General features: G+C 69.0%; 187 protein-coding genes (1 of these 187 running past the window's edge). 80 read left to right on the plus strand and 107 right to left on the minus strand.

Annotated elements, in window-relative coordinates:
* On the minus strand, positions 1-38 hold the beginning of the coding sequence (locus AC1DP3_RS00970; RefSeq protein WP_477290369.1) for a substrate-binding domain-containing protein. It extends 1,006 nt beyond the left edge of the window; only the first 38 of its 1,044 coding nucleotides appear in the window; the start codon lies at positions 36-38; its stop codon lies off the left edge, out of view.
* A gap of 309 nt (positions 39-347) precedes the next feature.
* Here AC1DP3_RS00970 and AC1DP3_RS00975 point away from each other — a divergent pair, with 309 nt between their 5' ends.
* From AC1DP3_RS00975 to AC1DP3_RS00985, 3 genes are all read left to right on the plus strand, one after another.
* Positions 348-1,823, plus strand: a complete 1,476-nt coding sequence (locus tag AC1DP3_RS00975; RefSeq protein WP_477290722.1) for a sugar ABC transporter ATP-binding protein — start codon at positions 348-350, stop codon at positions 1,821-1,823.
* Positions 1,820-2,866, plus strand: a complete 1,047-nt coding sequence (locus tag AC1DP3_RS00980; protein WP_477290371.1) for an ABC transporter permease — start codon at positions 1,820-1,822, stop codon at positions 2,864-2,866. Before AC1DP3_RS00975 ends, AC1DP3_RS00980 begins: the two co-directional genes overlap by 4 nt.
* Positions 2,867-2,933: 67 nt before the next feature.
* Entirely contained in the window at positions 2,934-4,073 is a 1,140-nt protein-coding gene (locus AC1DP3_RS00985) for an ROK family protein (RefSeq protein WP_477290724.1), read from the plus strand.
* 138 nt (positions 4,074-4,211) lie between these two features.
* On the opposite strand, the gene AC1DP3_RS00990 is transcribed toward AC1DP3_RS00985, so the two are convergent.
* From AC1DP3_RS00990 to AC1DP3_RS01035, 10 genes are all read right to left on the minus strand, one after another.
* Entirely contained in the window at positions 4,212-5,414 is a 1,203-nt protein-coding gene (locus AC1DP3_RS00990; protein WP_477290373.1) for a Gfo/Idh/MocA family protein, read from the minus strand.
* The gene (locus AC1DP3_RS00995) at positions 5,411-5,827 is read right to left on the minus strand and encodes a C-glycoside deglycosidase beta subunit domain-containing protein (protein WP_477290375.1); all 417 of its coding nucleotides are present in this window, start codon (positions 5,825-5,827) and stop codon (positions 5,411-5,413) included. The genes AC1DP3_RS00990 and AC1DP3_RS00995 overlap by 4 nt, the downstream gene beginning before the upstream one ends.
* 26 nt (positions 5,828-5,853) lie before the next feature.
* Entirely contained in the window at positions 5,854-6,636 is a 783-nt protein-coding gene (locus AC1DP3_RS01000; RefSeq protein WP_477290377.1) for a nuclear transport factor 2 family protein, read from the minus strand.
* Positions 6,629-7,669 (minus strand): sugar phosphate isomerase/epimerase family protein, encoded by a 1,041-nt coding sequence (locus tag AC1DP3_RS01005; RefSeq protein WP_477290379.1) that lies wholly within the window; start codon positions 7,667-7,669, stop codon positions 6,629-6,631. The genes AC1DP3_RS01000 and AC1DP3_RS01005 overlap by 8 nt, the downstream gene beginning before the upstream one ends.
* Positions 7,666-8,772 (minus strand): sugar phosphate isomerase/epimerase family protein, encoded by a 1,107-nt coding sequence (locus AC1DP3_RS01010; protein ID WP_477290381.1) that lies wholly within the window; start codon positions 8,770-8,772, stop codon positions 7,666-7,668. The genes AC1DP3_RS01005 and AC1DP3_RS01010 overlap by 4 nt, the downstream gene beginning before the upstream one ends.
* The gene (locus AC1DP3_RS01015; RefSeq protein ID WP_477290383.1) at positions 8,769-9,164 is read right to left on the minus strand and encodes a C-glycoside deglycosidase beta subunit domain-containing protein; all 396 of its coding nucleotides are present in this window, start codon (positions 9,162-9,164) and stop codon (positions 8,769-8,771) included. The genes AC1DP3_RS01010 and AC1DP3_RS01015 overlap by 4 nt, the downstream gene beginning before the upstream one ends.
* A gap of 162 nt (positions 9,165-9,326) precedes the next feature.
* Positions 9,327-10,964, minus strand: coding sequence for a GMC oxidoreductase (locus tag AC1DP3_RS01020; RefSeq protein WP_477290385.1), 1,638 nt, complete (start codon positions 10,962-10,964; stop codon positions 9,327-9,329).
* Positions 10,961-11,755: a TIM barrel protein gene (locus AC1DP3_RS01025; RefSeq protein WP_477290387.1), complete on the minus strand. Its 795-nt coding sequence runs from the start codon at positions 11,753-11,755 to the stop codon at positions 10,961-10,963. The genes AC1DP3_RS01020 and AC1DP3_RS01025 overlap by 4 nt, the downstream gene beginning before the upstream one ends.
* A 123-nt stretch (positions 11,756-11,878) precedes the next feature.
* Positions 11,879-12,715 carry a carbohydrate ABC transporter permease gene (locus tag AC1DP3_RS01030; protein ID WP_477290389.1) on the minus strand — a complete coding sequence of 279 codons (837 nt, stop codon included), beginning with the start codon at positions 12,713-12,715 and terminating at the stop codon, positions 11,879-11,881.
* A 1-nt stretch (position 12,716) separates the two neighbouring features.
* Positions 12,717-13,679, minus strand: coding sequence for a carbohydrate ABC transporter permease (locus tag AC1DP3_RS01035; protein ID WP_477290726.1), 963 nt, complete (start codon positions 13,677-13,679; stop codon positions 12,717-12,719).
* Positions 13,680-13,833: 154 nt separating this feature from the next.
* On the opposite strand from AC1DP3_RS01035, the gene AC1DP3_RS01040 reads away from it, so the two are divergent.
* The 3 genes from AC1DP3_RS01040 to AC1DP3_RS01050 all read left to right on the plus strand — a co-directional run bounded on the left by AC1DP3_RS01040 (position 13,834) and on the right by AC1DP3_RS01050 (position 20,694).
* Positions 13,834-17,034 carry a glycosyl hydrolase gene (locus AC1DP3_RS01040; protein ID WP_477290391.1) on the plus strand — a complete coding sequence of 1,067 codons (3,201 nt, stop codon included), beginning with the start codon at positions 13,834-13,836 and terminating at the stop codon, positions 17,032-17,034.
* A gap of 152 nt (positions 17,035-17,186) precedes the next feature.
* On the plus strand, positions 17,187-18,479 hold the full coding sequence (locus AC1DP3_RS01045) for an ABC transporter substrate-binding protein (protein WP_477290393.1): 1,293 nt from the start codon (positions 17,187-17,189) through the stop codon (positions 18,477-18,479).
* Between the two features lie 79 nt (positions 18,480-18,558).
* Positions 18,559-20,694, plus strand: a complete 2,136-nt coding sequence (locus AC1DP3_RS01050; protein WP_477290395.1) for a glycoside hydrolase family 3 N-terminal domain-containing protein — start codon at positions 18,559-18,561, stop codon at positions 20,692-20,694.
* 57 nt (positions 20,695-20,751) lie between these two features.
* Here the strand turns inward: AC1DP3_RS01050 and AC1DP3_RS01055 are convergent, their stop codons facing one another.
* From AC1DP3_RS01055 to AC1DP3_RS01080, 6 genes are all read right to left on the minus strand, one after another.
* A complete protein-coding gene (locus AC1DP3_RS01055) occupies positions 20,752-22,515 on the minus strand; it encodes a glycoside hydrolase family 3 protein (protein WP_477290397.1) in 1,764 nt (587 codons plus the stop codon).
* Positions 22,516-22,556: 41 nt separating this feature from the next.
* Positions 22,557-24,197 (minus strand): DUF5597 domain-containing protein, encoded by a 1,641-nt coding sequence (locus AC1DP3_RS01060; RefSeq protein WP_477290399.1) that lies wholly within the window; start codon positions 24,195-24,197, stop codon positions 22,557-22,559.
* Between the two features lie 117 nt (positions 24,198-24,314).
* A complete protein-coding gene (locus AC1DP3_RS01065) occupies positions 24,315-25,832 on the minus strand; it encodes a family 43 glycosylhydrolase (protein ID WP_477290401.1) in 1,518 nt (505 codons plus the stop codon).
* Positions 25,829-26,836 (minus strand): alpha/beta hydrolase, encoded by a 1,008-nt coding sequence (locus AC1DP3_RS01070; protein WP_477290403.1) that lies wholly within the window; start codon positions 26,834-26,836, stop codon positions 25,829-25,831. Before AC1DP3_RS01070 ends, AC1DP3_RS01065 begins: the two co-directional genes overlap by 4 nt.
* A 139-nt stretch (positions 26,837-26,975) precedes the next feature.
* Entirely contained in the window at positions 26,976-28,451 is a 1,476-nt protein-coding gene (locus tag AC1DP3_RS01075; protein WP_477290405.1) for a C-glycoside deglycosidase beta subunit domain-containing protein, read from the minus strand.
* A gap of 41 nt (positions 28,452-28,492) precedes the next feature.
* On the minus strand, positions 28,493-29,797 hold the full coding sequence (locus AC1DP3_RS01080) for a C-glycoside deglycosidase beta subunit domain-containing protein (protein ID WP_477290407.1): 1,305 nt from the start codon (positions 29,795-29,797) through the stop codon (positions 28,493-28,495).
* A 331-nt stretch (positions 29,798-30,128) separates the two neighbouring features.
* Between AC1DP3_RS01080 and AC1DP3_RS01085 the strand changes: the two genes are divergently transcribed.
* On the plus strand, positions 30,129-31,079 hold the full coding sequence (locus tag AC1DP3_RS01085; RefSeq protein ID WP_477290409.1) for a LysR family transcriptional regulator: 951 nt from the start codon (positions 30,129-30,131) through the stop codon (positions 31,077-31,079).
* A gap of 119 nt (positions 31,080-31,198) precedes the next feature.
* Here the strand turns inward: AC1DP3_RS01085 and AC1DP3_RS01090 are convergent, their stop codons facing one another.
* Positions 31,199-32,365: a thiolase family protein gene (locus AC1DP3_RS01090; protein ID WP_477290411.1), complete on the minus strand. Its 1,167-nt coding sequence runs from the start codon at positions 32,363-32,365 to the stop codon at positions 31,199-31,201.
* Between the two features lies 1 nt (position 32,366).
* Positions 32,367-33,389 (minus strand): acyl-CoA thioesterase, encoded by a 1,023-nt coding sequence (locus AC1DP3_RS01095; RefSeq protein WP_477290412.1) that lies wholly within the window; start codon positions 33,387-33,389, stop codon positions 32,367-32,369.
* A 228-nt stretch (positions 33,390-33,617) separates the two neighbouring features.
* On the opposite strand from AC1DP3_RS01095, the gene AC1DP3_RS01100 reads away from it, so the two are divergent.
* The 4 genes from AC1DP3_RS01100 (at position 33,618) to AC1DP3_RS01115 (ending at position 37,150) form a co-directional block, all read left to right on the plus strand.
* Entirely contained in the window at positions 33,618-34,376 is a 759-nt protein-coding gene (locus AC1DP3_RS01100; protein ID WP_477290414.1) for an IclR family transcriptional regulator, read from the plus strand.
* A gap of 108 nt (positions 34,377-34,484) precedes the next feature.
* Positions 34,485-35,669, plus strand: a complete 1,185-nt coding sequence (locus AC1DP3_RS01105; protein ID WP_477290416.1) for a 4-hydroxybenzoate 3-monooxygenase — start codon at positions 34,485-34,487, stop codon at positions 35,667-35,669.
* Positions 35,670-35,724: 55 nt separating this feature from the next.
* The gene (purU, locus tag AC1DP3_RS01110) at positions 35,725-36,597 is read left to right on the plus strand and encodes a formyltetrahydrofolate deformylase (protein WP_477290418.1); all 873 of its coding nucleotides are present in this window, start codon (positions 35,725-35,727) and stop codon (positions 36,595-36,597) included.
* A gap of 52 nt (positions 36,598-36,649) precedes the next feature.
* Positions 36,650-37,150, plus strand: coding sequence for a hypothetical protein (locus tag AC1DP3_RS01115; RefSeq protein ID WP_477290420.1), 501 nt, complete (start codon positions 36,650-36,652; stop codon positions 37,148-37,150).
* An 85-nt stretch (positions 37,151-37,235) separates the two neighbouring features.
* Here AC1DP3_RS01115 and AC1DP3_RS01120 read toward each other — a convergent pair whose 3' ends face one another.
* Both AC1DP3_RS01120 and AC1DP3_RS01125 read right to left on the minus strand, forming a co-directional pair.
* Positions 37,236-38,192: a serine hydrolase gene (locus AC1DP3_RS01120; protein WP_477290422.1), complete on the minus strand. Its 957-nt coding sequence runs from the start codon at positions 38,190-38,192 to the stop codon at positions 37,236-37,238.
* Between the two features lie 152 nt (positions 38,193-38,344).
* Positions 38,345-40,309, minus strand: coding sequence for a M13 family metallopeptidase (locus tag AC1DP3_RS01125; RefSeq protein ID WP_477290424.1), 1,965 nt, complete (start codon positions 40,307-40,309; stop codon positions 38,345-38,347).
* 226 nt (positions 40,310-40,535) lie between these two features.
* Between AC1DP3_RS01125 and AC1DP3_RS01130 the strand changes: the two genes are divergently transcribed.
* Positions 40,536-41,855, plus strand: a complete 1,320-nt coding sequence (locus tag AC1DP3_RS01130; protein WP_477290426.1) for an MATE family efflux transporter — start codon at positions 40,536-40,538, stop codon at positions 41,853-41,855.
* A gap of 130 nt (positions 41,856-41,985) precedes the next feature.
* Here AC1DP3_RS01130 and AC1DP3_RS01135 read toward each other — a convergent pair whose 3' ends face one another.
* Entirely contained in the window at positions 41,986-42,621 is a 636-nt protein-coding gene (locus AC1DP3_RS01135; protein ID WP_477290428.1) for a TrmH family RNA methyltransferase, read from the minus strand.
* Between the two features lie 113 nt (positions 42,622-42,734).
* Between AC1DP3_RS01135 and AC1DP3_RS01140 the strand changes: the two genes are divergently transcribed.
* Positions 42,735-44,078, plus strand: coding sequence for an Nramp family divalent metal transporter (locus tag AC1DP3_RS01140; protein ID WP_477290430.1), 1,344 nt, complete (start codon positions 42,735-42,737; stop codon positions 44,076-44,078).
* Positions 44,079-44,115: 37 nt separating this feature from the next.
* A complete protein-coding gene (locus tag AC1DP3_RS01145) occupies positions 44,116-44,754 on the plus strand; it encodes a metal-dependent transcriptional regulator (protein WP_477290432.1) in 639 nt (212 codons plus the stop codon).
* A gap of 343 nt (positions 44,755-45,097) precedes the next feature.
* On the opposite strand, the gene AC1DP3_RS01150 is transcribed toward AC1DP3_RS01145, so the two are convergent.
* Complete coding sequence (locus AC1DP3_RS01150) at positions 45,098-46,051, minus strand: SDR family NAD(P)-dependent oxidoreductase (protein WP_477290434.1); 954 nt, start codon at positions 46,049-46,051, stop codon at positions 45,098-45,100.
* Positions 46,052-46,093: 42 nt separating this feature from the next.
* Here AC1DP3_RS01150 and AC1DP3_RS01155 point away from each other — a divergent pair, with 42 nt between their 5' ends.
* From AC1DP3_RS01155 to AC1DP3_RS01165, 3 genes are all read left to right on the plus strand, one after another.
* Positions 46,094-46,903, plus strand: a complete 810-nt coding sequence (locus AC1DP3_RS01155; protein ID WP_477290436.1) for an HAD-IIA family hydrolase — start codon at positions 46,094-46,096, stop codon at positions 46,901-46,903.
* A 465-nt stretch (positions 46,904-47,368) separates the two neighbouring features.
* Positions 47,369-47,941 (plus strand): YdeI/OmpD-associated family protein, encoded by a 573-nt coding sequence (locus AC1DP3_RS01160; protein WP_477290438.1) that lies wholly within the window; start codon positions 47,369-47,371, stop codon positions 47,939-47,941.
* 135 nt (positions 47,942-48,076) lie between these two features.
* Positions 48,077-48,259, plus strand: a complete 183-nt coding sequence (locus tag AC1DP3_RS01165) for a hypothetical protein (protein ID WP_477290440.1) — start codon at positions 48,077-48,079, stop codon at positions 48,257-48,259.
* Between the two features lie 1,005 nt (positions 48,260-49,264).
* Here the strand turns inward: AC1DP3_RS01165 and pyrE are convergent.
* Complete coding sequence (gene pyrE, locus AC1DP3_RS01170; RefSeq protein ID WP_477290442.1) at positions 49,265-49,843, minus strand: orotate phosphoribosyltransferase; 579 nt, start codon at positions 49,841-49,843, stop codon at positions 49,265-49,267.
* A 175-nt stretch (positions 49,844-50,018) separates the two neighbouring features.
* On the opposite strand from pyrE, the gene AC1DP3_RS01175 reads away from it, so the two are divergent.
* From AC1DP3_RS01175 to AC1DP3_RS01185, 3 genes are all read left to right on the plus strand, one after another.
* A complete protein-coding gene (locus AC1DP3_RS01175) occupies positions 50,019-51,566 on the plus strand; it encodes a Re/Si-specific NAD(P)(+) transhydrogenase subunit alpha (RefSeq protein WP_477290444.1) in 1,548 nt (515 codons plus the stop codon).
* Entirely contained in the window at positions 51,563-52,984 is a 1,422-nt protein-coding gene (gene pntB, locus AC1DP3_RS01180) for a Re/Si-specific NAD(P)(+) transhydrogenase subunit beta (protein ID WP_477290446.1), read from the plus strand. The genes AC1DP3_RS01175 and pntB overlap by 4 nt, the downstream gene beginning before the upstream one ends.
* 78 nt (positions 52,985-53,062) lie before the next feature.
* Positions 53,063-53,830: an aminoglycoside phosphotransferase family protein gene (locus AC1DP3_RS01185; RefSeq protein WP_477290448.1), complete on the plus strand. Its 768-nt coding sequence runs from the start codon at positions 53,063-53,065 to the stop codon at positions 53,828-53,830.
* 113 nt (positions 53,831-53,943) lie between these two features.
* Here the strand turns inward: AC1DP3_RS01185 and AC1DP3_RS01190 are convergent, their stop codons facing one another.
* A complete protein-coding gene (locus tag AC1DP3_RS01190) occupies positions 53,944-55,203 on the minus strand; it encodes a trans-sulfuration enzyme family protein (RefSeq protein ID WP_477290450.1) in 1,260 nt (419 codons plus the stop codon).
* A gap of 85 nt (positions 55,204-55,288) precedes the next feature.
* Here AC1DP3_RS01190 and AC1DP3_RS01195 point away from each other — a divergent pair, with 85 nt between their 5' ends.
* The gene (locus tag AC1DP3_RS01195; protein ID WP_477290452.1) at positions 55,289-55,732 is read left to right on the plus strand and encodes an Lrp/AsnC family transcriptional regulator; all 444 of its coding nucleotides are present in this window, start codon (positions 55,289-55,291) and stop codon (positions 55,730-55,732) included.
* Between the two features lie 3 nt (positions 55,733-55,735).
* Here the strand turns inward: AC1DP3_RS01195 and AC1DP3_RS01200 are convergent, their stop codons facing one another.
* Genes AC1DP3_RS01200 through AC1DP3_RS01210 form a run of 3 tightly spaced genes read right to left on the minus strand, consistent with a single transcriptional unit; the run spans position 55,736 to position 59,585 of the window.
* A complete protein-coding gene (locus AC1DP3_RS01200; protein WP_477290454.1) occupies positions 55,736-57,109 on the minus strand; it encodes an aspartate ammonia-lyase in 1,374 nt (457 codons plus the stop codon).
* Complete coding sequence (locus AC1DP3_RS01205; RefSeq protein WP_477290455.1) at positions 57,106-58,533, minus strand: aldehyde dehydrogenase family protein; 1,428 nt, start codon at positions 58,531-58,533, stop codon at positions 57,106-57,108. The genes AC1DP3_RS01200 and AC1DP3_RS01205 overlap by 4 nt, the downstream gene beginning before the upstream one ends.
* Positions 58,530-59,585 carry a homoserine dehydrogenase gene (locus AC1DP3_RS01210; RefSeq protein ID WP_477290457.1) on the minus strand — a complete coding sequence of 352 codons (1,056 nt, stop codon included), beginning with the start codon at positions 59,583-59,585 and terminating at the stop codon, positions 58,530-58,532. Before AC1DP3_RS01210 ends, AC1DP3_RS01205 begins: the two co-directional genes overlap by 4 nt.
* A gap of 327 nt (positions 59,586-59,912) precedes the next feature.
* On the opposite strand from AC1DP3_RS01210, the gene AC1DP3_RS01215 reads away from it, so the two are divergent.
* Complete coding sequence (locus AC1DP3_RS01215) at positions 59,913-61,406, plus strand: amino acid permease (RefSeq protein WP_477290728.1); 1,494 nt, start codon at positions 59,913-59,915, stop codon at positions 61,404-61,406.
* Positions 61,407-61,438: 32 nt separating this feature from the next.
* The gene (locus AC1DP3_RS01220; RefSeq protein WP_477290459.1) at positions 61,439-62,179 is read left to right on the plus strand and encodes an IclR family transcriptional regulator domain-containing protein; all 741 of its coding nucleotides are present in this window, start codon (positions 61,439-61,441) and stop codon (positions 62,177-62,179) included.
* Here AC1DP3_RS01220 and AC1DP3_RS01225 read toward each other — a convergent pair.
* The 8 genes from AC1DP3_RS01225 to AC1DP3_RS01260 form a co-directional block, all read right to left on the minus strand.
* Complete coding sequence (locus AC1DP3_RS01225) at positions 62,171-62,959, minus strand: IclR family transcriptional regulator (protein WP_477290461.1); 789 nt, start codon at positions 62,957-62,959, stop codon at positions 62,171-62,173. The genes AC1DP3_RS01220 and AC1DP3_RS01225 overlap by 9 nt on opposite strands.
* A 136-nt stretch (positions 62,960-63,095) precedes the next feature.
* Positions 63,096-64,370: a sugar ABC transporter permease gene (locus tag AC1DP3_RS01230; RefSeq protein WP_477290463.1), complete on the minus strand. Its 1,275-nt coding sequence runs from the start codon at positions 64,368-64,370 to the stop codon at positions 63,096-63,098.
* Positions 64,367-65,155 (minus strand): ATP-binding cassette domain-containing protein, encoded by a 789-nt coding sequence (locus tag AC1DP3_RS01235; protein ID WP_477290465.1) that lies wholly within the window; start codon positions 65,153-65,155, stop codon positions 64,367-64,369. Before AC1DP3_RS01235 ends, AC1DP3_RS01230 begins: the two co-directional genes overlap by 4 nt.
* A 73-nt stretch (positions 65,156-65,228) precedes the next feature.
* Positions 65,229-66,314, minus strand: a complete 1,086-nt coding sequence (locus AC1DP3_RS01240) for a sugar ABC transporter substrate-binding protein (protein WP_477290467.1) — start codon at positions 66,312-66,314, stop codon at positions 65,229-65,231.
* A 187-nt stretch (positions 66,315-66,501) separates the two neighbouring features.
* The gene (locus AC1DP3_RS01245; protein ID WP_477290730.1) at positions 66,502-67,698 is read right to left on the minus strand and encodes a sugar ABC transporter permease; all 1,197 of its coding nucleotides are present in this window, start codon (positions 67,696-67,698) and stop codon (positions 66,502-66,504) included.
* A 59-nt stretch (positions 67,699-67,757) separates the two neighbouring features.
* Positions 67,758-68,624 (minus strand): ATP-binding cassette domain-containing protein, encoded by an 867-nt coding sequence (locus AC1DP3_RS01250; protein ID WP_477290469.1) that lies wholly within the window; start codon positions 68,622-68,624, stop codon positions 67,758-67,760.
* A gap of 3 nt (positions 68,625-68,627) precedes the next feature.
* On the minus strand, positions 68,628-69,716 hold the full coding sequence (locus AC1DP3_RS01255) for a sugar ABC transporter substrate-binding protein (RefSeq protein ID WP_477290471.1): 1,089 nt from the start codon (positions 69,714-69,716) through the stop codon (positions 68,628-68,630).
* Complete coding sequence (locus AC1DP3_RS01260; RefSeq protein ID WP_477290475.1) at positions 69,713-70,900, minus strand: ROK family transcriptional regulator; 1,188 nt, start codon at positions 70,898-70,900, stop codon at positions 69,713-69,715. The genes AC1DP3_RS01255 and AC1DP3_RS01260 overlap by 4 nt, the downstream gene beginning before the upstream one ends.
* Positions 70,901-70,979: 79 nt before the next feature.
* Here AC1DP3_RS01260 and AC1DP3_RS01265 point away from each other — a divergent pair, with 79 nt between their 5' ends.
* Positions 70,980-71,825, plus strand: a complete 846-nt coding sequence (locus AC1DP3_RS01265) for an exodeoxyribonuclease III (RefSeq protein WP_477290477.1) — start codon at positions 70,980-70,982, stop codon at positions 71,823-71,825.
* 98 nt (positions 71,826-71,923) lie between these two features.
* Here the strand turns inward: AC1DP3_RS01265 and AC1DP3_RS01270 are convergent, their stop codons facing one another.
* From AC1DP3_RS01270 to hisD (AC1DP3_RS01285), 4 genes are all read right to left on the minus strand, one after another.
* On the minus strand, positions 71,924-72,583 hold the full coding sequence (locus AC1DP3_RS01270) for a dihydrofolate reductase family protein (protein ID WP_477290479.1): 660 nt from the start codon (positions 72,581-72,583) through the stop codon (positions 71,924-71,926).
* 30 nt (positions 72,584-72,613) lie between these two features.
* Positions 72,614-73,312, minus strand: a complete 699-nt coding sequence (locus AC1DP3_RS01275) for a winged helix-turn-helix transcriptional regulator (protein WP_477290481.1) — start codon at positions 73,310-73,312, stop codon at positions 72,614-72,616.
* A 1-nt stretch (position 73,313) separates the two neighbouring features.
* A complete protein-coding gene (locus AC1DP3_RS01280) occupies positions 73,314-73,754 on the minus strand; it encodes a VOC family protein (RefSeq protein WP_477290483.1) in 441 nt (146 codons plus the stop codon).
* Between the two features lie 103 nt (positions 73,755-73,857).
* Positions 73,858-75,171: a histidinol dehydrogenase gene (gene hisD, locus AC1DP3_RS01285; protein WP_477290485.1), complete on the minus strand. Its 1,314-nt coding sequence runs from the start codon at positions 75,169-75,171 to the stop codon at positions 73,858-73,860.
* A gap of 77 nt (positions 75,172-75,248) precedes the next feature.
* Between hisD (AC1DP3_RS01285) and AC1DP3_RS01290 the strand changes: the two genes are divergently transcribed.
* Positions 75,249-76,184 (plus strand): LysR family transcriptional regulator, encoded by a 936-nt coding sequence (locus tag AC1DP3_RS01290; RefSeq protein WP_477290487.1) that lies wholly within the window; start codon positions 75,249-75,251, stop codon positions 76,182-76,184.
* Here the strand turns inward: AC1DP3_RS01290 and AC1DP3_RS01295 are convergent.
* The 4 genes from AC1DP3_RS01295 to AC1DP3_RS01310 form a co-directional block, all read right to left on the minus strand.
* Positions 76,178-76,981: a nitrilase-related carbon-nitrogen hydrolase gene (locus tag AC1DP3_RS01295; RefSeq protein ID WP_477290489.1), complete on the minus strand. Its 804-nt coding sequence runs from the start codon at positions 76,979-76,981 to the stop codon at positions 76,178-76,180. The genes AC1DP3_RS01290 and AC1DP3_RS01295 overlap by 7 nt on opposite strands.
* 8 nt (positions 76,982-76,989) lie before the next feature.
* Positions 76,990-78,138: a cupin domain-containing protein gene (locus AC1DP3_RS01300; protein ID WP_477290491.1), complete on the minus strand. Its 1,149-nt coding sequence runs from the start codon at positions 78,136-78,138 to the stop codon at positions 76,990-76,992.
* A 30-nt stretch (positions 78,139-78,168) separates the two neighbouring features.
* A complete protein-coding gene (locus tag AC1DP3_RS01305) occupies positions 78,169-79,197 on the minus strand; it encodes a nuclear transport factor 2 family protein (RefSeq protein ID WP_477290493.1) in 1,029 nt (342 codons plus the stop codon).
* Between the two features lie 75 nt (positions 79,198-79,272).
* A complete protein-coding gene (locus AC1DP3_RS01310) occupies positions 79,273-80,274 on the minus strand; it encodes a LacI family DNA-binding transcriptional regulator (protein WP_477290495.1) in 1,002 nt (333 codons plus the stop codon).
* Between the two features lie 102 nt (positions 80,275-80,376).
* Between AC1DP3_RS01310 and hisD (AC1DP3_RS01315) the strand changes: the two genes are divergently transcribed.
* Genes hisD (AC1DP3_RS01315) through AC1DP3_RS01325 form a run of 3 tightly spaced genes read left to right on the plus strand, consistent with a single transcriptional unit; the run spans position 80,377 to position 83,218 of the window.
* The gene (gene hisD / locus AC1DP3_RS01315) at positions 80,377-81,720 is read left to right on the plus strand and encodes a histidinol dehydrogenase (protein WP_477290497.1); all 1,344 of its coding nucleotides are present in this window, start codon (positions 80,377-80,379) and stop codon (positions 81,718-81,720) included.
* Positions 81,717-82,475, plus strand: a complete 759-nt coding sequence (locus AC1DP3_RS01320) for an SDR family NAD(P)-dependent oxidoreductase (RefSeq protein ID WP_477290499.1) — start codon at positions 81,717-81,719, stop codon at positions 82,473-82,475. The genes hisD (AC1DP3_RS01315) and AC1DP3_RS01320 overlap by 4 nt, the downstream gene beginning before the upstream one ends.
* On the plus strand, positions 82,472-83,218 hold the full coding sequence (locus tag AC1DP3_RS01325) for an HpcH/HpaI aldolase family protein (protein ID WP_477290501.1): 747 nt from the start codon (positions 82,472-82,474) through the stop codon (positions 83,216-83,218). The genes AC1DP3_RS01320 and AC1DP3_RS01325 overlap by 4 nt, the downstream gene beginning before the upstream one ends.
* A 129-nt stretch (positions 83,219-83,347) precedes the next feature.
* Here the strand turns inward: AC1DP3_RS01325 and AC1DP3_RS01330 are convergent, their stop codons facing one another.
* Positions 83,348-84,817: a S8 family peptidase gene (locus AC1DP3_RS01330; RefSeq protein ID WP_477290503.1), complete on the minus strand. Its 1,470-nt coding sequence runs from the start codon at positions 84,815-84,817 to the stop codon at positions 83,348-83,350.
* A gap of 249 nt (positions 84,818-85,066) precedes the next feature.
* On the opposite strand from AC1DP3_RS01330, the gene AC1DP3_RS01335 reads away from it, so the two are divergent.
* Together AC1DP3_RS01335 and AC1DP3_RS01340 are read left to right on the plus strand one after the other, a co-directional pair.
* The gene (locus tag AC1DP3_RS01335) at positions 85,067-87,715 is read left to right on the plus strand and encodes a PEP/pyruvate-binding domain-containing protein (RefSeq protein WP_477290505.1); all 2,649 of its coding nucleotides are present in this window, start codon (positions 85,067-85,069) and stop codon (positions 87,713-87,715) included.
* Positions 87,715-88,314 carry a TetR/AcrR family transcriptional regulator gene (locus tag AC1DP3_RS01340; protein ID WP_477290507.1) on the plus strand — a complete coding sequence of 200 codons (600 nt, stop codon included), beginning with the start codon at positions 87,715-87,717 and terminating at the stop codon, positions 88,312-88,314. The genes AC1DP3_RS01335 and AC1DP3_RS01340 overlap by 1 nt, the downstream gene beginning before the upstream one ends.
* Before the next feature lie 72 nt (positions 88,315-88,386).
* On the opposite strand, the gene AC1DP3_RS01345 is transcribed toward AC1DP3_RS01340, so the two are convergent.
* From AC1DP3_RS01345 to AC1DP3_RS01375, 7 genes are all read right to left on the minus strand, one after another.
* Positions 88,387-89,745 (minus strand): carboxylesterase family protein, encoded by a 1,359-nt coding sequence (locus tag AC1DP3_RS01345; protein ID WP_477290509.1) that lies wholly within the window; start codon positions 89,743-89,745, stop codon positions 88,387-88,389.
* A gap of 291 nt (positions 89,746-90,036) precedes the next feature.
* Entirely contained in the window at positions 90,037-90,642 is a 606-nt protein-coding gene (locus AC1DP3_RS01350) for a dihydrofolate reductase family protein (RefSeq protein ID WP_477290511.1), read from the minus strand.
* A 126-nt stretch (positions 90,643-90,768) separates the two neighbouring features.
* Positions 90,769-91,206: a VOC family protein gene (locus tag AC1DP3_RS01355; protein ID WP_477290513.1), complete on the minus strand. Its 438-nt coding sequence runs from the start codon at positions 91,204-91,206 to the stop codon at positions 90,769-90,771.
* Positions 91,207-91,291: 85 nt separating this feature from the next.
* Entirely contained in the window at positions 91,292-91,978 is a 687-nt protein-coding gene (locus tag AC1DP3_RS01360; protein WP_477290515.1) for an alpha/beta fold hydrolase, read from the minus strand.
* A 1-nt stretch (position 91,979) separates the two neighbouring features.
* Positions 91,980-92,888 (minus strand): carbohydrate ABC transporter permease, encoded by a 909-nt coding sequence (locus AC1DP3_RS01365; protein ID WP_477290517.1) that lies wholly within the window; start codon positions 92,886-92,888, stop codon positions 91,980-91,982.
* A complete protein-coding gene (locus AC1DP3_RS01370) occupies positions 92,885-93,757 on the minus strand; it encodes a carbohydrate ABC transporter permease (protein ID WP_477290519.1) in 873 nt (290 codons plus the stop codon). The genes AC1DP3_RS01365 and AC1DP3_RS01370 overlap by 4 nt, the downstream gene beginning before the upstream one ends.
* A gap of 86 nt (positions 93,758-93,843) precedes the next feature.
* Positions 93,844-95,151, minus strand: a complete 1,308-nt coding sequence (locus AC1DP3_RS01375; RefSeq protein WP_477290521.1) for an ABC transporter substrate-binding protein — start codon at positions 95,149-95,151, stop codon at positions 93,844-93,846.
* A 185-nt stretch (positions 95,152-95,336) separates the two neighbouring features.
* Between AC1DP3_RS01375 and AC1DP3_RS01380 the strand changes: the two genes are divergently transcribed.
* The 5 genes from AC1DP3_RS01380 to AC1DP3_RS01400 all read left to right on the plus strand — a co-directional run bounded on the left by AC1DP3_RS01380 (position 95,337) and on the right by AC1DP3_RS01400 (position 100,254).
* Entirely contained in the window at positions 95,337-96,626 is a 1,290-nt protein-coding gene (locus tag AC1DP3_RS01380; protein WP_477290523.1) for a sensor histidine kinase, read from the plus strand.
* Positions 96,623-97,333: a response regulator gene (locus AC1DP3_RS01385; RefSeq protein WP_477290525.1), complete on the plus strand. Its 711-nt coding sequence runs from the start codon at positions 96,623-96,625 to the stop codon at positions 97,331-97,333. Before AC1DP3_RS01380 ends, AC1DP3_RS01385 begins: the two co-directional genes overlap by 4 nt.
* A 182-nt stretch (positions 97,334-97,515) precedes the next feature.
* Entirely contained in the window at positions 97,516-98,400 is an 885-nt protein-coding gene (locus tag AC1DP3_RS01390; RefSeq protein ID WP_477290527.1) for an ABC transporter ATP-binding protein, read from the plus strand.
* 11 nt (positions 98,401-98,411) lie between these two features.
* Complete coding sequence (locus AC1DP3_RS01395; protein WP_477290732.1) at positions 98,412-99,527, plus strand: ABC transporter permease; 1,116 nt, start codon at positions 98,412-98,414, stop codon at positions 99,525-99,527.
* Positions 99,528-99,675: 148 nt separating this feature from the next.
* The gene (locus AC1DP3_RS01400; protein WP_477290529.1) at positions 99,676-100,254 is read left to right on the plus strand and encodes a nitroreductase family protein; all 579 of its coding nucleotides are present in this window, start codon (positions 99,676-99,678) and stop codon (positions 100,252-100,254) included.
* A gap of 48 nt (positions 100,255-100,302) precedes the next feature.
* On the opposite strand, the gene AC1DP3_RS01405 is transcribed toward AC1DP3_RS01400, so the two are convergent.
* Positions 100,303-102,177 carry a glycoside hydrolase family 15 protein gene (locus AC1DP3_RS01405; protein ID WP_477290734.1) on the minus strand — a complete coding sequence of 625 codons (1,875 nt, stop codon included), beginning with the start codon at positions 102,175-102,177 and terminating at the stop codon, positions 100,303-100,305.
* On the opposite strand from AC1DP3_RS01405, the gene AC1DP3_RS01410 reads away from it, so the two are divergent.
* From AC1DP3_RS01410 to AC1DP3_RS01425, 4 genes are all read left to right on the plus strand, one after another.
* Positions 102,176-103,561, plus strand: a complete 1,386-nt coding sequence (locus tag AC1DP3_RS01410) for a glucose-6-phosphate dehydrogenase (protein ID WP_477290530.1) — start codon at positions 102,176-102,178, stop codon at positions 103,559-103,561. The genes AC1DP3_RS01405 and AC1DP3_RS01410 overlap by 2 nt on opposite strands.
* Before the next feature lie 65 nt (positions 103,562-103,626).
* Complete coding sequence (locus tag AC1DP3_RS01415) at positions 103,627-104,739, plus strand: type III polyketide synthase (protein WP_477290531.1); 1,113 nt, start codon at positions 103,627-103,629, stop codon at positions 104,737-104,739.
* On the plus strand, positions 104,736-105,428 hold the full coding sequence (locus AC1DP3_RS01420; protein ID WP_477290533.1) for a methyltransferase domain-containing protein: 693 nt from the start codon (positions 104,736-104,738) through the stop codon (positions 105,426-105,428). Before AC1DP3_RS01415 ends, AC1DP3_RS01420 begins: the two co-directional genes overlap by 4 nt.
* A gap of 128 nt (positions 105,429-105,556) precedes the next feature.
* Entirely contained in the window at positions 105,557-106,699 is a 1,143-nt protein-coding gene (locus AC1DP3_RS01425) for an FAD-dependent oxidoreductase (RefSeq protein WP_477290535.1), read from the plus strand.
* Between the two features lie 387 nt (positions 106,700-107,086).
* Here AC1DP3_RS01425 and AC1DP3_RS01430 read toward each other — a convergent pair whose 3' ends face one another.
* The 4 genes from AC1DP3_RS01430 to AC1DP3_RS01445 all read right to left on the minus strand — a co-directional run bounded on the left by AC1DP3_RS01430 (position 107,087) and on the right by AC1DP3_RS01445 (position 112,080).
* Positions 107,087-107,929, minus strand: a complete 843-nt coding sequence (locus AC1DP3_RS01430; RefSeq protein WP_477290536.1) for a UbiA family prenyltransferase — start codon at positions 107,927-107,929, stop codon at positions 107,087-107,089.
* A gap of 14 nt (positions 107,930-107,943) precedes the next feature.
* On the minus strand, positions 107,944-108,405 hold the full coding sequence (locus AC1DP3_RS01435) for a hypothetical protein (protein WP_477290538.1): 462 nt from the start codon (positions 108,403-108,405) through the stop codon (positions 107,944-107,946).
* 40 nt (positions 108,406-108,445) lie between these two features.
* Positions 108,446-110,662 carry an ATP-dependent Clp protease ATP-binding subunit gene (locus AC1DP3_RS01440; RefSeq protein ID WP_477290540.1) on the minus strand — a complete coding sequence of 739 codons (2,217 nt, stop codon included), beginning with the start codon at positions 110,660-110,662 and terminating at the stop codon, positions 108,446-108,448.
* A gap of 407 nt (positions 110,663-111,069) precedes the next feature.
* Positions 111,070-112,080, minus strand: a complete 1,011-nt coding sequence (locus tag AC1DP3_RS01445) for a GlxA family transcriptional regulator (protein ID WP_477290542.1) — start codon at positions 112,078-112,080, stop codon at positions 111,070-111,072.
* A 107-nt stretch (positions 112,081-112,187) separates the two neighbouring features.
* Here AC1DP3_RS01445 and AC1DP3_RS01450 point away from each other — a divergent pair, with 107 nt between their 5' ends.
* Positions 112,188-112,427: a hypothetical protein gene (locus tag AC1DP3_RS01450; protein ID WP_477290544.1), complete on the plus strand. Its 240-nt coding sequence runs from the start codon at positions 112,188-112,190 to the stop codon at positions 112,425-112,427.
* Here AC1DP3_RS01450 and AC1DP3_RS01455 read toward each other — a convergent pair.
* From AC1DP3_RS01455 to AC1DP3_RS01465, 3 genes are all read right to left on the minus strand, one after another.
* Positions 112,406-113,623 (minus strand): glycosyltransferase, encoded by a 1,218-nt coding sequence (locus tag AC1DP3_RS01455; protein WP_477290546.1) that lies wholly within the window; start codon positions 113,621-113,623, stop codon positions 112,406-112,408. The two genes, AC1DP3_RS01450 and AC1DP3_RS01455, sit on opposite strands and share 22 nt — an antisense overlap.
* Before the next feature lie 5 nt (positions 113,624-113,628).
* Positions 113,629-114,855: a glycosyltransferase gene (locus tag AC1DP3_RS01460; protein ID WP_477290548.1), complete on the minus strand. Its 1,227-nt coding sequence runs from the start codon at positions 114,853-114,855 to the stop codon at positions 113,629-113,631.
* A gap of 122 nt (positions 114,856-114,977) precedes the next feature.
* Positions 114,978-116,153: an AI-2E family transporter gene (locus tag AC1DP3_RS01465; RefSeq protein WP_477290550.1), complete on the minus strand. Its 1,176-nt coding sequence runs from the start codon at positions 116,151-116,153 to the stop codon at positions 114,978-114,980.
* 151 nt (positions 116,154-116,304) lie between these two features.
* On the opposite strand from AC1DP3_RS01465, the gene cls reads away from it, so the two are divergent.
* Positions 116,305-117,771: a cardiolipin synthase gene (cls, locus tag AC1DP3_RS01470; RefSeq protein ID WP_477290551.1), complete on the plus strand. Its 1,467-nt coding sequence runs from the start codon at positions 116,305-116,307 to the stop codon at positions 117,769-117,771.
* Between the two features lie 40 nt (positions 117,772-117,811).
* A complete protein-coding gene (locus AC1DP3_RS01475; RefSeq protein ID WP_477290553.1) occupies positions 117,812-118,417 on the plus strand; it encodes a hypothetical protein in 606 nt (201 codons plus the stop codon).
* A 2-nt stretch (positions 118,418-118,419) separates the two neighbouring features.
* On the opposite strand, the gene AC1DP3_RS01480 is transcribed toward AC1DP3_RS01475, so the two are convergent.
* Complete coding sequence (locus AC1DP3_RS01480) at positions 118,420-119,532, minus strand: AI-2E family transporter (protein ID WP_477290555.1); 1,113 nt, start codon at positions 119,530-119,532, stop codon at positions 118,420-118,422.
* A gap of 71 nt (positions 119,533-119,603) precedes the next feature.
* Between AC1DP3_RS01480 and AC1DP3_RS01485 the strand changes: the two genes are divergently transcribed.
* Positions 119,604-120,437, plus strand: coding sequence for a mechanosensitive ion channel family protein (locus AC1DP3_RS01485; protein ID WP_477290557.1), 834 nt, complete (start codon positions 119,604-119,606; stop codon positions 120,435-120,437).
* A 27-nt stretch (positions 120,438-120,464) separates the two neighbouring features.
* On the opposite strand, the gene AC1DP3_RS01490 is transcribed toward AC1DP3_RS01485, so the two are convergent.
* Genes AC1DP3_RS01490 through AC1DP3_RS01500 form a run of 3 tightly spaced genes read right to left on the minus strand, consistent with a single transcriptional unit; the run spans position 120,465 to position 123,578 of the window.
* Entirely contained in the window at positions 120,465-121,748 is a 1,284-nt protein-coding gene (locus tag AC1DP3_RS01490; protein WP_477290559.1) for an ion channel protein, read from the minus strand.
* A gap of 55 nt (positions 121,749-121,803) precedes the next feature.
* Positions 121,804-122,841: a hypothetical protein gene (locus tag AC1DP3_RS01495; RefSeq protein ID WP_477290560.1), complete on the minus strand. Its 1,038-nt coding sequence runs from the start codon at positions 122,839-122,841 to the stop codon at positions 121,804-121,806.
* On the minus strand, positions 122,838-123,578 hold the full coding sequence (locus AC1DP3_RS01500; RefSeq protein ID WP_477290562.1) for a potassium channel family protein: 741 nt from the start codon (positions 123,576-123,578) through the stop codon (positions 122,838-122,840). Before AC1DP3_RS01500 ends, AC1DP3_RS01495 begins: the two co-directional genes overlap by 4 nt.
* A gap of 133 nt (positions 123,579-123,711) precedes the next feature.
* On the opposite strand from AC1DP3_RS01500, the gene AC1DP3_RS01505 reads away from it, so the two are divergent.
* On the plus strand, positions 123,712-125,127 hold the full coding sequence (locus tag AC1DP3_RS01505; RefSeq protein ID WP_477290564.1) for a DUF2252 domain-containing protein: 1,416 nt from the start codon (positions 123,712-123,714) through the stop codon (positions 125,125-125,127).
* Here AC1DP3_RS01505 and AC1DP3_RS01510 read toward each other — a convergent pair whose 3' ends face one another.
* From AC1DP3_RS01510 to AC1DP3_RS01530, 5 genes are all read right to left on the minus strand, one after another.
* On the minus strand, positions 125,128-125,643 hold the full coding sequence (locus AC1DP3_RS01510; protein ID WP_477290566.1) for a heat shock protein transcriptional repressor HspR: 516 nt from the start codon (positions 125,641-125,643) through the stop codon (positions 125,128-125,130). It abuts the gene before it with no gap.
* A 106-nt stretch (positions 125,644-125,749) separates the two neighbouring features.
* The gene (locus AC1DP3_RS01515; protein ID WP_477290568.1) at positions 125,750-126,742 is read right to left on the minus strand and encodes a DnaJ C-terminal domain-containing protein; all 993 of its coding nucleotides are present in this window, start codon (positions 126,740-126,742) and stop codon (positions 125,750-125,752) included.
* 17 nt (positions 126,743-126,759) lie between these two features.
* On the minus strand, positions 126,760-127,377 hold the full coding sequence (locus AC1DP3_RS01520) for a nucleotide exchange factor GrpE (protein ID WP_477290570.1): 618 nt from the start codon (positions 127,375-127,377) through the stop codon (positions 126,760-126,762).
* Positions 127,378-127,380: 3 nt separating this feature from the next.
* Positions 127,381-129,249 carry a molecular chaperone DnaK gene (dnaK, locus tag AC1DP3_RS01525; protein ID WP_477290572.1) on the minus strand — a complete coding sequence of 623 codons (1,869 nt, stop codon included), beginning with the start codon at positions 129,247-129,249 and terminating at the stop codon, positions 127,381-127,383.
* A gap of 169 nt (positions 129,250-129,418) precedes the next feature.
* On the minus strand, positions 129,419-130,537 hold the full coding sequence (locus tag AC1DP3_RS01530) for a class I SAM-dependent methyltransferase (protein ID WP_477290574.1): 1,119 nt from the start codon (positions 130,535-130,537) through the stop codon (positions 129,419-129,421).
* A gap of 153 nt (positions 130,538-130,690) precedes the next feature.
* Here AC1DP3_RS01530 and AC1DP3_RS01535 point away from each other — a divergent pair, with 153 nt between their 5' ends.
* The 3 genes from AC1DP3_RS01535 to AC1DP3_RS01545 all read left to right on the plus strand — a co-directional run bounded on the left by AC1DP3_RS01535 (position 130,691) and on the right by AC1DP3_RS01545 (position 134,956).
* Positions 130,691-132,130: an MFS transporter gene (locus AC1DP3_RS01535; RefSeq protein ID WP_477290576.1), complete on the plus strand. Its 1,440-nt coding sequence runs from the start codon at positions 130,691-130,693 to the stop codon at positions 132,128-132,130.
* A gap of 164 nt (positions 132,131-132,294) precedes the next feature.
* Complete coding sequence (locus AC1DP3_RS01540; RefSeq protein ID WP_477290578.1) at positions 132,295-132,852, plus strand: hypothetical protein; 558 nt, start codon at positions 132,295-132,297, stop codon at positions 132,850-132,852.
* Positions 132,853-133,048: 196 nt separating this feature from the next.
* Positions 133,049-134,956 carry a vWA domain-containing protein gene (locus AC1DP3_RS01545; protein ID WP_477290580.1) on the plus strand — a complete coding sequence of 636 codons (1,908 nt, stop codon included), beginning with the start codon at positions 133,049-133,051 and terminating at the stop codon, positions 134,954-134,956.
* A 103-nt stretch (positions 134,957-135,059) separates the two neighbouring features.
* Here the strand turns inward: AC1DP3_RS01545 and AC1DP3_RS01550 are convergent, their stop codons facing one another.
* A complete protein-coding gene (locus tag AC1DP3_RS01550; RefSeq protein ID WP_477290582.1) occupies positions 135,060-135,632 on the minus strand; it encodes a MarR family winged helix-turn-helix transcriptional regulator in 573 nt (190 codons plus the stop codon).
* Between the two features lie 127 nt (positions 135,633-135,759).
* Here AC1DP3_RS01550 and AC1DP3_RS01555 point away from each other — a divergent pair, with 127 nt between their 5' ends.
* The 13 genes from AC1DP3_RS01555 (at position 135,760) to AC1DP3_RS01615 (ending at position 149,093) form a co-directional block, all read left to right on the plus strand.
* Positions 135,760-136,644, plus strand: a complete 885-nt coding sequence (locus AC1DP3_RS01555) for a MarR family winged helix-turn-helix transcriptional regulator (protein ID WP_477290584.1) — start codon at positions 135,760-135,762, stop codon at positions 136,642-136,644.
* Between the two features lie 100 nt (positions 136,645-136,744).
* Positions 136,745-137,452 (plus strand): sirohydrochlorin chelatase, encoded by a 708-nt coding sequence (locus tag AC1DP3_RS01560; protein WP_477290586.1) that lies wholly within the window; start codon positions 136,745-136,747, stop codon positions 137,450-137,452.
* 184 nt (positions 137,453-137,636) lie between these two features.
* Positions 137,637-139,376, plus strand: coding sequence for a nitrite/sulfite reductase (locus tag AC1DP3_RS01565; protein ID WP_477290588.1), 1,740 nt, complete (start codon positions 137,637-137,639; stop codon positions 139,374-139,376).
* A gap of 130 nt (positions 139,377-139,506) precedes the next feature.
* Positions 139,507-140,250 (plus strand): phosphoadenylyl-sulfate reductase, encoded by a 744-nt coding sequence (locus AC1DP3_RS01570; RefSeq protein WP_477290590.1) that lies wholly within the window; start codon positions 139,507-139,509, stop codon positions 140,248-140,250.
* Positions 140,247-141,230, plus strand: coding sequence for a sulfate adenylyltransferase subunit CysD (gene cysD, locus AC1DP3_RS01575; protein WP_477290591.1), 984 nt, complete (start codon positions 140,247-140,249; stop codon positions 141,228-141,230). The genes AC1DP3_RS01570 and cysD overlap by 4 nt, the downstream gene beginning before the upstream one ends.
* The gene (locus AC1DP3_RS01580) at positions 141,230-142,612 is read left to right on the plus strand and encodes a sulfate adenylyltransferase subunit 1 (RefSeq protein ID WP_477290592.1); all 1,383 of its coding nucleotides are present in this window, start codon (positions 141,230-141,232) and stop codon (positions 142,610-142,612) included. The genes cysD and AC1DP3_RS01580 overlap by 1 nt, the downstream gene beginning before the upstream one ends.
* Before the next feature lie 56 nt (positions 142,613-142,668).
* Positions 142,669-143,751, plus strand: a complete 1,083-nt coding sequence (locus AC1DP3_RS01585; RefSeq protein WP_477290594.1) for an ABC transporter substrate-binding protein — start codon at positions 142,669-142,671, stop codon at positions 143,749-143,751.
* A 101-nt stretch (positions 143,752-143,852) separates the two neighbouring features.
* A complete protein-coding gene (locus AC1DP3_RS01590) occupies positions 143,853-144,617 on the plus strand; it encodes an ABC transporter ATP-binding protein (protein WP_477290736.1) in 765 nt (254 codons plus the stop codon).
* The gene (locus tag AC1DP3_RS01595; protein WP_477290596.1) at positions 144,607-145,530 is read left to right on the plus strand and encodes an ABC transporter permease; all 924 of its coding nucleotides are present in this window, start codon (positions 144,607-144,609) and stop codon (positions 145,528-145,530) included. Before AC1DP3_RS01590 ends, AC1DP3_RS01595 begins: the two co-directional genes overlap by 11 nt.
* Entirely contained in the window at positions 145,527-146,354 is an 828-nt protein-coding gene (gene cobA, locus AC1DP3_RS01600) for a uroporphyrinogen-III C-methyltransferase (protein WP_477290598.1), read from the plus strand. The genes AC1DP3_RS01595 and cobA overlap by 4 nt, the downstream gene beginning before the upstream one ends.
* Positions 146,351-147,802 carry an FAD-dependent oxidoreductase gene (locus tag AC1DP3_RS01605; RefSeq protein WP_477290600.1) on the plus strand — a complete coding sequence of 484 codons (1,452 nt, stop codon included), beginning with the start codon at positions 146,351-146,353 and terminating at the stop codon, positions 147,800-147,802. The genes cobA and AC1DP3_RS01605 overlap by 4 nt, the downstream gene beginning before the upstream one ends.
* Positions 147,799-148,119, plus strand: coding sequence for a ferredoxin (gene fdxA, locus AC1DP3_RS01610; protein WP_477290602.1), 321 nt, complete (start codon positions 147,799-147,801; stop codon positions 148,117-148,119). Before AC1DP3_RS01605 ends, fdxA begins: the two co-directional genes overlap by 4 nt.
* A 14-nt stretch (positions 148,120-148,133) precedes the next feature.
* Positions 148,134-149,093 carry an NAD(P)/FAD-dependent oxidoreductase gene (locus tag AC1DP3_RS01615; RefSeq protein ID WP_477290738.1) on the plus strand — a complete coding sequence of 320 codons (960 nt, stop codon included), beginning with the start codon at positions 148,134-148,136 and terminating at the stop codon, positions 149,091-149,093.
* A 121-nt stretch (positions 149,094-149,214) separates the two neighbouring features.
* Here AC1DP3_RS01615 and AC1DP3_RS01620 read toward each other — a convergent pair whose 3' ends face one another.
* From AC1DP3_RS01620 to AC1DP3_RS01645, 6 genes are all read right to left on the minus strand, one after another.
* Positions 149,215-149,538 (minus strand): L-rhamnose mutarotase, encoded by a 324-nt coding sequence (locus AC1DP3_RS01620; protein ID WP_477290604.1) that lies wholly within the window; start codon positions 149,536-149,538, stop codon positions 149,215-149,217.
* Positions 149,535-150,656 carry a Gfo/Idh/MocA family protein gene (locus AC1DP3_RS01625; RefSeq protein ID WP_477290606.1) on the minus strand — a complete coding sequence of 374 codons (1,122 nt, stop codon included), beginning with the start codon at positions 150,654-150,656 and terminating at the stop codon, positions 149,535-149,537. Before AC1DP3_RS01625 ends, AC1DP3_RS01620 begins: the two co-directional genes overlap by 4 nt.
* 4 nt (positions 150,657-150,660) lie before the next feature.
* Positions 150,661-151,602, minus strand: coding sequence for a carbohydrate ABC transporter permease (locus AC1DP3_RS01630; protein WP_477290608.1), 942 nt, complete (start codon positions 151,600-151,602; stop codon positions 150,661-150,663).
* Entirely contained in the window at positions 151,599-152,576 is a 978-nt protein-coding gene (locus AC1DP3_RS01635; protein ID WP_477290610.1) for a carbohydrate ABC transporter permease, read from the minus strand. Before AC1DP3_RS01635 ends, AC1DP3_RS01630 begins: the two co-directional genes overlap by 4 nt.
* 71 nt (positions 152,577-152,647) lie before the next feature.
* Positions 152,648-153,964, minus strand: a complete 1,317-nt coding sequence (locus tag AC1DP3_RS01640) for an ABC transporter substrate-binding protein (RefSeq protein WP_477290612.1) — start codon at positions 153,962-153,964, stop codon at positions 152,648-152,650.
* 240 nt (positions 153,965-154,204) lie between these two features.
* Positions 154,205-155,074, minus strand: coding sequence for an amidohydrolase family protein (locus tag AC1DP3_RS01645; protein ID WP_477290614.1), 870 nt, complete (start codon positions 155,072-155,074; stop codon positions 154,205-154,207).
* Between the two features lie 217 nt (positions 155,075-155,291).
* Between AC1DP3_RS01645 and AC1DP3_RS01650 the strand changes: the two genes are divergently transcribed.
* Positions 155,292-156,032, plus strand: a complete 741-nt coding sequence (locus tag AC1DP3_RS01650) for a FadR/GntR family transcriptional regulator (protein ID WP_477290616.1) — start codon at positions 155,292-155,294, stop codon at positions 156,030-156,032.
* On the opposite strand, the gene AC1DP3_RS01655 is transcribed toward AC1DP3_RS01650, so the two are convergent.
* The 6 genes from AC1DP3_RS01655 to AC1DP3_RS01680 form a co-directional block, all read right to left on the minus strand.
* Positions 156,029-157,330: an L-fuconate dehydratase gene (locus tag AC1DP3_RS01655; RefSeq protein WP_477290618.1), complete on the minus strand. Its 1,302-nt coding sequence runs from the start codon at positions 157,328-157,330 to the stop codon at positions 156,029-156,031. The two genes, AC1DP3_RS01650 and AC1DP3_RS01655, sit on opposite strands and share 4 nt — an antisense overlap.
* Positions 157,327-158,304: an aldo/keto reductase gene (locus AC1DP3_RS01660; protein WP_477290620.1), complete on the minus strand. Its 978-nt coding sequence runs from the start codon at positions 158,302-158,304 to the stop codon at positions 157,327-157,329. Before AC1DP3_RS01660 ends, AC1DP3_RS01655 begins: the two co-directional genes overlap by 4 nt.
* Before the next feature lie 107 nt (positions 158,305-158,411).
* The gene (locus AC1DP3_RS01665) at positions 158,412-159,428 is read right to left on the minus strand and encodes a LacI family DNA-binding transcriptional regulator (RefSeq protein ID WP_477290622.1); all 1,017 of its coding nucleotides are present in this window, start codon (positions 159,426-159,428) and stop codon (positions 158,412-158,414) included.
* 16 nt (positions 159,429-159,444) lie between these two features.
* A complete protein-coding gene (locus AC1DP3_RS01670) occupies positions 159,445-159,912 on the minus strand; it encodes a MaoC family dehydratase (protein WP_477290624.1) in 468 nt (155 codons plus the stop codon).
* On the minus strand, positions 159,897-161,027 hold the full coding sequence (locus tag AC1DP3_RS01675) for an extracellular solute-binding protein (RefSeq protein ID WP_477290626.1): 1,131 nt from the start codon (positions 161,025-161,027) through the stop codon (positions 159,897-159,899). Before AC1DP3_RS01675 ends, AC1DP3_RS01670 begins: the two co-directional genes overlap by 16 nt.
* Positions 161,024-162,214: a CaiB/BaiF CoA transferase family protein gene (locus tag AC1DP3_RS01680; RefSeq protein WP_477290628.1), complete on the minus strand. Its 1,191-nt coding sequence runs from the start codon at positions 162,212-162,214 to the stop codon at positions 161,024-161,026. Before AC1DP3_RS01680 ends, AC1DP3_RS01675 begins: the two co-directional genes overlap by 4 nt.
* Before the next feature lie 155 nt (positions 162,215-162,369).
* Here AC1DP3_RS01680 and AC1DP3_RS01685 point away from each other — a divergent pair, with 155 nt between their 5' ends.
* Genes AC1DP3_RS01685 through AC1DP3_RS01695 form a run of 3 tightly spaced genes read left to right on the plus strand, consistent with a single transcriptional unit; the run spans position 162,370 to position 165,025 of the window.
* A complete protein-coding gene (locus AC1DP3_RS01685) occupies positions 162,370-163,392 on the plus strand; it encodes a zinc-dependent alcohol dehydrogenase (RefSeq protein WP_477290630.1) in 1,023 nt (340 codons plus the stop codon).
* Positions 163,393-163,418: 26 nt separating this feature from the next.
* Complete coding sequence (locus AC1DP3_RS01690; RefSeq protein WP_477290632.1) at positions 163,419-164,270, plus strand: fumarylacetoacetate hydrolase family protein; 852 nt, start codon at positions 163,419-163,421, stop codon at positions 164,268-164,270.
* Positions 164,267-165,025 (plus strand): SDR family NAD(P)-dependent oxidoreductase, encoded by a 759-nt coding sequence (locus AC1DP3_RS01695; RefSeq protein ID WP_477290634.1) that lies wholly within the window; start codon positions 164,267-164,269, stop codon positions 165,023-165,025. The genes AC1DP3_RS01690 and AC1DP3_RS01695 overlap by 4 nt, the downstream gene beginning before the upstream one ends.
* A 22-nt stretch (positions 165,026-165,047) precedes the next feature.
* Here the strand turns inward: AC1DP3_RS01695 and AC1DP3_RS01700 are convergent, their stop codons facing one another.
* The 9 genes from AC1DP3_RS01700 to AC1DP3_RS01740 form a co-directional block, all read right to left on the minus strand.
* Entirely contained in the window at positions 165,048-166,232 is a 1,185-nt protein-coding gene (locus AC1DP3_RS01700; protein WP_477290636.1) for a fumarylacetoacetate hydrolase family protein, read from the minus strand.
* Positions 166,233-166,293: 61 nt separating this feature from the next.
* Complete coding sequence (locus AC1DP3_RS01705) at positions 166,294-167,064, minus strand: enoyl-CoA hydratase/isomerase family protein (RefSeq protein WP_477290637.1); 771 nt, start codon at positions 167,062-167,064, stop codon at positions 166,294-166,296.
* Positions 167,061-168,281 carry a CaiB/BaiF CoA transferase family protein gene (locus AC1DP3_RS01710; RefSeq protein ID WP_477290639.1) on the minus strand — a complete coding sequence of 407 codons (1,221 nt, stop codon included), beginning with the start codon at positions 168,279-168,281 and terminating at the stop codon, positions 167,061-167,063. The genes AC1DP3_RS01705 and AC1DP3_RS01710 overlap by 4 nt, the downstream gene beginning before the upstream one ends.
* The gene (locus AC1DP3_RS01715; RefSeq protein WP_477290641.1) at positions 168,278-169,354 is read right to left on the minus strand and encodes a Gfo/Idh/MocA family protein; all 1,077 of its coding nucleotides are present in this window, start codon (positions 169,352-169,354) and stop codon (positions 168,278-168,280) included. The genes AC1DP3_RS01710 and AC1DP3_RS01715 overlap by 4 nt, the downstream gene beginning before the upstream one ends.
* Positions 169,351-170,316 (minus strand): MBL fold metallo-hydrolase, encoded by a 966-nt coding sequence (locus AC1DP3_RS01720; protein ID WP_477290643.1) that lies wholly within the window; start codon positions 170,314-170,316, stop codon positions 169,351-169,353. The genes AC1DP3_RS01715 and AC1DP3_RS01720 overlap by 4 nt, the downstream gene beginning before the upstream one ends.
* Complete coding sequence (locus AC1DP3_RS01725; RefSeq protein ID WP_477290645.1) at positions 170,316-171,467, minus strand: mandelate racemase/muconate lactonizing enzyme family protein; 1,152 nt, start codon at positions 171,465-171,467, stop codon at positions 170,316-170,318. The genes AC1DP3_RS01720 and AC1DP3_RS01725 overlap by 1 nt, the downstream gene beginning before the upstream one ends.
* Positions 171,464-172,387: a carbohydrate ABC transporter permease gene (locus AC1DP3_RS01730; RefSeq protein ID WP_477290647.1), complete on the minus strand. Its 924-nt coding sequence runs from the start codon at positions 172,385-172,387 to the stop codon at positions 171,464-171,466. The genes AC1DP3_RS01725 and AC1DP3_RS01730 overlap by 4 nt, the downstream gene beginning before the upstream one ends.
* Positions 172,380-173,327 carry a carbohydrate ABC transporter permease gene (locus AC1DP3_RS01735; RefSeq protein ID WP_477290649.1) on the minus strand — a complete coding sequence of 316 codons (948 nt, stop codon included), beginning with the start codon at positions 173,325-173,327 and terminating at the stop codon, positions 172,380-172,382. Before AC1DP3_RS01735 ends, AC1DP3_RS01730 begins: the two co-directional genes overlap by 8 nt.
* Positions 173,327-174,706 (minus strand): ABC transporter substrate-binding protein, encoded by a 1,380-nt coding sequence (locus AC1DP3_RS01740; RefSeq protein ID WP_477290651.1) that lies wholly within the window; start codon positions 174,704-174,706, stop codon positions 173,327-173,329. The genes AC1DP3_RS01735 and AC1DP3_RS01740 overlap by 1 nt, the downstream gene beginning before the upstream one ends.
* A 131-nt stretch (positions 174,707-174,837) precedes the next feature.
* Here AC1DP3_RS01740 and AC1DP3_RS01745 point away from each other — a divergent pair, with 131 nt between their 5' ends.
* Positions 174,838-175,587 carry a FadR/GntR family transcriptional regulator gene (locus AC1DP3_RS01745; protein ID WP_477290653.1) on the plus strand — a complete coding sequence of 250 codons (750 nt, stop codon included), beginning with the start codon at positions 174,838-174,840 and terminating at the stop codon, positions 175,585-175,587.
* A 134-nt stretch (positions 175,588-175,721) separates the two neighbouring features.
* Here AC1DP3_RS01745 and AC1DP3_RS01750 read toward each other — a convergent pair whose 3' ends face one another.
* A complete protein-coding gene (locus AC1DP3_RS01750; protein ID WP_477290655.1) occupies positions 175,722-176,078 on the minus strand; it encodes a DUF7882 family protein in 357 nt (118 codons plus the stop codon).
* A 213-nt stretch (positions 176,079-176,291) separates the two neighbouring features.
* Here AC1DP3_RS01750 and AC1DP3_RS01755 point away from each other — a divergent pair, with 213 nt between their 5' ends.
* Positions 176,292-176,798 carry a MarR family winged helix-turn-helix transcriptional regulator gene (locus AC1DP3_RS01755; protein WP_477290657.1) on the plus strand — a complete coding sequence of 169 codons (507 nt, stop codon included), beginning with the start codon at positions 176,292-176,294 and terminating at the stop codon, positions 176,796-176,798.
* A 1-nt stretch (position 176,799) separates the two neighbouring features.
* Here the strand turns inward: AC1DP3_RS01755 and dcd are convergent, their stop codons facing one another.
* Positions 176,800-177,405 (minus strand): dCTP deaminase, encoded by a 606-nt coding sequence (gene dcd / locus AC1DP3_RS01760; RefSeq protein ID WP_477290659.1) that lies wholly within the window; start codon positions 177,403-177,405, stop codon positions 176,800-176,802.
* 99 nt (positions 177,406-177,504) lie between these two features.
* Here dcd and AC1DP3_RS01765 point away from each other — a divergent pair, with 99 nt between their 5' ends.
* Complete coding sequence (locus tag AC1DP3_RS01765; protein WP_477290661.1) at positions 177,505-178,155, plus strand: hypothetical protein; 651 nt, start codon at positions 177,505-177,507, stop codon at positions 178,153-178,155.
* Here AC1DP3_RS01765 and AC1DP3_RS01770 read toward each other — a convergent pair.
* The gene (locus AC1DP3_RS01770; protein WP_477290663.1) at positions 178,152-179,069 is read right to left on the minus strand and encodes a LysR family transcriptional regulator; all 918 of its coding nucleotides are present in this window, start codon (positions 179,067-179,069) and stop codon (positions 178,152-178,154) included. The genes AC1DP3_RS01765 and AC1DP3_RS01770 overlap by 4 nt on opposite strands.
* A gap of 146 nt (positions 179,070-179,215) precedes the next feature.
* On the opposite strand from AC1DP3_RS01770, the gene AC1DP3_RS01775 reads away from it, so the two are divergent.
* From AC1DP3_RS01775 to AC1DP3_RS01805, 7 genes are read left to right on the plus strand one after another with little or no spacing between them, the layout of a single operon-like run.
* Positions 179,216-180,244: an amidohydrolase family protein gene (locus AC1DP3_RS01775; protein ID WP_477290665.1), complete on the plus strand. Its 1,029-nt coding sequence runs from the start codon at positions 179,216-179,218 to the stop codon at positions 180,242-180,244.
* A 13-nt stretch (positions 180,245-180,257) separates the two neighbouring features.
* Positions 180,258-180,950, plus strand: coding sequence for a 4-carboxy-4-hydroxy-2-oxoadipate aldolase/oxaloacetate decarboxylase (gene ligK / locus AC1DP3_RS01780; RefSeq protein ID WP_477290667.1), 693 nt, complete (start codon positions 180,258-180,260; stop codon positions 180,948-180,950).
* Between the two features lie 2 nt (positions 180,951-180,952).
* Positions 180,953-181,888 (plus strand): amidohydrolase family protein, encoded by a 936-nt coding sequence (locus tag AC1DP3_RS01785; protein ID WP_477290669.1) that lies wholly within the window; start codon positions 180,953-180,955, stop codon positions 181,886-181,888.
* 1 nt (position 181,889) lies between these two features.
* The gene (locus AC1DP3_RS01790) at positions 181,890-183,242 is read left to right on the plus strand and encodes a protocatechuate 4,5-dioxygenase subunit alpha/beta (protein WP_477290671.1); all 1,353 of its coding nucleotides are present in this window, start codon (positions 181,890-181,892) and stop codon (positions 183,240-183,242) included.
* On the plus strand, positions 183,239-184,195 hold the full coding sequence (locus AC1DP3_RS01795; protein WP_477290673.1) for a Gfo/Idh/MocA family oxidoreductase: 957 nt from the start codon (positions 183,239-183,241) through the stop codon (positions 184,193-184,195). Before AC1DP3_RS01790 ends, AC1DP3_RS01795 begins: the two co-directional genes overlap by 4 nt.
* A complete protein-coding gene (locus AC1DP3_RS01800) occupies positions 184,192-185,166 on the plus strand; it encodes an aldo/keto reductase (protein ID WP_477290675.1) in 975 nt (324 codons plus the stop codon). The genes AC1DP3_RS01795 and AC1DP3_RS01800 overlap by 4 nt, the downstream gene beginning before the upstream one ends.
* The gene (locus AC1DP3_RS01805) at positions 185,163-185,864 is read left to right on the plus strand and encodes a substrate-binding domain-containing protein (protein ID WP_477290677.1); all 702 of its coding nucleotides are present in this window, start codon (positions 185,163-185,165) and stop codon (positions 185,862-185,864) included. The genes AC1DP3_RS01800 and AC1DP3_RS01805 overlap by 4 nt, the downstream gene beginning before the upstream one ends.
* Before the next feature lie 115 nt (positions 185,865-185,979).
* On the opposite strand, the gene AC1DP3_RS01810 is transcribed toward AC1DP3_RS01805, so the two are convergent.
* The gene (locus AC1DP3_RS01810; RefSeq protein WP_477290679.1) at positions 185,980-189,153 is read right to left on the minus strand and encodes a family 43 glycosylhydrolase; all 3,174 of its coding nucleotides are present in this window, start codon (positions 189,151-189,153) and stop codon (positions 185,980-185,982) included.
* A gap of 205 nt (positions 189,154-189,358) precedes the next feature.
* Between AC1DP3_RS01810 and AC1DP3_RS01815 the strand changes: the two genes are divergently transcribed.
* Together AC1DP3_RS01815 and AC1DP3_RS01820 are read left to right on the plus strand one after the other, a co-directional pair.
* The gene (locus tag AC1DP3_RS01815) at positions 189,359-190,375 is read left to right on the plus strand and encodes a LacI family DNA-binding transcriptional regulator (RefSeq protein WP_477290681.1); all 1,017 of its coding nucleotides are present in this window, start codon (positions 189,359-189,361) and stop codon (positions 190,373-190,375) included.
* A 185-nt stretch (positions 190,376-190,560) separates the two neighbouring features.
* Positions 190,561-191,406, plus strand: a complete 846-nt coding sequence (locus AC1DP3_RS01820; protein ID WP_477290740.1) for an SMP-30/gluconolactonase/LRE family protein — start codon at positions 190,561-190,563, stop codon at positions 191,404-191,406.
* Between the two features lie 19 nt (positions 191,407-191,425).
* Here AC1DP3_RS01820 and AC1DP3_RS01825 read toward each other — a convergent pair whose 3' ends face one another.
* The 4 genes from AC1DP3_RS01825 to AC1DP3_RS01840 form a co-directional block, all read right to left on the minus strand.
* Positions 191,426-191,809, minus strand: coding sequence for a PPOX class F420-dependent oxidoreductase (locus tag AC1DP3_RS01825; RefSeq protein WP_477290683.1), 384 nt, complete (start codon positions 191,807-191,809; stop codon positions 191,426-191,428).
* A gap of 46 nt (positions 191,810-191,855) precedes the next feature.
* Positions 191,856-192,917, minus strand: coding sequence for a phosphogluconate dehydrogenase (NAD(+)-dependent, decarboxylating) (gene gnd / locus AC1DP3_RS01830; protein WP_477290685.1), 1,062 nt, complete (start codon positions 192,915-192,917; stop codon positions 191,856-191,858).
* Positions 192,918-193,048: 131 nt separating this feature from the next.
* On the minus strand, positions 193,049-193,930 hold the full coding sequence (locus AC1DP3_RS01835; protein WP_477290687.1) for a manganese catalase: 882 nt from the start codon (positions 193,928-193,930) through the stop codon (positions 193,049-193,051).
* A gap of 154 nt (positions 193,931-194,084) precedes the next feature.
* On the minus strand, positions 194,085-197,090 hold the full coding sequence (locus AC1DP3_RS01840) for an alpha-mannosidase (protein ID WP_477290689.1): 3,006 nt from the start codon (positions 197,088-197,090) through the stop codon (positions 194,085-194,087).
* 225 nt (positions 197,091-197,315) lie between these two features.
* Between AC1DP3_RS01840 and AC1DP3_RS01845 the strand changes: the two genes are divergently transcribed.
* Positions 197,316-197,723 carry a hypothetical protein gene (locus AC1DP3_RS01845; protein WP_477290690.1) on the plus strand — a complete coding sequence of 136 codons (408 nt, stop codon included), beginning with the start codon at positions 197,316-197,318 and terminating at the stop codon, positions 197,721-197,723.
* Between the two features lie 23 nt (positions 197,724-197,746).
* Here AC1DP3_RS01845 and AC1DP3_RS01850 read toward each other — a convergent pair whose 3' ends face one another.
* The 3 genes from AC1DP3_RS01850 to AC1DP3_RS01860 all read right to left on the minus strand — a co-directional run bounded on the left by AC1DP3_RS01850 (position 197,747) and on the right by AC1DP3_RS01860 (position 202,004).
* Positions 197,747-199,315, minus strand: coding sequence for an alkaline phosphatase family protein (locus AC1DP3_RS01850; RefSeq protein ID WP_477290692.1), 1,569 nt, complete (start codon positions 199,313-199,315; stop codon positions 197,747-197,749).
* A 340-nt stretch (positions 199,316-199,655) separates the two neighbouring features.
* Entirely contained in the window at positions 199,656-200,966 is a 1,311-nt protein-coding gene (locus AC1DP3_RS01855; RefSeq protein WP_477290694.1) for a glycosyltransferase, read from the minus strand.
* Positions 200,967-201,308: 342 nt separating this feature from the next.
* Positions 201,309-202,004 carry a hypothetical protein gene (locus AC1DP3_RS01860; protein ID WP_477290696.1) on the minus strand — a complete coding sequence of 232 codons (696 nt, stop codon included), beginning with the start codon at positions 202,002-202,004 and terminating at the stop codon, positions 201,309-201,311.
* A 325-nt stretch (positions 202,005-202,329) separates the two neighbouring features.
* Here AC1DP3_RS01860 and AC1DP3_RS01865 point away from each other — a divergent pair, with 325 nt between their 5' ends.
* Positions 202,330-203,031 carry a hypothetical protein gene (locus tag AC1DP3_RS01865; protein WP_477290698.1) on the plus strand — a complete coding sequence of 234 codons (702 nt, stop codon included), beginning with the start codon at positions 202,330-202,332 and terminating at the stop codon, positions 203,029-203,031.
* An 848-nt stretch (positions 203,032-203,879) separates the two neighbouring features.
* On the opposite strand, the gene AC1DP3_RS01870 is transcribed toward AC1DP3_RS01865, so the two are convergent.
* A complete protein-coding gene (locus tag AC1DP3_RS01870) occupies positions 203,880-204,500 on the minus strand; it encodes a TetR/AcrR family transcriptional regulator (RefSeq protein ID WP_477290700.1) in 621 nt (206 codons plus the stop codon).
* A 92-nt stretch (positions 204,501-204,592) separates the two neighbouring features.
* On the opposite strand from AC1DP3_RS01870, the gene AC1DP3_RS01875 reads away from it, so the two are divergent.
* The gene (locus tag AC1DP3_RS01875; protein ID WP_477290702.1) at positions 204,593-204,976 is read left to right on the plus strand and encodes a nuclear transport factor 2 family protein; all 384 of its coding nucleotides are present in this window, start codon (positions 204,593-204,595) and stop codon (positions 204,974-204,976) included.
* 76 nt (positions 204,977-205,052) lie between these two features.
* On the plus strand, positions 205,053-206,132 hold the full coding sequence (gene namA, locus AC1DP3_RS01880) for an NADPH dehydrogenase NamA (protein ID WP_477290704.1): 1,080 nt from the start codon (positions 205,053-205,055) through the stop codon (positions 206,130-206,132).
* Positions 206,133-206,387: 255 nt separating this feature from the next.
* Here the strand turns inward: namA and AC1DP3_RS01885 are convergent, their stop codons facing one another.
* The 4 genes from AC1DP3_RS01885 to AC1DP3_RS01900 all read right to left on the minus strand — a co-directional run.
* Positions 206,388-206,657, minus strand: a complete 270-nt coding sequence (locus AC1DP3_RS01885; protein WP_477290706.1) for a hypothetical protein — start codon at positions 206,655-206,657, stop codon at positions 206,388-206,390.
* 560 nt (positions 206,658-207,217) lie between these two features.
* Positions 207,218-207,946 carry a zinc-binding dehydrogenase gene (locus AC1DP3_RS01890; protein ID WP_477290708.1) on the minus strand — a complete coding sequence of 243 codons (729 nt, stop codon included), beginning with the start codon at positions 207,944-207,946 and terminating at the stop codon, positions 207,218-207,220.
* Positions 207,947-208,187: 241 nt separating this feature from the next.
* Positions 208,188-209,657 (minus strand): NAD-dependent succinate-semialdehyde dehydrogenase, encoded by a 1,470-nt coding sequence (locus AC1DP3_RS01895; RefSeq protein ID WP_477290710.1) that lies wholly within the window; start codon positions 209,655-209,657, stop codon positions 208,188-208,190.
* On the minus strand, positions 209,654-210,606 hold a 953-nt coding region (locus AC1DP3_RS01900), incomplete at its 5' end, for an alpha/beta fold hydrolase (RefSeq protein ID WP_477290712.1). The genes AC1DP3_RS01895 and AC1DP3_RS01900, both read right to left, overlap by 4 nt.

Consider the following 210,606-nt stretch of genomic DNA (forward strand, 5'->3'; position numbering starts at 1 on the left):
AGAACCAGTCGGCTGCGTGAGCTGAGATGTGAGCGCATGTGTATTCCTCCTTGAATGTGATGCACGACGCAGCGCGTCCGAAGGTGACGCTGTTCACACCCGAGGGGTCCACGCTGACCGACTCACCGTAGCAGAAGGACGCCTTTGCACATCAGCTTTTGCCGTGGAGTCGTCGTAAGTCGCGTCTCTTGCCTCTCGGCTGAATTTCCGCGCTTCAGGAGAGGAGCCGGCATCCCGAATCCGTGCCATGTGGACGTCGAGACCCCTCGGAGCCGGCGCCTTCGTCGTGTAGTGTTCGGCACGTGATCAAAGATGACCATGGATCGGCATTACTCGCCGTTCGCGGAGTGACGAAGTCCTTCTCGGGCGTGCACGCTTTGCGGGGCGTCGACCTCGAGGTGCTCCCCGGCGAAGTGCACTGCATCCTCGGGCAGAACGGTGCCGGCAAGTCCACGCTGATCAAGGTGCTGGCCGGCGTCCACCGGCCCGACGACGGCGAGATCACCTGGTCGGGAGAGCGGGTCGAGATTCCGACGCCGGAGGCGGCGATCGAGCTCGGCATCGCGACGATGTACCAGGAACTCGACGTCGTCGACGGCCTGACGATCGCGGAGAACATCTTCCTCGGGCACGAGCTGGCGACCGGCGGCTTCACCCGCCGCGCCGAGGCTGCCCGGCGCACCCGCGAACTGCTCGGCCGGCTCGGCCACGCCAACCTGTCCCCCAATGCGGACGTCGGCCAGCTGAGCGCGGCCAACAAGCAGATCGTCAGCATGGCCCGCGCCCTGTCGCACGACATCAAGCTGATCATCATGGACGAGCCCTCGGCCGTGCTCGACACGGAGGAGGTGAAGAACCTCTTCCACGTCGTGAAGGAGCTGACCTCGGCCGGGATCGCGGTGGTCTACATCACGCACCGGCTGGAGGAGATCCGACAGATCGGGGATCGCATCACGGTGCTCAAGGACGGCCGATCGATGGCGAGCGGCCTCCCGGTCGCCGACACGGCCAGGGGCGACCTCATCCGGCTCATGACCGGTCGCACGGTAGAGAACGTCTTCCCGCCGGCCGTGCCGGTGGCGCCCGATTCGCCCGTCGTCCTCGAAGTCGAAGGTCTCGGCCTTGCCGGAGTCTTCGAGGACGTCTCTTTCGCGGTTCGTGCGGGCGAGGTGGTCGGGCTCGCCGGGCTCGTCGGCTCGGGTCGATCCGAGATCCTCGAGACCGTCTACGGTGCCCGCCGATCGACGAGCGGAAGCGTGCGCGTCGCCGGAAAGACACTCAGGCGGGGCTCGGTCGTGTCGGCCGTCGATGCCGGCATGGGGCTGACCCCCGAGGAGCGCAAGAGCCAGGGGCTCGTGCTCGACGAGCCGATCTTCGTCAACGTCACGCTCTCGTCCCTCTCCCGCCACGCGAAGGGCGGCTTCCTCGACGAGCGAGCCGAACGCGCGGTCGCCCGCGAGCAGATCGAAGCACTGGAACTGCGGCCCGCCGATCCCGACCGGCCCGCGGCGACGCTCTCGGGCGGCAACCAGCAGAAGATCCTGCTCGCCCGCTGGCTGGTCCACGGGACGCGGGTGCTGCTTCTCGACGAGCCGACCCGCGGTGTCGACGTCGGCGCCCGCGCGGAGATCTACGGACTGATCCGGCGCCTCGCCGCAGCGGGAAACGCCATCGTGGTCGTCTCGAGCGAGATCGAGGAGGTCCTCGGCCTCGCCGACACCGTGCTCGTCGTCTCCGACGGACGCGTGCTGCAGACCCTTCCCGCCTCAGAGATCGATGAGCACGGAGTGCTCGACCTCGTCATGAAAGGAACCGCCGCGTGAGCGAGCAGACATCCCCCGGCACCGAGGCGAGCCAGGTCGCGCCGCCCCCGTCGCGCGACTCCGAGAAGACGGGATTCCAGCGATTCATGTCCGGGTCGGTGGGACGCAACCTGGGCCTGGTCCTCGCACTCGTCCTGATCGTCATCGTCGGCGCGATCACCGCCCCCGATACGTTCACGAGCCTCAGCAACGTGCTCACGATCCTCCGGCAGGCGTCGATCATCGGCGTCATCAGCATCGGCATGACGCTCGTGATCATCGCGGGCGGCATCGATCTGTCGGTCGGGTCCGTGATGGGCCTCGCCTCGGTCGTCGCGACTCTCACCGTCATCCAGGATGCCGTCGTCAGCACCCACTGGATCCTGATGGTCGTCATCGCCCTCGCCGTCGGCATCGCGGCCGGCCTCATCAACGGCGTCGTCATCGCCTACGGCAACGTCGTCGCGTTCATGGCCACCCTGGCGATGCTCGTCGCGGCGAGAGGCCTCGCGGAGATCCTCGCCAACAAGCGCACGCTCCAGGTGAAGGACCGCGGGTTCATCGAGTTCATGAACGCCGACCTCATCGGCGTCGACGTCCTCATCTGGATCTTCGCGATCGTGGCGGCCCTCGGCTGGGTCCTCCTCAACCGCACGACCTTCGGCCGGCGCACGGTCGCCATCGGCGGCAACCGCGAGGCCTCCCGCCTCGCGGGCATCAACGTGCGACGCCACACGATGTGGCTCTACGCGCTGAGCGGGCTCGCGGCCGGCATCGCCGCCGTCATGATCCTCGGAAGGACGACAGCCGGCACCTCGACGCACGGGCAGCTCTACGAGCTCGATGCGATCGCGGCCGTGGTCGTGGGCGGCACGCTGCTCGTCGGCGGGCGGGGCACGATCACCGGCACGGTATTCGGCGTGCTGATCTTCGCCACCCTCTCCAATGTCTTCGTGCAGAACAACCTGTCGTCCTCGGTGCAGGCCGTCGCGAAGGGCATCATCATCGTGATCGCGGTGCTGCTGCAGCAGCGCTTCGCCAAGCCGGCCGGCCGAGCGACCTGACGGTCGTCTGATTGACTGAGCCGTGACCACTCTCCCCTCGGAGACCCCACCCGTCGGCACGAGCGCCATGGAGCTGTTCCAGCTCCTTCGAGACGGTGTGCCGCGCACGCGCGCGGAGCTCGCGAAGTCGACCGGGCTCGCGCGCTCGACGGTGGCGGCGCGGGTGGACGAGCTGATGCGGGTCGGGCTCATCGCGCCTGTCGCCGAGGCCGTCTCGACGGGCGGCCGGCCGTCCTCGCTGTTCGCGCTCAACCCGAGAGCGCGCGTCGTCGTGGCCGCCGATATCGGCGCGTCCCATGCGACCGTCGCCATCATCGATCTCACCGGGGCGATCCTCGCGGAGCGGAGTGAGCCGCTCGACATCGCGCTGGGTCCCGAGATCGTGCTGACGTGGGTCGTCGACGCGGCGGCTGCGCTGCTGGCCGAGAGCGGGCACGAGGCCAAGGCGCTCGTCGCGATGGGCATCGGCGTGCCCGGCCCGGTCGAGCACTCCACCGGCCAGCCGGTGAACCCGCCGATCATGCCGGGCTGGGATCGCTTCGACGTGCCGGGCTGGGTGCAGCAGCACCTGCAGGTTCCGGTGCTCGTCGACAACGACGTCAACATCATGGCGCTCGGGGAGCGGGCGGCCGCCTGGCCGGCGGCATCCCATCTCATGTTCGTGAAGATCGCGACCGGCATCGGCTGCGGCGTGATCTCGGGCGGCCTTCTGCAGCGCGGCGCGCAGGGGGTCGCCGGTGACATCGGCCACGTGCGCGTCGCTCGCGGATCGACGGTGCCCTGCCACTGCGGCAATCTCGGCTGTCTCGAGGCGCTCGCCTCGGGACCGGCCATCGCGCGCACGCTCCGCGAGCAGGGACTTCCGGCTGAGAACGGCAACGACGTCGTCGCGCTCGTGAAGAACGGCAACATCGACGCCATCCAGGCGGTGCGTCAGGCCGGCCGTGACATCGGCGAGGTGCTGACGGCGTGCGTGAGCATCATGAACCCCTCGGTCATCGCGCTCGGCGGCTCGATGGCGCGGGTCGGCGAGCACCTCATCGCCGGGGTGCGCGAGGTCGTCTACACCCGGTCCATGCCCCTGGCCACCGAGCACCTGTCGATCGTGCAGTCCTCGGTCGCGGAGAACGCGGGAGTCGTGGGCGCCGGGATGCTGGCGATCGAGTACGCGCTCTCGCCCGAGGCGTTCCACTCCCTGGCGGGCTGAGCGCGCCGGTGATGGCGCGGCTGGTCACCACGGGCTGCCGGGTCGGAACTCTCGGACAATGTCGGAGATTCTGCCGGGATTTCTCCGACGTTGTCCCTATTCACCGACCCAACGCCCGAGTCGGCTGCCCAAGCCGAGTCAGTGGCGCGAAGCGTCGAGCGGCGCGAGGGCGCCGGTGCGCACCCACCCCGAGTCGTTCGCCGAGCTCTCCTCGACGGCCGCGAGCACGCGCTGCACCGAGAGGCCCTCTTCGAACGACGGATGCGGATCAGCGCCCTCGGCGATCGCGGTCACGAGGTCGACGACCTGGTGACTGAACCCGTGCTCGTAGCCGAGCATGTGCCCGGCGGGCCACCACGCTGCGACATAGGGATGCTGCGCCTCGGTGACCAGGATCTTGGTGAAGCCCTGGCGGTCGTCGGGGGCCGTGCGGTCGCAGAACTGCAGGCTGTTGAGGTCCTCGAGGTCGAAAGCGAGGGCGCCCTTGTCGCCGGAGACCTCGATGGTGAGGGCGTTCTTGCGCCCCGTCGCGAACCGGGTGGCTTCGAACGACACGAGTGCGCCGTCGGAGAGCCGGCCGGTGAACAGCGCGAGATCGTCGACGGTCACCTGGCCGTAGCCTTCCGCCGCCGTACCCGAGAGGCCCGATCCCGAGCCCAGCAGCGGTCGCTCCTTCACGATCGTGTCGATCGTGCCCGAGATCGCCTCGACGTTCTGGCCGGTCACGAACTGCGTCATGTCGATGATGTGCGCGCCGATGTCCCCGAGCGCACCAGAACCTGCGTGCTCCTTCTGCAGCCGCCAGGCGAGCGGCATCTGCGGGTCGACGAGCCAGTCCTGCCGGTACGCGGCGCGCACCTGCTGCACCGTCCCCACGACGCCTTGGGCGATGAGGTCGCGAAGGAAGGTCACCGCGGGAACCCGGCGGTAGGTGAAGCCGACCATCGAGCGGATGCCGCGCTCGGCGGCGCGGGCTGCGGCATCCGCCATCGCCTCGGCCTCTGCAACGGTGTTCGCGAGCGGCTTCTCGACCAGGACGTGCTTGCCGGCATCCAGTGCGGCGATCGCGATCTCGGCGTGCGAGTCGCCGGGGGTGACGATGTCGACGATGTCGATGTCGTCCCGCGCGATCACCTCACGCCAATCGGTGGCCGACTCCGCCCACCCCCACTTCTCAGCGGCGGCGGCGACAGCATCCGGATTCCGACCGACGATCACCGCCATCTCGACCGCCTCGGGGAGGTCGAACATGCGCGGCGCCTGACGCCAGCCGACGGAGTGCGTGGCGCCCATGAACCCGTAGCCGATCATCGCGACGCGGAGCGGGGCCCGCTCGGTCATGCCAGCACGACCTCGCGCTCGACGGGGACGCGGTTCGTCACGTACCGGCCGGGGCCGCCGTCGGCGCCGGCCATGATCTGCATGTACAGCAGGCGCATCGTGAGCACGACCTCCACCGTCAGCTTCTCGCCTGCCGCGGGGGCGTGATCCAGTGGAATCACGACCTCCGGCTTGTCGGCGACGAACCAGAGCGTCTCGGACTGCTCGGGCAGCTCCTCGATCCGGTAGCTCGTGCCGTTCAGCGCGAAGCGCAGCTCGTCCTTCGGCACCTCGATGCCGTTGACGGATGCGGCCACATCATCGACCGCCGACAGCCAGAGGCTCCGGTACCAGGGAAGCTGCACCGAGACGGCGATGCCGTCGTCCGTGCGGCGAACGTCCTTCTCGGAGAAGAGGGAATTGTGGGTGGCCATCGCGGGCTCCTCTTGGGGCAGTGGGATCAGTGGAAGGTGTCGGTGAACGTGTCGTGCGGCACCGGCGGAACCGGCTCGAGCTTCTGCACGGTCTCGGGGCTGTACGGGTGGTTCTTCGAGGGCACCGGGCCGTCGGCAGGCGGCATGAAGACGGGCTTGCCGTCGTCGCCGAAGTACATGAGATCGAGGTCGAACGCGCCCTGGTTCTTCAGCCCGAAGCTGATCCAGTTCTCCTCGAACGGCGCACGTGCCAGTTCGTAGCAGCGGAACTTCCAGATCTTCCACTCGCCGTCCTGCTTGAGGAAGTCGATCGCGTACTTGCACCAGACCCAGTGCGCCCAGACCTTCTTGCCCAGCACCTCGCCCGCCGAGTACATGTCGGGGAACTCCTTGGCGACCTCGGGGTCGGTGAGGCCCGACTCGGTGCCCGCCATGAGCCAGACGCCCTTGGCCGTCTTGCCGTCGGCGGCGACCTCGACGACCGGTGTGGTGGTCGCGTGAAGGATCAGCTTGCCCTCCGGCGAGGGGCGACCCTGGTGGTACCGGATCACGCTGTCGTACTCGGTGTACTCCCCGGCGTTCGTGTACCGGGCGCGGATTCCTTCGGTGCCCCGCTTCACCCACAGCGGGATGATCTGCTCGTCCTGGAAGGCGTTGTGCAGGTACATGTAGCGGTTGAACACGTTCTCGACCGCGCCGCGGTCGTGCGCACGCTGGGCGAGGCCGCGGACGGCCGCGACCTCCTCGCGGAGGGTCGCCAGTTCAGCCTGGAGTTCGGCGACGGATGCCGTTGCGATCGTGTCAGACACTCGCGTTCTCCTTTGCCGCGACCGTGTCCTCGATGGCCTTGCGCATGAGGCTGTGCTGCTTCTTCACGAGGTCGATCGGGTCGGCCTCCCCGAGGTCGGAGAAGGCGTGGCCCTCCCACTCGCTGGAGAGGTAGCCCTGGTAGCCGCCTTCGACGAACTGGCGCACGATGCGCGGGATGTCCATCGCCGGCTCCTCGCCGTCGGCGCCGATGTCGTAGAACTTGGCGTGCACGTGGAAGATCTGCGGCATGATGTCGAGCCACTCCTCCGGGGGCACGAGCCCGTGCATGTTGAACGCGAGGCGCGTGAACGGGCCGAAGCGCAGCGGATCCACGCCCTCGCCCGAGAGGTAGTCCTCGAATTTCTGGTTGCGGACGTGCATGGGTGTCGGCTCGTGCCAGATCTCGTCCATGACCGGGAAGTGCTTCTCGTCCATGCCCATCTGGCCGAGCGTGCGCAGCAGCGTCGGCGACAGGGAGTGCATCGTCGAGGAGAAGTCGGCCGTGAAGCCGAGCCGCTCGGACTGCAGCTCGTCGTACATCTCGCGCATCTGCAGCACCTGGGGGTTGTTCGGCCCCGACGGCGCGTGGATCTCGTAGCCGAGGTACTGGTCGTACTTCTCGGCGAGGGGCAGGAGGCTGCGCAGCAGCTCCTTGCCGTGCGAGCGGATCACGACCTTCTTGAACCCGAGGGTGTGCGCGGTCTTCAGCTGACGGGCGAGGAAGTCGTGCTCCTCGTCGGGCGTCATGTCGCGGTCCTTTCGCCGCCCCATGTCGAGGTTCGTGCCGACGGCGCTCGCCTCGAGTCCGTACCTCTCGAGCGAGTCGAACCACAGCTTCACGAAGGCGTCATCGACGTCGGGATACGTGCGCAGCAGCTGGGCGATGTTGAACTCCACACCGGGGCCGATGCCCTCCTCCGCGACGGCGGCGATCAGCGTCTCAGGCGTGTACAGCCCCGCCGCGAACTCGCTCGTCATCGAATAGAGGGTCGTTCCGAGTTTGATGCCGGTTCCGGCGATGCCGTCGCTCATGCTCCTGCTCCTTCTCTCGCGGGCAGCCAGGCGCCGAGCTGTGCCCGCGCCTCTGCCAGATCGGTGACCATGCGCGAGCCGGCGTCGGCGGCGGCGGAGCGCTGCACGGCCTGCTCGGCGCGGATGATGTCGAACGGGGACTCCCAGTGGTTCCAATGCCAGCCCTCGTACTCGCTGGAGATGGCGCCCCTGTAGCCGTTCTCCACCAGGAGCTTCACGAGGTCGCGAACAGGAACCGACGGCTCTTCGCCGTTCTCGTCGATGCCGAAGAACTTGCCGTGCACGTGCTTGATCCACGGCGCGATCGCGAGCCAGTCGTCCACGCGGGCCGGACCGAAGAGGCCCGTGCCGTTGATGCCGAAGTCGATGCCGAGGTCGGGGCGCCCGTTGCGGGCCGCCAACCCGATGAACGATCCGAAGCGCTGGCCGTGCTCGGCCTGATCTGCCGGCGGTCCCTGCTCGTAGTAGGTGTTCCACAGGTCGACGACCTGTCCGAGCAGCTCCTCGGACGCACCGCGCCGCCGGTAGGCCTCGATCAGCGAAGGGGCGAAGCCCGACACGGTCGCTCCCCAATCCATCGTGAACCCGAGGAACGGCGACCCGACCTTCTCATACCGGTCGCGGAGCGCCAGGATGCGGGGGTGCGAGGCGTACTGGTCGGCGTGCACCTCGAGGGCGAGGGTCACGCCGTGCTCCTCCGCGATCGGCGCGAGCGCCTCCATCGAGTCCGGCTCGATCGAGATCTGCACGCGCGCGATCGGGAAGCCGAGCTTCGCCGCCGCCTTGATCTGGCGCGTCATGTACTCGATCAGCTCGTCCTGGTTCAGCAGGCGATCGCGGTGGATGCCGATATCGGCGTTCACCGCGAGCGAGGTCGTGACGAGTCCCACCTCGTCGACGAGGTCGCGGAACCAGCCCGCGTACGCGTCGTCGATCTCGGGGAAGCCGCGGAAGCTCGAGAAGCCGATGATCTCCAGCCCCGGACCGTACCCTTCGGCAGCGGTCTTGCGGATCAGACCCTCGAGGTCGTACTCGCGCGCGTGGAACGCGCGGGTGAAGCTGTAGAGAGTGACGCCCTGGATGGGCGAACCGAGCTCAGTCATGCTGCGACCGCCTTCATGGTTTTGGTGTCGTTCTCTTCGATGTGCAGCGTCTCCGTGTCGGAGACGATGATGTACGGGATGTACAGGATGAGGTCCACCCGCACGTCGTGCTCGGCATCCGGATCGACCGGAAGGTCACCCGAGAGCACGGCCGAATCGGTGGGGAACCACCACTCCTCGATGTTCGTGCGGAGGTCGTCGAACGAGAACTCGCGGCCGTTCATGGTCCAGCGCAGCGATTCGGCCGGCGCCTCGACGCCGTCGACGGTCAGCTTGGCGCCGGCGATGCACGATCCGGGCAGCGCGCGGTACCACGGCAGCCGGACCTCGACCGCGGTGCGCGATCCATCGGTCGTGAGCGTTCCCTGCTCGATGATGCGATCGGGGATCACGAGAACCTCCTGGTTCGGGGCCGAACACGTCGGCCCGACATCTTTGTCATTGTTTCTACACTCTAATGTCTGATTCAGACATAAGCAACCTTTGACCGTCAGACTCCATCTGGCCGACGAGACCGTGGGTGTTACCCGCGCTCTCGTCGGTCGGGTGGAGGCTCACGGTCGGGGCCGATGCGCGGCCGCGGCGGGCGCGGTGGCCTCGGGCGCGGGCGCGGTGGCCTCGGGCGCGGGCGCGGTGGCCTCGGGTGCGGCGGGCGAGAGGGAGGCGGGCGCGAGGGAGGCGGCGATTCGGCGAGCGCCGTTGACGGCGAGCGCGACTCCGGTCAGCGTGGGATTGCACGCGGTCGCCGTCGGGATGACGCCGTTGCCTGCGACGAAGAGCCCCGGCACGTCCCACACTTCGCCCTGCGGCGAGCAGACGCTGGAACCGTCGTCCGTGGCGCCGAGGCGGGTCGTTCCCTGATAGTGCAGCGAGGCGCCGAGCGGCATCATGAACGGACGGTCGTCGAGCGGCTCGCCGACCGCCTTGCCGAGGCGCACGATCTCCTCCTTGCCGCGGGCGATCACCTCGTGATCGCGTGGCGTGAGCCGGTAGTGCACCGTCATGGCCGGCATCCCGTACCCGTCCGCGTCGGACTCCGAGAACTCGACGCGGTCGGAGGCCTGCAGGTCCTTCGCGCAGAACAGGCCGAGTCCCACGATCGAGCCCGGCGCGGCCGGGTCGTCGTCAGCCAGCTTCACCGGCGACGCATCCAGCTGCATCACCTGGCCGTGGAACGGCATGTCGTCGGTGAACGGCACCCACGTGACTCCGCTGTACTCGCTGAGCCCCGTGGCCCCCGGCCCCTCGCCGCCGGTGGAGGGCTGGAGATCGCGGATGCGGACCGCGAAGACGATCTGCGCCTGGTCGTTGAGGTACCGGCCGAGGGCATCGGGACGGATGCCGGACGCCCACAGCAGCTGGGGCGTGCGCAGCGCGTCCGCGGCGACGACCACGTGCGTCGCGTGGACTTCGGAGCTCTCGCCCGTCCGCCTGTCGGTGACGACGACGCCCGCCGCTCGGCCGTCCTGAACCAGCACGCGCGTGACGAGTGACTCGTCGTAGAGCGTGAACCGGGGGTTCTCGCGAGTGACGTCGCCGAAAACGACATCCGACCCCGACCAGACGAGGTTGCCGTCCTCTCGACGGTGCACCGCGAGGGGCATCCGCTGCACGCGCGTCGTCGCGATGCGTCCGGCGTCCTCGGCCGCGGCCAGGCGTTCGCGCACGAGGGGCGCGTACGGCGAGCTGTCGAACGCGTCGGTGGTCACGCCGAGCAGACGCTCGGCCTCGGAGAGCAGTTCGTCGAGGCTCCCGTCGGCGTCGAGGATCTCGATCCGCTCACTGCCGCCCGGTCGCGGGCACGCACCGGTCCAGTGCGCGGCCATTCCGCCGACGTTGCTCGACATGGCCGCCACGGGCAAGCCGTCCTCGCCCTCGACCTGATAGCCGGTCTCGAGCAGGAAGGTGCCGGGCCGGGCACGGCGCTGGGCGGTCTTGACGATGCCGCCTGTGCGATCACCACTCTCCTGCGCATGCGGACCCTCCGAGCGCGTCTGCGCGCCGGCGCGCTGGACGGGATCGGCGATGTTCTTCACGTGTGCGCCAGGGGGGTTCGTGACGGTCGGACCGACCTCGAACATGGCGATCGAGGCGCCCGGCGCCCTCTCGCTCAGGATCCGCGCGTAGGCGGCGCCGGCCGGGCCGCTGCCGACGATCGCGACATCCACCGCCGCCGGGTAGCGGGCCGTCATGCCTGTGCCGCCACGTCGCGGATGTAGCGGACCGACTCCTCGGATGCGGTCTGCGGGTAGTACTCGAGCCCGATGGGCCCGTCGTAGCCGGAGCCGCGGAGAACAGCCAGCGTGGCCGGCCAGTCCAGCTCGCCGGTGCCCGGCTCACCCCGACCGGGGGCGTCGGCGAGCTGGACGTACTTGACGATCGAGCCGGCATTCTCCAGCTCCGCCTCGATGTCCTCGCCCTCGACGGCCGAGTGGTAGATGTCGTAGAGCACGCCGAAGTTCGGCGAATCGACGCCGCGCGCGACGTAGACGCCCTCGCTCGTGCGGTCCAGGAGCGAGCCGGGGTGGTCGACCCGGACATTGACCGGCTCGAGCACGAGGGTGATGCCCGAGCCGTCGATCTGGGCCATCGCCTTCTGGTAGATCTCGATGAGCTTGTCGAGCTGCACCTGGCGCTTCCACCCGCCGAAGCCGGTGCCGCTGCCCACGACGATGCGAGGCGTGCCGAGGAGGTGCGCGATTTCCACGCCCTCGTCGAGCTTGCGGTAGAACTCGGAGTGATCCCACGGCGGGATCATGAACTGGGTGCGCGGCTCCGACAGCTGCGCGGTCAGCTGTGTGCCGGTCTCCTCGAGTGCGGCCTTCAGGGCCGGGAGATCCTTGGGCGTCGAGGGGGCATCGGCCCCCGTCGGGCCCCACATCTCGACCGCGGTGAAGCCCGCCGCCGCGGCGGCGCGCACGCGGTCGTGGTAATCGCCGGCCTCGGTGAAGAGCAGTTCGATATTGGGTGCGAGCTCGTACATGGTTGCTCCTGGGTCGTCAGAACATCGGTGGTCGTGGGCGGCATGCACGGAGACCCGCGGAAGCGGTTCTCCGTGCTCGACGATCCGGCCGTCCTCGAATCGATTGCTGCAGGCGAGCGCCTGTCAGCCCTTCAGGCCTCCGGCGAAGCCCTGGATGAACTTCTTCTGGGCGAACATGTAGAAGATCAGGATCGGGACCATGGAGATGATCACGACGGCGAAGATCTTGTTCCACGCGGAGACCAGGCCTCCGACGTAGGTGTACATCGCCACGGGAAGCGTCTGGGTGGTGGAGCCCCCGAGGAAGATCAGCGAGTTGAAGAAGTCGTTCCAGACGATGAGGCCCGCAAGGATCGCGACCGTGCCGGTCGCCGGCGCCATCAGGGGCAGCACCACCCGGAAGAAGGCCTGCGTCGGCGACGCGCCGTCGATGACGGCCGCCTCCTCGTACTCGGTGGTGAGCCCGCGGAAGAAGCTCGCGTAGAGGAAGACCGCGAGGGGGATCAGGATGCCGATCCACAGCAGGATCATGCCGAGCGCGTTCCCCGTGAGACCGACGGTGCGAGCCCCGATGTAGAGGGGAACGGTGCCGAGCTGCGCCGGCAGGATGATCGCGATCAGGACGAGGTAGAACGAGAGGTTCGTCCACCTCCGGGTGCGGCGGGTGATGACGTAGGCGGCGATGGAGCCGACCAGCACCAGCCCCAGGATCGCACCGCCGGTGATGATGACGCTGTTCAGGATGCTGAGCGGGATGCTGTCGCGCCCGCCGGTGGTCAGCACCTGGACGAAGGCACTGAAGTCCAGCGACGAGGGCGGCGCGACGGGGCTGGAGGTCAGCGCCTCCTGGTCTGTCTTCAACGCCGTTGCGATCAGGAAGTAGAAGGGCAGCAGCCAGATGAGGGCGATGATCCAGATGCCGACCTCGCGGACGGCGGTGAGCTTGGTGTAGCGGAACATGTCAGGCCCTTCCGACGGCGTCGCGGTCACGCGTCGCGTACTGCTGAATGATGGCGAAGACGAGGATGATCAGAGTCAGGACGAGCGCGAGCGACGAGCCGAATCCGAACTGGCCGAGCGAGAACGCCTGCTTGTAGACCTGCGTGGCGAGCGTCTCGGTGGCACCAGCCGGACCGCCGCCGGTGAGGGCGAAGATCTGGTCGAAGATGCGCAGGCCCTGGATGATCCCGAGGGTCGTGGCGATCGCGATCGAGGGGCGGATGGCCGGCACGGTCACGTGGATGAAGCGCTGCCAGATGCCGGCGCCGTCCAGAGCCGCGGCCTCTTCGATCTCGACGGGCACCGAGGCGAGGCCGGCCAGGTAGATGACCATGACGAAGCCGGTCTGCTGCCAGACCACCGTCACGAGGATCGCCCAGATCGACCAGGTGGGGTCGGCGAGCCAGACCTTCTGCAGGCTCTCCAGGCCGAGAAGTCCGAGGAAGCCGTTCAGGGGGCCGTTGAACTGGAAGATGAACTTCCAGATGTAGGCGACGGCCAGCGGGCTCAGGACCACGGGGAGGAAGAGGAGCGTCCTGAGGATGTAGCGCGTCTTGAGCGTGCGGTTGATGGCGAGGGCGAACATGAGGCCGATGACGTTCGTCGCGATCACCGACGCGAAGGCGAGGAACAGCGTGTTCCACACCGACCCGAGGAGCGTCGGATCATTGAAGATGCGGACGAAGTTGTCGAAGCCGATGAACTCCCAGTCGCCCAGGCCGGTCCAGTTCGTGAAGGCGAAGAACCCGCCGGTGAGCGTGGCGGCGTAGTGGACGGCGATCACGAGGAGGATCGCGGGCAGCGCCCACCACCAGTGTCCGTAGCTGATGAGCGGTCTGCGACCGCGTGGTCGCGGGGTGCGCCTGGCTTTGGGAGGCACGGTGAGGGTGCGAGTGCTGTCCTGCTGCTCGATCGTCACTGTCATCTGCTCTCTGACCTCGTCGTCATGCACCGCGACTTCTGCGGCGCCTGGAGCCACTATCACACACTTGTGTCGGAAGCACACATTAGTGTTAGCGATATCCGATATAAGTGCGGGGAACGTCCGCACGGAAGTGGTCCGGGCAATGATGAGGACCGTGATCGCACCCGAGAATCTCCCGACAGGCGACGCGCTCTGGCGAGTCTTCGTCGATCCTCCCGACGATGCCCGGCCCCGCGCCTGGTGGCACTGGATGGACGGGAACGTGGACTCTGCGGGCATCGTCCGCGATCTCACGTGGCTGCACCGCGTCGGGGTGCGCGGAGTGCAGCTGTTCGACGGCGGTATGGGCGTGCCCCTCGTCGTTCCCGAGGCGGTGCGACCAGGTTCTGCGGCCTGGGCTGACGCGATCGACACGGCCGTGCAGACTGCCGGCGACCTCGGACTGGAACTCGCCGTGACGACGTCGTCGGGCTGGAGCGCCTCCGGCGGGCCGTGGGTGGCACCTGAGGACGCGATGAAGAAGGTCGTCTGGTCGGAGACGGTGGTCGAGGGCGGCGCTCTCGTCGAGGTCGCACTGACACCTCTCCCGGCCGTCGCAGGGCTCTATCAGGACAGTCCCCGAGAAGGCGACGCGACCGCGCCTCGATTCGCGACGGACTGGGTCGTGCTGGCGATGCCCCATCGCGAGCAGGGCGAGGCGCTTCAGCCTGCCGCGGTGACGGCATCCTCCCCCCTCTCGACGTGGGACCCCCTCGTCGACGCCTCGTTCGGGCCCACGGTGTCTCTGCCGCGGGACCCCGAGGCGTGGTCGGAGGCGTGGATCGAGCAGCGCTTCGACGAGCCGGTCACGGTGCGCTCGGTGACGATCGGGCTCCCCGGCGCCGGGGGCTTCGGCGCCGCGCCCCCGCCGGACGCGGTGCTGCAGGCGAGCGACGACGGTCTCGCCTACCGAGATGTCGTGCGGCTCGGCCCCACGTCGGTGCCCGCTCGCACGGCGAGCTTCGCACCCGTCACGGCCCGCCGGTTCCGGCTCGTGGTCTCGGGCGGCAGCGCCGCCGACGCGCTTCCTCCCACGTCACCCGGCGTGCGGCTGCCCCCCGTCCTGCGGCCGGCCCACGAGTTCCGCGTGTCCGAGTTCGCCCTGCGCCCCGATGCTCGGGTGCACCACGCCGAGGTCAAGGCCGGCTTCGGCGTCGTGCCGGACTACTACGCGGTCGACGGCGCGGAGGATTGCGGCGCAGTGGCGCCCGACGACGTGATCGACCTGACCGCGCACGTCGCCAACGGGAGGCTCCGCTGGGAGGCGCCCCCCGGGCGCTGGCTCATCCTGCGCCTCGGGGCGTCGCTGACGGGGCAGACCAATGGGCCGGCGCCCCGGGATTCGACCGGTCTCGAGGTCGACAAGCTCGACAGCGCACGGGTCGCGTCCTACCTCGCGACGCACCTCGCCCGCTTCGGAGGGGAGGATGCCGCACCCGCCAGGTTCGCCGCACTGCTCAGCGACAGCATCGAGGCCGGGCCGCAGAACTGGACCGACGCCATCGGCGAGCACTTCCGCGAGCGCCGGGGCTACGACCCTCTGCGGTGGCTCCCGGCCCTCGCCGGCCGGCTCGTGAAGAGCGCGGCGGACACGGACCGGTTCCTCTTCGACTACCGCCGCACGCTGGCTGAACTGCTGGCCGAGCAGTACTACGGCACCCTCGGCGCGGAAGCGCGGCGGCGAGGTATGCTCTACTACTCCGAAGCGCTGGAGGACGGGCGACCGTCGCTCGGCGACGACCTGGCGATGCGCGCCGCAGCCGACGTGCCGATGGGCGCGATGTGGACGTTCCGTCCTGATGCCGGCCCGCGGCCGACGTACGTCGCCGATCTGAAGGGCGCCGCCTCGGTCGCCCACGTCCACGGCAAGAAGTGGGTGGGCAGCGAGGCATTCACCTCGTTCGACAATCCCTGGTCCTGGACCCCGCGCACCCTCAAGCACATCGCCGACCTGCAGCTCTCGCTCGGTGTGACGCGGTTCTGCATCCATACGTCTCCGCACCAGCCCCTCGCGGTCCCGGTCCCGGGCATCGCCCTCGCGCCGTTCCTCGGGCAGTCGTTCACGGCGAACGAGACCTGGGCCGACATGGCCGGTCCCTGGATCGACTACCTGGCCCGCTGCTCAGCCGTGCTCTCCAGCGGCGAACCCGCCGTCGACGTCGCGGTCTTCGTCGGTGAGGAGGCCCCGGTGACGGGCCTGTTCGATGCGCACCTCGATCGGACGGTGCCGCCCGGTTTCGATTTCGACTATGTCGGGATGGACGGATTGTCGGTGCTCACGGCCGGCACCGAGGGACTGCGATCGGCCGGTGCACGATATCGGGTTCTCTATCTCGGAGGATCGAGTCGACGCATCAGCCTGAAGGCGCTCCGGCGCATCGAAATGCTGCTGGATCAGGGTGCGACGGTCGTCGGACCGCGTCCGGAGAGTTCACCGTCGCTCGCGGACGATGATCGGGAATTCGCAGGCCTGTGCAACCGCATCTGGGCGCTCCCGCGCGCCCGGGGGCGCGTGGTGCCGACCTCCGACCTCGCCGCCGCGCTGCAGGAACTGGGCATCCACCCCGATGTCGAGGTGACGGGCGCGCCACTCCGATCGATCGCGCGCCTGATCGACGGCAGGCGGGTGACGTTCCTCGCCAATCCGGAGGGAGACGAAGTGCGGGCGCGCGTGATCGTGCCGGAAGCCGTCGGCGGGCTGAGCACGTGGGATCCGGTCAGCCTGCGGGCGACGGGTTTGGCAGGGGTGCCCACTCCCGACGGACGCCTGTCATTCGACGTCTGCCTGCCGCCCTTCGGCTCGGTGTTCATCGTGCCGGGCGGAACCGGGAACCCCCAGGAGGCGGCATCCCCTCGCTCCTCTCCTCTCCGAGGACCATGGACCCTGACCATCGGTCAGGAGGAGATCGATCTGCCCGAGGGGCCGGTTCTGTGGACCGACCTCGATGAGCAGGCGCGGGGATTCTCCGGCACGGCGACATATCGCTGCACGTTCGAGGCCCCCGTGGGCGCCGATGACGCTCCGGTCACCCTCTCGCTCGGCGAAGTCCGCGACATCGCGCGGATCCTCGTGAACGACGTCGACTGCGGAGTCGTCTGGACGGCGCCCTTCGAGATCGACGTCACATCGGCGGTGCGCGCGGGTGCCAATCGGCTCGAGGTGCGCGTCGCCACGCCGTGGCGCAACCGCCTGATCGCCGAGGCGGCGCATCCGTCTGGGCAGATCTTCGCACCGATGGCCTCGGTCTTCGAGCCGTCTGCCCTTCCGCTGCCCGCCGGCCTGGCGGGCGAGGTTGCCCTCCATATCCACCGCTGAGCGAGGGCGCACCAGCGGATCAGTGACCCTATTGCCGCACATAAGCGATAGTTATGTCGGAATGGTGCAAATGGTGTCACAGTGGACGTACGGCCTCCCGAGCCGCAGGTCAGCTGCACCGCTGACGACAATGACGTCACGAAAGGTACGAAATGTCACAGCTTTCCACCAGCCGGCATCTCCGGTGGTCGCTTCTCGCGGTCCCGGTCGCCGGTGTCCTGGTCCTCGCCGGATGCTCCGGCGCAGCCGACGACGGCGGCAGCACGGGAGACGCCTCCCAGACAGGCTTCTCCGTCATGGTCGCCCAGGCCAACGATCAGGACGACGCTTACGCGCAGATGCTCGACAAGTACTCGAAAGAGACGGGCGTCAAGGTCGAGGTCATCCCCTACCCGTCCGAGGCGTACAACACGCAGGTGACGACGCAGCTGCAGGCCGGCAATGCCGCCGACATGATGGTGCTCGCACCCGGCACGGGCCAGGCGATCTCGGTCGTCACTCTGGCGGATGCCGGCTTCCTCGAGCCGCTCGACGACACCTCAGTGGCCCTCATCCCTGCCGGCAGCGAGGCCGAATACCAGGTTGACGGCGACACGTTCGCCCAGCCGGCCGGCCTGACCCCCGTGGGAATGGTGCTCAACCTCACCGCTGCCGACGAGGTGGGCCTGAAGGATTACCCCACGACATACGAAGATCTGCTGAAGGACTGCAAGACGGCACGTGACGGCGGCAAGAGCTTCATCGTCCTCGCGGGCGGCGTCCCCTTCAACACCGGCCTCATGTCGATGCTGATCTCGGCGACCCGCGTCTACGCCGACGACCCCGACTGGAACGACCAGCGCGCCGCCGGTGACGTGACCTTCGCCGACAGCGGCTGGCGCGATGTGCTCAACGACATCGTCGAGCTGAACGACAGCGGCTGCTTCCAGGACGGAGCCGCTGGTGGAACCTTCGACACGATCACTCAGGGCCTCGGCGGCGGCACGTCGCTGACGGCAGCGGTTCCCGGCAGCGCCGCGGACTCGATCTCGCAGGCAACGGGCGGAAAGCTCAACGTGCAGGCCTTCCCGCCGGCAGACGGAGGCAAGGCGTTCACCGTGACCGGCGCCAACTACGCCTGGGCCATCAATGCTTCTGCCGACAAGGACGTGAAGGCGTCCGCCCAGGCCTTCCTCGACTGGGTCGCCGAGCCCGACAACGCCAAGGAGTACGCGGACCTCTCCGGCAGCGTGCCGATCACCGGCATCGTCCCCGACGAGCTGTCAGAGGCCTACCAGCCGATCGGCGACCTGCTCGCGAACGGCGACTTCACCGGCGTCCCGAACGCGACGTGGCCCAACCCCGCCGTGTACGACGCTCTCGGAATCGGCGTGCAGGGGCTCCTCACCGGCCAGAAGACGGTCGACCAGGTGCTCGATGACATGGACACCGCCTGGGACCAGTGATCACCAGCAGGACCAGCAGTACCCACCGCAGCCCGGAGACGCGTTCTCCGGGCTGCGGTCCTCTTGAGAAGGAATGTCGATGACCAGCGACCGCATCCGATCACTCCTCGCGGAGATGACGCTCGCCGAAAAGCTCGGTCAGCTGCAGATCGTTTTCCGGCCGGCTCTGGCCGATGCCGCCGAACTGGTGCGGCAGGGCGTCGGATCGATGTTCTGGCCGCAGTCGGCCGCGGCATCGAATGCCCTGCAGCGCGAAGCGGTCGAGAACACGCGGCTCGGCATCCCGATCCTGATCGCCCTCGACGTGATCCACGGTCAGCGCACCATCGGGCCCGTGCCGCTCGCCCAGGCGGCGTCCTTCGACCCCGCCCTCGTCGAGGCCCTCGCGCGCACCGCCGCGCTCGAGGCCCGCTCGGGCGGGGTGACCTGGACCTTCTCTCCGATGGTCGACGTCTCGCGCGACCCCCGATGGGGCCGGGTGGTCGAGGGATTCGGCGAGGACGTGCTCCTGGCCGCCACGATGGGCGCGGCGATGGTGCGCGGCTACCAGGGTGCCGACCTCGCCGCGCCCGGCACGATCGCGGCGACCGCGAAGCATTTCGTCGCCTACGGCCAGCCCGAGGGCGGTCGCGACTACGACACCGTGGATGTCTCGGCCCATCGCCTGCGGAACGTCTACCTCGAGCCGTTCCGCGCAGCTGTGCAGGCCGGGGTCGCGTCGGTGATGGCCTCCTTCAACACGGTGGCCGGCATCCCGATGCACGTCAACCGCGCCCTGCTGACCGACGTGCTCAAGGACGAGTGGGGATTCGAGGGGGCCGTCGTCGGTGACGCCGACGGCGTCGCGAACCTGCTGCCCCATCGGGTGGCCGAGACCCTCGACCAGGCCGTGCACGCTGCCTACGGAGCGGGCCTGGACATCGAGATGGGCGGGACGCCCTCCGCGATCGGGTGGGATGCCGCCACTCTTGACCCTGCGAGGCTCGACGACGCCGTGACGCGCGTGCTCCGCATGAAAGAGGCGCTGGGCCTGTTCGAGCGACCGTACGCGGATGAAGCCGCCGAGCTGACCGAGCCGACCCCCGCGTCGCGGGCGCAGGCGCGGCTCGCGGCCGCGCGCTCCGCCGTGCTGCTGCGCAACGACGGCACTCTGCCCTTCGCCCGCGCTGCACGCGTGCTCCTGACCGGCCCCTACGCGACCTCGGCCGATCACCTCGGGGCCTGGACCCAGGCGTTCTCCGCCCGCTCCACGAGCATCGCCGACGCGCTGGGCTCCCGGAGCGAAGCGGAGTTCACGGTCGCAGAAGGCGTGTCGTTCTTCGGGGACCGCTCCGACGATCTCGACGCGGTTGCGACGCAGGCGCTCGAGAGCGACGTCGTCGTGGTCTGCGTCGGCGAGCCCTCGTCACTCTCCGGAGAGGCCGCGTCGCGCAGCGATCTGCGGCTGCCGGGGCGGCAGGCGGAGCTCATCCGGGCGATCGCCGGGACCGGCATCCCGTTCGTGGTGATCCTCGTGAGCGGCCGGCCCCTCGTCGTCGCCGACTGGATCGACCACGCTCCGGCCGTCCTGCAGGTGTGGCATGGCGGTACGGAGGCGCCGACCGCGATCGTCGATCTGCTCTTCGGCGATCAGGAGCCCGCCGGACGCCTGCCGATGTCCTTCCCACGCTCGGAAGGGCAGGTGCCGATCCACTATGCGCACGAGAACACCGGACGCCCCGCGACAGTGCGCGGCGAAATGACCCTCGCCTCCGTCGATGTGGTGCTCGACGGCCCGGCAAACGTGAAGGACAAGTACACCTCGAAGTACCTCGACCTCGACCTGGGCCCGCAGTTCTCCTTCGGGCACGGCTCGGGGTACGCGACGTTCGTGCACGGCGAGGCCCGGGTCTCGGCCGACGAGATCGGTGCCGACGATTCGATCGTGCTCGAGATCGAGGTCACGAACACGTCGGCACGCGCCGGCGACGAGGTAGTGCAGGTCTACGTGGAGGACCTCGTGGCGAGCCTCGCACCGCCGGTGCGGCGGCTCGCGGCATTCGAGCGGCGCGCTCTCGCCGCCGGTGAGACCGCCCTCTTCACGTTCGCGATCGGCCCCGAGCAGCTCGGGTTCCGGCTCGCCGACGGCCGTTTCACGGTCGAGCCGGGCGCCTTCGTGCTGCACGTGGGCTCGACACTCGAGAGCACCCAGCCCGTCGCTCTGCGCGTCCGGTAGGAGAACTTGGGGCCGTCACTGTCAGCGAGCGAGTCCGTCTTTCGGCGGGAGTGCGCGTCAGGCCCGGCGAGCGGGGCCGTCTTTCGGCGGGAGCGGCATCCCGGACCCGACAGGGAAGAGCGGGCTGTCGCTGTCGTTCGCGGCGTCGGGTGCGCTGTCACGCACCGCGTGCATGCTCGACGGCAGCTCGAACGGGAGTCGCCCTTCCGTGGGGGCCCCACCGGAGAGCACCTCCATCAGGACCTCGTCCGAGATGCCGAACTCCGCGACGATCGCCGCGACATGACCGACGAAGGGCGTGAGGATGGCGGGTCGGCTCAAGTGGACGACGAGAACGACCGGCAGCGACTCGGCGAGCGCGAGGATGGCGTCCGCGGTCTCGGGCGCGAACTCCAGCGTCCCCTGCCGCATCCCCGACTCGAGGAAGTACTCGTCGCGCTCCTCATAGGGAGCACCGATCCGCACGATGGCGACGTCGGCCTTCTCCGGTTCAGCAGCCGACCAGCCCGCAGGAAGAGTCGCCTCCGACACTCCGACGAGGTGAACCCGCTGTCGTTCGCCGAGCGGAAGCGTGGGGGCCTCGGCGGACCCGTTGTCGAGCACCACGACCGAACGGGCCTGCGCCTCGCGACCCAGGACGACATCCTCACGTCGCGGCGCATCCGAAGGCGCCATGGGCGCCGACTGCTCGGCGTGCAAGAGCCCCAGTGCCCACATGAGCCGAACGATCCGCCGCGCGCTCTGCGCTGCTCGATCGGGTGAGATCAGACCGCGCTCGACCGCCGCCTGCAGCAGGGCCACGTCGGACTCGCCTCCCAGCTGGTCGACGCCCGCCGCGAAGAGCCGTCCGACGCGCTCGACGGGCGAGAGCGACTCCACTCCCCACGCCTTCGCCGGGAACGGCTTGCCGAGGACCGTCACATCGGTGACGAGTCCGAAGTCCGTGAGGACCACGCCGTCGTATCCGAGCTTCTCGCGCAGGAGCCCGGTGATGATCTGCGTGTTGAAGGAGAAGCCGACCTCCTCGACGGGTCGCCCGTCGAGGCTCAGGCCGACCGGCATCCCGTAATAGGGCATGATCGCGCCGACGCCGGACTCGATGGCGACGCGGAACGGGGCGAGGTGGTCCTCGAAGCGACCGGCCGGGTAGACCTGCTCGCGACCGTAGGGGAAGTGCGGGTCCTCACCATCGAGTTGCGGGCCGCCTCCCGGGAAGTGCTTGACCGTCGCTGCGACGCTCGTCGGCCCCAGCGCCGGCCCCTGGAGCCCTTCGAGGAAGGCCGCGAGCAGCCGACCGGTCTCGCCGGCATCCGAGCTGAAGCTCTGCGCCTGGCGCGCCCACCGCGGCTCGGTGGCGAGGTCGACCTGCGGATGCAGGGCCATGCGGATTCCCATGCCCAGGTAGTCACGGCGGACGATGTCGCCGTATCTGCGCACCAGCTCCTCATCGCCGATCGCGCCCAGCCCGATGTTCTCGGGCCACTGCGAGACGCCCTGCGCGCTGTGCGCGGCCGCGGGGTTGTCGGTGAACGAGTGCCGAGGGTCGGTCGAGAACACGATCGGCAGGCGCGACCCCGTCGACCGTGCGAGCACCTGCAGGCGCTCGAGGACGACCGCGGTGGCACTCGGCGAGGGGATCATGCGCAGCGCGATGAAGCGCACCCCCCGACCCTCGATCAGCTCGCGGAAGGTCGGGCCGCCGAAGCCGGAGGAGGAGTCGACGTCCGTGTGCTCATCGATGTCGACGATCGGGTGGAGCAGCAGTCCCAGCTGCTGATCGAGCGACAGCTCATCGACGATCGTCATCACGTCCGCTGCCATTCCCGTTCCTCTCCCCAGACGTCTCGCGGCATTTCACGCTTTCAGAGATGGAGCAGGCGGATGCGAGCGGCGCCGACGCGATCGTTCGGCAGAATCATCAGCCGCTCATCACCGTTGAGCACTCGACCCGGCACGACCTTCCGGTCTTCGATGATCAGCTCCTGCACCGAGTCGATCTCGATTCGGGCATCGGCGGCGAAGTAGTCCAGCGTGAGCTCGCGTCCGATGACGAGGAAGTCGCCGTCGCCGGTGCCGGCGATCAGGGCGAAAGGCCGGGTCTCACCCGGCGTGGCCATCTGCGCGTTCGGGACCGTTTCGTCAGGCACCGCCAGTGCGGTGTCGGGGATGCTCACGCCGACATCCAGCAGCATCCGCCGAAGCAGTTCCCGTGCCCCGCGCGCCGTGATGTCGATGCCGTCGATGCTCCGGGTCTCGGCCTCGACACCGGGCTCGAGCACGACGGCATCGATGCTCCCTCGGAGCGCGGCTGCCGCGATCTCGTCCTCGAGCCCTGCGATGAACGTGAGGGTCGTCGAGAGCTGCCCCTCGGGGTTCGCGGCGTCGAGACCGTAGGCCGACCAGCCCACGGCACCGTACGTGCCGATCGAGCGGACCAGTTCGGCGGCTCGCAGCTGGCTCTCGGGAACGAAGAAGGGCTGGATGCCGGTCGCATACTGCTTCATCGCCGCGTCGGCATCCTTGATGTAGATGTCGGGTCCGAGGAGCGCGAGCGAGGGCGCCGCGGCGCGCCAGACATCGAGCACGGTGGATGCCGGACCACCGCTCGGGTACTGACCCGGCGTGTCCTGACCCGGCTGCGGACCGAGCCACGCGTTCGCGTACATGAGGATGTTGGCGATCGCCCGGCCGCGCTGGGCGAGGTGCTCGACATAGGTGCCGATGGCCCAGGCCATGAAGATCTCGTCGGCCGCGGGCGTGTCGCCGAAGACCTGCGACCACGTGCCCTCGCCACGGCTGCCGCTGGACTCCCAGAGTCGCCGGGCCGACGTGCTGCCCGCCGGCGTCGCTCGCACGTGGGCGAGCAGCTCGGGCGGCACGGCTGCAGTGCACGCCGCCTCGGCGAGCGCGCTCCGGTCGCGGCTGTCGGAGAGCAGGCCCGACTCGTTCTCGACCTGCACCATCACGACCGTGCCGTCGGGGTCGGCATCCACGAGGTGCCGGATGAGCGCCTCGAAAGCCTTCGCGTCGGCCTCTCGCAGTTCGGGGCTGAACGCAGAGAGCACCGGCTTCGCGGTCGCCCCCTCATAGCTGAACGCCTGCATCCCCTTCGGCTCGACGACGACGCGCGGGAACCGCTGCGGGTCGCTGCGGACCCAGGTGGGCGAGTACGTGGATGCTGCGTTCTTGAACGCGCCGAACCACAGCAGCACCAGGCGAAGGTCGTTCTTCCGCGCCTCCACGAGCATGGTGTCGACAAGGGAGAAGTCGAATGTGCCCTCGGCGGGCTCGCTCAGCGCCCAGCTCACGGGGGAGAGCACGACGTTCGAGCCGACGTTTCGCACGTGCGCGAACGAGTCCGCGATCGCCTTCGGCGAGGACGACGCCGAGTTGAAGACCTGCCCGCCGACGAGCAGGGCGGGAGCTCCGTCGCGGCGCAGCACGAACGGCGCCTCGGTCGAGAGGGTCCACGGGCGTGTGGCCGGAGAAAGCTGGTCGGTCATGAAGCGTCCTGTCCTGGGGGGCGAAGTCGGTAGTGATGACGCTGAGACGACATCTGCACGCCGAGACCGCGGGTGATCCCCACCGTCTCGCCGTGTCCTTCTCGTCTCACGGTCGGGTCAGCCCAGCGCACGGTAGCGGAAGTCGCGGAACGTGGCCTCGCCGGCCCCGGTCGCATACAGGGCGGGGCGCAGGCTCAGGAGGTCCCCCGTCGTGTTGGCGTGGTAGCCCGCGGTCTCGTAGCGGATCGCGTGGCGAACCCAGTCGCCGCCCGGCACGCGGTACCAGCCGGTGACGATGTGTCTGTCGTTGCGAAGGCGCAGCGTGATGCGATCGGTCGCCGGCGCAGGTTCGCGCCAGTGTGTGCGGATGCCGCCCGAATAGCTCAGCATGCGCTCGCCGTCGATGCCCATGCCGCAGAAGAGCCGGTTGTTGAAGAACAGGAGCACACCTGCTTCGACGCCGGCCTCGACCGCGACGTCGACCTCGATCTCGTAGGCGTGGTCTCCGGTGAGCATCGCGAGCGGCGAGGTGTCAGCGGGTGAGGCGCCCTTGCCACGCAGCACCAGACCGTCCTCGATGCGCGCGCGCTCGGCCTCGCCGGGGCCAGGGGCGTGGAAGGTCCAGCGCCTGCCGAGCTCGAGCTGCGCGAAGTCGTCCTCGATGTCCTGCTCCAAGGTCTGGGCCATTGCGCCGACCGGCGCCTGGAGCGGTCCGCCGATGTCGCGGACTGCGGCCTGCGGCCAGTCATCCTCGCCCCACCGGATCGGCTCGAGCAGGATCTGGCGGCCGAGCGTGCGGTAGCCGTTCTCGTAGCCGTGCGAGACCATCCACCAGTCGTCCTCAGCGGAACCTGCGGGCCCAGGCACCAGCGTCGCGTGCCCCCGCGACCACCACGCCTCGGATGCATCCTCCGTGCGGGCGATCGGGTTCCGCGGGTGGTTCTCCCAGGGTCCGTCGACCGACCGCGAGCGCGCGACGATCACCATGTGGCCGGTCGGCGGACCGCCGGTGCCCCCGACGGCGCTCACGAGGTAGACATACTCATCCTGATCCTTCTGGGGCTCCGCCCCAGACCCCCGGCTTGCTGACGCGCGCCAGAAGAGCTTGGGGCCTTCCAGCGCGTACGCCTCCGTGATCCAGTCGTCGGGATACCGCCAGCCGTCGTAGACCTTCTCGAGTTCGCCGACCGTCGACAGCCCGTCGTCGGCGAGCTGGATGCGGCGCACCCCGCTCGTGAAGAGGTACCGCGTGCCGTCCTCGCCGACGACATGGCCCGGGTCGATCACGCCCCGGATGCCCAGGTCGATCGGCTCCGACCACGGACCGCTCATCGTGTCGGCGTGGATCACGAAGATCGACGCATCGGTCAGCGTCGACCACGGCGTGGGGATGAACGGGATGTAGATGAAGAACCGGCCGTCGTGCTCGGCGATGTCGACGGCGAACGTGTTGCCGACAGGGTTCGGCAGGGCGGCCGTCACGTACTTCCAGTTCACGAGATCGGTGGAGCGGTACAGCAGAAGGCCCGGCGCCGCCTCGAACGACGAGTACGTCATCCAGTACTCGTCGCCGACCTTGATGACCGCGGGGTCCGGCCGGTCGCCGGAGAGGACGGGATTGGTGAACGTGGTCATGCGAGCGTGCCGGCCCTTCTGAGATCTTCGCCAGTCTCGATGCGCGAGCTCACCTCGACGTCCCCTCCGGCGCGCAGCGCGGCGGTCTGCGGATTCACGCGCCGGATCCACTCTGCGATCGCTTCGATCGTCGGCACGGCCGTCGGGTCGGACGGTTCATTGATGTGACCGTGATCCGCCCCCGTCTCCAGATGCAGCCGCACCGCCACACCCGCGTCCGCCAGCTGCCGCGCGAACGCTTCACCCGAGGGACGCAGGTCATCGTTCTCGCACACGACCACGAGCGTCGGCGGGAAGCCGTCCACGCGCCCGAGCGCGGCGAACGCGTGCGGGTCCCGCAGCGCATCCTCCGACCCGGCGAAGTTCATCGCGAGCTGGCCGTGCACCGAGGCGAGGTCCACCTCGGCAGAGGCCTCGGGGCCGTTGGGGTGCACGACGGGGTAGACGAGCACGAGCCCCGCAGGCACCGGCTCACCGGCATCCTCAAGCTGCGCGACAGCACCCGCCGTCAGGTTGCCTCCGGCGCTCCCGCCGCCGAGCAGGACCGCTTCCGCGTCGAGGCCGAAGAGGTCCTGCGCGTGGGCGCGCGCGTGCAGCCACGCCGCCCGCACCTCGTCCGTCGGCTCGGGGAAGTGCACGTCGCCGAGGCACTTGACGTAGTCCACCGAGAGGACCGGAATGCCGCGCGCCGCAAGCTCGAGCGAGACCCAGTGCGCCTCGGGCATGTCGAGATGCCCGCCGATGAACGCTCCGCCGTGCACCCACACCAGGGCGCGACCGGATGCCGGTGCCGCAGCATCCCGGTACAGCCTCGCCGGCACGAGCCTGCCGTGCGGTCCCGCGATACCGAGGTCGGTCGTCTCGACGTTCTCCAGGCGCGGAAACCGGCCCTTCAGTGACGCGGTGTCGATGTCGGTGCGCGGATCGGCGGGCTCGCCGTTCTCTGCGAGCCAGCGGACCGCATCGGCGATCGGCATGCGACGGAAGTCGGGCTGGTCGGTCATGCGCACCTCTCTGTGGTCTCTCTGACGTTCGAAGTTCGCAGATACGCGCGAACTTCGCACGCATTCGCGGGTGCGGCTGCGAAGTTCGTCGCATTCTGCGAACTTCGGATGCTGCACCCGGCGCTCACACGGGCTGAGCTCACGCCGGCTGCAGCTCCCGCATCGAGCGGCGGATCAGGTCGTGCTGCTTGCGCACGAGCAGGAGCGGGTCGACCTCGCCGAGCTCGGCGAACGCGTGGCCCTCCCATTCGCTGGACCAGTACCCCCGGTATCCGCCCTCGACGAAGACGCGCACGAGCTCCGGGTAATCGATCGCGGGCTCCTGGCCGTTCTCGTCGATGTCGTAGAACTTCGCGTGCACATGCAGGATCTGCGGCATGATGTCGGCCCACTCCTGCGGGGCGACGTGCCCGTGCATGTTGAACGCGAGGTGCGCGAAGGATCCCAGGCGGCCCGGGTCGAAGTCGCGGCCCTTGAGGTAGCCGATGAACTCCTGCTGGCGCTCCTGCATCGTGGCGTCGGTCGCCCAGATCTGCTGAAGTTTCGTGAGCGCGTCGTCATCCAGCCCCGCACGCTGCACCGCACGCAGCAGGGTCGGCGACATCGCGTGCATGGTCGAGGAGAAGTCGGCGACGAAGCCCAGCAGCGGCGAGTCGAGCTCGGCGTAGGTTTCGCGCACCTTCATCACGGCCGGGGCGTTCGGGCCCATGGGCGCGTGGATCTCATACGCCAGCTTGAGGTTGAGCTTCTCGGCGACGGGCAGCAGGCGGCGCAGCAGCTCGGGCTTGGCACTCTGGATGCGCACCAGCGGGAAGCCGAGCTTCTTGGCACCCTGGAACATGAGCTCGCTGAACTCGAACTCCTCGCCGGGCGTCATGTCGCGGTCGCGACGGCGGCCCATGTCGAGATTCGCGCCGAACGAGCTCTCGTCGAAGCCGTGCTTGTCGAAGGCCGCGCGCCACGTGCGGACGAACTCGGCCGAGACGATCGGGTACGTCGGCAGCACCTGCGAGGCGACGATCTCGATGCCGGGGCCGATGCCGAGCTCGGCGACCCGATCGAGCAGCCCGTCGAAGTCGAACCACCCGGCGCGGAACTCCGCGCTCGCCGAGTAGAGCGTGAGGCCGAGCTGGAACGGATCCGCATCGGTGGCAGCGGGTGCCGGCGGAACGTCGCGGACGAGCGCGGGGGATGCGGCATCCCGGTCGACGACCGTCAGGTGGCGGACATCGTGGACGATGTTCGGGACGTACATGCCGGGTCCGCCGTCCTGGCCCGGCGCGATCTGCATGTACGGCAGCCGCAGCTCACCGTGCAGCACGACGTCGTGCTCCTCGCCCAGGGCGACGGGATGCTGTCGCTTCACGATCAGCAGCGGGTGCTCCTGCAGATACCACAGCACATCGCTCTGCTGCGGAAGCTCGGCGAGTGCGTACCGCCGACCGCCGAGGTCGAACGCGAGGTCCTCTTCGTTCACGGGCTCGCCGTCGATGGTGAGAGCGAGCGTCGAGACGGACGAGAGCCAGAGGCTCCGGTACCAGGGGATCGTGAGGCGCAGGGCGAGCCCGTCCGGGTGCACGCGCAGGCTGTCGTCGTGGATGAGTCCGTTGGGCATGTCGGGTCCTGTCGTCGGGTCTGTCGGGAAGGGCGTCGGACTCAGGGGAGCCGCGATGCCACCCGCCGCATGAGGGAGTGCTGCCGGCGAACCTGCTCGATCGAGCGCCATGGCTCGCGCTCGCCTTCGTATTCGCTCGAGAGGTAGCCGGTGTACCCGGCGTTCTTGAGGGCGCCGAGCACCGGCTCCCAGGGGATCTGCTGGTCCTCGAGGTTCTCGTCGATGTCGTGGAACTTCGCCTGGATGAACACGACGTACTTCGCGATGTCGGCGATGTCGGCCGGGTCGACCGCGATGCCGTCCATGAAGGCCGGGCGCTGGCCGGGCAGCTCGCCCGGCTTGAGGGCGATCGGCCGGTCCTGGAAGATCCCGGTGTCGAGCAGCAGCCCGAAATGCTTCGTGCCGGTGCGCTCGATCAGCCCGATGTAGTCGTCGACCACCTCGTGCTTGATGGGGGTGGGCGAGTGGATCTCGGGGCAGATGATCACATCGAGTTCGGCGGCGAGGTCGAGCGAGCGCTCGACCGATTCGGTCCAGATCGGATGCGGCACGAGGTCGCTCGAGACGACGCCGATCTTCGGCCGGACGAAGCGGAAGCCCAGCTTCTTGGCGAGCCGCAGGTCGCGCTGCAGCATCCCGGCCCCTTCCTCGGCTGTGAGGTCGCGGGCGTGCGCGCCGCTCGAGTGCAGGCGGGTGTCGATCCACGATCCGTAGTTGGTGGGTTCGAGCGAGTACTTCTCGAGCAGCGCGAACCAGCGGTCGATCCACTCGGTGGTGGGATCGGGGTACCGCTCGATGTGGCCCTCGCCGAGGATCTCGACGCCCGTCGCGCCCACGTCGGCGACGGCGGCGACCGCCGTCTCGAGGTCGAGCACGGTGCCGTAGTCGGTCATGAAGCTGTAGAGAGAGACTCCGTATTTGAACGGGCCGCCGTCCTCGGCCGAGGTGAGGGTGATGTGACGCGAGACGCGGTACGTCGAGGGCTGGTGCTCGAGCGGGATGTACGACATCCGCAGGCGCAGCTCGATCGACACCTCGTGGGTGCCCTCAGGCAGCCCTCCCTCGAACGGGACCGTGACCACCGCGGCCTCTTCGAGCGGCCAGCGCACACCCTCGGAGTCCCACAGCTCCTGCAGCGAGTAGGTGCGTCCGCCCAGCGTCCAGCGGGGCACGTCGGCGGGCACGTCGACGATGTCGCCGACCCGGACCGAGACCCCGTCGATGAGGGAGGCCGCCATCCCGCGATAGGACGGCATCCGCAGCCGCAGCTGGAAGCCGGTGACCCGGTCCCCCTCCTGCACGTTGCGGAAGCCCACTGATTGGATCAGCTCGCGTTCGAGAAGCATCGATGCACCTTCCTCCGGTGGCGCGGCACCACTGCCGCATCTCCACTCGTTTCGACCGTATCAGCATCTGTCGCTTTCAAGCATAAGTAAGTCCGATGTGCACATAGCCCTGGCAGATGCCCACCGGGACTCGCCAACCCATGAGCTCTTGCCGAAACCATGAGGAGGAGATCATGGGTCCCTCGACAACTCATGGGTTCGCGGGTCCACCCCGGCGGCTCTGCGCGCCGTATCGCTACCAGCAATGATCCCTGTCGGCTTGATAGATTGCGTTGATACACTCGGCGGCATCGCGTCACCCCATGGAACACACCCGAAGGAACACATCGCCGTGTCCGATCAGCCCCTGCTCTCCCGCCTCGACCTGAACCTCCTGGTCGCGCTCGACGCATTGCTGACCGAGCGCAGCGTGACCCGCGCGGCGGAGCAGCTGCACCTCAGCCAGCCCGCGCTCAGCGCCTCGCTCGCGAGGCTTCGGACCCACTTCAATGACCCGATCCTCGCCCGCCGCGGCAACTCCTACGAGCTGACTCCGCTCGCGCTGCGGCTGACCGAGCACACGACGACGGCACTGGATGCTGCCCGCCGCGTGTTCGAGAGCCAGGCGACCTGGACGCCGCACGACTCGACCCGCGAGTTCTCCGTCTACGGCTCCGACTACGGCTTCGCGACCATCGGCAGAGCCGTCTCGCAGATCGCGGCCGAAGAGGCCCCCGGCGTGCGGTTCCGCTTCATGCTGCACAACCCCTCGATCGTCGAAGAGGCCGCCACCCGGCTGCGCTCGGTCGACGGCATGGTGATCCCGCACGGACACCTCACCGACCTGCCCTACATGGACCTGTGGCGCGACGGCTGGGTGGTCGTCGCGTCCGAATCGAATGAGCAGGTGGGTGAGGAGCTCACGATGGAGGTGCTCGGCCGGCTGCCGTGGGTGTTCACGTTCCAGACGCGCACCGCCTTCACGTCGGCCGCGCGTCAGCTGCAGCAGCTCGGGATCGAGCCGCACGTCGAGGCCGTCGTCGAGAGCTTCCTGGCGCTGCCGCACTTCATCGCGGGGACCAACCGCCTCGGACTCCTGCAGACGGGGCTCGCCGAAGCCGCGTCGAGGGTCGGGGGCATCCGGATCCTCGAGCCCCCCTTCGATGCGATGCCCGTCGTCAACGCGCTGTGGTGGCACCCCGTGCACGGCCGCGACCCCGAGCACGCCTGGATGCGCGGCGTCTTCGAGAAGGCCGCAGCCCAGGTGTCGAGTCGCCTCGCGGCGATCGCGCCGGCCGCGTGAGACGCGCGTTCCCTCAAGCGCGAGCCGATACGGACGTCGCGAACCGACACGATCTTCACCACGCGTAACGTATCGGCTCGTCAGGGATGTATCGGTTCGCCGCGAAGGACGGTGCCGGCTCACCGCTCGAGCACGACCGCCAGTCCCTGACCGACCCCGATGCAGATGGCGGCGACCGCCACTCCGCCGCCGCGCCGCTTCAGCTCGTGGGCCGCATGTCCGATGATGCGTCCGCCGGATGCGCCGAGGGGGTGGCCGATCGCGATCGCACCGCCGTGGACGTTGACCTTCTCGGGGTCGAGCTCGGGCCACAGCTTCATGCACGCGAGGCTCTGCGACGCGAAGGCCTCGTTGAGCTCGACAAAGTCGACCTCGGCCCACGTCCGGCCCGCACGCGCGAGCGCGCGGTTCGCGGCCTCGACCGGCGCCACCCCGAACACGTCCGGGTCGTTGCCGAACACACCCCGGCCCGCGATGCGCGCGAGGGGCTCGGCATCCAGCGCTCCCTCCCCACCGAGAAGGACGGCCGAGGCGCCGTCGTTGATCGATGAGGCATTCCCGGCCGTGACGGTGCCGTCCCGCGCGAACAGGGCACGCAGCTGGCCGAGCTTCTCGAGGGTCGTGTCATCGCGGATGCCCTCATCCCGCGCCAGCTCGAAGCCCTCGACCTGCACGATCTCGCCGTCGTACCTTCCGGCCGCCCAGGCTTCCGCGGCGAGCCGGTGGCTGCGGAGTGCGAACCCGTCCTGCTCCTCGCGCGAGATGCCGTAGATCGTCGCCAGCTTCTCGGCGGACTCGCCGTTGGAGATCGTCCAGTCCGCCCGCAGCGCGGGATTCACCATCCGCCACCCGATCGAGGTGTTCCACATCGTCTGGTTGCCGGCGGGCCACGGCTTGGGCGACTTCTCGACGACGAACGGCGCGCGGCTCATCGACTCGACGCCGCCGGCGAGGACGAGCCCGGCATCCCCCGTCTCGATCGCCCGCGCGGCCTGGATGACGGCTTCGACGGACGATCCGCAGAGCCGGTTGACGGTGACCCCCGGCACCGACGACGGGAAGCCCGCGAGCAGCGCACCCAAGCGCGCGACGTTGCGGTTGTCCTCGCCTGCCTGGTTGGCGTCGCCGAACACGACCTCGTCGATCAGGGCCGGATCGAGGCCGGTGCGCTCGACCGCGGCCCTCATCACAACGGCGGCGAGGTCGTCGGGCCGAACGCCCGAGAGCGCACCGCCGGCCCTGCCGAAGGGGGTGCGCACGGCGTCGTAGATGAACGAAGCGGTCATGTCAGGGTTCGAGCGTCAGCGACGCCGGGATCGGCACGATCCCCTCGCGCAGGTGGATGATCTCTCGGGCGTGCTCGTGCAGCCGCACGTCCTCGGGCGTCGACGGCTGCCAGTGCGGCACCGGGCGGGCGACGCCGTCCACGCCGGGCACCACGAAGACACTCATGCATTGCGTCGTCAGGGTCAGATCGCGCGGCGTCCGAGGGTCGGCCGACGAGACCCGGATGCTGAGGTGCATGCTGTGCGCGCTCGTGTACACGATCCGCGCCTCGACCTCGACGAGGTCGCCGATCCGGACGGGCGCGAAGAAGTGGATGCCGCCCGAGTAGACGGCCACGGCATCGCTCGCGGCATCCCCGTCCCTCGCCCAGGCGGCCGCGCACGCGTAGGCCGCCTCATCGATCCACCGCATGACGGTTCCGCCGTGCGCCTTGCCGCCCCAGTTGACGACGCCCGGCGGCACCAGGAACCGCAGGGTCACGTTCGGCGCCTCGGTCGGCGCACCGTAGTCCTCGCCGAGCATGAGCTGCTTGATCTCGGTGCGGGTCGGGATGCGGTCGAGCGCCGCGGTCGCCAGCTTGTGATCGGAGCGGGATGCCGGCTCCCACGCCGGGACGTCGGTCGGACGCCCGTCCTCGCCCTTGGCGACGAAGATCAGGATGCAGGTCGTCGCCGGGGTGTACACGCGCGACGACACTTCGGCGGATGAGACCGTCACGACGACATGCATGCTCGTGCGCCCGGTGTGCACGAGCCGCGCCCGCACCTCGATGAGGCTGCCCGGCGCGATGGGGCGGCGATGGCGCACGTTGCCGACGTACGCGGTGACGCAGTACGCCCCCGACCAGCCGACGGCGCACGCATAGCCGGCCTTGTCGATCCACTCCATGACGCTGCCCGCCGCGATCGACCGGCCCCCCGCGGCGGTGTCGGCGGGCGTCGTCATGAACCGCATCGTGATGCGGTCGTCGCGCGCCGGGGCTCGCACCGCGGTCGGAGTCGGGGGCGTGGTCGTGGTCGTCACGGCGCCAGCCTAGAACCGGGTGCGCGGGGCCGACAGGGCCAGGCGCCGGGCGCGGGTGTCACGCTTGTCCGGGAGGAAGGAATCCCCGATCTTGCGGAAGCTGCTCAGGACGAGCTGCCGATTCCGACCGGCTCAGCGCTCACACCCACCGCTCAGCCTGAGCAATCTCCGTCCGGCGCGGCAGCGGTGGCTTCCGAGTCCACACGGCCGCAGTGCCAAGCTGGGCGCATGGCCAACTCGCCGTCGGGCGACTCGATGACGCAGCGCATCGTGCGCGTGCTCGAGACGTTCGCAGACGACCGCACCGTGCAGACCGCCGCCGAGATCGGCCGGCGCGCGCACCTGCCCTCGTCTACCGCGCACCGGCTCGTGGACGAACTCGTGCGCGAGGGGCTCCTCGAGCGAGACGACGAGCGGAGCGTCCGCCTCGGAATGCGCCTGTGGGAGCTGGCCCTCCGCGGTTCGCGAGCCCTGCGCCTGCGGCAGGCGGCGCTCCCGTTCATGGAGCGCATCCAGGCGCGCGTGCGCGAGCACACCCAGCTCGCGGTGCTCGAGCAGGAGACCGCGCTCTTTCTCGAGCGGCTCTCGCACCCGGATGCCGGCGCCAATATCACCCGTATCGCGGGGCGGCTCCCCCTGCACGCGTCGTCATCGGGACTGGTGCTGCTCGCGTACGCCCAGCCCGAGCTCCAGGAACGGGTGCTCTCAACACCTCTCGCTGCTCTCTCTGAGGAGACTGTGACGGATGCCGCGACCCTCCGCCGCACGCTCGCCGGGATCCGCCGGTCCGGCTTCGTGGTCTCACCGGGCTCGGTCGAGGCCGTCTCCACCGGCGTCGCCGTACCGGTGCGCGATGAGACAGGCGGGGTGGTGGCGGCCCTCTCGGTCATCCTCCCTCGCGAGGCGGCACCGGAGCTGGCGATCACCGAGCTGCTGGGCGCCGCGCGCGGCATCCGCACCGCCCTCACCGGCACTCCCGGGCGCTGACTCTTCCTGCGACAACCGCGTCCCATTGATTGGGAACACCCGGGATACCCGCTCCTCGGCGCATCCACACTGGACTCGAGCACCCGCTCCACCGTCGAAGGAGACGCCATGACCTCCACCGTCCGCACCCGTGTCGCCATCATCGGCGCGGGACCCGCCGGCCTCCTGCTCTCGCACCTGCTCGGCATCGCCGGCATCGAGTCGGTCGTCATCGACCAGCGGTCCCGCGAAGAGATCGAGACGACGATCCGCGCCGGCATCCTCGAAGAGGGCACCGTCGACGTGCTCTCGTCGTCCGGTGCCTCCGATCGCGTGCTGAGTGCGGGCAACCGGCATGAGGGCATCGAGCTGCGGTTCTCGGGCGAAGGTCATCGCATCGACTTCGCGGCTCTCGTCGGCCGCGGCGTCTACCTCTATCCGCAGCACGAGGCGCTGAAAGACCTCATCAAGGCGCGGCTGGCGGCGGGGCAGGACCTCCGCTTCGGCGTCACCGCACAGCGCGTCGAGGGAGTCGAGACCGAGCGTCCGACCGTCCTCGCGATCGACGCCGACGGGCAGCCCCTTATCATCGAGGCCGAGTTCGTCGTGGGCGCCGACGGCTCGCGCAGCGTTGCCCGCGCGGCGGTCTCCGGATCGCGCAACGGCTACTTCCGCGAGTACCCGTTCGCGTGGTTCGGCGTGCTCTGCGAGGCGCCGCCGAGCGCCGACGAGCTCATCTACAGCAACTCCCCCGACGGCTTCGCGCTCATCAGCCAGCGCAGCGCCACCGTGCAGCGCATGTACTTCCAGTGCGACCCTGCCGTCGACCCGACCTCGTTCAGCGAGGCGCAGCTGTGGGACGAGCTGCAGAAGCGCGTGCCCGGCACGACGCTGAAAGAGGGCCCGATCTTCCAGCGCGACGTGCTGCGCTTCCGGAGCTTCGTCGCGCACGAGCTGCTCAAAGGTCGGGTCGCGTTGATCGGGGATGCCGCGCACACGGTGCCCCCGACCGGCGCGAAGGGCATGAATCTGGCTGTCGCCGACGTGGTCATCCTCGAGAAGGCGCTCCGCGCTCTGCTGCTCGAGAACGACGAGCGCCCGCTCGAGGCGTTCCCCGAGAAGGCGCTGCACCGCATCTGGAAGGCCCAGCACTTCTCCTGGTGGATGACGAGCATGCTGCACGTGGCCCCGGATGCCTCGGACTTCGACCGGCTCCGTCAGCTCGGCGAACTGCGCTCGGTCGTCGAGTCCGAGGCGGGTCGCCGCTACCTCGCCGAGGCGTACACGGGCTGGCCGCTGGAAGGCCTCGCCTGAGCGGCTCCGGTCACCGGATACCGGCCCTGCCGGGGCGCCCTCCTAGACTTTCGACGTGACACTGCACACCGAGACGCACCGCGATCACGCCTGCCTCATCGTCCACGGGCCGGATCAGCCCGGCCTCGTCGCGGCGGTCACCGCCCTCGTGACCCGCAACCAGGGCAACATCGTTTCGCTCGATCAGTATTCGGACGACCCCGCCGGCGGCAGCTTCTTCCAGCGGGTCGTCTTCCACCGCAGCAACCTGACCGCCGCGCTCCCCGAGATCGAGGCCGACCTCGCCGAGACCCTGGCGCCCTACAAGATGGAGTGGCGGGTCACCGACCAGTCGATCCCCAAACGGATGGCGATCCTCGCGTCGACGTCCGACCACTGCCTCCTCGACCTGCTGTGGCGTCACCGCCGGGGTGACCTCCCCGTGACGATCCCGATGGTGGTGTCCAACCACACGAACACCGCGGAGGATGTCCGCTCCTTCGGCGTGCCGTTCTTCCACGTGCCCTCCCAGGGCGTCGACAAGTCGGCAGCCGAGGCCAAGATCGTCGAGCTGCTCAAGGGCAACGTCGACTTCGTGGTGCTCGCTCGGTACATGCAGATCCTGTCGGGCGATTTCCTCGCCGCGATCGGCGTGCCCGTGATCAACATCCACCACTCGTTCCTGCCCGCATTCGTCGGCGCCGCCCCCTATCGCAAGGCGAAGGATCGCGGAGTGAAGCTCATCGGAGCGACCTCGCACTACGTCACCGAAGACCTCGACGAGGGCCCGATCATCGAGCAGGATGTCGTCCGGGTCACCCACGCCGACTCGGCCGCCGACCTCCAGCGCCACGGCGCCGACGTCGAGCGCGCCGTGCTGTCCCGCGCGGTGCTGTGGCACGCGCAGGACCGCGTCATCCGCCACGGCAGTCACACGATCGTCTTCTGACGACCGGCTGGGGGGCCATGGATCGCGCCCCGGCACGGGCGTACCCTGAGGCATGGCCAGCCCTCGCCGGCGCCGGTTTGCGAAGGGGACGATCGTCCTCATCGCCTGTTGTGTCGCGCTTCTCCTCTGCGTTCCCATCGCCTGGTTCCTCCTTCCTCTGACGAAGCCCCAGACGGTCGAGAACGCGCGCGACGAGGTGATTGCAGCCGTCGAGGCCGTCTTTCAGACGCTGCCCGCCGAGCTCGTCGTCTCCGACGCTCAGACGGCGGACGAGGTGGTGTGCCCGACGGATGACAGCGCCGCCGCCGTGCAGCTGCGTCGCGTCATCGTCCTCGCCGACACGTTCGACCTGCCGGGCTGGCCGACTCTGCTCCGGGAGCGATTCAGTCCGCAAGACGGCTGGCACGTCAGGGTGCACGGACAGGCGAATGGGTCGATCATCACGCTCCGAAGGTCAGACCTGTCGCTTGTCACGGTGCGGACAGGAGCGACGGATGCCGGGCACGAGCTCACGATGACATCGTGGTCGTCGTGCACGGGCGCCACCCGATGAGGCTCCGCTCGAGCGCCGAGAGCGTGATCCCACCCGCGGCATCGGCAGCCCGGCAGCCCCCGCACCTCCACCGGGGCCTAGCTCCTCAGAACACGTACTCCATCAGCTCGACCCCGAGCGTGCGGAAGGCATCGTGCACCCGCAGCCGATGCGAGATCGAGAGGTCGTCGAAGCACACGATCAGCGCGTACGAGACGCCCGCGCGCGGACCCGCGATCACCCCCGCTTCGACACGGATGCCGGCATCCCGGCCGGTCTTGTTGATGAAGAGCAGTCCGTGCTCGTCGTTCTCGTGCGCGAACGGATCGAGGCCTGTGGCCGCCGCCACGAGCGAGAGGTCGTGATTGAAGCTCAGCCATTCGGCGACCTGAGCGCTGACACCCGGAGAGACCGCCTGCGCGTTGACAAGGGCGGCGAAGACCTCGGCGAGCTCCCGAGCGGAGCCCAGCGCGAAGTGCGGCGCGTCATCGGGGCCGCGCTGATCGCGGAAGCTGTCGAGCAGGGCCGCGCGCGACATCCCGAGCTGTTCGATGCGTGCTCGCACCGCCTCGAGGCCGACGCGGGCGATGAGCGTGTTCGCGGCGATCGCGTCGCCCGTGGCCGCCGTGAGCACCGCGAGGTCGCAGAGCGGGAGGGCGGGTGCCTTGAGGTGCCGCCACACGCCGCCGACCGACACGGGCTCGACCGATGTGCGCTCGATGATCTCGTACGGGTCGAGCGTCTCGTCCTCGAACCGCGCGGCGACCTCGATGAGCAGGGGCACGACGCCGAGCCCCGCGACCGGGAGCGTGACGAAGTCGTCGCCCGAGAGCACTGTGGTGCCGCGATCGAGGTCGTTGACCCGCACCGAGATCCGGGCGCCGTAGCCGGCGAGTTCATCGAGCGACTTGAGCGTCGACGTGAACGACCGGCGGCCGACGGCGGCCCGCCGGGGGAGCCGTCGCCCGCCGCGTCTCGATGTGCGGAGCGGCTCTGCAGCGTAATCAGAAGGTTCCTGGAGAGGGGAGCCCGCCGTATCGGTCGGCTCAGGAGGCGTGCCCACGAGGGCTGTTCCTTTCGGGGGGCTCGGGTGCGATGAAAGGCTGCGCCGGGAGGCGCGGAGAACGCGACGATCCTCGTCTTGCGTTCCTGCTGCGGGAACCGCTCGTCCTGGCACGTCGCCGGGCCGGGTACCCGGGCGACGTACTCAGTGTGTCACCAGATGGTGACGCGTTGGTCTTCAGGAAGCCAGAGCGCGTCGGACTCCCTCACACCGAACGCCTCGTAGAACGCGTCGATGTTGCGCACGATCTGATTGCACCGGAACTCGTTGGGCGAATGCGGGTCGATCGTCAGCAGGCGGATGGTCTCGGCATCCCGCCCCTTCTGCTGCCAGATCTGCGACCAGCTCAGCAGGAGGCGCTGAACCCCCGTGAAACCATCGATGACCGGAGACTCGTCGCCCGAGAGCGACAGCTCGTACGCCTTGAGCGCGATGCCGAGTCCTCCGAGGTCGCCGATGTTCTCGCCGATCGTGAGGGCGCCGTTCACCCTGTACTCGTCAGCCAGGCCCTGCGGCGTAAGCCCGTTGTACTGCTCGATGAGCACCGATGTGCGCTCCTCGAAAGCAGTGCGATCGGCATCGGTCCACCAGTCGCGCAGCGATCCGTCGCCGTCGAAGCGGCTCCCCTGGTCGTCGAACCCGTGGCCGATCTCGTGGCCGATGACCGCGCCGATCCCGCCGTAGTTCGCCGCGGCATCGCGGTCGGCCTCGAAGAAGGGGTACTGCAGGATCGCCGCGGGGAACACGATCTCGTTCATGAGCGGGTTGTAGTACGCGTTCACCGTCTGGGGCGTCATGTACCACTCGTCGCGGTCGATCGGCTGGCCGATCTTGTCGAGCTGGCGCTCGTGCTCGAGCACGTGCGATCGGGCGACGTTGCCGACGAGGTCGGTGGCGTCGATCTCGAGGCCCGAGTAGTCCTTCCACTTGATCGGGTAGCCGATCTTCGGGGTGAAGGCGTCGAGCTTCGCGAGGGCCCGCTCGCGGGTCTCGGGGCTCATCCACTCCAGCTCGGCGATCGACTGCCGGTACGCCTCGATGAGGTTGGCGACGAGCTCGTCCATCGCCTCTTTCGCCGCCGGCGGGTAGTGACGCTCGACGTAGACCTTGCCGATCGCCTCGCCCATTGCGGCCTCGGCGAGGCCGACGGCGCGCTTCCAGCGCTCGCGGATGACGGGCACGCCGGTCAGCTGCGTGCCGTAGAACGCGAAGTTCTCGGCGACGAACGCCTCGGTCAGGAACGGAGCGGCCGAGTGCACGATCTGGAACCGCAGCCACGCCTTCCAGTCTTCGAGCCGCTCCTCGACCAGGAGCGTCCCGAGGCCCGCGAGGAAGCTCGGCTGATACACCACGACCTCGGAGAAGGCGTCGGCGTGGTGGGGCGCGGCACCGTCGAGCCACGGCTGCAGGTCGACGCCGACGAGCTCGCGCACCTCGCTCCACGACTTCAGGTTGTAGGTCGCGACCGCATCGCGGCTGCGGACGTTGTCCCAGTGATGCGAGGCGAGCTCGGTCTCGAGTGCGGTGATGCGATCAGCGGATGCCGCCGCCCCGGCGACACCGGCAAGCTCCAGCATCCGCTCGATGTGCGATCGGAAGACGATGCGCGTCTCGCCGAAGTTCTCGAGCCGGTAGTACGACTCGTCGGGCAGCGACAGCCCACCCTGCACCAGGAACGGCAGGTATCTGGTCGGGCCGCCGGGGTCGGGCTCGACGTAGAGCGTGAACATGCCGCCCAGCCCGTCGCGCTCGAACTCCCCGGCCGTCCGCAGCAGTTCGGGGACCGACGAGATCGCGTCGATTCGGGCGAGGCGGTCGGTGAGCGGCCCGGCGCCGAGCGCGTTGATCCGGTCGGTGTCCATGAAGCTCGTGTAGAGGTCGCCGATCTTGCGCGACTCGGTGCCGGGCTCGGCGCCCTGCGACTCTTCGACGATCGCGCGGACGTCCTTCTCGGCCTGCTCGGCGATGAGGTGGAAGGAGCCCCACCGCGCCTTGTCTTCGGGGATCTCGGTCCGCTCCAGCCACGCGCCGTTGACGTGGCGGAAGAGGTCGTCCTGCGGTCGGATCTCGGGGCTCAGTTCATCGAGCCGGAGACCGGATCGGGAAGTCTCGGTCATGCGTCCAGGATATGCGCTCACCCCGACAGTGCAGGGCCGCTCCAGGCCCTCAGCCGGCTCCTGGAGATCACCGTATTCGGACGATTCCACCGGATTCAGACCGGTTGCGGCATGGCGGTCCGAATCCGGTGCATCGGCCCGACGTTCGAGGAGCGCCGGGTGCGGCGCTCCACGATGACGAGAAGGGAGCGGATGCCGCGCCCGCGCTCGCCCGTAGGCTCGTGGAATGGCCGTCGACACGCTGAACCGCGACATCCTGCGGCTCGCCGTCCCGGCCCTGGGCGCGCTCATCGCCGAGCCGCTGTTCCTCATCGTCGACGCCGCGCTCGTCGGGCACCTGGGCATCGAGCCGCTCGCCGGACTCGGGATCGCCTCGGCCGTGCTCCAGACGATCGTGGGGCTCATGGTCTTCCTCGCCTACTCCACGACGCCGGCCGTCGCGCGGCGGTTCGGAGCGGGCGACCCGTCCAAGGCCGTGTCGGCGGGTATCGACGGGATGTGGCTGGCGCTGGGGCTCGGGGCGATCCTTGCGCTCGTCGGATTCCTCGCGACGCCCTTCCTCGTCGGACTGTTCGGGGCGACGCCCGAGGTCGCGGCCCAGGCCGAGATCTACCTCGGCATCTCGATGTGGGGCCTGCCGGCGATGCTCGTCGTCTTCGCGGCCACGGGGCTCCTGCGCGGCATGCAGGACACCGTGACGCCGCTGTGGATCGCGGGCGTCGGCTTCGGGGTGAACGCGCTGCTCAACTGGGCGTTCATCTACGGCCTCGGCTGGGGCATCGCCGGGTCCGCCGCCGGCACCGTCGTCGCGCAGTGGGGAATGGTGGCCGCATATGTCGCCGTCATCGGGCGGCTCGCGCGCCGGCATGAGGCATCCGTCCGCCCTCAAAGCGAGGGGGTTCGCGGATCGGCGCGCTCGGGAGGCTGGCTGTTCCTCCGCACGGTCTCGCTGCGCATTGCGCTGCTCGCCACCGTCGCCGTCGCAACAACGCTGGGCACCGAAGAGCTCGCCGGCTGGCAGGTCGCGTTCACCATCTTCTCCACGGCGGCGTTCGCGCTCGACGCGCTCGCGATCGCCGCGCAGGCCCTCATCGGCAAGGGACTGGGCGCTGAAGACCAGCCGCTGGTGCACCGCGTGCTCGGCCGCACCGTCGCGTGGGGCGCGTGGTTCGGGATCATCGTTGGCGCTGTCATCGGGGCGCTGTCGGGGGTCATCGGACTCGTTTTCACCGGCGATCCCGACATCGCGGCGCTCGTGCAGCCGGCGCTGCTCGTGCTCGCCATCACCCAGCCCCTCTGCGGAGTCGTGTTCGTGCTCGACGGCGTGCTCATCGGCGCCGGCGACTCGAAGTACCTGGCAATCGCGGGCGTCCTCAACCTGGTGCCGTTCGTGCCGGCGCTGATCCTCATCGGAGCCCTGCAGCCGGCCGGCGCGGCAGGTCTCGCCTGGCTGGCCGTCGCCTTCTTCGGCGTCTACATGCTCGCGCGGCTCGCCACCCTGGGCCTCCGCGTGCGCGGCGCGGACTGGATGACCGCGGGCGCGTAGCGCTTCCCCCTCTCGCCCGCCCGTCCCGATCCCGCGTCGAGCCGCTACGTCCCGCACGAGCCGATATGCGGCGCCGCGCGCAAGGCGTGTCGGTTCGAGCGAGATGTATCGGTTTGCAGATGGGTCGGAGCTACGCCCAGCGGCGGCACCACTCGTACATGACGACGGCGCCCGCCGCGCTGGCGTTGATCGAGCGGGTCGACCCGTACTGGGTGATCTCGATGACCCCGGATGCCGCGCCCAGCGCCTCGGGTGAGAGTCCAGGTCCTTCCTGCCCGAACAGCAGGACGCAGCGCTCCGGGATCTCCGCCTGGTCGACGGGCACAGAGCCCGCCACATTGTCGATCGCGAGGATGGGGAGGGATGCCGCAGCCGCCCACTCTGCGAACGCCGCGACGCTCTCATGGTGACGCACGTGCTGATAGCGGTCGGTCACCATCGCGCCGCGGCGGTTCCAGCGGCGACGGCCGATGATGTGCACCTCGGCAGCCAGGAAGGCGTTGGCGCTGCGCACGATCGAGCCGATGTTCATGTCGTGCTGCCAGTTCTCGATCGCCACGTGGAAGCCGTGGCGGCGGCCGTCGAGCTCGGCGACGATGGCCTCCATCGCCCAGTAGCGGAACTCGTCCACGACGTTCCGCCTGTCGCCGTGGGCGAGCAGCTCCCGGTCGTAGCGCGGGTCGTCGGGCCACTCCGCCGAGCCGCCGGGCCATGGGCCGACCCCGTGCGAGAGGGTCGGCTCTGCAGGTTCGTGCTCGTGGGTCACCGGCCCAGAGTACGTTCCCCGGAACCTCCGCCCGCATCGGGCAACCCTCAGACGCCGAATGGGGTGGCGCACCCACCCTTCCCTCTGGTGCGGTCCCGAGGTAGCTTTTCGGTATGCCGAAATCTGCGACGGAGCGGGGAGTCCCGACCGCGCGCGCCGCACTGCCCGCGCGGCGGGCGACTCTGCCGCGCGTCGCGTGGCTGATCGGACCCGCCCTCGTCGCGGGCGTGGCCTACCTCGACCCGGGCAACGTCGCCAGCAACATGACGGCCGGCGCGATGTACGGCTACCTGCTCGTGTGGGTCGTGGTCCTCGGCAACGTGATGGCGTGGCTCATCCAGTACCTGTCGGCGAAGCTCGGGATCGTGACGGGGCGGAGCCTGCCCGAGACGCTGGGTGGCCGCATCCGCAACAAGTGGGCGCGGCGTGCGTACTGGCTGCAGGCGGAGCTCGTCGCAATGGCGACCGATATCGCCGAGGTGATCGGCGGCGCCGTCGCCCTCAACCTGCTCTTCGATCTTCCGCTGCTGGTGGGCGGCGTCATCACCGGCAGCGTGTCGATCGTGCTGCTGCTCGTCCAGTCCAAGCGCGGTCCCCGCACGTTCGAGTTCGTCGTCATCGGCCTGCTCGCGATCATCGCGATCGGCTTCACGTACGGCGTCATCATCGCGCCGCCCGATGCCGCCGGGGTGGTCGCAGGCCTCGTCCCCCGGTTCGAGGACAGCGGTTCGGTGCTGCTGGCGGCATCCATCCTCGGCGCGACCATCATGCCCCACGCGATCTACGCGCACAGCGCCCTCGCCCGAGACCGCTTCGCGCCCGCCGGAGAAGGTCTGGGACCCCGTCGCCACGGGATGACGGATGCCGCAGCCCGGACGGGTCTCGAAGAGCTCCGAGGCATCTCGACGAGCCGTCTGCTGCGGGCCACGAAGTGGGACGTGTCGATCGCCATGGCCATCGCCGGCACCGTCAATCTGTGCATCCTGCTCCTCGCGGCCGCCAACCTCGCCGGGGTTCCTGGCACCAACTCCCTCGAGGGCGCCTATGAGGCCCTCTATGCGGGGCTGGGACCGGCCGTCGCCACCCTCTTCGCCGTGGGCCTGCTCGCCAGCGGGCTGGCTTCCACGTCGGTCGGCGCCTACGCGGGCGCTGAGATCATGCACGGCCTGCTGCACATCCGCGTGCCGCTCCTGGCCCGCCGGCTGGTGACGCTCATCCCGGCGCTCATCATCCTCGCGATCGGCTTGGACCCCACGCTCGCGCTGGTCCTCAGCCAGGTCGTCCTCTCGTTCGGCATCCCCTTCGCGCTGATCCCGCTCGTGGCCCTCACCGCCAAGCGAGAGCTGCTCGGCGAGTTCCGCAGCCGCGCGCTGACGACGGCCGCCGGAGTGGCGGCATCCGTCTTCCTGATCGCGCTGAACGCGACGCTGCTGTGGCTCATCTTCACCGGCGCCTGAGACCGGCTGCCCCATCCCGCCCGAGTAGCCTGTGACCGTGCCGTCCCCCGCCATCGACGATTACCTGAAGACGATCTACCACCACACTGAGTGGCAGGACGATCGCATCACCCCGTCGCAGCTGGCCGCCGAGCTCGGGCTCGCCCCCTCGAGTGTGACCGAGATGGTGCAGAAGCTCGCGGCCCAGGGCCTCGTGACGCACCGCCCGTACGGCCCGGTGGCGCTCACCGACGAGGGCGCGCACCGTGCGGCGGCGATCATCCGGCGGCACCGCCTGATCGAGACCTGGCTTGTGCGCGAGTTCGGCTACGGCTGGGACGAAGTGCACGATGAGGCCGAGATCCTCGAGCACGCCATCAGCGACCGGCTGCTCGAGCGCATCGACGAGCGATTGGGCAGGCCGACGCACGATCCCCACGGCGATGCGATTCCGGATGCCGCCGGGCGCGTGCAGCGCGAGCCGTTCGTGCTGCTCGCCACCGCCCATGCCGGGCACTCCGGACGGGTGCTGCGCGTGAGTGACCGCGACGCGTCGATCCTGCGCACCCTGGTGGAGGTGGGTGTCGAGGTGGGCCGCACGGTCGTGGTGACGGATGCCGGCACCGTCGCCGTGGATGGAGCGTCGCCGTTCGCACTGCCGCAGGGCGTGGCGGACGCGGTGTGGCTCAGCGCCTGATTCCGGCCGACGCGGTGTGGCTCAGCGCCTGACCTCGCCGACGGGAGTCGCGTGCGCAACTGCGGGGAATCTGCCCCACGCGCCGCGAGCCGCACGGCGTGTCGCGCACCATCCCCGCTGTTGTGCACACGCCGGGGTCATGCAGACGCAGCCTCAGCGCCTGACCCGCGCAGACGCGGTGTGGCTCAGCGCCTGACCCGCGCACCTGTACGCAACCGCGGGGAATCTGCCCGACGCGCGGCGAGCCGCACGGCGTGTCCCCCATAATCCCCGCCGTTGTGCACACTCCGCGGGCACGCGGACGCCTGGGGCACGTACACGAGGCGGGCACGCAGACGCACCCTCAGCGTCTGCGGATCTTCGCCGCCTTCTCGAACGGCCATGGCATCCGCGTCGTCTGCTCGCACACCATCCAGATGCGCTCGGCGATCTCGGCGCTGCGCACGACGCGAGAGGGCTTCACGACGCGCGGCGCGCCGCGCGTGCCGAAGCGCGGCCCGACGAACGAGCCGCCCTCGACCACCGGATCGACGAGCGCGCGCACGAGCGGCCAGGCGCCATGCTCTTTCGACTGGGTGAACGCCGCCTGGAGGTTGTCGACGAACCGGGTCGTGCGGGACGGCTCGTTGACCCCGCGGATCCCCGTCGTCCGTCCGCTGGTGGAGTAGCCCGGATGCGCGACGACGCTCGAGACCGGAACCCCCGCCGCCCGCAGCCGCCGGTCGGCCTCGAACCCCAGCACGCTCGTCGCGATCTTGGACTGCACGTACGCCCGCCACGGGGTGTACCCGTCGACGAGCTGCGGGTCGATGGGGTCGTACGGGCTGATCGTCGTCGACATGCTTCCGAGCCAGACGAGGCGACCGGATGCCGCCGCCAGCGTCGACAGCAGTTCTCCGGCGAGCGCGTAATGGCCGAGCGCGTTCGTCGCGAACACGAGCTCGTTGCCGTCCTGGGTGCGCTCGCGCTCCTTGGGCGGATGCACGATCCCGGCATTGAGCAGCACCCCGTCGAGGGGTCCGCGCATGCGCGCGGTCGCCGCGGCCGCTCGCACCGAGCCGAGGTTGCTCGTGTCGAGGAGGAGCGTCTCGACCGAGGCATCCGGGTTCCGAGTCATGAGCGCGGCGCGTGCGGCCCCGAGCCGATTGGGATTGCGCCCGGTCATGATGACGTGCGCCCCGGCGCCGGACAGCTGCTCGACCGAGAAGAAGCCCAGGCCCGCGTTCGATCCCGTCACGAGGTACGCGCGCCCGTGCAGGTCGGGAAGTCGCTCGGGGTCCCAGTGTGCGCTCGCCACCCTCCGACATTACGTCTCCACAGGCCCGGATAGGCTGGCCCCATGCGGACGCGCGCCGACATCGAGTGCTGGCTGACCGACATGGACGGCGTGCTCGTCCATGAGAATCGTCCGATCCCGGGAGCGGCAGAGCTGCTCGCCCAGTGGCGAGACACCGGCACCCCGTTCCTCGTGCTGACGAACAACCCGATCTTCACGCCCCGCGACCTCAGCGCCCGGCTGCAGCTGTCGGGCCTGGACGTGCCCGAGGAGCGCATCTGGACGTCCGCACTCGCGACAGCGGACTTCCTCCGGTCGCAGCTGCCCGGTGGCACGGCGTTCGTGATCGGCGAGGCCGGCCTCACGACGGCGATGCACGAGGCCGGCTACATCATGACCGAGACGCAGCCCGACTACGTCGTGGTCGGCGAGACCCGGCAGTACTCGTTCGAGGCGATCACCAAGGCGATCCGCTTCATCAACGCGGGGGCGCGGTTCATCATCACCAACCCCGACTCGACGGGCCCCACTCCCCACGGAGTCGTTCCCGCGACGGGGTCCTTCGCCGCGCTGATCTCGAAGGCGACCGGCAAAGAGCCCTACGTCGTCGGCAAGCCCAACCCGATGATGTTCCGCTCGGCGATGAACCGCATCGGCGCCCACTCCGAGAACACCGGCATGATCGGCGACCGCATGGACACCGACGTGGTCGCCGGCATCGAAGCGGGCCTGCACACCATCCTCGTCCTCACCGGCATCAGCGACCCGGCCGAGATCGAGCGCTACCCGTTCCGCCCCGACGAGATCCTCGACTCCGTCGCCGACCTCGTCTCGGACGAGCCGATCGAGTCCGAAGATCCCGACGGGCTCTGAGCCGCGGCATCCGTCCGCCCGGCATCCGTCCCCCCGGAATCCGTCGGCCCCGGTCTGCCCCGCGTGATCTGCCCCCGTCCACACCACAATGTCCCGATTCCGACCGGCATCCGTCCGCCCGGCATCCATCGGCCCGGGTCTGCCCCGGGTGATCTGCCCCCGTCCACACCACAATGTCCCGATTCCGACCGGCATCCGTCCGCCGGGCACCCATCCCGCCGGCATCCATCCCCCCGGCATTCTTCGGCCCGGCATCCTTCCGCCCGGCATCCGTCCTGCCGGGTCTGCCCCGCGTGATCTGCCCCCGTCCACACCACAATGTCCCGATTCCGACCGGATGGGGGTGCCCCAGGCGGTCGAAGTGGGACATGCACGGTGGCACGAAGACCGACTGACGGGCCACGTCGGGAGATCGCCCGCAACCCGAGCCGATCCGGTGTCTGGAAGGCGCGGTATCGTCGCGGGATGGGTGCTCTCGATGACGGTGAGAAGGTCTTCGCACCGGATGCCGCCACCTGGCGCGCCTGGCTCGAGACGCACCACTCGCGCTCGAAGGGCGCCTGGCTCGTGCGCCCCCGGCCGGGCTCGGGTCTGGAGCTCGTCGACTACGAGGACGCGATCCGTCACGCGCTCTGCTTCGGCTGGATCGACGGCCCGGTCCGGACCTTCGACGAGACGACGGGCGGACTATGGTTCTCGCCGCGCCGGGCATCGAGCGGGTGGGCCGCCACCAACAAGGCGCGGCTGATCGAGCTGGAGGCAGCCGGGCTCATGGCGCCCGCCGGCATCCGGGCCGTCGCGGCGGCGAAGGCGAACGGCTCGTGGACGATCCTCGACAACGCCGAGGCCGGCATCGAGCCCGACGACCTCGCGGCCGCGCTGAACCAGGATGCCGCCGCTCGCGCGAACTGGGACGCGTTTCCGCCGTCGTCGCGCAAGCTGGGCATCTCCGTGGTCGACGCCGCGCGGCGCGCTGAGACGCGGGCGGCACGCATCGCGAAGATCGTCGGCGATGCCGCTGGCGGGAAGCGCCCCTGATGCCGGCCGAGCAGGCGCTCCTCTACGGGGTCAGCATCGTCATCCTGACGGGCACCCTCATCGTCTGGGTGGCCGCGTACATCCGCATGAACCGCCGCGACAAGGACGAGTGACGCCGGCCCCTACGATCGGGATATGTCGTTAGCCGTCATCCTCCTCGCGCTCGGCTGCCTCGTCGCGGCCACCATCCTCTGGCAGCGCAACAAGAAGTTCGGGGTCGACGGCGCCGGCACGGGAGGCACCCGCATCGCGATCATCGTGCTCATCCTCGCCGGCGTCCTGCTCGCTCTCGCGTCGCAGACGTTCTTCCGCGGCTGACCCGCAAGCTCCCTCGCTGCCGCGCCGGCTGCGGGGTTCGGGAGGAGTTGTGGCGCGCCGGCTGAGGGGTTCGGGAGGAGTTGTGGCGGATCGGAGGGGCGGGCCTCGGCATCCATCCTCCGAACGGGGACAATCCCTCCGAAAGCCCCGGGGGCCGCGGTAGCCCCCGGCCCCCACGCCGCCCCCGGACTGCCGGCTCCGGAGGAGTCGTGGCGGATCGGAGGGGCGGGCCTCGGCATCCGTCCTCCGAACGGGGACAATCCCTCCCCGAGCCCCCGGAGCCCCCGGGAGCCCCCGAGCCCCCTCGCTGCCGCGGGACCGCCGGGTTCGGGAGGAGTCGTGGCGGATCGGAGGCCCCGGCCGCGGCATCCGTCCTCCGAACGGGGACAATCCCTCCCCGAGCCCCCGGAGCCCCCGGGAGCCCCCGAGTCCCCTCGCTGCCGCGGGACCGCCGGGTTCGGGAGGAGTCGTGGCGGATCGGAGGCCCCGGCCGCGGCATCCGTCCTCCAAACGTAGACAATCCCTCCGAAAGCCCCCGGGAGCCAGCGGCCCCCTCGCCGTCCCCAAGCCCCAGGAGCCCCCGGGAGCCCCCGAGCCCCCTCGCTGCCGCGGGACCGCCGGGTTCGGGAGGAGTCGGGGCGGATCGGAGGGGCGGGACGCGGCATCCGTCCTCCGAACGGGGACAATCCCTCCGCAAGCCGCCGCGCCCCCGCGCTACGCCAGGACCGCCGTGCCTCCCCGCTGCCAACGGATTGCCGCGCTCCGGAGGAGTTGTGGCCGATCGGAGGGGCCGGACGCGGCATCCGTCCTCCGAACGGGGACAATCCCTCCGCAAGCCGCCGCGCCCCCGCGCTACGCCAGGACCGCCGTGCCTCCCCGCTGCCAACGGACTGCCGGGTTCGGGAGGAGTTGTGGTGGATCGGAGGGGCCGGACGCGGCATCCGTCCTCCGAACGGGGACAATCCCTCCGAAAGCCCCCGACTACCCCTCCGGGAAGCGCCGCGCCTACTGCGGAGCGAGGCCCAGGTCGTCGAGATCGATGGCGGCGAGCCACTGCAGACCGGCCGCCTCGACGGCCGCCTGCGCGCCCGTCTTGCGATCGACGATCACGGCGACCGCCACGGGCTCGGCGCCTTCCCTGCGCAGGGCCTCGACGGCCTTGAGCGCGGACTGGCCCGTGGTCGAGGTGTCTTCGACGACGACGACACGCCTGCCTGCGACATCCGCCCCCTCGATCTGGCGTCCCCGACCGTGGTCCTTGGGCTCCTTGCGCACCACGAAGGCGTCGAGGGGGTGATCGGTGCGCGCGGACTCGTGCATGACGGCGTTGGCGATCGGGTCGGCGCCGAGGGTCAGACCGCCGACGGCGACGACCCCGTCGACCTCGGCGATGAGATCCAGCACGATGCGGCCGATCGCCGGAGCGGCGCGGTGGTCGAGCGTGAGCTTGCGCATGTCGACGTAGTACGACGCCTTCTTGCCGCTGGAGAGCGTGAAGTCTCCGTGGAAGACGGCCTCATCCTTGATGAGGGCGATGAGGCTCTGGCGGTCGGCTTCGAGCTCGGGCGACGAGGCGGCGGTCATGTCCACGAGTCTACGGAGGCACCGGCAGACCACACCGCAGCGGAAAGTTCTGCCGAACTTTCTCACCCGTCCGACGCGAAAGTCCCCTCAGCCTTCGCGGCATCCGAGAGAATGCCAATCGGCACGCCACGCGCGGTTCGGGTGCGTGCGGCAGCCTCGAGCACAGGAGTACCGAATGACGCGCATCGGCGTAGTAGCCGAGCAGGCCGGCGAGACGAGGGTCTCCGCGACCCCCGTGACGACCGAGAAGCTCCTCGGACTCGGATACGAGGTGGTCGTGGAGCGCGGCGCGGGAGCCGCATCCGCCTTCCCCGACGCGGACTTCGAACGTGCCGGGGCGAGGATCGTCGACCGCGAAGAGGCGTGGCGAGCGGATGTCGTGCTCAAAGTCGATGCGCCGACTCCCGCCGAGGTCGGGCTTCTCGCCGACGGCGCGACGCTGATCGGCCTGCTGAGCCCTTCCCTGCGCCCCGACGTGCGCGACAGCCTGGCGACCCGCGGCATCACGGCACTCGCGCTCGACGCGGTGCCGCGCATCTCGCGTGCCCAGTCGATGGATGTCCTGAGCTCGATGGCGAACATCTCGGGCTACCGCGCGGTCATCGAAGCGGCGCACGAGTTCGGTCGCTTCTTCACCGGTCAGGTGACCGCTGCCGGCAAGGTGCCTCCCGCCAAGGTGCTCGTCGCCGGCGCGGGAGTGGCGGGACTCGCCGCGATCGGCGCCGCGTCGAGCCTCGGTGCGATCGTGCGCGCGACCGACCCGCGTCCCGAGGTGGCCGATCAGGTGCGCTCGATCGGCGGCCAGTATCTTCCGGTCGAGGTCGACGAGCAGATGCAGTCGACCGACGGCTACGCGAAGGCCACCAGCGAGGCGTACGACCGCGCGGCCGCCGCCCTGTACTCCGCGCAGGCCCGCGATGTCGACATCGTCATCACGACGGCGCTCATCCCCGGCCGCCCGGCACCGAGGCTCTTCACGGCCGCGGATGTCGCGGCCATGCGAGCCGGCAGCGTCATCGTCGACATGGCCGCCGGCCAGGGCGGCAACGTCGAGGGGTCCGTGGCGGGCGAGCGGGTCGTGACGGCCAACGGCGTCGTGATCCTCGGCTACACCGACCTCGCCGGGCGCCTCCCGACGCAGGCGTCCCAGCTGTACGGCACGAACCTGCTCAACCTGATCAAGCTCCTGACCCCCGGCAAGGACGGCGAGCTCGTCCTGGACTTCGACGACGTCGTCCAGCGCTCGATCACCGTCGTCCGCGACGGCGAGTCAACCTGGCCACCGCCGCCGGTCGCGGTGTCTGCGGCACCGGTCGCCGCGCCGGCCCCGGCATCCGTCCCGGCGGCGTCGCCGAAGAAGACGGGCATGTCGCCGCGCACCCGCACCGGGCTGATCACGCTCGGAATCGCGGTGCTCTTCGGGCTCGGCGCGATCGCGCCGGCCCCGCTCCCTCAGCACCTCACCGTGCTGATTCTCGCCGTCGTCGTCGGCTTCTACGTCATCGGGCACGTGCACCACGCCCTCCACACGCCGCTCATGAGCGTCACCAACGCGATCTCGGGCATCATCATCGTCGGCGCGATGGTGCAGATCACCGTGCCGGACGTCACCGTGCAGATCCTCGCCGCCATCGCGGTGCTGCTCGCCAGCGTCAACATCTTCGGAGGCTTCTCGGTGACCCGGCGAATGCTCGCGATGTTCTCGAAGGGCGGCGACCGGTGACCCCGGCATCCGTCGCCACCGGCGCCTACCTCGTCGCCGCGCTGCTGTTCATCCTGAGCCTGCAGGGGCTCAGCAAGCACGAGACGGCGCGATCCGGCGTCCGCTACGGCATCGCCGGCATGACGATCGCACTCATCGCGACGGCCTGGGTCACCGCGCAGGCCGCATTCGACACGTCGGCCGACGCAGCGACCACGCAGGCCGCGCTGGTCGGCATCGGACTGCTGGTCGTCGCGATCCTCATCGGCGGCACGATCGGCCTCTGGCGCGCCAGGGTCGTCGAGATGACCGGGATGCCGGAGCTCATCGCGCTCCTGCACTCGTTCGTCGGACTCGCCGCGGTCCTGGTGGGGTGGAACGGCGCGCTCTACGAGACGGGGCTCGAGGGAGCCCTCGCCGACATCCACCACGCCGAAGTCTTCATCGGGGTCTTCATCGGTGCGGTGACCTTCACCGGATCGATCGTGGCGTTCCTCAAGCTGTCGGGGCGCATGTCGTCCAAGCCCCTCATGCTGCCGGGCAAGAACGCGCTCAACATCGGCGCCCTCGTCGCGTTCGTCGCGCTGACGGTCTGGTACGTCATCACTCCCGACCTGTGGCTGCTCGTCGCCGTGACGATCCTCGCGCTGCTGCTCGGCTGGCACCTCGTCGCGTCGATCGGCGGCGGCGACATGCCCGTCGTCGTGTCGATGCTCAACAGCTACTCGGGCTGGGCGGCCGCGGCGGCGGGCTTCCTCCTGAATAACGATCTGCTCATCATCACGGGCGCGCTGGTCGGCTCATCGGGTGCGTACCTGAGCTACATCATGTGCAAGGCGATGAACCGGTCGTTCATCTCGGTGATCGCCGGCGGCTTCGGCATCGAGGCGCCGCGGTCGTCGGACGAGACGGTCGGCGAGCACCGTGAGATCGATCCGCAGGGTGTGGCGGAGCTGCTGGCAGCGGCATCCCGAGTCGTCATCACGCCCGGGTACGGCATGGCCGTGGCCCAGGCGCAGTACCCCGTGGCCGAGCTCGCCGCGCGGCTGCGGGAGCGCGGCGTCGACGTGCAGTTCGGCATCCATCCCGTCGCGGGACGCCTGCCCGGCCACATGAACGTCCTCCTCGCCGAGGCGAAGGTGCCGTACGACATCGTGCTAGAGATGGACGAGGTGAACGACGACTTCGCCGACACGTCGGTGGTGCTCGTCATCGGCGCGAACGACACCGTCAATCCAGCGGCGGCCGAGGATCCGACGAGCCCGATCGCGGGCATGCCGGTGCTTCGGGTGTGGGATGCCGAGAACGTCGTGGTCTTCAAGCGCTCGATGGCGTCGGGCTATGCCGGAGTGCAGAACCCGCTGTTCTTCCGCGAGAACACCGCCATGCTCTTCGGCGACGCGAAGGAGCGGGTGGAAGACATCCTGCGCGAACTGTAGGTGAACGGCACGTGACCATCGACGGCGGGAACCCGCCCCGGCGTCGGCGGCTGGTGAACGGGCGATAGCGTCGAAAGAATGAGCGGACGAGTCCACCTTCCCGGCGGGTCCGGCGGAGTCTGGTACGAGAAGGACCCGGTGTTCGGGCGCATCGTCCACCGGCCCACCGGCCCGTGGACGAGCGCGGTGCACGAACTGCTGCGCCACCTCCGGCAGACGGGGCTCGACGGTGTGCCCGAGGTGGTGGGCATCGACTCGGACGGTGCCGAGATGCTGAGCTTCCTGGCCGGCCGGTCGCTCGCCCCCGACGAGGAAGAGCCCTCGGACGAGCTGCTCGCGAGCGGCGCGGCGTGGCTGCGGCGGTTCCATGACGCCGTGGAGGGATTCCCGCCCGACGGTCCACGCGTCTGGCGCCAGACGACGGCCGACCTCGCACCGGGCCAGGTCATCTGCCACAACGATCCGGGCACCTACAACTGGATCGTCGACGGCGACGCGTTCGTCGGCCTCATCGACTGGGACCAGGCCGGGCCGGGGCATCCCATCGACGATCTGACGTTCCTGTGCTGGACGGGGGTTCCGCTCTTCCGGGAGACCCCGGTGGCGGATGCCGCGCGCCGCGTCGCGCTGGTCGCGCGCGCGTACGGCGGGATCCGGGGCAGCGATCTCCTCGATGCTGTGGCCGATCGGATGACGCGGGCCTCGGATCGCATCGCCGAGGGCATCGACCGGGGAGATCCCGGGATGCTGTCGCTCCAGCGGAACGGGGAACCGGCCAGGACCCTGGGCCGTGTCGAGGTGTTCCTCGAACGGCTGCCGGCGATCCGGGCCGAGCTCCCCGTCTGATCGATCCGCGTCGTCAGACTCCGCCGGCGATCCGAGCTGCGCTCCCTGCCTGACTGATCCGCCTCGTCAGACTCCGCCGGCGATCCCGGCTCAGCTCTCCACCCGAGTGTCGGTCAGACCCTCGCCGGCGATCCCGGCTGATCCGCGAGCGCGTCCTGAGGGCGTGCGGATCGTGGGAACGTGGCGTCGAGGGCCTGGCAGAGGTCTGCCACGAGGTCGGCGGTGTCTTCGATGCCGATGGACAGGCGCAGGTGACCGAGGCGGCGGAAGGGCTCGGGATAGGACGCCACGCGCGGCCCTTCCGTGCCCGTGTGCACGATCAGGGTGTCGTCGTGACCGAGGGAGAAGCCCGAGGTGATCAGCCGCAGCCGGGCGACGAACCGGTTCTGGGTGTCGGCGTCGCCGTCGACGGCGAACGCCATCATGCCCCCGCAGCCGCGCCCGCCGAACTGCCGCGTCGCGAGGAGGTGCTCGGGGTGGCTGGGCAGGCCCGGATACTGCACGAACGCGACCCGGGGGTCGGCCTCGAGCATCTCGGCGACTGCCTGCGCGGAGGCGACGTGCTGGCGCAGCCGCAGGGGAAGCGTCACGGAGCCGCGCTGGATCTGCCACGCGTTGAAGGGCGAGATGACGCCCCCGACGTCCACCATCGCGTCGGCTTTGATCGGCTGGATCAGCGCGTGGGATCCGATGACCGCGCCGCCCATCGCGTCGCCGTGCCCGTTGATGTACTTCGTGAGGGAGTGGACGACGAGATCCGCGCCATCGGCGAGCGGACGGTACAGAGGCGGCGGCGTGAAGGTCGAGTCGACCATGAGCAGTGCGCCCGCCTCATGGGCGATGTCGGCGAGTGCCCGGATGTCGGCGACCTTGGTCGTCGGGTTCGCTATCGCCTCGACGCACACCAGCCGCGTCTCGTCCCGGATGGCCGCTCGCACAGCATCCAGATCCGTGACGTCGACGAACGTCGCCTCGATGCCGTACCGGCGGGGCAGCAGCTCCGTCCACAGCCGCCAGGTGGCTTCGTAGGTGACGTCGCTCACGAGCACATGGTCACCGACGGCGACGTGGGTGAAGAACACGGCGTGCAGCGCCGCCACCCCGCTCGCGAGCGCGACAGCCTCCTCGCCGCCGTCCAGGGCTGCGAGCTTGGCCTCGAGCGCGGCCTGGTTGACGCCGGTGTTCCGCGTGTAGAGCCCGGGGGCGGTGGCCGACCAGCTGATCTCGCTGGGGTCGTCCGGCAGCTGGTACGAGTTGGCCATCACAAGCGGCGTGCGCAGGGCATTCGTGCTGTCCAGCACATTGCCGCCGTGCACGGAGAGGCTGAGCTCGCCGAGAGTCTCGGGGAGCGTGCGATCGGGCCGCGCAGTCATCGATCTTCCCTCTCAGTAATCCCGTGTCTATACTTGCGTGTGACATTAGCACGCAAATGTGCTTTTGATGCACGAAGGAGAAGAAATGGTCGGGCTGCACCTCGATGACATCGACCAGCGGATCCTGGCGGAGCTCTCGGCCGACGCCCGCACTCCTCTAGTGACGCTCGCCGCACGCGTGCATCTGTCCCGGAACGCCGTCAAGCAGCGCATGGAGCGCATGGAGCGCGACGGCGTGATCGACGGCTACACCCTCCGACGGGGCGCCGAGACGGGTCGCCGGGTGACGGCCATCGTCATGGTCTACCGGGCGGACCGCATGCGCGGCGGCGACATCGTCACCGAGCTCACGCGCATCCCGGAGGTGACCCGGTGCGACATCCTCTCGGGAGAATTCGATCTCCTCGTGACGATCGTGGCCGATTCGATGGACCGCGTCGGCGCCATCTGGGAGCAGATCTCCGCTCTTCCGGGGGTCGCCAACACGGTGACCTCGGTCTCGCTCGCCCGCGTCATCGACCGCGGCTGAGGTTCACACCGCCAGCAGCCTCGCCGCCTCATCGCGCGTGAGCGGCGACACCGCCGCGACAGCATCCGCGATCGGCATCCCGGTGTGCAGGGAATGGGAGGCGGCACGTGCCGCTGCCTCGTAGCCGATCGTCGGAAGCAGGGCGGTGACGGATCCGACCGAGATCGCGACGCGGTCGGCGAGAACACGCTCATCGGCGACGATTCCCACCACGCACAGCTCGCGGAGCACCCGCGCCCCGTTCGCCAGCCAGCCGAGCGACTGCAGGAGCGAGTGCGCGATGATCGGCTCGAAGGCGTTGAGCTGCAGCTGGCCGCCCTCCGAGGCGACGGCGATCGTCACGTCCGAGCCCATCACCGCGAAGGCGATCTGGTTCACCACCTCGGGGATCACGGGGTTCACCTTGCCGGGCATGATCGACGAGCCCGCCTGGCGCGCCGGCAGCCGGAGCTCGCCGAAGCCGGCCTGTGGACCGCTGGACAGCAGGCGCAGGTCGTTGCAGATCTTCGACAGCTTGACCGCTGCCCGCCGAACCACGCCCGATGACTGGAGCAGGGCGCCGGTGTCCCATGACGCTTCGAAGAGGTGTCCGGCAGGAAGGATCCCCAGCCCAGACACCGCGGCGAGGTGCACCAGGACGGCCTCTCGATAGCCATCCGGTGCCGTGACCCCCGTGCCGATCGCGGTGCCCCCGAGGCTGCACTCCAGCAGCAGGGGCACGGTCTCCTCGAGCCGCGCGACATCCTCGCGGATCGTCACGGCAAAGGCCATGAGCTCGTCGCCGAGCATCATCGGAACGGCATCCTGCAGCTGCGTGCGGCCGATCTTCGGGATGCCGCGATGCGCGTGGGCCCGTTCGGCGAACGCGTCGGCGAGGAACGCCATCTCTTCGGCGAGTCGTCTCGTCCCCGCGACCACGGCCAGCCGGATCGCGGTCGGGTAGACGTCGTTGGTCGACTGGCTCCGGTTGACGTCGTCGATGGGGTGGACGATGTCGTAGCGACCGGGGGGATGGCCGAGATGCTCGAGCGCGGCGTTCGCGATCACCTCGTTCGCGTTCATGTTCGAGCTCGTGCCGGCTCCCCCCTGCACGACATCGACGCAGAACTGGTCGTGCAGCTCGCCCCGCCGCACCCGCTCGCAGGCCGCGACGATCGCCTCGGCACGATCGGCGGGCAGGAGTCCCAGTTGCGCGTTCGCGCATGCCGCCGCCTGCTTCACCGTGGCGAGCGCTTCGACCAGCGAGGGATGTGTCGACAGCGGGATCCCGCTGATCGGGAAGTTCTCGCGAGCCCGCAGCGTATGGATGCCCCAGTACGCCTCTGCCGGCACATCCCTTTCGCCCAGCGAGTCCCGCTCGCTCCGATGAGCGTTCATGCGTTGATGCAGACGACTTTGGGCTGGGTCATCTCCTCGTAGGCGAACCGCACGCCTTCACGCCCCATGCTCCCGTACTTCGCGCCCCCGAACGGCATGCAGTCGATGCGGTAGTCGGAGGAGTCGTTGATCATCACACCGCCGCCATCGAGGCGCTCGGCGATGCGAAGGGCCCGCGTGATGTCGGAGGTGAACGTCGCGGCGTGCAGGGCGTACTCGACGTCGTTCGCACGTGACACCGCCTCGTCCTCGGTGGCGAAAGGGGTGAGGGCCACGACCGGGGCGAACGCCTCGTCCGCCCACAGGCCGGAAGACTCGGGCACGGCTTCCACGACGGTGGGCCAATAGACGGAGCCGTCGCGGCGATGTCCGCACAGGACGCGGCCGCCGGCCGACACGGCGTCCTCGACCAGCCGCTCGGCACGGCGGGCGGACTCTTCGGAGATCATCGGCCCGACGTCCGTGGCCGGCTGCGTCGGATCGCCCGCATGGAGGGCAGCAGCCGCCGCGACGAAACCGTCGCGGAAGGCGTCGTAGATCCGCTCGTGCACGAGGACCCGCTGGGCTCCGACGCAGTTCTGACCGGCGGCCCAGAAGGCGCCGGATACGCAGGACTGCACAGCCGCATCGATGTCCGCGTCATCGAACACGATCACCGGGGCGTTGCCGCCCAGCTCCATGGCGAGCCGCTTGAGTCCCGCGGCACGGGCGATGGCCTCACCCGTCGCGAAGCCGCCCGTGAACGACACGAGACGGACATCCCGCGCGGCCACCAGCGCCTGGGCGACGTCTCGACCGCCGTGCACGACCGTCACGATCTCGTCGGGCAGTCCCGCATCGATGAGCAGGTCGACCAGGAACCGCGCCGTGAGCGGCGTCTCCTGGGAGGGTTTGAGAACCACGGAGTTGCCACCGGCGATCGCCGGGCCCAGCTTGTGCGCGACCAGATTGAGGGCGTCGTTGTAGGGGGTGATCGCGACGATGACGCCGAGAGGCTCGCGCGTGAACCACCCCCGGCGGTTCTCGGAGCCCTCGTACGCGTCGAACGGAATGACCTCGCCCGCATGCGAGCGAGCCGTCTCCGCCGAGAGCGAGAGGGTGGTCTTCGCACGTGCGACCTCCTTCCGCGCCTGACGGATCGTCTTCCCCGCTTCCCGGACGATCAGCGTCGCCGCCTCTTCGGCGCGCTCGTGCAGGAGCGCAGCGGTGCGCGCCAGGATCTCGTGACGGCTGAAGCGCGACATTCCGCGTGCGATCTGAGCACCGATGCGAGCGCGGTCCAGGATGCTGTCGACATCCGCCGTCGAGTGCTGCGGCAGTCGTGCGAGCTCCGCGCCATCGAAGGGGTTGCGCACGACCAGGTCGACGACCCCGCGGCTCGCCGAGGCCGTCGCCGGGGCCGTCGTCGCGCCGGCGGCGCTCACGAGGCCACCGCCGTCGGCACACGCACGGCGCCATCGATCGCGATGATGTCGGAAAGGAGCGCGTATGCGGTCTCGATGCGTCCCGCTCCGGGTCCGCTCACGGTGACGGTCCCCAGCATGTCGGTGTCGAACGAGACGGCATTCGTCGGACCGCCGATCCCGGCCAGCGGGTGCTCCAGAGGGAGAGCGACCGGCTCCACGGTGGCTGTGACCCCGCCGGTGGCATTGCGGTATGCAGACCCCACGAGCTTGAACCGCTTGCCTTGGGCCGCGGCCTCGATGATGTCGGCAGCGCTCACCTCCGAGATCCCCCGTCGCTGCACGTCCGCTGTGGTGAGGTCGGCGCCGAGCAGCTCATTGGCCAGGATGACGACCTTCAGCTGCACGTCCGACCCCTCGATGTCTGCCGTCGGGTCGGCTTCGGCGTACCCGAGGGCCTGCGCTTCCGCGACCGCGTCGGCGAGGTTCATGCCGAGCTCCATCCGGCCCAGGACGTAGTTGCTCGTCCCGTTGAGGATGCCCTCGACGGCGTTGATCCTGAGGCCCGCAAGCGTGCTGTGCGCGAAGCGCAGCACCGGCGTGCCGCTGACGACGGCCCCCTCATACTCGAACCGCACCCCGTGGCGCTCGGCGATGCGGTTCAGCTCGGCCGCCGCAATCGCCACCGGGCCCTTGTTCGTCGTCGTGACCGACTTGCCGGATTCGAGGGCGGCGCGCACGTGCGAGAGTGCCGGCTCTCCGTCGACAGGATTGGTGAAGGTCGCCTCGACGACGATGTCGGCCGTGGTGTTGCGGATCACATAGTCGTTCTGGGCGGCCGCGGTGCCGCCGTGCCAGCCGATGAAGGTCTCGCCCGCGGGCATGCGCAGCACGGCGTCGAGGTCGATCCCCTCGGCGACCATCAGCGAGCCGAGCCGCAGGTCTGTGATGGCCACGACCCGCAGCTCGAATCCGAGTTCGGCGGCAAGCTCGGCGCCGCGGTCGCGGATGGTCTCGGCGAGCGCGCGGGCGACGCCGCCGAAGCCGATCAGGGCGATGTCGTGTCGATTCACGGGGGGACTCCTCGGGGTAGGTCAGCGGGGTTCCCTTCAGCATTCGGGAGAAGAGCGTCGGTGCGCGCCTGGCGATGCGGTCGCGGACACTGACATTCGGTCAGTCGCGCCGACATTGTGGCGCGATCTCGTCGGCGGGCCTCCGAAGGGTCCTGCAGGCTTGTATCGGGATCAACCGCGCGGTAACGTCCGTGAAGCAATCTGCGTGCTAAATAGACACACGGGCGTGTTTATCTCACACGTGCACCGTCGCACTCCTCATCTGACCCGAAGGCGAGAGACACACTGATGACTCCCTCAACACGCAGCACCGAGCTGCCCAACGCCATGCCGCATACGACGGCCACACAGGTGCCGCTGCGCCGGCTGCAGCGCACCATGGATGCCCGGCACCTCGTGATGATCGCGCTCGGCGGCGTGATCGGGTCGGGCCTGTTCCTGAGCTCCGGCTACACGATCAGCGTCGCGGGTCCGCTCGGCGCGATCATCGCCTACCTCATCGGAGCCTTCGTGGTCTGGCTCGTGATGGCGTGCCTCGGCGAGCTCGCCCTGGCCTACCCCGTTTCGGGAGCCTTCCATGTCTACGCGGCACGGTCGATCAACCCCGCCACCGGGTTCACGACGGCATGGCTGTACTGGCTGTGCTGGGTCGTCGCGCTCGGCTCGGAGTTCACGGCATCCGGCATCCTGATGCAGCGCTGGTTCCCAGGCGTTCCCGTCTGGATCTGGTGTCTCGTGTTCGCGGGCGTGCTCTTCCTCCTCAATGCCGTATCGGCGCGCGTGTTCGGCGAGACGGAGTTCTGGTTCTCGCTCGTCAAGGTCGTGGCGATCGTCGCGCTCATCGTGCTCGGCGGGCTGGCCATCTTCGGGATCACCCCGCTGTCGTCGGAGCACCCGCCGGCCGTCGGGTTCAGCAACTTCGTCACGCCGGAGGGACTCTTCCCCGGGGGCGTCATGGGCGTGCTGATGACCTCGCTGGCGGTCTTCTACGCGTTCAGCGGCTCTGAGCTGATCGGTGTGGCCGCGGGCGAGACGAAGGATCCGGCCAAGAACATCCCCCGCGCGCTTCGCTCGACCGTGCTGCGCCTGCTGGTCCTGTTCGTCGGGTCGATCACCGTCATCGCCGCGCTCCTCCCCTACGACGAGGCGGGACTGACCTCGAGCCCCTTCGTCGACGTGTTCGAGTACGTCGGCGTGCCCTACGCCGCCGACATCATGAATTTCGTCATCATCACCGCTCTGCTGTCGGCGGGGAACAGCGGCCTGTTCTCGTGCGCACGGATGCTGTTCTCCCTCGCCGAGGAGGGGCACGCGCCGAAGGCGCTGGCCCGGCTCACCCGGCGCGGCATCCCGCTCATCGCGCTGAGCGTCAGCATGGTGTTCGGTCTGGCCTCGCTTCTGTCGAGTGTGATCGCCGCTGAGACGGTCTACCTCCTGCTCGTCTCGATCGCAGGCTTCGCGGTCGTCGCGGTGTGGATGTCCATCGTCGCCTCGCTCTTCTTCCACCGGCGCCGGTTCGTCCGCGAAGGCGGCGATGTCGCTTCGCTGGCGTACCGCACGCCGATGTATCCGTTCGTGCCGATCCTCGCGTTCGCGCTGCTGTCCCTGTCGGTCGTGGCGATCGCCTTCGACCCCAACCAGGTCGCCGCGCTCTACTTCGGCATCCCCTTCGTGGGTGTGTGCTACCTGTACTTCTGGCTGCGATACGGGCGCCGCGGCGCTCCCGAGGTCTCGGTGCTCGCGAGCGAAGCGCCGGTCGACCCCGCGGAGGATCCCGGCGTCGAGGCTCCGACGCCGATCGAGGATCGGGCCCACGGATAGGCTGAGGCGACCATCGAATGGCGGAGGAGCGGATGGATCGACCGTCGTCCTTGGAGCAGGGGCTGACGCTCATGAGCGCCGTGGTCGATCGTGAGCGCTCGGGCCGGCTGGGCTACAACGCCTCACGGCTCGCCCAGCTGACCGACATGGAGCGCAGTCGCGTCTCGCGGCTCACGCAGGAGCTGCGCTCGCTGGACTACCTCGATCGCACCGCGGAGTCCGTCTTCAGCACGGGCCCGGCGTTCTTCCGCACCGCCGGCACGCTCGACCAGCCGTGGCTGCGGGCAGCCCGCCGGGAGCTGCGGCTGCTCGCGTCGAAGTTCCGGATGACGGCGCGCATCACCGTTCCGGACGGGCCCCGGGCCCTTCTCCTCCGCTTCGAGTCGGGCATCGGCGCACCGGATGCATCGCTCCGCGCGGGCATGAGGACGCCGGTCTGGTCCACCGGCGCCGGCCGCGCACTGCTCGTCGACCACGACCTCGCAGAGCTCCAGTCACTGCTGGAGGGAGTGCAGTTCGTCGGCGTCGGCGGTCCTGCCGCGGCACGAAGCGTCCCCGAACTGTGGGAGCTGCTGGAACGCGACCGGGCCCAGGGCGTCACACGAGCTGTCAACGAGTACGTGGCCGGCATCACCGAGTTCGCACTCCCGATCCGGTCAGGCGAAGCGATCCTCGCCTCGGCTTCCGTCGAGGGGCCCCCCGTGGCCGCCGCGACAGCCGCTGCTGTGCGCACAGCCCTCGAGGGCTGCGTCCACCGCCTCGGCTCAGTCTGAGCCGAGGCGTCCGAGATGCGCTGACAGCCGGTCGGCCGCGGCTCGGCACTCCGCGCCGAGGACGGCCGTGCGCCCCACGAGCATCGCCCGCTCACCGACGATCTGCACCGCGCCGATCACTTCCGCCCGGAAGTCGAGCACCGGAGCCGAGACCGAATACAGTCCGGCCTCGGCCTCTTCATCGACGATCGCATACCCGCGCCGGCGAGCCGCTCTCAGCCGATCGAGGAAGTCGTCGACCGACCGCGGCGCACGCGGACCCGGGCTGTCGAACCGGGTGACGGCGAAGACGTCGCGCACTTCGTCGTCGTCGGCGTCCCAGAGCACCGCCTGACCGGCATCGCTGCAGTAGGCCGGGTAGGCCCGGCCGATCCATGAGCCGATCATGCGCGATGCGGGCGGAACGCTCTCGACGATCGTCACGGTGTCCGCGCCGTGCAGCACCCCGATGAAGCAGCTCTCCCCCACGTGGGCGGCGAGCTCGTCGAGGATCGTCAGCCCCTGCGTGCGCAGACGCAGCTCGGTGATCTCCTGCGCATCGGCATACCAGCGCCAGGCCAGGCGGTAGCCGCGGTCCGCCGATCGCGCGACATAGCCGCGCCGGTCGAGCGCGGCGAGTGTCCGTGAGACCTGCGATCGGTCTCGCCCCAGATGCTCGGCTACGGCGGTGACGCTCACGCCGGGTGCGGTACGGCTGAGGTCGGCGAGTGCGGAGATGACCTCGAAACCGCGGCCCATGCTGCTCAGGTGAGGCGGTCGCGACACCGAAGGCTGCGGCATGGTGATGAGCCTAGCCGCCCCGCCGCGCGATCCATTCGGTCCCGAGGAACAGCGGCACGCGCACGCAGGGCCTGCGTCGAGATCCTCCTCGACACAGGCCCCGCGATGCGGTCCGAGCTTTCCGCCCGGCCCCGCGTCAGACTCTCGTCGGCGACCCGCCCCGGAGCCGCGAGAGGGCGTCCACGGTCGCGGCGAGGATGAGGACGGCGCCGGTCACCATCAGGTTGATGCCGGCCGGCAGGTTGAGCAGACCGAGACCGTTGGTGATCACCGCGATCACCAGAGCACCGATCGCCGCGTGCATGAGCCGGCCGCGACCGCCGAAGAGGCTCACCCCACCGACGACCGCTGCGGCGACACCGCTCAGGACGATGTCGCGACCGACGGTCGCGTCCACCGAGCCGACACGGGCAACGCTGAGGAGCGCCGACAGCACGGCGAGGCTCGAGCAGATGACGAACGCCCACCATTTGATCCATCGCACCTTGACGCCGGAGCGACGCGCCGCCTCGGCGTTGCCGCCGATCGCGTAGATGTAGCGGCCGAACTTCGTGCGATCGAGCACGAACGTGCCGATCCAGAGGATGACGAGCACCACGGGCACGATGATCGGCACGCCTTCGACGGCGACCAGGGATGACTGACCCCGGTTCTGGTTGAGGATGTACACCGCGATGCCGCCGAGCACGAGGATGATCGCGAGCTTGGCCCACACGAGCGAGATCGTACGGTTCGGGACCCCTGCGCGGGTGCGGCGGCGACGGTCCCAGAAGGACGTGGCGGCCGAGATGCCGAGGATCACCGCGAGCAGCAGCCAGCCGGCCCAGGGCGGCAGATTGCCGTTCTGGAGGGCGATGAGCTCGGGCACCTCCACGCGGAAGAGTCCGCCGGGTCCGATGATGACGAGCGCCAGGCCCTGGTACCCCAGGAACAGACCCAGCGTCACGACGAACGACGGGATGCCGACCCGGGCCACGAAGAAGCCGATCACGGCACCCGTCAGGATGCCGAACCCGAAGCCGAGCAGGAGGGCGATCGGCCACGGGATGCCGAAGCTTCCGTTGAGCACCACGAACAGTGCCATCGCGACACCGCCCGTGACGCCGGCCGACAGGTCGATCTCGCCCAGCAGCAGCACGAAGACGAGCGCGATGCCGAGCATCACGAGCGTCGCCGCCTGGTTGAGCAGGTTGGCGAAGTTGCGCTCGGTCAGGAAGAACGGGCTCAACGATGCGAAGAGGATCGTCAGGACGACGAGGCCGCCGACGGCAGGGAGTGCGCCCATGTCGCCCGAGCGAACCCGCTGCCACCAGGCGGCGATCTGGTCGCCCAGGCCCCCCTCGACGCCGCTTCCGATGAGGTCGCCGGCGACGGGGTCGGGCCCGGCGCTGGTCGTGGTGGTGGCGGTCATGCTGCGCCTCCGGCGGTCTCGATGTTGGTCGTTCCGATGAGCTCCACACCCATCGTCTTGGTGCCGGTGATGTAGCCGACCACGTCGTCGCGGTTCGTGTCCTTCGTGTTGATCTGAGCCACCATCTGCCCGAGGTACAGGACGGCGATGTCATCGGCGACGGCGAAGACATCGGCGAGGTTGTGGCTGATGAGCACGACAGCGACACCCTGAGCGGCGAGGCGCTCCACGAGGTGCAGCACCTGCTCGGTCTGTGCCACGCCGAGAGCTGCTGTCGGCTCGTCGAGAATCACGACACGGGCCTTCTTGAGCACGGCGCGCGCGATCGCGACGGTCTGACGCTGGCCCCCGGAAAGGCTCGAGACCTTCTGGCGGACGGACTTGACCGTGCGGACCGAGAGCGAGCGGAGGGTGTCCGACGCGTCCTTCTCCATGCGGCCTTCGTCGAACGTGCCGGCGACGAGCTCTTCACGCCCGAGGAACATGTTCTGGACGATGTCGAGGTTGTCGCACAGCGCGAGGTCCTGGTAGACGACCTCGATGCCGAGGGCGCCTGCCTCTCTCGGGGTGTGCAGCGCGACGGGCTTGCCTTCGAAGAGGGTCTCTCCCTCGTCGTAGGGCTGAACGCCGGCGAGCCCCTTGATGAGCGTGGACTTGCCCGCGCCGTTGTCACCCACAAGCGCGGTGACTTTTCCGGGGTAGACCTTCAGGTCTACGCCCTTGAGGACGTTCACGGGGCCGAAGGACTTCTTCACGCCCCGCAGTTCGATGATGGGTTCTGACATGCTCGCTTCCTTGCCGAATCATGCGTGAAAGGGGCGCCACGACGCGCGGTCGTGGCGCCCCTTGATGCGTAACCTACTGCGCAACGACTCCGAACTCGGCGCACTTGGCCTCGACATCCGGGGTGCAGACGTCGTCGTAGGCGGCGTCACCGGCGGCGACGACCTCCTTGACCTCGTTCGGGCCGACGAGCTGCGGGGTCACCTGGACGTACGGGGTGCCGTCCTCGAGCTTGGCCTGGGCCTTGACGGTGTCGCCCTTGAGCAGGGCGATCGCGGTCGCGACAGCGGCGGTGGCCTCGTCCTTGACCGGCTTGTAGACCGTGGCGGTCTGCCATCCGAGGAGGATGTTCTGCAGACCCGCGACGTTGGCGTCCTGACCCGAGACGGCGACGCCGGTCAGGTTGTTGTCCTGCAGGACCTTGATGACGCCGGCCGCGTTGGTGTCGTTCGCGACCCACACGCCGTCGACCTTGCCGCCCAGCGCCGTGAGCGCCTGCTCGAAGTTGGTCTGCGACTTCGCCTGGTCCCATGCACCGGCAGGCTCGGCAGCGGGCTTGATGCCTGCGGCCGAGAGCACCTCGTCGGCGCCGTCGTGGAACATCGCGGCGTTGCCGTCGGTCGGGTCTCCGCCGATGTAGACCACCGTGGACGTTGCCGGGTCCTTGCCGGCGGTCTTCAGGCCGTCGAGAACCGTCTGGCCCTCGAGGCGGCCGACCTCGGTGTTGTCGAACGACACGTAGTAGTCGGCGCCGGTGAACGGACGGTCGTATGCGATCACGGGGATGCCCTGCGACTTCGCCTTGGTGGCCACGCCCTCGGCAGCACCCTGGTAGTCGACGAGCAGCATGACGCCGCAGCCCTTGGTGAGCTGCTGGTCGGCCAGCGTCGCGTACTTGTTGACATCGCCCTGCGCGTTCTGGATGTCGGCCTCGAAGCCGGCAGCCTCCAGACCCTCCTGCAGGTACTTGCGGTCGAAGTTCTCCCAGCGGGGCGACGAAGCCGCGTCAGGAAGGATCACGCACGCCCGGCCGGCGCTCGCGGCGTCGCCGTCACCGCTCGCACTCGAGCTGTCGTCACCGCTGGAGCCGGAACAGCCGGCCAGGAGGACCACAGCAGCACCGGTCAGTGCAACCGCGGTGAGAATCGATGATTTCCTCATCATTCGCCTTTCATCGTTGAATTTGCGGGACGCGCCCCCAGGGGCATCACGCGTCTTCAGTGATCATGGCCACTGCTGATTCATGTCGTCAAGTCTTGAACGTAACGCTTTGGCAACGGCATCCGATGTGTTCGGTCGTTGAATACACCGCTCCCACGAAGGGAGAGGGCTTTCCGGTCGGGACCTCTCAGGCTCGGCCCGTTGCCGCTCGCGTGCGACGAGAGATCGAGTCGACGATCACGGCGAGCACAAGCACGACTCCGGTCACGATGAACTTCACCGACGAGTCGAGATTCAGCAGGGTGAGCCCCGAGGAGATCGACTGGATCACCACGATGCCAAGGAGGGCCGAGAACGCCGTGCCGCGGCCTCCGAAGAGGCTCGCGCCGCCGATGACGGCGGCGGCGATCGCATTGAGGTTGATGTCACCGCCGCCCGAGCTCTGGTTCGCAGCGGCGAGCCGCGCGGCCGCGAGAATACCGCCGACGGCCGCGAGACTCGAGCAGAGCGCGAACACCGAGAGGTAGATACGGTCCACCCGGATGCCGGCGCGGCGAGCCGCCTCGACCGAGCCGCCGACGGCGTAGACGGCGCGGCCCCAGCGCGTGCGGGTGAGCACGAGGTGCATCGCGACGACGAGCACGAGGAAGAACACGAACATCAGCCCGACACCGCGCCACAGGTTGAGGTACCACGCCGCGATGAGCAGGAAGACGAGAAGGGCCGCGCTCCGGATGCCGATCTCGGTGTAGCTCTGGCTGACGAGGTTCGCGGCGCTTCGCCTGCGAGCGCGTGAGACGAGCGAGAAGGCGTACGCGGCGACCGCGAGCGCCGCGACGAGGTACGACGCCCACGCCGGCAGGAACATGTGCTGCGCGAACTCCACGATCCAGGAGTCGGTCGGGATGTTGATGGAGCCGCTCGATCCGAGCACCCACAGCTGGACGCCGAGGAACCCGAGCAGCCCCGCGAGCGTGATCACGAAGCTCGGCAGGCCGAACCTCGTGAACAGCCAGCCGTACAGCAACCCCGCGAGCATGCCCGCGATCACGGCGGCTCCGAGCGCGAGGATCAGGTTCCACTGCAGCTCCACGAGCCCGACGCCGAGGATCGCGGCGGCGAGACCCGACACCGACCCGACCGACAGATCGATCTCGCCCACGAGCAGCACCATCACGATGCCGAGCGCGATCGTGCCCGTCGCGGCGCACTGCATCGAAAGGTTGACGAGGTTCTGGCTGGAGAGGAAGACGGGATTGAGGATCTGGAACACGCTCCAGATCACGACGAGCCCCACGATGACCGGAAGCGACCCGAGATCGCCGCCCTTCACCCGCTCCGCCAGCGCGGCGCCGGCCCGCCGGAGCGCGCCGGGGCCCAGCATCCCGTCGCCCTCGTCGTCGCCCTCTCGGATGACCGGCAGTCGGTCGTCGCGGATGCCGCTCATCGCCCACCCGCTGACGGGGGGTCGACGCGCCGTGGCCTGGCGGCGGGCAGACGCGTGATCTTGGCCTCGGGATGCGGTGGCGGTGCCGCAGCGGCCCGGCGGGCGCCGCCGCTCGCGCCCGTGATCGCGGCGACGAGGGTCTCGCTGGTGACCTCGACGGCGTTGAACACGCCGTTGTTGCGGCCGAGCCGCAGCACGACCACCCGGTCGGCGACGGCCAGGACGTCCGCCATGTTGTGGCTGATGAGGATGACGCCGTGTCCGCGCTCGCGCAGCCGCTCGATGAGGTTGAGGACCTCGGCCGTCTGGGCGACGCCCAACGCCGCGGTCGGCTCGTCGAGGATGACGACGCGCGGATCGCCGATCAGCGAGCGCGCGATCGCGACGGTCTGGCGCTGCCCGCCCGAGAGCCCGGCGACGGGGATCCGCACCGAGGGGATCTTCGCGGACAGCTCCCGAAGGAGGGTCCACGTGCGCTGCTCCATCTCGACCTCGTCGAGACCGCCGCTCGTCACGAGCTCGCGGCCGAGCCAGAGATTGGCGACGACGTCCAGGTTGTCGCAGAGCGCGAGGTCTTGGAAGATCGTCTCGATCCCGAGGTCCTGAGAGTCGGCGGGACTCGCGATCTCGACCTCCTCCCCGTCGAACTCGATCGATCCGGCATCCGGCGGATGCACGCCCGCGAGGATCTTCACGAGCGTGGACTTGCCTGCCCCGTTGTCGCCGACGAGAGCGACGACCTCGCCTTCGTTCACCCAGAAGTCGACATCGGTGAGCGCTTTGACAGCACCGAAGTGCTTGCCGATGCCGCGCATGGTGAGCACGCGGCTGCGGCGGGGAGGGGAGCTGGCAGGAATCGACATCGCCTAAAGGATGCCAGCGGATTCGCACGCGGCGCGGTAGTCGACGGTGCAGATGTCATCCACGGTCCAGAATCCGTCGGCGACCACGGTGTCGAGGATGTTGTCGACCGTCACGGCGACGGGCGTGAGCAGTGTCGTCGGCGTGCCGTCGATCCGCATGGGGGCGGTGATCTCCTCGCCCCGGAGCAGCGCCACCGCGACCTCGGCCGCGCGCTGCGCCTGGGGCTCGATCGCCTTGTAGACGGTCATGTACTGGTCGCCCGTGATGATGCGCTGCAGGGCGGAGAGCTCGGCATCCTGCCCCGTCACGATCGGCAGCGGATCGACCGCGCCCGCACGCAGGGCCGAGATGGCACCGCTGGCGGTGCCGTCGTTCGCGGCGTACACCCCGGCGATCTGGTCGCCGTATTGGGCGATCTGGCCGGCCACCCACTCCTGAGCCTTGTCGGGGCTCCAGTCCGGGGTGTCGTACTCGGCCAGGATCCGCAGATCGCTCCCGCGGAGGATCGCATCGGCACCGTCGCGGAACAGGGCGGCGTTGCTGTCGGTGGGCGAGCCGTTGACCATCAGGATGCCGCCGCCCGCGTCGCCCGCAGCCTCCAGCCCTTCGACGAGGGCCGTGGCCTGCAGCTCGCCCACCTGCTCGTTGTCGAACGACACGAAGTAGGCGAGGTCGCCGCCGGCGATGAGGCGGTCGTACGAGATGACCGGCACGCTCTGCGTGTTCGCCTCGGCGACGATGCTGGCGGCGGCCTTGGTGTCGACGGCGTCCAGGACCAGCACCTGAGCACCGGCGGCCAGTGCCGACTCCGCCTGCTGCTGCTGCTTGGCGGCATCCTGGTCCGCGTTCGAATAGAGCACCTTGAAGTCGCCCAGTTCTGCCACGCGCTCCTCGAAGTACGGCCGGTCGAACGTCTCGTAGCGAGCCGTCTTCACGTCGGGGAGGAGCAGGGCGATGGTTCCCTCGGCACCCGGCGCCTCACCGGAGGTGCAGCCCGGCAGCGCGAAGGCCGCGAGCACGACTCCGGCCACGAGTGCCGCCCGGAGCGGCATCCCCCGCCGCGCAATGGGCGGGGCTGAGCGGAGGATCATGCCGAGACGGCGATCACGTCGGCGTCGACCGTGACGTGATCGAGCGCCACCGCGATGGCTCCGCGCGTCTCGGCCCACTCGCCGAACGAGGCGCCGACGATCTCGGGGAGCCCGTCCGCCGAAGGGAGCGCCGAGCGCTCCAGCGAGTGCCGCATGGGCGCCATCAGGATCTCGCCGGCCTGTGCGAGCTCGCCCCCCACCACGATGAGCTCGGGATCGAACAGGTTGGAGAGGCTCGCGGCCGCGATCCCGATGTGCCGCCCGGCATCCGCGATCACGCGGCGGGAGCTGCCGTCCCCGTCCTCGGCCGACTGCAGGAGGTCGCTGATGCGCTGCATGCCCGCCTCCGGAGGGAAGAGCGACAGCAGCGCGGGTCCGCCGGCGTACATCTCGAGGCAGCCCCGGTTGCTGCAGCGGCAGATGGGGCCGTTCTCGTCGATCGTCACGTGGCCGATCTGGCCGGCCTTGCCGTTGACGCCCCGGAAGAGGTCGCCGCCCACGATGAGCCCCGCACTGATCGTGTGGCCAATGCGCAGGAACACCGACGAGGAGGCGGTGCGGCCGCTTCCCTCGCGTGCCTCGGCGAGACCTCCGAGGTTCGCTTCGCTGTCGACGTAGACGGGCCGTCCGATGCGCTCGATGAGGCTCGCTGCGACGTCGACGCCCTCCCAGCCGCGGAGCAGCCCGGGTGTCGAGACCATCCCCGTGCGCGGATCGATCGGCGCGGGCAGTGCGAGTCCGACGGCGAGCAGGTCGGCGACGCTCCCGCCGAGCGACTCCATGAGCTCGCCGAGGAGGATCGCGAGGCGATCGAGCTGCGCGTCATAGCGGTGGTCGAGTGGGAGCGGCAGCGATGTCTGGCTCACGACGGTGCGGGTGACGTCGGCGATCGCGATGTGCAGCTGGCGCGAGCTGTAGTGCACACCCGCCACGAGCCCGAGCTGGCGGGCGAGCGACACGAGCGTCGCCCTGCGCCCGCTGCGCGAGGTGAACGAGGTGTGCAGCAGTCCCGCCGCGGTGAGCTCCTTGACGATGTTCGACACCGTCGCGGGCGACAGCCCCGTGCTGCCGGCGAGCTCGACCTGGGTGAGCCGGCCGTGGCGCTTCAGCGACTCGATGAGGCGCGCGCGATTGGCCTCGCGGAGCGAGCTCTGCGAGCCGGGCGGAGACGTGCGGCGCACCACAGGCACACTGTACCCGACCCCCTTTCGGCCGTCTCCCGAGCGGAAGCCGGCGTCGGACGTCCGCTCTAGGCTTGACGCCATGCGCCTGGCCACCTGGAACGTCAACTCGATCCGCGCTCGCGTCGACCGGATCGTCGATTTCGCGGTGCGCGAGAGCGTCGACGTGCTGGCGATGCAGGAGATCAAGTGCAAGGCCGAGCAGTTCCCCTTCGCCGCCTTCGAGGACGCGGGCTATCACGTCGAGGCGCACGGCTTCTCGCAGTGGAACGGCGTCGCGATCGCGAGCCGCTCGCCGATCACCGACATCCAGACCGAGTTCCCCGGCATGCCGGGGTTCGCCGCCGGCGCATCCGGACCCGACGCTCCGCTCGAGGCCCGAGCGCTGGGCGCGACGATCGACGGGGTGCGCGTGTGGAGCCTCTACGTGCCGAACGGGCGAGCGCTCGGCGACCCGCACTTCCACTACAAGCTCGAGTGGCTCGACGCGCTGCGCACCTACGTGCGGACGACCCTCGACGCCCACCCTGATCTGCCCCTGGCTCTGGTGGGGGACTTCAACATCGCGCCGACGGATGCCGACAACGGCGACCCCGCGGTCGTCGTCGGCTTCTCGACCCACGTCTCTCCGCCCGAGCGCGACGCCTTCGCCGCCCTCGAGGCCGCGGGCCTGAGCGATGCGGTCCGGCCGTTCGCGCCGTCCGGATTCACCTACTGGGACTACAAGCGCCTGCGCTTCCCTCGCAACGAGGGCATGCGCATCGACTTCATCCTCGGGTCCCCGGCGCTCACCGATGCCGTCGCGGGGGCGTCGATCCATCGCAACGAGCGCAAGGGCGAGGCGCCGAGCGATCACGTCCCCGTGGTCGTCGATCTCGACTTCGCGGGCCCGGACGATGACGACGACGATCGCCCCATGATCTTCTGACGCGAACCGGATCAATGCGCGCGAAGCCCGCGTTGACGCGTCTGCGTATCAAGGTTGAGTAGCCCGCGAAGCGCGCGTATCGAACCCCTCCAGCCCGCTCAGACCCCTCGTCCCGGCAGTGTCATGTCCCCCGTCGTGGGCTTGCCTGCGGGCGCGTACCGCAGCGACACAGCGCCCGAATCTCCGGTCACCGCCGGCGCCGAGAGTCGCAGGGCACCAGGAGCGACACCATCCGGGAACACCTTCTTGCCCTGTCCCAGCACGATCGGGTAGACCCACAGCACGAGTTCGTCGAACAGTTGAGCATCGATCAGGGTGTGCGCGAAGTCGATGCTTCCGATGACATGGATCTCACGGTGGGTGTCTCGCAGCGCGTCGATCGCGGCGAGCACGTCAGGCCCGAGGAGGGTCGCCCCCTCCCACTCGAGCGTCGGCGTCCCCCGAGATGCGACGTACTTCGGGACGGCGTTGAACTTCTGGGCGATCGGGTTGTCCTCGCCCTCGCCGTAGGTCGGCCAGTACGCGGCGAAGATGTCGTACGTCCGCCGCCCGAGGAGGAGAGCGTCGAGGCTCGAGATGCCGGCCATGATCTCGGCCCCGATCCGCTCGTCGCGGAAAGGCGCCTGCCATCCGCCGAACGGGAAGCCGCCCGAGGTGTCCTCCTCGGGTCCTCCCGGAGCCTGTGCCACTCCGTCCAGCGTCGTGAAGATGTCGATGAAGATCCTGCCGCGCCCGGCCCCGTCGGTGTCGGTGCTCATGTCCGAGTCCTTTCCTGTCTGTGAACGAAGCTACGCGGCAACCCGTTGCCGCACATCGATGTGGAACGTCGCCGCGAAGCGCTGCAGCAGCGTCGCATCGCCCGCCACCACGGCGAGCACCTCCTGGTCGATCGCCTCGCCCGGGGTCAGCTCCCCCGAGATGAGGCGGCGGATGCGGGGCCCCGCCGCGAAGACGAGGTCCGGCTCGCCGGCCGGCCGCCGGGCGCCGACGGGGGTGCCGGGCGGTGAGAGTCGCGTCACCGTCAGAAGCTCGCCGTCGACCTCGACGCGGAGGACGACATCCCCCACATGCAGCTCATAATCCGCAGAAGGGAGGGATGCCGCGACCTCGGGCTGGAAGGCCGTTCGCAACGCCATCGTGAGCGAGTCTGCGGTCACTACGTCGTCGATTGCCGGCTCCCCCATCTGCTGGAATCCCCAGCGCCCGAGGGCCAGCACGATCGGCTCGAGCTCGCGCCCGTACTCGGTGAGCTCGTACACCAGCCCGCAGTTCTTCAGGGGCACGCGCCGGACGACGCCACCCTCCTGCAGCTCCTTGAGCCGCACCGAGAGGATGTTCGTCGGGATCCTGGGGAGCCCCTGTTTGAGGTCGGTGTAGCGGCGAGCGCCGACGAGCAGATCGCGGATGATGAGGATGGCCCATCGTTCGCCGATCAGCTCGACGGCGGTCGTGACCCCGCAGTACTGCCCGTAGCTGCGGGATGCCACGTCAGGCCTGCGCGCCCTGCTCCGCCATGTAGGCCTCGGGTCCCTTCTCAGCGGCTACCGGGTCCATGTAGAGGAAGCCCAGGCTGTTGCCGTCCGGGTCGTCCAGGTCACGCGAGTACATGAAGCCGTAGTCCTGCACCGGGCGCGGCTCGCTGCCACCGGCGGCGAGGCCCGCCTCGAGGGCCTTGTCGACGTCTTCGCGGGAGTCGCGGCTGAGAGCCAGGCTGACCTGGGCGTGCGTCTTCGCGTCGATGATCTCCTTGTCGGTGAACGTGGAGAAATAGGCACGGGTGAGCACCATGAAGTAGACGTTCTCGTCCCAGACGACGCACGCCGCGTTCTCGTCGGTGAAGTGGGGGTTGATGGTCGCGCCGAGGGCGATGTAGAACGCCTTGGCCCGTTCGAGATCGTCCGTGGCGAAGTTGACGAAGAGGCTGGTCATCTCATGCTCCTGTCGATGCAGTGGAGGCATCCGTTGCCCCGCTGACCCGATACTTGCAAAAAGCAACCGAGCTTGTCAATAGCAAGTACTGCCACGCGGCGCCCTACAGACGCTCGAGCCGCAGCGTCGCCGTCGCGCTGTGAGCTGCCATCCCCTCGGAGTCCGAGATGACCTGCACAGCATGCGCGAGCTGGGGCGTGGTCTCGCGGGCGATCCGCTGATAGGTGAGCGGCTTGAGGAAGCGCGACACCGAGAGACCGGCGCTGTGCTTCGCGCCCCCCGCAGTGGGGAGGACGTGGTTGGTGCCTGCCATGCCCTTGTCGGAGTACGCGACCGTGCTCCACGGTCCGAGGAAGATCGAGCCGTAGTTGCGAAGACGGTCGTGGTACCACTCGTCATCGGCCGTGATCACCTCGAGGTGCTCGGGGGCGAGATCGTCCATGAGCGTCGCAGCTGCCTCGCGGTCCTTCGCCACTGTGACGAGACCGTAATCGCGCCACGCGGGCCCGGCGATGGACTCGGTGGCGAGTGTCTCGAGCTGCCGGTCGACCGCGGCGATCACGGCGCGGCCGTGCTCCTCGGACGTCGTGATGAGAGCGGCAGGGGAATTCGGCCCGTGCTCCGCCTGGCCGAGCAGGTCCGCCGCGACGAGCTCGGGATCGGCGGTCTCATCGGAGATGACGGCCACCTCCGACGGGCCCGCGAGGAGGTCGATCGACACGGTGCCGAAGAGCTGGCGCTTCGCCTCGGCGACGAAGGCGTTGCCCGCGCCGACGAGCATGTCGACCGGCTCCTCCCCGAGGAGTCCGTAGGCCATCGCCGCGAGAGCCTGCACCCCGCCCAGGACGAAGACACGATCGACACCCGAGAGGTGGGCCGCATAGACGACCGCATCGTTGGCCGCACCGTTCGGCTGCGGGGGCGAGCAGGCGATCACGGTCGGAACCCCTGCTTCCTTCGCGACGCCGACGGTCATGAAGGCACTCGCGGTCAAGGGGAAGCGCCCGGCGGGGAGGTATGCCCCGACGCGCCCCACGGGAATGTAGCGAGCGCCCGTCACCAGACCCGGCACCAGCTCCATCTCGAGGTCGACGAGCTTCGCACGCTGCGCTCGCGCGAACGCGCGGGTGCGGTCGGAGCCGAGCTCGATCGCCTCGCGCAGGTCGTGGGGCAGTCGGCTCCCGCTCGACGCGATGGCCGCCGCATCCAGTTCGAAGTCGGTCCGGTCCTGGCGGTCGAGCTTCAGCGCGTACTCCCGGACCGCGTCGATGCCCCGCCGGTCGATGTCCAGGAGCATCGATGAGACGGTCTCGATGACCGCCGGGTCGCGCTGCGCGGCGGGAGCATCGATGCCAGGGGTCTTGAGGTGCTGGTAGGAGCCGGAGAGGGACTCGAGGAGTCGCTTGCTGTAACGCATTCCTGAACAGTAGAAAATGTCTGACCACGGCACAAGCCGGTCACTTCCGATGATATCCATCGGGTTACCCTATGGAGGTGACGATCACGCAGCTGCGCGCCTTCCTGCTCGCTCTCGAGCTCGGGTCATTCACGGCCGCGGCCGTCGACCTCGACTCCACTCAGGCGTCCGTGTCCGAGCTGATCGGTCGGCTCGAGCGAGAGCTGGAGGTGCGGCTCTTCACACGCGGCGGACGCCGTCTCGTGCCGACGGAAGCCGCGCTCGCGCTTCGTGCGCACGCCCAGTCCGCGGTGAGCGCCATCGACCACGGCATCCACGCGGTGCGTGCCGTCCAGTCCCTCGAGACCGGAACCTGCACGTTCGGAGTGCTGCGCAATGCCGCCTACTACAACCTCTCCGACCTCGTCGAGCGCTTCCACGGCCTCCACCCGGGCGTCCGCGTCCGGCTCGTGGGCCTCAACTCCGCCCTGGTGGCCGACTCGATCGCCCGCGACGAGATCGAGGCCGGCCTGCTCGTGCTCCCGATCGACGACGCCGGCCTCACGATCGAGCCGCTCTTCCGAGACGAAGTGCTGTACGCGTCGGCGACGCGGGACCCGGATGCCGGACCCGCGACGATCGAGGAGGTCGCCGCCGCGACGCTCGTGCTCTACGACGCCTATGCGGGCTGGAGCGATCCGACCCGGCGCCAGCTGCTCGAGCGGGCGCGGCTGCGCGGTCTGTCGATCGAGCCCGCCATGGAGGTGGAGCACGTCGAGACGGCGCTCAGCATCGTCGCGTCCGGCGCGGCCGACACGATCGTCTCGCGCACGATTGCGGAATCCGAGTCGTTTCCGGCCGGGATCCGTCTCGTGCCCTTCGCCGAGCCCCTCGTCGACACGATCGCACTCGTGCAGCGCGCGGGTGTGTCGCTGTCGCCGGCGACCCAGCGGTTCGCAGCCCTGGCGAAAGACGCGCTGCTCTCCGCGATCGCGGCGCACCCTGGCCGCGTCCCCGCCCTCGGCGGTCAGTAGAGATCAGGGCGCCGGTCGGCGAACAGGTCGTTGAAGGGCGGCAGGGATTTGTCGCCGGCATCGCTCACGGTGAGCCGCGCCACGGCGAATCCGTCGTCATCCGGGAGTGCGGCGATCCAGCCGTCGCCGTCGATCACCGCGGTGCCGCCGGTCCATTCGACGCCCCGCTCGGTACCCGCCCTGTCGGCGATGACGGTCGGCAGCCGTGACGAGCGGGCGGCTGCCATCGCCTGGATCGTCTCGGGCGGCCGCTCGCCTGCGGGGCGATCCACCAGCGGCCAGTTGACCGGAAGGGCGAGCAGCTCGGCGCCCGCGAGCGCGAGGCGGCGCGGCACCTCGGGAAACTCGTTGTCGTAGCAGATGGCGACACCGAGGCGTCCGATCGGAGTGTCATAGACCCAGCCCGCCGTCCCGCCGGCGGAGAAGAGCGAGGACTCCGCACCCCACAGGTGCGACTTCCGGTAGTCGCCGATGCGCGTGCCGCGGGTGAGGACGGCCGCGGTGTTGTAGACGCCCTCGCGGGCCGCCTCGGCATAGCCGACCACGGCGACCACCCCCTCCGGGATCGCGCCGGTGAGCTCCCCCCAGACAGGATCGTCGGGTGTGATGGCGGCGGCTCGGGACTCGGCGGCATCGTGGAAGACGTAGCCGCTGAGCGCGAGTTCAGGGAGGACGATGAGCCGGGCATCGCGGAGCGCCGCCTCGGTGATCGAGGCGGCGCAGCGGGTGATGTTGCCGGCGGTGTCGCCCAGCCCGATCTCGGGCGACACCGCCGCGACGGCGAGCAGACGCGACAAGGGGAGTGTCAGTCGTCCTCGGTCGCCGTCACCATCACGCCGACAGGCGCGAGGTAGCCGTTGGGGTCGAGCATCCAGTCGGCGTGGCGGGCTGCATCCACGACTTCGGGCGCCCACTCGAGATAGACCCGATCGTCGCCGGCGTTGATGACGAGCAGCTCACCGGCGCCGTCCTCGCCCGCCTCGATGCAGCGGAAGGCCCGCCAGGCGCCCTCGGGGACTGACAGCGCGTCGGACGGGCCGAGCTCGACGGTCTCGTTGGGATCGCCGTTGAGCGTCACGACCCAGCGGCCCGACTTCACCAGCAGCGCCTGCGCCTTGTCGTGCCGGTGGCGCAGGATGCCCTCGTCCTCTGCCGCGCGCACCCATGCGAGGTTGAAGGAGTGCGGCTCGTGGATCGCAGGCACTTGCCGCCGGTCCTCGCTCATGCCGTACCCGATGACGAGCGCCAGCTCGGCGGCACCGCCCGGCAAGCTTGCACACAGCAGTGCATTGCGGCTGTACTTCCGATCGGCCGGCTGAACCACCCTCTGGCGCATCTCCTCGACGGAGTAGGTCGAGAGCTCGTCGATGTAGCGCTGCTGCATCGGCGTGATGAGCGGCACGTCCTCGGGCACCTCATCACCGGCGACGGTGTCGACGAGACGATTGTCGGCCGTGAGATACAGTCCGTAGCCCTTTGCCTCGTTGAGGACGGAGGGGCCCCAGATGATGCCGCCCGTCACGTCGCGACCGAGCACCGTGTACAGGATGCCGTCGTCCGGCCCCTCGTTGGTGAAGCCGCGGAAGATCCAGGTCGGCACCGAGATGATGTCGCCATCGGTGCTGACGTACTCGCCCTCCTTGCCGTCCACCCCCCACCGCAGCCGGAACTGCCCGCCCAGGTTGATGAACACCTCGGCGGTGAAGTGCAGGTGCAGATTGTTGGAGATGCCGTTCGGCATCCCAGCGGCACCCGTGTTGAAGCCGTGGTTCTCGGTGAGGTTCACGACCTGGGCCGGATTCTGAGACACACCGGATCCGATGAAGGCGTAGTTCTCCTTCTGGTCTGAGCCGGGCGTCCGGCAGTCGATGAAGGCCGAGTTGCAGGCCACCCAGTCGCTCCGGCGGATCGTCCGACGATCGATCTCGGTCCTGTCGAGGACGACGTCACTCATTTCGGTTTCTCTTCCTTTTCTCGATGGGTATCAGTAGATGTTCGACGGGCCGACCGGCTCGTCACCGCGCATGCCGGCGATCTGCGCCCGCAGGGCGATGTCGTCCCACAGGCGCACCTCCTTGACCAGGGCGCCGTTGTGGAAGGTGAACTGGGAGATCCCCAGCACGTCGACGGGCTGGCCGGTGAGGGGGCCGTAGTTGGGCTTGCCTGTGTAGTTCCCGACGAACTTCCAGGTCACCGCCACGCGCAGGCCCGCGTAGCGGATGTCGTAGTTGGTCTGGATGTCGCGCACCTCGAACTGACCGCCGGGGAACGACTCGAGGAATCCGAGCAGTGCGCGGCGGTAGCCCTCGGGCCGGATGATGACGCGGTTGCCGACGGTCAGCAGCACCAGGTCGCGGTTGAAGTACGAGTCGACCTTCTGCAGGTCACGCTCGTTCCAGACGCGCTCGATCATCTCGAGCACCCGCTCCACCTCGGGCCGGTGATCGTCCGGACGCTCTCCCGAATCCCCGACGGAGATCGGGTCGGCGGGCGCCGGGCGCGTCCACGAGCCCGAGTAGCCGCGGAAGGCCTGGGCGCGAGCCAGCTCGTCGAGGTCGTCGCCGCGCTCCAGTGCGCCGGCGAGGCTGTCGCGGACGACCCATTCCTCGACCATCCGCCCGCGCCGGTACAGGCAGTTGGCGATCGTGCGGCTGTGCCGTGAGGTGCGCAGGTCGCCTGACAGCACCAGGTGCGAGCTCAGGAACGCGTCCTCGCCGCGGGCCTCCCAGATGACGTCCTCAGCCTGGCCGGTGCGGTCGGGGGTCGCTGAGATGCGCATGAGCGTGCCCTCGATGACCTCGTCACGCGTGGTCGACGTGCCATAGGCGCCGTGCACGATCGAGTCGTTCTCGTAGTTCTGACGGATGAACGAGATCGAGCGGTCCACCCAGATGAGGTCGGTCACCTCACGGATGAAATCGTCCGGGTCGGCGTACGGCCGATAGGCCACCGGGTCGAGAGGCACGTGCTGCTCCTTGGGGTTGTTCGACCCGGAATCGGATTCCACGGTCATTGTGCAATACGAAGCAGTGTATGCGTATGCACAACCCAGCGCAACAGCCCGCGAGCGGACGGAAGGTCCGCCCGCTCAGCGGACGGGGGCGGCTCCGAGCGTCCTCCGCCGGACGAAGCTGCTGTCGAACTCCGTGCGGACGACCGGAGCACTGGGGTCCGTGATACGCCGCGTGATGAGCTCGGCAGCCGCAGCCGCCATGCCTGCGAGATCGTACGAGACGGTCGACAGCTCGATGATCGGCCACGAGGCGACCGGAAGGTCGTCGAACCCGATCACCGAGAGATCGCCCGGAATCTCCAGGCCCGCGCGCTTGGCGGCGTTGAGCGCACCCATGGCGACCACGTCGTTTCCGCAGAAGATCACCGTCGGCGGTTCAGGGAGTGCCAGCAGCGCTGTCGTCGACGAGTCCCCCGATCCGGTGTCGTACGGGCCGCTGCGGACGTACTGGGCGCCGAGCGGAATGCCGTGCGCCTCCAGGGCCTGACGCAGGGCGATGCCTCGGCCCTGCCCCGTGCTCGTGTTGCCCGGACCCAGCACCGCGGCGAACCGGCGGTGACCCTCGGCAACGGCCTCATCGACCGCCTGCGACAGCCCCGTGGCGGGCGAGACCACGGCGGCATCGGCATCCGCGATCGGTGCCACGCGGTTGAAGTAGACGAATGGCATGCCCCGGTCGCGCAGCCGCAGCGGTGCGACGGCATCGAGCGTCGTGGTGGCCAGGATGACGCCGTCGAGCCCATTGGCCAGCAGACGCTCGACGACCGTCTCGTTGTCGGCGGTCTCGGTGTGGAGCATGAGCTGGTACCCGCGGCCCTCGAGCTCCCGGTGCATCGGGGCGATGATGTGGGCGTAGAACTCGTTGTCGAGGTCGGTGACCAGCAGGCCGATGCGGTGGGTGCGACCCGACGACAGGGCCCTGCCGACGTCGCTCGGCACGTAGTTCAGAAGCGCGGCGGCATCGCGCACCCGCTGCTTGGTCTCGTCCGAGACACGTGGGTCATCACGGAGCGCACGAGAAACGGTCGGCTGCGACACGCCTGCCAGGCGCGCTACGTCGCGACTCGTCACGCCCATATTGCTCCCCTCGTTCCCCTCGCGAAGTGTATCGACCTTGACCCGTTGTGCACACGCATGCATAATTTGGACATACGTATGTATCGAAAGGACCCCATGGCAATGGCTGCCTACCTGAAGAGCGCACCGACCAAATCGTTCGGCGACACGGCCCAGCAGGACGTCGCGGATCGCGTCCGCGGGATCATCGCCGACATCCGTCAGGACGGCGACAGCGCGGTGCGGCGCTACGCGCAGCAGTTCGACAATTGGGCGCCCGACGCGTTCCGTCTCGATGACGAGGCTGTGGACGAGATCATGGCCACGCTCGACCCCCAGGTGATCGAGGACATCGTCTTCGTCCAGGAGCAGGTGCGCACGTTCGCGCAGGCTCAGCGAGATTCGCTCGTCGACATCGAGGTCGAGACTCTGCCCGGCGTGCACCTCGGGCAGAAGCACGTCCCCGTCCAGGCAGCCGGCGCCTACATCCCGGGTGGAAAATACCCGCTGACCGCCTCTGCCCACATGACGATCATCACCGCCAAAGTGGCGGGGGTTCCCCGCGTCGTCGCATGCACTCCCCCGATCCGGGGTGAGATCCCCGCGGCCACCGTGGCCGCGATGAAGCTCGCCGGTGCGGACGAGATCTACATCCTCGGCGGCGTCCAGGCCGTAGCCGCCATGGCGATCGGCACCGAGACGATCGCACCCGTCAATCTGATCGCAGGTCCAGGCAACGCCTACGTCGCCGAAGCGAAGCGCCAGCTGTTCGGAGAGGTCGGCATCGACCTCTTCGCCGGCCCGACCGAGATCCTGATCGTCGCCGACGAGCACGCCGATCCGTTCCTCACGGCGGTCGACCTCCTCTCGCAGGCGGAGCACGGACCCGAGTCCCCGGCCGTCCTCGTCACCACCTCGCGGGCGCTGGGGCAACAGGTGATCGAGCACATCGAGCGTCTGCTCCCGAACCTCTCCACCCGCGACTACGCCGAGCCCGCGTGGCGCGACTGGGGCCAGGTGATCGTCGCCGACGACCTCGATGAGGCGTACGCCATCGCCGACGGACTCGCGTTCGAGCACGTGCAGGTCTTCACTGCCGAGCCGCGCCTGGCACTCGAGAAGATGCACGACTACGGCGCGCTCTTCCTCGGCGAGAACACGTGCGTGTCGTATGGCGACAAAGTCATCGGCACCAACCATGTGCTCCCGACCCTCGGTGCCGCACGGTACACGGGTGGGCTGTGGGTGGGCAAGTATCTGCGCACGGTGACCTACCAGGAGATCGTCGACCCGGCATCCTCCGCTCTCCTGGGCGAGGTCTGCGGCCGTGCCGCGCGCGTCGAGCTCTTCGAAGGCCACGCTCGCTCGGGAGACGCCCGTGCGTGGCGTCACGGCGGGCGCCGCTTCGATTGGATCGATGAGGCCCTCAACTCCGAGGTCGCCCCGTCCGCACCGCTCTCGCGATGACCTCGCTCGCCGGGCGCACCGCCCTCATCACCGGCGGCGGCAGCGGTCTCGGGGCTGCGATCGCCGCGGTCCTCCATGGCGCGGGCGCCGAGGTGGTGCTCGTGGGGCGCGACGAGGCGAAGCTCTCCTCGGTCGCGGGTGCGCTCGGCGACCGCGCACGCTGGGAGACCTGCGATGTCGCCGATCCCGCGTCCGTCGATGAGCTGCGTGCGCGTCTGACCGATGTCGAGGTGTCGATCCTCGTCAACAACGCGGGCGTCCCCGGCCCGGTCGCCGATCTCGTCGACATCTCGGTCGCTGAGTGGGACGACGTCTTCGACATCAACGTCCGCGGCGTGTTCCTGCTCTGCAAGGCCTTCCTGCCGGCGATGTTCGAGCGGGGCGCCGGCGACGTCGTCAACATCGCCTCGGTGTCGGGAAAGCGCCCGCTCATCCATCGGACGCCCTACTGCGCCTCGAAGATGGCGGTGATCGGCCTCACCTCGACGCTCGCCTTCGAGGCCGGCCCGAAGGGCGTGAGCGTCAACACGCTCTCCCCCGGCCCCGTCGCGGGAGCCCGCATGCAGCGGAATTTCCGGCTCGAGGCCGAGCGCTCGGGCGGCTCACCCGCCGATGCCGAGGCCGTGTTCGTCTCGCGCTCCGCGCTCGGCCGGATGGTCACCGAGGAGGAGGTGGGCCGTGCCGTCCTCGCCATGCTCGGGATGCCGGGCCTGTGCGGTGCGGACGTCGACCTGTCGGCGGGAATGGTGGCATGAACATCGCGTCCCTGCGTCTGCGCGCGACGGGCGGCGAGAAGCTCCTCGGCGTCCTCCTCCGGATGCCCAACGAGGAGCTCATCGAGATGGCGGCGGTCGCCGGCAGCGACTTCGTGGTCGTAGATTGCGAGCACGGGCCCGCAGATGGCGTGGCCCTGCGCCAGCACATCGCCACAGCGGCCGCATACGGCGTCGGAACCATTGTGCGCGTGGGCGAGGGCGACGCGGGCTCGATCCTGCGAGCCCTCGACCAGGGCGCGCAGGGAGTGCTGGTCCCGCACCTCGATTCCGCGGCGGACGCGCTCGCGACCGTGCGCGCGAGCCATTACCCGCCCCTCGGCACGCGCGGCTTCGCCACCTACAACCGCGCCGGCCGGTTCGGCACCATCGATCGCGATCGCCACCGCGAGCGGCTGCGGGACGAGACTCTCGTCATCGGCATGATCGAGTCACCGGCCGGCGTCGCAGCGGTCGCCGACATCGCCGCGACCGAGGGAATCGACGGCATCATGATCGGCCCCTCCGACCTCTTCGCGGCGAGCGGGCCGGACGATCCGCCCGTCGCCGAGGCGACGGAGGGCGTCAATCGAGCGGTCGCCGAGGCGGGCATCCTCCGCATGGACATCGTGGGGACCCGGGATGCTGCGACCGCCGCGTTCGCGGGGGGCGCGCAGCTCGTCGTCTACAACCTGACCGACGTGCTCATGCGCGTGCTGAAAGAAGTGCTCGAGCCGCCGAGCTGACCCGCCGACGACCCGGCGGACCGCTTCGCCCACTGACCCTCGCCTCAGGCGACCCGGCATGCCGCCGTCAGCAAGCGACGAGGGGCCGGACCATCAGGTCCGGCCCCTCGCTTGACTGCGTTCGGGCTGTTACTTCACCGCGTTGTAGGCGTTGACGTTGCCGGCTCCGTAGAAGCCGTTGCGCTGGCCGCCCGTGCAGGTCGCCGGGTAACCCGCGACCGGCTCGTACACGCCCTCCGGGCAGGGCAGTGCCGTCGCGGTGCGCTCGAGCAGCGATGCGAGAGCCCCAGGCTTCAGGCCCGGGTGCGCCGAGAGCGCGAGCGCCGCGACACCGGCCGCGTGCGGGCCAGCCATCGAGGTGCCCTGCTTGTAGCCGTAACCGGGCGCGCCCGTGGTGGTGTTGATGACCGTGGAGAGCACCGCATCGGCCGCCGTCGAGGGAGCGGGCGCTGCACCATTGCGGAATCGAGCATCGCCACCGGGAGCCGTCACGTCCACGACACCCTGGCCGTATGACGAGTAGTAGGCCTTCTGCTCCGTCGGGCCGACGGCCGACACCGTCACGACACCGGGCGCTTCGGCCGGCAGGTCGAGGCACGCGCCGTTGATGGTGCGGGTCTCGACCTGGTCCTCCGGGACGTTATTGGGACTGGTCGAGTCGATGAACTTGTGCTGCAGGTCGACGTTGCTGTTTCCGGCCGAGGCGATCGTGAGAGTGCCCTTCGCCGCGGAGTAGCGGAGTGCGCGCTGCACGGCCTGCCAGACGGGGCGCTGCCGCTCGTCATTGCGGCAGTTGAACTCCCACGGGTCGATGAAGTAGCTGTTGTTCGTGATCGGCATGCCGTGATCAGCAGCCCAGAGGTAGCCGCAGACCGCGGCCTCCGGATAGATGTACCCGTCGTCGTTGACGACCTTCACCGAGGCGACCTTCACGCCGGGTGCGATGCCCGCGATGCCGACGCCGTTGATCGCTGCCGCGATGGTGCCGGCGACGTGCGTGCCATGGTCCGAGGTCGTCGGGTTCCACGCCGCTTCCCTGGTGTCGACGACGCCGTCGATGCAGGACGCGCTCTTATCCTTGGCGATCTGCGTCGCGAGGTCAGGATGATTGCTGGCGATGCCCGAGTCCAGCACGCCCACCACGATTGAGGGGTCGCCTGTCGTGATGGCCTGCGCGGCGGGCACATCGATCTGCATCATGTCCCATTGCCGACTCCAGAGGGGCTCTCCGGTCGGGTCGCCGGGGGTGCCGACCGCAGCGGCATCAACCGTCCCGACTGTCTCATCGTCGATGAGGGTGGTGCCGAGGCCATCCGTCGAGGCGACGGATTCGACCCCGCTGCCCGCGACCGCACTGGCGAACGCGGTGTTCGTGGACCGTGCGACGAGCACGCCGATCTGGTCATAGGTGGCCACGACGGTGCCACCCGCGGCTGCGACTCGCGCCGCCGCCTTGGCGGTGCTCTTGCCCTGGGGCGCGAGCACGAGGTAGCTCGACTCCGGCCCCGAGGCCGATGCCGCGGGTACGACACCCACCCCGATCATCCCGAGGGTGAGGGCGGCGGCCGAGACCGCGCCGATCATCTTGACTTTCTTCATCCGTATCTCCGTTGATCCGAAGCGGTGCACCGCCGGCCAGGTCGACCGGCGGAACGGCCTGTCCACAGACTGCGACATGCATGGCGGTGATGTAGCCACGCGACCGGTTTCGACACTCTAACCGGGGTGCGCCGATTTTCATCGAGTTTCTGTCGAGCGCGTTCCGAGGTCGGCAGGGGTCTTGCGGTCGCGTTCCCGGAGTGCGAACCTAATTCCACACGTGTGGAATTACAGATCCGAGGGCACGAAATGGACCGAGCTGGGGAGAACTCCACGGACGCCCGCATCCCGCTGGTGATGGATCTGGCAGAGCTCTCGGCGGACAGCCTCGCGATGGTCGGCGGTAAGGCCGCGAACCTCGGGGAGCTGATCCGCGCGGGCTTCGACGTCCCGGGAGGCTTCTGCATCACCACCGAGGCCTACCGGCTCACGGTGGCGGGGACCGCGGTCGAGGACGGTACCGCTGCGGATGCCGCTGCGGCACGTGCGGCCGTGCTCGCCGCCCCGTTTCCGCAGTCGGTCGCCGAGGCCGTGCGAGACGCGTACGCTCGCCTGGAGCCGGGTGCCGACGGGCCGGTGGCCGTGCGCTCATCCGCGACGGCGGAGGACCTCCCCGGCGCGAGCTTCGCCGGCCAGCAGGACACCTACCTCAACGTCGCCGGCATCGATGACGTGCTCGATGCGGTGCACCGCTGCTGGTCATCTCTCTGGACCGACCGGGCGGTCGCATACCGCGCCGCTCAAGGAATCGACGGCAGGGGAGTTGCTCTCGCCGTGGTCGTGCAGAAGATGGTGGATGCCGCGTCGGCCGGGGTGCTGTTCACCGCCGATCCCGTGACGGGCCGTCGGCGGCAAGCCGTGCTGGATGCCGCTCTCGGCCTCGGCGACGCTGTGGTGTCGGGGACGGTCGATCCTGACCATTTCGTGGTGGACACCGCGACGGGGCGGATTCTCGAACGGCGCCTCAGCGGTGGGGCCGCGACGGGATCACCCAGCCTCACAGACGGCCAGGTGCGAGCCCTGGTCTCGCTCGGCGATCGCGTCGAGACCGCCTTCGGCAGCCCGCAAGACATCGAGTGGGCGATCGATCGCGACGGACACATGTGGCTGACGCAGTCCCGGCCGATCACGACGCTCTATCCGCTGCCTGTGCGTGACGCGCCGCTGCACATGAAGGACACCCGAGTCTTCTTCTGCGTCAGCCTCGCGCAGGGCCTCCATCGTCCGCTCACACCCATGGGACTCGCCGCGTTCCGGGTGATCGGATCGGGTTTCCTCGACCTCGTCGGGCGCCGACCTCCGCTGATCGAGGAGGGGCCCGCCGCCTTCGCCGTCGGCGGCGGCCGGATCTTCCTCGATGCGACGCCGATCGTGAGGTCCGCAGTCGGGCGGGAGATCCTTCCGAGAGCACTGGATGTGATGGAGGCGCGGTCGGCTGTCGTGGTCCGCAGCCTGTTCGGCGACGGGCGGTTCTCCGTGCTGCCTCGGTCTCGGCGTCGCTTCGCCCGCGGGGCCCTCCATCTCGCCGTCCGAATCCGGCTCCCGCTGCTCATCGGACAGGCGGTCGTCAGCCCCGCGGCGGCGCAGCGACGGGTGCGGCGGCTGGAGGCCGAGGTCCGTGCTCGAAGCATCCCCGCCGGGGGCGACATCGCGACGCGAGTCGATGGCGTCGTCGACCTGCTGTTCCACACGATGCCGCTCGCACCGCGCAGCCTGCCGGGGGCCGTCGTGGGCTTCGCGATGCTCGGGCTCGCCGGCCGGCTGCTTCGGGGCTCGACCGAACAGGGCGATCTGCAGGCGGTTCTTCGCAGCGCACCCGACAACGTCACCACCGAGATGGATGTCGAACTCTGGCGCACCGCGGTGCTCGCACGCGACGATGAAGCATCGGCATCCGCCCTGACCACGCGGACCGCGCGAGACCTGGCCGACAGCTACCGCTCGGGCACCCTTCCCACCGTTCTCCAGCAGGCGATGACGGAGTTCCTGACGCGCTATGGGCACCGTGCCGTCGCCGAGATCGATCTCGGCATGCCCCGGTGGTCGGATGACCCCACCCATCTGTTCGGCGTGCTGTCGGGCTATCTGCGCCTGGATCGACAGGCGGACTCCCCCGAACAGCACTTCTCGGACGGCGCCCGCGACGCGACGGCCATGATGCGCACCTTGATCGCCCGTGCCCGCCACCGCAGCCGCCTCCGCGCTGCTGCCGTCCGCTTCTGCCTCCGGCGGGCGCGGGCACTGGTGGGGATGCGGGAAATGCCCAAGTACCTGGTGATCATCGCGATGAGCCGGGCGCGAGCGGCGATGCGACAGATCGGGGTGGAACTGGCCGAATCCGGAGTGATCGCCCAGCCTGAGGACGTCTTCTTCCTCGATTTCGCCGAGACCAAACTCGCCGCGGGGGGAGCCGACCTGCGCGTCACCATCGGCGAGCGAAAGGGCTCCTACGACGCCGAGCTGCGCCGCCGACACGTGCCCCGCGTGCTTCTGTCGGATGGGACAGAACTCGAGGCCCTCGCCTCACCCTCAGCAACCGCATCCTCGGGCGGTCTCCGCGGCACGCCGGCCTCGGCGGGAACGGTCACGGCAGCCGCACGGGTCATCATCGACCCGGTCGGCGCCCGACTCGAGCCGGGCGAGATCCTGGTGGCGCCCTCGACTGATCCGGGATGGACCCCGCTCTTCCTCACGGCGGGCGGACTCGTGATGGAGATGGGTGGTGCCAACAGCCACGGTGCGGTCGTCGCGCGAGAGTACGGGATCCCCGCCGTCGTCGGGGTCCCGCGCGCGACAGAGGCCATCGTCACGGGCAGCGAGGTGACCGTCGATGGAGCCGCCGGGATCGTCACCCTCACCTCCGGCACTGTCCCCGCTGACGACCGGACCCCTTCCTGATGGCCACGCCGGCGTCGCGACGAGGGCGACCCCCGGGCGACCAGAACACCCGCGCTCGGGTGCTGCTGGCCGCCCGAGCGACCTTCACTGAGCGCGGCTACGACGCCGCGACGCTGCGGCACATCGCGCGGGAGGCGGGTGTCGACGCGAGGATGGTGCGCCACTACTTCGCCGACAAGGCAGGGCTCTTCCGCGCCGCAATGGAGCTGCCGTTCGATCCGGGAGGAGTCCTGTCCGCACTCCTTCCCGGTGATCCGGAAGGCGTGGGCGAGCGACTTCTCCGGCAGTTCCTCGCCGAGTGGGACCGTGCGGGAAACGCCAGCGCGATGATCATCCTCGTCCGATCGGCCGTCACGCACGCAGAGTCCAACCGGATGCTGCGGGAATTCATCAGCAGCCAAGTCCTCGGGCGGATCGCTGCCGTGATGGAGGCGCCGGATCGGGAGCTTCGCGCGAGTCTGATCGGAAGTCAGATCGTCGGCCTGGTCATGGCCCGGTACATCGTCCGGGTGGAGCCGTTGGCCTCCGCTGATGCGGAGACGGTGGTGGCCGCCGTGGCCCCGACGGTGCAGCGCTACCTCACCGGCTCCATCCGCTGATGAGCCGTCCCCTCCCCGCATCAGCCGGGCGGTGCACTCATGCGGGCGTATCTCGAGGAGATCAAGAACGCCTCAGTCGTGTGCGAAGGCGAGCATCCACGAGTAGATGTCGTCTCCTTCGCTCCCGCTGAAGGCCTGGTCCCACGACTCATGCCCGGCTGGGTAGATCGAGAGCTTCGGCGCCTCCGGTGTCGCCCCGGGGCACTCCTTCAGCGATGTGATCGGCACGACACTGCCGTCGGGGTTCACCACGTCGTCGAACTGGCCGTGGATCGCCCAGATCGGCACGTCGAGAAGACCGCACCCGCTGGCCGCCCAGGCTGGGCGGCCTTCACCGGCGATCGGGACTGCGGCGGCGACCTGTTGATCGCCATACTCGGCGAGGTACTCCCATATCCCGAACGCGCCACACGACAGACCGGTGACGTACACACGCGCAGGATCCACGTCGTAGTGCGATCGGGCGTAGTCGATGAACGCGTGCAGCTCGGCCGGCGTCGTACACGGCGATTCTGCCGGATGGCCGAGGTCGTGCTGGAGCTGCATGATGCAGGAGCCGAACCAGGGATCCTGGCAGGTGTTGGCCAGCCCGGGCGGCTGCTCGACGTGCTGAGTCGAGAGCACGACGAACGGGCGATCCAGAGGCCAGCCGCCGACGTCGATGAACCGGGGGATACCGGTGCCCAGCAGGTTGTCGAGAGCCACAGCCGATCCGTCGCCGTTCTCTCCGTACCCGTTCGTGACGATCAGCAGCGGGCTCGTCCCGCCGGCATCCGCATACGAAGGCGGCAGGTATTCGTAGTACCCCATCGATGCGTCGGTCGTGCCGAGCGGCCGGGGCGTGTGGTGCTGAGCGGATGTCGTGCCGACCAGCGGTGCGACGGTCTTGCAGAGGTCGTTGCCGAATCCCGGGTGCGGACCGTTCGCGCTGGCCCCGAGGAAGTCCACCGAACCGGTCGCGAGGTCGACCCTCAACGTGTAGCGCAGGTTCCCCCGGTCGCGAGCCAGCACAGTCCCGTCGGCACTGCTGATCGTCTGCGGCTGCCCCGTGATCTGGGTGGTGACCTCGTAGACGGATCCCCCCGCCGAAGTGATCTTCAGATCCTTCGACTGCTGCGTCACCGACAGGCCGAAGGAATCACCGGCGCTGTTGGTCCATGTCTCGGAGAACTTCAGCTGCTGGGTGTTGAGCGGCAGCTCGCTCCCATGCGGGTCGGCTCGCTCGGAGAATTTGATCGTCAGGTTGCCTTCGACCTGCATCCGATAGCCGCATGCCCAAGACTCGTAGCCGTAATCCTCCCGTGAGATCTGCGGTTTGCCGGCCGCAGACGCAGGCGATATCGAGAAGCCTGCGATCGCGACTGCGGTGAGGATCGTCACTCCTGCGCCGAGCAGCCCAAGGCGAGAGGCGGACCGAAGGGAGTTGCGCATGAGAATGCACCACCTTGCGTCGATGTGAATCCACGACAACGCGGAGCCACGATCTCCAGGCGCGTTCGACTCGCGATCGAGCCGGATGCCATCCCTCGGGAGAACGGGAGACATTGCCGAAGAGGCGGTCGGGGGCCACTCTGCACCCGGGCGACGAGCCCTCGAGCCGCAGTATCCTCCGGTGGCGGGAAGGCGTCAAGACCACCGTGATGGCCGGTGCGCTGTCGACCTCCACCGGCCACCGGCACCGTTCGCCATGACGGCGCTGCTCGGAGCTGATCGGGCGAGCGGTCAGCTCACCCGGCGGTAGCGGATGTGCGTCGAGAGCGGGGAGTGCAGCACCTCGACGGGCTCGAAGCCGAAGGCCTCGGCGCCATCGAAGATCCGCTCGCCGGATCCGAGCAGCACCGGGGCGATATCGAGCGTGAGCTCGTCGACGACTCCGGCGGCGAGGGCCTGGCGAACGGTGGAGGCGCCGCCCGCGATGTCGATGCCGCCGTCTCCGGCCGCCGTGCGCGCCAGCGCATAGGCGGCATCGAAGCCGTCTGTGACGAAATGGAAGGTCGTGCCGCCCTCCATCTCGATCGGCTCGTGGGCGTGATGCGTCAGCACGAACACCGGCGCATGGTACGGCGGCTCCGGCCCCCACCACCCGCGCCAGTCGTCGTCCCACTCGCCGCGGATCGGCCCGAACATGTTGCGGCCCATCACATAGGCACCCCGCGGGCGCATGAGCCAGTCGGCCGCGAGCGCGTCCGCCGCGGTCGCGCGCGGGTCGCCGATGTGCCAGGTGTGCAGCTCGATGCCGCGCTTTCCGAGCGGATTCTCGCGACTCTGGTCGGGGCCGGCGACGAAGCCGTCGAGCGAGATCGACATGTGACAGGTGGTGTCCGGCATCCGGGGCCCTTCGACGGTGATGGCGATCGGCCCCGAAATCTACCCGAGCGCGGCTGCGCGCGCCACCATCCGGGCGCGTGCGCCAGCAAGCCGGGGGTCTGGGGCGGAGCCCCATGGGGCGCGAGGTCAGTCTTTCTTCAGCTCCTCGGCGAGCATGACGATGATGCCGCTCGGGCCCCGGAGGTAGGTGAGCTTGTAGATGTCGCGGTACGTCGCGACACCGCGAAGGGGCCGGCAGCCGTGGCGGGCTGCGATCGCGAGGGCCTCGTCGATGTCGTCGACCGAGAAGGCGACCCGGTGCATGCCGATCTCGTTGGGCAGGGTCGGGTCCGTCTCGATTGCAGCGGGATGGATGTACTCGAACAGCTCGATGCGACCGTGGCCGTCCGGGGTCTGCAGCATCGCGATATTGGCGTGGTTGCCGTCCAGGCCGACCGCGGTATCGGTCCACTCGCCGCTGACCGTGTCTCGGCCGAGGACTTCCAGGCCCAGGTCGGTGAAGAAGGCGATCGTCGCTTCGAGGTCGCGGACGGCGATCCCGACATTTTCGAGCTTGATGGGCATAGTCGCACGCTACGCGCTCAATAGTCTGCGCGGATGAGAAATGCGCACCGCCCTCCGCTGTCTGCGCTCGTCTAGCCCGGCACCCTCATTCCGCGCTCTCTGCCTGCCACCGCCGGACCAGCGCGCCGAACTCGGCGGGCTTCTCCATGGGGAGCAGATGCCCGGCGGGAATCGTCTCGAGCTGCGCACCGGCGATCGTCTCGACCAGCTCGGCGTGGAAGGCCGGCGGGCAGATCGGGTCCTCGCTTCCGGACACCACCAGTGTCGGCAGCATGAACCCACGCAGCCCGGGGCGAAGGTCCACCCGCGTGCCCTGCATGACGAGCTGGGCGCGCAGCGTGTCCTCGCCGGTCGCATCGCCCATCGCGAGCGCACGCTCGACGAGGTCGGCGTGAGCCGTGCGCGAGGGCGACGTGAGCAGGCCCGGCAGGATGCTGCGCTGCAGCTCCCGGGCGGTGACGCCGGCGTCCAGCCGCGCGAGCCAGTCGCTCCAGCCTCGGCGCTGAGCATCCGTCGGCCCCTTGGCGTTGGTGGAGGCGAGGATCAGCCCCGCGACCCGCTCCGGCGCGCGGATCGCCAGGGCCATCGCGACGATCGCCCCGAGCGACAGACCGCCGAGGACGAATCGCTCCGGGAGCCGTTCGAGGAGCCGGTCCACCTGCTCCTCGATGCTCACCGCCGAGAGTCCGGGGGTGATCGCGTGATCCAGACCGCAGCCCGACCACAGGTCGGCCGTGCAGTTCATGCCCGGGAGCAGGACGAGCGGGATCACCTCACCCCTTGACCGCCCCGTCGCTGAGGCCCGCGACGAGGTACTTCTGCGCCACGAACGCGATGAGCACGACCGGGATGGTGAGGAGGATGGATGCCGCACCCGCCTGCTGCAGCATCGGCAGTGTCTGCCCGAGCTGCGTCGCGATGAACACCGGCACGGTCTTGGACGACGTGTCGGTGAGAACGAGCGCGGTCAGGTACTCCTGGAACGCGAAGAGGAATACGAAGATCCCGGCGGTCAGGATGCCGGGTCCCATGAGCGGGATCATCACGCGTCGCAGCATCCCGATGCGGGTGCAGCCGTCGATCATCGCCGCCTCATCGAGCTCGCGCGGGATCTCGGCGAAGAAGTTGCGCAGCAGCCAGATCGTGAACGGCTGGTTGATCGCCACCAGCGCGATGGCGAGGGCGAAGGTCGTGTCGTAGATGCCGAGCGACCGGCTGATGTCGTACATCGGCAGCACGACGGCGAAACGCGGGAGCGCCCGGAAGACCAGGGCCAGGACGAGGAGCCAGGCCGAGAGGTAGCTCGGGTAGCGCGAGAGGGCGTAGGCGGCGGGGATGCCGATCACCAGCGCGATCACGGTCGAGATGACCGCCACCGAGAGGGTGTTCACCAGGTAGTCGGCGAAGTACGTCGTCTCCCAGAGGTTGACAAAGGCGTCCAGCGTCGGCTGGTAATCCCAGAGCACCGGCGGGTTCGCGAAGGCCACATCGGTGGGCTTGGTCACCGAGAGCGTCATCCAGATGAACGGGCTCAGGGCCGCGAGGCAGACGATGGTGAGCAGGATGCTCACCCAGACCGGCGTGCGACTACCGGGACGGCCCCGGCGGTTCAGCCGGGTCTTGCCCGCCTGTCCTCCGGTGACGATCGTGCGAGTGGACAGTTCTTCGGCTGTGAGCGTCATGCGGCCGCCCTCGCTTCCTTGAAGACTCCGCGGATGAAGGGGAGGAGCAGCACCAGGATCAGCAGGATCGTGAGCACGTTGATCGCGCTTCCGAGCCCGAGCTGCTGGGCGCCGTTGGCGAACGCGACCGAATAGACGTAGTGCATGATCGACTCGTTGCCGATCGTCTCGGCCTGCGGCGACAGCGGGATCAGATTGTCGAACATGCGCAGCACGTCCATGATCGAGATCAGCGTGACGAAGCCCATGACTCCCCGGATGGTCGGGATGATGACCTGGATGTGGGTCTGCCAGGCGTTGGCGCCGTCGATCGTGGCGGCCTCGCGCAGCTCGGCCGGGACGCCCTGGAGGCCGGCGAGGATGATCAGCATCGCGAACGGCAGCATGTGCCAGACGGTGTTGGCGATGATGAGGATGGCATTGGGCACCTGGTCGGTGAACCACAGCACCTGACTGCCGCCGAAGAAGGCGATGATGCGGTTGACCACGCCCCCGAAGTTGTCGTCGAAGAGCCACGAGTACGCCACCGCGCCGACGAGCGTCGGCAGCACGTACGAGATGAGCATGATCCCGAGGACGAGCGGTCGCGCCCGGCCCAGGCGGTTGATCGCCGTGGCGATGAGGTAGCCGAGCACGAGGAGCAGCGCGACGGTGATCACCGTGACGGTGACCGTGAAGATCACCGCCCGGGCGAAACGGGGATCGGTGAGCGCCTCGATGAAGTTCGCCAGCCCGACGAACGTCCCGGGCACCCCGTAGTGGACGCTCTCCAGGCTCCATTGGATCGTGCGGATCAGGGGCAGGAAGAGCAGCCCTCCCATCACCACCAGACTCGGTGTGAACAGCAACCAGAACTCGCGCGCCTTCATGGCATCACTTCCTTGTGATCGCTGTGGTCCGGAGCCCCCGGGCTCCGGACCACAGCAGTTCTCTCATCGTGGCCGAATCGAGTCGATCAGCCGGCGATGGCCTCGCCGGCAGCCTGCATCTGCGCCGTGCCCTCATCCACCGAGAGCTCGCCCGAGATGATGCGGGCGATGATCGGCGTGATCTCGGTCGCGATCGGGGCGATGAACGGCGAGACGGTCGGCGGCTTGGCACCCGCGATCGAGTCGTTGGCCGCCTCGCCGTAGGGCGAGTTGTCAGCCGTGACCATGCCTTCGCGAGCCGGGTAGGCGGCCGGAACCGAAGCCGTGGACGCGTCCTCACTGACTGCCGATGCCATCATGACGAACAGCATGTCGTGATCGAGCTCGGTGTTGAAGGGGATGGACCAGCCGTCGATCGATAGGCGATCGTAGAGGAACTCGGCATCGTCATCGGCCTTCGGCGGGGCCGCGAACTCGAAGGTGTCCGACAGCTTGCTGTTCGCCTCGAGCGTCAGGTCGTTCATGCGCCCCGAGAACATGACCGACATCGCCGCAGTGCCGTTGTACATCTGCTGCTGCACCTTCGGCTGGTCGAACGTGGTGACCTGCGGGTCCATGTACGGCTTGAGGGAGAGCATGGCCTCGAGGGCCGCCTTGGCTTCGGGCGTGTCGAGCGTGACGTTGCCGTCCTCGTCGACGTAGTCGGCGCCGAGGGAGTTGAGCGTCGCCTGGAAGCTCGTCGCGACGTCGGAGGTGGCGAGCCACGGCAGCGCGATGGGGTACTCCATCACACCGGCATCCTTGATCGCCTGTGCCGCGTCGATCATCTCGCCGAAGGTGGTCGGAACCTCGAGCCCGAGGTCGTCGAAGACGTCGGCGCGGTAGGCCATCACGAACATCTGGGCCTGCATCGGCAGCGCGTACAGGTGGCCGTCGTACGACATGCCGGTGCGCATCGACTCGCTGAGGGCGTCGAGGTCGTAGTCGTCGGCGTACTTGTCGAAGAGATCGTCGAGCGGAACGAGCTTCTCGTCCGTCGCCAGCGACGGGATGACGAAGCCGTAGGTCTCGACGATGTCGTAGGTGCCGGTGTCGCCGGCGAGGGTTGCGGTCGTCTTGGTGACCTGACCGCCGAAGTCGATCGGGTCGTGCTTGACGGTCACCTCATCGGTCGTGCAGCTGGCGACCATGGTGTCGGTGAAGGGGTCGATGGCGGAGGAGTTGTAGGCCAGGACGTCGACGGTCGTGGCTTCTGCAGGGGCTTTGTAGTCGCAGGTGACCTCCGTCGCGTTGTCGTTGACGGTCCGGCTGCCGGCACCACAGCCGGACAGTGCGAACGTGCCGACGACGGCGGCGGCGGTCAGCGCGAGCATTCGCGTCTTGTTGGTGTGCATGAGGCCGAGAGTATACGTATGCACACGCCTAAGGGAAGCCTAAGTTTGTTACGGAGTGTCACGCTTTCATTACGCCCATGTATACGAATACATGTCGTCGGCGGGTCTACCCGCGTTGCATGCCGAGATCGACTCTCCCTCTTACGGGGGATGCCCCCACGAACCGCCCGCAATACCGTGGAGGGATGTCCGACCTTCCTGCTGCTCCCCCGGCTCGGCGTCCGCGACCGACGGGACAGGACCTGCGAAACGATGTCTGGCTCGCCGCCGGCCTGTTCCTCGCAGCCGTGCTCAGCACCGCGCTCGGGTCGGTCGCCGGCATCTACGGGTCGGACGCGAACGCGGGCATGCAGTGGGCGCTCCTCTACAGCTTCGGGCTCACCGCCCCGCTCGCGGTGCGCCGGCGCTATCCCGAGATCGTCGTGGTCGCCGTCGCTCTGGTGTTCTTCGCGGGGGTCACCTTCCGCATCCCGGATCTCTATGTCTCGAACATCGCCATGTTCATCGCGATCTACACCGTCGGGGCCTGGGTCGACGACCGCCGGCGGGCCATGTGGGTGCGCGGGGCGGTCGTCGTGGGCATGTTCGTCTGGCTGCTGATCACGATGTTCCAGGCGGCGATCGATCCTGCCGACGACACTCTGTCGAAGGCCGGGATGTTCTCGCCGTTCGCTGCCATGATGCTCATCCAGCTGCTGATCAACGCGGCCTTCTTCGGCGGCGCGTACTACATGGGCGATCGCGCCTTCGCGGCCGCGATGTCGCGTTCGGCGCTCGAGCAGCGCACCCTCGAACTCGAGCGCGAGCGCGCGCGCACGGCGGCGCAGGCCGTGGCGCTGGATCGGGTGCGCATCGCGCGCGAGCTGCATGACGTCGTGGCGCACCACGTCTCGGCGATGGGCGTGCAGGCGGGCGCGGCGCGGGCGGTGCTCGATCGCGATCGGGAGGCCGCACGCGCGGCACTCCTCGGCGTCGAGGCATCCGCCCGTTCGGCGCTGGTCGACCTGCGGCAGCTGCTGGAGACCCTGCGCACGAGCGCGGGCGACACGGAGGGCGGCTCGACGGTGCGCCTGTCGGGACTCGCCGACCTCGTCGCGCACGCGAACGCCAACGGCCTGCCCACGACTCTGACGGTCGTCGGCGACGCTGCGGAGCTGCCCGACCTCGTGCAGGTGAACGTCTATCGCGTCGCCCAGGAGGCCCTCACGAACGCGCGCCGCCATGGCGGACCGGATGCCGCGGCAGACGTGCGGTTGCGCTACGCCGCCGAAGCGGTCGAGCTCGAGGTCGTGAACACGGGCCGCCTCGTCGCCGCGCCGACGCGCGCGGGCCTGGGTCTGCTCGGGATGCGCGAGCGCGCCGCCGCCTCCGGAGGCGAACTCCACGCAGGTCCTCGCGATCGCGGGGGGTTCCTCGTCCGCCTGCGCGTGCCCCTCGCCGTGCCGGCCGGGGCACGAGCCGGGGTCAGCGCATGATCCGTGTGCTCCTCGTGGACGACCACGCCGTGATGCGCGCGGGCTTCCGCATGATCCTCGAGTCGGCGGGCGACATCGCGGTCGTGGGGGAGGCTGCGTCGGGGGTTCAGGCGGTCGCCGCGGCATCCGAGCTGCGTCCGGATGTGATCTGCATGGACGTGCAGATGTCCGACATGGACGGGCTCGAAGCGACCCGGCAGATCGCCCGCGAGCGTTCGCTGGCTGCCGCGGTCGTCGTCGTCACCACATTCGACCGCGACGACTACCTGTTCGAGGCTCTGGCGGCGGGCGCGAGCGGCTTCCTGTTGAAGAACGCCGGGCCCGAGGAGCTCATCTCGGCGGTCCGCGTGGCGGCTGCGGGCGACGCACTGCTCGCCCCCGAGGTCACCCGCCGCGTCATCGCCCGCTTCGCCGACCGCCCCGATTACACCGCTCAGGCCGACGACGACCCCGCCGGCGCCGACCCCGGCAGCGACGCTTCCGGCGGGGCACAGGCGACCGCCACCGCGCCGGCGATCGAGCTCACCGAGCGCGAGAGCGAGGTTCTGCAGCTGGTGGCGCAGGCGATGAGCAACGCCGAGATCGCCCGACGGCTCTTCATCGGCGAGGCCACCGTGAAGACGCACGTGTCGAACGTCCTGCAGAAGCTCGGCGCCCGCGACCGCGTCGCGGCGGTCGTGTACGCCCACCGGCACGGCCTGGCCTGAGGGCCGTCCGGGGCATCCTGGGGCATCCGGGGGCATCCGCCCCATGGCTTCATCCCCCGATGGCGGCTTCTCCCCCGCACGGTGGACCGCGCATGATCCTCCGCCCGGGGGAGGTGACGGTCGCCCGCTCTGCGTAGCGTGATCCCGAGGGGCTTCACACCGAGCCCCGAGAGGAGACGGCAATGCTGCAGCTTCGCGGTATCGGCAAGAGCTATGGGGGGCGTCGCGTGCTGGACGACGTGTCGTTCGACGTGCTGCCCGGGCGGCTCACGGGCTTCGTCGGCGGCAACGGCGCCGGCAAGACCACGACCATGCGCATCGTGCTGGGCGTGCTCGTCGCCGATGCCGGGTCGGTGACACTCGACGATGCCGTGGTGACGGCATCCGATCGCCGCCGGTTCGGCTACATGCCCGAAGAGCGCGGCCTCTATCCGAAGATGAAGGTGCTCGAACACATCGTCTACCTCGCGAGGCTGCACGGGTTCTCGAAGGCGGACGCCGCGACCCGCGCCCGCGCCCTGCTCGAGCGCCTCGGACTCGGCGAGCGCCTGAACGACAACGTCGAGACGCTGTCGCTCGGCAACCAGCAGCGGGCGCAGATCGCGGCGGCCCTCGTGCACGACCCGCAGGTGCTCATCCTCGACGAGCCGTTCTCGGGCCTCGACCCCCTCGCCGTCGATGTGGTGGCGGGAGTGCTGCAGGAGCGTGCGGCGGCCGGCGCCGCAGTGCTGTTCTCCTCGCACCAGCTCGACGTCGTCGAACGCCTCTGCGACGACCTCGTGATCATCGCCGGCGGCACGATCCGCGCAGCGGGCGCCCGCGAGGTCCTGCGCACGAGCCACTCGAGGCGGCGGTTCGAGCTCGTCTCGGCCGGCGATGCGGGCTGGCTGCGCGGCGAGCCGGGCGTGGAGGTCATCGACTTCGACGGGGGCTACGCCGTCTTCGACGCCGACAGTGCCGAGACCGCCCAGCGCGTGCTGCGCCGAGCCGTCGCCCAAGGCGATGTCGCGAGCTTCGCGCCCCAGCATCCGTCCCTCGCCCAGATCTTCAAGGAGGTCATCCAGTGAGCACCACCGACATCCCCCGAGGCGCCCGCACGCCGGACAGCACGTCCCCCGGTCTCGGCGGCGGCCAGGCGGTCTGGCTGGTCGCCGAGCGTGAGATCGGCTCGAAGCTGCGCAGCAAGGCGTTCGTCATCTCAACGGCGATCCTGCTGCTCGGTGCCCTGGCGCTCGTGATCTGGGGCGGCTTCCAGGCCGCCACGGCGACCGGCACGCCGGTCGCCGTGACCCCGGATGCGCAGCAGTACGTTCAGGACGCACAGGGCGTCGAGGTCACCGATGCCGCAGATCGCGCCGAGGCCGAGGCGCTCGTGGCGGACGGCGAGGTGGATGCGGCGATCGTGGGCGACCCCTCATCACCGACCGGCTTCGCCGTCATCGCCGACTCGTCAGCGCCGACTCAGCTGATGCTGCAGCTGGCCCAGCTTCCGCCCGTCGAACTGCTGAACCCGGATGACGGCAACGCCGCGCTCGCGTATGTCGCCGCGATCGGCTTCGGCGTGGTCTTCCTGGTGGCCGCGTCGCTGTTCGGCGGCACCATCGCCCAGAGCGTCGTCGAAGAGAAGCAGACCCGCGTCGTGGAGCTGCTCATCTCGGCCATCCCGGTGCGCTCGCTCCTGGCCGGCAAGGTGGTCGGCAACACCATCCTGGCGATGGGTCAGATCCTGATCCTCTCGGCCATCGCCATCATCGGCCTCACGGTCACCGACCAGACCGCGCTGCTGCAGGGACTCGGGGGCCCGATCGCCTGGTTCGCCATCTTCTTCCTGTTCGGCTTCATCCTGCTCGCGTCGCTGTTCGCCGCGGCGGCGTCGATGGTGTCGCGACAGGAGGACATCGGCTCGACCACCATGCCGCTGACCATGCTCGTGATGGCGCCGTACTTCCTGGTGATCTTCTTCCACGACAACCCGGTGGTGCTGGCGGTCATGTCGTATGTGCCGTTCTCGGCGCCGGTGGGCATGCCGATGCGCATCTTCCTGGGGGACGCGCTGTGGTGGGAGCCCCTCCTGTCGCTCGCGATCCTCATCGCGACCTGCATCGCCGCGATCCTCGTGGCGGCCCGCATCTACGAGAACGCGATCCTCCGCATGGGCGGCCGGGTCAAGCTCCGCGAGGCCCTCGCTTCGTGACGACGGTTCGGGATGCTGTCGCCCGGCCACGCGACAGCATCCTGAACGTCATCCAGGTTCACGCGGGAATACATGCGGAAGAATGATGTTGTCCACCCTGGGCCGACGGCGTCCCTCCACGTATCTCGCAAATCCTCAGGAGGACGCCATGGGCTCCGCAATTCTCGACCGTACGGCCGCTACCGACCACCCCGTGATGGAGGTGCTCGCCGGCCGCTGGAGCCCCCGGGCGTACGACGCCACCGCGCCGCTCGATGAGCAGAAGCTCCAGAGCGCGCTCGAGGCGGCGCGCTGGGCTCCCTCCGCCAACAACGTGCAGCCCTGGCGCTTCATCGTCGCCCGTCGAGGCACCGCCGAGCACGGCGCGGTGGTCGAGACCCTCGCCGGCTTCAATCAGCTGTGGGCCGGCGACGCGGGCGCTCTCGTCGTCGCGCTGAAGGACACCGACAGCGACGCATTCGGCACGGCCTCCTACGACCTCGGCCAGGCCGTCGCCCACCTCTCGGTGCAGGCGCACCACGACGGTCTGCACGTGCACCAGATGGCGGGCTTCGACCGCGACGCGCTGCGCGCCCACTTCGGCCTCGAAGAGCGGTTCCTCCCCGTGACGGTCATCACCCTCGGAGACCTCGGCGACCCCGAGCTTCTGCCCGACGCCCTTCGCGAGCGCGAGTCGGCGCCGCGCAGCCGCCGTCCCCTCGCGGAGTCCGTTCTCGCCGACGCGTGACACCAGCGTGAAAGGCCGCGACCCGTTGGGCCGCGGCCTTTCTGCCTGCTATCGGTGGCCGTTGTACCTGCGCCGGTCGGCGGCCCGGCCGCGATGACCGGTGAGCGCGTCGGCGGCGTTGACGAGCGCGAGATGCGACAGTGCCTGCGGGGTGTTCCCCGCATGCCGACGCCCCTCGACGTCGTACTCCTCAGCGAGCAGACCGACATCGTTGGCGAGACCGCAGAGCCGGTCCATCAGGGCCGCCGCATCCTCCGGGCGCCCGCTGGTGGCGTACTGCGCCACGAGCCAGAACGAGCAGGCGAGGAACGGATGCTCGCCTCCCGGCAGTCCGTCGTCCGTCGTCGTGGTGCGATACCGGTGAAGCAGACCGTCGTGCATGAGGTCGCGCTCGAGCGCGGCGACGGTCGCCAGCATCCGCGGGTCGTCCGGCGCGCAGAATCCGACCTCGGGGAGCAGGAGGAGCGAGGCATCCACGTCCTCTGAACCGTAGGCCTGCACGAAGTGGCCGAGCCGCGGGTCGACGCCCCGCTCGTCGATCTCCGCCTTCATCCGGTCTCGCAGCGCGGTCCACCGATGGACGGGACCCTCGAGGCCGGATTCGCGGACCGCACGGACGCCGCGGTCGAACGCCGCCCAGATCATGACGCGGGAGTGCGTGAACATTCGGGGCTCGCCGCGGACCTCCCAGATGCCGTTGTCGGGGCGATCGATGTTCGCCTCCACGAAGGCGAGCAGCGCGCGCTGAAGCGGCCACGAGAACTCGGTCTCGTCGAGGCCGGCGATGCGGGCGGCCTCGAGCGCCACCATCACCTCGCCGATGACGTCCGCCTGGTACTGCACCACGGCTCCGTTGCCGATCCGCACCGGCGCGGCGCCGTCGTAGCCGGGAAGGGTCGTGACGACGCGCTCCGGCAGGTCGCGCTCCCCCGCGATCCCGTACATGATCTGCACGTCGGCCGGGTCGCCCGCGACCGCCCGCACCAGCCATCTGCGCCATTCATGGGCGGCGTGGAGCACGCCGTGATCGATGAGCGCTTCGAGGGTGAGCGAGGCATCCCGAAGCCAGACGTAGCGGTAGTCCCAGTTGCGGACGCCCCCGAAGTTCTCGGGCAGCGACGTCGTGGCAGCCGCGACGATGCCGCCCGTCGCCTCATGGGTGAGTGCGCGCAGCACCAGCAGCGACCGGATCACCGCTTCGCGGTACGGACCCGAGTATTCGATGCCACCCGCCCACCGGGTCCACCACTCGCTCGTCTCCTGCAGGGCCTCGTCGGCGTCAAGGGGCGGCGGCGGCTCCCGGTGCGAGGGGTACCACGTGAGCTGCAGATCCACGGTCTCGCCCGGGCCGACCTCGAAGGCCCCGACGTGCGACCGCCCGGCGGGCGTGAGCCCGGGTCCCCTCACCACGATGGCATCCGGTCCCGCTGTCGCCACGAGTGCCGGCCCGTGGGCCGTGGTGATCTGCCGCACCCACGGGAGTGCGCTGGCGTAGTCGAAGCGGATGCGGAGGTCCTGCGTGAAAGGGACCCTGCCCGTGATGCCCCTCACCCGCCGGATGACATCGGCCCGATGACCGCCGTGCGGCATGAAGTCGATCACCTCGGCGACCCCGGATGCCGTCTCCCATCGGGTGACGAGCACGAAGCAGTCGCCGTCGTAGGACCGCGTCGCCTTCGCCTCCGGGTCGTCGGGACGCAGCAGCCATCGGCCCTCCTCCGCGGTGCCGAGGAGTGCCCCGAACATCGACGGCGAGTCGAACCGCGGCAGGCAGAGCCAGTCCATGGCGCCGTCGAGCGACACCAGCGCGGCCGAGTGGCAGTCGCTGAGCAGGGCGTAGTCCTCGATCGGCGTCGCCATCGTCCGATTCTTCCAGCGCAAGCCCCCCGACGAGGGGACTTGACACGAATACTGTGACGTCATGAGCGAGACGCAGACAACGCTGTGCATTCTCGGGGCCTCGGGCGACCTGACGTCGCGCCTGCTGCTCCCCGCCCTGGCAGAGCTTCTGACCGAAGACCCCGAGCGCGACGTGCGACTGGTCGGCGCCGGAGGTCAGGAGTGGAGCGACCAGGAGTGGCGCGCGGTGATCGAGAAGGCCTTCTCGGCCGCGGCGAAGCCGGGCGAAGACCTGGGACGCTCGCTCGCGCGGGTGCGCGACAGCGCCGTCTACCGCCGCACCGACATCACCGACGCCGGCGAGTTCCGCGCCCTGCTCGACGAATGCGAAGGCCGGACCGCGCTCTACTTCGCGGTGCCGCCGGCCGTCGCTGTCAAGGGCTGCGAGGCCCTCCAGAGCGTCGACCTGCCCGAAGGGCTCATCCTCGCGCTCGAGAAGCCCTTCGGCACCGACGAGCCGAGTGCAGCATCCTTCAACGAGCTCCTCCGGCGCCTCGTGCCCGAGGATCAGGTGTACCGGATCGACCACTTCCTCGGCCGGTCGACGGTTCTCAACATCCTCGGACTGCGCTTCGCCAATCGGGTCTTCGAGCCGGTGTGGTCGAACGAGCACATCGAGTCGGTGTCGATCCGGTACGACGAGAAGCTCGGGCTCGAGGGCCGTGCGGGGTACTACGACACGGCGGGAGCCCTGGTCGACATGATCCAGAGCCACCTGCTCCAGGTGCTGGCGATCGTCGGGATGGACCCGCCGTACTCCCTGGACTCGCTGGACTTCCGCGACGAGAAGTCCGGCCTCCTGCGGGCGACGCGGGTGTGGGACGACGATCCCGTCGCGCATTCGCGGAGGGCTCGCTACACGGCGGGCACCATCGACGGACGCGAGCTGCCCGATTACGCGAAAGAGCCGGGTGTCGACCCTGCCCGCGGCACCGAGACGCTGGCCGAGGTGACCTTTGCGGTCGACACCTCGCGATGGGCGGGCGTGCCCTTCACTGTGCGGTCGGGCAAGGGCCTCGCCGCCAAGCAGAGCGAGATCGTGCTGCGCTTCAAGCCCGTGTCGCACCTCCCGCGCGGGTTCGACGGCTCGACAGAGCCGTCGGTGCTTCGGCTGTCGCTGGGGCCTGACCGCATGGCCCTGGAACTCAACCTCAACGGGCCGGGCGAACCGTTCCACCTCGACCGCGCCACACTGGAGGCGGAGTTCAGCGACGTGCCCCGCCGCCCCTACACCGAGGTGCTCGAAGGGATCCTCGACGGCGATGCGACGCTCTCGGTGCGCGGGGATACGGCCGAGCGGTGCTGGCACATCGTCCAGCCGGTCCTGGACGCCTGGAAGCGCGACGCGGTGCCCCTGGACGAGTACCCCGCGGGATCCACAGGCCCCGAGCACTGGTCACCGCTGTGAGGGCGGCTGCGAACCGGCCGGGTCGGCGCGCCGAGTGACCCCGGCGCGTGCCTAAGGTGGGGACCATGACCGCGAGCATCCTGTCGATCGGCACCGCCGTTCCGCCCGCTCGGGTCGCGCAGCAGGCCGCCCGTGATGTCTTCGCCGCCCAGCCCGGACTCTCGCGCATCTCGCAGCGGCTGATCCACGCCGCCTTCGACGCATCGGCGATCGACCATCGCAACACCGTGCTGACGGATCTCGTCGCCGCCGCCAACGGGGAGACACCCGGGACGGCAGAGGGGATGCCGACAGCCGGCGCCGGCGGGACGATCCTGTCGCCGTCCACCGGCGCCCGCAACGACGCGTACATCCAGCTCGCGCCCCCGCTCTTCGCCGAGGCCTCCGCGCAGGCGCTGGCCGAGGCATCCGTCACCCCCGACCAGGTGACCCACGTCGTCACCGTCTCGTGCACGGGGATGTTCGCACCCGGCCCGGACTTCCGGCTGGTGGGGGATCTCGGGCTCGCCAAGAGCGTCGAGCGGTACCACATCGGCTTCATGGGATGCGCGGCGGCTCTTCCCGGGCTCCGTGCGGCCGCTCGCATCTGCGCGGCTCAGCCGGATGCCGTCGTCCTCGTGGCAGCCGCCGAGCTGTGCACGCTCCACATCCGGTCGTCCGAAGACCCGCAGCAGATCGTCTCGGCGTCGGTCTTCGCCGACGGCGCGGCCGCCGCTGTCGTCTCGGCGCGAACCTTCGGCACCGGCCCGCGGCTCGAGCTCGAGCGCTTCGGCACGGTCCTCACGAGTGAGGGCGACAAGGACATGATGTGGACGATCGGCGACCGCGGCTTCGACATGGTCCTGACGGCCGAGGTGCCCCGGATCATCGGACGCGAGATCCGTGAGGCGGTCAGCGCGTTCCTCGACGGCGATGAGCCGGCGGTCTGGGCCGTGCACCCCGGCGGCCGCAGCGTCCTCGACCGCGTCGAGACGGGCCTCGGGCTCGACCCCGCCGCGCTCGAAGCATCCCGAGCCGTGCTCGCCCGGCAGGGCAACATGTCCAGCGCGACCATCCTGTTCATCCTCCGCGACCTGCTGCACAGTGCGAACGGCGACGACGAGCGGATCGCCGCGCTGGCCTTCGGGCCCGGGCTCACCGTCGAATCGGCTCTCCTGACCCGGACGGGCGGCGCGTGAACCTCAGCGTCCGCGACGCCGACGTCCTCGAGCTGATGGACGACCCCGACTGCGATGCGCGCCGGCTCGAAGCGACGCTGCGGCGGTTCGACACGGTGAACCGCCTCTGGAGCGGATGGAGCGGCGTCTACCGCTCCCACCTGCTCCCCCATCTGGCTTCGCTCGGACGCGCCGCACGGGTGCTCGATCTCGGCTCCGGCGGGGGCGACCTCGTCGCCCGGCTCGCGGGGCTGGCCGAGCGCGACGGCCTCGACGTGCACTGGCTCGGGGCGGATCCCGATCCGCGCGCCCACGCCGTCGCCGCGGGGCGGGCGGCGGGCCGCATCCGGTTCCGGGCGACGGATGCCGCCACCCTCATCGCCGAGGGCGAGAGGTTCGACGCGGTGCTGTCGAATCACGTTCTGCATCACCTGTCCGCCTCTGGACTGCGGACGTTCGCCGATGAATCGCTGAGGCTCGCGGACGGGCTCGTCCTGCACTCCGACATCCGGCGCGGACACCTGCCGTACTGGCTGTACGCGGTGGGGGTGACCCCCTTCGCGCCGGGTACCTTCCTGCGGACAGACGGTCTGCGCTCCATACGGCGCAGCTACCGGGAGGACGAGCTTGCGGCCGCGCTCGGGCATCCCTGGCGGGTCGAGACGGCGTCGCCCTTCCGGGTGATCGCGCTGGCACGCACGAGTGGCTGACCTCATGGCGCAGGACTCGCGAACCCATGTGTTTCTGCCGAAACCATGCGGAGCTTCTCATGGGTTCGGCGCCATTTCATGGTTTCGCGAGTCGCGAGACGCCGCTCGCAAGACGCGGGTCGTGAGTCGTGATTGACGTCATCGTCGTCGGCGCGGGCCCCGTCGGAACGCTCCTCGCGGGCGAGCTGACCCGGCGCGGGGTCGAGGTCGCTCGGCTCGAACGGCGCGCGTCACCCGGAGAGGGCACGCGGGCGATCGGCGTGCACTCGCCGGTTCTTGCGGCGCTCGAGCCGTCGGGCATCACCGAGCGGCTCCTCGCATCCGCGGTCCGCGTCACCCGGGGTGAGGCGCGCGCCGAGGGCCGGCCACTCGGTGTGGTGCGGTTCGACCGCCTGCACCGCCGCTTCCCCTTCGTCGCGGCACTGCCCCAGGCCTCCACCGAGGCCGCGCTCGGCGCGGACGCGCCGCCCGCTCGGCGCGGTGCGGACGTGAGCGCGGTCACGCCGACGAGCCGCGGCATCCGGGTCTCCCTCCAGGACTCCGAGGCGCTCGACGCGCCCATCGTCGTCGTGGCGGCCGGGTGGCGGTCGCGGCCGCTCGTCTACCGCTCAGCGGCGGTGCGGGTGCAGCCCTACGCCGACCGCTATCTGATGGCGGATGTTCTGATGGGGGATGTCGAGACCGGCCGGGACGGCGATCTTGCCGTGATCAACATCGACGCCTCCGGCGTGCTCGAGTCGTTTCCGCTGCCGCAGGGGAGGCGACGCTTCGTCACGTGGGATCCCCTCCCGTCGGACTCGTCCGGCACGGGGCGTGCGGAACGGCTGCGGGCCGCGCTCCGCGAACGCGGCGAGGACGCTGCGGCGTCGCAGATCGACGTCGCGGCCGCGTTCGAGGTCCGCCGAGCGGTGGCGCCGGCGCTCCGCCGCGGCGGGCTCTTCGTGATCGGCGATACGGCGCACGAAGTGAGCCCCATCGGCGGCCAGGGCATGAATCTCGGACTGCTGGATGCCGCCACCCTCGCGCCGCTCCTGGCCACCTGGGTGCGCACCGGCACCGCCCCGGAGCCGGAGCTCGCGGCGTGGGAGCGGCGGCGGCTGGCCTCGGCGCGGACGGCTGCCGCGCTCGCGACGGTCAACACGTCGCTGGGTCGCGCTCTGAGCCCACGCGCCCACGCCGTCCGTCGCGCCGCCCTGCGGGTGGCCCTGCGTCCTCCCGGCGCGCGCCTGCTCGCTCACGCCTACTCGATGGGCTTCGACCGGGACGCCTGAGGGCGGCATACCGCCCGGTTCACCGGCATCGCGTCTCCGCCGCTGTCCCTTCCTGCGGCCGCTGGTCTGCCTGCACTCGGGTGTTCTTCTGCGAGCGCTGCCCTTTCCTGCGAGCGCGGCGTCGGAAAGCGGCACCCTCGCAGGAAACTGGCGCGCTCGGCGAACTCACGCTCGGGCGCCGCGCTGGCCGCACCGGCCGGTCAGAGCGGGGCCGAGCCGGGCGGGCGGCGCCGAGGCCGCCCGGCTGCCAGCATCCACCCTCCACCGCTGCACTTTCCTGCGAGCGCGGCGTCGGAAAGCGGCACCCTCGCAGGAAACTGCCGCGCTCGGCGCGACGAGCGCGCGCGTCAGCCAGGGTCGGCAGAGCCGGGCAGGACCGGGGCAGGGTCAGGCCGTGAACGCTCCGCCCGTCGCCACCAGCTGCGCCGCGAGCAGCAGGGCCGCCAGCATGACGAGCCGGAACAGCGCGCGGGTCGGCGGGCGGACGAGCGCGAGGACTGCGGTCGCGCCGGCGGCTGCGAGGACGGCGATGAAGAACACCCAGCCGAGCGGCGACACGTCGCCCAGCATCCCACCCGACGACCCGATCAGGACGGCGACCGCGCCCACGACGATCCCGAGCGCCGCGACGACGGCCGAGGCGCGCGGGCCGATCCGGTGCGGCAGACCCCTGACGCCGGTCCGCTCGTCATCTTCGAGGTCGGGCAGCACGTTGGTGAGATGCACCGCGGCGCCGAGCGCCGCGCCCGCGATCCATCCCCACCCGGCGGCGAGGCGAGGATCGGGCAGGGCCAGCGTCGCGAGCGACGGGAAGATCCCGAAGCTCACCAGGAACGGCAGTATCGAGAAGGCCGTCGCCTTGAGCCCCGCGTTGTACGCCCACGCCGAAGCGAGGAAGACGGCGTGGGCGGCCAGCATCCCGAATCCGAGCGGCGCGGCCAGCACCAGGGCGAGCGCGACGGCCCCGATCGCGCATCCCCACGCCAGCCGCTCGCTGATGTCGCCGCGGGCGATGGGCTTGTCGCTGCGGCCCACGGCCCGGTCGCGCGGCGCGTCGATTGCGTCGTTCGAGAGCCCGATCGAGACCTGTCCCGCCAGCACCGAGAGGGTCAGCAGCACGAGCCGCCACGGTTCCAGCCCGACCGCGATTCCCAGGGCGAGGGCGAGGCCGGTGACGACGAGAGTCGGGCCGGGATGCGTCGACCCCCAGAGCGCCCGGATCGCCCTCATGCCGCTGCCACTCGTCAGGACGCGACGCGGCGTCCGCGGACGATCCCGACGACCGCGAGGACGAATGCCGCGAGGTACGCGATCCCGAGCACGACGGCTGCTGCGTAGAAGATGGCCTCGGACGTCTCGTACGAGACGCCGGTCCAGGTCGTCAGGGCGGAGTCCAGGTGGCCGGAGTCGCCGGAGTCCGGCACGGTGACCGCGCCCACGAGGATGGTGACCCAGAGCACGATCGTCGCGATGTCATAACCCAGACGGGTCGCCCGCTTCTTGCGCGCCTCGGGGTCGAACAGCGTCAGGAGAGGCGGCACGAGCAGGATGAGGATCGTGAAGACGCCGTAGACGATGCCCAGGATGCCGAGCCAGCCGACATCGGCGCCCACCCAGTCGCGGCCGATGAAGAAGAAGATCGGCAGCAGCACGGCGAGCACCCATTGGGCGATGAAGACGAAACGGCCGGAGCCCGCGAATCGCATGCTCCGACCGTATCGCCCGCTTCCGGCCGAGCCCGGCATCTCAGTCCTCGAGTATCGCTTCGATGACGTCGTCATCGTCGGGCGACGGCGAATCGGATGCCTCGGCCGGCCCCCGGCTCGCCAGCGCGAGGCTCGAGCCGTCCGGCGCCACATCGACCCGCACCACATCGCCGTCGTGGACCTCACCCGAGAGGATCGCCATCGCGAGCCGGTCCTGGATCTCCGACTGGATGAGGCGCCGCAGCGGCCTCGCGCCGAACACGGCGTCGTAGCCGCGCGTCGCCAGCCATCTCCGCGCATCCGGCGTCACGGCCAGCGTCAGCCGGCGATCGCGCAGGCGTCGCTGCAGGGCGTAGACGCTGAGCTCGACGATCTGCGCGAGGTCGTCCTGCGTGAGCGCCTGGAAGATCACGATGTCGTCGAGGCGGTTCACGAACTCGGGCTTGAAGGCCTGCCGGACGAGGGCCATGACCTGCTCGCGCTTCTGCTCGATCGACTGCGTCGGGTCGATCAGGATCGGCGAGCCGAGATTGGACGTGAGGATCAGGATGACGTTCTTGAAGTCGACCGTGCGCCCCTGGCCGTCGGTCAGCCGGCCGTCGTCCATGACCTGCAGCAGCACGTCGAAGACCTCAGGATGCGCCTTCTCCACCTCGTCGAGCAGCACGACGCTGTACGGACGCCGCCGGACGGCCTCGGTGAGCTGCCCGCCCTGCTCGTAGCCGATGTAGCCGGGAGGGGCGCCGACCAGGCGCGAGACCGAGTGCTTCTCGCCGTACTCCGACATGTCGATGCGGACCATGGCGTGCTCGTCGTCGAAGAGGAACTCTGCGAGCGCCTTGGCCAGCTCGGTCTTTCCCACGCCGGTGGGGCCGAGGAACAGGAACGATCCGGTCGGTCGGTTCGGGTCGCTGATGCCCGCGCGAGACCGGCGGACGGCATCCGAAACGGCCTTCACCGCCTCTTTCTGCCCGATGAGCCGCTTGCCGAGCTCGGCCTCGAGGTGCAGCAGCTTCTCGGTCTCGCCCTGCAGCAGACGTCCGACCGGGATGCCGGTCCAGGCGGCGATGACGGCCGCGATGTCCTCCTCGGTCACCTGCTCGTTGACCATGCGCGGCTCCTCGGAATCGGCCTCGGCGCTCTCGGCGCGAGCGAGGTCGGCCGTGAGCTGCTTGATGGTCTCGTACTCCAGCCGGGACGCCTTGGCGTAATCCGCGGCGCGCAGCGCGAGGTCTCGCTCGGTCTCGGCCGCATCCAGGCGCTTCTTCAGTTCGCCCACGCGGTTCAGTCCCGCCCGCTCACGCTCCCAGCGCGCCTCGAGCTCGGCGAGGTCGGCCTGGGCGGCGTTCATCTGCTCGCGGAGGGCCGCCAGCCGTTCCCTGGACGCGTCGTCCTTCTCCTTCTTGAGCGCCAGCTCCTCCAGGTACATGCGGTCGACACGGCGGCGCAGCTGGTCGATCTCCACGGGGCTGGAATCGATCTCCATCTTCAGGCGGCTCATGGCCTCGTCGATCAGATCGATCGCCTTGTCGGGGAGCTGCCGGCTGGAGATGTAGCGGTTGCTGAGCGCCGCCGCCGCCACGAGAGAGCTGTCGCTGATCGTCACACCGTGGTGCGCCTCGTAGCGGCCCTTCAGCCCGCGCAGGATCGCGACCGTGTCTTCGACGCTGGGCTCGCCGACGTAGACCTGCTGGAAGCGGCGCTCGAGCGCAGCATCCTTCTCGATGAACTCGCGGTACTCGTTGAGGGTGGTCGCGCCGATGAGGCGCAGCTCACCCCGCGCGAGCATGGGCTTGAGCATGTTGGATGCCGCGACCGAGCCCTCGCCGCCGCCCGCGCCCATCAGCACGTGCAGCTCGTCGATGAAGGTGATGATGCGACCCTCGGAGTCGGCGATCTCCTTGAGGACGCTCTTCAGACGCTCCTCGAACTGGCCGCGGTACATCGCGCCTGCGACGAGCGCCGAGATGTCGAGGGTGACGAGCTGCTTGTCCTTCAGCGACTCGGCGACGTCGCCCGCGACGATGCGCTGGGCGAGTCCCTCGACGACGGCCGTCTTGCCGACGCCCGGCTCGCCGATCAGGACGGGGTTGTTCTTGGTGCGGCGGGTCAGCACCTGGCTGACCCTGCGGATCTCGGCGTCCCGGCCGATGACAGGGTCGAGCTTGCCCTGCCGTGCGCGGTCGGTGAGGTTGATCCCGAACTGCTCCAGGGCGCTGCGGGAGTCCTCCTGCCCGGGCTGCTGCGTGGCGTTCATCTGTCTCCTGAAAACTGTAGGACTCAAAGTTGAGTCGTCTTCACTCAAGTTTAGCAAGACGTCGCGGAAGGGGCAACGCGCGGCAGGAGGATCGGCCGGCGCAGCCGGCGCGCATTACTGCACAACTCCGTCGAATCGGCCGAATGAGCAGTGATTCAGGGGGTGCGAGGCCCGCAGCGGTGGATTTCGAAGGAGTTGTGCCGGCTCGTTGCATCGGCGATCCCGCAGCGCCGGCCGCAGGTGACGCCCGGCCGGGGCAGCCGGGGCAGCCGGCGCATCCCTGCACAACTCCGTGAATCGGCCGAATGAGCAGCGATCCGGGGGCTGCGAGGCCCGGCAGGAGTGGATTTGGAAGGAGTTATGCCGACGCGGGCGCAGTGGGAGCGCCGCGCCGCCGCGGAGAACGGTCAGGCGACCGGCTGCAGCTCTCGTTCGTCCGCCGACGCCGCAGGAGCCCCGGTGTCATCGAGGGAGCAGGAGAACCGGGCCCGGTACGCGGTGGGGGTCGTCCCCAGCACGCGGGCGAAGTTCTGGCGGAGCACCGCCGCCGAGCCGAAGCCGCTCTCGTAGGCGATCCGGTCGAGGCCGAGGTCGGTCTGCTCGAGCAGCCGCTGGGCGTGGATGATCCGCTGCCGGGCGAGCCAGGCCGCCGGCGTCGCGCCGAAATCGGCCTTGAAGCGACGGGCGAACGTGCGCGGTGACATGTGGGCGTGCGCCGCGAGCTGATCGACGGTGAGCTCGACGCGCAGGTTGTCGAGCATCCAGTCGGTCACCGGGGTGAGTGAGAGGCTCTGCGCCACCGGCAGGGGCCGGTCGATGAACTGCGCCTGCCCGCCGTCGCGCTGAGGAGGCACGACCATGCGCCGCGCGATCTTGTTGGTGAGCTCGGCACCCAGCTCCTGACGCAGCAGGTGCAGGCACGCGTCCAGCCCCGCGGCCGTGCCGGCGCTCGTGATGATGCGGCCGTCCTGCACGTAGAGCACGTCCGGGTCGACCTCGATCGAGGGGTACATCCGCTGCATGGTGTCGGCGTACATCCAGTGCGTCGTCGCCCGCCGCCCATCCAGCACGCCCGACGCGGCGATCACGAACGACCCGCTGCAGACGCTCAGCACCCACGCACCGCGATCGACCGCCCGCCGGACGACATCGGTCACGCGCGAATCGACGCTGCCCCAGCTGCGCCGCGGAATCGGCGTCACGACCACGAGGTCCGCCTCGTCGGCGAACGTCAGGTCGTGCTCGACATTGATCGAGAAGGCGAGGTTCGAGGCGATCGCACCCGGCTCTGGAGCCAGGATGCGGAAGTCGAAGTTCGGGATGCCGTCATCCGAGCGGTCGAGGCCGAAGGCCTCACAGGCGAGTCCGAATTCGAACGGCGCGAAACCGTCCTGCACGATCAGAGCGACGCTCTTCATTCGCTTCACCTCTCCAGCGGCCACCTGGCCGAAAGTGGCAGTTTTCTTACGGTCGGTGGCCATTCTGCCACTGTTGGCAGATATGGCACAAGCGTAGCGTGACTGCCATGTTCCTGGTGATTCTTCTCGCAGCGCTTTCAATCCTCGCGATCGCCTCCACGACCGCCGCCCTCGCGAAGGACGGCTACCGTCGCGTCCCGACTGACGGGTCGCGGACTCCCGACAGGTCGCTTCACGACTCCACCCCGGCAGGCCAGATGATGTGGCAGGTGGACGCCGGTTGGGGCAACCGCCCGGCGAACGACCGCGGCCTCGAGCTTCGGGCTCAGACCGCCAGCACTCGCTGATAGACCTCGACCATCGCCGCGGTCCGGGACGACTGGCGAAACCTCGTGGCGACCGACGGGTCGACGGGTGGCCGCCTGCCGGCTTCGATGTCGGCGGCCGCCCGTCGCAGCGTCTCGGCGAGTGCTCCGACCGAGGCATCGCGCACCGGCCAGAGTCCGCCGCCGAGCTCGGCCGCGATATCGGGGTCGCTCACGATCGACGGCGTCCCGAGCGACGCGGCCTCGAAGGGCGTCATGCCCTGTGTCTCGAAGCCGATCGAGGTCTGTACGAGCGCGTCCGCGGCAGCGAGTCTCTGAAGGGACTCGCTGTACGGCATCCGCCCGGAGAAGACGACGGATGCCCGAGGCTTCAGCCGTTCGACGAGGCGCTCTGCCGCACGCAACTGCCCGCCGCCGCCGAGCACCTCGACATCGGCCTCGACCCCCGAGACCGCGAGCGCCTCGAGGAACGGAAGCAGTCGCTTCTCGGGGCTCATCCGGCCCAGCCACAGCAGGCGCGGCGGGCCGGGTGCCCGCTCCCTGCGCGACGCGAGGGCGGCCTCGAGCAGGTCGTCGTCGATCCCGTTCCACACGACGTCCACGTGCGTTTCGCCGAAAGAGGGGATGCCGCGCCCCGGGAGGACGCCGTGAGCTTTGAGCCGTCGCGCGAAGTGCGACGAGGGTGCGGTCACGGCATCCGCGCGATCGGCGAAGCCGCGCAGGTACGCCCATCCGTCCTGTCCTCCGGTGCGCGACCCGAGCGCCCGTCGCTCCCACGCGTTCAGCACCCGCAGCACGGTGCCCGGGAACGGCGCCGTGGCCTCGATGCCGACGTCCACGCGGTTGTGCATCGTGTGCACGACCGGCAGTCCGTGGCGCGCGGCGAACCGATGCCCGATGAACGCACCCCAGAAGTCGGCTTGGACGTGCACGAGGTCTGGCTTCGGGCGAGCCTCGAGCGCGGCATCCACCCGCCGATCGGTGCGCTCGCCCGGCCATGTCATCGCGTACTCGCGATCGAGCGTCACCGGGACCGACGGCAGATCGACGTAGGCCGCATCGGGCGTCGCCGCCCGGCGGCGCGCTCCGTGCCGCGCCGGCGCGACGATCGTGACCGTGTGACCCGCCTTCTCGAGGAACCTCCGCTGCAGGCGCATCGACACCTGCGCGCCGCCGAACGATTCGACGTGCTGGTCGCCGAACATCACGACGTGCATCGGACCTACTCGGGGAGCGGTTCGTCGCGATAGAGCGCCTCGAACGTGTCGAGCGTTCGCCGGATGTCGTGCACGATGACGCCGTCGAGAGACGCCTGCTGCATCCGCAGCCGCTCTTCCGGTGCTGCGGTCAGGACATCCGTCAGGCGCGCCGCGAGTGCGTCGACGTCGCCGGGCTCGAAGAGGTACCCGTTCTCGCCGTCGTGGACGAGATGCGGGAGCGCGACGGCATTGGCGGCGACGATCGGCAGACCCGAGGCCATCGCCTCCATCGTCGCGATCGACTGCAGCTCGGCGGTGGAGGCGATCGCGAAGACGCTGGCGCGGGTGTACAGCGCACGGAGCTCTTCGTCCGAGGCGTGGCCGTGGAACGTCACTCGCCCGTCGATCCCGAGCTGGTGGGTCAGATGCTCCAGATTGCGGCGCTGGTCTCCGCCGCCGACGACGTCGAAGTGCGCGTCGAGCGCGGGGTCGAGCAGGGCGACAGCGCGCACGATGTCGGCGGTGTGCTTCTCGGTCGTGAGGCGTCCGACGAACAGGATGCGATTCTCAGGACGCGGCGTCAGGTCGGCGACGTAGTTGGCCTTGTCGATGCCGCAGCTGATCGGAATGACGCCCTGCAGCGAGATCGTCTTCTCGAGGAAGTCGGCGGCCCTGCGCGTCGGAGTCGTGACGGCGCGGGTCATGTCGAAGGTGCGCTTCGCGTCGTCCCAGGCGAGCTTCACGATGAACCGCGTGATCGTGTTCGGGAAGAAGCTGTGATCGACGAGGTTGTCGGCCATCACGTGGTTGGTCGCGATGATCGGGATGCCGCGCTCCCGCGCGATCCGCGTGAGACCGCGACCGACGATGATGTGCGACTGGATGTGCACGACGTCCGGCTGCACGGCCGCGAGGAGCCGGCGGGAGTAGTACTTCGTCCGGAACGGCATGACGTAGCGCAGCCATTCGTGCGGCCACCATCGCCAGGACGGCAGGCGGTGGACGGTCATCGGCTGGCCCTCTATGACCTCGGTACCCACCCGCTTGGCGTGGCTCGTGCTGGGCGCGACGACGTGCACGTCGTGCCCCCGCGCGACGAGTCCGGCGGCGAGGCGCTCGGCGAAGCGGGCGGCGCCGTTCACGTCGGGGGCGAACGTATCGGCGCCGATGAGGACCGTGAGCCGATCGGGCGAACGGGGCTGATCGGCGGGGTCTGCGGCGGTGTTCTCGGGGGTCGCGGGGGGAGTCACGGGATCGGTGGCTGCCTATCTCTGCGGCGCGTCAGGAGGTTGCCTGGCTCTCTTCACTCTACCGGAGGGCTTCCCGAGTCCTTGTGAGCGAGGGAGGCGCTCGGATGCCGCCGGCCGCGCCACTAGATCTTCAGGTCCTGCTTCGGCACCACGACTTCATTGATGATGAGCAGGATCGAGGCCGTGATGGGAAGCGCCACCAGCACGCCAAGGACCCCCATCAGCGCGCCGCCCACCATGGCGGCGATGAGGACCAGTGCAGCGGGGATCGAGATCGCCTTGTTCATCACGCGTGGGCTGATCACATACGACTCGATCTGGATGTAGACCAGGTACGCGATGAAGAAGATGAGCGCCTGCTGCGGGCTGGAGAAGAGGGCGATCACCGACGCGAGGATCCAGAAGATCACCGATCCGAACAGCGGGATGAGCGTGACCACGAACGCGACCACGGCCATGAGCGCCGGGAACGGCAGACCGATCACGATGTGGAGCACGAAGACCACGGCCGCGTTGATCGACGCGAGGGTGACCGACCCGATGAGCGCACTGCCGACCGACGCGGTGATCCGCTCGGTCATGTTGCTCAGCTTGGGCCGGTTGCGAGCCGGTGCGAGCGAGTAGAGGGCGTTCTTCATCGCCTGCAGCGAAGCGAGGAAGTACAGCGTGAGGGCGACGACGATGAAGCCGCCCGAGATCGCGCCGATGATGCCGGCGGCGACCGCCAGCACGCCTCCTCCGACAACCGCGAGGAAGGCGGGGTCCGAGAGCGTCGCCGCCAGCTGATCGATCGCGGTGCCGAGGCCCGTCTGCCACTCGGCAGGAAGCTGCAGGAACCACTCGGACTGCGGCATCTCATCCAGCGCCTGGGGGATCGCCGCGAAGAACTGACCGATCTGCGCGAGCACCGGCGGCACCACGAAGACCAGGAACGCCGTCATGAGCAGGGCGAAGGCGCCGAACACGATGCCGATCCCGGCGCCTCGCTTGACCTTGTGCCGCTCGAGCATGCGCACGATGGGGTCCAGTCCCAGAGCCAGGAACAGCGCGAGGACGATGTACACGAGGATCGTCGAGATCGACAGCACGGCACTGCCGAGCACGAGAGCGCCGAGCACCCCGATGGTCGCGGCGAAGCCGCCCGCGAGCGGCCGGTCGAGCGCCGCGAGGACCCGAACCCGGAAGGTGTTCTCGTGCGGCATCGCCGCGGCCTCGAGATCGGCGGCCACAGCGGCCGCGCCCTCGGCCGGGTGTGGCACGGGCTGCGGAACAGGCGCGGCCGACGAGGAATCGCTCATGGCGCCACTCTAGGGCTGTGCTCGCCGGTCGACCCCGGGGAACGCCGGGGTGCTCATCACCCCGGGGGGATGACGACGACCATGCCGATGCACGCTAGCGTTCACTCAACGGCGGGCGCACCGGGCCTGCCCCTCTCCGTGGGAGGCCTCGGTGGAATCTGGAAACCTCGCCAACCTGATCTGGACGATCGCGTTCTTCGCCGATCTCGCGATCAAGGTGCTCGCGCTCATCTTCATCCCCCGGCATCGAAAGCCCACGGCCGCGATGGCCTGGCTGCTGGCGATCTTCCTCATCCCCTTCTTGGGCATCTTCCTCTACCTGGTGATCGGCAACATCAAACTGCCGAAGTCCCGGATGGAGGAGCAGGCCCGCATCGACGCCCGGATCCGGGAGCGCGTCGCGCTGACCGACTTCGCGAAGCCCGACGCCGCCGAGCCGCGCTGGTTCCAGCGGGTGGTGGAGCAGAACGAGGCGCTGACCGGCATCCCGGCACTCCACGGCAACGCGATGACGCTCAATGGGGACTACAACGCCACCATCACCCAGATGGCTGTCGAGCTCGGCACCGCCCAGCGCTTCGTCCACGTCGAGTACTTCATCGTCGGCTGGGACGACACGACCCGGGGGTTCTTCACCGCGATGGAGGATGCCGTCAAGCGCGGCGTCACCGTCCGCATGCTCATGGACTTCATCGCCACCCGCAAGGTCGCCGGGTCCAAGGAGATGATCGCGGAGCTTGACCGGATCGGCGTCGAGTGGCAGTGGATGCTGCCCGTCCAGCCGACCAAGGGCAAGTATCAGCGGCCCGACCTGCGCAACCACCGCAAGATCGTCGTCATCGACGGCCTGATCGCCTACACGGGCTCGCAGAACCTCATCGACCGCAGCTACGACTCGCCCAAGAACCAGAAGCGCGGCCTGCAGTGGCAGGAGCTCGTGACGCGGATCGACGGGCCCGCGGCCGCCGCGCTCAACGTGGTCTTCCTGTCGGACTGGCTGATCGAGACCGGGCAGGACATCACGTTCTCGGAGTACGTGCCGGCCGAGCAGGCTCCGGCGTCGGGCGACCTCGTCTGCCAGGTCGTCCCCAGCGGACCGACCTACCGCACGGAGAACAACCTGCGCCTCTTCCTCTCGCTGATCTACGGCGCCACCGAGAAGGTCATCCTCACGAGCCCCTACTTCGTGCCCGACGAGGCGATGGTCTACGCGATCACCTCGGCGTGCGAGCGGGGTCTCGAAGTGCACCTGTTCGTCTCGGAAGTCGCCGACCAGTGGCTCGTCGGGCACGCGCAGCGGTCGTACTACGGGGTGCTGCTCGACGCCGGCGTGCGGATCTTCCTCTACCCGGCGCCCTACATCCTGCACTCGAAGCACTTCTCGATCGACGACGACATCGCCGTCATCGGGTCGAGCAACATGGACATCCGCTCGTTCAGCCTGAACGCCGAGGTCTCGGTGCTCGTACGGGGGGCGTCCTTCGTCGCCGGGATGCGCGAAGTCGAAGAGGGCTACCGGCAGGCCGGACGTGAGCTGACCCGCGAGGAGTGGAGCCGCCAGTCGCGCAAGGACACCTTCTTCGACGGCATCGCCCGCCTCACCTCCGCGCTCAACTGATCCTCAGAGAGCGGTGGCCGCCACGGCCTACCCTTGAGGGATGCCGACACTCCACGCCGACGCCGACGCGACGCTCTGGGTACCGGTCACGTCATCCCTGGGCCTCTCCGGCCGTCGCCATCGCAAGACCGCGATCCGCATGCTGCTCACCCAGGCGAACCGCGCGGTGGGCTCCAGCGAGCGGCCCGGCAGCAGCGTCCTCGCGTGGGGGATGAGCCAGGCGGCGCCCTTCCTCATGCGCCGCGCCGCCGGGCGGGTGCTCGTGTGGGTGTGGAAGGCCGACCCGGAGCTCGCCGTCGTGATGGCCCAGGTGCAGGAGGCCACGCCACAGCTCCGCACCGCCCGCGCGATGATGCCGATGGAGTACGACGACAGCGAGGAGTTCCGAAACCCGTACCTGGGCGTGGGCGAGAAGCTCGCCATGCCCCTTCCCCGGGACCCCCGCACGCCGCCGTTCGCGACCTACACGTGGGACACCGGCACGCATTTCGTCAGCGTGACCGCGGTGTGCCCCGAGCGCGAGCGGTTCGGGACGATCATCGGCAGCCTGGATGACCTCGCGCGCACGATCCGCATCGCCGACGACCTCACGATCGGCGAGTCGCCGACCGTCCTGCGGATCGATCCGGCTCCGCCGAAGGCCTGAGCTCAGTCGGGCTCGGGAGCGGCTCCCGGATGCAGCGGGGCGACGTCGTGGTCGCCCGACAGCCATCGCATCCAGGTCGCGCCGGGGTCGCTCTCGAGGATGAGCGCGCGCACGAGCAGGGTCAGCGGGATCGACAGGATCGCGCCGACCGGGCCGATGATGAACGTCCAGAAGATCACCGCGAAGAAACTCAGCGTGAGGCTGAGGTTCACGGCGTCGCTCACGAACTTCGGCTGCACGAGCACCTGGAGCGTGACGTTGACGACGCAGTAGATCGCGACAACGGCCAGAGCCAGGGGCCAGCCGCCCACGACCAGGGCGAGGACGGCAGGCGGGATGAGACCCAGCACGAAGCCGATGTTGGGGATGAAGTTCGTCACGAACGCGAGGATCGCCCACACCGCCGGAGCCGGCACGCCGAGCGCCAGCAGCGCGAAGCCGTCGATGACCGCGACGATGGCCCCGAAGGTGGCGTTGACGACGTAGTAGCGGCGGACGCTCGAGTTGTACACCTGGAATCGACGGACGGTGGGGCGGATGCCGCGGCCGAAGGACGCTTCAGCGCGTGAGTAGCGCGCTCCGTCAGCCGCCATGAAGATGACGTAGCCGAGCACGAAGAAGAGCGCCGTCAGCACGCTCAGGACGGTGCCGCCGAGCGAGGTCGCGAACGAGATCAGCTTCTCGGGCTGCATGATCGAGGCACCGGCATCCGCCGCCTCAGAGGTGACGCCGAACGACTGCAGCAGCGCCACGACGTTCTCGGCCGCCTGCTGGAGCTCGTCCTTGTAGTCGGCGACCAGCCGTGCGAACTCCACGCCCGCGAAGGTCAGCAGCAGCGCCATGACCGCGAGGATCAGGTACCCCACGACGATCACTCCCGTCGTCGCAGCCCAGCGGGGCCAGCCCCAGCGTTCGAGCGGGAAGCGCACCGGGTGGCAGACGATGACGATGACCGCCGCGATCGCGAGGGGGCCGATCAGCTCCCGCGCATACGAGACTCCGGCGAGCGCGATCACGGCCGCCGCAAGGCCGAGGAGGATCCGCAGCGTCGGCGACAGCGAGGGAGCTGCCGCGCCGGCGGGCGCGGACGTAGCGGGCGGGCGCGATTGCTTCACGGGCGCAAGGCTAGCCGTGCCCGGCGGCGGGGCGACGCGGGCGCGCCCTGACCGGTCGCTATCGTGAGCGGGTGGATCTCAGCCAGCTGCTTCCGACGACCGTCGAATGGTGGCAGCTGCTCATCGCCGTCGTCGTGATCATCGCCGGCTGGGTCCTCTCGCGACTCGCCCGCGCGGGCACCATGCGGCTGCTGCGGCTGGCTCCGAGCGTCTCGGAGATCGTCTCGACGTTCATCGCGCGCCTGGTCTCGTACTTCGTGGTCCTGCTGTCGGTCGGCATCGCCCTCGCGGTGCTCGGGGTCAACATGCAGCCGCTCCTCGTGCTCGCGGTGGTGCTCGCCGTCGTGGCGGTGCTGGTCCTCCGCGGGGTCGCCGACAACTTCGCCGCCGGCGTCGTCATCCAAGCGAGCAAGCCGATCGAGGTCGGCCACGAGATCCAGGTGGAGGGCCCGGACGGACGCGCGATCACCGGCGTCGTCACCGACCTCAATTCGCGGACCGTCGTGCTCGAGACCTACGACGGCCGCACGGTGCACGTGCCCAACGCGAAGATGGTGCAGGATCCGATCGTCAACCATTCCGCCCGGGGACTGCGCCGCAGCGAAGTGCAGGTTCGGGCCGCGCGCAGCGGCGCCGGGTTGGATGAGGTGCTCGCCCGGCTCACCGAGGCCGCGGCATCCGTTCCGGGGGTCTCCGAGATCGAGCGGAGCCGCGCCATCGCGGTGTCGATCTCGCCGGAGCGGCTGACGGCGCGCGTCCTGTTCTGGCACACCCCGCCGGATGGGCTGACGGTGACCGCCGGTGTCGTCGAAGCCGTCGCTGCCGCCCTCCGCGCGGCGGGTGTCGAGAGCACCGTGACGAGCGAACCCGGACTTCCGCCGCTGGTGCCCTCCGAGACCCTCTGAGATCGGGCGGGCCCGCGCGCCTCGCGCTCAGGCCGCCTTGCCGGCGGGCTTGGCCACGGGCTTGTCCTCGCGCACGTGGACGACGAGCTCGGGTGCCTTGGTGACGATGAGCCACACCGGCAGCACGATGAGGCACAGGAGTGGCAGCACCTTGATGTCGCCGCACAGGGCGACGCCGACGAAGATGCCGATCCAGCCGTCCTTCGTCGCCGCCAGGACGATGCCGAGCGTGCCGCACGCCACGGCGAGCGAGATGGGGAGGCCGGGGATCAGCGCATAGCCGAGCAGCCCGAAGGAGACTCCGATGAAGACGGCGGGGAAGATCCGGCCGCCACGGAATCCGGCGCTGGCGGCGATGAGGAGCGCGACGACCTTCACCGCAGTGAACAGCGCGAGCTGCTGCGGGCTGTAGTCATCCGGATGCTCGAGCAGCTCGCCGGTCTGCTCCAGGCCCTTGAAGAGGGTGATCGGTCCGCCGATGATGCCGAGCACACCCAGGAGCATGCCGCCGAGAGTGGTGAAGATCAGCGGGTTGCGCAGCGCGTGGAACAGCCGGTGCAGGTGGGGGAAGACGAACGCGGCCGCGACGCCGATGAGCGCGGACACTGCCGCGACGGCGAATCCCGTCACCAGGTAGATCGGCTGGTAGGCGCCGATCGGATCGAGGGTGAACGCGATCGCCTCTCCTCCGAGGAGGAGCATCGTCACTGCGCCGGCACCCGCCGCCGCCAGCGGGAGGAACAGCTTGTCCCAGAGCGACCCCGGCATGGCGAGGGTTCCGACCATCCCCGTGAACACGAGCGCCGCCGCGACCGGCGTGCCGAACAGCGCGCCGATCGTCCCCGAGACGGCGAGCATCACCAGGAGCGCGGGCGGGACCTTCGTGGAGAACCTCCCGAAGACCGCCACCGCGAGTGCGCAGTTGACGGCGATCGTCGGGTTCTCAGGGCCGAGGCTGACCCCTCCCGCCAGGCCCAGAATCGTCACGAGGAGGATCGTCGGCACGGTCAGGAGCTTCGGCGGCGTGCCGCCGAGTTCGGTGGTGGCCGAGTCCGGTCCGCCGTGGCCCGGCAGGAGCCAGACCACCGCGCCGACCGCCGCACCCGTCAGAGTCAGGACGAGGAAGATCCACCACGGCGTGCTCTCATCGGCTCCGAACAAGCCCGGGAGCGTGTTCCACACGTAGTGCATGAGGCCTTCCGACACGAGGTCGAGAAGGCGCAGCACGACGGCCGAGCCGATGCCGATCAGCAGCGCGGGAACCGCGAGCAGCAGCAGATTGCGGATGCTCGGCGTGGTCGGCTCGGTCATGTGACTCCTCACGGTCGGACTCATCCTGCCCGACCTGCGGCAGGCGCGGCATCCATCAGTCGGTCAGGCGCATGTCCTCATGCAAGGCCGCGGCGCTGCGGATGAACAGGATGATCCAGGTGAACACGAGCGTTCCCGCCACGAGCTCGACCGCGGTCAGCGTGTAGTAGCCGATTCCGAAGAGCACGCCGAGCGCCACCACGAGGCCCAGGAAGACCCAGCCGAGATAGATGAAGAACGGCGACATCCCGGGGATCCAGCCGCGCAGCCGGATGACGAGCACGGCGTAGACGACGGCCATGCCGGAGGCGAAGAACGTGTGGATCCAGAACCAGTCATCCACGGGGAACACGCCGACGAAGCCGAGGAACACCCCGACCAGGATCAGGCACAGCCGTACCCGCGCGATGCCGTGCGGGGCCGCCGTGGGGATGCCCGAGGTGGCCGCCCGGGCGAGCGTGGTCACGATGATCCCCGCGACGATCAGGGTGAGGTTGAACGCGAGCGACGAGATGTCGTTCGTGACGCCCAGCGAGCTGAGGTGCTTCTGCCACCACTGCGGATCGGATGCCGTCAGCATGCTGGCGACGATCCCCTCGACGAGGAACGTGGCGAGCACCACCGCCAGCAGCTGCAGATCCATATGGGTGCCGGAGTAGAACGCGACGTACCCGGTGACGGCGGCGACGGCTCCCGACAGGACGATGACCGGGATGCCGAACACCTCGGCGCCGATGAATGCCTGCTCGAAGATCACCGACACGAGCGTCCAGCTCAACAGCGCGATGACGGCGTGGGCGAATGCCAGCGCGACCAGATCGACGATGTCGAGGACGTTCGGACGAACGCCGCCCCGCAGCATCCGTCCGCCCGCGAACGCGACGATCGCGACGAGTGCCGACGTGACGGCGGCGAACTGGCCGAGCGAGTCGGGGCCGGCGATGGGCGCGGACTGGAACCTGAACGCCAGGATCGCGATGAACGCGACGACGATGAAGGCGCCCGCGCCGATCGCGAGGGAGATCGACTCGAGCGTCCGCTCGCTGGATCGGCTGTCGGCGGCTGGTGATGCCGCGGGGGCCTCGGATGTCATGGCGACTTGTCCTCTCGGGCGGGCGCTGCGAACTCTTCGTGCATCTGGGTGACCTGCTGGACGAGGGCGCGCATCTGGCCCCGCGTCGCCGGCTCGTCGTCATCGCGACCGCGCGCCGCCTTCTCGATCACCCACGATGACACAGTCGCCGTCACCGTGCCGACGATCGCGACACCGCCGGCCATCAGCCCGACCGCCCAGAGGCGGCCCACCGCGGTGACGGGATAGAAGTCGCCGTAGCCGACCGTCGCCACCGTGACGAACGCCCACCAGACCGAGTCCCCGAAGTTCTCGATGTTGGACCTGGGGGCGCCGCGCTCGACGTCGAGCACCGCCAGCGAGCAGAGATAGATCACCAGGAGCGAGGCTCCCGCGCCGTAGATGGCGATGCGGCTGCGCAATGCCGTCCCCGCCGTCTGCTTGCCGAAGGTCATGACCGTCAGCACCCGCAGCAGGCGAAGCGCCCGCAGCATCGGGATGGCCACGATCGCGAGGTCGAGCAGATGGCCCCGGAACCATGCGCCGCGCGGCTTGGCGAGCGTGAGACGCACGATGTAGTCGACGATGAAGACGACCCACGTCAGGCCGATGATCACCCAGAGCACGAACGCCTCGGGGCCCTGCGCGTCCGTGATGGACTTCCACGAGTACGCGATGAGCCACAGGGCGGCTGCCACGATCAGAGGCCAGTGCGTGGCACTCTCCCACCGCGCCATGATCTCGGATCGGCTCGCCATGGGTGCACTCTAGAGCCGCGGGGCTCGCCGCCCGAGGTGCACCGCCGATCGGTCACCCGAGGGGTGTGACCGCACGACGTGCCGAGCGACCAGGTCCGTGGCACCGCCCGCGTGCCGGTGCCATGATGTGCCCATGACGGACTCTTATACATCTGCGCTCGAGTGGACCCGACCGGCGACGGTGGAGCAGCGCATGGCAGCCGGCAAGGACGCCCGTCGGGCGGTGTCGCGGAGCGAGCTGGCGCACCTCTCCGGGGGTGATCGGGATCCGCTCGGGATCCTCGACGCCCAGAACGAGGGACGGCTCGCCGAACTCGTCCCCCTGCGGATCGAGCGGATGTCGGCCAGCCCCTTCGCGTTCTACCGGGGTACCGCGGCGATCCAGGCCGCCGACCTCGCGCGCGACCCGCACAGCGGCATCCTGGTCGCATCCTGCGGCGATGCGCACGTCTCGAACTTCGGCTTCTTCGCCTCACCGCAGCGCACGCTGATGTTCGACCTCAACGACTTCGACGAAGCTGCGTGGGCTCCGTGGGAGTGGGATCTGAAGCGCCTCGTCACGAGCATCGTCATCGCCGGGCAGGCGACATCCCGCGATCACAAGGTCGTCGAGGAGGCCGCTCTGGAGGCGGTGCGAACGTACGCGCGCTCCATGGCGGCGAACGCGGCGCGCAGCAGCGTCCGCCGCTTCTTCGAGCATTTCGACGCCGAGTCCGGCCTGAAGGCCATGGAGCCGGAGTCGCAGCGCACCATGCGGAGCGCGATCAAGGAGGCCGAGAAGAAGACCGGCGATCGCGCCGCCAAGCGCCTCACGACCCTCGACGATCAGGGTCGGCTCATGTTCGTCGACCGTCCGCCGACGATGACGCACACGACGCCTGAGATCGAGGGACGACTGCACGACAACCTGCAGAAGTACATGGCGTCCGCGAACGTGGACGTCAGGCTCGTCCTGGCTCAGTACACGGTGTCGGACATCGCCCTGCGCGTGGTCGGCGTCGGAAGCGTGGGCACGCTCTGCACGCTGATCCTGCTGCAGGACGGAGACGCCAACGCGCTCATCCTGCAGGGCAAGGAGGCCGGGCGCAGCGTGCTCGAGCAGTACGGGGGCATCACTCAGCCGGATGCACTGGTGGAGCTCGTGACCGAGCAGGGCGAGGGGGGCCGTGTCGTCGCCCTCCAGCGCATCCTGCAGGCGGTCTCGGACCCGTTCCTCGGGCACCTCCGTGCCTACGCCGGTGACTTCTACGTGCGGCAGTTCAACGACATGAAGGGCGGCATCGACATGGATCAGCTCGATGACGCGACCTTCCGCGACTACGCCGAGATCTGCGGCGCGGTCCTCGCCCGTGCCCACGCACAGTCCCCCCGCGCCGCCGAGGTCGCCGGATACATCGGCAACGGGCGGATGGTGGGTGAGGCGATCCTCGAGTGGGCCTACGCCTATGCCGCCCTCTCGAAGTCGGACTTCGAAGCGTTCGTCGCCGCACACCCGAAGGCAGAGAGCGGCTCGGCCGAGGCGAGGGCTGCCGTCCGCGCCCTGGGCTGATCAGGCGGTTCCGCGGACCCCTGGACCGGGCTCGTCGCGGGGAGCAGCATCCGTCCCCTCGTCCTGACCGTCGTCCATCGGAGCGATGCCGACCCGGGGGCTCCACAGCACCACCTCGGTCGCGCGGCGAACCCGCGTGCCGTGCCGGAGCGTCACCACCGCGCCGGTCGCACCGGCGGCGAAGACCCGAGCACCCGGACGGCGCTCGAGCTCGACCTTCACCCGCTCTTCGAGGTCGCGCACCCGCAGGTGCAGCTCGCGCACGCGATCCTCGAGTTCGAGGATGCGGGCGATGGCCGGAAGCCCCATGCCGTCCGCCGACATCCGGGCCACTTCAACCAGCTGCTGCACGTGCCGCAGCGAGTAGCGGCGGGATCCGCCCTGGGTGCGGGCGGGGACGACGAGCCCGAGCCGGTCGTACTGGCGCAGGGTCTGCGGGTGCATCCCGGAGAGCTCGGCCGCTGAGGCGATCGCGAAGATCGGCGTGTCCTCGTCGATGTCGTGCTGCTCACCCATGCGAACCACCGCCTCTCGTCGCTCAGGACAGGAGTTCCGGCGGAGGCAGCACCGCGCAGGGCGCTGAGGTCCTGTCCGCGCCGGAACACCTGTTCTCTGTCATGATCTAGCCGCGCGCCTTGGACATGAGATCGGCGCGCGGGTTCTCCTTCGGCTCCAGCGCGTGGAAGCGCTCCAGCGCTTCGCGCGCCGCGTCGTCGAGGTGCGACGGGACGGCGACCTGCACCTCGGCGAGAAGGTCGCCCGTGCCCTTGGCCGTCTCGACCCCGCGGCCCTTGACGCGCAGCACCCGGCCGGAGGGGGTGCCGGGCGCGACCCGCAGCTTGACCGGCTCGCCGCCCAGCGTCGGAACCTCGATCGTCGCGCCGAGGACCGCCTCGGTGAAGGTGATCGGCACCGTCACGCGCAGGTTGATGCCATCGCGGGTGAAGACCGGATGCGGCCGCACCGAGACCGCCACGACGACATCGCCCGGCTCGCCGCCGTCCGGCGAGGGCCGGCCCCGACCGCGCAGCCGGATCTTCTGGCCGTCCGCGACTCCCGCGGGGATCTTCACCTTGAACGGCTTGCCGTCGTCACCCTGCAGGGTGATGGTCTCGCCGCGCGTGGCCGTCAGGAAGTCGACGGTCGTGCGCGCCGTGACATCGGCGCCGCGGGTGGGGCCGCCGTAGCCGCGGAATCCGCCGGTCGTCTGGCCGAAGCGCCCCGAGCCGAAGCCGCCGCCCTGGGTCTGGTTGAACATCCGGAAGATGTCGTCCATGTCTTCAGCCTGGGTCCGACCGGTGCGGCCCTGACCGAACATCGAGAACACGTCCTCGAAGCCGGCGGCACCGGGGCCGGCCGAGGTGAAGCGGGCGCCGCCGGCACCCATGGCGCGGATCTGGTCGTACTCCTTGCGCTGCTCAGGGTCGGAGAGCACCGAGTACGCCTCGCTGATCTCCTTGAACTTCGCCTCGGCCGCCGCATCACCCTGATTGGAATCAGGGTGATGCGTGCGCGCGAGCTTGCGGTAGGTCTTCTTGAGATCCGCTTCCGAGACGTCTTTGGAGACGCCGAGGATCTTGTAGAAGTCCTTGTCGAACCAGTCCTGACTCGCCATGCATGCTCCTCAGCTGGTCAGTCGACCGGGACGGCGACGACGACCTTCGCGGGGCGAAGCTCGACCGAGCCCACCCGGTAGCCGACCTCGACGACCTCGAGCACCGTGGGTGCCTCGACGCCGGGGGTCGGCGCCTGGAAGATCGCTTCGTGGTGCTGCGGGTCGAACGCTTCGCCCGCCTCGCCGTATGCCGTCACGCCGAGCCGCTCGGCCACCGCGCGCACCTTCTCGCCGATCTGCGCGAAGGGCGAGCCCTCCACGAGGTCGCCGTGCTTGGCTGCGCGATCGAGATCGTCGAGCACGGGGAGGATGCCCTTGGCGGCCTCGCCCTTCGCGCGCTCGATGTCGCGCTCACGCTGCTCTTCGGTGCGGCGGCGGTAGTTCGCGTACTCGGCCTGGAGGCGCTTGAGGTCGTTGAGCAGCACCGACTCGAGGTCGGCGAGCTTGGCGTCCTCGGCCGCGGCGTCGACGTTCTGCTCGGTGCCGAGGATGTCGTCGACGGTCCACTCTTCGCCGGCCGCGGCATCCTCTCCGCCCTGCGGGGCGGGGTCGGAGACCGGAGCCTCCGACCCGTCCTGCGGACGGACCTCTTCTTCGCCGTCTCCGGCCGAAGGAACGAAGTCCTTGTCTGTCATGTCCTACTTCTTCTCGTCTTCGTCGTCCACGACCTCGGCGTCGACGACGTCCTCGTCAGGGGTGGAAGCGCCGGCCTCGTCCGACGGGCCGTCGGGCACCGGCTCGGAGGCCGACTGCGACGCCTGGCTGGAGGCGTAGATCGCCTCGCCGAGCTTGCCCTGGCTCGCGTTGAGCTTGTCGAACGCGGTCTTGACCGCGTCGTCGTCGTCGCCGGCGAGCGCCGCCTTGAGGGCATCGACGTCTCCCTGCACCTCGGACTTGACGTCCTCGGGCAGCTTGTCGTCGTTCTCCTTGATGAGCTTGTCGATCGAGTACGAGAGCGTCTCGGCCTGGTTGCGCACCTCGGCGGCCTCACGGCGCTTCTTGTCCTCGGCCGCGTGCTCCTCGGCCTCGCGCACCATGCGCTCGATGTCGTCCTTCGGCAGCGACGAGCCGCCGGTGATCGTCATCGACTGCTCCTTGCCCGTGCCCTTGTCCTTGGCGGACACGTGCACGATGCCGTTCGCGTCGATGTCGAACGTGACCTCGACCTGCGGGATGCCGCGGGGCGCCGGAGCGATGCCCGTGAGCTCGAACGTGCCCAGCGGCTTGTTGTCGCGCGTGAAGTCGCGCTCACCCTGGAAGACCTGGATGGCCACCGACGGCTGGTTGTCGTCCGCGGTCGTGAAGGTCTCGCTGCGCTTGGTCGGGATGGCCGTGTTGCGCTCGATGAGCTTGGTCATGATGCCGCCCTTGGTCTCGATGCCGAGGCTCAGGGGGGTCACGTCGATCAGCAGGACGTCCTTGCGCTCACCGCGGAGCACACCGGCCTGGAGTGCGGCGCCGACGGCGACGACCTCGTCCGGGTTGACGCCCTTGTTGGGCTCCTTGCCGGTCTCGCGCTTGACGAGCTCCGAGACAGCGGGCATACGCGTCGATCCGCCGACGAGCACGACGTGGTCGATGTCGCCGACCTTGATGTTCGCCTCGCGGATGACGTCCTCGAAGGGCTTCTTCGTGCGGTCGAGGAGGTCCTTGGTGAGGTCCTCGAACTTCGCGCGGGTCAGCGTCTCGGACAGCGACACGGGGCCGTTCTCGGTCAGCGAGAGGTACGGCAGGTTCAGGCTCGCACTCGTCGACGACGAGAGCTCCTTCTTCGCCTGCTCGGCGGCCTCCTTGAGGCGCTGCAGGGCGATCTTGTCGCCCGAGACGTCGACACCGGTCTGGTCCTTGAACTGCTTGATCAGGTACTCGACGACGCGCTGGTCCCAGTCGTCGCCGCCGAGGCGGTTGTCGCCGGCGGTCGAGCGCACCTGGATGGTCGAGAAGTCGTCGTCCTTGCCCACTTCGAGCAGCGAGACGTCGAAGGTTCCGCCACCGAGGTCGAAGACGAGGATGAGCTCGTCCTCCTTGCCCTTGTCGAGCCCGTACGCCAGAGCGGCGGCAGTGGGCTCGTTGATGATGCGCAGCACGTTCAGGCCCGAGATCTCGCCGGCCTCCTTGGTGGCCTGGCGCTCGGCGTCGTTGAAGTACGCGGGGACGGTGATGACGGCATCCGTCACGGTGTCGCCGAGGTACTGCTCGGCGTCGCGCTTGAGCTTCTGGAGGATGCGCGCCGAGATCTCCTGCGGCGTCCACTTCTTGCCGTCGACGCCGAACGACCAGTCGGTGCCCATGTGGCGCTTGACCGACGAGACGGTGCGGTCGACGTTGGTGACGGCCTGGCGCTTGGCGGTCTCGCCGACGAGCACCTCGCCGTCCTTGGTGAACGCGACCACCGACGGGGTGGTGCGGAAGCCCTCGGCGTTCGCGATGACCTTGGGCTCGCCGCCCTCGAGGACGCTGACGACCGAGTTGGTCGTACCGAGGTCGATTCCAACAGCACGTGACATGTGTTCTCTCTCCTTCTTGCGGGACGGGCGGATGCCGCGCCCCAGGCTTGCGAAGTCCTCTCGCGATCCTCCGCCGCCCGGATCGGACGGGGTTGAGCCGCGATGACTCAAGGCTAGCGCCGAGGCCCCCGTTGCGTCAAATGGGGTTGAGTCGGTTCATATCAACTTTTCAGCGAGCGCGGGACGCTGTCACCGTGAAGGTGCGATCGCGGGCGATCTGGCGCGTCGGGCCGACGAGGCGCTCGAGGTCGGGCCGATAGCGCAGGTGCGAGTTCCAGACGGCCCACAGCTCGCCGCCCGGGGCGAGCACGCGGCCGGCGTCCGCGAAGAGCTTGAGGGCTATGCCCTCGTGCACGACATGCCCGATGTGGAACGGCGGGTTGAGGACGATCAGCTCTGCGCTCGCGTCGGCTCGGCCCGACAGCGCATCGTCGCGCACCACCTCCACGCGGTCCGCGACGCCGTTCGCCGCGGCCGTCGCCCGCGCCGAGTCCACGGCCGCCGCGGACTGGTCGGTCGCGACGACGCGAAGGTCAGGCCGCTCGCGGGCGAGCCAGGCGGCGATGACACCGGTGCCGCAGCCGAGGTCGATCGCCTCGGCGACGCGGGGGGCGGCATCCAGGTGCTCGAGCAGGAATCGTGTGCCGATGTCGATGGCGGCGCCCGCGAAGGCAGCTCCGTGGGCGACCACCGTGAGGCCTGTGGCGGGGTCCGCCTGCCGACGCGGCCAGGTGGAGGTGACGGAGGGAAGGGGCTCGGCGGCGATGAGCACCCGGGCCTTCTGGCGGGCGTGGGTGACGTCGAGCCGGGCGAAGCGCTGGCGCAGGACGTCGTTCATCGACACCGCCATGTGCTTGACCATGCCCCCGGCGAACACCCGCACACCCGGCGCGGCGTGCTGCGCGATGACTTCGACGATCTCGCTCAGCGCGTCGAGCGAGCGCGGAAGACGCAGGAGCACCACTCCGGCCCCCGATGTGAGGGCGGCATCGAGCGCGTGATGCTCCCACAAGGCATCGATGCCGAGCCGCTCCGCGTTGGCGGCGAGCGCGCGCTCGCCGGACAGGCCGTCCTGATGCACCCGGATGCCGGGCACCCCGTGCCGGACAGCCGCCCCGAGGGTGAGCGCCCCGTACGCGTCGCCGATGATGACGACGGTCCCGGCGGCCGCTGCCGCCAGGGCTTCGGCTGCTTCATCGAGGAGCAGGCGATCGGCGGCGTCTGCCGCATGCAGCTCGGGAGCCTCGACATCGGGATGCCGCGACAGCGCGCCGAAGTCGAGATCCATGGTCCCCACGGTACGGGGAGGCGTGGGATCCCGTGTCGCCCGATGCTGCGCGCTCCAGCGCGTCGCCGGGATTAGCCTGGGCACGCACCGCGAAGGCGCGGCGCGCGCGCCGGCGTCACCCGGCGTTCACCGAAGGACCCCAGAGTGACCGACATGAGCTCCCCCACCGACGGCCCCCAGCGCCCGCACATCCCCGAGCCGCTCCTGTCCGACGGCGAGCTGCACACCGTGGGACTGGACGAGCAGCGCGTTCCGCGCAGGCAGGTCGTGTCGTGGGCGCTCTGGGACTGGGCGACGCAGCCGTTCAACTCGGTCATCCTGACGTTCGTCTTCGTCTCGCTGTACCTCGTGTCGGACAGCTTCCTCCCGGGCTCGGTGGCCGCCGAGAATGCCGACGGCAGCCTCGTCTGCTCGCGAACGGCGGACGCGGCGACCGACTACTGCCAGGGCCTGTCGAACCTCGCGGAGTGGTACGGCTGGGTGACCTTCGGTGCCGGCATCCTGATCCTGCTGCTCGCGCCTGTCCTCGGCCAGCGTGCCGACGCGGTGGGCAACAAGAAGCGCTGGGTCGTCGGCGGCACCGCCGTGCTCGCCGTCCTGCAGTTCGCGCTGTTCTTCGTCTACGCCGAGCCGGCGTTCTTCTGGCTCGGTGCGCTGCTCGTGGCGTTCGGCTCCGTGGCATCCGAGATTGCCGGGGTCAACTACAACGCCATGCTCGTGGAGGTGTCGACGCCCCGCACGATCGGCCGCGTGAGCGGGCTCGGCTGGGGCCTCGGATACATCGGCGGCATCCTGGCTCTCGTCATCGTCGTGGTGCTCAACCAGCTGCAGTGGTTCGGGCTCGATGTCTCGGGAGGGCTCGCCTACCGGCTGATCGCCGTCGGCGCCGCCGTCTGGACGGTCGTCTTCGCGCTTCCCTTCGTCTTCAACGTGCCGGAAGCGCCCGCCCGGGACGACCGCGAGAAGGTGCCGTTCTTCCGCAGCTACGTCGTGCTGGTGAACGACGTCGTCGCGCTCTTCCGCGAGCACCGCCCGACGTTCTGGTTCCTGATCGCGAGCGCGGTGTATCGCGACGGGCTCGCCGGGGTCTTCGCGTTCGGCGGCGTCCTCGCGGCCGTGTCGTTCGGCTTCTCGGCGACCGAGGTCATCCTCTTCGGCATCGCCCTCAACCTCGTCGCGGGAATCTCGACGATCGCCGCCGGCTGGCTCGACGATCGCTTCGGCGCGCGCACCGTCATCGTCGCGGCGCTGTCGATCCTCATCGTCAGCGCGCTGTTCGTCTTCGTCTTCCGCGAGGAGGGCAAGATCATCTTCTGGATCGGCGGGATCGTGCTCTCGGCCGCCGTCGGGCCCGCCCAGGCGTCGAGCCGTGCGCTGCTGGCGCGGCTCTCGCCCGACAACATGCAGGGCGAGATCTTCGGCCTGTACGCGACCACGGGGCGCGTGATGAGCTTCCTCTCACCGCTGCTGTGGGCGCTGTTCATCGGCGTGTTCGGCGCGACCCACTACGGCATCCTCGGCATCGTCATCGTCCTTGCGGCCGGGCTGGTCCTGCTCCTCATGGTGAAGCTGCCCAAGCACCAGCGCGTCTGACCCGCGCTCTCAGCGCGGGCGCTGCGGTGGCGGCGTCAGCTGTGATTCCCGCGACACCCGGTCACGCGGAAGGGCTTCGGAGTTCGGCTACCCTCGCTGAGGGGTCGTCACCGGCCTGAGCGGTCGTCACCGGCCGCCTCGATCAGGAAAGGCTCACCTCGCCCGTGACCATGCCGCTCACCGAGCTCCGACGAGCGGCACGACATCGGCGCGCACTCGCGTACTGGGGCGTGATCCTGGGGCTTTCGCTCTCGCTCTGGCTCGGCGTGTCCGGGGCTCCGCCGCAATGGCTCCGGGTGGCGATGCTGTTCATCCACCTGGCATCGATCATCGTCGGGCTCGGAGCGGCGGTCCTCCTCGAGGTCAACGGGCTCCTCTGGACCGTCGGACGCGAGAGTCTCGCCGATCTGCGGCGCACGGAGAGCTCGGTGTCGGCGCTGGCCTGGGTCGGCATCATCGGCCTGTTCGCCAGCGGCGCCTTCCTCGCGCCGAACCTCGAGGATCCTCTCACCCAGGTCAAGATGGCAGCCGTGCTCCTGGTCGCCATGAACGGCGTCGCCATGACGCGCCTGACCGCGGAGCTGCGCCGCCTCCCGCCGCGCGTGAGGTTCCAGGCCCTCCCCCTTCGCCTGCGCGCGTGGTGCGTCTGGAGCGCGCTCGTCTCGCAGAGCGCCTGGTGGACGGCCGTCATCATCGGGATGCTGAACACCGCCGTCCGCTGACCCCCGCGCTGATGCCGTCTTCTGACGGCTCGCGGTCTAGTGTGGGAGCTTGCGGATTCCCGGATCTGCTGATCAACGACCGCGGATCCCCGCCAGGTTCCCGCCACCTGAGGACTATCGACGTGCCCGAGTCGACGCTCGACACCCCTGCCCTGACGCCCCGCCACGCAGTGCGTTCCTCTGTGGACGCCGCCCGATGAGCGCCCCTCAGAGCTCCGCCATCGAGGAGCGCCGCCGGCTGCGTCGTGCCAGACAGCGACGCCTGGTGATCTGGATCAGCGTGGGGGTCATCGTGATCCTGGTGGCATCGATCGGAATCGTCGGAACGCTCGTGGTCTCCGCCCTCGCAAGCTCCGACGAACCGGTGGCGGCGAGCACGACCGAATCCGAGCCGCAGGCAGAACCGGCCATCTTCCCCGACGACGTGCCGGCGGCGACGAACGGCGCAGAGCCGTGCACCACCGTGACGGTGATGTCCTCCTTCGAGAACGCGGAGATGGTCGCCAATCTCGCCGGCGGCTACAACGCCCAACCCCGCGATGTGAACGGCCATTGCGTCGTCGTCGCGCCCGTGCGCGACAAGTCCGGCGTCGCCGCCGAGGCTGTCGCCGCAGGCTTCCCGCTGCTCGCAGCCGAACAGCGGCCCTCGGTGTGGCTCCCGGACTCGGACACATGGCTCGGACTCGCCCGCGCGGACGGCGCAACAGCCGTCCCCGCCGAGAGCGAGAGCGTCGGCTCGTCCAACATCGTGCTGGCCATGCCCGCTCCGCTCGCCGAGGCGATCGGCTGGAGCACTGAGCCTCCGGGGTGGAACGACGTGTTCGAGGCGGCCGCCGATGCCAACCTGTGGAGCGACCTGGGGCACCCCGAATGGGGAGCCTTCAAGCTCGGCAAGACGAGTCCGATCGTCGCGACCTCCGGCGAAGCGGCGATGTTCGCATCGTTCGGCACCGCCTCGGGAGGCTTGGAGGGCCTCTCCGCGGCGACCGTAGCCGATCCGGCGGTCCAGTCGACGGTACGTGAACACGAGCTGGCGACGAGCCACTACATGGCCACCCCGGAGCATTTCCTCTGGCACGCCCGTCAGGCTGAGGAGGCCGGCTCGGCGGCGGACTTCCTGTCGGCCGTCATCGTCGACGAGAAGTCGGTCTGGGACTACAACCGCGGGATCACCAGCCGAGACGGGGTGACGCGCGTCGAGGGTGCGCCTCCCCAGGAGCCGCTGGTTCCGATCTACCCCACCGACGGCTTCTACGGTGCAGACAACCCGGCCGCCGTCCTCACAGGCGATTGGATCGACGAGAACGAGGCGGCCGCCGCGGCCGATTTCGTCCGCTTCGCGACGACAGCCCAGGGGCAGGCGGTCGTCCGCGGGTCCGGCTACCGTGACCTGAACGGGACTCTGGACGAGGGTGTCGCGGATGTCGCCAAGCTGTCTCTCGAGCCGGAGGGCGTGCTCGCACTCCCCGGGCAGGATGTGGTGGCCGCCGTCAACGAGGCGTTCCCGATCGTGCGCAAGCGCGCCCAGGTTCTCTTCCTCATGGATGTCTCGGGATCGATGGATGAGCCCATCTCTGCGACCGACACCAAGCTCACCGCCGCCAAAGCAGCCATCGCCCAGGCTCTGAACTACTTCACAGCAGGTGACAACGTCGGACTCGCAGCCTTCGCGCAGAGTCCTGACGGCGTACTGCTGCCGGGCAACGTCTCGCCGGTGGCCGAGATCGGGGCGAACCGCGACGGGTTCCTCGCAGCGCTGGGCGGCCTGCAGTCGATGGGCGACACTCCGCTCTTCCAAGCGGTCGACGCGTTCGCGACGCAGCAGGCCCAATCCTGGTCAGCCGATCGCATCACGGCGATCGTCCTCCTCAGTGACGGCGAGAACGATACGAACACGCCGACCATCGGTGCTGACCAGATGCTCGCGACGTTGCATGAGCTTCACCACACCACCCCGGTGCTCGTGTTCACGCTCGCGTACGGGGCGGATGCCGACGTCGCCACCCTGCAGTCCATCTCGAGCACCACGGGCGCGCACTATTACGACGCGACCGACCCCTCGAAGCTGCAGGCCGTCCTCGGAGACCTCGTCACGAGCTTCTGATTCGGGACACGTGGCAGCCCCGCGCGCTGAGCGCCGGCCGGTCACGCGCGGCGCGCGGGCCGGTCACGCGGGCGCGGGCGCGCGAGGCCGCATCGAGATCAGGTCACCGCGGCCAGGCGTCGGCGAGCTTGGTCAGGAGCCGCGCGAGCTCGGCCTGCTCCGCCTCGGTGAATGTCTGGAGCGCGGCGCCCATCGCGTCGCGGCGCTCTCCGCGGAAACCTGAGAGGATCGCGCGCCCCTCCTCGGTCAGCGCGATGCGGGTGCGGCGCGCGTCGTCCGGGTCGGCCTCCCGCCGGACGAGCCCCAGTTCCACCCCCTGCTGCACGAGCCGTGACGCGCGCGGCTGATCGACGCCGACCGCCTCGCCCAGCTCACTGACCGACAGGGCACCGGATGCTGAGGCCAGCGCCTCGAGCATGCGCAGGCGCGCAGGGCCGCCGAAGCGGGCGCCGGCGACCCACGGCGGGGGTCCGAACGGTCCGCCGCGACGACCGTGGCCGCCGTGGTGCCCATCGTGATGACCCTCGTGGTGCCCGTCGCGCATCCATCCGGGCTCACCGCGATCGGGGCCGCCGTAGGGCGGGCCTTCCCACGGCGGGCGCGGCATCCGTCGCCCTCTCAGGCGTGCCAACGCGGCGGCGATCGCCTCGACGGAGTCAGGGGAAGGCGAACTCATCCTGCCAATTTACATGCGACTTGACATGCTTCGTGAATGCATGTCACACTGCATGTACATGCACAACTACATGCAATGGCACGGCGGCCCTCCGATGAGAGCGGACCGCCCCTCGAAAGGACTTCCCATGGATCACATCGATCACGACACCCCGGACGGCGCGACTGGCGCCGTCCCCACCGACCGCCGACCGCTGGGCTACTGGCTCCGCGCGGTCGACCACCTCATCTCGGACGCGTTTGCTTCGGCGCTCGCCGAAGAGCAGGTGACCCGACGGGATTGGATGCTGCTCAACGCGGTCTCCGGCGACGTCGACATCCCCGGACTCGCCGAGCGCCTCGCCCGCAAGGGCAAGCGCCTCGCCGGACTCGAGAAGCGCGGCTGGGTAGACCAGGCCGGCGACGGCACCTGGACCCTGACCGACGAGGGCCGTGCCGCCAAGGAGCGGATCGGCGCGATCGTCGACGGCGTCCGCACTCGGGTCGCCGGCGCCGTCTCACCCGAGGAGTTCGCGACGACGATGGCCTCGCTCGAGGCGATCGCGCGTGAGCTCGGTTGGAGCGAGGAGAACCGCGGGCATGAACGCCCGGGCTTCGGCCCCGGCTTCGGCCGTGGTTTCGGCCCTGGTTTCGGCCCGCGCGGCAGGGGCTTCGGCTTCGGCCGACCCGGATTCGGCCACGGCGGCCCCGGGTTCCGTCCCGAGTTCTCCCCGGGGTTCGATCCCCGATCCGAGCACGAGCACGGATGCGGCCACGGTCGCGGGCACGGGCACGGTCCGGCCGGCCACGAGCACGGCCACGGGTACGGGTACGGTCCCGCGGACCACGGGCACGGGCACGGGCACGGCCACGGCGGTGAGCACCACTCCGAGCGCTTCGGCGGCGGCGGGTCGCACGGCCGTCACGGCCACGGCTCGCCCGCAGGCCGCCACGGCCACGACGAGCACACCGCAGAGCAGGCGTACGAGCGCGGCTTCGACGCCGGTTACGCACGTGGTGCGGCGGAGCGCTGACCACACGGTCACCGAAGCAGGCCCGCACGCCGGAGGGAGCAATCTCCCCGGCGTGCGGCCGCGCAACCGGCGCGAAACGAACGGCGGGCACAATAGGCGCATGACGCGCCCCGCTCTGCTGGCCATCTCGCACGGCACGGCCTCCCCCGCCGGGCAGGCAGCTGTCGCCGGGCTCGTCGCGGCCGTCGCGGCACGCCTGCCCGATGTCACCGTGCGCCTCGGCCACGTGGATGTGCAGCAGCCGGATGTTGCAGCATCCCTCCATGCACTCCCTGCCGGCCAGCCCGTCGTGATCGTCCCGCTGCTCCTGTCGGCCGGGTACCACGTGCGCGTCGACCTGAGAGAGCAGTCCGCCGCCCACGAGGCAGTGGCGATCTCACCTGCGCTCGGGCCCGACGCTCGGCTGGTGGACGCGCTGCTGGCCCGCCTCCGGCTGCTCGACCCGAGCGACGACGACACGATCGTGCTCGCCGTCGCAGGCTCGAGCGACGACCGCGCGAACGAGGACTGCCGCACGATCGGCGCGATGCTCGGCGAGCGACTGGGGCGCGAGGTCGTGGTCGGCTTCCTCGCCGCCGCCGAGCCGCGCCTCGGTGAGGCGGTCCGCCAGGCTCGGGCAGCCGCGCAGGGTGCGGCATCCGGTCGCGTGATCGTCGCGAACTACCTGCTGGCCCCGGGCTACTTCCACGACCTGGCGGTGCGCCTGGCCGACGGATCGCCGGTCGCACGCCCGCTGCTCGACGACGACGAGCCGGCGGCATCCCTCGTCGAACTGGTGGTCGATCGCTACCGTGCGCTGTCGGCCTGAACCGGGCGCGGGGTTGCTGGACTGAGTGCGACAAATGCCTCCTCTGCAACTGTGTGACGCACCATTACGTGAAGTGACGTCTCTTGACGCTCGGATAGGTCTCCGGCGCGGCCGCTCATAATCTCGCGGATGTGGACTCGATAGGGTCCGCCCCCGGCCATGCCCGGGGCTCCCGGAGGCCATCGTGACGATCAGCGACACCGACTCACCCCGCGCCGCAGCACCGCGGCCGGAGGGTGCCCGCGCGCGCCCGCCCCGCCCCTCGTCCCGCCCGAACGGGCAGTGGAAGATCGACGGCACTGCTCCCCTCAACGGCAACGAGGAGTGGAAGCAGGTCGACGACGGCCTGAGCGTCCGCGACCGCATCGAGAGCACCTACGCCAAGGGCGGCTTCGCGTCGATCGACCCGACCGACCTGCACGGCCGCTTCCGCGTGTGGGGCCTCTATACGCAGCGCAAGCCCGGCATCGACGGCGGCCGCACCGCGACCCTCACGCCCGAGGAGCTCGAGGACGAGTACTTCATGCTGCGCGTCCGCATCGACGGCGGACAGCTGACGACCGAGCAGCTGCGCGTCATCGCCGGCATCTCGACGGAGTTCGGCCGCGACACCGCCGACCTGACCGATCGCCAGAACATCCAGCTGCACTGGATCCGCGTCGAGGACGTCCCCGAGATCTGGCGCCGCCTCGAGGCCGTCGGGCTGCAGACGACCGAGGCGTGCGGCGATGTCCCCCGCGTCGTGCTCGGCTCGCCGGTCGCCGGCATCGCCGCCGACGAGCTCATCGACCCGACGCCCCAGATCGACGAGATCACCTCGACGTTCATCGGCGACGCGTCGCTCGCGAACCTGCCGCGCAAGTTCAAATCCGCCATCACCGGGCACCCGAGCCAGGACGTCGTCCACGAGATCAACGATGTCGCCTTCGTCGCCGTCGACCACCCCGAGCTCGGCATCGGCTACGACCTCTGGGTAGGCGGCGGCCTCTCGACCGCCCCCGCGCTCGCGGAGCGCCTGGGTGTCTTCGTCACCCCAGAACGGGTGTCGGATGCCTGGCACGGCGTCGCGCAGATCTTCCGCGACTACGGCTACCGCCGCCTGCGCAACAAAGCCCGCCTGAAGTTCCTCCTCGCCGAATGGGGCGCCCCGAAGTTCCGGCAGGTGCTGCAGGACGAGTACCTCGGCTACGCGCTGCCCGATGGGCCCGCCGCCCCCAAGCCGCTGACGGCGGGCGACCACGTGGGCGTCCACAAGCAGAAGGACGGCCGCTTCTACATCGGCGCGACGCCGATCGTCGGCCGCGTCTCGGGCCCCAACCTCGCGAAGCTCGCCGACCTCATCGAGGCGCACGGCTCCACCCGCCTGCGCACGACGCCGCACCAGAAGGTCGTCATCCTCGACATCCCCGAAGACCGCGTCGAGTCGCTCGTCGCGGGTCTCGACGAGCTCGGCCTGCAGGCACGGCCGAGCCTCATCCGCCGCGGCACGATCGCCTGCACGGGCATCGAGTTCTGCAAGCTCGCGATCGTCGAGACGAAGGCCTACGCGACCGCGGCCGTGCTCGACCTCGAGGCGCGTCTCGACCAGTTCGAGCTCCCGCATCCGATCTCGCTGCACGTCAACGGCTGCCCCAACTCGTGCGCGCGCATCCAGACCGCCGATATCGGGCTCAAGGGCCAGCTCGTCACGATCGACGGCGAGCAGGTTCCCGGCTACCAGGTGCACCTCGGCGGCGGCCTCGCCTCGCAGGACCGCGACGAGGCAGGCCTCGGCCGCACCGTCCGCGGCCTCAAAGTCGCCGCCGACGGCATCGCGGACTACGTCGAGCGCGTCGTCCGCCGCTTCCTTGCGGAGCGGGATGCCGAATCCGACGAGACCTTCGCCCAATGGGCGCACCGCGCTGAAGAGGAGGCCCTCCAATGAGCGAGTTCATCCGGACCGGCGCGCGATTCCGAGGAGATCTGCAATTGCGAGGGTCGATCCGCGCGAATTCCTCCTCGGAATCGCAGATCCCCTCGGGTCTGCTCGGCCGCGCCGATGAGGAGGCCCTGCGATGAGCGTGTCGCTCGCCCCCCGCGTGGCCGTCAAGCGCACGCACGAAGAGCTCGCCGCCCTGGCCGAGCGCGGCAACATCGAGCTCGGCAGCCTCACCGACCACGAGGCATCCCCTTCCGAGGTCGTCGCGTGGGTCGCGGAGCATTTCGGAGCGGATGCCGCAGCCGTCGCCTGCTCGATGGCTGACGCCGCCCTGCCGCACCTCGTGGCCGAGCAGCTGCCCGGCGTCGACGTCCTGTTCCTCGACACCGGCTATCACTTCGCCGAGACGCGCTTCACCCGCGACGAGGTCGGGCGCGTGCTGGATGTGAGGATCGTCGACGTGCTCCCCGAGCAGACGGTCGCGGAGCAGGATGCCGAGTTCGGCGCCCAGCTGTTCGCCCGCGACCCCGCGCTCTGCTGCGCGCGCCGCAAGGTGGCGCCCCTGCAGGACGCCCTGGCCGGCTACGAGGTGTGGTTCACGGGTGTCCGCCGCGAAGAGGCGCCCACCCGCACGAACACGCCTCTCGTGGTGTGGGACGAGCGCAACGGCCTCGTGAAGGTCAACCCGCTGGCCGCGTGGACGTTCGACGACCTGCTCGACTACGCCGGCCAGCACAAGGTGCCGGTGAACCTCCTCGTCTCGAACGGGTACCCCTCGATCGGCTGCGAGCCCTGCACGAAGCCGGTCGCGCCCGGCGAAGACCCCCGTTCCGGCCGCTGGGCCGGGCTCTCGAAGACGGAATGCGGACTGCACGAATGAATTTCGATACGGCGACTTCGTGGCCTACTCAATCACCGGGGGCCGAGGCGACTTCGTCGCCTCCTCAATCGCGGGAAGACACCGCGACCCGCCTCTCGACCCTCGACCTGCTCGAGGCCGAGGCGATCCACATCATCCGCGAGGTCGTCGCCGAGTTCGAGCGTCCTGTCCTCCTCTTCTCGGGCGGCAAGGACTCCGTCGTCGTGCTCCACCTCGCGACGAAGGCCTTCTTCCCCGGCAAGGTGCCGTTCCCAGTGCTCCACGTCGACACCGGCCACAACTTCCCCGAGGTCATCGCGTTCCGCGACGAGACCGTGGCCCGGCTCGGGGTGCGGCTCGAGGTCGCGCGCGTGCAGGACTACATCGACGACGGCCGCCTGCAGGAGCGCGCCGACGGCACCCGCAATCCGCTTCAGACGCTTCCGCTCCTCGATGCGATCGCGGCCGGCCGCCATGACGCCGTCTTCGGCGGAGCGCGACGCGATGAAGACAAGGCGCGCGCGAAGGAGCGGATCATCTCGCTCCGCGACGAGTTCGGCCAGTGGGATCCCCGCAACCAGCGTCCCGAGCTCTGGAGCCTCTACAACGGCCGCCACACCCCTGGCCAGCACGTTCGCGCGTTCCCGATCTCCAATTGGACCGAGCTCGACGTCTGGCGCTACATCGAGCGCGAAGAGATCCCGCTGCCTCCGCTCTACTTCGCGCACGAGCGCGAGGTGTATGCGCGTGACGGCATGTGGCGTCCCATCGGAGAGTTCTCCCCGCCCCGGCCGCACGAGAAGGTCGAGACCCGCGTGGTCCGCTACCGCACCGTGGGCGACATGAGCTGCACGGGTGCCGTCGAATCGGATGCCGCCGACCTGGCGTCGATCGTCTCCGAGGTGGCGCGCACGACCATCACCGAGCGCGGGGCCACCCGCGCCGACGACCGACTGTCGGAGGCCGCCATGGAGGATCGCAAGAAGGACGGGTACTTCTGATGGGCACGCCGCAGACTCTGCTGGAGGCCGCTGAGGTGTCGCGCGCTCTCGAGCCGGGGACCCTCTTCCGCTTCGCCACCGCCGGCTCCGTCGACGACGGCAAGTCCACCCTCGTGGGCCGCCTGCTCCACGACTCGAAGGCGATCCTCGCCGACCAGCTCGAGCAGGTCGCGCGCACGTCGGCCGAGCGCGGGTTCGCACACGGCGAGTTCGACTTCGCCCTGCTGACCGACGGCCTCCGCGCCGAGCGCGAGCAGGGCATCACGATCGACGTCGCCTACCGCTACTTCGCGACCGGCGCGCGCAGCTTCATCCTCGCCGACTGCCCCGGGCACGTGCAGTACACGCGCAACATGGTCACCGGCGCGACGACCGCCGACGCCGTGGTCGTCCTCATCGACGGCCGCAAGGGCGTCCTCGAGCAGACGCGCCGCCACCTCGCGGTCATCGCCCTGCTGCGGGTGCCGCACGTCATCGTCGCGGTCAACAAGATCGACCTCCTCGGCTATGCGGAGGATGCCTTCACCCCGGTGGCAGAGCAGGTGCGCGCCGTGACGGCCGAGCTCGGCATCCCGGAGGTCCACGTCCTTCCGGTGTCGGCGCTCGAAGGCGACAACATCGTCGACCGCTCTGCGCGCACCCCCTGGTATAACGGCCCGGCGCTGCTCGAGCTGCTGGAGCAGCTCCCGGCGGCCGACGAGCTGGTGTCGGGATACGCGCCTTCGTCGCTGCCCGGCGACGAGGTCCGCGAGGACTTCCGCCTTCCGGTGCAGCTCGTCCTGCGGCCGCAGGGCGGGCTGGCACCCGAGCTCGCGGCCGACCCCGACCGGGCCGAGCGCTATCGCGACTATCGCGCCTTCGCGGGCCGCATCTCGTCCGGCTCGATCCGCGTGGGCGACGCCGTCACGGTGTTCCCGAGCGGCATCGAGACGACCGTGACCGGCATCGAGGTGGCGGGCGCCGAGGCATTCGAGGCCCGCGCGCCCCAGTCGATCGCCCTTCAGCTCGCCGCCGACGTCGACGCCGCCCGCGGCGCGGTCATCGCGGCGGCCGGCACGCTGCCGCCGGCATCCCGCGAGATCTCGGCCGAGCTGTTCCAGCTCGACGCCCGCACCCTGCGCGCCGGCACGCGCGTGCTCGTCAAGCACGGCACGAGCACCGTGCAGGCACTCGTCTCCTCGATCGACGCGCGGCGCGACCTCGACACGCTCGCCCACGAGCCGGCCGACGTGCTCGAGACGAACGACATCGGGCACGCCACGCTCCGCCTGGCGGCGGACCTCCCCCTCGAGTCCTACGAGGCGAACCGCTCCGGCGGCTCGTTCCTCGTCATCCATCCGTCCGACGGCGCAACACTCGCCGCCGGCATCGTGCGCGGCTGACTCAGCCGGCGCACAGCAGTATCCGACCCATGCACGCCGATAGAAGGAGGCGAACTGTGAACACCATCCGCACCGCGACGACGATCACCACCCTGGGACTTGTGGCCATGATCATGGCGGGCTGCGCCTCCGGCGCCAGCACGGCCTCCGTCCCCGACGAGGAGACGGCCCCATCGGTGAGCGAGCTCCGACTGGGCTACTTCGCCAACGTGACGCACGCGCCGGCTCTCGTGGGCCTGGAGGAGGGCCTCTTCGCGGACGCCCTCGGCGACGTCAAGGTCACCACCCAGGTCTTCAACGCCGGCCCTGCCGCGATCGAGGCGCTCACCGCCGGCGCAATCGATGCGACCTACATCGGCCCCAACCCGTCGATCAACACCTTCATCCAGTCGGGCGGCGAGTCGGCGCACATCATCGCCGGCGCGGCGACGGGAGGCGCGGCGCTCGTCGTCGCCGACGGCATCGACAGCCCTGACGATCTCGCGGGCAAGACGCTCGCGTCGCCGCAGCTCGGCAACACGCAGGATGTCGCTCTGCGGGTCTGGCTCGCCGACGAGGGCTACAAGACCGACACGTCAGGCGGCGGCGACGTCAACATCACCCCGACCGAGAACGCGCAGACGCTGACGCTCTTCCAGCAGGGAGACCTCGACGGCGCATGGCTCCCCGAACCGTGGGTGTCGCGCCTGATCATCGATGCGGGCGCCCATGTGCTCCAGGACGAGGCCGACCTCTGGCCCAACGGCGAGTTCCCCACGACGGTCCTGCTCGTGCGGGCGGAGTTCCTCGATGAGCACCCGGATGTCGTCGCCGACCTGCTGAAGGGCCACATCGCGGCGGTCGACTGGATCGCCGAGCACCCGGACGAGGCGCCCGGTGTGATCAACGACGCGATCGAGGCCGAGACGGGCAAGCCGCTGTCGGATGAAGTCATCACCCGCGCGCTCGAGCACGTCACCTTCTCGGTCGACCCGCACGCCGACACCTTCGAGACCCTGGTCTCGAACGGCCTCGAGGCCGGCACGCAGAAGGACGGCTCGATCGACGGGCTCTTCGACCTGCGTCTACTCAACGGCCTGCTCGAGGACGCGGGCGACGAGCCCATCTCGGCAGACGGCCTCGGTGAGGACACTCCGTGACAACCCCCGCGGGCGAGGCCGTCGGCGTCGCGTCACCTTCGGGTGACGCGACCCGGCGGCCGAGCGTGCCGAACCACCTGGGGCCGAGCTTCGACGGCGTCATGCCGGTTCCGGCCTCCGCGCCGGGCCCCGCTCCCGCCGTGCGCATCGATCACGTCTCCAAGCGGTTCGGGCGTGGGCCGGTGGTTCTCGACGACGTCTCGCTCGACATCGCGCCCGGCGAGTTCGTGTGCCTCCTCGGCGCCTCGGGCTGCGGCAAGTCGACGCTGCTCAACCTCATCGCCGGGCTCGATCAGACGACGGCGGGCAGCATCCAGACCCCCGCCGGTGGGTCGGCGGTCATGTTCCAGGAATCCGCGCTCATGCCATGGCTGACCGCGCGCCGCAACGTCGAGCTGGCGCTGCGGCTGCGGGGGATGCCGCGTGGCGAGCGGCGTGAGGCGGCGCTGGCCCTGCTCGACACCGTCAATCTCGCGGATGCCGCCGAGAAGCGCCCGCACGAGCTCTCGGGCGGCATGCGCCAGCGGGTCGCGCTCGCCCGCGCCCTCGCCCAGGACCGGCCGGTGCTCCTCATGGACGAGCCCTTCGCCGCTTTGGATGCCATCACCCGGGACCTGCTGCACGAAGAGCTGGAGCGGGTGTGGCGCGCGACCGGCCGCACCATCGTGTTCGTGACCCACAACGTCCGCGAGGCCGCTCGGCTGGGCCAGCGGGTCGTGCTGCTCGGGAGCCGGCCCGGCCGGGTCGTGCAGGAATGGCGCATCGGCAAGACGACCGGCCGCCGCATCGAGTCCCCCGAGGTCGCCTCGCTCTCGGTCGAGATCACCGAGCAGCTGCGGAAGGAGATCCGCCGCAATGCCGCGTGAGACACCCGCCGCGCTCGCGCACGGCTCGCAGAGCCCGATCCCGCAGACCGACGAGCTGCGCAGCCTCGCCGCCGGCCTCGATCGGCTGCAGACCGACGAGGACGCCGGGCAGACCGGCTGGCGCCGGTTCGCCGCGAGCGTCGTGCCCCCGATCGTCTTCGTCGCACTCCTCATCGTGGTGTGGCAGCTGTACGTCGTCATCGCCCAGCCGCGCCCCGACATCGTCCCTTCTCCGGTCGACGTGTGGAATGCGATGGGCGACGCATGGGAGGCCGGCCGCCTGCAGGAGGCGGTCATCACCAGCCTCGAGCGCGGGATCATCGGCTTCATCATCGCGATCATCGTCGGCACCCCGATCGGCCTGCTGCTGGCCGAGGTGCGGCCCATCCGCCGCGCCGTCGGCCCGATCATCTCGGGCCTGCAGGTGCTCCCGTCGGTCGCATGGGTGCCCGCCGCGATCATCTGGTTCGGCCTGTCGGACGCAACCGTCTACTTCGTGATCCTCATGGGCGCGATCCCGTCGATCGTCAACGGCCTGATCGCCGGCGTCGACCAGGTGCCGCCGCAGCTGCGGCGCGTCGGCACCGTCCTCGGCGCGTCCCGCTGGCAGCTGGCGACCGCGGTGATCATGCCGGCAGCCCTCCCCGGATATGTCGCGGGGCTCAAGCAGGGCTGGGCGTTCTCGTGGCGCTCGCTGATGGCCGCCGAGATCATCGCGACGGGCGGCTCGATCGGCTTCGGGCTCGGCTCGATGCTCCAGCAGTCCCGCGAGCTCGCCGACCTCGCCAGCGTCCTCGCCACCATCATCATCATCCTGGTGATCGGCGTGCTCATCGAGCTCGTCTTCTTCGGTCCGGTCGAGCGCCGGATGCTGAAGCGCCGGGGTCTGCTCGTGACGGCAGGCGCGCGATGACCGGCGCACACGCTCAGGGCGCCCCCGGGAAGGTGTGGCTCGTCGGCGCGGGACCCGGGGATCCGGGTCTGCTCACGGTGCGCGGTCTTCGCGCGCTGGAGCGCGCCGACGTCATCGTCGCGGACCGCCTCGGCGCACGCGCCGTGCTCGACGGGCTCGCCGCCGACGGGGTCGAGCTGCGTGCCGAGGTCGTCGACGTCGGCAAGCTGCCCGGCCACCATGCGGTGCCGCAGGACGACATCAACGCCCTCCTCGTCCGCTTCGCGCTCGAGGGCAGGCAGGTCGTCCGCCTCAAGGGCGGCGACCCGTACATCTTCGGCCGCGGCTCCGAGGAGCTCGCCTTCTGCCAGGACCGCGGGGTCGACGTCGAGGTCGTGTCGGGCGTCACCAGCGCCATCGCGGTGCCCGCCCTCGCCGGCATCCCGCTGACGCACCGCGGCGTCGCGACCGCCTTCACCGTCGTCACCGGCCACGACCAGATCGCCGAGCTCGGCGGCGGTCGCGACCACACCGTCGTCCTGCTCATGAGCATCGGCACGCTCGCCCCGGCCGCGCTCACGCTCGCCCGCGGCGAGCGCGGCGCCGACTGCCCCGTCGCGATCGTCGAGGACGGCTTCGGGCCGCGCCAGCGGGTCACCGTCGGCACGCTCGCCACGATCGCCTCGCAGGCCGCCGAGCGCGGCATCCGCTCTCCGGCCGTCGTGGTCGTGGGCGATGTCGTGCGCGTGAGCCCCTACGCCCCCGAAGCCCTCGCGCTCGGTCTGTCCTCCTTCGATCCGCTCGCCACCCCGGCGAGCGCCTCACGAAAGCCCCACGCACTGTGACTTCTTCGAACCTTCAGCTCCGCGTCGCGATCGTCGGCGCCGGTCCCGCCGGCATCTACGCCGGCAACATCCTCGCAGGCTCCGTATCGGCGGCCGGAGGCGCGGTCGCGATCGATCTCTTCGAGTCGCTTCCCTCGCCCTACGGCCTCATCCGCTACGGCGTGGCGCCCGATCACCCGCGCATCAAGGGCATCGTGAACTCGCTGCACGAAATGCTCGACCACGCTCCCGAGGGCGACACCCGGCGCACCATCCGCTTCATCGGCAACGTCGAGGTGGGTCGCGACATCGACCTCGAAGACCTGCGCGATCGCTACGACGCGGTCATCCTCGCGACGGGCGCGATCCGGGATGCCGCCCTCGACGTGCCCGGCATCGATCTGCCCGGCTCGTACGGCGCGGCGGACTTCGTCGCGTGGTTCGACGGTCACCCGGACGTGCCGCGCGACTGGCCGCTGGACGCCCGCGAAGTCGCCGTCATCGGCAACGGCAACGTGGCGCTCGACGTCGCGCGGATCCTCGCGAAGCACGCCGTCGACCTCCGCTCGACCGAGATCGCCGACAACGTGCTGGCCGGGCTCGAGGCCTCTGCCGTCACCGACGTCCACGTCTTCGGCCGTCGCGGCCCCGCCGACATCAAGTTCACCCCCATCGAGCTGCGCGAACTCGGCGAGGTGCCCGACGTCGACATCGTCGTCCACGACGAGGACTTCGTCGACGCCGACCCCGCGAAGGCCCCCAACAACCAGCTGAAGGTCATGCTCCGCGTGCTCAACAGCTGGCGTGAGCGGGAGTCCACAGGAGCGAGCCGCCGGCTGCACCTGCACTTCTACCACTCGCCCGTCGAGGTGCTCGGTGACGACAGGGTCGAGGGCCTGCGCTTCGAGCGCAACGAGCCGGTCGGAGACGGCACGGTGCGCGGCACCGGCGAGACCCGCGACATCGCGGTGCAGCAGGTGTACCGCGCCGTCGGCTACTACGGCACGCCTGTGGTCGGCGTGCCGTTCGACGAGCGGCGCGGGGTGATCCCGAACGTCGAAGGACGCGTGACCGGCTCGCCGGAGTCGAGCGAGAGCATCCCCGGCCTGTACGCCACGGGCTGGATCAAGCGCGGCCCGGTCGGCCTGATCGGCCACACCAAGTCCGACGCGATGGAGACGATCGCACATCTGGTGGCGGATGCCGAGGCCGGCGTCCTCACGGCGCCCGCCCTCGACGCCGACATCCTCGAGCTGCTCGAGGAGCGAGAGGTCGCGTACACGACCTGGGACGGCTGGCTCGCGCTCGACGCTCACGAGCGGGCGCTCGGCGCCGGCCACCGTCACACGCGCGAGCGCGTGAAGGTCGTGCCCCGCGACGAGCAGGTCGAGGTGTCTCGAGGCGCGTGCGTCAGCGAGCCGGGGGTTTGGGGCGGAGCCCCATTGAGCAGCGTCCTGACGCTGTCATGACGTACGTCATCGCGCTGCCGTGCGTCGACGTCAAGGACCGTGCATGCATCGACGAGTGCCCCGTCGACTGCATCTACGAGGGTGACCGCTCGCTCTACATCCACCCCGACGAGTGCGTGGACTGCGGCGCCTGCGAACCGGTGTGTCCCGTCGAGGCGATCTACTACGAAGACGACCTGCCCGACGAGTGGCAGGACTACTACAAGGCCAACGTCGAGTTCTTCGACGACATCGGCTCGCCCGGCGGCGCGGCCAAGGTCGGCGTGATCCACAAGGACCACCCCGTCATCGTCGCCCTCCCCCCGCAGGACCACTGATCGTGGCTGACACGATGCAGACCGTGGACCTCGCATCGACCGAGGTCGACGTCGTGATCGTCGGCGGTGGTCCCGCCGGGCTGTCGGCGGCGCTCAATCTCGGCCGCGCCCGCGCCTCGGTCCTGCTCATCGACGCGGGCCGCCCGCGGAACGCAGCGACGCTGCGCTCGCACGGCTTCCTGACCCGCGACGGCGTCTCGCCGATCGAGCTGCGCAAGCTCGCACGGGCCGAGCTGGCGGCCTACCCGAACGTCACCGTCATCGATCGCGGTGTCGCCGGGGGGCTTCTGACATCGGATGCCGTCTCAGGCATGCGCTTCATCACGGCTCTCCAGGGCCGTCGCTCCGGCACGCCGCCGGCCGTGGCATCCCGGTCCCTCATCGTCGCCACCGGCCTCCGCGAAACGCTGCCGGCGATCCCCAGCCTCCGCGCCTTCTACGGCATGACGCTCTTCAGCTGCGCCGCGTGCGACGCGTGGGAGCTGCAGGACCGGCGGCTCGCGCTCATCGGCGAGACACCCGATCTTGCCGCTCGCGCACGGCTCATCTCGCGGTGGACCGACCGCCTCACCGTCTTCACCCACGGTGCCGACGTCATCGACACCGTCGAAGAGGCGGAGCTGGCGGCATCCGGGATCGCCGTGGAGCGGCGCCGCATCGACGACCTGGAGGGCGACCGCGGAACCGTGTCGGCCGTGCGACTGGTCGATGGCACGAGGATCGAGATCGACGGCGGGTTCGTGCGGCCCGAGTGGCACCCGTCGCTGGACTTCCTCGGCTCGATCGAGGTCGACCGCGACGAGGACGGGCATCTCGTGGTGGACGGCTCGGGCCGCACGTCGGTGCCTGGACTGTATGCGGCGGGGGATGCTGCCGCTCCCGGGCCGCAGCAGCTCATCGTCGCCGCAGGCCAGGGCGCGCGGGCGGCGGCCGTGCTCGTGCACGACCTCGTCGGGGTGCGCACCGCCCACTGACGGCGCTTGCGGAGGAGCTGTCGCCGATCGGAGGAGGTCTCGAGCCGCAGCATCCTCCGATCGGGGACATCTCCTCCCGAGCCGGTCGGCGCCGCCGCACCCGCCGCCGCCCGGGTCACTCTCAGTCGTGGTGGAAGATCTCGGGGAGCTCTTTCCACCATTCGCCGGGAGCCCGGTCGTCGAGGGGACTCTGGAGCGGCTCCTGCACCGCCCACCACCGCTGCGTCTCGGGGTCGGCGGCGATCGCCGCCATGTCGGCCTCGTAATCGTCACCGGTGTACTCGAAGTACGAGAACAGCAGCTCGCCGTGGCGGTAGATGGAGTAGTTGTGGATGCTGCTCGCGGTGAGACGGGCGAGCACGGCCGGCCACACAGCGGCGTGGTACCGCTCGTACTCCTCGCGGTTCTCCGGAGCGAGGCCGATGACCGACGCGACGCGCTTCACGATGTGGCTCCTCGGGGCTCGGCATCCGGGATCTGCAAGGGGATCCCCTCCCTCGCGTCCGATTCGTAGGCGGCTTCGACGACGGCCATCGTGTGCAGGACGTCGTCGACCGACGTGGGCAATGTCGGCACCGACCCGTCGACGAAACGCTGGAGCGCGCCCATCGAACCGATGAAGGCGTCGGGGAACCAGGAGCCCTCGAACGGGACCGGCTGCCAGCCGGCGCCCTTGTCGTCAGAGAGTGCGAGCTCCAGGGCATCCGGGCCCCCGGTCGGGTAGTCCAGGAGCAGGCCCATCTGCGCGCGGATCGCCCCCTTCGTCCCTTCCCACTTGATGAAGCTCTCTTCGTGCTGAGGCCCGAACGCGTGGTCGTGGTTCGTGCTGATCGTGACCCGGAGGGGTCGATCGCGATAGCGCATGAGGATCGTCGAGCGCGTGTTGGCCACCTCATCCTTGAGGGGATGGCGCACGGTCACGGCGCTGACGCCGTCGGGGTCGCCGAAGAACGAACGCACGAGGTCGACGTAGTGCACGCTGTGCATGTTGATCTCGAGGCGCTCGAGCCCGAACACATGGGGGAAGAGGTGCCACGGCGTGTCGACCGAGACGCGGATCTCGAAATCGTAGAGCTCTCCGATCACGCCCCCCGCGACGAGGTTGCGGGCGGCCTCGACATAGGGCGCAAAGCGCAGCTGCGTGTTGACGGCGGCGACCAGCCGCTTGCGCCGGCACAGGTCGCGCAGCTCGATCCCCTGCGCGAGAGTGTGTCCGAGCGGCTTCTGGATGAGCACGGCGGCACCATCGGGCAGCGCCTCGAGCGTCTCGAGGTACTGCTCCGGCATGAGCGCGATGTCGTACACCGCGTCGGAAGGCGCCTCGGCCACCGCCTCGGCGACCGTGCCGAAGACCCGCTCGATGCCGTACTCGTCAGCGAGCGCCTGGGCGCGCGCCACCGTGCGGTTGACGAGCCCCCACACCGGATACCCGGCCTTGCGGTACGCGGGCAGGTGCGCGTCCTTGACGATGCCGCCCGTGCCGATGATGACGATGGGGCGTGCCGCAACCGGGAGCTCGACGGTGTACGACGCGGCCGGGTGCAGCTCAGGGTGGTCGGTCATCGCGTCACCCCTTCACTGCACCGACGGTCTGACCGCGGATGAGGTACCGCTGAGCCCCGAGGAACACGACGAGGAGGGGGATCATCGAGATCACCGTCGCCAGGGCGAGCTGCGGCATGTAGAGCTTCACGTCCAGCCCCGCGGCAACGGTGGCGTTGAACAGAGGGCTCGCTCCGATCAGCTCCTGGATGCCGATCGAGATCGTCTTGTTCTGCTGGTTCGCCGTCAGGAGCGCCAGCGGCAGGAAGAAGTTGGTCCAGTTGGCGACGAAGGAGAAGAAGGCCACCAGCGCGACCGCCTGCTTCGAGATCGGCAGGCCGACCCTGAGGAAGATCGCGATCTCGCCGAGACCGTCTATGCGCGCCGCTTCGACCAGCTCCGGGGGCATCGTCGTCATGAAGTGGATGTAGCTGAGGTACACCCCGAACGGGAAGAAGCCCATGATGACAGCGACCGGCCAGAGCTGCCCGACCGCGCCCACGGCATTGACCTCGAGAAAGAGCGGAATCACGAGCACCGTGTTGGGCATCACCATCGCGAGCAGGGTCGCGAACAGCCAGAACTTCCGCGAGCGGAACCGCAGCCTCGCCATCGCATAGCCGGCGGGAAGCGCGGCGAAGATGGCGAGCAGCCCTCCCGCGACCGAGAGGATCAGGGAGTTGAGGATCCAGCGCTGGTAGAGGCCGCCTTCGCCAGGACCGAAGCCGGTGATCTGGCTCCAGCTGAAGACGACGTTGTCCCACGACATCCCCTGCAGGCCCAGCCAGCCGTCCGTTCCCGCGGCGACGCCCTCCTGATTGCGGAAGGCCATGGCGATGAACCCGACGATGGGGATGACGAACATGGCGGCGACGACGACCATGACCGAGACGCGGGCGATCCGGCCCGCGCTCCATCTGCGCGAGCCGACCGGGCGGTGGATTTCCGTCTCTGACGCGGCGCTCAACGTGCCTTCTCCCTGTCTTCGCCGAACAGGCCGCTCCTGAAGACGATGAAGATCCCGATGGCGAGCGTGATGACGAGCAGGATGATCGACATCGCCGCCGCCGCGGGAAAGTTCCGATTGTTGAAGGCGAATGCGTAGCCGAGCTGGGTCGGAGCCCACTCGGCCTCGACCGAGCCCGAGGAGATCTGACGCAGCAGATACGGCTCGAGGAAGAGCTGGAAGCCGTACGCCAGGTTCATGAGGGCGGCATACCCGATCCAGGGACGGATGAGCGGGAGCTTGATCCGCCACGCCATCTGCCATGCGTTGGCGCCGTCCAGCGAGGCGGCTTCGAAGATCTCATCCGGGATGCCGTTGAGCCCGCCGTTGACGATCACGATCCAGGTTCCGACGCCCTGGAAGAACAGCATCCCGGTCAGAATCCAGGGAAGGTTCTCGGTCGTCGTGATCTCTTTGAGGGTGTCGAGTCCCATGCCCCGCCAGAGGAAGGCGATGGGCGACTCCGACGGGTTCAGCAGATAGACCCAGAGCACGAAGTTCGCGATACCCGCCAGGGCACCCGGCACGAAGTAGATGAAGCGCATGGCGCCGCCGAAGCGGCCGGGGCTTGCGTGGATGAGGAGCGCCAGCCCGACCACGCCCAGGATCATGAGGGGCAGCCAGATGATCATGACCGTGAAGATGTTCACGAACGTGTCGACGAACCGATAGTCCGTCACGACGGTGATGAAGGCATCCAGTCCGCCGAAGCCCGACTGCGGGTTGACCAGCGTCGCGGGCTTCTGGAGCGAGATGTAGAAGGCGTAGCCGATGGGGATCGCCGCCGCCACCAGGAAAAGCAGCGCGTACGGCGCGATCAGCAGCCACGCGCCGCGGGCCTCGGTGCGGTGGAGCGATCTGCGGCGGCTCGGTCGAGAGGGGGGCGCATTGCGGCGCCGCCCGGTGGTCAGCGTCTCGGTGACGGTCGTCGTCATGACTTCTTCCTCGAAGCTCTGGTGCGAACGGGGGCGCCGGTCCCGGACCGACGCCCCCGCCCGCGGATGCGTTACTGGACGGTGTAGCCCACGGATTTGGCCTGGTTGACCAGTTCCTCACCGAAGGCGGCGATGGCCTCCTCGACCGTGCCACCCGCGATCAGCGTCGGGCTCACGGTCTCGGCCCACACGGAACCGGTGTCGTACAGCATGTACGAGTAGGGGTTCACGGCGGAAGCGGCGTCCTTGAATGCCTGCTGGACGGTCGGGATCTCCGAGAAGTAGGCGTCCGACTCGATCTTCGCGAGCCACGGGTCCTGCACGGGGCCGTAGCCGGGAAGTCCGGTGCTCAGCTCGACCTGCCATGCCGGGTCGGTGGCCACGAAGGTGGCGAAGGTCAGCGCGTTCTCGAGCTGCTTTCCCGTGATGTGGGACGAGACGCCCCACAGCCCGCCGCCCTCGTTGCCTGTCGACGGCTTGGACTCACCCTCCCAGCTGAGCGGGGCGACCGCAGTCATCTGCCCGGCAGGGATCTTCCAGGTGTCGCGGAACAGGTAGTTGCCCCACCACACGGCTCCGGGGCTCATCACCAGGTTGGCGCCGGCCGCGGCCGCGTCGCCGTCGAAGATGCCCTGAGTGCTGAGCGCACCGCCGTCGTACATCTGCGTGAGCAGCTCGGTCGCGCGGACGCACGTCGGGTCACTGAGGTCGATGTGCGCCTCGGTCTCGGAGACGCGGTCATTCGTCGGGCAGCCCGAGCCCTGCAGATAGCGGTTCACGGCATAGGCGTCACCGAGGAACCCGCTGATCTTGTCGGGGTGCTCCTGGGCGATGGTGACCGCGAGGTCGCCGTACTCCTCCCAGGTCGTGGGGAGGGTGTACCCGTTCTCGTCGAAGAACGCCTTGTTGTACCAGAACACGTCCGGCGCGGCGTCGTTGCGGAGGCAGCGGATCTTGCCGTCGATGTCGCAGAACGACAGGACTGCCGGGTCATATCCTTCGATGACGTCCGGCAGCAGGTCGGTGAGATCGGCCGCGTAGTCGCTCGTCGAGTTCGTGGCCCAGGCGATGTCGTCGTTGGACGGGAAGAAGATCGCGTCGGGCCATCCGGAGCCCGCCGAGTCGAAGTTGGCGAACGACTGCTTGACCGTCTTGCCGCCGACGGTCCCGTCGATCTGGACGACGTCGATCTCGATGTCGGGGTGAGCCGCCTGGAAGGCTTCGGCCGCGGGCACGCGGGGCGGGTCGACCCACACCGTGATCTTGCCGCCCGAGTCCGTCTGCGCATCCGGCGTGGCCGCGTCGCCACCGCCGCCGGAGCAGCCGGCGAGGGCGAGAGCCGCCACGACGATGGCTGCGCCCGCCGTGAGGATCCTCTTGGTCTTCATTGACACTCCTTGAATGAGGGGTGGCGTCGCTGAGCGCACGCCGTCGTGATCTGCGTGGTGGTGCAAGCGCCGCTCGATCGTGATCAAACGCTATCCTCGGTACTGCTCGGAGTCAAACGTTTGCGCACGTTGTGTGCGGCGGTGGGTTTCGCACTGCCAGTCGAACCATACATCAGATGAATCGCTCACGACCACCCCCGAGGTAACGATTCAGGAGTGGATCGGGCGTTAGTGATTAGATCATTCGACGCCGAGGCGTACGGCTTCGAGGCGGTAGAAGCCGGCGGCCGTGCGGCCCAGAACCAGCTCGCGGTCGAGCGCGCTCAGCCCTCCGAACAGCGGTCGCAGGCCAGCCCAGACGCGGGTGTAGCCGCCGGCCAGCACGGCGATCGGCCAGTCTCCGCCGTACATCAGACGACTCGGTCCGAAGAGGTCGAGCGCGCGCTCGAAGAAGGGTCTGATCCCCTCCGTCGACCACGCGGCCACGTCGTCCGTCGCGGAGTAGAGACCGCTGATCTTGCCGTGCACCAGAGGGTTCTCCGCTGCCGCGGCCATGAGCGAACTCCAGGGCTGGTCCGAGTCGAGCCCGATCGGCGGCTTGGCGAGGTGGTCGATGACCATGCGCAGGCCCGGATGCCGCGCGGAGAGGATCGGCACGAGCTCGAGGTGCCGCGGCAGCACGGCTACGACATCGAGGGCCATGCCGCGCTCCTCGAGCAGACCGAGGGATTCGTCGACATCTCGGCGAAGGAGCCAATCGGGATCCGGCTTGTTGTGGATGAGGTTGCGCACTCCCACCATCAGCCCGTCCCCCTCCCATTCGTCGAGGGTCGCCGCCGTCGCGGCAGGATCATCGAGTGGGGCGTACCCGACGATCCCCACGACCTCCCGGTGGGCCGCGGCGGACGCGCGCATCAAGGCGGTGTCCTCGGCGTTGTCGGCAGACTGCACCTGAACGGTGAAATCGACCCCCGCCGCGCGCAGCTCGGGGGCGAGGTCGTCGAACGTCATCGCCACATCGATCGGCGCGAGGTCGGGTCCCAGCCAGTCGTACTCGGCCGCCGCGGGATCCCAGACGTGCTGATGCGCGTCGATAACGGGGAAGGTCATTTCGTCTCCGTCTGTTCAGGTCGTCAGGATCGTGGCACCCGGGGGCGACTGCTGCGGCGCCCCGACTCGACGGACGAGACACCTCCGCGGGACGCCGCATTCGCGGACGGTCCTGACCATCCTCAGATCATCGGATGTCTCGCCCGTTCCAGCCTAAGACAATCGATTGATCATGCGCTAGTCGTCCGATGACGCGCCGAACCGTACACTGACACCCATGATCGACCAGAAGACCGCGACGGTGTCCCGCTCACAGACCGACGTGGTGATCGAGAGCATCAAGGACATGCTCACCCACGGCGAGCTGCACCCCGGGTCGCGACTTCCTGTCGAGAAGGACCTCGCCGCGCAGCTGGGTGTCTCTCGAGGGTCGCTGCGCGAGGGGGTTCGCGCACTCGCCACCCTCGGGGTCCTCGAGACCCGCCAGGGCGACGGCACCTATGTGACGGCGCTCGACCCTCGTCAGCTTCTGAGTCCGCTGGGATTCCTCGCGGATCTCCAGCAGCCCGCGCATGCCGCGGATCTTCTCGCCGTTCGCCGTGTCCTCGAGTCCGAGAGCGTCTCACTCGCGGCGTCCCGCCTGACCGATGACGAACTCGTCGAGCTCGACGGCGTGCTGGCCGTCGTCGACCGCATCCTCGAGAGCGAACCCGACATGGACCTCGAGGCCTTCATCGACGCCGACACGCAGTTCCACCGCATGATCGCTCGCGCCAGCGGCAACCCGCCGCTCGCCGCCATCATCGACACCCTCGTCGGCCGGACGTTCCGCGCCCGCCTCTGGCGCGCCATCTCGCACCGCGGCTCGGTGCGGGAGACCCAGGCCGAGCACCGCGCGATCCTCGACGAGCTCGTGCGGCGCGACCCCGAACGGGCCCGCATCCGGATGTCGGTGCATCTTCTCGGCGTCGAGGAGTTCAGCGCGGCGCACGCCGACGAAGATCCAGAAGCGGTCTAACGCCCCGCCCAGTACGAGCCGCCGGGGAATGAGTAGGCGGCGACCGAGTCCTCGAACATCTCGGCGCTGTAGCCCGGCTGCTGCGGAAGCACGTACGAACCGTTCTCGACGACACACGGATCGACGAAGTGCTCGTGCAGGTGGTCGACGAACTCGGTGACCCGGTTCTCGAGGGTGCCCGACACGCACACGAAGTCGAAGATCGAGAGGTGCTGCACCAGTTCGCACAGCCCGACGCCGCCCGCGTGCGGACATACGGGAACTCCGAACTTCTGGGCCATGAAGTAGACCGCGAGAATCTCGTTGACGCTCCCGAGCCGTGCGGAGTCGAGCTGGCAGTAGTCGATCGCCTCAGCCTGGAAGAGCTGCTTGAACAGCACCCGGTTCATGCCGTGCTCGCCGGTCGCGACGCCGATCGGAGAGACCGCCCTGCGCACCGCAGCGTGACCCAGGATGTCGTCCGGGCTCGTGGGCTCTTCGATCCAGAGCGGCCTGAACTCCGCGAGATGGCTCATCCACTCGATCGCCTCGGGAACGTCCCACACCTGGTTCGCGTCGATCATGAGGTTCGCATCCCACCCGATGACCTCTCGGGCGATGCGAAGACGGCGGATGTCGTCGTCGAGGTTCGCCCCGACCTTCAGCTTCACGTGCCGATAGCCCTCGTCGACGGCCTCCTGCAGGAGACGTCGCAGCTTGTCGTCGCTGTAGCCCAGCCATCCGGCACTCGTCGTGTAGCAGGGATACCCGCCGCGGCCCTCCAGCTCGGCGACCCGCGCAGAGCGCGTCGGCATCAGGTCGCTGAGCATCGCGATCGCCTCCTCGCGTGTCAGCGCGTCCGACAGATAGCGCATGTCGGCGGCGTCGACGAGCTGCTCCGGGGTCATGTCCGCCAGCAGTCGCCAGAGCGGCTTGCCCGCAAGGCGCGCGGCGAGATCCCACATCGCATTCATGACCGCTGCCATCGCGAGGTGGACGACCCCCTTCTCGGGGCCGAGCCATCGCAGCTGCGAATCCGACGCCAGCTCGCGGTAGAGGCCGCCGAGGTCGGACACCGCGTCCTCCACGGATCGTCCGACCAGGGGCAGCCCCCGCTGGCGCGCGGCCTCGACGCAGAGATCGTTGCCGCGCCCGATCGTGAAGGTGAAGCCGTATCCCTTCACCTCCGGGTCGTCGGTGTGCACGACGACGTACGCGGCGGAGTAGTCCCCGTCCTTGTTCATGGCGTCCGAGCCGTCCATGCTCAGCGACGTCGGGAAGCGCACATCGTGCGCCGTCACTGCGGTGATCGTGGTCATGCAAGAGCCTCCGGGATGAGTCCGGCGTCGGCGAGCTCGCGCCAGACGAGGTTGGGGATGGGAGTGGCGGTCCGCTCGCTGTTCGAGCGCACCTGCGCGCCGCCGCGGGCGCCGAGCACGACGCTGACGACCGCGGGATGCCGCAGCACGTACGAGATGGCGGCATCCGGCAGGGTCACCCCGTGCCGCTCGCAGACATCGGCGATGCGGCCCGCCCGTGCGAGGAGCTCGGGCGGAGCAGGCTGATAGTCGAAGTGGGCGTCCGGAGCGGGGCGGGGCCTGCTCAGCAGCCCCGAGTTGTAGACGGCCGCAGCGACCACGCCGACGCCGCGCTCGGTGGCGAGCGGGAGAAGTTCTGCGAGCGCCTCATCGTCGACGAGCGTGAAGCGCCCCGCGCACATGACGATGTCGACATCCGCGCGACGGATGAGCTCTGCCAGCGGAGCAGCGTGATTCATGCCGGCGCCCACCTCGGTGACGACGCCCTGCTCGCGCAGCTCGATGAGCGCCGCGATGCCCTCGGTCGAGGCCTGCTCGAAGTGGTCGTCGGGATCGTGCAGATACAGGATGTCGATCCGATCGAGACCCATCCGCTCGAGCGAGTCCTCGACCGAGCGCAGGATGCCGTCACGGCTGAAGTCCCACTCGCGGCGGGGGTCTGCGGGGACATCGAAACCCTGGCCGTCGCGCTCGTGTGCGGTCTCGGGGCTCGGCACGAGAAGCCGGCCCACTTTCGTCGACACGACGAATTCGTCGCGCGGATACCCGGCCAGCTCAGCTCCGACGCGCCGCTCGGAGAGTCCGACCCCGTAGTGGGGTGCGGTGTCGAAATAGCGGATGCCGGCACCCCATGCGGCCTCTATGGTCTCGGTGGCCTCGGCGTCGGACGTGACCCGATAGAGGTTGCCGAGCTGTGCTGTGCCCAGCCCGAGCTCGGTGAGCTCCAGGCCGCGCCTCGTTGCGCGTGCGTGCATGATGTTCCCTCCGCGATCTCCTCATCCTAGGGGAATCATTGGATGATTGAGTGCGAAAAGCTCGCGCGAGGGCATTGATAGGCCGAATCCGGGCCTAAAGATCGGTTCTATCCGGTGATCGGGGGAGCGGTCGACTCGCGCTCGATCAACACCGGCGCGGGATCCGTCACGACGGTGTCGGCGACGACTCCTCCCGTGATGCGATCGAAGATCGCCGACATGGCTGCGGAGCCGAGCTCATACAGCGGCATCCGCACCGTTGTCAGCGGGGGCCACGCATTCTCGGCTGTCCACGCGTCGTGCATCGCCACGATGGAAAGGTCTTCGGGCACGCGCAGACCGAGACGGCGGGCCTCGAGGAGCGCCCCGTGCGCCGCGTTCACATTCGCCACCACGACGGCGGTCGGCGGCTCGGCCAGGGCGGCCAGGCGGGCGAGGCCGATCCCCCCGCTGCGAGGGTCGTAGCCGAGACGGGTCACCCGGCCATCCGGCGCCTCGATGCCCGCGTCCGCCATGGCGGCACGGAAGCCGGCCTCGCGTCGCGCCGCGGAGTCGGATGCGGGGTGGCCGCCGAGCAGACCGATCCGGGTGTGACCGAGGTCGATCAGGTGCTGCGTGCCCAGGCGCATGCCGAGCTCGTCCTGCAGAACCACCGAGCCCGCGCCCTGGGGGTGGATCGAGTTCACGAACACGACGGGCAGGCTCCCCTCGACGAGCGTCTGCAGATCCTGCGGCCGCATGTTGTCGCCGACCTGCACGAGCACCCCGTCCACCCTCCCCTCGCCGATCAGGCGGGGGATCGATTCCTCGCCCTCCGGCATCCCCTCCGCCCGCGCGAGCAGCACCATGTACCCGCGGCGGTGCGCCTCGTCCTCCACACCGCTCATCAGCTCGGTGAAGATCGCATTGGTCAGGTCGGGCACGACGAGTCCGACGACGTTCGTGCGCGCGAACTTCAGTGCGCGCGCGGCGAAATTGGGACGGTAGCCGAGTTCCTCGGCTGCCTGGTGGATGCGCCGGCGCGTCTGATCGCTGACGCGGGCGCTCGGCGCGTCGCTCAGCACGCGCGAGACGGCCGAGACCGACACCCCCGCCCGCGCGGCGACATCGCTCAGCGTGGCCATGCGCCCAGTGTAGGGATCACGCCGCGCGACGGTTCACGAGGTAGAGGTGGGTCAGCACCATCACCGTCTCACTTCGCTGATTGACCACCGTGACGAGTTCGCTGACGAAGCCGACCGCGTCCGGGCGCTTCGGATGCTCGGTCTTCTCGGTGATCTCGGCCGTCACCCGGATCGTGTCGCCGATGAAGACCGGGCCGATGAAGCGGACCTTGTCGTAGCCGTAGCTCATGGACTGCGGATTGATGTCGCTCGCCGTCATGCCGACCGCGACCGAGAGGATCAGCGTCCCGTGCGCGATGCGCTGGCCGGCGGGCTGTGTCGCCATCCATTCGGCATCCATGTGATGAGGGAAGAAGTCGCCCGTCTGCCCCGCGTGCAGCACGATGTCGGCCTCGGTGATCGTGCGTCCCACACTCTCCCGACGCTCACCGGGTTCGATGTCCTCGAACCACCGGTCGATGGTCTTCATCAGGGCACCAGCCATTCTTCGACGCCTTCGTCGAGTCGTGCCCGCAGCTGGTCGTCCGTGAGTCGGCCGACGAGCGCCTCAGTGACGAACTCCGAGAGCGCGTTCTGCAGCTCGATGTAGTGGACGAACCGTGGTCTCACATAGGCGCCCTCGAGCGTCGCGCGCGTCCCGCGGAAGAAGTCCAGCGAATCGGCATTGGTGCGATCGCTCTCCCACGCGACCGCGTTTCCGGGCTGCCCGCCCGCGTCGTAGTAGACGCCCTCCTGCACCTCGGCGCTGTCGAGCCAGAACGCGTGCGCGATCGCCTGCTCGGGATGCCGGGTGTGCGCCGACACCGCGATGCCGGCGCCGCCCAGCAGGGCACCGCGCACCCCCTCGCGCGACGAGGGGATGTCGACGTACGCCAGGCGGTGGTCGCGGAAGCCGGCGCGACTGTAGTTGGTGTAGCCGAACATGAGCGGCACATAGGCGTACCGGTCGCCGGAGCTGAGCGCATCCGCCGTCTGGATCGGATTCCAGCCGGCGTTGTCGGCCGGCACGAGCCGGGCGAGGCGGCGGAGCGTGTCCATCGCCTCGGCGAGCCCGTCGGCGCTGAGGAACACTCCAGGCGAGCGCATCGGCTCCTCCCCGTTGCCGGACGCGACGGTCACGAGGCTCGAGAAGGAATCCACGGGCTTATGCGGCCACAGCACGCGCCCCTGCTCGGCGAGAGCGAGGACGCCTGCCCAGTCGCGCGGGGGTTCGGGCAGGAGGTCGGGACGGTAGGCGGCCACCTGGGCCGCGGCATCCGTCGCCAGTCCCCACTGCCCGCCGGCATGGCGGTACGTGTCGTGCGACGGCCCCACCGACTGGCCCGCGAGAACCGCCAGCTCGTCGTCGTGGCCGGTGCCGTCGAGCCGGGCGAAGAGCTCGTGCTCCGCGGCGAGGGGGATGTGCGGGTGGTCGATGACGAGCAGGTCGTACTGCTCGACGAGGGATTCGAGGGGCTGGTCGGCGAAGGCCTGGAGCGAGCGCTGCTCCCAGTGCACTTCGACATCGGGCGCGACGGATCGGTAGGCGCGAGCGGCCGCAGCGACGCTGCCGTACCCCCGCGCGTGCTCCCAGGTGATGCCCTTCAGGATCGTGGTCACCGTGCCTCCTCCCGCTCGACGAGGGGGTGCGAGGCGGGCGGGAACTCGGCGCGCACGCGCGCGTCGTCTTCGCCGAGGATCGGTGCGGCCTTCTCGCTCGTGAGCACGCGGCCGTCGATGCGCAGCGGACTGCGGGTCGTGGAGATCGTCGCGCCTCGTCGGGTGACGTCCTGGGTCATGCGGATGGCGGCGAAGCCGTCCGAGGCGAGCAGATCGTCGAGGGTGAGCACCGGGGCGCACCAGACGTCGGCGGCGTCCAGGATGTCGAGCCAGGACTGCGTCGTCCCGAGCGCGAAGCGCGCCGCGAGGATGGCCTCGATCTCCTCCTGCCGATCCCAGGCGTCCTGCGGATCGGCCATCTGCTCGAGGACGGGCAGCTCGAGGAGGCTGCCGAGCTTGGGGATCGGATTCATCGCAAGGGCGATATAGCCGTCGCTGGTCGGGTACGTCCCGTACGGCGCGGCGAGAAAGGCATGAGCGGAGTGCTCGCCGTGCCGCTCGACGTGGATCGAGTCGTCGTTGAGCTTCGTGCTCAGCAGCTCGAACTGCAGATCGAGCATCGACTCGAGGAGGCTCGACTCCACGAGTCCTCCCTCGCCGGTGCGGAAGCGGCGAACCAGCAGCGCCGTGACGCCCTGGGCGATATGGCAGCTGAGCAGGTGGTCGGCGATCGACAGGCCGACGGGGACCGGACCGTCGGCTTTCGAGCCGCTGAGCCAGGGGACTCCCGAGATCGACTGAGCGAGCAGATCCTGGCCTGGGCGGTCGCGCCAGGGTCCTTCGGTGCCGTAGCCGGTGGCGCTCGCGTAGACGATCGAGGGGTTGATCGCCTTGACGGATTCGTAGTCGAGCCCGATCCGCTCCATGACCCCTGGGCGGAAGTTCTGGATGACGACGTCGGCGCGCGCGACCAGCTCCGTGACATACGCGAGGTCGGTCGGGACCTTCAGGTCGGCGGTGATCGACTCCTTGTTGCGATTCATCGCGTGGAACGACACGGTGTCACCGTCGACGACGCGACCGGCGAACGCGAGAGTTCGTCCGATGTCTCCCGTGCCCGGACGCTCGACCTTGATGACTCGGGCACCGAGGTCGGCAAGGCGCATGGCAGCGACCGGACCGGCGAGGAATTGGCTGAAGTCCAGGACGAGCAGGCCGTCCAGCGGCCCGGTATTCCCTGCAGGCATCGGGAGTGCACCACTTTCTCACTGGGCATGATCGCGCTTGATCAATCGTTTGCTCATGCTAGTTTAGAGTGTGCGGCAACCGCAACACCACCGGTCGCACTGCCCCAGTAGTGCAGACTGGGAGGGTACATTCATCTGATCTTTAGGAGTTGTCGATGCTGACAGCGAGTTACGTGGGCGATGGCACCATCTCCATCTCCGAGGCAGAGGCGGTTCCTCCCGGTCCGAGTCAGGTGCAGATCGCCGTCGCCTACACCGGCTTGTGCGGCACGGACCTGCACATCCTGCACGGAAGCATGGATGCCCGGGTGGAGACCCCGCTCGTCTTCGGGCACGAGATGAGCGGGACGATCGCGGCTCTCGGCGAGGGCGTCTCGGGGTGGAGCGTCGGCGACGGGGTGACCGTCATGCCGCTGTCGTGGGACGGCACGTGTCCGGCCTGCCTCGCCGGCAACACCCACATCTGCCAGAACCTCGACTTCATCGGGATCGACTCCCCCGGGTCGCTGCAGGGGCGGTGGAACGTCCCCGTCGAGACCCTCGTCGCCCTGCCGTCCGGACTCCGTCTCGACCACGCGGCTCTCGTCGAACCGGTCGCGGTCGCCGTCCACGACGTGCGCCGGTCGCAGCTCACTCCCGGCCAGAAGGTCGTCGTCATCGGCGGCGGCCCCATCGGTGTGCTGATCGCGTCCGTCGCCCGCCACTTCGGCGGGGACGTCGTCGTGATCGAACTCGACGAGAAGCGGCGTGCGCAGATCGAGGGACTCGGCTTCGCGACTCTCGACCCCCGTGCCGTCGACCAGGTGACCTGGGTGACCGAGTGGTCGGCCGGCGCCGGTGCCGACGTCGTCTTCGAGGTGTCGGGGGCTGCCGCGGCAGTGCTCGGCGCGACCGGGCTCGCGAAGGTGCGCGGCACCATCGTGGTCGTCGCGATCCACCCGACGCCGCGCGAGATCGACCTGCAGCGCGTGTTCTGGCGGGAGCTCAGCATCCTGGGCGCCCGCGTGTACCAGCGACAGGATTTCGAGACCGCCGTCGAGCTCGTGGCCGACGGCGTGATCCCCGCCGACCTTCTCATCACCCGCATCGCGCCGCTCAGCCAGACCCAGGACGCCTTCGCCGACCTCGAAGCCGCGCGGGCGATGAAGATCCTGGTGGATGTCGGAGGCCAGGCATGAACAACCCATCGCAGAGGAGAACCACCATGACACTCGGACGCCTCGGCGACCCCGGCACCGAGATCCCCGTCGTCCGCCACGACGGCCGGGTCTTCGACCTGCGGCCTCTCACGGCCGACATCGACGGATCGTTCCTCGCCGCAGACGGCGTGGCCCGCGCCCACGCCGCCGCGGCCGCGGGCGACCTGCCCGAGCTCGCCGGCGCCGCCGACCTGCGGGTGGCATCGCCGGTGGCCCGGCCGGGCAAGGTCGTGTGCATCGGCCTGAACTATCACGATCACGCCGAGGAGACGGGCGCCGCTGTGCCGGCCGAACCCGTGGTGTTCATGAAGGACCCCACGACCGTCGTCGGACCCTTCGACGACGTCCTCATCCCCCGGCGATCGGTGAAGACCGACTGGGAGGTCGAGCTCGGCGTCGTGATCGGCACTGAGGCGCGGTATCTCGGATCCCCGGAGGACGCTCTCGACCACGTCGCGGGCTATGTGCTCTCGCACGACGTCTCCGAGCGGGAGTTCCAGCTCGAGCGGGGAGGCCAGTGGGACAAGGGCAAGAGCTGCGAGACGTTCAACCCGCTCGGCCCCGACCTGGTGCCGGCAGACAAGGTCGCGGACCCGCAGAACCTCGGGCTGCGGCTCTGGGTCAACGGCGAGCTGCGCCAGAACGGCTCGACCTCCGCCCAGATCTTCCCTGTCGCCTATGTGATCTGGTACCTCTCGCAGTTCATGGTGCTGCACCCGGGAGACCTCATCAACACCGGCACTCCCGCCGGCGTGGCCCTCGGCATCCCGGGCAATCCGTACCTGCGCGAGGGCGACGTGGTCGAACTCGAGATCGACGGGCTGGGCCGCTCGCGTCAGACGCTGGTGCAGGCATGAGCTCGGGGGAGTTCGACGGCCTCGTCGCCGTCGTCACCGGTGGCGCCTCCGGGATCGGGCTGGCGACGGCCTCCGCCTTCGCCGCGCGGGGTGCGCGCGTCGCGGTGCTCGATCTCAACCCGGGCGACCTGCCCGAGGGGCTCACCGGCTTCCGTGCCGACGTCTCCGACCGCTCGTCGGTGGATGCAGCGATCGCAGCCGTGGCCGATGCGTTCGGCGGCATCGACATCGTGGTCAACAGTGCGGGCATCAGCTCGGTCGGAACCGTGGAAGAGGCGACGGATGCCGATTGGGCGAGGGTGATAGACATCAACGTCACCGGCACGGCGCGCGTGAGCTCGGCCGCCCTGCCGTGGCTGCGACGCTCCGGCCACGCGGTGATCGTCAACCTCTGCTCGGTCGCCGCGCTCAACGGCCTCCCCCAGCGAGCGGTGTACTCGGCCTCCAAGGGCGCGATCCTGAGCCTGACCCTCGCGATGGCCACCGACCATGTGCGCGAGGGCGTGCGGGTCAACTGCGTGAACCCCGGGACGGTCTCGACCCCGTTCGTCGATCGGATGCTGCAAGGCTTCGACGACCCCGTGAAGGAGCGGGCCGCGCTCGACGCGCGGCAGGCGACCGGACGCATGGTGACGCCAGAAGAAGTCGCCGGCGCCATCCTGTACCTGGCGAGCCCGCTGTCGGGCTCGACGACGGGCACCGCCCTCGATGTCGACGGCGGTCTCACGCACCTGCGCGTGCGTCCGAAGGACTAAGCGGCCAGGCGGCTGAGCGGGGTCATGGCAGCATCCCCCGCTTCGCCAGGCTGTCGAACAGCGCGGCGATCCCGAACGTCCACGGTTCGATCTGCTCGCTGAGGCGCACCCGGTTGGTGAGAGCCCCGAGCCTGGGCTCGGCGATGCGGACGATGTCGTCGACGTGGTGCGTGAAGCCCCGGCCGTGCTCGTCGCGATCCTCGACGGGCGCGAAGAGGGTGCCGAGGAACAGCACGAAACCGTCGGGATACTGGTGGTGATCGCCGATGACCTGCGCGACGATATCGAGCGGATCCCGGGCGATGGCAGCGAGCGGGCTGTGGCCCGTCATCGAGAAGCCGTCTGGACCTTCGACGGTGAGGGTCACGACCGCGGTGCGCACGTCATCGATGCCGTAGGAGGCATCGAACAGCCGGAGGAACGGCCCGATCGCCGCCGAGCCGTTGTTGTCTTTGGCTTTGGGCAGCAGCAGGGCGGAGCGGCCTTCGATGTCGCGCAGATTCACGTCATTGCCGAGCGCGGCCCCCACCACTTCGCCCCTCGAAGAGACGACGAGCACGATCTCGGGCTCGGGGTTGTTCCACTCCGACGACGAGTGCAGTCCGACATCGACGGCGGTGCCGACCGATGCCAGCACCGGCGCCTTCGTGAAGACCTCGGCGTCGGGGCCGATGCCCACCTCGAGGTACTGGCTCCACAGTCCCCGCTCGATCAGCGCCGCCTTGACCCGCGCCGCCTCCGGCGAGCCGGGCACGAGCGTGTCGAGCTCTCCCCCGAGCGCCTCGGTGATCTCGGCCCGTATGCCGAGCGCGGCATCCTTCTCCCCGCGAGCGCGCTCCTCGATGACGCGCTCGAGCATCGAGATCGGGAAGGTCACCCCCGCGGCTTTGACCACGTGCAGATCGATGGGCGAGAGCAGCCACGGCCGATCGGGGTCGCGGGCATCCGGCGGGGTGTTCTCGAGCAGTTCGTCGAGCGTTCCGAGCAGGGGACCGGATGCTGCCGCCGCGGCCGCCGCCGGGTCGGGGGTTTCGGTCAGCGACCGGACAGTGCCGAAGCTCGCGCTGAGATCCACCACGCCCTCGGCACGGACGGCGACGACGCTCGGACCCCCGGCAGCGGGGTCCCACGCCCGCCCGACGAGCACGCCGGTCGTGCCGTCGTCGGGCAGCAGGGAGTGGATCTCGGTCGTGTGCATGCGCGTCATGCGCTCCTCGTCTCTGCGGAGAGTCCGCCGTGTCTGGGACTGCCCTCGCCGAAGGCGCGGGTCAACGGCCGTGGAAGACGCCGGGGCGCTTCTCGGCGAACGCCGCGCGACCCTCGTGGGCGTCCTCGGTGGCGAACGTCACCGTCTGAAGGTCGCGCTCGTAGCGGATCGCGGCTTCCTGCGGCATGTTCGCGGCCGCGTGCAGGTTGGCCTTGGCGGTCTCGGCCGCGATCGGCGGCCGGCTCGCGATCACCTCGGCGAGCGCACGCGCGCGCGGCAGCAGCTCCTCGGGCTCGACGACGTCGCTCACGAGGCCCCAGCGCAGCGCCGTCGCGGCGTCGATGGGCTCGCCGGTCATGAGCATGACCGCGGCATTGCTCGGACCGACCGACGCTGCCAGGAATGCCGACATCCCGCCCCCGCCGATCCAGCCGAGCGTGATCTCGGGCGCGGCGAAGGTCGCGGTGGACGACGCCAGCCGGATGTCGCAGCTGAGCGCGGTCTCGAGACCACCGCCGAACGCGTAGCCGTTCACCGCCGCGATGACGGGCTTTCGGCACGCGCGGATGGCGTCGCAGTAGTCGGTGCGGTTGCGGAAGGCCCACGGCGTCGGGTACTTGTCGAGCGTGCGGATGTCGCTTCCGGCGCAGAAGGACCGCTCGCCCGAACCCGTGAGGATCACGACGCGCACGTCGTCGTCGGCGTTGAGCGCCTCGATCACCTCGACCAGGCGGTCGGACATCTCCTGGGTGACCGAGTTGAGCTTGGCCGGCCGGTCGATCGTCACGATCGCGACCGCTCGGTCGACGTCGCAGAGCACTCCCTCGGTCATCCCGCCACCTCCGCGGCGGTCGGCGCCGCCGCTGCACCGGCCGCGATCAGCACGTCGACCTCTGCGGTCGAGTATCCCGCCTCGATCAGCACCTCGCGGGTGTGCTCGCCGACCAGCGGAGCACCGCGCTCCACACGGGGCGGGGTCCTGCTGAAGCGGTACGGGAAGCCGGGGGTCTTCACCCGGCCCTCGGTCGGGTGGTCGTACTCGATGAAGGTGCCGTTGTGGATGATCTGCGGGTCGGCCACGAGATCCTCGTAGCCGTAGACCGGCCCCACCCACATGCCGGCGCCGCCCAGTGTCTCGAGCCAGAATGCCGTGGGCTTCTCGAGCAGCTTCGCCTGGACGAGCGATGACAGCTCGTCGCGCTTGCTCCATCCCTCGACCTCGCCGACCCACCCCTCGAAGGCGGGTTCGCCGATCAGCCGCCCGAGCTCCTGAGGGTCGGCGAACGCGAGCGCCAGAAACCCGTCGCTCGTGCGGAACACCCCGTACGGCGCGCGGATGTAGACGTGGGCGTGCGGCTCTTCGCTGCGCTGCTGGGGCTTGCCGCCGACGGTGAAGACCGAGAGCTCCTGCATCTGCAGGGTGGTGACGGCATCCAGCATGTTGACCGTCACCAGTTGCCCCTCCCCCGTCCGCTCGCGATGCAGGAGGGCAGCCAGCACTCCCTCGAACGCGGTCGAGGCGGTGACGGCGTCCGCCAGATACTGACCCGCGGGGGCCGGCGCGTCGCCGGCGCGACCGTGCGAGAGCATGGCACCCGACATCGCCTGCACGAGAAGGTCCTGCCCGGGCCGGTCCCGATAGGGCCCGTCCTCGCCGTAACCCGAGATCGAGACGTAGACGAGGGCAGGGTTGACCGCGCGCAGCGACTCGTAGTCGACGCCGAGGCGCGCAGCGACGCCGGGCCGGTAGTTCTGCAGGAAGACGTCCGCGCCCTCGACGAGCGCCCGCAGCGCGGTCTTGCCCTCGGGACTCTTGAGGTCGAGCGCGACCGAGCGCTTGTTGCGGTTGAGCGAGAGGAACGACACGTTGATCTCGTTGCCCATGGCGCCGCCGGCAGCGGCGAAGCGCTGCCACTCGCCGGCGGTGGGCTCGATCTTGATGACATCGGCGCCGAGGTCGCCGAGGCGCTGTGCCGCGAAGGGCCCCGCCATCGCTATGGAGCAGTCGATGACGCGGTAGCCGCGCAGCACCGCCGGGGTGTCGGTCACGAGATGTCCTTCGGGTCGGGGATGACGTCGACGGTTGCGCCGCCCTGCGCCGATGAGCGGAGCAGGGCGTCGATCAGCTCGACGGAGCGGGCAGCGACGCGGGCGTCGGAGTTGTTCTGCTCACTCGCGCCGGTGATCAGGTCGATGAAGCGGTGCGGGGGCGTGACGCATTCGTAGGCGCCCGCGCCGGGCTCGATGGCGAGCTCCTCTCGCGCGCCGTCGTAGCGGTGCACCCACATGCGCTCGCGCTCGGTGTCGAGCATGAGCACGCCCTCGGTGCCGAAGAGCCGGATGTCGACCTGGTAGGGCTCGTCGTCGGGCAGCGTCGCCGCCCCCGAGAGCGCACCGAGCGCACCGCCCTCGAACGTGATGACCCCGGCGTCGAAGAGATCCACGGCAGCGCCGCCGAGTGACACGCGCCCCGCGACGGTCGCGGCGCGCAGCCCGGTGAGGAAGAAGAGGAGGGCACTGGAGTGCGTGATCTGGCCGTGCGCGTACCCGCCGCCGCGGGCGGGCGACTGCCACGTGGAGACATCGGGGGCGGATCCGGTCTCGGAGTCCCACAGCTTCATGATGTCGGCGGGGTCGCCCGCGAAGAGCCCCCGGGTCGGCGACGCCATATGGCAGAGCACGTGCTGCACGTCGCCGATCAGACCGTCCGCGAGCATCTCCTGCGCCCGCACGGTGAAGTCCTTGTAGTTCCAGCCGTACGGCACCAGGAAGTGCACGCCCATGCGCTCCACGCGCTCCACGAGGTCCCACGCGGCCCGCGGCTCGAGTGTCGTCGGCTTCTCGACCTGCACGTGCAGGCCCCGCTCGATGGCGGCCACCGCGTTGTCGTAGTGCAGGTCGTGAGGCGTCGTGATCACGACCGCGTCGAGCTTCTGGTCGAGCAGCTCCTCGTAGTCCTCGGTCGCCATGCCGAAGCCGAATCGGCGCTGAACCCCCTCGAGAGAAGGGCCCTTGCCGCACACGCCGACGAGCTCGACATCCGCGCGCCCGGCGAGGATCGGGAAGTGATTGCTGGTGGCCCACCAGCCGGCGCCCACTGCACCGACCCGCACCCGCTTCACGCGGCCACCGTGCGCCAGAGGCGGCGACCGTCCGGCGAGATCTCCTCGCGAACCGTGCCCGCCTCGCGCATCCGCTCGAGGTTGCCCGTCACCGGGAAGACCGCATAGTCCAGAGCCCCCGGGCCCCACGGGCCGAGCCGCGCTCCCGCAGCGCGCACCAGCTCGAGCGTCGTCAGCCCGGTCTCGGCACGAGCGAGCAGATCGGTCAGCACGTCGTCGATGTCGCCTGTGTACCGCTCACTGTCGTCGAGGAACGCGTTCGCGGCGGCGCCCTCGTAGACCGGGTAGTGAGCGGTCAGCACGAGGTCGACGTCGAGCGTCCGAAGCGTCTCGATCGATGCGACGTACGGCCCGACATCGCGGTAGGTCGGCGGAAAGGCGGCGCGGCCGTCTGCGAACGGCACAGTGGTCCCCAATGTCGCGTCGCCGATCGCGACGGCGCGATTCGCAGGGTCGAACACGGCGACGTGGCCGGGCGAGTGTCCGGGCACGTGCAGGATGCGAACCGAGCGCCCGCCCAGGTCGAACTCCTCACCACCCGAGAGCACGGTATCCAGGGGCACGAGGTCGGTGACGGATCGCAGGTAGGCCGTCGTCTCGGGAGGGTCGTCGAAGCCGTCCGTCGCGCGGAACTCGCCGTAGCGCTCGTCGATCAGGCGCTGCACGTCCTCGGTCAGCCCCTGGTCGAGACGGTGCGCCATGATGCGGACATGCGGCAGCGCCGCCTTGAGCGCGCCGTTGCCGCCGGTGTGATCGAAGTCGCAATGGGTGTTCACGGCCCAGCGCACGATCCCGGGGTCGATCCCGGCGCTGTCGAGATAGGGCAGGAACGTGTCGGTGATCGATTCCCGGATGCCGGTATCGACCAGCAGCGCCGACTCCGCGCCGACGAAGAGGTAGAGCGCGACGAAGCGCTCGCCGAGCGGCGCCGGGATGCGGTGCAGGCCGGGGCGCAGCTCCATCAGCGCTCCACTCCGTCGAGCACGACCCGAAGGCCGGCGCGCTGCGGGCGATGATGGGGGCCCGCGGGGCTGCGCCATCCGTCCGACGACGACGCCGTGACGATGGCCGCTTCATCGATCCGGATGCCGCTGCCGGGCTCGTCCCCGATCACGATCCCGCCGTCGGCGAACTCGTGGTCGACCACCACCCCCGGCGCGAAGTCGAGCGCCTGCACCTCGGTGGTGAGGTGATTCGGCACCGCGGTCATGGCCGCGGCGACAGCGGGGTTCGCGTTGTAGCCGACGGGGCTGATCGGCAGGTCGCGGGCAGCGGCCACCGTCGCGAGCCGCAGCATGTGGGTGACGCCCCAGATCGCTCCGGCCTGCACGATGTCGGGCGCGCCGGCATCGAACAGCGGACGGAACTGGTCGACGCCCGTCAGATTCTCTCCGGTGGCGACGGCCGATCGGATGCTGGCGCTCAGCCGGGCGTGCCCCACGGCGTCCCAGCGGCGCAGGGGCTCTTCGACCCAGAGCAGGTCGACGTGCTCCTCGATCGCACTGACGTAGCGGACCGCCTGCTTGACCTGCCACGACTCGTTGGCGTCGAGCATCAGTCCCGGCCGCGAGGTGTTGCGGGAGAGGACATCCTCGAGCACCTTCAGACGCCGGAGATCGGCATCCGGATCAAGGCCGCCCTTGAGCTTTCCCGCGACGTAGCCGCGATCGGCGAACGCCCCGTAGAACGTCGCGATCTCATCGTCGGTCAGGGCGATGTCGAGTCCGGACGCATATGCGGGGATGAATCGGTCGCGACCCCCGAGCAGGCGCCACAGCGGTTCGCCGGCGAGCTTCGCCTTGATGTCCCACAGTGCCGCATCGATCGTCGCGACGCCGCCGTACGTGGCGCCGGAATGACCCGCCTTGAAGACCGCGGCCAGCATGCGGTCGAACAGCGCCGACACCCCCCGCGGGTCCTCGCCCAGGATCGCGGGGAAGAGCCGGGCGAGATCGGCGTGCGAACCGATGCCGACGCCTTCGACACCCTCGTCGGTCTCGAGGATGAGGATCGGCACGTCGGTGACCGCATCTTCGATGTGCCCGTTGACGTCTCCCACGGCCCGTTGCCAGTGGTGGCGCGCCGACAGGGTCCGGTAGCCGGTGATCTTCATTCCTTCGTACCCCCCGCGGTCATGCCCTCGACGAGGAATCGCTGGGCGAAAAGGAAGATGATGAGGATCGGCGCGACCGACAGCAGGGTGGCGAGTGCCAGGGTCGGCAGCTGGATGACGATGCTCGACGAGGTCGTCGGGTTGAATGCCGGCACATTGGAGAGCAGGTTCGCGAGTCCCACCTGCACCGGGATCTTCGTCCCGCCGACGACGAGGAACGGCAGGAAGTAGTTGTTCCAGTTGCCGACGAAGCTGAAGAAGCCGACGAGGGCGATCACCGGCGTCGCAAGCGGCATCGCGATCTTCGTGAACACCCGCAGCTCTCCGGCGCCGTCGATGCGTGCGGCGTTGAGCAGGTCGCGCGACACCGCCGTCGAGAAGTAGATGTACGTGAGGTACACGCCGAACGGGAAGAACGAGAACGGCAGGATCACGGCGAGCGGATTGCCGATGAGGTGCAGCGCGCTGAGCTCGAGGAAGACGGGCAGCACGAGCGCCGTGTTCGGGATCAGCATCACGATGAGGGTCGTGACCAGCAGCAGCCGGCGTCCCTTGAACTGGATGAGCGCGAGCGCGTAGCCGGCCGGGATGCTGATGAGCAGCGTCAGCGCGAGGGCGGTGAACGAGTAGAACACGGAGTTGCCGAGCCAGATGGCGAAGACGCCGCTTCCGAACGCGAACAGCTCATTCCAGTTCGCCACGAGCTGGTCGAACGAGCCGAAGGAGAAGGGGCTGTTCAGCAGAAGCTCGTTGTTGGTCTTCGTCGGGGCGAGCAGGAGCCAGACGATCGGCAGAATGAAGAAGACGACGAACCCGACGATCAGCGCGACGACGAGCACGCGCGAGACCCACTGCCTCGGCGTCGCGCCGCCTTGAGGACGGCGGACGGCGATGCCTGCCCTGTCCTTGGTGTCAGTCAATTTCGAACAGCCTTCCGCGGAAGATGAACACGATGGACAGACCGAGCGCCACGACGAGCAGCATGAGCGAGATCGCGGCGGATCCCGAGAAGTCGCCCTGGCGGAACGCGTACAGGTAGGCGAGCTGGTTCAGGGAGTAGTCCTCGGGAACGACGCCCTTCGTGGCCTGCGAGAGCACCTTCGGCTCCACGAAGAGCTGCACTCCGGCGGCGAGCGACATGATCGCCATGTAGCTGATCCACTTCTTGAGCATCGGCAGCTGGATGTACCAGGCCGTCTTCACCGCTCCTGCACCGTCGATGCGCGCCGCCTCCATCACCTCGTGGGGCACATTGTTGAGCGCGCCGTACATGATCACGATCCAGCCGCCGGCTCCGGCCCAGAAGGCGATGACCGTGAACACCACGGGGAGATTCTCGACGGCGACGACGTTGACGAGCTTCTCGAAGCCCATCGCGTGGAGCAGGCCCGACACCGGACTCACGCTCGGATCGAGCACGAAGAGCCACAGCAGCACGCTCGAGGCGCCCGCGATGGCGCCGGGGATGTAGAAGAGGAATCGCGACGCGTTGCTCAGCCACCGCACGCGCACGGCGTGGACGACGAGTGCCAGGACCGTGACCAGCACCAGGAGGCTGATCAGCCAGAAGAACACGTACAGCGCGACGTGTCCGACGGCGGGGAGGAAGCGGTAGTCCCCCATGACCTTGACGAAGTTGTCGATGCCTGCCCACTGGCCGTTCTTGGTGAACGCGAGGTAGACCGCGTAGAGGGTGGGGAGGATCCCGAACGCCAGGAGGAACAGGGTGTAGCCGCTGACGAAGATGTAGCCGTACCGCGCCTGGTGGCGCCCGGCCGCTCTGCGGGGCGCCGCGGCGCTCCGGCGCAGGCCGCGAGGGCCGGCGCCGGAGGCCGTGACGAGCGTGACAGTGTCGGACACTACTTGACCGTGTACCCGTTCACGGTCGCTTCGTTCTCGAGCTCCTTCTGCCAGGCGGGCAGAAGGGACTCGACGGTCTTCCCCTTCGCGATCTCGGGGATGACCACCTTCGCCCACGCCGTCTCGGGGCTCCAGCTCGTGACGTTCCAGCCGTCCCACACCGAGCTCGCAGCATCCGTCATGACCTGCTCGAAGTCGTCGTTGACGAAGTAGCCCGTCTCCGCCTGCTTGGCGAGCCAGCCCTCAGCCGCCGAGGCGTAGGCCGGGTAGCCGGATGAGAGCTCGACCTGGAACTCGTCGGAGCTGGTGACGAACTCGAGGAAGGTCTTGACCGCTTCGAGGTTCTTGGAGTGCCGCGAGGCGTACCAGACTCCGCCGCCGACGTTTCCTGCTGCGACATCGCCGCCATCCCACTTGAGCGGCGCACTCACCCCGATCTGCCCTGCGGGCACCGCGAGGCCGCCCTGGAAGATGGCGCCCGTGTACCAGACCGGTCCGGGAACGCCCACGAGCTTGTCGGCGTAGTTGGAGTTGAAGTCCGCGCTGAACAGGCTGTCCTGGACGAGAGTGCCGTTGGCCAGCATCCCGTCGATGATCTTCGAGATGTTCACCGCGTTCTCATCCGAGGTGTCGGAGTGGAACACGTCCGCTTCGGGCGACTGGAAGACCGGCGACTCCGAGCCGCCGTAGTAGACGTACGTCATGAACGAGTCGCCCATGCTGCCGAGGATGTACCCGGGGTGCTCCGCGGCGAGCTTGTCGCCGAGCTCCCCGTACTCCTCCCACGTGGTCGGCACGTCGTAGCCGAACTCGTCGAGCAGGGGCTGGTTGTAGTAGAAGACCGTCTGGGCCAGGTCGTTGCGCAGGCCGTACTGAACACCGTCGATCGTCGTGATGTCGTTCGCGCCGGGCACGAAGCCGTCGAGGAAGTCCTGGTCGAACAAGCCCTTGTTCAGGGGGGCGGCGAAGCCCTGCTCGCCGTTCGGGGTCTCCTTCGACGCCCAGATCGCGTCGTTCTGCTGGGTCGAGAACACCACGTCGGGCCAGCCCTCGCCGGCCTGGTCCATGAGGGTGATCTTGCTCTGGAACGACCCGCTGCCGCCGGCGTTGCCGTCGTAGGTCTCGAACTCGATCGGAGTGTCGGGGTTGGCCTTCTTGAAGGCGGTGACCGCGGGCTCGCGGGCGGCGTCCACCCACACCGTGATGGGGCTGTCCTTCACCTGCTCGGCCGTCGTGAAGCCGTACTCGCTGTCTGCTGCGGAGTCACCTCCGCCGTCGCCGCCGGAGCAGCCGCTGAAGACCAGCAGGCCCACGGTGGCGGCGGCCGCCACCGAAAGCGCCCGTATGGCGGGGCGGAGGGCGGACGATTGCTGTGACATATCGCATCCTTTACTGATCGGCGTCACTGGCGACAGATGTCGGGCGGTTGAAAGTACATCACACGTATGATGTATTAGCAATGGCCCTTCGCGGGCCGTGCGAGGGAGAACTCCATGGGTAGGCTGACGCCATGATTCCCGATCGGCCGATCGTGCCGACCATCTCCGCGCGGGAGAAGGCCCCGCGCCTGGGGGTGACCGTCGTCGCGGAGCTCGTCGACGCGATCGTCCGCGGCGACCTGCCGCCGGGAACGACCCTTCCCCCCGAGTCGGTGCTCTGCGAGCAGTTCGCGGTCAGCCGGACGGTCATCCGCGAATCGGTCAAGCGGGTCGAGGAGAAGGGGCTCGTGACCGTGGCACAGGGACGAGGGACTCAGGTCGCTCCGGTCACCTCATGGAAGATGGTCGACGAGACCGTGCTCGCGGCGCTCGTCGCGAACGACGCGACCCTCGGCACGCTCGATGACCTGAGTGTCGTGCGGGCGGCACTCGAGGCCGTCATCGCACGGGATGCCGCCGCCCATCCTTCTGTCGAAGACATCGCACGACTGGGTGACGCCCTGAACCTCATGCGCGAGACCATCAAGGACCAGGCCGAATTCGGCCGAGCCGATGTCGTCTTCCACTCCATCGTGGGCCAGATGGCGACGAACCGGCTGGCGGACTCCATCGTCAAGACCCTCTTCGCCCAGGCGCTGGCGTCTACTCGCTACTCTCTGCGCAGCCAGCTCGATGTCACGCTGCACGAGCACGAGGCCATCTACGACGCGATCGCCGCCGGGGATCCCGACGCCGCCGAGCAGGCGATGCGGAGGCACATCCTCGATGCGTGGCAGCGTCGCCGGCCGCCCCGCGTCGACGAGGCCGCCGAAGCGGGGTGACCTCGGCCGTGCTCGTGCACGACCTCGCCGGGGCGCACCGCGCACTGACCGCCGCTGGCGGAGGAGCTGTCGCCGATCGGAGGGGGCGCCGGGCCGCGGCATCCTCCGATCGAGGACATCTCCTCCCGAACTCGTCAGGCGGCGATGCCGGCTGGCACCCGCTTCACGGGTGCCAGCTGCGGCGCCGGATCGTCAGTGTCGATGAAGACCCCATTGCTCGAAGACGCCTCCCGCGCGAGTCGCTGAAGATACTCCGGGTCGAGCTGCTGGGCCTCGGCGGAGTCGAAGACGAACTTCATGGGGATGGCGGGCTGCATCCAGATGGACGTCCGGCCCTCGCCGGATTCCGAGGGATGCCGCCAGGTCATGGTGAAGCTCTCGCCGCGGCGCAGCTTCGATGTGGCGAGCACTCTGATGTGCGCGAGGACCCGGTCCGGGAATTCAACGGGCTGCGATTCGGACCCGTAGTAGAGGTGTCCCACCGTGCTCACTTTCCTTTCGTCGTCGCTGTGCCGGAACGTCTGCAACAAGTTCTACGTCTTAGTACAGAATCTGTCAATCCCACCGAGTAAGAATCTCGCGGTGTGTGTAAATTTGCGATCGTCACACGCGGTGGTGCTATCGTGTGGAACGTAGATTCCGGACGACGGCCGCACGAGCGAGAGTGGGGGCTCAGGGGCGCCGGACCAGCGTGAGAGGAAGCCATGCCGAAGACAGTCGTACGGCACGAGACCGAGCATCTTTATGCGGAGGCGCCGAGCAGCGAACCCGGTCGCGCCCTGACGTCCGCGATCCTGAGGCTCTGGCGCGCCGAGCGCGCCCAGGCCGAAGAGGCGCTCCGCGCGACCGGACTCTCGAGCCTCGACCTCACGGCGCTGCGCTACCTCGTGCAGGGCTATCGCGACGGACGAGACCTCAGCCCGAAGGATCTCATCGTCATGCTCGACAGCTCCAGCGCCACAGTGACCAACGTCGTGGAGCGACTCGTCAGCCGCTCCTATGTCACCCGCGTACAGCATCCCACCGACCGGCGCGCGCACTACCTCGTGCCCACCGAAGAGGCGATCTCACGCGTCGACGAGTCCCTGGGCGCGCACCATGGCGCCATCGTCCGCGTCATCGAAGGCCTGCCCGCGTCGGATGTCGAGGTGAGCGCCGGTGTGATCGCGAAGATCGCCGACGCACTCGAGGAGCTGACGGCGACCGCCTGACTCAGGCGCCTCGCGACCCCGCCTCGGTGGAGCCGACATCCGTGCGGTGGAAGTTCTGGAACGAGCGGGATGCTGTCGGCCCCCGCTGGCCCTGATAGCGGTTGCCGTAGGGGCCCGAGCCGTACGGGTTCTCGGCGGGCGATGACAGGCGGAAGTAGCAGACCTGCCCGATCTTCATGCCTGGCCAGAGCTTGATCGGCAGCGTCGCGACGTTCGACAGCTCGAGGGTCACGTGCCCCGAGAACCCGGGGTCGATGAAGCCCGCCGTCGAGTGCGTCAGCAACCCGAGCCGGCCGAGCGACGACTTGCCCTCGAGCCGAGCGGCGACGTCATCGGGCAGGCTGATCTGCTCGAAGGTCGAGCCGAGCGCGAACTCGCCCGGGTGGAGGATGAACGGCTCGTCCGGCGCCACCTCGATCAGACGGGTCAGGTCGGGCTGATCCTCGGCGGGGTCGATGTAGGGGTACTTGTGGTTGTCGAACAGCCGGAAGTACCGGTCGAGCCGCACGTCGACGCTCGAGGGCTGCACCATGGCGGGATCCCACGGGTCCAGCGCCATCCGCCCCGAGTCGATTTCGTGGCGGATGTCGCGGTCCGAGAGCAGCATTCGACCAGCCTAGGGCTCGGGATGCCGGTCCCCGGCGGGGTTTCCCTCGCCCTGACCCCCTCCCGGCGTCGGGCAGACCCCGAGAGGTAGCCTCGTCCTATGGCCTCTCCCGCACCGTCACCCGCGTCGCGGTGGGAGACGCTCGCGCCGGAGGCCGTTGCCGAACTGCTCGCGCACTCCGACGCCAGGTGGTGGCTGTCCGGCGGCGCCGCCCTCGACCGCTGGCTCGGCAGCCCGATCCGCGAGCGCGCCAACACCGACATCAGCACGACCTGGGGCGACCTGGCGAAGCTGCTGGCGGGCCTGCCGGCACCCCTCAGCGCGTGGGTGGCGTCGGGCGACGGGCTGGTCGCCTGGGCTGACCTGCCGGAGGGCGCTGACCCTCAGCCCGTGCTCGTCCACGACGATGCGATCGGTGCGTGGGTGCTGCAGGTGAACGTCGAGGACGGCTCCGAGCAGCGCTGGGTCTACCGGCGCGATGCGAGGCTTCAGCTGTCGTGGGATGCCGCGGTGCTCGACATCGACGGGATTCCGACCGGGGCTCCGGAGATCCAGCTGGTGTGGAAGGCGCTGCGGCCGCGGCCCGAGGACGACATCGACAAGGATGCCGTGCTCCCCCGCCTCTCGGAAGAGGCGCGCAGCTGGTGGGAGCGCGCGCTCCTCTCGCTCCATCCGCACTCGACCTGGGCCATCCACGTGCGCAGCCCGATGTTCCCTGCGCGAGCGAGCTGGAACCGCAACAGGAGCTAGCGCTCCGGCCTGCCGCGCAGCTCCTCTGAGACCACCGCATCGAACACCAGTGACCGGAACCACCGCTGTGCCGGCGAGAGTCCCTCATCCGAGCGCGTGTACAGCGCAACCGGCGAGCTGTGCCCCGGCCAGGGGAGCTCGGCGATCTGAAGGTCGGGGAACCAGCCGCAGAAGACCTCGGCGACGTGACGCGGCAGCATCACCACCAGATCGGTCGCGAGGAGGACCGCGGGCACCGTCGCATACTCCTCCACCGTGAGGGCGACCTGCGGCAGGAGCTCGTGCTCGACCAGCGCCTGGAGAGGGAAGAGGTGGCCGCCGCGAGACGACACCTGCACGAACCGGCGACCCGAGAACATGTCCGGCCCGATCACAGGAAGCGGGTGCGTCTTCGACGTGAGGGCCACATACTCGACCGCGCGTACCGTGGTGCGCCACAGGCGCGGGCTGACCATCACCGACACCGTGATGGCGAGGTCGATGGTGCCGCGCACGAGCCCCTCCTCGACCTGGTCGGCATCCAGCCGCTCGACCCGGAGGTGCGGACTCGAGGTGGCTCGGGCGAGGGCTCCGATGATCGGGGGAAGGAACGTCTGCTCGCCGATCGAGGTCAGTCCGAGCGCCAGCTCGCCGGTGAAGCTGGCAGGGTCGAAGGGGTCCGCGCCGCTCACCGTGGCGTCGATCTTCGCGAGCGCCTCATGCAGGGGTCCGAAGAGCTGCGCGGCCCGGGATGTCGGCACCATGGTGTGGCCCTCACGCCGGAAGAGGTCGTCGCGGAACCTCTCGCGAAGCCGCGCGAGCGTGTAGCTGACAGTGGGCTGCGTCACATGCAGCTGCTCCGCGGCGGCGGTCAGGCTCCGGAGCTCGTAGAGAACCACGAACGTTCGGAGCTGGTTCAGATCGGCGATGGCCACGCATAGATCCCCTCTATAGGGTGTGCCTTTCGAATCTATTGGACCACAGCTTTAAAGCCGCCTATCGTCGAGGCAGCGGCATCCTTCACGACAGCGCCCGTTGCGAAGCGACTCCCGCCCCGATCTTTCAGTGACGAGGACGCGCGTTGATCATCGACATCCACGGCCATTACACGACCGCTCCGGCTCAGCTCGGGGCGTGGCGCGACCTTCAGGTCGCGTTCACGGAGGGCCACGGTGAAGCGCCGGACCCGGCATCCCTGCAGATCAGCGATGACGACATCCGCGAGACGATCGAAGCGAATCAGCTCAAGCTCATGAACGAGCGCGGGAGCGACCTGACCGTCTTCAGCCCGCGCGCCTCGTTCATGGCCCATCACATCGGCGATCTGTCGGTCAGCGAGACGTGGGCGCGCCTGTGCAACGACCTCTGCGCGCGGGTCAGCGAGCTGTACCCGGACCGCTTCCTCACGGGCGCGATGCTGCCCCAGTCCCCCGGCGCCGCCCCCGAGACGAGCGTCGCGGAGCTCACGCGCGCCGTGGAAGAGCTCGGGGCCGTGACGGTGAACCTCAACCCCGATCCCACGGGCGGGAAATGGACCTCGCCGCCGCTGACGGACCGCTCCTGGTATCCGATCTACGAGAAGCTCGTGGAGTACGAGATCCCCGCGATGGTGCACGTGAGCACGTCGTGCAATCCGGCCTTCCACACCACCGGAGCGCACTACCTCAACGCCGACACCACCGCGTTCATGCAGCTTCTGCAAGGGGATCTCTTCCGCGACTTCCCCGATCTGAAGCTGGTGATCCCGCACGGCGGCGGGGCAGTGCCGTATCACTGGGGCCGCTTCCGCGGGCTCGCGATGGCGCTGGGCAAGCCCGAGCTCGAGGAGCACCTGATGGGCAACGTGTTCTTCGACACCTGCGTCTACCATCAGCCGGGAATCGACCTGCTGACGTCCGTCGTCCCGACCGACAACATCCTTTTCGCCAGCGAGATGGTCGGCGCCGTCCGCGACATCGACCCGCGCACGGGTCATCACTTCGACGACACCAAGCGCTACATCGACGCCACCCCCAACCTCGATGCCGCCCAGCGCGCGCAGGTGTACGAAGCGAACGCGCGCCGCGTCTACCCGCGCGTCGACCGCGCCCTGACCGCTCGCGGACTGTGAGCAGGAGAGAGCCATGCGACTGAACAACCTCGGCATCGTCCGCACCCGGATCGAGCGTCCCGACCCTCACGACGTGGCCCGTCTCTCGGCGTTCGGCGTCGCGACGATCCACGAGGCGATGGGACGCGTCGGCCTGATGCGGCCCTACATCCGTCCTGCCTACCGCGGTGCGAAGCTGTGCGGCCCTGCCGTCACCGTGCTTCTGCAGCCCGGTGACAACTGGATGTTCCACGTCGCTGCCGAGCAGGTGCAGGAGGGCGACGTCGTCGTCGCCGGCTGCACCACCGAGAGCGAGGACGGCTTCTTCGGCGACCTGCTGGCCACGTCCCTGATGGCGCGGGGATGCCGGGGCCTGGTGATCGACGGGGGCGTCCGCGATGTCGCCGACCTCGAGTCGATGGACTTCCCCGTCTTCTCGCGCGCGATCAACGCCAAAGGCACGGTCAAGGCCACGCTCGGCTCGGTGAATGTGCCGGTCGTCGTCGCGAACGCCGTCGTGAATCCCGGCGACGTCGTCGTCGCGGACGTCGACGGGGTCGTGGTGGTGCCCCGCGATCTCGTAGGAGCCGTCGCCGACGCATCCGCCGCGCGCGAAGCCAACGAGGGGTCCAAGCGCCAGAAGTTCCGCGACGGCGTGCTCGGCCTGGATCTGTACGGCATGCGCGAGCCCCTCGCCGCCGCCGGCCTCGAGTACGTGGAGGACTGACGATGGCGCACGGCGACACGAGCGGCGGCTTCGAGAAGACCCCCGGCTGGCTGGACTGGTACGACGGCCCCGCTACCCCGACGTTCCGGGTGCCCGCGGGCGCTGTCGATGCCCACTGCCATGTGTTCGGCCCCGGGGAGCAGTTCCCGTACGCGCCCGAACGCAAATACACCCCCTGCGACGCGTCGGCCGACCAGCTGTTCGCACTGCGGGATCACCTCGGCTTCGACCGCAACGTCATCGTCCAGGCCACATGCCACGGTGCCGACAACAGCGCCCTGGTGGACGCCCTCCGCCGCAGTGGGGGACGGGCCCGCGGGGTCGCGACCGTGCGCCGCGATGTCACGGCCGAGGAGCTCGCCGAGCTGCACGACGCCGGGGTGCGCGGCGTGCGCTTCAACTTCGTCAAGCGTCTCGTCGACCGCGTCCCCACTGACGCTCTCGAGCAGATCGTCGCGAAGATCCAGCCGCTCGGATGGCATGTCGTCATCTACTTCGAGGCGGAGGACCTGCCCGAGCTGTACGACTTCTTCGCGTCGATCCCCACCGACATCGTCGTCGACCACATGGGCCGGCCCGACGTGACCAAGGACCCGCACGGTCCGGAGTTCGAGCTGTTCCTGCGCTTCATGCGGGAGAACCCCACTGTGTGGACCAAGGTCTCCTGCCCCGAGCGACTCAGCGTCTCGGGACCTCGCGCACTGGACGGCGAGCAGCACGCCTACGCCGACGTCGTCCCCTTCGCTCGCCGCGTGGTCGAGGAGTTCCCCGATCGCGTGCTCTGGGGGACGGACTGGCCGCACCCCAACCTCAAGGACCACATGCCCGACGATGGGCTGCTGGTCGATTTCATCCCGCAGATCGCCGGGACACCCGCCCTGCAGCAGAAGCTGCTCGTGCACAATCCACGCCGCCTCTACTGGCCCGAAGGAGCATGACATGGCACTCGACAAGCCTTACAAGAACGTCCCCGGCACCACCATCTTCGATGCCGACCAGGCCCGCAAGGGCTACCACCTCAACCAGTTCTGCATGTCGCTGATGAAGCCCGAGAACCGCGAGCGCTTCCTCGCCGACCAGCGCGCCTACGTGGACGAGTGGCCGATGAGCGAGGTGCAGAAGCAGGCGGTGCTCGACATGGACCTGAACACCTGCATCCGCGAGGGAGGCAACATCTACTTCCTCAGCAAGATCGGCGCCACCCACGGCCTCAGCTTCCAGCAGATGGCCGGCTCCATGACCGGCATGTCCGAAGCCGCCTACCGCGACATGATGGTCGGCGGCGGACGCCGCCCCGCGGGCAACCGGCTGAAGGACCTCGACGGGTGGACTCCTCCGTCGACCGAGAAGTCGGAGGTCATGCGTCCGGACGCCCCCGCCACCTTCACCTCAGCGCTCTTCACGTCGCACGTCCCGGCCATCGGCGCGGCGATGGACCTCGGCAAGACCGAGGAGCCGTACTGGAAGAAGGTGTTCGACGGCTACACCTGGACGCGCCAGTGGGCGAAGGAGCACACGCCGGACGTCGTCATCCTCGTGTACAACGACCACGCCACGGCGTTCGACTCCAACATCATCCCCACCTTCGTGCTGGGAACAGGCTCGCACTACCCCGTTGCCGACGAGGGCTACGGTCCGCGGCCGGTGCCCGACGTGAAGGGCTACCCCGAGCTGGCCGCCCACATCGCCCAGTCTGTGATCCAGGATGACTTCGACCTCACTCTCGTGAATGAGATGGTCGTCGATCACGGCCTCACCGTGCCGCTCTCGCTCGTCTTCGGCGATGTCGAGGAGTGGCCGTGCAAGGTGATCCCCCTCGCCGTCAACGTCGTCCAGTACCCGGTTCCGTCAGGGCGCCGCTGCTACGAGCTCGGCAAGGCGATCCGTCGCGCGCTCGACAAGTGGGACGGCGAGCCGCTCAACGTGCAGATCTGGGGCACGGGCGGCATGAGCCACCAGCTGCAGGGGCCGCGGGCCGGACTCATCAACGAGGAGTGGGACAACGCGTTCCTCGATCACCTGATCGCAGACCCGCTGGGCCTCACCGAGTGGTCGCACATGGAATACGTCGACGAGGCGGGCTCCGAGGGCATCGAGCTGGTCGACTGGCTCATCGCCCGCGGCGCCATGGACGACCAGTTCGGGGGCGAGAACCCCGAGACGAACCACCGGTTCTACCACGTCCCGGCCTCGAACACGGCGGTCGGGCACCTCGTCCTCACCAATCCGACCGCTTCGCGCATCCTCGGTTCCGTCAGCGCCAGTCAGCCGTTGGAGGAAGTGCACGCATGAGCGGTGACAAAGTCCGGGTCGCCGTCGTCGGCGCCGCCGGCGCCTTCGGGATGAAGCACCTCGACGGGCTCGCGAACATCGCAGATGCCGAGGTGACCGTCGTCAGCGGCACCAAGCCCGAGGCCACGCAGGCGGTCGCCGAGAAGTACGGCGTCGCGAACGCCGTCGTCGGCCTCGATGCCGTCCTCGAACGCGACGATGTCGATGCGGTGATCCTCGCGACACCGACGCAGCTGCACGCCGGCCAGACGCAGGCCGTCCTCGCCGCCGGCAAGCATGTGCAGGTCGAGATCCCCCTTGCCGATTCCGTCGCGGATGCCGAGGCGACGCTCGCGGCGGCGAAGGCGTCCGATCGCATCGCCATGGTCGGCCACACCCGCCGGTTCAACCCCTCCCATCAGTGGGTGCACAACAGGATCGCGGCAGGCGAGTTCGCCGTCCAGCAGATGGACGTGCAGACCTACTTCTTCCGCCGCACCAACACGAACGCCAAGGGCGAGGCCCGTTCGTGGACCGACCACCTGCTGTGGCACCACGCCGCGCACACCGTCGACCTGTTCGCCTACCAGGCGGGCCGGATCGTGCAGGCGAACGCGATCCAGGGGCCGATCCACCCCGAGCTCGGCATCGCGATGGACATGTCGATCCAGCTGAAGAGCGAGTCCGGCGCCATCTGCACCCTGTCGCTGTCGTTCAACAACAACGGCCCGTTCGGCACCTTCTTCCGCTACATCGGCGACACGGACACCTACATCGCCCGGTACGACGACCTCACCAACGGCAGCGACGAGCCGATCGACGTGTCGAAGGTCGCCGTGAGCATGAACGGCATCGAGCTGCAGGACCGCGAGTTCGTCACGGCGATCCGTGAGGGTCGCGAGCCGAACTCCTCGATCCGGCAGGTGGTCGACTGCTATCGGGTGCTCGGTGCCCTGGAGGAGCAGCTCGCGTGAAGCTTCCTCGCCTGGGCCTCGGCTGCATGTCTTTGAGCCACGGCTACGGCGTCCCCCTGCCGGTGGATGACGGGGTGAGGTTCCTTCGCGCAGCCCTCGATGATGGGGTTCGGATGCTCGACACGGCGACGATCTACGGAGGCGGTCGCAACGAAGAGCTCGTCGGCCGGGCAATAGCGGGACGTCGCGACGAGGTCGTGCTGGCGAGCAAGGGCGGCATGGCGGTGGTCGACGGCGTCAAGACGATCGACGGGCGCCCCGAGACCCTCCGCGCGCAGGTCGACGCGTCGCTCCGTCGGCTCGGCGTCGAGCACATCGATCTCTACTACCTCCATCGCTGGGACAAGGCCGTGCCCATCGCCGACAGCGTCGGTGCCCTCTCGGAGCTGGTGGATGCCGGCAAGATCGGTGCGATCGGCCTGTCCGAGGTGTCCGTCACCCGACTCCGAGAGGCGCAGTCCGCCGCTCCGATCACGGCGGTGCAGAACGAGTACTCGCTGTGGACCCGCAACCCGGAGCTCGGCATCCTCGAGGCCACTCAGAACACCGGGGTCGCCCTCGTGGCTTTCTCTCCGGTGGCGCGGGGCTTCCTCGCCGATGCGCTGCACGATCCGGACGCTCTCGCGCCCAAGGACCTCCGCCGCGCACTCCCGCGCTTCCGGCCGGAGCACTGGCAGACGAACCTCGCCCTGCTCCCCGAGTGGCGAACGCTCGCCGCCGAGGCCGGGTGCACGCCCGCGCAGTTCGCTCTCGCGTGGCTCCTGTCACGCGGGGACCATGTCGTTCCGATTCCCGGGACGACCAGCATCCCTCACCTCCGCGAGAACATGGCGGCAGTGGACGTCGTGGTCGACCCCACGCTGCTCGCTCGAGCGGGCGAGCTGATCGACACGGCCACGGTCTCCGGACCCCGGTACGACGCGATCCAGTCCCGCGAGGTGGACGCTGAAGCCTTCGAGGACGCCGCATGAAGGCCATCACCTCGATGGCGACGCGCCATGTTCTGGCCGATCTCGTGACGGCGGCGGAGTCGGCCGGGTTGCCGGCGGTGCAGATCGAGTCGGCCGGAGGCGTCGATGCCGCCCGTCGGGTGGCGGCAGGCGAGCCGTTCGACCTGGTCTTTCTCGCGATGGACCCGCTGAGCACCCTCGCGACGGATGGTCATGTGGATGCTGCGTCGGCCACGCCCCTTCTGCTGTCGCAGGTCGCGGTCGCCGTCGCGTCGGGCACCGATGAACCGGCGGCCCCTCCCGAGGGCGTCGCGTTCCCGGATGCCGGGGGCGTGCGCGAAGCTCTGCTGCGCGCCACTCGGATCGGGTACTCGACCGGCCCGAGCGGAACCGCGCTGGTCGCGCTGATCGAGGACTGGGGCCTGACGGATCAGCTCGGCGACCGGCTCATTCAGGCGCGTCCGGGCGACCCCGTCGCCCGCATGCTCGCCGACGGCGAGGTCGACCTCGGCTTCCAGCAGCTGAGTGAGCTGGTCGGGGAGCCCGGCGTGCGCATCCTGGGCGTACTCCCATCCGACTGCGAGATCGTCACGGTCTTCGGCGGCGCCGTCGTCGCGGCGTCTCCTCAGGGCGAGGCCGCGCGCGGCATCCTGGATTTCCTGTCTTCGCCTGCCGCAGTGCCGATCAAGACCCGGCACAGCTTCCAGTCGCCGGCATAGCGCCGCGAACGCGCGCGAGGGACGACAGCTGCCGCGAGCGATCCCGAGGGTGCAGCCGACCCTGCGCGCGACTGCGGCCCTCCCCACGGGGGAGAGGGCCGCATCGCGTGACGTGCTAGTTCACCGCGAACGAGATGCCGGTAGGCACACCGGTGTTGCCGACAGCATCCGTTCCGCTGTAGGTGATCATCAGCGTGCCGGTCTTCAGGTCGCTGATGCGAACGGACCAGGCGCCGTCGGTGATCGTCGGATGGATGGCCGTCGCCGTTGCGTTGGCGTTCCCGAGGGAACTGGCCTTGGTCCAGCTTCTGCCGTCGTACGCGTAATAGCTGTTTCCACGCTGCTGGACGAGCTTCACCGTGACGCTCTCCGGGCCGGAGGCGGCGTCGGTGATCGTTCCCGACACGCTGGTCCAGGACGTCGACCTCGTGGGATTCGAGGGGGTCAGGATCGCCACGACCGGTGCTGTCCTGTCGACCACCACCGACTGAAGCTCCGATTTCTTGTCACCGCCGATCACGAGATCGTCGACGGCGACGGCCATCACCTGCAGAGAGTGGTTCCCCTCCGGCAGTGCCAGGTCGACAGAACGCGCGCTCGGCGAGAGGGAGGCGCCGATCTGCTGCCCCCCATCCAGCACGACGAAACCGTCCAGCGACCCCCGGGGCGACGTCGAAGTCCACTCGAGAGTGAACGGGCCAGGAGCATAGGACGTCGCATCCTTCACCACCACGCCGCTCCCTCTGATCACCAGGCCCGTGGGGGCGATCAGAGCCGCGCGCGTGATCGTGATCGAGGTCGGCTCAGTGGACGCGCTGCCCACTTCGTTCGTGTACGTGGCACGAATGAGTGAGCCGTCCTGCTCGGCAGTCGCCGTGAAGGTGTAATCGTCGCCGACAGCATCGGAGACGGGAGTCCACGTCGCACCGCGATCGGCACTGGTCTCCCACTGCACGGTCGGCGCTGGGCTTCCCGCTGCACTCGCAGAGAGGGTCACGGATTCGCCGACTTCTGCCGTCACGTCTGCCGCCGGTGCCAGGGAGATCTTCGGCGTCGCCTTGACGTGCTCCAAGAACCATTGCTGCGGCGGATCGAGGTTCGCGATGGGTCGGATCGCGCGTACCGCGCCCACGACCCCGGTCTGGATCGCTCCGTCGTCATTGCTGATCTCGACCGCGAGCCGTGTCTGCGGGTTCGCGAACCGAAGGAACCCGTGCCCCGTGTCCTCGACGGTCCAGCGCTGCAGCCCATCCGAGGGTGAGCAATCGGCGAGCACGGCTGCCGTTCCCACTGCACCCGTCCCATTGGCCAGAGCGAGACACTTCGAGTCGCTCGTGGCATGGTTGGCAAGCGTGTAGCTGCCGCCTTCCGCCTCGTCGAGTCGCCAGGTCTGCGCGGCATCGCCATCAGCACAGGCCGCCTGGATCACGCCGACCTCAGCCGCTGTCAGACACTGCGTGCCACGCACCGGATTCTGAAGCTGGTCGGCGGTCGTCACAGGGACGATCGCCTTCGCGACATTTCCGCTCGCGGACGAGTCGGTGACCTGCGAGCCGCCTGCCTCATCGAATCGGTACCAGGCGACGTCACCACCACCTATCGCAGCGCCTCCACCCGGCGTCGTCGTCATCGCCAGCATCTCGCTTGCCGAAAGGGCCCGGCTGAAGATGTTGAAGTCGTCGATCGACGCATTCAGCCCCGGATCCGCGCTGAACTGGGAGCGTCCGATCCAGTTGTTCCGAGTGAAGCCGAGATCGGCCGGCCGAACGGTGAAATTCGTGTTGGTGCGAACCGCCTGGCCGTTCACCCAGAGCGTGCCCGTCGTCCCGGACGCCGTGACCGCAACATGCGTCCACGCAGTCGAGACCGACACGCTGTTGCCCGAACCGGGAATCGTCCCGGAGCCGTGACTTGGCGTGACCTCATCGAACCGCAACCCGGTCGGGGCCGCCGCAGATGCGGGAGTCAGGTACATGAAGTTGGCGGTCGTGTCGCCAAAGTCGAACAGCCTCGCCCAGTTGTTCGCGCTGCTGGTCGTACCGCGCTTGACCCACATGGAGATCGTGAAGTCGCCGTTGAGCGTGCTGACAATGCCGTCGGGCATGTCGATGTACGAGAGCGGGCTCGGCCCGTTCAGCTGCACGGCCGTGCCGAATGCAGGGGTCGGGGCCGCCACGCGCCCGATTGCAGGCATGGTGAAGTTCTTTGCTTCGCTCACCAACCGGATGTAGCTCCCATCCGGGTGGTTGTAGCTGCCGCTGGCTTCCGAGAAGGAGGGCCATCCGTCACGCCACTCGAAGGGTCGAATTCCGAGGGTGTTGTTCGGCAGATACGAGTGATAGACGAGGTAGTCGACGCCACGCTCACTATAGGTATCCGCTCCACCGGGAGCGCGGTAGAGGCCCGCCGGCGTCACCCCGGGCGCGGACTGACGGGTGTCGAGGATGACCGTTCCGCCACCCTCGTCGAGTCGCACGCCGTCCTGATCTAGATAGGGGCCGGTGATGCTTGTCGACCGACCGACTGCCAGCTTGTAGGTCGAGGTGGCCGCCGCGCAGCACTTGTCCCAGCTGACGACGAGATAGTAGTAGCCGTCCCGCGCGAAGATCGCCGGACCTTCAACTGGGTTGTCGTCCGCCCGGCGAGATGCGACCAGCGTCGGCTCGCCCACCACGCTCACCAGGTCGGGTGCCAGCTTCTGGACGACGATGCCGTCCCAGAAGGATCCCCAGGTGAGCCACCACTCCCCATCGGCGTCCTGGACGACATCAGGGTCGATCGCGTTGTAATTGATCGACGGAGGGGTGTCCGCCAGCGCGCCAGACTTCACGATCGGGCGTCCGAGGTCGACGTAGCTGCTGGGGATCGCCGGCGTCTTCGTCGTCTTGACGCCGATCGCCGAGCTCGAGGAGCCGAAGCTCGACTGAGAATAGTAGTAATAGAACGTGTCGCCGATCTTCTCGAGATGTGGCGCCCACAGCGTCGATGAGTTGGGTACTCCGAGCGTCCAGTCCGCTCTCGCCACGCTTCCCACATTGGTCCACGGACCGTTCATGCTGGGTGCTGTGCGGATCGAGTTGTGCGTAGCCGCCACGATGTAGAGCCCTGAGGCCTCATCGAAGGCCATTGTGGGATCGTGAACGCTCACGTCGCCGGTGAGCGCGAGCTGGCCTGGTGGGGGTGGCGGCGGCGGGGTCTCGGCCGCCGCAGGTGCCGAAGACAGCGTAAGCACGAGCGCGATGGCGCCCAGGAGGGCTGCACCTCGTACACCCTGGGATATGGGGGTCATGAGATTTCTCCCGATCTCGACGTCGATGTCGTTCCGGAAGACCATCGCTGGCATCCGGAGGGGCTCACATGCCCCTACAACGTTGTAGAAGTCGGTCGTACAACGTTGTAGGAATACCCTAGGACGGCCCCTCGACGCCGTCAATCACAATCTCGGGACCCCGTAGAGTGAAGCGGACTGAAGGGCTGAGATCATGGCGACGACATTGCACGACGTCGCCCGCGCAGCGGGCGTGTCGTTCAAGACCGTCTCCAACGTCATCAACGGCTACCCCTACATCCGCGCCGAGACGCGCGAACGGGTTGAGAAGGCCATCCGTGAGCTCGGATACACGCCTAACCTCACGGCGCGCAACCTCCGCTCGGGCCGCACGGGTGCCATCGCGCTCGCCATTCCTGACGTGAGCATGAGCTACTTCGGCGAACTGGCCGGCTTCGTGATCGAGGAAGCCGACAAAGCGGGCCTTGTCGTTCTCGTCGAGCAGACCAACGCCGATCCGAGACGAGAACGGGATCTGCTGCGCAGCCCGCGGTTGAAGCTGACGGATGGCATGATCTTCAGCCCGCTGGGCCTCGGGCAGGAAGATGTCGAGGCACTGCGTGTGGGCTATCCGCTGGTCGTGCTCGGTGAGCGGATCTTTGACAGCGCCGTTGACCATGTCACGATGCGGAACGTCGAGGGCGCGCGTGCGGCGACGAACTATCTTCTGTCATCCGGAAGGCGCCGCATCGCGGTCGTCGGAGCTCACCGCGGCGAGGTCATCGGATCCGCCGGGCTGCGGTTGCGGGGCTATCGCGAGGCACTTGCCGAGGCAGGAATCCCCTTCGACGAGTCGATCATCGGCTATATGCGGGACTGGCACCGGGCGAACGGCGCGCTCGCGATGCGTGAGCTGATCGAGCGCGGCGCCCGATTCGACGCCGTGTTCGGTCTGAATGACACCCTCGCGCTCGGTGCCATGCGCGTTCTGCAGGAAGCTGGCCTGCGCGTTCCGGAAGATGTGGCAGTGCTCGGATGGGACGATGTCGATGAGGCGGAATACTCGATCCCCTCGCTGACGACGGTCAACCCGGGTAGTCAATGGATCGCCCGCACCGCCGTCCAGACCCTGGTCAAGCGCATCGCCGAACCCGAGCCACATGAACCACCTGCTCTGAGACTGGCTGACTTTCGCATCGTGGTTCGCGAATCGGCGCGCGCTCCATCAACCGATGTGGCCTGAGAGCCGACTCTCCTCACGCCTCGGTGGCGGATGGTCTGCAGTCTGACCAGACGGCGTCTGCAGCTGCGGGGCCTTCTCGAGGTCGCTTGTTGTCTGCGTAAGATGGCGCCGCATCGCATCGACATCCGACGGCAGAAGGGCGACCCGTGCCGATCCCTACCTCGCTCAACATCCTCGACGATCGAATGAAGGGCGTGCGAGCAGATCCCCGACTGACGGTGCACTATGCCGAGGGGGTGTGGCTCGAGGGACCCTCATACAGCGCGCAGGGCCGCTACCTGCTGTTCAGCGACATTCCCAGCGATCGCACGCTTCGTCTCGATGAGATGAGCGGCGCCGTCACCGTCTTCGACCAGCCGTCCCGGTTCGCGAACGGGCGCACGCACGACCGCACGGGGAGACTGGTGACCTGTCTGCACGGCGACCGCAGCGTCGTACGACGCGAGCATGACGGCAGTGAGTCGGTCATCGCCTCGACCTACCGGGGTGGGCGCCTGAACAGTCCCAACGACGTCGTGGTCAGCAATCACGGCGACATCTGGTTCACCGACCCCACCTACGGCATCCTGAGCGACTACGAGGGCCATGAGGCCACGGTCGAGCAGGACGTATGCGGCCTTTACCGGTGGTCGGAGGGCACACACGAACTGGCACTCATGTCGAGCGATTTCGCACAGCCGAACGGCCTCGCCTTCGGTCAGGACGAGAGCGTTCTCTATGTGGTCGATAGTGAGCGGGATACGCTCTCCGAGCTAACCTTGGACGTCCGTGGGAGCGTCGCCGAGCAACGCATCATCGTCGATGAGCGGCGCGGCTTTGACGGGATCAGGACCGACGCTGCAGGTCGCATCTGGGCAGCCACCCATGACGGCGTGAGCTGCTTCGACACGAAAGGCGTCGAGCTGATACGGATTTCGCTGCCCGAAGCCGCATCGAACCTCGAATTCGGGGGACGCCAGCGAAACACGCTTTACATCACTGCGTCGACGAGCCTTTATTCGCTTCGCACGTCCGTGCGCGGAGCGAGATGAATGTGCCGCCGGCGAAACGTCAGCTCACCAGCCCTGTGCTCCCCATCAGGCGACTCGGGATGATGTGGATCGCAACGCGCTGCGGGTTCTCGCGAGGCTGACGGTAGCGCTCGGCGTACAGCGAGACGGCCAGTGCCACCTCGGCCGGGTCGTCGTGGATTGACGCGGCGCCCTGGAAGCTCACCCACTTCGCACCCTCGACCTGCGAGACGGACGCTGTGGAATCTCGCAGGACGTTGCGCACCTTCTGCGAACCGCGGGACGTGATGATCCGCAGGATGCCGCCATGGAAGGTGAAGCCGACCGGCACGGCGTGGATGCCGCCCCACGGCGCCATCGTGGAAAGGGTGGCGAGGTGGCGCTCTGCGACGAAGTCCAGGCCGGCCGAGGTGAGGTCACGCACCGCACTCACGCTACCGGCTGGGCCCGCGAGGCGGCCCTCGCTCCGGCTACGCGGTCTCGGAGTCGGCCTTGCGGCTGCCCGCCTCGAGCACGTCACCGGCGGGGAGTTCCTGATGGCCCCCGAACTGCAGCCGCATCGCGGACAGCAGCTGGTTGGCGTAGTGGTCCTCATCGCGTGAGGCGAACCGCTCGAACAGAGCCGCTGCGAGCACCGGCACCGGAACACCGGTGTCGACAGCGGCTTTGATCGTCCATCGCCCTTCCCCCGAATCGGACACCCGGCCGGCCAGGCCATCCAGCGTGGGGTTGGCCTCGAGCGCCGCCGCCGTCAGGTCGAGCAGCCACGACGAGATGACCGACCCCCGACGCCAGAGTTCCGCCACCTTCGGCGTATCGATCGTGAACTGGTAGAACTCCGGCTCCTCGAGAGGCGCCACCTCGGCTGAGTGCTCGGATTCGCGGATGCCGGCATCCGCGTTGTCCAGGATGTTCAGCCCCTCGGCGAGTGCCGCCATGATGCCGTACTCGATGCCGTTGTGGACCATCTTCACGTAGTGGCCGGCGCCCGACGGACCACAGTGCAGGTAGCCCTGTTCCTCGGGTGCGACGTCTCCGTCACGGCCAGGGGTGCGCGGGATATCACCCTGCCCGGGCGCGATGGTCTTGAGGATGGGCTCGATCACGGCGACAGCCTCGTCGGGGCCGCCGACCATCAGGCAGTAGCCGCGCTCGAGTCCGAAGACGCCACCGCTCGTGCCGACGTCGACGTAGTGGATGCCACGTTCCTTGAGCTTCGCGGCCCGTCGCACGTCGTCGCGATAGTTCGAGTTGCCGCCGTCGATGATGATGTCGCCGGCCTCCAGAACCGCCGCGACCTCGTCGACGACTCGGCCGGTGAGCCCGGCCGGGATCATCAGCCAGACGACGCGGGGCGCTTCGAGGTTCGCCGCCAGCTCCGTGAGGTTCCCGGCGCCGACGGCGCCCTCGCCGGCGAGTGTCGCCACCGCCTCGGCGCTGACATCGAAGACCACGGCTTCGTGCCCGTCCCGCATCAGCCGTCGCACGAGGTTCGCGCCCATCCTGCCGAGACCGATCATTCCAAGCCGCATGATTCTCCAACTGTTCGGGGGTGATCACGCCAGGGGCGCGTGGGATCCAGGGGCATCCTATGACCGCCGGGTTGCACCACGGGTGGCGTTGATACAGCTCCCTTCACCGCATAAAGTGCGGGTCGCCGCCCTCACTCCTTGTTGAAGGCGTCCTGAATCGTGCCCGCTGCCTTCTCCATGAGATTGGGCAGCTCGGTCGTTCCGTAGAAGCGGGAATCGGGATGCGTCGGCGGCGGGGCCGGCACACCCTCCGGCGGCTCGGCGACGTACGAGAACTCCCCGTGTCCGTCGGGAGTGGGACCGCTCGCCCATCGTCCGTCGCCGGCCATCGGGCCGTTGGAGAAGTTGATGTACTGGTACGACACCGACCGGTCCTCCTTGTCCAGCGGGAAGTTGCTCGGCACCGGCAGCGCCTCTGTTCCCTCCTCCATGAGCTCGGCCGCGGCGGCGAGCCACTGGTTCTGATGCATCGTGTCGCGGGCGAGGAGGAAGGCGAGCAGGTCACGCACGCCGTGATCGTCGGTCATGTGGTACAGCCGGGCGACCTGCAGCCGGCCCTGCATCTCGGCGTTCGCGTTCGCCTGGAAGTCCGCCAGCAGATTGCCGCTCGCTGTGAGGTAGGAGCCCATCCAGGGATTTCCGTTGCTGTCGACCGCGCGCGCACCGGCGCCGGCGACGATCCCGTGCTGCACGTCGGTCCCGCCGATGACAGCGGCGACCGTCGGGTCATTCTGCACGGCGTCGTCGGTGATGCCGAGCGGAGCCTTCTCGAGCAGCTGCGCGATCATGATGGCCAGCATCTCGACATGGCCCATCTCCTCAGCGCCGATGCCGTAGACCAGGTCGCGGTACTTCCCGGGGATGTGCATGTTCCACGCCTGGAACTGGTACTGCAATGCGACGGTGATCTCGCCGTACTGTCCGCCGAGCACCTCCTGCAGCTTGCGTGCGTAGACAGCATCCGGTTTCCCTGGCTTGACCGTGTGCTGGAGCTCCTGCCGGTGGAAATACATGTCTTCTCCTCATCCCGCCGCTGTCCGGAAGCGGCTGACGGCCCACCCAACACGGGCGCCGTGGTCGAGTGCATCGGGGTTGCCAAGGGGGGCCTGCCGCGAGTAGAACCCGGATCGAGGATGCGCGTCCGACAGATCCGGTCACGCCCGCACGTCAGCCCCGCACGAACCGCAGGGTGACGAGCTGGAACGGGCGCAGGTGGAGCTCGAGGCCGCCCTCGCCGGTCTCCCGCTCCAGCAGGTCGGTTCGCAGGAGTCGCCGATACGAGAACGAAGCGGTCAGCCTCGCCGAGGCTCGTGAGCCCCAGCATTCGTACAGCCGCACGACGACGTCCCCGGAGCCGTCCTCGGCAAGCTTGACGGTCTCGATGACGACTGCCGGATGGCTCGACGTGATCAGCGGCTGCACCCGGCCGGCAGCGGGGCGCAGCGGAAGATTGAGGCGGTAGCCGGTCTCGATCGTGGCCGCCACGTCTCCGACCACGAGGGAGCTGCGCAGTGTGTGCTCGCCCTGGTCTGCCTCAGGGTCGGGGAAGAGCGGTGCGCGCAGCAGTGTCTGACGAATAAGCGAGTAGGTGCCGCCACCCTGCCGCGGGTGGCGCGTGATGTCGTGGCCGTAGGTGGAGTCATTGGCGACACCGACGCCGAAGCCCGGCTCGCCGACGTGCACCCAGCGGTGCGCGCTGGTCTCGAACCGCGCCATGTCCCAACTCGTGTTGGTGTGCGTCGGGCGCTCGATGTGACCGAACTGGATCTCGGAGCGAGCCGACGTGGTGTGCACATCCACCGGGAATGCGAGCTTCAGCATCCGCTGGCGTTCGTGCCAGTCGACGTGGGTCTCGATATCCAGGGCGGTCGAGCCGGCCGCGAGGGTGAGCGTCTGCGTCACCGTGGATGCTCCGAACCGTCGGACCGTTCGCAGCGCCACGGCCTCCGGCCGCTCTGACACGACATCGAGGGAATCCAGCCCGTCCAGTTCCTCACCCGACAGGCGGTACTCGATGTCGACGTCCCACGCATCCCACTGCGCCGGGGTGTCGCGGAACACCTGCAGCACGTTGGCGCGCGTGCCCGGAGGCACCACCTCACGGCCAGTGGCAGCATCCACCAGCGAGACGATGAGACCGTCGTCGTCGACAAGCACACTCATGCGATCGTTCGTGAGCCGGGTGCCATCGGCTGTCCGCTCGATGCGCGCCTGCCCCGGCCGTTCGGGCACTCCGACACCCCCTGCCGGCACTCCGTCCTGAGGGAAGGGCGAAGCATTGGCGACCAGCCCGAGGGCCACATCATCCGACGGTGACGCCGCGGCTGCCAGCGTCTCGAGCGCTCGCGCGATCACCGCATCCAGCGACTCCGCCACCCGGGAGTAGTTCTCGACCGCCTGGTCGTGCACCCACCCGATGGACGAGCCGGGCAGGATGTCGTGGAACTGCTGCAGCAGCACCGTTCGCCATGCTTCCCGCAGCTCCGCATCCGGATACTCCATCCCGGCGCGGACCGCCGCCGTCGCCGCCCAGAGCTCCGCCTCATGCAGCAGCGCCTCGCTGCGGCGGTTGCCGCGCTTGGTCCTGGCCTGCGACGTGTACGTGCCGCGGTGGAATTCCAGATAGAGCTCCCCCACCCACACGGGCGCCGGATCGAGCTCGGCGCGGGCCGCCGCGAAGAACTCCGCAGGCGACGCCAGGCGCACCGACGGCGACCCTTCGAGGTCGGCGGTGCGGTGTGCCGCGGCGAGCATTTCACGGGTGGGACCGCCTCCGCCGTCGCCGAACCCGAACGGCACCAGCGAGGTGCTCGCCCGGCCCTTGTGCGCGAAGTTGCGCTCGGCATGTGCCAGCTCGCGGCCCGAGAGCAGCGAGCTGTACGTGTCGACCGGCGGGAAATGGGTGAAGATGCGTGATCCGTCGATGCCCTCCCACTGGAAGGTGTGGTGCGGGAATCTGTCCACTTCGTTCCACGAGATCTTCTGGGTGAGGAAGCTGTCCATCCCGGCCTCGCGGGCGATCTGCGGCATGGCGCCGGAGTATCCGAACGAGTCCGGCAGCCACACCTCCCGCGGCTCATAGCCGAACTCCTCCAGGAAGAACCGCTTGCCCTCGATGAACTGGCGCGCCATCGCCTCTGAGCCCGGCATGTTCGTGTCCGACTCCACCCACATGCCCCCTACGGGCACGAAGCGTCCCTCGGCGACGCGCGCGCGAATGCGCTCGAACAGCTCCGGATACCCGATCTTGATCCACTCGAACTGCTGCGCAGAGGAGCACGCGAAGACGAATTCCGGATCCTGATCCATGAGGTCGAGCACGTTGGAGAATGTCCGAGCGCACTTGCGGATCGTTTCACGCGCCGGCCACAACCACGCCGAGTCGATGTGCGCGTGCCCGACCGCGAACACGCGATGGGCGCTGGCGGATGCCGGCGAGGCGAGCACCGGGGCGAGTGCCTCCCGCCCCCGGGACACTGTTCCGGCCACGTTGAAGGGGTCGACAGCGGACACGGCCGCCTCGAGGGCGGCGTAGAGGTTCGCCCTGCGCGAGGATGCTTCGGGAAGCACCGCCGCGAGGCCTCTCGCCGTGAAAATGTCCTGCACCAGTTCCCAGACCTGGCGGTCGCGGTGCACGATGTCCGCGCGCCGCAGAGTGTAGAGGGGCACCTGCGGAGCGGTGGAGGTTCGCCCCATGTCTGTCGGCTCGAACCTCCAGTTCGAGCCGACATCCGGATTTGCTGCGGCCTCCACGTACAGCTCGAAGGACTCCCCGGGCTTCGCCTGCAGTCGAACGTACGAGTTGTACGGCTCGAGGCCCTTCAGGATCGTGCCGTCGGGAGCCCAGACCAGCCCTTCCGCCTGGAATCCGACCTGGCCCATGGTGAAGCCGAGGTCGACGAGGAGTTCGACGTCATCGGGCGTCGCCGCCCATTCCCGCGGGACGGTGCCGGTCATGCGGAACCACACCGTCCCCCAGGGGCGACCCCACGCCTGGCCGACGTGGAAGGGGTGGAACTCTTGCATGATCGCTTCAGCGAAGGGCACAGGCTCACCAGGAACCTCCCACGCCTCGATGAGGGCGGGTTCCGATGCGCGCTCGAAGGCAGGGGTGAGCCGTTCCCGGACGAACCGATCGATGCGCATCTCGGCGAGCTGGTTCTGCTGGTACACCGGGTCTCCTTCGGAGTGCTCGAGGGGGAGTCACACCATGATGCTCCACACGTCGCGCAGCGTGTCGAGGTGCGGACTCACCACCCCTCGGCAGGGGCGGGGCTGGGCAACATCCAGCCGGGAGGTGGCACGGAGAGGGGGTAGACGGATGCCACCCGGGCGCGGAGGATTCTGTCCACAGGGAAGAGTACCCAGCGGCCGCGCCGAGGTTGGGGGTGATCACGGATGACGCAAGGCAGCGAGCGTGTGCTGTGGGCGATGCGGGTGCTCAGCGCGGTGCTGCTCCTGATCACAGGAGGCATTCACCTGTACCTGATCTTCCACGGTGTGGGCGGCATCCTGGGCGTGGCCTTCGCCCTCAACGGCGTCGCGGGAATCGTGCTCGCGATCGCGATGATCGCCCTGCGGGGACGTCTGCTGCTCCTCGCGAGTGTGCTCAGCCTGCTGTTCCTCATCGCGACCCTGCTCGCGCTCGTGCTCGCCCTGACGGTCGGGCTGTTCGGCATCACTGAGACATGGGACTTCATGCTCGTTCCACAGACGGTCATCGTGGAATCGATCGGGATCGTGGTGCTCGCGATCACCACCGTGCTTCTCCTGCGTGCGGTCCGCCGGCCAGACGCGACGCGCTGAGCCGGCTCGGGCACCGAGCGCCCTCACCCGCTGAAGGCCTCCACGAACCGGTCCCGGAACTGATCCATCGGCCACACCGGCGCGGCCGCCGACGGCCGCACGCCGTCCTCCCACCCCCACGACGAGATGCGGTCGAAGACGGCCGGGTCTTTGGCGATGATCGTGATCGGCACATCATGGTCGGCCTCGGCGCCGCTCACGATGCGGGCGGGCTGGTGGTCGCCCAGCAGCACCAGCACGAGGTCGGGCTGATCGTACGTGTCGAGGAACGAGAACACCGTGTCGAGGGAGTACTCGACCGACTGGCCGTACAGCGCCTGCACGCGCTTCGGATCGGTCCACGCGACGGCGGCCGAGAGCCCCTGCGCGGGCTGCGGATCGAAGACCGACCCGTTGCCCACCTCGTCCCACGGGACGAGGCTGGGCAACGGGGTCCACGGCGTGTGCGAGGAGACGAGGTCGATCTCCGCCATGACGGGCGGATGCGGAGCGCCCAGCTCGCGGTCGGAGAAGAGCTTCCAGGTGTACTGATCGGGCATCCGCGCATAGCCGAAGGCGGGGCCGCGATAGCCCATATTGCGGGAGTCGAGCAGCTCGTCGAACCCGAAGAACGACGTGCCGGCCTGCCACGCGCGCTTGTTCGAAGGAACGATGGCGACCGTGCGCCATCCGGCCTCGTCGAACGCGCCGGTGAGCGTGAGGCGGTCGCCGGCGACCAGCCGGTCGTACTTCGTCTGGGAGTCGACCCAGACCCCGCTCTGCAGGGTCGAGTGCGCGAGCCAGCTCACTCCGCCGAATGTCGGCGACGTGAGGAACGCGCTCCGAGCCGAATACCCGTCCCGGTCGAGGATGCCCTGACCGTCTTCCAGCGCCCGCGCGACGCCTTGCGTGAAGGCCGCATCCTGCACCGCGACCTTGCCGTAGCTCTCCACGAACGCCACGACGACGTCCTTGCCGGCGAGGCCGCTGAGAAGCGCCGGGGGCCGCATCCGGTCGAGCCGGTCGACAGCGACGGCGCGCTCGAACTCGCGCTGCCCCTCGATGGTCGCGGCGGTCCGGGCGGATGCGTCCACTATGGTCTCCACTGCTCCGGATGCCGCGACCGGCGCCCCTGGCACGATGTGGAGGCCCGCAACCGACCCGAGCACCCACGCCGCGGTCACGGTGACGAGGGCAACCCGCCCCCGCGGGCCTTCATCGCGGGTCGTCTTCCCTACGCGGAGGGCAGCGCGCGCGAGAAGGACCACCCCGGCGGCCGCCGCCGCCAGCAGCAGTACGACGATCACCACCGCGTTGACGGCGCCCGCGGCATCCGCGACGACTCCCCACGCGTTGACGACCGCCCCGCCGTCCTGGGCAGGGTCGAAGGGGCGATCGATCGTGGCCCGGAACCCGAAGTCGAGCGCCGCCACCGTGATCCCGGCCACGACGAGCACGGCGAAAGCGCCGGCGACCACCGCGCGCAGCCAGCGCCGGTCGATCGCGACGAGCACCAGCACGACGGCGATCGACTCGGCCGGCAGACCGAGCAGGGCCGCCGGCGTCCCGGCGCTCAACGCCCCGGGGACGAGCGGCACGACGAGCAACGTCATGCAGGCGGCCACCGTCACGACGCGGGACCGCCGGTGGGCGCTGTCCCGCCCGAGGCCTCCGCTCACGACCGGCCGTCGCGGCCCCGCAGCACGCCGTCGCCCGCATCACGCGTTCGTGCCCGAGGATCGAGCCGACGCGCATGCGTGGAGCGGCCCCCGCGGATGGCATCCATGATGGAGAAACGGAGCAGCCCGTGTCGAAGGTTCATTTCGCTCCCCTCTCGTAGGTTCTCGCCCGCGCGGTGGCCCTGATCGCCGTCAACTGGGTCATGCCGATCACACCGGCCGATGGGCCGCCGCACTCCTCTGCCTCGCCGCCATGAAGCGATCGTAGGCGGTGTCATTCGCCCCGATCGCCCGGATGAAGGGTCGGCTCGTTCGCCGGTTGAGCGAGCTGCTCAAGCAGTTCGGCTGCTCGAGCAGCTCCCCCGAGCGACCGCAGTTGCGCGCCGACGCGGGATGCGGCATCCCGGAATGACATGTCTGACACGACTCTGTCGAGGCCGACTGCGACCTGAGCAGCCGTTGGCGTGCCGGTCTTGAGATTGACGGCCGCTCCGGTCCATGCGACCCGCGAGGCGATCTCTGGCTTGTCGAGGTCCCCTCCAGCGATCACGAGGGGGATGTCGTGGGCGAGCATGGCGAGCGTCCCGCCCCATCCTCCGTTCGTCACGGCGACATCCACCCGCGGCAGGAGCTCGGCGTAAGGCAGAAATCCCGCGACCCGCGTGTTCGAGGGGACCGGGAAGGGCAGCTCATCGTCTCCGGTCACGCCCGTCGCCACGACCACGAGCAGGTCGTCGCGCTCGGCCAGGGCCTCGAGCGTGGGCACGATGAGATCGGTGGGATCGATGTTCTGGGTCCCCTGGGTGACGTGTATGACGCGTCGGCCTTCGAGTTCGCTCCACCACGCCGGCAGCGCTTGCGACGCCTGAGGAGGCATCCGGAGCTCGCCGATGAAGTGCAGGAAGTCGGGTCGGTCGGTGCGCTCGAAGTCCAGCAGCGGGGACCCGCTCGCAACGATGAGCTGTCGCGAGAAGGTCACCTGGTCCATCGTCAACCCTCGCGGACGGAGTCCGATCGTTTGCTCGGATCTCGCGATGGCCTTCACGAGCGATCGGGCCAAGAGCGGCGCCGCCGCGCGAAGGGCGGCATCCCTCACCTTCGTGAACGGGTTCCTCCCGGGCCACAGACCCAGTCCGGCGGGAGGGCCCTGCGGTCCGGCGAGATTGAGCGGGGTGATCGAGATCGTCGCCCAGGGGCCGCCGTTCTGCTCGGCGTACAGCGCCGCGCCGATCGAGACGTCGTCGCCGGCGATCGCATCCCACGGTTCCCTGACCCACTCGTCCCGCAGATCCTGAACCTGCGCGGCAGAGGTGTTGATGAAGACATCCTCGACGTTGATGAGCAGCTGGCTCAGGCCCTTCCTGCCGCGGAGCCGGGGGAACGTCGCCGCGAGGTCACTCTCATCGAAGTCAGGAGCGTGATGCCAGGGGACGAGCCGGGCACCCGTCGACTCGACGGCCGTGCGGAACGCCTCGCCCGAGTAGACGCGCACGTCGTGCCCGCGAGAGACGAGCGCACTCGCCACGGCGCGAATGGGGTTGATGTGCCCCGTGAACGGCATGGCGGAGAGCAGGAAGCGAGCCATGCGACCAGGATGCCGTGCGGACCCGGCATCCCGCGACCGGGGGGCCGGCGCGGCACCGGCCTTCGCAACCCAGACAGCTGATCCTAAGAAGACACCCGCGACCTCGTCAGAGATGACGGGGTGCGGAGCGGTCTTGAGGGCGCTCCGAACGCAAAGCTGCTCCTCGCCGATGTCAGTCCCTGGATGCTCGCCGGACTCCGCTATCTCGGGTCAGGTATCGGCCTCGGCGCCTACCGCCAGGGCCGGTCCGCACCCTGCGGACCGGCCGTTCGCACCTGAGCTTCTCGCCCAGCTCATTTCGGGGTTGAGGCTGCTGGCGCTTGAGAGCAGCGACCCCGCCCCCTAGTGGAGCAGGCCGCACACCGCGGGATCGGTTGCCTCAGCGGGAAGGCTGGGGTTGAGCTCACTGGCACCCTCGGGATCACTGAAGTTGTACGTGCCGTTCCCGTCGTAGTCCAGTCCGTGAATCACGACGACGCCCTCGCCTGCGCGGATTGCGTCAGCAATCTGCTTTGCGGTGCCGAGCCCGTTCGCACCGGGGTAGCCGGTGCCCGCGACGTCGGTGAACTCGATGTTGTCTCGGCTGTAGTCATAACTGCCACCCGCGGACACCGGGAACCGCGTGACATCCAGCAAGCTCGCGGGAGTGGTGTCGCCGGTGGTGTTCAGGGATACGACGACCGGGCCATACGCAGGAACGCCCTCGAGGGTGTTCAACCGGCCATCACCGTTTGCGTCCAACGCCAGAGTCGGGCACTCGTTCAGTGCCTGTTCACCATAGTGAATGTGCTGGGCGTGCGGTGCATCGGGCGTCAGGCCGTCGGCGTGCACCTCGATGTGCTTGATCTTCTGGTTGCGGATCACGGCAGTCGCTGTCCCCGAGGCCCCGGAGCCATTCAGCTCCGAAAGGGTGGCGGTCAGCGTGACGGTCTTGTCATCGCCTTTGTCGCCGTGCGCCATTGCCGGTCCGGCACCCAGCGAGACCACGGCCAGCGCCAGCACGCCGGCGCCAAGCACCAGTTTTGTATTCCGTCTCACGATCGACTCCTCTGTCTTCGCCCAGAGGGAGGTTCCCACCGGTTATGCGACACAGGTGATTCGTAGCGGTGCCTCTGACGGATTGCCTCGACGGTCGAGCACACCCCCGCTGCAGTGCCCGACACATGGACCTCCGACTTCTCATCGCCAACGTCCGCGGACGCTTCGCCCACACCCCGACAAGCGCATAGGCCCACGTCGTGGCGCGTGCTTGATCGGCGGCCCCGCCCGACCGCCGCGGGACTGTGCGCGCCATGTCAGAGGACGGCTTCCAGATCGTCGGCGAGTACGATTTCGAGACCGTGATGGATCCGGAGGAACGCACGTGAGACACGTCGAGCGGTCGGGAGACGGTCGCTTCTTTCGCACAGCGCTTGTCCCGGCGGCTCTGCTGCTCGGTCTGCTGCTGCTGGCCGGCACGAGCGTCCTGGCCGCGTTGAATCAGCAGCCCTTCGGCTACTACAGCCGCGACGTCAAGGCGCTCTCCGCCGAGGCGGGCGCCGTCCTGCCGCTGCTGGCCGGCGGGCTGGCGCTGCTGAACGTCATGGTGTGGGCATCAGCCGCCTCCATGGCTCTGCTGGCCGCAGTGCTTTGGCCGCCACGGCGTCGGTGGCTGCTCGGATTCGCGTTTCTGAACTTCCTTCTCGCGCTCGACGATGCTCTGCTCCTCCACGACGAAGTTGGACCTGAGCTCGGTTTGCCGGAGGAGGGCTTCGACCTGCTTTACGCCGCTAGTGGGGTCCTGCTTCTGTTGGGCGCTTTCCGGCGGGGTGTCAACGTGCGGCCCGAGGACCGCCTGTCGCGATTCCGGGTGGAGAACCTGCCGTCAGGTGGCCAAGCTTTCATCCTGGGTCTCGTCCTTCTCGGTGTCTCCGTGATCGTCGACCAAACCATGCACGGACAGCCCCTGTGGGAGGACGCGCCTAAGCTTCTTGGCGCCCTGGTCTGGCTGACCGTCCCGCTCCTGGAGCTTCCGTCGAACGTGCTGCCAGGGAGCCGAATTTCGGAAGAGCGAGCGCTGCCCTGAGTACGACTAACCTTCGCCGGGCTGCGGAGCTTTGGAGGGGATGACGGGAATCGGCCACTCCGTCTCTCCACACGCCGACTGCGTCATCGCGCAGAGCCTCTGAACGGAGCGGGACCGCCCGGGGCGGGAGCGGTTCCTACGGCATCCACACAAAAGCTCTCAAGCCCGACCTTCGGCCGGGTGTCGGAGCATTGGAGGGGATGACGGGAATCGGCCACTCCGCTACTCCACACGCCGACTGCGTCGTCGCGCGGAGCCTCTCGCGGAGCGGGACCGCCCGCGGGCGGGAGCGGTTCCTACGGCATCCACACGAATGCCCTGCCGCACCGACTTCGTCGGCGCGTCAGGGCATTGGAGGGGATGACGGGAATCGAACCCGCGCTATCAGCTTGGGAAGCTGAAGTTCTGTCGTCCATGACGACCCTAGATGCCTTTAAAACACTGGTCTCTAGGTGGACATCGGACCCGAAGTGTACACATCAGTGTACACATATGGTTCGCATCCGAGTCCCGCCCACTTGAGCCACCAGACCTCCAACCTTCTGATCCGTAGGCAGCCGGGATGGGGCGGAATCCTCGATGCTACAAGACTGCTGAGGCGCTTTGGTTGATGGCGGGTTGGCCGCGCGGGCTCGTTGCCACGTGGCATCGATGTTCTTGAACTCGGTGGCGTAGCAGCGGTCGTCGTCTGCTGCCTGAATGGATGAGTCTGGGATTGCGCAGGTCAAGATCTCACCTTTAGGTTCCTTCGGGATCAGTTCGAACCCTGCCGCGACAAGACACTGCCTGTACCTCTCGAAACCTTGGTGATATTCGCCGACAGAGATCACGCCGACTCTTAACGGGGTCTATTCGGTATTGGGGATCATCTGCATCGCCGCCGTTGCCAGTCGTCGCAACATGACCGGTGGCACGCGGTCATGCGCCCGCATCGCGAGACCGTCGACGACCACACTGACGGCATGTGCGAGCGCGAGCGTGTCGGTCCCTGCTGGGACCTGCCCGTCTCGGATGCCGAAGTCGAGCTTGGCTTGAAGGCGGCGCAGCCCGTCATCGCCGATAGCTGCGAGTGCGCGTGCGACATCGCTGTCACGGTCTTCCAAGCCAAGGGTGGAGAGAGTGACCAGGCATCCGAGGTGGGGCCCCGGCGCGGAGATGACGCTGATGGTGTCATCGAAGAAATGCTGGAATGCGCTCTTCACGTGCGCTTCTCCCTCGAAGGCGTCCCAGACCGGATCCCAGAAGCTGCGCTCGTACTGGTCGACGACGTCTAAAAAAAGTCGCGCCTTGCTGCCGAACGCCGCGTAGAGGCTCGGCGGATTGATTCCGATCCCTGCACAGAGCTGGCTCACGGAGGTTGCCTCGTATCCATGCTCCCAGAACATGTCCATCGCGGATTCAAGGGCGCGCTGCTTGTCGAAGCCCCGACTGCGCCCGCGCGCGGTGTCTCTCGGTGTCCCGTTGGACATGGGCGCCCCCCAGAGTTGACGATTACTGTAACGACCACTACAGTATCATCTGTAGTGCCCGCTACAGAATTTCGTCAACCCGAGGAGTCCACATGTCCGAGAAGACTTATGTCCAGGAGTACAACGCAGTGGTGGAGGAGATTTCGAAGTACCTCCGGGCCTGCGCCGCGGCCGACAGCTCGCTCATGCGGTCGGCTTTCCACGCTGACGGGGCGATGTTCACCGTTGCCGAGTCCGGGGTGAAGCGTGTCCCCTTCCAGGTGCTGTTCGATGAGGTCGACACCCTCTTCAAGCCGTCGAACCCGAACGCGGCGATCGTCTCCGTGGATATCGTGGGTACCGTCGCCAGCGCGCGAGTCGATTCCGACGATCTCGACGGCTTCCGCTTCAGCGACTTCTTCCACCTGCTCAAGCCGAACGATGAGTGGCAGATCGTGGCGAAAACGTTCCACACCATCTCGACCCCCGCGAGCTGACGTCCCGTCGCACCGGGGCGGCTGTTTGCCTCGGCGCCCTTGCCGGCTTGCTCTGGCAGCACCTTAGGAGCCTTCTTTGTCCGCAACACTTCTCGAGCCCTTCACGATCCGTGGGGTGTCTTTCCGGAACCGCATCGCGATGTCACCCATGTGCATGCACTCGGCGACAGTCGACGGGGTCGCGACTGACTTCCACGTCATGCACTACGGGTCCCGTGCCCTTGGCGGTGCAGGCCTGGTCATGACGGAGACCGCAGCGGTCGCCCCGAACGGCCCGATCGGTCCTGGCGATCTCGGAATCTGGGACGACACGCATATCCCGAGCCTCGGTCGCATCGTCGACGCAGTCCACTTGGTCGGCGGCCGGGTGGGCGTGCAGATCGGCCACGCGGGTCGTCAGCTGGGGCTCCCCGAGCTGACTGCCGTCGCCCCATCCGCGATCGCCTGGGGGCCGGGCTCCCGCGTCCCTGAGGAGCTGACCCATGATGGCATCGCAGAGATCGTCGAAGCATTCCGTTCCGCCACCGTGCGCGCAGTGAAGGCGGGATTCGACGTCATCGAAGTTCACGCCGCCCACGGCTACCTGCTGAACGAATTCCTGTCCCCCATCTCGAACAAACGCACAGACGAGTACGGAGGAGACCATGCAGGGCGGTACCGCATCGTCCGCGAAGTCCTGGACACTGTTCGCGCAGAGTGGAACAGACCGCTATTCGTTCGGATCTCCTCGATCGACTATGTCGAAGGAGGAAACACCCCGGATGACTACATCGCCTTCGGTCGCTGGATGAAGGAGCAGGGCGTCGACCTCATCGACGCCTCCTCGGGTGGCATCGCTCCCGTCAAGGTGTCCTCATTCCCGGGGTTCCAAGTTCCCGCAGCAGAGCTCATTCGTCGAGAGGTCGGCATTCTCACCGGTGCCGTCGGTCGTATCGAGACGGGACAGCAGGCAGAGGACATCCTCCGCAACGGGCGCGCCGACCTTGTATTCGTTGGTCGGGAGATGCTCAAGGACCCATTCTGGGCACGCACTGCAGCTGACGACCTGCGACAGCCGATCCAGCCCCCAGCGCAATACACACGATACGGGTCAGTATGGCAACGCAGCCAACCCCCGCTGCCCGCCGCGCCGCTCGAGGAGACTGTCGCGGCGTGAGCGCCGTCAACTGGACCACCCGGTCGAGCTCCGGATGCTAGCCGGATCGCGAGCGAGTGTCGGACGAACAGCGTTGTGAATTGAGCTCCACCCAGCGCGGCGATCCACCGTTCGGGTCATCGAGGCGGTGCTCCAGAGAGATTCGATGCTCGGTAGCGATCGAACGCCGACCACTGCTGTTCGCTTGCGGATCGGGACGCTGAGGAACGATCTCCGCGCGTAGCGGTCGCGGCCCTCCCAGCCGTCAGGTCCGCGCTACTGGATGGAGCGAGTGAGCCATTGCCGGAGGGATTCGGCGTGCTCGGCGCCGTCGTCCCAGTCGGGTTCGGTGAGTGCCCAGCGGTGCACGAGGCGGGCGGCGACGTCGGTGTGGTGTCCAGCGTCGAGGACCTCGGCGAGCGATTCGGCCTCGGCGAACTGCAGGCTGCACAGCAGCTCGTCCGGGTGGGTGAGGAGTCGGTCGAGGATCTCGGCGAGATGGTCGACAGCTCTTTCCAAGTGATCCCAGGCGACGATGGTGTTCATGATTCAGCTCCTTATGGTGTCTGTTCTTGGCGCCTTTCTGGCAAGTGGCGTCGTGTGCGACCGGAGCGGTGCGCAATGCCGGGACCGTGGAGTAGCGGGCGGAGCGAAGCGGAGGAGCCTACGCGCGAAAGCCCGGCACGGAGCGCCGTGGGAGGAGTTACAATGACCGGCCAGAAAGGCCCTCGGCATCCGGGGACTCCTCCGCGCCTTTAAGCCTGCTCGGTTTCGGCCGCGAGGGCAGTGAGCTGGTCGTTCAGCGCGTCACGGTGTGCCGTGGATCGGCGATCGTGTCTCGGATGATGGTTCGGAGTTGATCGAGGACGTCGGCGTCGCGGCCGAGCAGCGGCGCGAGGCACGAGGTGACGTCCTCATCGATCGTGTAGCCGGGTTCGTCGTGCGGCTTATCGGCGTAGTAGTCCAGGGCGCAGATCGCGACCCGGTACCGGGTCGCCTCGATGTCGGCTCGGTCAACTGGGATCGATTCGCTGTCGCGCCTCGGGTTGAAAGGAGAGCGGAAAGTCGCCTGCCCACACCACCGGCTGCGCCGATCTGGAACACCCTCATGAGAGCCGCTCCTGGTTGCGAGCGTCGCGCCCCTGGTCCGCGCGGTCCACACGAAGGACGAGCTTGCCGCCGACAGATCGATGTTCCAGCCGCGCTATCGCGGCGGCGATGTCGTTCCAGGGAAGAACGCCCACGACCTGGGGATCAAGCACGCCATCCTCAAGAGATGTCAACAGGACCGTGAGATCCGGGCCGAAGGGGTCTGGGTCGTGGAACAGCTCGAATCCGCGCAAAGTGCGCATGGCGCCGTCGTAGAAGTCGCGGACGTCGAAGGTCGTTGGCTCGCCGGAGCTGTTGCCGAAGGCAACAACTGTGCCAGTACTGCTTAGCCGTGCAACCGCCTGCCCAAGGGTTCCGCCCCCGATCGACTCGAGGACGTTGTCGAACGTGCCGGCGAAGTCGCGCAGATCCGCGGCAACGTCATCCGCACCAAGTGCTTCGATCTTTGATGCGTCTGTGTTGCGGCTCACGAGTGCGCAGACATGGCATCCGATGTTCGCCGCCAACTGCACCGCGAGCCGTCCAACGCCCCCGTTCGCGCCGGTGATCAGCATTCGCGAACCCGCGCTCGCACCGGACAGTCGCAGAGTCCGCAGGGCTGTCAGGCCGGCGGTGGCAACAGCAGCTGCGTCCTTGTCCGAGACCGTGTCCGGTATGGAGGCAATCCACTCTGGTTTCACCGAAACCGTCTCGGCCCACGTCCCGCCCTCAGCGACTCCGACCACTCGAGCGCCCTTGCCGATCCCTCCGGGAACGTCGTCGAGAAGAATCCCCGCGAAGTCCCATCCGGGCCGCGTCCCAACAGGCGCCGTGTGGACGAGTCTGGCTTCGCCACGGTTGAGCGAAAAGGCACCTACCCTGACGCGGACGCGGTCGGCGCGAGAATCCGGCGGGGGCCAGTCGCGTAGCTGGACGGTGCCCACCTCATCGACGACAGTCAGCGCGTGCATTTCCAGCCCCTGGTGGTCATCGGGGCGCGTCTATCGAGAGGTACTTGGTCTGGAGATACTCGGCAATGCCGACGTGGCCGCCCTCCCTGCCGTAACCGCTTTGCTTAATGCCGCCGAACGGAGCCGCTACATTCGAGAGAACACCCCGGTTCAGTCCGAGCATCCCGACCTGCAGTCGTTCCGCGATCACCCTCGCCCTGTCGAGGTCCCTCGTGAACAGGTACGCGGCTAGTCCGTACTCCGTCGAGTTCGCCTGCTCGATCAGGTCGTCCTCGTCGGCCCAGGTGACGATCGGGGCGATAGGGCCGAAGATTTCCTCGGTGACAACGCGAGCGTCGCGCGGAACATCTCCGAGGAGCGTTGGGGGAAAGTAGCTGCCGCCGGTGCCCGCAGGAGCCTCACGCCGACTGAGGACCCTCGCGCCCCGGGCGACCGCGTCATCAACAAGCTCCTGAAGCGCGTATGCCGAGCGCTGATCGATGATCGGGCCAACTGTGGAATCCGCGTGGTACCCCGGTCCGACAACAATCGCCTCGAACCGCGAGCGAATCTGGTCGGTGAAGGTCTCGACGACGTCCTCGTGCACGTAGAACACGTTCGCTGCAGTGCACGCCTCGCCGTTGTTGCGGAGCTTCGCCTTCATCGCCTCATCGACGGCATGAGGTATGTCGGCATCCGCACAGACGATCAGGGGCGCATTGCCACCGAGTTCCATCGACACGCGCAGCACTTGGTCCGCCGATTGGCGGATGAGCTGTTTTCCGACCTCGGTGGAGCCGGTGAAGGAGATCTTTCGCAGCCGCGGATCTGCCATGAGGGCGGCGACCGTCCCCGATGAGTTGGACGTGGGAATCACCGAGAGCACGCCCGCTGGCAAACCTGATTCGATGAGGATGGCGGCGAGGGCGTTCATCGACAGAGGAGTCAGTCCGGCCGGCTTCACAATCACGGGGCACCCTGCAGCCAGGGCGGGTCCGATCTTCCTGGTTCCCATCGCGAGGGGAAAATTCCATGGCGTGACCAGCAGGCACGGTCCGACTGGCTGCTGGATGGTCACAATGCGTGTGTCACCGGTGGGGGAATGGGTTGTACTGCCGCCGAAGCGAACGGCCTCCTCAGCGAACCATCGCAGGAACTCGGCTCCGTAGGAGATCTCCGCCTCGGACTCGGCGAGCGGCTTCCCCATCTCGAGTGTCATGAGAAGCGCGAGGTCGGTGCGCCGCTCAAGGATCAGCTCGTATGCCCGACGCAAGATGTCGGCGCGCTCTCGCGCTGGCGTGGCCGCCCAGGCATCCTGCACGCGCACCGCGGAGTCGAGGGCGGCGATCGCATCAGCGACCGACGCGTCTGCGAGGGTCGCGATGGTGTCGCCTGTGGCCGGGTCGTGGACCTCGAACTCGGCACCGGTGGAGGCGGGCCTGAATTCATTGTCGATGAGGATGCCGGTGGGCGCGTGTGCGAGCGCCGCCTGGAAGTCGATTGTCATGAAGCGTCTCTCTGGTCGGGAGTTCGAGTGGGATCGTCGAGTGTGGCAAGCGCCCAAGCGAGGTGATTCGCAAAGGCAGGGGGATTCTCCGCATGAGGAAAGTGGCCGAGCTCAGGCATGTCGTGGTACATCGCCCCGGGAATCAGCGATGCAAGTTCCCTGGTGGCCGCCGACGGCACCGTGTAGTCATAGGACCCGGACATCAACACGATCGGAGGCGTACTATCGCCGAACTTCGGCTGCACGTTGTCGAGGTCCCAGCAGGTTGTGTAGTAGGTGATGTCGCGCTCGTACACGGCGTAGCCACCTTGCGAATAGCCCCACCACACCCGGTCGCGATCATTCTGCGGCGAGTGCGGTGACATGAGGCCCATCGTCCATTCCGGGACGAAAAGCGCCTGATTCACGCGGGGGCTTCGCAGCCAAGCGTTGTGACGGTTCCCCACTCGCGGACCGACCTGGCAGCCGATAGCGGCCGCGATCACATTCGGATGGCGCGCGGCGACCTCGACGACGGCGGCGCCGGCCATGGAGGCTCCGACGAGCACAGGCGCTTCTTCGAGTTCGAGCGCCTTGATCACTGCTGCGACACAATCGGCGTAGCTCTCACTTGTCAGGGAGTAGTCGAGTGACCCAAGACCCTCCGCCGGGCCTGATTTGCCGTGCCAGGGAAGGTCGAAGGCGATGAGGCGTCGGTCTGGGAATTGGTCTGCGAGGGAAAACAGGCCGTGATACTGGCTGCTGTCCGCACCTGCAGTGTGGAGGAACAGGACGGGGCGCCCCTCCCCTACGCACTCGACGTAGACATCACAGGGTCCCCATGGCTGCACATCGACGCGGACGTATCGTCCACGAATCGCTGAGAGATCGCGGGGTTGGGCATCGACCGACTCGCGATCCACGATCACTTCGATCAGACGTCGGACGAGGTGAAGGTGCTGTGCGAAAG

It is taken from the genome of Microbacterium sp. P5_B6 (assembly GCF_056400345.1).

Bases quoted from the DNA above. Each gene is read 5' to 3' on its own strand.
- AC1DP3_RS01450 (WP_477290544.1), top strand. From the start codon at position 112,188: ATGTTCCTGGTGATTCTTCTCGCAGCGCTTTCAATCCTCGCGATCGCC.
- AC1DP3_RS01645 (WP_477290614.1), bottom strand. From the start codon at position 155,074: ATGACCTTCCCCGTTATCGACGCGCATCAGCACGTCTGGGATCCCGCG.
- AC1DP3_RS01385 (WP_477290525.1), top strand. From the start codon at position 96,623: ATGATCCGTGTGCTCCTCGTGGACGACCACGCCGTGATGCGCGCGGGC.
- AC1DP3_RS01090 (WP_477290411.1), bottom strand. From the start codon at position 32,365: ATGACCGCTTCGTTCATCTACGACGCCGTGCGCACCCCCTTCGGCAGG.
- AC1DP3_RS01725 (WP_477290645.1), bottom strand. From the start codon at position 171,467: ATGAAGATCACCGGCTACCGGACCCTGTCGGCGCGCCACCACTGGCAA.
- dcd (WP_477290659.1), bottom strand. From the start codon at position 177,405: ATGCTGCTCTCGGACCGCGACATCCGCCACGAAATCGACTCGGGGCGG.
- AC1DP3_RS01310 (WP_477290495.1), bottom strand. From the start codon at position 80,274: ATGGGCGTGACGAGTCGCGACGTAGCGCGCCTGGCAGGCGTGTCGCAG.
- AC1DP3_RS01855 (WP_477290694.1), bottom strand. From the start codon at position 200,966: ATGGCTCGCTTCCTGCTCTCCGCCATGCCGTTCACGGGGCACATCAAC.
- AC1DP3_RS01355 (WP_477290513.1), bottom strand. From the start codon at position 91,206: ATGCCCATCAAGCTCGAAAATGTCGGGATCGCCGTCCGCGACCTCGAA.
- AC1DP3_RS01225 (WP_477290461.1), bottom strand. From the start codon at position 62,959: ATGCCGCAGCCTTCGGTGTCGCGACCGCCTCACCTGAGCAGCATGGGC.
- AC1DP3_RS01625 (WP_477290606.1), bottom strand. From the start codon at position 150,656: ATGACCGACCACCCTGAGCTGCACCCGGCCGCGTCGTACACCGTCGAG.
- AC1DP3_RS01320 (WP_477290499.1), top strand. From the start codon at position 81,717: ATGACCTCGCTCGCCGGGCGCACCGCCCTCATCACCGGCGGCGGCAGC.
- AC1DP3_RS00995 (WP_477290375.1), bottom strand. From the start codon at position 5,827: ATGGCCACCCACAATTCCCTCTTCTCCGAGAAGGACGTTCGCCGCACG.
- AC1DP3_RS01740 (WP_477290651.1), bottom strand. From the start codon at position 174,706: ATGTCACAGCAATCGTCCGCCCTCCGCCCCGCCATACGGGCGCTTTCG.
- AC1DP3_RS01265 (WP_477290477.1), top strand. From the start codon at position 70,980: ATGCGCCTGGCCACCTGGAACGTCAACTCGATCCGCGCTCGCGTCGAC.
- AC1DP3_RS01185 (WP_477290448.1), top strand. From the start codon at position 53,063: ATGAGCGGACGAGTCCACCTTCCCGGCGGGTCCGGCGGAGTCTGGTAC.
- AC1DP3_RS01195 (WP_477290452.1), top strand. From the start codon at position 55,289: ATGGTCGGGCTGCACCTCGATGACATCGACCAGCGGATCCTGGCGGAG.
- AC1DP3_RS01235 (WP_477290465.1), bottom strand. From the start codon at position 65,155: ATGTCAGAACCCATCATCGAACTGCGGGGCGTGAAGAAGTCCTTCGGC.
- AC1DP3_RS01665 (WP_477290622.1), bottom strand. From the start codon at position 159,428: ATGGCCACGCTGAGCGATGTCGCCGCGCGGGCGGGGGTGTCGGTCTCG.
- AC1DP3_RS01895 (WP_477290710.1), bottom strand. From the start codon at position 209,657: ATGACAATCGACTTCCAGGCGGCGCTCGCACACGCGCCCACCGGCATC.
- AC1DP3_RS01745 (WP_477290653.1), top strand. From the start codon at position 174,838: ATGATTCCCGATCGGCCGATCGTGCCGACCATCTCCGCGCGGGAGAAG.
- AC1DP3_RS01690 (WP_477290632.1), top strand. From the start codon at position 163,419: ATGACACTCGGACGCCTCGGCGACCCCGGCACCGAGATCCCCGTCGTC.
- AC1DP3_RS01215 (WP_477290728.1), top strand. From the start codon at position 59,913: ATGCCGCATACGACGGCCACACAGGTGCCGCTGCGCCGGCTGCAGCGC.
- AC1DP3_RS01255 (WP_477290471.1), bottom strand. From the start codon at position 69,716: ATGATCCTCCGCTCAGCCCCGCCCATTGCGCGGCGGGGGATGCCGCTC.
- AC1DP3_RS01030 (WP_477290389.1), bottom strand. From the start codon at position 12,715: ATGTTCCGCTACACCAAGCTCACCGCCGTCCGCGAGGTCGGCATCTGG.
- AC1DP3_RS01270 (WP_477290479.1), bottom strand. From the start codon at position 72,583: ATGAGCACCGACACCGACGGGGCCGGGCGCGGCAGGATCTTCATCGAC.
- AC1DP3_RS00985 (WP_477290724.1), top strand. From the start codon at position 2,934: ATGGAGCTGTTCCAGCTCCTTCGAGACGGTGTGCCGCGCACGCGCGCG.
- AC1DP3_RS01510 (WP_477290566.1), bottom strand. From the start codon at position 125,643: ATGGGTGAGCAGCACGACATCGACGAGGACACGCCGATCTTCGCGATC.
- AC1DP3_RS01805 (WP_477290677.1), top strand. From the start codon at position 185,163: ATGAAGGCCATCACCTCGATGGCGACGCGCCATGTTCTGGCCGATCTC.
- AC1DP3_RS01325 (WP_477290501.1), top strand. From the start codon at position 82,472: ATGAACATCGCGTCCCTGCGTCTGCGCGCGACGGGCGGCGAGAAGCTC.
- AC1DP3_RS01555 (WP_477290584.1), top strand. From the start codon at position 135,760: ATGGATCACATCGATCACGACACCCCGGACGGCGCGACTGGCGCCGTC.
- AC1DP3_RS01515 (WP_477290568.1), bottom strand. From the start codon at position 126,742: ATGGCGAGTCAGGACTGGTTCGACAAGGACTTCTACAAGATCCTCGGC.
- AC1DP3_RS01105 (WP_477290416.1), top strand. From the start codon at position 34,485: ATGACCTCCACCGTCCGCACCCGTGTCGCCATCATCGGCGCGGGACCC.
- AC1DP3_RS01870 (WP_477290700.1), bottom strand. From the start codon at position 204,500: ATGTCCAACGGGACACCGAGAGACACCGCGCGCGGGCGCAGTCGGGGC.
- gnd (WP_477290685.1), bottom strand. From the start codon at position 192,917: ATGCGGCTTGGAATGATCGGTCTCGGCAGGATGGGCGCGAACCTCGTG.
- AC1DP3_RS01430 (WP_477290536.1), bottom strand. From the start codon at position 107,929: ATGAGGGCGATCCGGGCGCTCTGGGGGTCGACGCATCCCGGCCCGACT.
- AC1DP3_RS01455 (WP_477290546.1), bottom strand. From the start codon at position 113,623: ATGCACGTCGTGATGTTCGGCGACCAGCACGTCGAATCGTTCGGCGGC.
- AC1DP3_RS01440 (WP_477290540.1), bottom strand. From the start codon at position 110,662: ATGAACGCCACGCAGCAGCCCGGGCAGGAGGACTCCCGCAGCGCCCTG.
- AC1DP3_RS01820 (WP_477290740.1), top strand. From the start codon at position 190,561: ATGAAGGGCGTGCGAGCAGATCCCCGACTGACGGTGCACTATGCCGAG.
- AC1DP3_RS01305 (WP_477290493.1), bottom strand. From the start codon at position 79,197: ATGACCGTGGAATCCGATTCCGGGTCGAACAACCCCAAGGAGCAGCAC.
- AC1DP3_RS01100 (WP_477290414.1), top strand. From the start codon at position 33,618: ATGGCCAACTCGCCGTCGGGCGACTCGATGACGCAGCGCATCGTGCGC.
- AC1DP3_RS01050 (WP_477290395.1), top strand. From the start codon at position 18,559: ATGACCAGCGACCGCATCCGATCACTCCTCGCGGAGATGACGCTCGCC.
- AC1DP3_RS01465 (WP_477290550.1), bottom strand. From the start codon at position 116,153: ATGAGCGATTCCTCGTCGGCCGCGCCTGTTCCGCAGCCCGTGCCACAC.
- AC1DP3_RS01330 (WP_477290503.1), bottom strand. From the start codon at position 84,817: ATGAAGAAAGTCAAGATGATCGGCGCGGTCTCGGCCGCCGCCCTCACC.
- AC1DP3_RS01495 (WP_477290560.1), bottom strand. From the start codon at position 122,841: ATGACATCCGAGGCCCCCGCGGCATCACCAGCCGCCGACAGCCGATCC.
- AC1DP3_RS01300 (WP_477290491.1), bottom strand. From the start codon at position 78,138: ATGAGTGACGTCGTCCTCGACAGGACCGAGATCGATCGTCGGACGATC.
- AC1DP3_RS01410 (WP_477290530.1), top strand. From the start codon at position 102,176: ATGAGCGAGACGCAGACAACGCTGTGCATTCTCGGGGCCTCGGGCGAC.
- AC1DP3_RS01020 (WP_477290385.1), bottom strand. From the start codon at position 10,964: ATGACGGCCCGCTACCCGGCGGCGGTGGATGTCGCGATCGTCGGCAGC.
- AC1DP3_RS01795 (WP_477290673.1), top strand. From the start codon at position 183,239: ATGAGCGGTGACAAAGTCCGGGTCGCCGTCGTCGGCGCCGCCGGCGCC.
- AC1DP3_RS01405 (WP_477290734.1), bottom strand. From the start codon at position 102,177: ATGACGTCACAGTATTCGTGTCAAGTCCCCTCGTCGGGGGGCTTGCGC.
- AC1DP3_RS01685 (WP_477290630.1), top strand. From the start codon at position 162,370: ATGCTGACAGCGAGTTACGTGGGCGATGGCACCATCTCCATCTCCGAG.
- AC1DP3_RS01190 (WP_477290450.1), bottom strand. From the start codon at position 55,203: ATGACTGCGCGGCCCGATCGCACGCTCCCCGAGACTCTCGGCGAGCTC.
- AC1DP3_RS01400 (WP_477290529.1), top strand. From the start codon at position 99,676: ATGGGCTCCGCAATTCTCGACCGTACGGCCGCTACCGACCACCCCGTG.
- AC1DP3_RS01445 (WP_477290542.1), bottom strand. From the start codon at position 112,080: ATGAAGAGCGTCGCTCTGATCGTGCAGGACGGTTTCGCGCCGTTCGAA.
- AC1DP3_RS01080 (WP_477290407.1), bottom strand. From the start codon at position 29,797: ATGCTTCTCGAACGCGAGCTGATCCAATCAGTGGGCTTCCGCAACGTG.
- AC1DP3_RS01370 (WP_477290519.1), bottom strand. From the start codon at position 93,757: ATGAAGGCGCGCGAGTTCTGGTTGCTGTTCACACCGAGTCTGGTGGTG.
- AC1DP3_RS01035 (WP_477290726.1), bottom strand. From the start codon at position 13,679: ATGACAGTGACGATCGAGCAGCAGGACAGCACTCGCACCCTCACCGTG.
- AC1DP3_RS01720 (WP_477290643.1), bottom strand. From the start codon at position 170,316: ATGGAGCTGCGCCCCGGCCTGCACCGCATCCCGGCGCCGCTCGGCGAG.
- AC1DP3_RS01435 (WP_477290538.1), bottom strand. From the start codon at position 108,405: ATGCGATTCGCGGGCTCCGGCCGTTTCGTCTTCATCGCCCAATGGGTG.
- dnaK (WP_477290572.1), bottom strand. From the start codon at position 129,249: ATGTCACGTGCTGTTGGAATCGACCTCGGTACGACCAACTCGGTCGTC.
- AC1DP3_RS01655 (WP_477290618.1), bottom strand. From the start codon at position 157,330: ATGACCACGATCACCGCAGTGACGGCGCACGATGTGCGCTTCCCGACG.
- AC1DP3_RS01705 (WP_477290637.1), bottom strand. From the start codon at position 167,064: ATGACCGAGGGAGTGCTCTGCGACGTCGACCGAGCGGTCGCGATCGTG.
- AC1DP3_RS01765 (WP_477290661.1), top strand. From the start codon at position 177,505: ATGGCCTCTCCCGCACCGTCACCCGCGTCGCGGTGGGAGACGCTCGCG.
- AC1DP3_RS01755 (WP_477290657.1), top strand. From the start codon at position 176,292: ATGCCGAAGACAGTCGTACGGCACGAGACCGAGCATCTTTATGCGGAG.
- AC1DP3_RS00990 (WP_477290373.1), bottom strand. From the start codon at position 5,414: ATGACCGAGCGGGCCCCGCTCCGCGTCGCGATGATCGGCTACGGGTTC.
- AC1DP3_RS01165 (WP_477290440.1), top strand. From the start codon at position 48,077: ATGTCGTTAGCCGTCATCCTCCTCGCGCTCGGCTGCCTCGTCGCGGCC.
- AC1DP3_RS01245 (WP_477290730.1), bottom strand. From the start codon at position 67,698: ATGCTGGGCCCCGGCGCGCTCCGGCGGGCCGGCGCCGCGCTGGCGGAG.
- AC1DP3_RS01340 (WP_477290507.1), top strand. From the start codon at position 87,715: ATGGCCACGCCGGCGTCGCGACGAGGGCGACCCCCGGGCGACCAGAAC.
- AC1DP3_RS01885 (WP_477290706.1), bottom strand. From the start codon at position 206,657: ATGAACACCATCGTCGCCTGGGATCACTTGGAAAGAGCTGTCGACCAT.
- AC1DP3_RS01005 (WP_477290379.1), bottom strand. From the start codon at position 7,669: ATGAGCGACGGCATCGCCGGAACCGGCATCAAACTCGGAACGACCCTC.
- AC1DP3_RS01045 (WP_477290393.1), top strand. From the start codon at position 17,187: ATGTCACAGCTTTCCACCAGCCGGCATCTCCGGTGGTCGCTTCTCGCG.
- AC1DP3_RS01475 (WP_477290553.1), top strand. From the start codon at position 117,812: ATGCCGACACTCCACGCCGACGCCGACGCGACGCTCTGGGTACCGGTC.
- AC1DP3_RS01700 (WP_477290636.1), bottom strand. From the start codon at position 166,232: ATGACGCGCATGCACACGACCGAGATCCACTCCCTGCTGCCCGACGAC.
- AC1DP3_RS01875 (WP_477290702.1), top strand. From the start codon at position 204,593: ATGTCCGAGAAGACTTATGTCCAGGAGTACAACGCAGTGGTGGAGGAG.
- AC1DP3_RS01595 (WP_477290596.1), top strand. From the start codon at position 144,607: ATGCCGCGTGAGACACCCGCCGCGCTCGCGCACGGCTCGCAGAGCCCG.
- AC1DP3_RS01200 (WP_477290454.1), bottom strand. From the start codon at position 57,109: ATGAACGCTCATCGGAGCGAGCGGGACTCGCTGGGCGAAAGGGATGTG.
- AC1DP3_RS01065 (WP_477290401.1), bottom strand. From the start codon at position 25,832: ATGACCACGTTCACCAATCCCGTCCTCTCCGGCGACCGGCCGGACCCC.
- AC1DP3_RS01490 (WP_477290559.1), bottom strand. From the start codon at position 121,748: ATGACCGAGCCGACCACGCCGAGCATCCGCAATCTGCTGCTGCTCGCG.
- AC1DP3_RS01375 (WP_477290521.1), bottom strand. From the start codon at position 95,151: ATGCACACCAACAAGACGCGAATGCTCGCGCTGACCGCCGCCGCCGTC.
- AC1DP3_RS01025 (WP_477290387.1), bottom strand. From the start codon at position 11,755: ATGTACGAGCTCGCACCCAATATCGAACTGCTCTTCACCGAGGCCGGC.
- AC1DP3_RS01535 (WP_477290576.1), top strand. From the start codon at position 130,691: ATGAGCTCCCCCACCGACGGCCCCCAGCGCCCGCACATCCCCGAGCCG.
- cobA (WP_477290598.1), top strand. From the start codon at position 145,527: ATGACCGGCGCACACGCTCAGGGCGCCCCCGGGAAGGTGTGGCTCGTC.
- cysD (WP_477290591.1), top strand. From the start codon at position 140,247: ATGAATTTCGATACGGCGACTTCGTGGCCTACTCAATCACCGGGGGCC.
- AC1DP3_RS01845 (WP_477290690.1), top strand. From the start codon at position 197,316: ATGACGCAAGGCAGCGAGCGTGTGCTGTGGGCGATGCGGGTGCTCAGC.
- AC1DP3_RS01070 (WP_477290403.1), bottom strand. From the start codon at position 26,836: ATGACCGACCAGCCCGACTTCCGTCGCATGCCGATCGCCGATGCGGTC.
- AC1DP3_RS01520 (WP_477290570.1), bottom strand. From the start codon at position 127,377: ATGACAGACAAGGACTTCGTTCCTTCGGCCGGAGACGGCGAAGAAGAG.
- AC1DP3_RS01390 (WP_477290527.1), top strand. From the start codon at position 97,516: ATGCTGCAGCTTCGCGGTATCGGCAAGAGCTATGGGGGGCGTCGCGTG.
- AC1DP3_RS01505 (WP_477290564.1), top strand. From the start codon at position 123,712: ATGACGGACTCTTATACATCTGCGCTCGAGTGGACCCGACCGGCGACG.
- AC1DP3_RS01670 (WP_477290624.1), bottom strand. From the start codon at position 159,912: ATGGCTGGTGCCCTGATGAAGACCATCGACCGGTGGTTCGAGGACATC.
- AC1DP3_RS01570 (WP_477290590.1), top strand. From the start codon at position 139,507: ATGAGCGTGTCGCTCGCCCCCCGCGTGGCCGTCAAGCGCACGCACGAA.
- fdxA (WP_477290602.1), top strand. From the start codon at position 147,799: ATGACGTACGTCATCGCGCTGCCGTGCGTCGACGTCAAGGACCGTGCA.
- AC1DP3_RS01560 (WP_477290586.1), top strand. From the start codon at position 136,745: ATGACGCGCCCCGCTCTGCTGGCCATCTCGCACGGCACGGCCTCCCCC.
- AC1DP3_RS01810 (WP_477290679.1), bottom strand. From the start codon at position 189,153: ATGACCCCCATATCCCAGGGTGTACGAGGTGCAGCCCTCCTGGGCGCC.
- AC1DP3_RS01680 (WP_477290628.1), bottom strand. From the start codon at position 162,214: ATGCCTGCAGGGAATACCGGGCCGCTGGACGGCCTGCTCGTCCTGGAC.
- AC1DP3_RS01010 (WP_477290381.1), bottom strand. From the start codon at position 8,772: ATGACTGAGCTCGGTTCGCCCATCCAGGGCGTCACTCTCTACAGCTTC.
- AC1DP3_RS01640 (WP_477290612.1), bottom strand. From the start codon at position 153,964: ATGAAGACCAAGAGGATCCTCACGGCGGGCGCAGCCATCGTCGTGGCG.
- ligK (WP_477290667.1), top strand. From the start codon at position 180,258: ATGCGACTGAACAACCTCGGCATCGTCCGCACCCGGATCGAGCGTCCC.
- AC1DP3_RS01175 (WP_477290444.1), top strand. From the start codon at position 50,019: ATGACGCGCATCGGCGTAGTAGCCGAGCAGGCCGGCGAGACGAGGGTC.
- AC1DP3_RS01160 (WP_477290438.1), top strand. From the start codon at position 47,369: ATGGGTGCTCTCGATGACGGTGAGAAGGTCTTCGCACCGGATGCCGCC.
- AC1DP3_RS01590 (WP_477290736.1), top strand. From the start codon at position 143,853: ATGCCGGTTCCGGCCTCCGCGCCGGGCCCCGCTCCCGCCGTGCGCATC.
- AC1DP3_RS01350 (WP_477290511.1), bottom strand. From the start codon at position 90,642: ATGCCGGACACCACCTGTCACATGTCGATCTCGCTCGACGGCTTCGTC.
- AC1DP3_RS01240 (WP_477290467.1), bottom strand. From the start codon at position 66,314: ATGAGGAAATCATCGATTCTCACCGCGGTTGCACTGACCGGTGCTGCT.
- AC1DP3_RS01365 (WP_477290517.1), bottom strand. From the start codon at position 92,888: ATGACGCTCACAGCCGAAGAACTGTCCACTCGCACGATCGTCACCGGA.
- AC1DP3_RS01695 (WP_477290634.1), top strand. From the start codon at position 164,267: ATGAGCTCGGGGGAGTTCGACGGCCTCGTCGCCGTCGTCACCGGTGGC.
- AC1DP3_RS01280 (WP_477290483.1), bottom strand. From the start codon at position 73,754: ATGACCAGCCTCTTCGTCAACTTCGCCACGGACGATCTCGAACGGGCC.
- AC1DP3_RS01250 (WP_477290469.1), bottom strand. From the start codon at position 68,624: ATGTCGATTCCTGCCAGCTCCCCTCCCCGCCGCAGCCGCGTGCTCACC.
- hisD (WP_477290497.1), top strand. From the start codon at position 80,377: ATGGCTGCCTACCTGAAGAGCGCACCGACCAAATCGTTCGGCGACACG.
- AC1DP3_RS01055 (WP_477290397.1), bottom strand. From the start codon at position 22,515: ATGGCAGCGGACGTGATGACGATCGTCGATGAGCTGTCGCTCGATCAG.
- AC1DP3_RS01550 (WP_477290582.1), bottom strand. From the start codon at position 135,632: ATGAGTTCGCCTTCCCCTGACTCCGTCGAGGCGATCGCCGCCGCGTTG.
- AC1DP3_RS01335 (WP_477290505.1), top strand. From the start codon at position 85,067: ATGGACCGAGCTGGGGAGAACTCCACGGACGCCCGCATCCCGCTGGTG.
- AC1DP3_RS01530 (WP_477290574.1), bottom strand. From the start codon at position 130,537: ATGGATCTCGACTTCGGCGCGCTGTCGCGGCATCCCGATGTCGAGGCT.
- AC1DP3_RS01060 (WP_477290399.1), bottom strand. From the start codon at position 24,197: ATGACCGACCAGCTTTCTCCGGCCACACGCCCGTGGACCCTCTCGACC.
- AC1DP3_RS01345 (WP_477290509.1), bottom strand. From the start codon at position 89,745: ATGCGCAACTCCCTTCGGTCCGCCTCTCGCCTTGGGCTGCTCGGCGCA.
- AC1DP3_RS01650 (WP_477290616.1), top strand. From the start codon at position 155,292: ATGATCGACCAGAAGACCGCGACGGTGTCCCGCTCACAGACCGACGTG.
- AC1DP3_RS01115 (WP_477290420.1), top strand. From the start codon at position 36,650: ATGGCCAGCCCTCGCCGGCGCCGGTTTGCGAAGGGGACGATCGTCCTC.
- AC1DP3_RS01500 (WP_477290562.1), bottom strand. From the start codon at position 123,578: ATGGCGAGCCGATCCGAGATCATGGCGCGGTGGGAGAGTGCCACGCAC.
- AC1DP3_RS01125 (WP_477290424.1), bottom strand. From the start codon at position 40,309: ATGACCGAGACTTCCCGATCCGGTCTCCGGCTCGATGAACTGAGCCCC.
- AC1DP3_RS01075 (WP_477290405.1), bottom strand. From the start codon at position 28,451: ATGCCCAACGGACTCATCCACGACGACAGCCTGCGCGTGCACCCGGAC.
- hisD (WP_477290485.1), bottom strand. From the start codon at position 75,171: ATGCGTTACAGCAAGCGACTCCTCGAGTCCCTCTCCGGCTCCTACCAG.
- AC1DP3_RS01850 (WP_477290692.1), bottom strand. From the start codon at position 199,315: ATGACGTTGCTCGTCGTGCCGCTCGTCCCCGGGGCGTTGAGCGCCGGG.
- AC1DP3_RS01785 (WP_477290669.1), top strand. From the start codon at position 180,953: ATGGCGCACGGCGACACGAGCGGCGGCTTCGAGAAGACCCCCGGCTGG.
- AC1DP3_RS01635 (WP_477290610.1), bottom strand. From the start codon at position 152,576: ATGACGACGACCGTCACCGAGACGCTGACCACCGGGCGGCGCCGCAAT.
- AC1DP3_RS01660 (WP_477290620.1), bottom strand. From the start codon at position 158,304: ATGCACGCACGCGCAACGAGGCGCGGCCTGGAGCTCACCGAGCTCGGG.
- AC1DP3_RS01790 (WP_477290671.1), top strand. From the start codon at position 181,890: ATGGCACTCGACAAGCCTTACAAGAACGTCCCCGGCACCACCATCTTC.
- AC1DP3_RS01155 (WP_477290436.1), top strand. From the start codon at position 46,094: ATGCGGACGCGCGCCGACATCGAGTGCTGGCTGACCGACATGGACGGC.
- AC1DP3_RS01230 (WP_477290463.1), bottom strand. From the start codon at position 64,370: ATGACCGCCACCACCACGACCAGCGCCGGGCCCGACCCCGTCGCCGGC.
- AC1DP3_RS01130 (WP_477290426.1), top strand. From the start codon at position 40,536: ATGGCCGTCGACACGCTGAACCGCGACATCCTGCGGCTCGCCGTCCCG.
- AC1DP3_RS01615 (WP_477290738.1), top strand. From the start codon at position 148,134: ATGCAGACCGTGGACCTCGCATCGACCGAGGTCGACGTCGTGATCGTC.
- AC1DP3_RS01220 (WP_477290459.1), top strand. From the start codon at position 61,439: ATGGATCGACCGTCGTCCTTGGAGCAGGGGCTGACGCTCATGAGCGCC.
- AC1DP3_RS01580 (WP_477290592.1), top strand. From the start codon at position 141,230: ATGGGCACGCCGCAGACTCTGCTGGAGGCCGCTGAGGTGTCGCGCGCT.
- AC1DP3_RS01415 (WP_477290531.1), top strand. From the start codon at position 103,627: ATGACCGCGAGCATCCTGTCGATCGGCACCGCCGTTCCGCCCGCTCGG.
- AC1DP3_RS01835 (WP_477290687.1), bottom strand. From the start codon at position 193,930: ATGTATTTCCACCGGCAGGAGCTCCAGCACACGGTCAAGCCAGGGAAA.
- AC1DP3_RS01545 (WP_477290580.1), top strand. From the start codon at position 133,049: ATGAGCGCCCCTCAGAGCTCCGCCATCGAGGAGCGCCGCCGGCTGCGT.
- AC1DP3_RS01140 (WP_477290430.1), top strand. From the start codon at position 42,735: ATGCCGAAATCTGCGACGGAGCGGGGAGTCCCGACCGCGCGCGCCGCA.
- pyrE (WP_477290442.1), bottom strand. From the start codon at position 49,843: ATGACCGCCGCCTCGTCGCCCGAGCTCGAAGCCGACCGCCAGAGCCTC.
- AC1DP3_RS01380 (WP_477290523.1), top strand. From the start codon at position 95,337: ATGTCCGACCTTCCTGCTGCTCCCCCGGCTCGGCGTCCGCGACCGACG.